This window comes from Streptomyces sp. NPDC102283, from assembly GCF_044766265.1.
GTDB lineage: Bacteria > Actinomycetota > Actinomycetes > Streptomycetales > Streptomycetaceae > Streptomyces.
On sequence record NZ_JBIWLQ010000009.1, the window covers coordinates 1 to 230,686 of the forward strand.

Annotated in this window: 184 protein-coding genes and 8 pseudogenes (1 of these 192 cut by a window edge); 86 read left to right on the forward strand and 106 right to left on the reverse strand. The window is 69.9% G+C overall.

Annotated features, from left to right (window positions below; genetic code table 11):
• Positions 1 to 203: 203 nt before the first annotated feature.
• The 5 genes from ACIRJT_RS18980 to ACIRJT_RS19000 form a co-directional block, all read right to left on the reverse strand.
• Entirely contained in the window at positions 204 to 362 is a 159-nt protein-coding gene (locus tag ACIRJT_RS18980; protein WP_107500125.1) for a hypothetical protein, read from the reverse strand.
• Between the two features lie 66 nt (positions 363 to 428).
• A complete protein-coding gene (locus ACIRJT_RS18985) occupies positions 429 to 1,379 on the reverse strand; it encodes a cytochrome c oxidase assembly protein (RefSeq protein ID WP_403910613.1) in 951 nt (316 codons plus the stop codon).
• Positions 1,380 to 1,501: 122 nt separating this feature from the next.
• Positions 1,502 to 2,527: a 6-phosphofructokinase gene (locus ACIRJT_RS18990; protein WP_003970624.1), complete on the reverse strand. Its 1,026-nt coding sequence runs from the start codon at positions 2,525 to 2,527 to the stop codon at positions 1,502 to 1,504.
• A 175-nt stretch (positions 2,528 to 2,702) separates the two neighbouring features.
• The gene (locus ACIRJT_RS18995; RefSeq protein ID WP_403910615.1) at positions 2,703 to 3,428 is read right to left on the reverse strand and encodes a type 1 glutamine amidotransferase; all 726 of its coding nucleotides are present in this window, start codon (positions 3,426 to 3,428) and stop codon (positions 2,703 to 2,705) included.
• A gap of 34 nt (positions 3,429 to 3,462) precedes the next feature.
• Positions 3,463 to 4,701, reverse strand: a complete 1,239-nt coding sequence (locus ACIRJT_RS19000; RefSeq protein WP_403910617.1) for a MurT ligase domain-containing protein — start codon at positions 4,699 to 4,701, stop codon at positions 3,463 to 3,465.
• A gap of 114 nt (positions 4,702 to 4,815) precedes the next feature.
• Here ACIRJT_RS19000 and def point away from each other — a divergent pair, with 114 nt between their 5' ends.
• On the forward strand, positions 4,816 to 5,361 hold the full coding sequence (gene def, locus ACIRJT_RS19005) for a peptide deformylase (protein ID WP_403910619.1): 546 nt from the start codon (positions 4,816 to 4,818) through the stop codon (positions 5,359 to 5,361).
• A 36-nt stretch (positions 5,362 to 5,397) separates the two neighbouring features.
• Here def and ACIRJT_RS19010 read toward each other — a convergent pair whose 3' ends face one another.
• Positions 5,398 to 6,054: a TetR family transcriptional regulator gene (locus ACIRJT_RS19010; RefSeq protein WP_215102158.1), complete on the reverse strand. Its 657-nt coding sequence runs from the start codon at positions 6,052 to 6,054 to the stop codon at positions 5,398 to 5,400.
• Positions 6,055 to 6,242: 188 nt separating this feature from the next.
• Here ACIRJT_RS19010 and ACIRJT_RS19015 point away from each other — a divergent pair, with 188 nt between their 5' ends.
• Positions 6,243 to 7,469: an acyl-CoA dehydrogenase family protein gene (locus ACIRJT_RS19015; protein ID WP_403910621.1), complete on the forward strand. Its 1,227-nt coding sequence runs from the start codon at positions 6,243 to 6,245 to the stop codon at positions 7,467 to 7,469.
• Between the two features lie 67 nt (positions 7,470 to 7,536).
• Here the strand turns inward: ACIRJT_RS19015 and ACIRJT_RS19020 are convergent, their stop codons facing one another.
• From ACIRJT_RS19020 to ACIRJT_RS19040, 5 genes are all read right to left on the reverse strand, one after another.
• Positions 7,537 to 8,025, reverse strand: coding sequence for a glutathione peroxidase (locus ACIRJT_RS19020; RefSeq protein WP_403910623.1), 489 nt, complete (start codon positions 8,023 to 8,025; stop codon positions 7,537 to 7,539).
• Positions 8,026 to 8,075: 50 nt separating this feature from the next.
• Positions 8,076 to 8,600, reverse strand: coding sequence for a GNAT family N-acetyltransferase (locus tag ACIRJT_RS19025; RefSeq protein WP_403910625.1), 525 nt, complete (start codon positions 8,598 to 8,600; stop codon positions 8,076 to 8,078).
• A 165-nt stretch (positions 8,601 to 8,765) separates the two neighbouring features.
• Positions 8,766 to 10,103, reverse strand: a complete 1,338-nt coding sequence (locus tag ACIRJT_RS19030) for a chloride channel protein (RefSeq protein ID WP_403910627.1) — start codon at positions 10,101 to 10,103, stop codon at positions 8,766 to 8,768.
• 133 nt (positions 10,104 to 10,236) lie between these two features.
• Complete coding sequence (locus ACIRJT_RS19035) at positions 10,237 to 11,688, reverse strand: DUF2252 domain-containing protein (RefSeq protein ID WP_403910629.1); 1,452 nt, start codon at positions 11,686 to 11,688, stop codon at positions 10,237 to 10,239.
• A gap of 43 nt (positions 11,689 to 11,731) precedes the next feature.
• On the reverse strand, positions 11,732 to 12,697 hold the full coding sequence (locus ACIRJT_RS19040; RefSeq protein ID WP_403910631.1) for a DUF389 domain-containing protein: 966 nt from the start codon (positions 12,695 to 12,697) through the stop codon (positions 11,732 to 11,734).
• A gap of 256 nt (positions 12,698 to 12,953) precedes the next feature.
• Between ACIRJT_RS19040 and ACIRJT_RS19045 the strand changes: the two genes are divergently transcribed.
• Positions 12,954 to 13,208: a DUF6011 domain-containing protein gene (locus ACIRJT_RS19045; RefSeq protein ID WP_403910633.1), complete on the forward strand. Its 255-nt coding sequence runs from the start codon at positions 12,954 to 12,956 to the stop codon at positions 13,206 to 13,208.
• 10 nt (positions 13,209 to 13,218) lie between these two features.
• On the opposite strand, the gene ACIRJT_RS19050 is transcribed toward ACIRJT_RS19045, so the two are convergent.
• Both ACIRJT_RS19050 and ACIRJT_RS19055 read right to left on the reverse strand, forming a co-directional pair.
• A complete protein-coding gene (locus ACIRJT_RS19050; RefSeq protein ID WP_398601720.1) occupies positions 13,219 to 14,094 on the reverse strand; it encodes an acyl-CoA thioesterase in 876 nt (291 codons plus the stop codon).
• Positions 14,095 to 14,128: 34 nt separating this feature from the next.
• Positions 14,129 to 16,642 carry a DEAD/DEAH box helicase gene (locus ACIRJT_RS19055; RefSeq protein WP_403910635.1) on the reverse strand — a complete coding sequence of 838 codons (2,514 nt, stop codon included), beginning with the start codon at positions 16,640 to 16,642 and terminating at the stop codon, positions 14,129 to 14,131.
• 138 nt (positions 16,643 to 16,780) lie between these two features.
• Here ACIRJT_RS19055 and ACIRJT_RS19060 point away from each other — a divergent pair, with 138 nt between their 5' ends.
• A complete protein-coding gene (locus tag ACIRJT_RS19060) occupies positions 16,781 to 17,572 on the forward strand; it encodes a metal-dependent hydrolase (RefSeq protein ID WP_403910637.1) in 792 nt (263 codons plus the stop codon).
• A 56-nt stretch (positions 17,573 to 17,628) separates the two neighbouring features.
• Positions 17,629 to 19,164 (forward strand): ATP-dependent DNA ligase, encoded by a 1,536-nt coding sequence (locus ACIRJT_RS19065; RefSeq protein ID WP_403910639.1) that lies wholly within the window; start codon positions 17,629 to 17,631, stop codon positions 19,162 to 19,164.
• A 46-nt stretch (positions 19,165 to 19,210) separates the two neighbouring features.
• On the opposite strand, the gene ACIRJT_RS19070 is transcribed toward ACIRJT_RS19065, so the two are convergent.
• A complete protein-coding gene (locus tag ACIRJT_RS19070; RefSeq protein ID WP_403910641.1) occupies positions 19,211 to 20,572 on the reverse strand; it encodes an NAD(P)/FAD-dependent oxidoreductase in 1,362 nt (453 codons plus the stop codon).
• A 249-nt stretch (positions 20,573 to 20,821) separates the two neighbouring features.
• On the opposite strand from ACIRJT_RS19070, the gene ACIRJT_RS19075 reads away from it, so the two are divergent.
• Positions 20,822 to 22,384, forward strand: coding sequence for a fused MFS/spermidine synthase (locus tag ACIRJT_RS19075; RefSeq protein ID WP_403910643.1), 1,563 nt, complete (start codon positions 20,822 to 20,824; stop codon positions 22,382 to 22,384).
• Between the two features lie 24 nt (positions 22,385 to 22,408).
• On the opposite strand, the gene ACIRJT_RS19080 is transcribed toward ACIRJT_RS19075, so the two are convergent.
• The 5 genes from ACIRJT_RS19080 to ACIRJT_RS19100 form a co-directional block, all read right to left on the reverse strand.
• Entirely contained in the window at positions 22,409 to 24,190 is a 1,782-nt protein-coding gene (locus ACIRJT_RS19080; protein ID WP_403910645.1) for an ABC transporter ATP-binding protein, read from the reverse strand.
• Positions 24,187 to 26,043 (reverse strand): ABC transporter transmembrane domain-containing protein, encoded by a 1,857-nt coding sequence (locus tag ACIRJT_RS19085; protein ID WP_403910646.1) that lies wholly within the window; start codon positions 26,041 to 26,043, stop codon positions 24,187 to 24,189. The genes ACIRJT_RS19080 and ACIRJT_RS19085 overlap by 4 nt, the downstream gene beginning before the upstream one ends.
• 159 nt (positions 26,044 to 26,202) lie before the next feature.
• Entirely contained in the window at positions 26,203 to 27,687 is a 1,485-nt protein-coding gene (locus ACIRJT_RS19090) for a Gfo/Idh/MocA family protein (RefSeq protein ID WP_403910648.1), read from the reverse strand.
• Between the two features lie 262 nt (positions 27,688 to 27,949).
• The gene (locus ACIRJT_RS19095; RefSeq protein WP_403911109.1) at positions 27,950 to 30,895 is read right to left on the reverse strand and encodes an FAD-binding and (Fe-S)-binding domain-containing protein; all 2,946 of its coding nucleotides are present in this window, start codon (positions 30,893 to 30,895) and stop codon (positions 27,950 to 27,952) included.
• 33 nt (positions 30,896 to 30,928) lie between these two features.
• A complete protein-coding gene (locus tag ACIRJT_RS19100; protein WP_403910649.1) occupies positions 30,929 to 31,417 on the reverse strand; it encodes a MarR family winged helix-turn-helix transcriptional regulator in 489 nt (162 codons plus the stop codon).
• Between the two features lie 114 nt (positions 31,418 to 31,531).
• Between ACIRJT_RS19100 and ACIRJT_RS19105 the strand changes: the two genes are divergently transcribed.
• The 3 genes and pseudogenes from ACIRJT_RS19105 (at position 31,532) to mltG (ending at position 35,352) form a co-directional block, all read left to right on the forward strand.
• Positions 31,532 to 33,349 (forward strand): ABC transporter ATP-binding protein, encoded by a 1,818-nt coding sequence (locus tag ACIRJT_RS19105; protein ID WP_403910651.1) that lies wholly within the window; start codon positions 31,532 to 31,534, stop codon positions 33,347 to 33,349.
• A 99-nt stretch (positions 33,350 to 33,448) separates the two neighbouring features.
• Positions 33,449 to 34,062 (forward strand): annotated as a pseudogene (locus ACIRJT_RS19110) (hypothetical protein).
• Between the two features lie 429 nt (positions 34,063 to 34,491).
• Entirely contained in the window at positions 34,492 to 35,352 is an 861-nt protein-coding gene (mltG, locus tag ACIRJT_RS19115) for an endolytic transglycosylase MltG (protein ID WP_403910653.1), read from the forward strand.
• Between the two features lie 22 nt (positions 35,353 to 35,374).
• Here mltG and ACIRJT_RS19120 read toward each other — a convergent pair whose 3' ends face one another.
• From ACIRJT_RS19120 to ACIRJT_RS19145, 6 genes are all read right to left on the reverse strand, one after another.
• A complete protein-coding gene (locus ACIRJT_RS19120; RefSeq protein WP_403910655.1) occupies positions 35,375 to 36,532 on the reverse strand; it encodes an NAD(P)-binding domain-containing protein in 1,158 nt (385 codons plus the stop codon).
• 79 nt (positions 36,533 to 36,611) lie between these two features.
• Positions 36,612 to 37,820 (reverse strand): LLM class flavin-dependent oxidoreductase, encoded by a 1,209-nt coding sequence (locus ACIRJT_RS19125; RefSeq protein WP_403910656.1) that lies wholly within the window; start codon positions 37,818 to 37,820, stop codon positions 36,612 to 36,614.
• Positions 37,817 to 38,845 carry an ABC transporter substrate-binding protein gene (locus ACIRJT_RS19130; RefSeq protein ID WP_403910658.1) on the reverse strand — a complete coding sequence of 343 codons (1,029 nt, stop codon included), beginning with the start codon at positions 38,843 to 38,845 and terminating at the stop codon, positions 37,817 to 37,819. The genes ACIRJT_RS19125 and ACIRJT_RS19130 overlap by 4 nt, the downstream gene beginning before the upstream one ends.
• Positions 38,842 to 39,762, reverse strand: a complete 921-nt coding sequence (locus tag ACIRJT_RS19135; RefSeq protein ID WP_403910660.1) for an ABC transporter ATP-binding protein — start codon at positions 39,760 to 39,762, stop codon at positions 38,842 to 38,844. The genes ACIRJT_RS19130 and ACIRJT_RS19135 overlap by 4 nt, the downstream gene beginning before the upstream one ends.
• Entirely contained in the window at positions 39,735 to 40,634 is a 900-nt protein-coding gene (locus ACIRJT_RS19140) for an ABC transporter permease (RefSeq protein ID WP_403910662.1), read from the reverse strand. The genes ACIRJT_RS19135 and ACIRJT_RS19140 overlap by 28 nt, the downstream gene beginning before the upstream one ends.
• Before the next feature lie 357 nt (positions 40,635 to 40,991).
• Complete coding sequence (locus tag ACIRJT_RS19145) at positions 40,992 to 41,093, reverse strand: putative leader peptide (protein WP_350772794.1); 102 nt, start codon at positions 41,091 to 41,093, stop codon at positions 40,992 to 40,994.
• 74 nt (positions 41,094 to 41,167) lie between these two features.
• On the opposite strand from ACIRJT_RS19145, the gene ACIRJT_RS19150 reads away from it, so the two are divergent.
• Together ACIRJT_RS19150 and ACIRJT_RS19155 are read left to right on the forward strand one after the other, a co-directional pair.
• On the forward strand, positions 41,168 to 41,590 hold the full coding sequence (locus tag ACIRJT_RS19150) for a secondary thiamine-phosphate synthase enzyme YjbQ (RefSeq protein WP_403910664.1): 423 nt from the start codon (positions 41,168 to 41,170) through the stop codon (positions 41,588 to 41,590).
• A gap of 68 nt (positions 41,591 to 41,658) precedes the next feature.
• Positions 41,659 to 43,203: a recombinase family protein gene (locus ACIRJT_RS19155; protein WP_319173799.1), complete on the forward strand. Its 1,545-nt coding sequence runs from the start codon at positions 41,659 to 41,661 to the stop codon at positions 43,201 to 43,203.
• A gap of 915 nt (positions 43,204 to 44,118) precedes the next feature.
• Here the strand turns inward: ACIRJT_RS19155 and ACIRJT_RS19160 are convergent.
• Together ACIRJT_RS19160 and ACIRJT_RS19165 are read right to left on the reverse strand one after the other, a co-directional pair.
• Complete coding sequence (locus ACIRJT_RS19160) at positions 44,119 to 45,006, reverse strand: phosphotransferase family protein (RefSeq protein WP_403910666.1); 888 nt, start codon at positions 45,004 to 45,006, stop codon at positions 44,119 to 44,121.
• The gene (locus ACIRJT_RS19165) at positions 45,003 to 46,394 is read right to left on the reverse strand and encodes a helix-turn-helix domain-containing protein (RefSeq protein WP_403910668.1); all 1,392 of its coding nucleotides are present in this window, start codon (positions 46,392 to 46,394) and stop codon (positions 45,003 to 45,005) included. The genes ACIRJT_RS19160 and ACIRJT_RS19165 overlap by 4 nt, the downstream gene beginning before the upstream one ends.
• Positions 46,395 to 46,569: 175 nt before the next feature.
• On the opposite strand from ACIRJT_RS19165, the gene ACIRJT_RS19170 reads away from it, so the two are divergent.
• The 22 genes from ACIRJT_RS19170 (at position 46,570) to ACIRJT_RS19275 (ending at position 69,944) form a co-directional block, all read left to right on the forward strand.
• Complete coding sequence (locus ACIRJT_RS19170; RefSeq protein ID WP_403910670.1) at positions 46,570 to 47,043, forward strand: ATP-binding protein; 474 nt, start codon at positions 46,570 to 46,572, stop codon at positions 47,041 to 47,043.
• A 72-nt stretch (positions 47,044 to 47,115) separates the two neighbouring features.
• On the forward strand, positions 47,116 to 47,535 hold the full coding sequence (locus ACIRJT_RS19175; RefSeq protein WP_403910672.1) for a DUF6415 family natural product biosynthesis protein: 420 nt from the start codon (positions 47,116 to 47,118) through the stop codon (positions 47,533 to 47,535).
• 331 nt (positions 47,536 to 47,866) lie between these two features.
• On the forward strand, positions 47,867 to 48,070 hold the full coding sequence (locus ACIRJT_RS19180; RefSeq protein ID WP_094211434.1) for a DUF5999 family protein: 204 nt from the start codon (positions 47,867 to 47,869) through the stop codon (positions 48,068 to 48,070).
• Entirely contained in the window at positions 48,067 to 48,720 is a 654-nt protein-coding gene (locus ACIRJT_RS19185) for a hypothetical protein (RefSeq protein WP_403910674.1), read from the forward strand. The genes ACIRJT_RS19180 and ACIRJT_RS19185 overlap by 4 nt, the downstream gene beginning before the upstream one ends.
• 188 nt (positions 48,721 to 48,908) lie before the next feature.
• Complete coding sequence (locus ACIRJT_RS19190) at positions 48,909 to 49,088, forward strand: FxLD family lanthipeptide (RefSeq protein ID WP_028444064.1); 180 nt, start codon at positions 48,909 to 48,911, stop codon at positions 49,086 to 49,088.
• A gap of 110 nt (positions 49,089 to 49,198) precedes the next feature.
• On the forward strand, positions 49,199 to 52,294 hold the full coding sequence (locus tag ACIRJT_RS19195; RefSeq protein ID WP_403910676.1) for a lantibiotic dehydratase: 3,096 nt from the start codon (positions 49,199 to 49,201) through the stop codon (positions 52,292 to 52,294).
• Entirely contained in the window at positions 52,291 to 53,556 is a 1,266-nt protein-coding gene (locus ACIRJT_RS19200) for a lanthionine synthetase C family protein (RefSeq protein WP_403910678.1), read from the forward strand. The genes ACIRJT_RS19195 and ACIRJT_RS19200 overlap by 4 nt, the downstream gene beginning before the upstream one ends.
• Before the next feature lie 21 nt (positions 53,557 to 53,577).
• A complete protein-coding gene (gene fxlM / locus ACIRJT_RS19205) occupies positions 53,578 to 55,647 on the forward strand; it encodes a methyltransferase, FxLD system (RefSeq protein ID WP_403910680.1) in 2,070 nt (689 codons plus the stop codon).
• A gap of 89 nt (positions 55,648 to 55,736) precedes the next feature.
• Complete coding sequence (locus ACIRJT_RS19210; protein ID WP_403910682.1) at positions 55,737 to 56,873, forward strand: hypothetical protein; 1,137 nt, start codon at positions 55,737 to 55,739, stop codon at positions 56,871 to 56,873.
• Positions 56,874 to 57,061: 188 nt separating this feature from the next.
• Positions 57,062 to 57,571, forward strand: a complete 510-nt coding sequence (locus ACIRJT_RS19215) for a topology modulation protein (protein WP_403910683.1) — start codon at positions 57,062 to 57,064, stop codon at positions 57,569 to 57,571.
• 186 nt (positions 57,572 to 57,757) lie between these two features.
• Positions 57,758 to 58,453: a class I SAM-dependent methyltransferase gene (locus ACIRJT_RS19220; RefSeq protein WP_403910685.1), complete on the forward strand. Its 696-nt coding sequence runs from the start codon at positions 57,758 to 57,760 to the stop codon at positions 58,451 to 58,453.
• Complete coding sequence (locus ACIRJT_RS19225; RefSeq protein WP_256984870.1) at positions 58,450 to 58,656, forward strand: hypothetical protein; 207 nt, start codon at positions 58,450 to 58,452, stop codon at positions 58,654 to 58,656. Before ACIRJT_RS19220 ends, ACIRJT_RS19225 begins: the two co-directional genes overlap by 4 nt.
• Before the next feature lie 325 nt (positions 58,657 to 58,981).
• Positions 58,982 to 59,515: a hypothetical protein gene (locus ACIRJT_RS19230; protein WP_403910687.1), complete on the forward strand. Its 534-nt coding sequence runs from the start codon at positions 58,982 to 58,984 to the stop codon at positions 59,513 to 59,515.
• Positions 59,449 to 59,703, forward strand: coding sequence for a histidine phosphatase family protein (locus ACIRJT_RS19235; RefSeq protein WP_256984871.1), 255 nt, complete (start codon positions 59,449 to 59,451; stop codon positions 59,701 to 59,703). The genes ACIRJT_RS19230 and ACIRJT_RS19235 overlap by 67 nt, the downstream gene beginning before the upstream one ends.
• On the forward strand, positions 59,700 to 59,888 hold the full coding sequence (locus ACIRJT_RS19240) for a hypothetical protein (RefSeq protein ID WP_403910689.1): 189 nt from the start codon (positions 59,700 to 59,702) through the stop codon (positions 59,886 to 59,888). The genes ACIRJT_RS19235 and ACIRJT_RS19240 overlap by 4 nt, the downstream gene beginning before the upstream one ends.
• Before the next feature lie 497 nt (positions 59,889 to 60,385).
• Positions 60,386 to 61,987, forward strand: coding sequence for a DUF4331 domain-containing protein (locus ACIRJT_RS19245; protein WP_403910691.1), 1,602 nt, complete (start codon positions 60,386 to 60,388; stop codon positions 61,985 to 61,987).
• Between the two features lie 108 nt (positions 61,988 to 62,095).
• The gene (locus ACIRJT_RS19250) at positions 62,096 to 63,451 is read left to right on the forward strand and encodes a tetratricopeptide repeat protein (protein WP_360427710.1); all 1,356 of its coding nucleotides are present in this window, start codon (positions 62,096 to 62,098) and stop codon (positions 63,449 to 63,451) included.
• On the forward strand, positions 63,448 to 65,082 hold the full coding sequence (locus tag ACIRJT_RS19255) for a nickel/cobalt transporter (RefSeq protein ID WP_403910693.1): 1,635 nt from the start codon (positions 63,448 to 63,450) through the stop codon (positions 65,080 to 65,082). Before ACIRJT_RS19250 ends, ACIRJT_RS19255 begins: the two co-directional genes overlap by 4 nt.
• Before the next feature lie 311 nt (positions 65,083 to 65,393).
• A complete protein-coding gene (locus ACIRJT_RS19260; RefSeq protein WP_403910694.1) occupies positions 65,394 to 66,656 on the forward strand; it encodes a hypothetical protein in 1,263 nt (420 codons plus the stop codon).
• 112 nt (positions 66,657 to 66,768) lie between these two features.
• A complete protein-coding gene (locus tag ACIRJT_RS19265) occupies positions 66,769 to 67,272 on the forward strand; it encodes a hypothetical protein (RefSeq protein ID WP_403910696.1) in 504 nt (167 codons plus the stop codon).
• A gap of 279 nt (positions 67,273 to 67,551) precedes the next feature.
• A complete protein-coding gene (locus ACIRJT_RS19270) occupies positions 67,552 to 69,207 on the forward strand; it encodes a DUF4331 domain-containing protein (protein WP_403910698.1) in 1,656 nt (551 codons plus the stop codon).
• The gene (locus ACIRJT_RS19275; protein WP_403910700.1) at positions 69,204 to 69,944 is read left to right on the forward strand and encodes a class F sortase; all 741 of its coding nucleotides are present in this window, start codon (positions 69,204 to 69,206) and stop codon (positions 69,942 to 69,944) included. Before ACIRJT_RS19270 ends, ACIRJT_RS19275 begins: the two co-directional genes overlap by 4 nt.
• A gap of 169 nt (positions 69,945 to 70,113) precedes the next feature.
• On the opposite strand, the gene ACIRJT_RS19280 is transcribed toward ACIRJT_RS19275, so the two are convergent.
• From ACIRJT_RS19280 to ACIRJT_RS19290, 3 genes are all read right to left on the reverse strand, one after another.
• Positions 70,114 to 71,700 (reverse strand): molybdopterin-dependent oxidoreductase, encoded by a 1,587-nt coding sequence (locus ACIRJT_RS19280; protein ID WP_403910702.1) that lies wholly within the window; start codon positions 71,698 to 71,700, stop codon positions 70,114 to 70,116.
• A gap of 357 nt (positions 71,701 to 72,057) precedes the next feature.
• Entirely contained in the window at positions 72,058 to 72,642 is a 585-nt protein-coding gene (locus ACIRJT_RS19285) for a fasciclin domain-containing protein (RefSeq protein WP_373453829.1), read from the reverse strand.
• A gap of 630 nt (positions 72,643 to 73,272) precedes the next feature.
• Positions 73,273 to 74,181: a DUF4394 domain-containing protein gene (locus ACIRJT_RS19290; protein WP_403910704.1), complete on the reverse strand. Its 909-nt coding sequence runs from the start codon at positions 74,179 to 74,181 to the stop codon at positions 73,273 to 73,275.
• A gap of 1,423 nt (positions 74,182 to 75,604) precedes the next feature.
• Between ACIRJT_RS19290 and ACIRJT_RS19295 the strand changes: the two genes are divergently transcribed.
• Genes ACIRJT_RS19295 through ACIRJT_RS19305 form a run of 3 tightly spaced genes read left to right on the forward strand, consistent with a single transcriptional unit; the run spans position 75,605 to position 78,510 of the window.
• Entirely contained in the window at positions 75,605 to 76,177 is a 573-nt protein-coding gene (locus tag ACIRJT_RS19295) for a hypothetical protein (RefSeq protein WP_403910706.1), read from the forward strand.
• 3 nt (positions 76,178 to 76,180) lie between these two features.
• Entirely contained in the window at positions 76,181 to 77,329 is a 1,149-nt protein-coding gene (locus ACIRJT_RS19300) for an MAB_1171c family putative transporter (protein WP_403910708.1), read from the forward strand.
• A complete protein-coding gene (locus tag ACIRJT_RS19305) occupies positions 77,323 to 78,510 on the forward strand; it encodes an amidohydrolase family protein (protein WP_403910709.1) in 1,188 nt (395 codons plus the stop codon). The genes ACIRJT_RS19300 and ACIRJT_RS19305 overlap by 7 nt, the downstream gene beginning before the upstream one ends.
• Before the next feature lie 56 nt (positions 78,511 to 78,566).
• On the opposite strand, the gene ACIRJT_RS19310 is transcribed toward ACIRJT_RS19305, so the two are convergent.
• Positions 78,567 to 79,460 carry a helix-turn-helix domain-containing protein gene (locus ACIRJT_RS19310; protein WP_403910711.1) on the reverse strand — a complete coding sequence of 298 codons (894 nt, stop codon included), beginning with the start codon at positions 79,458 to 79,460 and terminating at the stop codon, positions 78,567 to 78,569.
• 390 nt (positions 79,461 to 79,850) lie between these two features.
• Here ACIRJT_RS19310 and ACIRJT_RS19315 point away from each other — a divergent pair, with 390 nt between their 5' ends.
• From ACIRJT_RS19315 to ACIRJT_RS19355, 9 genes and pseudogenes are all read left to right on the forward strand, one after another.
• Positions 79,851 to 80,177, forward strand: coding sequence for a transcriptional regulator (locus ACIRJT_RS19315; RefSeq protein WP_403910713.1), 327 nt, complete (start codon positions 79,851 to 79,853; stop codon positions 80,175 to 80,177).
• A 1-nt stretch (position 80,178) separates the two neighbouring features.
• A pseudogene (locus ACIRJT_RS19320) lies at positions 80,179 to 81,198 on the forward strand (hypothetical protein).
• Positions 81,198 to 81,905 (forward strand): ATP-binding protein, encoded by a 708-nt coding sequence (locus tag ACIRJT_RS19325; RefSeq protein WP_403910715.1) that lies wholly within the window; start codon positions 81,198 to 81,200, stop codon positions 81,903 to 81,905. Before ACIRJT_RS19320 ends, ACIRJT_RS19325 begins: the two are co-directional and overlap by 1 nt.
• 119 nt (positions 81,906 to 82,024) lie before the next feature.
• On the forward strand, positions 82,025 to 82,591 hold the full coding sequence (locus tag ACIRJT_RS19330) for a WhiB family transcriptional regulator (RefSeq protein WP_403910717.1): 567 nt from the start codon (positions 82,025 to 82,027) through the stop codon (positions 82,589 to 82,591).
• Positions 82,588 to 83,598: a DUF2637 domain-containing protein gene (locus tag ACIRJT_RS19335; protein ID WP_403910719.1), complete on the forward strand. Its 1,011-nt coding sequence runs from the start codon at positions 82,588 to 82,590 to the stop codon at positions 83,596 to 83,598. Before ACIRJT_RS19330 ends, ACIRJT_RS19335 begins: the two co-directional genes overlap by 4 nt.
• Before the next feature lie 88 nt (positions 83,599 to 83,686).
• Positions 83,687 to 83,911 (forward strand): hypothetical protein, encoded by a 225-nt coding sequence (locus tag ACIRJT_RS19340; protein ID WP_403910721.1) that lies wholly within the window; start codon positions 83,687 to 83,689, stop codon positions 83,909 to 83,911.
• A complete protein-coding gene (locus ACIRJT_RS19345) occupies positions 83,908 to 84,573 on the forward strand; it encodes a plasmid mobilization protein (protein ID WP_403910723.1) in 666 nt (221 codons plus the stop codon). Before ACIRJT_RS19340 ends, ACIRJT_RS19345 begins: the two co-directional genes overlap by 4 nt.
• Positions 84,573 to 86,345: a relaxase/mobilization nuclease domain-containing protein gene (locus ACIRJT_RS19350; RefSeq protein WP_403910725.1), complete on the forward strand. Its 1,773-nt coding sequence runs from the start codon at positions 84,573 to 84,575 to the stop codon at positions 86,343 to 86,345. Before ACIRJT_RS19345 ends, ACIRJT_RS19350 begins: the two co-directional genes overlap by 1 nt.
• A gap of 283 nt (positions 86,346 to 86,628) precedes the next feature.
• Positions 86,629 to 86,856 carry a hypothetical protein gene (locus ACIRJT_RS19355; protein WP_403910727.1) on the forward strand — a complete coding sequence of 76 codons (228 nt, stop codon included), beginning with the start codon at positions 86,629 to 86,631 and terminating at the stop codon, positions 86,854 to 86,856.
• A 70-nt stretch (positions 86,857 to 86,926) separates the two neighbouring features.
• Here ACIRJT_RS19355 and ACIRJT_RS19360 read toward each other — a convergent pair whose 3' ends face one another.
• The 7 genes from ACIRJT_RS19360 to ACIRJT_RS19390 all read right to left on the reverse strand — a co-directional run bounded on the left by ACIRJT_RS19360 (position 86,927) and on the right by ACIRJT_RS19390 (position 89,611).
• On the reverse strand, positions 86,927 to 87,157 hold the full coding sequence (locus ACIRJT_RS19360) for a hypothetical protein (protein ID WP_376085143.1): 231 nt from the start codon (positions 87,155 to 87,157) through the stop codon (positions 86,927 to 86,929).
• Positions 87,158 to 87,185: 28 nt separating this feature from the next.
• Positions 87,186 to 87,509 (reverse strand): hypothetical protein, encoded by a 324-nt coding sequence (locus tag ACIRJT_RS19365; RefSeq protein ID WP_403910729.1) that lies wholly within the window; start codon positions 87,507 to 87,509, stop codon positions 87,186 to 87,188.
• Positions 87,510 to 87,752: 243 nt separating this feature from the next.
• A complete protein-coding gene (locus ACIRJT_RS19370) occupies positions 87,753 to 88,082 on the reverse strand; it encodes an esterase (protein WP_381011114.1) in 330 nt (109 codons plus the stop codon).
• A gap of 89 nt (positions 88,083 to 88,171) precedes the next feature.
• A complete protein-coding gene (locus ACIRJT_RS19375) occupies positions 88,172 to 88,384 on the reverse strand; it encodes a hypothetical protein (RefSeq protein ID WP_403910731.1) in 213 nt (70 codons plus the stop codon).
• A gap of 53 nt (positions 88,385 to 88,437) precedes the next feature.
• Positions 88,438 to 88,656 carry a hypothetical protein gene (locus ACIRJT_RS19380; RefSeq protein ID WP_403910732.1) on the reverse strand — a complete coding sequence of 73 codons (219 nt, stop codon included), beginning with the start codon at positions 88,654 to 88,656 and terminating at the stop codon, positions 88,438 to 88,440.
• A gap of 147 nt (positions 88,657 to 88,803) precedes the next feature.
• A complete protein-coding gene (locus tag ACIRJT_RS19385; RefSeq protein ID WP_403910733.1) occupies positions 88,804 to 89,133 on the reverse strand; it encodes a winged helix-turn-helix domain-containing protein in 330 nt (109 codons plus the stop codon).
• Positions 89,134 to 89,263: 130 nt separating this feature from the next.
• Positions 89,264 to 89,611: a DUF317 domain-containing protein gene (locus ACIRJT_RS19390; RefSeq protein ID WP_403910734.1), complete on the reverse strand. Its 348-nt coding sequence runs from the start codon at positions 89,609 to 89,611 to the stop codon at positions 89,264 to 89,266.
• Between the two features lie 215 nt (positions 89,612 to 89,826).
• Between ACIRJT_RS19390 and ACIRJT_RS19395 the strand changes: the two genes are divergently transcribed.
• Positions 89,827 to 90,117 (forward strand): hypothetical protein, encoded by a 291-nt coding sequence (locus ACIRJT_RS19395; RefSeq protein WP_403910735.1) that lies wholly within the window; start codon positions 89,827 to 89,829, stop codon positions 90,115 to 90,117.
• Positions 90,118 to 90,121: 4 nt separating this feature from the next.
• Here the strand turns inward: ACIRJT_RS19395 and ACIRJT_RS19400 are convergent, their stop codons facing one another.
• The 26 genes and pseudogenes from ACIRJT_RS19400 to ACIRJT_RS19525 form a co-directional block, all read right to left on the reverse strand.
• Complete coding sequence (locus tag ACIRJT_RS19400; RefSeq protein WP_403910736.1) at positions 90,122 to 90,613, reverse strand: hypothetical protein; 492 nt, start codon at positions 90,611 to 90,613, stop codon at positions 90,122 to 90,124.
• A 58-nt stretch (positions 90,614 to 90,671) separates the two neighbouring features.
• Positions 90,672 to 91,616, reverse strand: coding sequence for a DUF317 domain-containing protein (locus tag ACIRJT_RS19405; protein ID WP_403910737.1), 945 nt, complete (start codon positions 91,614 to 91,616; stop codon positions 90,672 to 90,674).
• Positions 91,617 to 91,740: 124 nt separating this feature from the next.
• On the reverse strand, positions 91,741 to 92,583 hold the full coding sequence (locus tag ACIRJT_RS19410) for a winged helix-turn-helix transcriptional regulator (RefSeq protein ID WP_403910739.1): 843 nt from the start codon (positions 92,581 to 92,583) through the stop codon (positions 91,741 to 91,743).
• Positions 92,584 to 92,606: 23 nt separating this feature from the next.
• Positions 92,607 to 93,431 carry a large ATP-binding protein gene (locus ACIRJT_RS19415; RefSeq protein WP_403910740.1) on the reverse strand — a complete coding sequence of 275 codons (825 nt, stop codon included), beginning with the start codon at positions 93,429 to 93,431 and terminating at the stop codon, positions 92,607 to 92,609.
• A complete protein-coding gene (locus tag ACIRJT_RS19420) occupies positions 93,428 to 94,096 on the reverse strand; it encodes a hypothetical protein (RefSeq protein WP_403910742.1) in 669 nt (222 codons plus the stop codon). The genes ACIRJT_RS19415 and ACIRJT_RS19420 overlap by 4 nt, the downstream gene beginning before the upstream one ends.
• Positions 94,093 to 94,563: a hypothetical protein gene (locus tag ACIRJT_RS19425; RefSeq protein ID WP_403910744.1), complete on the reverse strand. Its 471-nt coding sequence runs from the start codon at positions 94,561 to 94,563 to the stop codon at positions 94,093 to 94,095. Before ACIRJT_RS19425 ends, ACIRJT_RS19420 begins: the two co-directional genes overlap by 4 nt.
• Positions 94,560 to 95,327, reverse strand: coding sequence for a glycosyl hydrolase (locus ACIRJT_RS19430; protein WP_403910746.1), 768 nt, complete (start codon positions 95,325 to 95,327; stop codon positions 94,560 to 94,562). The genes ACIRJT_RS19425 and ACIRJT_RS19430 overlap by 4 nt, the downstream gene beginning before the upstream one ends.
• Positions 95,324 to 95,923 (reverse strand): DUF4913 domain-containing protein, encoded by a 600-nt coding sequence (locus ACIRJT_RS19435; RefSeq protein WP_401636681.1) that lies wholly within the window; start codon positions 95,921 to 95,923, stop codon positions 95,324 to 95,326. The genes ACIRJT_RS19430 and ACIRJT_RS19435 overlap by 4 nt, the downstream gene beginning before the upstream one ends.
• 93 nt (positions 95,924 to 96,016) lie before the next feature.
• Positions 96,017 to 96,922 (reverse strand): annotated as a pseudogene (locus tag ACIRJT_RS19440) (DNA cytosine methyltransferase); the annotation flags it as partial.
• Between the two features lie 295 nt (positions 96,923 to 97,217).
• On the reverse strand, positions 97,218 to 97,799 hold the full coding sequence (locus ACIRJT_RS19445; RefSeq protein WP_403910748.1) for a hypothetical protein: 582 nt from the start codon (positions 97,797 to 97,799) through the stop codon (positions 97,218 to 97,220).
• A 40-nt stretch (positions 97,800 to 97,839) separates the two neighbouring features.
• Complete coding sequence (locus ACIRJT_RS19450) at positions 97,840 to 99,009, reverse strand: DnaB-like helicase N-terminal domain-containing protein (RefSeq protein ID WP_403910749.1); 1,170 nt, start codon at positions 99,007 to 99,009, stop codon at positions 97,840 to 97,842.
• Positions 99,006 to 99,263 (reverse strand): hypothetical protein, encoded by a 258-nt coding sequence (locus ACIRJT_RS19455; protein WP_403910751.1) that lies wholly within the window; start codon positions 99,261 to 99,263, stop codon positions 99,006 to 99,008. The genes ACIRJT_RS19450 and ACIRJT_RS19455 overlap by 4 nt, the downstream gene beginning before the upstream one ends.
• Before the next feature lie 227 nt (positions 99,264 to 99,490).
• Positions 99,491 to 101,276 (reverse strand): annotated as a pseudogene (locus tag ACIRJT_RS19460) (type IV secretory system conjugative DNA transfer family protein).
• Positions 101,277 to 101,371: 95 nt separating this feature from the next.
• Entirely contained in the window at positions 101,372 to 102,085 is a 714-nt protein-coding gene (locus tag ACIRJT_RS19465; RefSeq protein ID WP_403910753.1) for a hypothetical protein, read from the reverse strand.
• Positions 102,086 to 102,150: 65 nt separating this feature from the next.
• The gene (locus ACIRJT_RS19470) at positions 102,151 to 103,425 is read right to left on the reverse strand and encodes a hypothetical protein (protein ID WP_403910754.1); all 1,275 of its coding nucleotides are present in this window, start codon (positions 103,423 to 103,425) and stop codon (positions 102,151 to 102,153) included.
• A gap of 203 nt (positions 103,426 to 103,628) precedes the next feature.
• A complete protein-coding gene (locus ACIRJT_RS19475) occupies positions 103,629 to 104,126 on the reverse strand; it encodes a hypothetical protein (RefSeq protein WP_030578046.1) in 498 nt (165 codons plus the stop codon).
• A gap of 26 nt (positions 104,127 to 104,152) precedes the next feature.
• Positions 104,153 to 104,920, reverse strand: a complete 768-nt coding sequence (locus ACIRJT_RS19480; RefSeq protein ID WP_403910757.1) for a hypothetical protein — start codon at positions 104,918 to 104,920, stop codon at positions 104,153 to 104,155.
• A 93-nt stretch (positions 104,921 to 105,013) separates the two neighbouring features.
• A complete protein-coding gene (locus tag ACIRJT_RS19485; protein ID WP_403910759.1) occupies positions 105,014 to 106,165 on the reverse strand; it encodes a hypothetical protein in 1,152 nt (383 codons plus the stop codon).
• Positions 106,166 to 106,298: 133 nt separating this feature from the next.
• A complete protein-coding gene (locus ACIRJT_RS19490) occupies positions 106,299 to 106,985 on the reverse strand; it encodes a hypothetical protein (protein ID WP_403910761.1) in 687 nt (228 codons plus the stop codon).
• Between the two features lie 271 nt (positions 106,986 to 107,256).
• Positions 107,257 to 108,762, reverse strand: a complete 1,506-nt coding sequence (locus ACIRJT_RS19495; RefSeq protein WP_403910763.1) for an ATP-binding protein — start codon at positions 108,760 to 108,762, stop codon at positions 107,257 to 107,259.
• 25 nt (positions 108,763 to 108,787) lie between these two features.
• On the reverse strand, positions 108,788 to 109,240 hold the full coding sequence (locus ACIRJT_RS19500) for a DUF6238 family protein (RefSeq protein ID WP_401636704.1): 453 nt from the start codon (positions 109,238 to 109,240) through the stop codon (positions 108,788 to 108,790).
• Between the two features lie 36 nt (positions 109,241 to 109,276).
• Positions 109,277 to 110,749, reverse strand: coding sequence for an SCO6880 family protein (locus tag ACIRJT_RS19505; protein ID WP_403910765.1), 1,473 nt, complete (start codon positions 110,747 to 110,749; stop codon positions 109,277 to 109,279).
• A gap of 144 nt (positions 110,750 to 110,893) precedes the next feature.
• Positions 110,894 to 112,276, reverse strand: a complete 1,383-nt coding sequence (locus tag ACIRJT_RS19510) for an ATP-binding protein (RefSeq protein ID WP_403910767.1) — start codon at positions 112,274 to 112,276, stop codon at positions 110,894 to 110,896.
• A 27-nt stretch (positions 112,277 to 112,303) separates the two neighbouring features.
• Positions 112,304 to 112,990: a hypothetical protein gene (locus ACIRJT_RS19515; RefSeq protein ID WP_403910769.1), complete on the reverse strand. Its 687-nt coding sequence runs from the start codon at positions 112,988 to 112,990 to the stop codon at positions 112,304 to 112,306.
• On the reverse strand, positions 112,990 to 113,298 hold the full coding sequence (locus ACIRJT_RS19520) for a DUF6112 family protein (protein ID WP_030578070.1): 309 nt from the start codon (positions 113,296 to 113,298) through the stop codon (positions 112,990 to 112,992). Before ACIRJT_RS19520 ends, ACIRJT_RS19515 begins: the two co-directional genes overlap by 1 nt.
• 91 nt (positions 113,299 to 113,389) lie before the next feature.
• Positions 113,390 to 114,517, reverse strand: a complete 1,128-nt coding sequence (locus ACIRJT_RS19525; RefSeq protein ID WP_403910771.1) for a C40 family peptidase — start codon at positions 114,515 to 114,517, stop codon at positions 113,390 to 113,392.
• Between the two features lie 578 nt (positions 114,518 to 115,095).
• Between ACIRJT_RS19525 and ACIRJT_RS19530 the strand changes: the two genes are divergently transcribed.
• Positions 115,096 to 115,842, forward strand: a complete 747-nt coding sequence (locus ACIRJT_RS19530; protein WP_403910773.1) for a DNA-methyltransferase — start codon at positions 115,096 to 115,098, stop codon at positions 115,840 to 115,842.
• A 56-nt stretch (positions 115,843 to 115,898) separates the two neighbouring features.
• Here the strand turns inward: ACIRJT_RS19530 and ACIRJT_RS19535 are convergent, their stop codons facing one another.
• The 5 genes from ACIRJT_RS19535 to ACIRJT_RS19555 all read right to left on the reverse strand — a co-directional run bounded on the left by ACIRJT_RS19535 (position 115,899) and on the right by ACIRJT_RS19555 (position 120,859).
• The gene (locus tag ACIRJT_RS19535; RefSeq protein WP_403910775.1) at positions 115,899 to 116,834 is read right to left on the reverse strand and encodes a DUF5655 domain-containing protein; all 936 of its coding nucleotides are present in this window, start codon (positions 116,832 to 116,834) and stop codon (positions 115,899 to 115,901) included.
• Positions 116,835 to 116,912: 78 nt separating this feature from the next.
• Positions 116,913 to 117,122, reverse strand: coding sequence for a hypothetical protein (locus tag ACIRJT_RS19540; RefSeq protein WP_403910777.1), 210 nt, complete (start codon positions 117,120 to 117,122; stop codon positions 116,913 to 116,915).
• A gap of 165 nt (positions 117,123 to 117,287) precedes the next feature.
• Positions 117,288 to 119,303, reverse strand: a complete 2,016-nt coding sequence (locus tag ACIRJT_RS19545; protein WP_403910779.1) for a DNA recombination protein RecN — start codon at positions 119,301 to 119,303, stop codon at positions 117,288 to 117,290.
• Between the two features lie 5 nt (positions 119,304 to 119,308).
• Positions 119,309 to 119,884: an ABC-three component system middle component 2 gene (locus tag ACIRJT_RS19550; RefSeq protein ID WP_403910780.1), complete on the reverse strand. Its 576-nt coding sequence runs from the start codon at positions 119,882 to 119,884 to the stop codon at positions 119,309 to 119,311.
• Positions 119,885 to 119,929: 45 nt separating this feature from the next.
• Complete coding sequence (locus tag ACIRJT_RS19555; RefSeq protein WP_403910782.1) at positions 119,930 to 120,859, reverse strand: serine/threonine protein kinase; 930 nt, start codon at positions 120,857 to 120,859, stop codon at positions 119,930 to 119,932.
• 268 nt (positions 120,860 to 121,127) lie between these two features.
• On the opposite strand from ACIRJT_RS19555, the gene ACIRJT_RS19560 reads away from it, so the two are divergent.
• Entirely contained in the window at positions 121,128 to 121,658 is a 531-nt protein-coding gene (locus ACIRJT_RS19560) for an SUKH-4 family immunity protein (RefSeq protein ID WP_403910784.1), read from the forward strand.
• A gap of 440 nt (positions 121,659 to 122,098) precedes the next feature.
• Here the strand turns inward: ACIRJT_RS19560 and ACIRJT_RS19565 are convergent.
• The 6 genes and pseudogenes from ACIRJT_RS19565 to ACIRJT_RS19590 all read right to left on the reverse strand — a co-directional run.
• Positions 122,099 to 122,202 (reverse strand): annotated as a pseudogene (locus ACIRJT_RS19565) (3-hydroxybutyryl-CoA dehydrogenase); the annotation flags it as partial.
• Between the two features lie 188 nt (positions 122,203 to 122,390).
• Complete coding sequence (locus ACIRJT_RS19570) at positions 122,391 to 123,812, reverse strand: IS1380 family transposase (protein WP_403910786.1); 1,422 nt, start codon at positions 123,810 to 123,812, stop codon at positions 122,391 to 122,393.
• 557 nt (positions 123,813 to 124,369) lie between these two features.
• Positions 124,370 to 126,235, reverse strand: coding sequence for a DrmB family protein (gene drmB / locus ACIRJT_RS19575; protein ID WP_403910788.1), 1,866 nt, complete (start codon positions 126,233 to 126,235; stop codon positions 124,370 to 124,372).
• Complete coding sequence (locus ACIRJT_RS19580; RefSeq protein ID WP_403910790.1) at positions 126,232 to 129,564, reverse strand: helicase-related protein; 3,333 nt, start codon at positions 129,562 to 129,564, stop codon at positions 126,232 to 126,234. The genes drmB and ACIRJT_RS19580 overlap by 4 nt, the downstream gene beginning before the upstream one ends.
• Positions 129,565 to 129,566: 2 nt before the next feature.
• Complete coding sequence (locus ACIRJT_RS19585; RefSeq protein ID WP_403910792.1) at positions 129,567 to 131,498, reverse strand: UvrD-helicase domain-containing protein; 1,932 nt, start codon at positions 131,496 to 131,498, stop codon at positions 129,567 to 129,569.
• The gene (locus tag ACIRJT_RS19590; RefSeq protein WP_403910794.1) at positions 131,495 to 136,258 is read right to left on the reverse strand and encodes a DEAD/DEAH box helicase; all 4,764 of its coding nucleotides are present in this window, start codon (positions 136,256 to 136,258) and stop codon (positions 131,495 to 131,497) included. The genes ACIRJT_RS19585 and ACIRJT_RS19590 overlap by 4 nt, the downstream gene beginning before the upstream one ends.
• A 449-nt stretch (positions 136,259 to 136,707) precedes the next feature.
• Here ACIRJT_RS19590 and ACIRJT_RS19595 point away from each other — a divergent pair, with 449 nt between their 5' ends.
• From ACIRJT_RS19595 to ACIRJT_RS19605, 3 genes are read left to right on the forward strand one after another with little or no spacing between them, the layout of a single operon-like run.
• Positions 136,708 to 138,858, forward strand: a complete 2,151-nt coding sequence (locus tag ACIRJT_RS19595; protein ID WP_403910796.1) for a helix-turn-helix domain-containing protein — start codon at positions 136,708 to 136,710, stop codon at positions 138,856 to 138,858.
• Positions 138,855 to 139,850: a hypothetical protein gene (locus tag ACIRJT_RS19600; RefSeq protein WP_403910798.1), complete on the forward strand. Its 996-nt coding sequence runs from the start codon at positions 138,855 to 138,857 to the stop codon at positions 139,848 to 139,850. Before ACIRJT_RS19595 ends, ACIRJT_RS19600 begins: the two co-directional genes overlap by 4 nt.
• Entirely contained in the window at positions 139,847 to 140,770 is a 924-nt protein-coding gene (locus ACIRJT_RS19605; RefSeq protein ID WP_403910800.1) for a DUF6339 family protein, read from the forward strand. Before ACIRJT_RS19600 ends, ACIRJT_RS19605 begins: the two co-directional genes overlap by 4 nt.
• 69 nt (positions 140,771 to 140,839) lie before the next feature.
• On the opposite strand, the gene ACIRJT_RS19610 is transcribed toward ACIRJT_RS19605, so the two are convergent.
• The 3 genes from ACIRJT_RS19610 to ACIRJT_RS19620 all read right to left on the reverse strand — a co-directional run bounded on the left by ACIRJT_RS19610 (position 140,840) and on the right by ACIRJT_RS19620 (position 143,817).
• Positions 140,840 to 141,910 carry a DNA cytosine methyltransferase gene (locus ACIRJT_RS19610; RefSeq protein WP_403910802.1) on the reverse strand — a complete coding sequence of 357 codons (1,071 nt, stop codon included), beginning with the start codon at positions 141,908 to 141,910 and terminating at the stop codon, positions 140,840 to 140,842.
• A gap of 175 nt (positions 141,911 to 142,085) precedes the next feature.
• Positions 142,086 to 143,075 carry a DNA cytosine methyltransferase gene (locus ACIRJT_RS19615; protein ID WP_403910804.1) on the reverse strand — a complete coding sequence of 330 codons (990 nt, stop codon included), beginning with the start codon at positions 143,073 to 143,075 and terminating at the stop codon, positions 142,086 to 142,088.
• Positions 143,076 to 143,325: 250 nt separating this feature from the next.
• Positions 143,326 to 143,817, reverse strand: a complete 492-nt coding sequence (locus ACIRJT_RS19620; RefSeq protein ID WP_403910806.1) for a very short patch repair endonuclease — start codon at positions 143,815 to 143,817, stop codon at positions 143,326 to 143,328.
• Positions 143,818 to 143,944: 127 nt separating this feature from the next.
• On the opposite strand from ACIRJT_RS19620, the gene ACIRJT_RS19625 reads away from it, so the two are divergent.
• The 12 genes and pseudogenes from ACIRJT_RS19625 (at position 143,945) to ACIRJT_RS19680 (ending at position 166,448) form a co-directional block, all read left to right on the forward strand.
• Positions 143,945 to 144,136 carry a hypothetical protein gene (locus ACIRJT_RS19625; protein ID WP_403910808.1) on the forward strand — a complete coding sequence of 64 codons (192 nt, stop codon included), beginning with the start codon at positions 143,945 to 143,947 and terminating at the stop codon, positions 144,134 to 144,136.
• 258 nt (positions 144,137 to 144,394) lie between these two features.
• Positions 144,395 to 146,464 carry a hypothetical protein gene (locus ACIRJT_RS19630; RefSeq protein WP_403910810.1) on the forward strand — a complete coding sequence of 690 codons (2,070 nt, stop codon included), beginning with the start codon at positions 144,395 to 144,397 and terminating at the stop codon, positions 146,462 to 146,464.
• A gap of 761 nt (positions 146,465 to 147,225) precedes the next feature.
• Complete coding sequence (locus ACIRJT_RS19635; RefSeq protein WP_403910812.1) at positions 147,226 to 147,510, forward strand: hypothetical protein; 285 nt, start codon at positions 147,226 to 147,228, stop codon at positions 147,508 to 147,510.
• Positions 147,511 to 148,215: 705 nt separating this feature from the next.
• A complete protein-coding gene (locus ACIRJT_RS19640) occupies positions 148,216 to 149,310 on the forward strand; it encodes a DUF1996 domain-containing protein (protein WP_403910814.1) in 1,095 nt (364 codons plus the stop codon).
• A gap of 404 nt (positions 149,311 to 149,714) precedes the next feature.
• Positions 149,715 to 151,934 carry a discoidin domain-containing protein gene (locus tag ACIRJT_RS19645; protein ID WP_403910816.1) on the forward strand — a complete coding sequence of 740 codons (2,220 nt, stop codon included), beginning with the start codon at positions 149,715 to 149,717 and terminating at the stop codon, positions 151,932 to 151,934.
• A 187-nt stretch (positions 151,935 to 152,121) separates the two neighbouring features.
• Positions 152,122 to 154,305, forward strand: a complete 2,184-nt coding sequence (locus ACIRJT_RS19650) for a discoidin domain-containing protein (protein ID WP_403910817.1) — start codon at positions 152,122 to 152,124, stop codon at positions 154,303 to 154,305.
• An 863-nt stretch (positions 154,306 to 155,168) separates the two neighbouring features.
• Positions 155,169 to 155,678, forward strand: a complete 510-nt coding sequence (locus ACIRJT_RS19655) for a hypothetical protein (RefSeq protein WP_403910819.1) — start codon at positions 155,169 to 155,171, stop codon at positions 155,676 to 155,678.
• Between the two features lie 21 nt (positions 155,679 to 155,699).
• On the forward strand, positions 155,700 to 158,012 hold the full coding sequence (locus tag ACIRJT_RS19660) for a DUF6571 family protein (RefSeq protein ID WP_403910821.1): 2,313 nt from the start codon (positions 155,700 to 155,702) through the stop codon (positions 158,010 to 158,012).
• Positions 158,013 to 158,064: 52 nt separating this feature from the next.
• Positions 158,065 to 158,622: a hypothetical protein gene (locus ACIRJT_RS19665; RefSeq protein ID WP_403910823.1), complete on the forward strand. Its 558-nt coding sequence runs from the start codon at positions 158,065 to 158,067 to the stop codon at positions 158,620 to 158,622.
• 590 nt (positions 158,623 to 159,212) lie between these two features.
• Positions 159,213 to 160,135, forward strand: a pseudogene (locus ACIRJT_RS19670) (aldo/keto reductase).
• Between the two features lie 595 nt (positions 160,136 to 160,730).
• Positions 160,731 to 163,985 (forward strand): GH92 family glycosyl hydrolase, encoded by a 3,255-nt coding sequence (locus ACIRJT_RS19675; RefSeq protein ID WP_403910824.1) that lies wholly within the window; start codon positions 160,731 to 160,733, stop codon positions 163,983 to 163,985.
• A 777-nt stretch (positions 163,986 to 164,762) separates the two neighbouring features.
• Entirely contained in the window at positions 164,763 to 166,448 is a 1,686-nt protein-coding gene (locus ACIRJT_RS19680; RefSeq protein WP_403910826.1) for a cellulase family glycosylhydrolase, read from the forward strand.
• 375 nt (positions 166,449 to 166,823) lie between these two features.
• On the opposite strand, the gene ACIRJT_RS19685 is transcribed toward ACIRJT_RS19680, so the two are convergent.
• Both ACIRJT_RS19685 and ACIRJT_RS19690 read right to left on the reverse strand, forming a co-directional pair.
• On the reverse strand, positions 166,824 to 167,447 hold the full coding sequence (locus ACIRJT_RS19685) for a DUF1349 domain-containing protein (RefSeq protein WP_403910828.1): 624 nt from the start codon (positions 167,445 to 167,447) through the stop codon (positions 166,824 to 166,826).
• A gap of 439 nt (positions 167,448 to 167,886) precedes the next feature.
• On the reverse strand, positions 167,887 to 168,591 hold the full coding sequence (locus tag ACIRJT_RS19690; RefSeq protein WP_403910830.1) for a family 43 glycosylhydrolase: 705 nt from the start codon (positions 168,589 to 168,591) through the stop codon (positions 167,887 to 167,889).
• A gap of 585 nt (positions 168,592 to 169,176) precedes the next feature.
• On the opposite strand from ACIRJT_RS19690, the gene ACIRJT_RS19695 reads away from it, so the two are divergent.
• Positions 169,177 to 170,184: a LacI family DNA-binding transcriptional regulator gene (locus ACIRJT_RS19695; RefSeq protein ID WP_030624352.1), complete on the forward strand. Its 1,008-nt coding sequence runs from the start codon at positions 169,177 to 169,179 to the stop codon at positions 170,182 to 170,184.
• A 36-nt stretch (positions 170,185 to 170,220) separates the two neighbouring features.
• On the opposite strand, the gene ACIRJT_RS19700 is transcribed toward ACIRJT_RS19695, so the two are convergent.
• From ACIRJT_RS19700 to ACIRJT_RS19725, 6 genes are read right to left on the reverse strand one after another with little or no spacing between them, the layout of a single operon-like run.
• Positions 170,221 to 172,440 (reverse strand): glycosyl hydrolase family 95 catalytic domain-containing protein, encoded by a 2,220-nt coding sequence (locus ACIRJT_RS19700; RefSeq protein ID WP_403910833.1) that lies wholly within the window; start codon positions 172,438 to 172,440, stop codon positions 170,221 to 170,223.
• Positions 172,437 to 174,413, reverse strand: coding sequence for a beta-galactosidase (locus tag ACIRJT_RS19705; RefSeq protein ID WP_403910835.1), 1,977 nt, complete (start codon positions 174,411 to 174,413; stop codon positions 172,437 to 172,439). The genes ACIRJT_RS19700 and ACIRJT_RS19705 overlap by 4 nt, the downstream gene beginning before the upstream one ends.
• A 28-nt stretch (positions 174,414 to 174,441) precedes the next feature.
• On the reverse strand, positions 174,442 to 176,679 hold the full coding sequence (locus tag ACIRJT_RS19710; RefSeq protein WP_403910837.1) for a WD40/YVTN/BNR-like repeat-containing protein: 2,238 nt from the start codon (positions 176,677 to 176,679) through the stop codon (positions 174,442 to 174,444).
• 54 nt (positions 176,680 to 176,733) lie between these two features.
• On the reverse strand, positions 176,734 to 177,657 hold the full coding sequence (locus ACIRJT_RS19715) for a carbohydrate ABC transporter permease (RefSeq protein ID WP_403911111.1): 924 nt from the start codon (positions 177,655 to 177,657) through the stop codon (positions 176,734 to 176,736).
• A gap of 17 nt (positions 177,658 to 177,674) precedes the next feature.
• Positions 177,675 to 178,700 carry an ABC transporter permease gene (locus ACIRJT_RS19720; protein ID WP_403910839.1) on the reverse strand — a complete coding sequence of 342 codons (1,026 nt, stop codon included), beginning with the start codon at positions 178,698 to 178,700 and terminating at the stop codon, positions 177,675 to 177,677.
• Position 178,701: 1 nt separating this feature from the next.
• The gene (locus ACIRJT_RS19725) at positions 178,702 to 180,375 is read right to left on the reverse strand and encodes an extracellular solute-binding protein (RefSeq protein WP_403910841.1); all 1,674 of its coding nucleotides are present in this window, start codon (positions 180,373 to 180,375) and stop codon (positions 178,702 to 178,704) included.
• A gap of 411 nt (positions 180,376 to 180,786) precedes the next feature.
• On the opposite strand from ACIRJT_RS19725, the gene ACIRJT_RS19730 reads away from it, so the two are divergent.
• Together ACIRJT_RS19730 and yicI are read left to right on the forward strand one after the other, a co-directional pair.
• The gene (locus ACIRJT_RS19730) at positions 180,787 to 183,729 is read left to right on the forward strand and encodes a beta-glucosidase (RefSeq protein ID WP_403910843.1); all 2,943 of its coding nucleotides are present in this window, start codon (positions 180,787 to 180,789) and stop codon (positions 183,727 to 183,729) included.
• Positions 183,726 to 185,993 carry an alpha-xylosidase gene (gene yicI / locus ACIRJT_RS19735; RefSeq protein WP_403910845.1) on the forward strand — a complete coding sequence of 756 codons (2,268 nt, stop codon included), beginning with the start codon at positions 183,726 to 183,728 and terminating at the stop codon, positions 185,991 to 185,993. Before ACIRJT_RS19730 ends, yicI begins: the two co-directional genes overlap by 4 nt.
• Before the next feature lie 13 nt (positions 185,994 to 186,006).
• Here yicI and ACIRJT_RS19740 read toward each other — a convergent pair whose 3' ends face one another.
• Both ACIRJT_RS19740 and aztA read right to left on the reverse strand, forming a co-directional pair.
• Positions 186,007 to 186,420 carry a hypothetical protein gene (locus ACIRJT_RS19740; RefSeq protein ID WP_403910847.1) on the reverse strand — a complete coding sequence of 138 codons (414 nt, stop codon included), beginning with the start codon at positions 186,418 to 186,420 and terminating at the stop codon, positions 186,007 to 186,009.
• Positions 186,421 to 186,583: 163 nt separating this feature from the next.
• The gene (gene aztA, locus ACIRJT_RS19745) at positions 186,584 to 187,327 is read right to left on the reverse strand and encodes a zinc ABC transporter ATP-binding protein AztA (protein ID WP_403910849.1); all 744 of its coding nucleotides are present in this window, start codon (positions 187,325 to 187,327) and stop codon (positions 186,584 to 186,586) included.
• A 15-nt stretch (positions 187,328 to 187,342) separates the two neighbouring features.
• On the opposite strand from aztA, the gene aztB reads away from it, so the two are divergent.
• From aztB to ACIRJT_RS19785, 8 genes are all read left to right on the forward strand, one after another.
• Entirely contained in the window at positions 187,343 to 188,203 is an 861-nt protein-coding gene (gene aztB / locus ACIRJT_RS19750) for a zinc ABC transporter permease AztB (protein ID WP_403910851.1), read from the forward strand.
• 20 nt (positions 188,204 to 188,223) lie between these two features.
• Positions 188,224 to 189,459 (forward strand): hypothetical protein, encoded by a 1,236-nt coding sequence (locus tag ACIRJT_RS19755; protein WP_403910852.1) that lies wholly within the window; start codon positions 188,224 to 188,226, stop codon positions 189,457 to 189,459.
• A complete protein-coding gene (gene aztC / locus ACIRJT_RS19760; RefSeq protein ID WP_403910854.1) occupies positions 189,456 to 190,430 on the forward strand; it encodes a zinc ABC transporter substrate-binding protein AztC in 975 nt (324 codons plus the stop codon). The genes ACIRJT_RS19755 and aztC overlap by 4 nt, the downstream gene beginning before the upstream one ends.
• Positions 190,431 to 190,535: 105 nt before the next feature.
• On the forward strand, positions 190,536 to 191,738 hold the full coding sequence (gene aztD, locus ACIRJT_RS19765) for a zinc metallochaperone AztD (RefSeq protein WP_403910856.1): 1,203 nt from the start codon (positions 190,536 to 190,538) through the stop codon (positions 191,736 to 191,738).
• A 228-nt stretch (positions 191,739 to 191,966) separates the two neighbouring features.
• The gene (locus tag ACIRJT_RS19770; protein WP_403910858.1) at positions 191,967 to 193,472 is read left to right on the forward strand and encodes a Y4yA family PLP-dependent enzyme; all 1,506 of its coding nucleotides are present in this window, start codon (positions 191,967 to 191,969) and stop codon (positions 193,470 to 193,472) included.
• Positions 193,462 to 194,799, forward strand: coding sequence for a pyridoxal-phosphate dependent enzyme (locus ACIRJT_RS19775; RefSeq protein ID WP_403910860.1), 1,338 nt, complete (start codon positions 193,462 to 193,464; stop codon positions 194,797 to 194,799). Before ACIRJT_RS19770 ends, ACIRJT_RS19775 begins: the two co-directional genes overlap by 11 nt.
• Positions 194,796 to 196,019 carry an aminotransferase class V-fold PLP-dependent enzyme gene (locus tag ACIRJT_RS19780; protein ID WP_403910861.1) on the forward strand — a complete coding sequence of 408 codons (1,224 nt, stop codon included), beginning with the start codon at positions 194,796 to 194,798 and terminating at the stop codon, positions 196,017 to 196,019. Before ACIRJT_RS19775 ends, ACIRJT_RS19780 begins: the two co-directional genes overlap by 4 nt.
• An 80-nt stretch (positions 196,020 to 196,099) precedes the next feature.
• A complete protein-coding gene (locus ACIRJT_RS19785) occupies positions 196,100 to 196,909 on the forward strand; it encodes a class I SAM-dependent methyltransferase (protein WP_403910862.1) in 810 nt (269 codons plus the stop codon).
• Between the two features lie 43 nt (positions 196,910 to 196,952).
• On the opposite strand, the gene ACIRJT_RS19790 is transcribed toward ACIRJT_RS19785, so the two are convergent.
• Positions 196,953 to 197,483 (reverse strand): GNAT family N-acetyltransferase, encoded by a 531-nt coding sequence (locus tag ACIRJT_RS19790; RefSeq protein WP_403910864.1) that lies wholly within the window; start codon positions 197,481 to 197,483, stop codon positions 196,953 to 196,955.
• A gap of 344 nt (positions 197,484 to 197,827) precedes the next feature.
• On the opposite strand from ACIRJT_RS19790, the pseudogene ACIRJT_RS19795 reads away from it, so the two are divergent.
• Positions 197,828 to 197,896, forward strand: a pseudogene (locus ACIRJT_RS19795) (30S ribosomal protein S14); the annotation flags it as partial.
• 66 nt (positions 197,897 to 197,962) lie between these two features.
• Here the strand turns inward: ACIRJT_RS19795 and ACIRJT_RS19800 are convergent.
• The 3 genes from ACIRJT_RS19800 to ACIRJT_RS19810 form a co-directional block, all read right to left on the reverse strand.
• Positions 197,963 to 198,325, reverse strand: a complete 363-nt coding sequence (locus ACIRJT_RS19800; RefSeq protein WP_403910866.1) for a hypothetical protein — start codon at positions 198,323 to 198,325, stop codon at positions 197,963 to 197,965.
• Between the two features lie 571 nt (positions 198,326 to 198,896).
• On the reverse strand, positions 198,897 to 200,195 hold the full coding sequence (locus ACIRJT_RS19805; protein ID WP_403910868.1) for an ATP-grasp domain-containing protein: 1,299 nt from the start codon (positions 200,193 to 200,195) through the stop codon (positions 198,897 to 198,899).
• A 33-nt stretch (positions 200,196 to 200,228) separates the two neighbouring features.
• Positions 200,229 to 201,446 (reverse strand): acetyl-CoA carboxylase biotin carboxylase subunit family protein, encoded by a 1,218-nt coding sequence (locus tag ACIRJT_RS19810; RefSeq protein WP_403910870.1) that lies wholly within the window; start codon positions 201,444 to 201,446, stop codon positions 200,229 to 200,231.
• A gap of 838 nt (positions 201,447 to 202,284) precedes the next feature.
• Here ACIRJT_RS19810 and ACIRJT_RS19815 point away from each other — a divergent pair.
• Complete coding sequence (locus tag ACIRJT_RS19815) at positions 202,285 to 202,917, forward strand: ATP-binding cassette domain-containing protein (RefSeq protein ID WP_403910871.1); 633 nt, start codon at positions 202,285 to 202,287, stop codon at positions 202,915 to 202,917.
• The gene (locus tag ACIRJT_RS19820) at positions 202,914 to 204,455 is read left to right on the forward strand and encodes a hypothetical protein (RefSeq protein WP_403910873.1); all 1,542 of its coding nucleotides are present in this window, start codon (positions 202,914 to 202,916) and stop codon (positions 204,453 to 204,455) included. The genes ACIRJT_RS19815 and ACIRJT_RS19820 overlap by 4 nt, the downstream gene beginning before the upstream one ends.
• A gap of 57 nt (positions 204,456 to 204,512) precedes the next feature.
• Here ACIRJT_RS19820 and ACIRJT_RS19825 read toward each other — a convergent pair whose 3' ends face one another.
• A complete protein-coding gene (locus ACIRJT_RS19825) occupies positions 204,513 to 205,151 on the reverse strand; it encodes a hypothetical protein (protein ID WP_403910875.1) in 639 nt (212 codons plus the stop codon).
• Between the two features lie 125 nt (positions 205,152 to 205,276).
• Between ACIRJT_RS19825 and ACIRJT_RS19830 the strand changes: the two genes are divergently transcribed.
• Both ACIRJT_RS19830 and ACIRJT_RS19835 read left to right on the forward strand, forming a co-directional pair.
• Positions 205,277 to 205,687: an FKBP-type peptidyl-prolyl cis-trans isomerase gene (locus ACIRJT_RS19830; RefSeq protein ID WP_403910877.1), complete on the forward strand. Its 411-nt coding sequence runs from the start codon at positions 205,277 to 205,279 to the stop codon at positions 205,685 to 205,687.
• 488 nt (positions 205,688 to 206,175) lie between these two features.
• Positions 206,176 to 206,616, forward strand: a complete 441-nt coding sequence (locus tag ACIRJT_RS19835) for a hypothetical protein (RefSeq protein ID WP_403910879.1) — start codon at positions 206,176 to 206,178, stop codon at positions 206,614 to 206,616.
• A gap of 409 nt (positions 206,617 to 207,025) precedes the next feature.
• Here the strand turns inward: ACIRJT_RS19835 and katG are convergent, their stop codons facing one another.
• Positions 207,026 to 209,281, reverse strand: coding sequence for a catalase/peroxidase HPI (katG, locus tag ACIRJT_RS19840; protein ID WP_403910881.1), 2,256 nt, complete (start codon positions 209,279 to 209,281; stop codon positions 207,026 to 207,028).
• A gap of 376 nt (positions 209,282 to 209,657) precedes the next feature.
• On the opposite strand from katG, the gene ACIRJT_RS19845 reads away from it, so the two are divergent.
• Positions 209,658 to 210,068 carry a Fur family transcriptional regulator gene (locus tag ACIRJT_RS19845; RefSeq protein WP_403910883.1) on the forward strand — a complete coding sequence of 137 codons (411 nt, stop codon included), beginning with the start codon at positions 209,658 to 209,660 and terminating at the stop codon, positions 210,066 to 210,068.
• Between the two features lie 13 nt (positions 210,069 to 210,081).
• Here the strand turns inward: ACIRJT_RS19845 and ACIRJT_RS19850 are convergent, their stop codons facing one another.
• Positions 210,082 to 211,296: a metallophosphoesterase gene (locus ACIRJT_RS19850; RefSeq protein ID WP_403910885.1), complete on the reverse strand. Its 1,215-nt coding sequence runs from the start codon at positions 211,294 to 211,296 to the stop codon at positions 210,082 to 210,084.
• Positions 211,297 to 211,817: 521 nt separating this feature from the next.
• Between ACIRJT_RS19850 and ACIRJT_RS19855 the strand changes: the two genes are divergently transcribed.
• Positions 211,818 to 212,651, forward strand: coding sequence for a PIG-L family deacetylase (locus tag ACIRJT_RS19855; RefSeq protein WP_403910887.1), 834 nt, complete (start codon positions 211,818 to 211,820; stop codon positions 212,649 to 212,651).
• Positions 212,652 to 212,711: 60 nt separating this feature from the next.
• Here the strand turns inward: ACIRJT_RS19855 and ACIRJT_RS19860 are convergent, their stop codons facing one another.
• Positions 212,712 to 213,728, reverse strand: coding sequence for an MBL fold metallo-hydrolase (locus tag ACIRJT_RS19860; RefSeq protein ID WP_403910889.1), 1,017 nt, complete (start codon positions 213,726 to 213,728; stop codon positions 212,712 to 212,714).
• A gap of 83 nt (positions 213,729 to 213,811) precedes the next feature.
• The gene (locus ACIRJT_RS19865) at positions 213,812 to 214,720 is read right to left on the reverse strand and encodes a serine hydrolase (protein WP_403910890.1); all 909 of its coding nucleotides are present in this window, start codon (positions 214,718 to 214,720) and stop codon (positions 213,812 to 213,814) included.
• A gap of 39 nt (positions 214,721 to 214,759) precedes the next feature.
• Here ACIRJT_RS19865 and ACIRJT_RS19870 point away from each other — a divergent pair, with 39 nt between their 5' ends.
• A complete protein-coding gene (locus tag ACIRJT_RS19870; RefSeq protein WP_403911113.1) occupies positions 214,760 to 215,752 on the forward strand; it encodes a LysR family transcriptional regulator in 993 nt (330 codons plus the stop codon).
• 17 nt (positions 215,753 to 215,769) lie between these two features.
• Here ACIRJT_RS19870 and ACIRJT_RS19875 read toward each other — a convergent pair whose 3' ends face one another.
• The 5 genes from ACIRJT_RS19875 to ACIRJT_RS19895 form a co-directional block, all read right to left on the reverse strand.
• Positions 215,770 to 216,933: a hypothetical protein gene (locus tag ACIRJT_RS19875; RefSeq protein WP_403910892.1), complete on the reverse strand. Its 1,164-nt coding sequence runs from the start codon at positions 216,931 to 216,933 to the stop codon at positions 215,770 to 215,772.
• 376 nt (positions 216,934 to 217,309) lie between these two features.
• Positions 217,310 to 218,218, reverse strand: a complete 909-nt coding sequence (locus tag ACIRJT_RS19880; protein WP_403910894.1) for a class I SAM-dependent methyltransferase — start codon at positions 218,216 to 218,218, stop codon at positions 217,310 to 217,312.
• 128 nt (positions 218,219 to 218,346) lie between these two features.
• Complete coding sequence (locus tag ACIRJT_RS19885) at positions 218,347 to 219,435, reverse strand: NAD(P)-dependent alcohol dehydrogenase (RefSeq protein WP_403910896.1); 1,089 nt, start codon at positions 219,433 to 219,435, stop codon at positions 218,347 to 218,349.
• Positions 219,436 to 219,437: 2 nt separating this feature from the next.
• Positions 219,438 to 220,841 carry an aldehyde dehydrogenase family protein gene (locus tag ACIRJT_RS19890; RefSeq protein ID WP_403910898.1) on the reverse strand — a complete coding sequence of 468 codons (1,404 nt, stop codon included), beginning with the start codon at positions 220,839 to 220,841 and terminating at the stop codon, positions 219,438 to 219,440.
• A gap of 8 nt (positions 220,842 to 220,849) precedes the next feature.
• The gene (locus ACIRJT_RS19895) at positions 220,850 to 221,602 is read right to left on the reverse strand and encodes a (5-formylfuran-3-yl)methyl phosphate synthase (protein ID WP_403910900.1); all 753 of its coding nucleotides are present in this window, start codon (positions 221,600 to 221,602) and stop codon (positions 220,850 to 220,852) included.
• Positions 221,603 to 221,959: 357 nt separating this feature from the next.
• Here ACIRJT_RS19895 and ACIRJT_RS19900 point away from each other — a divergent pair, with 357 nt between their 5' ends.
• Positions 221,960 to 223,930, forward strand: coding sequence for an acyl-CoA dehydrogenase (locus tag ACIRJT_RS19900; protein ID WP_403910902.1), 1,971 nt, complete (start codon positions 221,960 to 221,962; stop codon positions 223,928 to 223,930).
• A 24-nt stretch (positions 223,931 to 223,954) separates the two neighbouring features.
• On the opposite strand, the gene ACIRJT_RS19905 is transcribed toward ACIRJT_RS19900, so the two are convergent.
• The 3 genes from ACIRJT_RS19905 to ACIRJT_RS19915 form a co-directional block, all read right to left on the reverse strand.
• Complete coding sequence (locus ACIRJT_RS19905) at positions 223,955 to 224,098, reverse strand: hypothetical protein (RefSeq protein ID WP_403910904.1); 144 nt, start codon at positions 224,096 to 224,098, stop codon at positions 223,955 to 223,957.
• Positions 224,067 to 225,413 (reverse strand): OFA family MFS transporter, encoded by a 1,347-nt coding sequence (locus tag ACIRJT_RS19910; RefSeq protein WP_403910906.1) that lies wholly within the window; start codon positions 225,411 to 225,413, stop codon positions 224,067 to 224,069. The genes ACIRJT_RS19905 and ACIRJT_RS19910 overlap by 32 nt, the downstream gene beginning before the upstream one ends.
• A 113-nt stretch (positions 225,414 to 225,526) precedes the next feature.
• A complete protein-coding gene (locus ACIRJT_RS19915) occupies positions 225,527 to 226,126 on the reverse strand; it encodes a TetR/AcrR family transcriptional regulator (protein ID WP_403910908.1) in 600 nt (199 codons plus the stop codon).
• 257 nt (positions 226,127 to 226,383) lie between these two features.
• Between ACIRJT_RS19915 and ACIRJT_RS19920 the strand changes: the two genes are divergently transcribed.
• A complete protein-coding gene (locus ACIRJT_RS19920; RefSeq protein WP_403911115.1) occupies positions 226,384 to 227,451 on the forward strand; it encodes an oxygenase MpaB family protein in 1,068 nt (355 codons plus the stop codon).
• 122 nt (positions 227,452 to 227,573) lie between these two features.
• Here ACIRJT_RS19920 and ACIRJT_RS19925 read toward each other — a convergent pair whose 3' ends face one another.
• Entirely contained in the window at positions 227,574 to 229,145 is a 1,572-nt protein-coding gene (locus ACIRJT_RS19925) for an ABC transporter substrate-binding protein (protein ID WP_403910910.1), read from the reverse strand.
• A gap of 603 nt (positions 229,146 to 229,748) precedes the next feature.
• Here ACIRJT_RS19925 and ACIRJT_RS19930 point away from each other — a divergent pair.
• Together ACIRJT_RS19930 and ACIRJT_RS19935 are read left to right on the forward strand one after the other, a co-directional pair.
• Positions 229,749 to 229,932, forward strand: a pseudogene (locus tag ACIRJT_RS19930) (adenosine kinase); the annotation flags it as partial.
• Positions 229,933 to 230,073: 141 nt separating this feature from the next.
• A protein-coding gene (locus ACIRJT_RS19935) for a PQQ-binding-like beta-propeller repeat protein (RefSeq protein WP_403910912.1) crosses the window boundary here: on the forward strand, positions 230,074 to 230,686 show its 5' end (the start). Its footprint extends 1,637 nt past the window's final position; 613 of the gene's 2,250 nt are visible here — the first part of the coding sequence; its start codon is at positions 230,074 to 230,076; its stop codon lies off the right edge, out of view.

Below are 230,686 nucleotides of genomic sequence, written 5' to 3' on the forward strand. Positions count from 1 at the left end.
GGGGTCCCGTGGGGGGGGGGGGGGGGGGGGGGGGGTTTTGGGGGGGGGGGGGGGGGGGGTACCCCGCGGGGGGGGGGGGGGGGGGCCCCCCGGCCCCCCCCCCCCCACCACCGGGCGACCGTAGCGAACCGGTCTCCCGGCTCGTACCCGCCTCCGGGCCCGTCAGGCGTGCTCACCCGCTGCCGGGGACCGTCCCGGCAGGCTCAGGAGTCCTGCGTGGCCAGCATGCCGAGGGTGCACAGTCCCAGCACCACCCAGCCGAACCAGAGCCAGCCGCTGCTTCCCAGCGCCACCGTGTACGCGGTCACCGCGATCAGGGCCCCGCCGGTCATGTATCCCATGGTCTTCGTCGATCCGGACATGCGCGCACGCTCCTCGTCGGCCGCGCGGCCGTTGTCCCCATGGTCACCCCGTATGCGCCCTCCGCGCTACTGTCCGCGCGCCTGCAAAGACGCGAGATAGGCGTTGTACGCCGCCAGCTCCTTGTCGCCGTCGCGGTCCGCCGCCCGGTCCGTGCGCCGGGCGGTGCGCTGCTCGGAGCGGTACCACTGGAAGACCAGCGCGATCAGCACCAGCACCGAGGGGATCTCGCTGAACGCCCACGCGATGCCGCCCGCCCAGTTCTGGTCGCTCAGGGCGTCGATGCCGAGTGAGGCCGGCGGGTTCTCGTACGTCTTCACCATCGGCGTCGACGCCATCATCAGGGCGATCCCGAAGAACGCGTGGAACGGCATCCCGGCGAACAGCTCCAGCATCCGCATCAGATAGCCGGGCCGGTGCGGACCCGGGTCCACGCCCATGATCGGCCAGAAGAAGACCAGTCCGACCGCGAGGAAGTGCACCATCATCCCGATGTGGCCCGGCTTCGTGCTCATCAGGAAGTCGAAGATCGGCGTGAAGTACAGCGCGTAGAGGCTCGCGATGAACAGCGGGATCGTGAACACCGGATGCGAGATGATCTTCATGTACCGGCTGTGCAGCAGCTTCAGCAGCAGCTCGCGCGGACCGGTCCGCCCCCGCGCGGCCGGCGGCAGCGCACGCAGCGCCAGCGTCACCGGGGCGCCCAGCAGGAGCAGGATCGGCGACAGCATGCTGATCACCATGTGCTGCACCATGTGCACGCTGAACATGACCATGCCGTAGTCGTTGAGCTTGGTGCACATCACCAGCGCGATGCTCAGCACGCCCACGGTGAAGAACACGATCCGGTTCACCGGCCAGCCGTCCCCGCGCCGACGCAGCCGCACCACGCCGTACCCGTACAGGGCGAGCGCCAGGACGCAGCCGGTCAGGAAGAACGGGTCGACGGAGAGCTCCAGCCCCCGCCCCAGCGTGAACGGCGGCAGATCCATGTTCATGCCGTGCCCGCTGTGATCCATCTGTTCACTCCCGATGGGGACACGTCCCCGTTTCGTGCCGGTTGTCCGGTCCAGAGTAGAACTGCCCCCGGCCGCGGTTGCGGCCGGGGGCAGTTCTGGACGACGTGTCCTGACAAGGTGTTCTAGAGCACGCACTCCGCCTCGGCGTACCGCTCGGCGGGGACCGTCTTCAGCGTCTCGACGGCCTCGCCCAGCGGCACCATCACGATGTCGGTGCCGCGCAGCGCGGTCAGCATCCCGAACTCGCCCCGGTGCGCCGCCTCCACCGCGTGCCAGCCGAACCGGGTCGCCAGGACCCGGTCGTACGCGGTGGGCGTGCCGCCCCGCTGGACGTGCCCGAGGATGACCGGGCGGGCCTCCTTGCCGAGCCGCTGCTCCAGCTCCCCGGAGAGCTGGGTGGCCACCCCGGCGAACCGCTCGTGACCGTAGATGTCCTTGACGCCCTGCTCGAACTGCATGGAGCCCTCGCGCGGCTTGGCGCCCTCGGCGACCACCACGATGGCGAACTTCTTGCCCGCCGAGAAGCGCTTGCCGACCAGCTCGGTCAGCTCGTCGATGTCGAAGGGGCGCTCGGGCACCACGATGGCGTGGGCGCCGGCGGCCATGCCGGAGTGCAGGGCGATCCAGCCGGTGTGACGGCCCATGACCTCGACGATCAGCACCCGCTGGTGCGACTCGGCGGTGGTCTTCAGCCGGTCCAGGGCCTCGGTGGCGACGCCGACGGCGGTGTCGAAGCCGAAGGTGACGTCGGTGGAGGCGATGTCGTTGTCGATGGTCTTGGGGACGCCGACGATCGGGAGACCGGCCTCGGAGAGGAGGTTCGCGGCCTTGAGGGTGCCCTCGCCGCCGATCGGGATGATGGCGTCCAGACCGAGGTCCGCGACATGGCCGCGGGCGCGCTCCACGCCGTCGCGCAGATGTGCGGGCTGGACCCGGGAGGAACCGAGGATCGTGCCGCCGCGGGCCAGGATGCCGCCCACCGCGTCAAGGTCGAGCTTGCGGTAGTCGCACTCCAGCAGGCCCTTCCAGCCGTCGTGGAAGCCGATGACCTCGTCGCCGTGGTCCACCACCGCGCGGTGCACGACGGAACGGATGACGGCGTTGAGGCCGGGGCAGTCGCCGCCGGAGGTGAGTACGCCAATGCGCATGGCCCGGGAACCTTTGCAACGTTGAGTCGACGACCGGACCACGTCGTCCGGTTGGATCCCCGCCACCCTACCGGCGCAGGGTGGCGGGACCGAACCGGCCGTCCGCCTGCTGGACTGCGCTCAACCGAGCGGAAAACACCTCAGGCGGACACCGCTCAGGCGAGCGGAAAGTGCCTCATGCGGGCTGGGTCGCCGAGGCGATCCGCTCGGCGCGCAGCGCGTCGTACCAGCGGTCGTCGGTGGGCGGCAGCGCGTTCACGTCGAGGGCCAGCTTCAGCAGCAGATCGGCGATCTGCGGGTTGCGGGCCATCACGGGGCCGTGCATGTACGTCCCGAAGACCGTGTCGTTGTACGCGCCCTCCGTGCCGTCCCCGGTGCCGTTGCCCCGGCCGAACTGCACCCGGGCGAACGGCCGTGCCGTCGGGCCGAGATGGGTGACGCCCTGGTGGTTCTCGAACCCGGTCAGCGGCGGCAGCCCGAGGTGCGGGTCGATGTCCGCCAGTACGTCGCCGACGCACCGCGCGCCCTCGCCGCGGGTGGAGACCACGTCGAGCAGACCGAGACCGGCCTCGCGCTCGCCGAGGTCGTTGACGAACTCGTGCCCGAGGATCTGGTAGCCCGCGCAGACCGAGAAGATGATCGCGCCGTTGGACGCTGCCCGGCTCAGCCCGCCGTCGCGGCGCAGCCGCTCGGCCGCGAGGCGCTGCGGACGGTCCTCACCGCCGCCGATCAGATAGATGTCGCCGGACGTCGGCACCGGCTGGTCGCTGCGCACGTCGACGCGCTGAACGTCCAGACCGCGCTGCCGGGCACGCCGCTCCACGACCAGGGCGTTGCCCTGGTCGCCGTAGGTGCTGAGCAGGTCGGGGTAGACCCAGACCAGACGCAGACCGTTGTTCATGCTTCGTCCTCTCCGGAGGTGGCCGGGGCCGGGGTCAGTTGCCGACACGACGGCGCAGATCCTGGAAGGCGGTGTAGTTGGCGATGACCTCGATGCGGCCGGGCGGTGCGTAACTCACGGCCTCGTCGAGCGTCTCGCAGACCCGGAAGTCGAGACCGGCCACTTCGAGGCGGACCGCCAGGTCCAGCTTCCGGTCGCCGAGCACGAAGATCGGGTGACCCGCCAGCTGCGTGTAGTCCACGTCCCACAGCCAGGAGGTGTCCGTGCCGTCCGCGCCGCGCGCGTTCACCGAGAGGATCACCGGCGTCGGCGGCGGGTCGATCAGCGAGAACGTCTCCAGCCAGCCGGCCGGGTTCTTCGCCAGCAGCAGACGCAGCTCACGGTTCTGGAAGGTGACGACGTCATAGCGTCCGGCCACCGCCTGCACCTGGTACATCCGCTCCAGCGCGACCTGCGGCGGCACGCCGAAGACGGCGGCGACGGCGGCGGAGCTGGTGGCGTTCGCCTTGTTCGCCCGGCCGGGCAGCTGGAGGTGGATCGGCCACGCCGAACCGTGCGGGTCCAGGACGTAGTCGCCGCTCAAAGCCCAGCTCGGGGCGGGGCGGCGGAAGCCGCACTGCCCGCAGAACCAGTCGTCGCCCGGGCGCTGCATCACACCGCCGCAGGACGGGCAGGACCAGGCGTCGTCCTTCCACGCCTGGCCGGCCGCCACCCACACCACGTTGGGCGAGGAGGAGGCCGCCCAGACGACCAGCGGGTCGTCCGCGTTCGCGATGACCACGGCCTTCGAGCCGGAGAGGCCCTCGCGCCAGTGCTCGGCCATCATCCGGGTCTCCGCCGCGCGGTCCAGCTGGTCGCGCGAGAGGTTGAGCAGGGCGATCGCCTTCGGCGTGGTGTCGCGCGCGACACCCGCCAGATACTTCTCGTCGACCTCGATCACGCCGAACTTCGCGTCCGAGCCGCCGGCCAGCGCCGAGGTGATGCCCGCGGGCATGTTCGCGCCGAGCGCGTTCGACACGACGGGCCCGGCGGCCCGCAGCGCCTCGGCGATCAGCCGCGTGGTGGTCGTCTTGCCGTTCGTCGCCGACACGAGGATCACGTCCAGGTGCTGCGCCAGCCGCCCCAGCAGGTCGGGGTCGAGTTTGAGCGCCACCCGGCCGCCGATCACCGATCCGCTGCCCCGCCCCGCGGCACGTGACACCGCCGCCGCGGCCTTGCCCGCCGTCACGGCCAGTTTGGCCCGCGGCGACAACGGCTCCGTGTTGCCTGCCATCGTCCTAGATCCTCCTTGCATCGGTCCGCGCCCAGCCTATCGATGTCCGGCGTGGCGACCGCACCGCGGCACCACGGGAACTCCCCGGCCCCGGTGGAACGTAACCTTGCCGCCATGCGAAACCGCCCGATCCCCGGCAGTTCCGGACTCGTCCGTGAGATGAGTCTGCTCGGCGACCCGTTGCTCCACCGCGCCTGCGAGGACGTCACGGACTTCGGCCCGTCGCTGGCGCGGCTGGTCGAGGACATGTTCGCGACGATGTACGCCGCGCAGGGTGTCGGGCTCGCCGCCAACCAGGTCGGCGTCCCGCTCAAGGTGTTCGTCTACGACTGTCCGGACGACGACGATGTCCGCCATCTGGGACACGTGGTCAATCCCGAACTGGTCGAGGCGGACGGACTCACCGTACGCGGACCGGAGGGCTGTCTGTCACTTCCCGGTCTGGAAGCGGGCACGGATCGCTTCGACCACGCGGTCGTCGAGGGGCTCACGATGACCGGCGAGCCGGTCCGGATCGCCGGGACGGGATGGTTCGCCCGGTGCCTCCAGCACGAGTGCGACCACCTGGCGGGCACGGTCTACACCGACCGGCTGACCGGGCTGCGGCGCACCCGGGCGCTGCGTGCGGCGCGTCGTGCACCCTGGGCGCGCGGGGACTGAGCGCGCCGGGTTCCCGGGCCCGGCCTCCGGAGCGGGTCAGAACCCCGGGCCGCCCTGGAGGTCGCCCGCCTCCGCGAGCCTGCCCCACAGCAGATCGGCGAGGCTGCTCACCAGCCGTTCGCGGGAGCACGGCCGGTCGCCGAGCCACCAGTCGCCCGCCGCGTGCATCATGCCGACGATCCCGTGCCCCCAGATGCGGGCCATCTGCTCGCTGTCCGGGCCCAGGTCGACGCGCTCGGCGATCACCTGGCCCAGTTCCTCGCCGAGGCGGCGCAGCAGTGGGGCGGAGTGCCGGCCGACGTCGAAGCCCTGCTCGGGGGAGGGGGTGGCGTCGGCGCTGTCGGACGGGTGCATCAGGAAGCGGTAGACCTGGGGGCGGGCCTCGATCGCGGCGAGATAGGTGTCGAGCGTCGACTCCACCCGCTCACGCCGGTCCGCGGGCGCGTCCAGGGCGGCCCGCAGGGCGCTGAGCAGCGCGTCGGTGTGGCGCTTGGCGAGGGCGCGGTAGAGGCCGCCCTTGTCCCCGAAGTGGCGGTAGAGGATGGGTTTGGTGATCCCGGCCTCGGCGGCGATGGCGTTCATCGAGGCCTGCGGTCCGTCCCTGAGTACCACCCGGTCCGCCGCTTCCAGCAACTCGCGGCGACGGCGCTCGGCCGCGGTCCGCTGTCGCTCGGCGCTTCGTGCGGTCTCCATGTCGTCTCTTCTCCCACCCCTGGCCACGCGATGCCGTCGCATCGCCTCTGCGCGCCCGCGCAACGTAACACTCCGCAGGGCGGGCGCCTGATCGGCTCCGTGGCGGTTGACAGTACCTACTTGTCGGTAACAGACTGTGGTTACCGCGAGTAACGCATGGTTTTCGCCGCAGTGCCTGGAGGGGAAACATGGCCGAGTTCACGCTTGAGCTCAACGACGACCAGAAGCAGGTCAAGGAGTGGCTCCACGGCTTCGCGGCGGATGTCATCCGCCCCGCCGCCTCGGAGTGGGACGAGCGTGAGGAAACGCCCTGGCCCGTCATCCAGGAAGCGGCCAAGGTCGGCATCTACTCCCTGGACTTCTACGCCCAGCAGTTCTTCGACCCTACGGGTCTCGGTATCCCCATGGCCATGGAAGAGCTCTTCTGGGGCGACGCGGGCATCGCCCTGTCGATCGTCGGTACGGGCCTGGCGGCCGTCGGTGTCCTCGCCAACGGCACCGAGGAACAGGTCGGCACCTGGATCCCGCAGATGTACGGCGACGCCGACGACGTGAAGGTCGCCGCGTTCTGCTCGTCCGAGCCCGACGCCGGATCCGACGTCGCCTCGATGCGCACCCGGGCCGTCTACGACGAGGCCAAGGACGAGTGGGTCCTCAACGGCACCAAGACCTGGGCGACCAACGGCGGCATAGCCAATGTGCACGTCGTCGTCGCCGTCGTCGACCCCGGCATCGGCTCCAAGGGCCACGCCTCCTTCATCGTGCCGCCGAACACCCCCGGCCTCTCCCAGGGCCAGAAGTTCAAGAAGCACGGCATCCGCGCCTCGCACACCGCCGAGGTGGTCCTGGAGGACGTCCGCGTCCCCGGACACTGCCTGCTCGGCGGCAAGGAGAAGCTCGACGAGCGCCTCGCCCGCGCCCGGGAGCGCGCCAGGTCCGGCGGCGAGCGGGTCAAGAACGCGGCGATGGCCACCTTCGAGGCGTCCCGCCCGGCCGTCGGCGCGATGGCCGTGGGCACCGCCCGCGCCGCCTACGAGGTCGCGCTCGACTACGCGAAGACCCGCAGCCAGTTCGGTCGCCCGATCATCGACAACCAGGGCATCGCCTTCCAGCTCGCCGACATGCGCACCCGGATCGACGCCGCCCGGCTGCTGGTGTGGCGCGCCTCCTGGATGGCCACCACCGGCAAGCCGTTCACCTCGGCCGAGGGCTCCATGTCCAAGCTGTACGCGAGCGAGACCGCCCGGGACGTCACCGCGCAGGCGATCCAGATCCTCGGCGGCAACGGCTTCACCCGTGAGTATCCGGTCGAGCGCATGCACCGCGACGCGGCGATCTACACCATCTTCGAGGGCACCAGCGAGATCCAGCGCCTGGTGATCGCCCGCACGCTGTCGGGCATGCCGATCCGCTAGCTTCCGCAGGCGACGGGGAAGGGGGCGGTCCGGGACACGCGTACCGGACCGCCCTCTTCCGGCATGCTCAGCCGGGCAGCTGCGCCTCGATCGCCGCCACGACCTCCGTGGCCTCGGGCTCGGAGCCCGGCCGGAGCCGGGCGACGGGCTCACCGGCCGGCGAGATGAGGAACTTCTCGAAGTTCCACTGGATGTCCCCGGCCTCCCCGTCCGCGTCCGCCAGCTTCGTCAGCTCCACGTACAGCGGGTGCCGGTCCGCTCCGTTGACGTCGATCTTCTCCAGCAGCGGGAAGGTGACCCCGTACGTCGTCGAGCAGAAGCTCTGGATCTCCTCCGCGCTGCCCGGCTCCTGGCCGGCGAACTGGTTGCACGGGACACCGAGCACGGTCAGGCCCCGGTCCCCGTAGTTCTGCTGCAACCGCTCCAGGCCCTCGTACTGCGGGGTGAGCCCGCACTTGGAGGCCACGTTCACCAGGAGGACGGCCCGGCCGCTGTAGGCGCCCAGCGTGGTCGGCTCGCCCGCGAGGGTGCGCAGCGGAATGTCGTGCAGCGTCATGAAACTCTCCCTGATCATTGCGTGGTGGTGCCCATGGTGCCGCTCGCCGCTCACGGAGCGGCGAGCTCCTTGTAGTAGAAAGTGGTCGGCTTGAGGCTGCCCGCCGGATCCGCCGCGTATCCCGGTACGCTCCCGACCTTCGTCCAGCCCGCCTTGCGGTAGACCTGCTCGGCCAGGCTGCCGCTCTCGGTGTCCAGGATCAGCAGCGTGATGCCCTCGGTCGCCGCGTACGCCTCGACCGCGGACAGCAGCGCCCCGCCGAGCCCCTGGCCTCGCGCGGAGGGCCGGACCATCAGCTTGGCGACCTCCGCGCGGTGCCGGGCGTTCGGCAGCGGAGCGCGGACCAGGGCGATCGTCCCCGAGACCCGCCCGCCCTCGCGGGCGATCCAGATGCCGACCCGCCCCGTCTCCAGGTCCGCGGCCCGCTCACGCCACCAGGCGGCGGCCGTCTCCCGGTCCAACGGGGCGAGGAAGCCCACCGAGGACCCCTCGTCGACGGTCTCGGCCAGGAGGCCGGCCAGCTCGTCGGCGTACGTGACCAGCTCGGGGGCGGACACGTGGACGATCTCGGTCATGCGCGGGGGTCCTTTCACGGGGCAGGGGTCGGGAGGAACCGTACGGCTCGCGGCGGAGGCTGTTCCCACCAGGGTGCACGGGTGCGTCATCCCGGCGATGCCATGCCCCGCGGCGCCGTCCATCCCCTACCCGGATGCGCCGCCCGACACCGGGCACGGGTGAGGTCACCCGGTTTCCGGCCGCGTTCCGGCCATCGGAGCCGGCGTCAACCGGAGGGTGACCACGTACGCCACCACCACCGCCACGATCACCAGGGGCATCACGGTGAGCCCCTCCTTGCCCAGCAGGAGCGTCGCCAGGAGCACCGAGGTCATCGGCAGCCGCAGCATCGCCACGCACATGGCCCCGACGCCCATCGCGAACCCCGCCGTGAGATCCAGGCCCGGCAGGTGGGACAGCGCGACGCCCCCCACCGCGCCCACGAACATCGCGGGGAAGACAGGGCCGCCCCGGAAACAGCTCAAGGACGCGCAGTAGGCCAGCGACTTGCAGACGATGAGCAGGACCAGCGCACCGACCGAGTACCCCGCGCTCCCGGACAGGAGATGGCCCAACTCGTGCTCGCCCGAGTACAGCACCTCGGAGCCGTCCTTGCCGGACGTCTCGGCGTACACCAGCGCGAGCCCGCCGACGACCAGCCCCATCACCGCCGTGGCCACCGCCGTCCGCCGCTCCACACGCTCCTGGAGCGCCACCGAGAGCCGGCGGATGCCCGCGCCCGCGAAGGCGGCCGCGACACCGAGAGCCAGCGCCCACCCGAACCCCGCGACGTCGGGGGCCGCCGCCGACGGCACCTCGCCCAACGCCAGCGAGTAGGTCCCCAGACCCGTCCAGGAACCCAGCCCCGTGAAGATCAGCGCGCCGATCCCCGCGGAGAGCAGCCCGGGAACGAGCACCACACCCAGCATCGGCCCGGCCAGCCCCGACACCTCCATCAGCAGGAACGCGCCCAGCAGCGGGGATCCCAGCAGGGCGCTCACCGCGGCGAAGCTCCCCGAGGCACCGACCAGGGACCGCCCCTGTGGCGTCAGGTCCCGTTTGACGCGCCCCGCCGCCCAGACGGCCAGCCCGCCGCCCAGCGCGATCAGGGGCGCCTCCGGCCCCAGCACGGCGCCCACGCCCAGCGAGACCAGCGCCGCCAGGACGATGCCGGGCAGGTCCGCCGCGGCCGGGGCGCCGGTGGACACCATCCCGTCCGCCGGCCGGTGTCCGCCCCCGCCCGGCAGCCGGCGGACGGTGAGGCCGACCAGGAGACCCGCGACGCCGAGCAGCGGCACGGGCCACCACGACGGCGTCTCCTCGAAGCCCATCGCCCGCGGAAGCTCCGTGTACGTCAGCGACTGGAGCTCCGAGACCAGGGCCAGGAAACCGAACGCGACCGCGGAGACCGGCACCCCGAGAACGGCCGCCGTCAGCAGCAGCCCCGCGTACCTCCGCGTGCGGACCGCCGCGTACGAGCCCTCCGGCGCTGCGACGGGTGTGCCCGGAGACGTGGCCGGCATAGGTCGAACTCCTCGGCGTGACGATCATCGGGACGGGAAGGGGGCGGGTCCCCACGGGTTCACGCCGGGATACCACGCACCGGCGGACCGGGCGCCCGGCCACCGCCGGGGACACCCCCTTCGGTGCGGAAGGTCAGCCGCCCGGCCCCGGAAGCGCGCCGCCGCCCGGGACGTCTGCCGGCAGCCGCCTCGAGGCCACCGCGTCGACCAGCGCCCGGTGATCGAGCTCGTTGCGGTCCGCGTACGACTCCGCGAACGTGGCGATCGCCCGGTCGAGGACGTCCCCCCGCCCGAGGTAGCCGGCGATGGCGATCCGGTCCCCGGACCTCGCGTGGGCGCGGGCCAGCGTGGCGCCGCACACCTCGCCGAACGCGCGCATCCCCTCCGGCACCATCGACTCCGGCTCGGCGATGCCCTTCCAGTCGCGCAACTGGCGCACGTAGAAGTCCCGGCTCCGGCCGTCGATGCCCTCGGCCCGCTCCCAGCCGAGGAAGATGTCGCTGGATGCCTGCATCAGGCGCTGCCCCGCGACCACCCGCTCGCCCTGGTTGGCGTACCGGCTCGCCCCGGCGTGCTCGGCCAGCACCGAGGGGCCCGCCTCCTTGGCCTGGAGGAGGAGCGGATCCCCGCCGTCCCGGCCGAGCAGCAGGATGATCCAGCACCGGGTGCCGACACTGCCCACACCGACGACCTTGCGGGCCACGTCCACCAGCGTGAAGTCCTCGAGGAGACTGCGCCGGTCGGGCACCAGACTGTGGGCGTAACCCGCCACCATGGTCCGGAACTCCCGGTACAGCGCCTCCCGCTCCACCCCGGGCAGCAGATCGGTGAGCGGGACGACCATCGGCGGGTCCGCGGCGATCCGCAGCCGCCCGTCGACCACCTCGGCGAGCTTGCCGAGGGCCTGCCGGCTGTCCCGGGAGCGGGCCTTGCCCAGCGCCCGGTCGACGTTCCTGCGGCCCCGCCCGTCCAACCGCTCCGCGGCCACCGTGCGCAGCCGCTCGGCGTCGGTCCTCGCGTACCACACCTCCAGATTGCGCATCCCGGCGAACCGGGCCATCGCCTCCCGGTACGAGCGCACCGCGGCCCGCACGATCCCGGCGCGCTCCCGGTGCGTGAAGCCGTTCGCCCGCCCCGCGATGACGAGGCTGGCCGCCAGCCGTTTGACGTCCCACTCCCAGGGGCCCGGCAGCGTCTCGTCGAAGTCGTTGATGTCGAAGAGCAGATTCCGCTCGGGAGAGGCCAGCAGCCGGAAGTTCAGCAGATGGGCGTCACCGCACAGCTGCGCCCGGATCCCCGAGTCCGGGGTGCCCGCCAGATCGGCGGCCATCAGGGCGGCCGCGCCCCGGTAGAAGCGGAACGGGGACTCGGTCATCCGTGCGTAGCGGATCGGGACCAGCTCGGGAACCCGGTCCGCGGACTGCGCTTCGAGGACGGTCAGCGGGTCGGGGCGTCGCGGTGACGCCGTGAACTCCGCATGGCTCGACCGGGGAGCGTCCCGCCGGGCGGCCCTGCCGAGTGCCGCCCGTTCGGCCGGCGTCGCGTGAGGTGCGGCGCGCAGCGGCGCCACGGCTTCCCGGTCCATGAGGTGCCCCTTCCGGAGTTCGTCGGATCTCTTCGGCAGTCCGTCAGTCCTCTTCGGCGAGCCGGCGGTCACGGTCACGCCGGTGTCCGACCCGTTGCCAGATCGCCCGCTGCGCCTTGAGCGTGGCCGTGCCCACCACGATCAGCACCAGGATGTTCACCACGAGCTGGATTGCCGATCCCCGCACGTCGGACCAGCTGGTGAACGCCGTGGAGACGGCGATGTCCGCCGCGGCCGGGATCGTCGTCACGGAGATGAACACGCCGAGCAGGGCGCTGGTCCTGGCCTCGGTGAGCGACACGATCCCGACGATCCCGGCCAGGGTCGCTACGGCGACCGAGAAGAAGTTCGGCGTGTTGATGAGGTTGGAGACGGGGCGCAACCCCCGGTCGAAGGCCTCCGACTGCAGCCCGAAACCGCGGATGAGGAGGGCGAAGAGGAAGGTGAGGACCATGGTCAGGAGAAAACCGGAGCCCAGGGCGGCCAGCCCGCCGCGCACCATGGCCCGATGGCCCCGGTCGATCCCCAGCGCCACGCTGACGATGGCGCCGTACTCCGGCCCGACGACCATCGCCGCCACGATCAGGATCTGCGAGTTGGTGACGATGCCGACCGAACCGATCAGCCCGGCGACGACCAGATAGAGGAAGAAGCTCGGCGGGTACCGCCCGCCGGACCTGATGCGCGCCTCGACCTGCTCCCAGACCGGCGCCCGGCTCAGCGGCCCCAGCTCGCGCAGCCCCTCCTCGGAGGGCCTGCCGGGAAAGGCCGTGTCGACCGGTTCGATGACCAGCGTGCCCAGCTGGTCGAGGTGGACGTCGAGCAGGCGGTGCAGCACGTCGTTCGCCGCCCCCGCCAGCACGTCGCAGGCGATGGAGTCGCCGTCGGGACGGCGTGCGGCGTCGCGCTGGACGATGAGGTTGAGCACGCAGGGGTCGCCCGAGAGCAGGCCGACGACCTCGTCGGTCAGGTCCGGCGGGCTCACCGCGCGGATGTGGATCATGTCCATCCCGGCACCTCCGGCGGCTCCCGGCCCCGTCGCACGGCTCTCCACCCGGACGGTGGCCCCGGGGGCTCACTCCAGTAACGCGGGCCCGGCCCCGTTCGGCAAACCGGGTGCCGGTCCCGGCGCCCGGACGCGTGCCGCCTGCCCGGGGCGGGCGTGCCGCACAGTGAGGGGACCGGGCCCGACCGGGAGCGTGACCGTCCCTGAGCCGCACCGGACCTCGCGGGCGGCCGCGACGCCGTACTGGCAGGATCGGTGTGTGAAGATTCCCGACGCCTTTCCCGAACCGCTGCCCGGTGCCGCCGGAGCCGTCGCCCGGGACCCCGACGCCGAAGGCGAGCAGCACCGGGGCCGCCGCCTCGTCCGCTGCCGCCTCTGCGGCCGGCCCCTCACCGGGACCGACTCGCGCCGGGCCGGCCTCGGACCGTCCTGCGACGCCAAGCTGCACCCGGCGCCGCCGGACATCCGCACCCGCCGCCACGAGGTCGACCAGGACCCGCTGCCCGGCACGTAGACAGGGTGCTCTAGTCGCTCGTCAGCCGCCGGAACAGCCCCTCCTGCACCACCGACACCAGCAGCTGACCCGAGCGGTCGTAGATCCGGCCCCGCGCCAGCCCCCGGCCGCCCGTGGCGATCGGCGACTCCTGGTCGTACAGGAACCACTCGTCCGCCCGGAACGGCCGGTGGAACCACATCGCGTGGTCCAGCGAGGCCATGTCGAAGCCGCGCGGACCCCACAGCGGCTCCACCGGGATGCGGACCGCGTCCAGCAGCGTCATGTCGCTCGCGTACGTCAGCGCGCAGGTGTGCACCAGCGGGTCGTCGCCCAGCGGGCCCACCGCCCGCATCCACACCGCGCTCCGCGGATCGGCGTCCTTGATCTCGTCCTTCGTCCAGCGCAGCCGGTCGACGTAGCGGATGTCGAAGGGCTGCCGCCGGGCCATCCGCTCCAGCGCCTCCGGCAGTACGCCCAGGTGCTCGCGCACCTCCTCGGCCACCGTCGGCAGCTCCTCCGGGTCCGGGACGATCCGGGCCGGCGGCAACTGGTGCTCGAAGCCCGCCTCCTCGGGGCGGTGGAACGACGCCGTCAGATTGAAGATCGTCCGCCCCTCCTGGACCGCCGTCACCCGCCGGGTGGTGAACGACCGGCCGTCCCGCACCCGCTCCACCTGGTACACGATCGGCACCCCGGGACGGCCCGGCCGCAGGAAATAGGCGTGCAGCGAGTGCACCGGCCGGTCCCCGTCGGTGGTCCGGCCCGCCGCCACCAGTGCCTGGCCCGCGACCTGCCCCCCGAAGACCCGTTGCAGGGACTCCTCCGGGCTGCGGCCCCGGAAGATGTTGACCTCGATCCGCTCCAGGTCGAGAAGGTCGACCAGGCGCTCGGCCGGATTCGTCATGCCGTACCTCTCCACTTCAGTGCCAGGGGGCGTCTCACAGCTGGCCGACCTCGGTGACCCGGACGATCGCCCGGCCCTCCTCGTCGGACGCCGCGAGATCCACCTCGGCCTTGATGCCCCAGTCGTGATCGCCCGCCGGGTCGGCGAAGGCCTGCCAGACCCGCCACAGCCCGTGCGCGGGGTCCTCCTCGATCTTCAGCAGCTTCGGCCCGCGCGCGTCCGGACCGGTTCCGATCTCCTCGTGCGCGTCCCAGTACGCGTCCAGGGCCTCGCCCCAGGCGTCCTCGTCCCATCCGGAGTCGCCGTCCAGCTCGCCCAGAGCACCGGCCCGGTCCAGCGCGGCCAGCTCCACCCGGCGGAACATCGCGTTGCGCACCAGTACGCGGAAGGCGCGGGTGTTCGCCGTGACCGGCTTGACCTCGTCCGCCTTCTCCTGGGCCTGCTCGGCGGTCTCCACCTCGGGGTTGGCCAGCTGTTCCCACTCGTCCAGCAGACTGGAGTCCACCTGGCGCACCATCTCGCCGAGCCAGGAGATCAGGTCCTGGAGGTCCTCCGACTTCACGTCGTCCGGGATCGTGTGTTCCAGCGCCTTGTACGCGCTCGCCAGATACCGCAGCACGATGCCCTCGGTACGGGCCAGCTCGTAGTGCGAGGTGAACTCCGTGAAGGTCATGGCCCGCTCGAACATGTCCCGGATCACCGACTTCGGCGACACCGGGTGGTCGTTCACCCACGGGTGGCTCGTGCGGTACACGTCATAGGCGTGCCACAGCAGCTCGCTCAGCGGCTTCGGGTACGTGACCTCCTGGAGCAGTTCCATCCGCTCCTCGTACTCGACCCCGTCCGCCTTCATCTGCCCCACGGCCTCGCCGCGCGCCTTGTTCTGCTGGGCGGCCAGGATCTGCCGGGGATCGTCCAGCGTCGACTCGACGACCGAGACCATGTCCAGTGCGTACGAAGGGGATTCGGCGTCCAGCAGGTCGAACGCGGCCAGCGCGAACGTGGAGAGCGGCTGGTTCAGTGCGAAGTCCTGCTGGAGATCGACCGTCAGCCGGACGATCCGGCCCTCGGCGTCCGGCGTCTCCAACCGCTCCACCACCCCGCCGTCCAGCAGCGAGCGGTAGATGGCGATGGCCCGCCGGATGTGCCGCAGCTGCGCCCGGCGCGGCTCGTGGTTGTCCTCCAGCAGATGCCGCATCGCCTCGAACGCGTTGCCCGGCCGGGCGATGACCGCGAGCAGCATGGTGTGGGTGACCCGGAAGCGGGAGCTCAGCGGCTCGGGATCCGAGGTGATCAGCTTGTCGAAGGTGGTCTCGGACCAGGCGACGAAGCCCTCCGGGGCCTTCTTGCGGACCACCTTGCGCTTCTTCTTCGGGTCGTCGCCCGCCTTCTTGACGTTCTTCTCGTTCTCGATGACGTGCTCGGGCGCCTGCGCCACGACGAAGCCGGCCGTGTCGAACCCGGCCCGCCCGGCCCGGCCCGCGATCTGGTGGAACTCCCGCGCGCGCAGGGTCCGCACCCGGGTGCCGTCGTACTTGGTGAGCGCCGTGAACAGCACCGTACGGATCGGCACGTTGACGCCGACGCCGAGTGTGTCCGTCCCGCAGATCACCTTCAGCAGACCCGCCTGGGCCAGCTTCTCCACCAATCGGCGGTACTTGGGCAGCATCCCCGCGTGGTGCACCCCGATGCCGTGGCGCACGTAACGGGAGAGGTTCTGGCCGAACTTGGTGGTGAAGCGGAAGCCGCCGATCATGTCGGCGATCTTCTCCTTCTCCTCCTTCGTGCACATGTTGATGCTCATCAGCGACTGTGCCCGCTCGACGGCCGCCGCCTGCGTGAAGTGCACGATGTAGACCGGCGACTGCCGGGTGTCCAGCAGCTCGGTCAGCGTCTCGGTGATCGGCGTGAAGCGGTATTCGTAGCTGAGCGGCACCGGACGGGTCGCGGAGCGCACCACGGAGGTGGGCCGGCCGGTACGCCGGGTCAGGTCCTTCTCGAACATCGCGACGTCGCCGAGCGTCGCCGACATCAGCACGAACTGGGCCTGCGGCAGCTCCAGCAGCGGGATCTGCCACGCCCAGCCCCGGTCCGGCTCCGCGTAGAAGTGGAACTCGTCCATCACGACCTGGCCGATGTCGGCGTACTTGCCGTCGCGCAGTGCGATGGAGGCCAGCACCTCGGCCGTGCAGCAGATCACCGGGGCGTCCGCGTTGACCGAGGCGTCGCCGGTGAGCATGCCGACGTTCTCGGTGCCGAAGAGCTTGCACAGGTCGAAGAACTTCTCCGACACCAGCGCCTTGATCGGCGCCGTGTAGAAGGTGACCTTGTCCTGCGCCAGCGCCGTGAAGTGCGCGGCGGCCGCCACCAGGCTCTTCCCGGAGCCGGTCGGGGTGGAAAGGATCACGTTCGCCCCGGAGACCACCTCGATCAGCGCCTCCTCCTGAGCCGGATAAAGGGTGATGCCCTGGGTCTCGGTCCATGACGAGAAGGCCTCGAAGAGGGCGTCCGGGTCGGGGGTCTTAGGCAGCTGGTCGATGAGGGTCACGCCCCCATCTTGCCTGTCTTCGGCCCGGATGAGGGAACCGGCGGACGGCACGAAGATCACGGACGATACGCTGCGGTCTCAACCTGCCCGCGCCGTACCGGTGATGGGCGTACGAAGCGCTGGGGGCGGGAAAAGACCATGATGGGACCGGCACACTCCCTGTCAGGGGCAGCGGCCTGGCTGGGGGTGGGCGCGGCGGCGGCCGCCACCGGCCACACGATGCCCTGGCCCGTCCTCGTCGTCGGGGCGCTGATCTGCGCGGGAGCCGCGCTCGCCCCCGACCTCGACCACAAGTCCGCGACCATCTCGCGCGCCTTCGGCCCGCTCTCCAAGGGGCTCTGCGAGATAGCCGACAAGCTCTCGTACGCCGTCTACAAGGCCACCAAGAGCAAGGCCGACCCCCGTCGCACCGGCGGACACCGCACCCTCACCCACACCTGGTTCTTCGCCGTCATGATGGGTGCCGGCTGCTCCTTCGCCGCGGTCACCGGCGGGCGCTGGGCGGTCCTCGCGATCCTCTTCGTCCATCTGGTGCTCGCCGTCGAAGGCCTGCTCTGGCGGGCGGCCCGGGTCTCCAGCGACGTCCTGGTCTGGCTGCTCGGCGCCACCAGCGCCTGGATCCTCGCCGGTGTCCTGGACCAGCCGGGCAACGGGGCCGGCTGGCTCTTCGACGCCCCCGGGCAGGAGTACATGTGGCTCGGCCTGCCCATCGTGCTCGGCGCCCTGGTCCACGACATCGGGGACGCGTTGACCGTCTCGGGGTGCCCGATCCTGTGGCCGCTCCCGATCGCCGGGAAGCGCTGGTACCCGCTCGGCCCTCCGAAGTTCATGCGGTTCCGGGCCGGCAGCTGGGTGGAGATCAAGGTGCTGATGCCCGCGTTCATGGTGCTCGGGGGAGTGGGCGGGGCCGCCGCCCTCAACTTCATATGACCGGCCGGCGCTCGCGCGGGCGGGCGGGGCGCCCCGCCCCGTAGCACGATGGCGGCATGCTGCTCGCCGAGCTCGCCCAGGTGTCCCTGGAGGTCGCCGCCACCTCCGCCCGGTCCCGCAAGACGGCGCTCCTCGCCGACCTCTTCCGGAACGCCGGCCCCGAGGACGTCCCCGTCGTCATCCCGTACCTCGCCGGACGGCTGCCCCAGGGCCGCGTCGGCGTCGGTTGGCGGAGCCTCGGGGACCCCGTGGAACCCGCCACCGAGCCCACGCTCACCGTCACCGGCGTCGACACCGAGCTGACCGCCCTGGCCGCCACCTCCGGCCCGGGATCCCAGGCCTTGCGCCGCGAGCGCCTGCACGCCCTGTTCGCCGCCGCCACCGCCGACGAGCAGCGCTTCCTGCGGGCCCTGCTCACCGGCGAGGTACGCCAAGGGGCCCTGGACGCCGTCGCCGCCGACGCCCTGGCCCACGCCGCCGGAGCACCGCCCGCCGACGTCCGGCGCGCCGTGATGCTCGCCGGATCGCTCCAGGACGTCGCCCGCGTCCTCCTCGCGGAAGGGCCCGGCGCGCTCGCGGCCTTCCGCCTCACCCTCGGGCGGCCCGTCCAGCCGATGCTCGCGCGGAGCGCCTCCTCGGTGGGCGAGGCCCTCGACAGGCTGGGCCCGTGCGCGGTCGAGGAGAAGCTCGACGGCATCCGGGTGCAGGTCCACCGGGACGGCGACCGGGTCCGGGCCTACACCCGGACCCTCGACGACATCACCGACCGGCTGCCCGAACTGGTCACCGCCGTCGCCGCGCTCGACGCGCGCCGCTTCGTCCTCGACGGCGAGCTGATCGCCCTGGGGGAGGACGGCAGGCCCCGGCCCTTCCAGGAGACCGCCTCCCGGGTGGGCTCGCGGCGGGACGTGGCCGCGGCCGCGGCACACGTGCCCGTCGTCCCCGTCTTCTTCGACGCCCTCCTCGTGGATGACGAGGACCTGCTCGACCGGCCCTTCGCCGACCGCCACGCGGCCCTGGCCCGGCTGCTCCCCGAGAGCCTGCGGGTCCGCCGCACCCTCGTCGCCGATCCGGACGACCCCGAGGCCCGCGCGGCGGCCGGCGCGTTCCTCGCCGACACCCTGGAGCGCGGTCACGAGGGAGTCGTCGTCAAGGACCTGGCCGCCGCCTACAGCGCGGGCCGCCGGGGCGCGTCCTGGCTGAAGGTGAAGCCCGTGCACACCTTGGACCTGGTGGTCCTGGCCGTGGAGCGGGGCAGCGGCCGGCGCACCGGAAAGCTCTCCAACCTGCACCTGGGGGCTCGTCGGCCCGACGGCACGTTCGCGATGCTCGGCAAGACCTTCAAGGGCCTCACGGACGCCCTGCTGGACTGGCAGACCGAGCGGCTGGGGGAGCTGGCGACCGACGACGACGGCCATGTCGTCACCGTACGCCCGGAACTCGTCGTGGAGATCGCCTACGACGGACTCCAGCGCTCCACCCGCTACCCCGCCGGGGTCACCCTCCGGTTCGCCCGCGTCCTGCGCTACCGGGAGGACAAGACGGCGCAGGACGCGGACACGGTGGAGACGGTTCTCTCCCGGCAGCCGTGAGCGCGCCCCGGGGAACCCGGGACGCGCTCGGACGGTGCGTGGCCGCTCAGTGCTTGATGACCGTCGCCGCCGTGTGCTCCCTGATCTGCTCCGGCGTCAGATAGACGTCCGTGTACTCGAAGTCCCGCAGCGTCGCCGGCTTGCGGGACTGGAACCCGGTCCGCACGAAGTCGTCACCGGCGACCGCGTTCAGCATCCAGTTCGTCATCACCCGGGTCTTGGCGACGTTCGTCCGCAGCGCCGACCAGTGGTAGCCGCGCGCCACCGCCTGCGCGGGCAGCCCACGCAGCTCGATCCCCAGCGGCTTGGACACGGCGTCCTTGCCGCCGAGGTCCACGACGAGCCCCAGATCCTTGTGCACGTAGTCCTTGAGCGGCTGATGGCGCAGCGAGGCGATCAGATTGTCCGCCAGCACCCTGCCCTGGCGCATCGCGTGCTGTGCGGTGGGCGGGCAGACCGCACCGTCGCCCTTCGCCAGGTCGGGCACCGCGGCCGCGTCGCCGAGCGAGAACACCCCGTCCGCGCCCGGCAGGTTCAGCTGCGGGGTGACCGCGAGCCGACCGCGTACGGTCTCCGCGCCGAGGGTGGCGATCAGCGGGCTGGCGGCCACTCCGGCGGTCCAGATCAGGGTCCGGCAGGGCAGCACCCGGCCGTCGGTGAACGTGACCTCCTCCGGCCCCGCCTTCGCGATCGAGACCCCGAGCGACACCTCGATGTTCCGCTTGCGGAGCACCTCCAGGGCGGCCTGCCCCAGCTTGTCGCCCAGCTCCGGCATCAGCTTGGGCGCGATGTCGATCAGATGCCACTTGATCAGCCGCGCGTCCAGCCGCGGATAGTGCCGGACCGCGCTGGTGGTCAGCCGCTGGAGGCAGGCGGCCGTCTCCGTGCCCGCGTAACCGCCGCCGACCACCACGAACTGGAGCCGGGAGGCCCGCTCGGCCTCGTCGTGACTGGCGTCCGCCAGATCCAGTTGGGCGATGACGTGGTCCCGGACGTACGCGGCCTCGGCCAGCGTCTTCATCCCACGGGCGTTGTCCAGCAGCCCCGGGATGTCGAAGGTCCGGGTGACGCTGCCCGCGGCCAGCACGATGTAGTCGTACGGTTCGTTCACGATCTCGTCCGTGATCTTCCGGATCACGCAGACCTTCGCCTGCGCGTCCACACCGATCGCCCCGCCCGGCACGATCCTCGTACGGTGGCGGCGGCTGCGGCGCAGCGACACCGCGACGGACTGCGGTGTGAGCACCCCGGAGGCCACCTGGGGGAGCAACGGCAGATACAACTGGTAGGAGAACGGCGTGACGAGCGTGATCTGGGCCTCTCCCGGAGCGAGCCTGCGCTCCAGACGGCGTACGCACTCGACGCCTGCGAATCCGGCGCCGACGACGAGAATCCTGGGTGGTGCCACGGTCTGCGTCCCTTCTCGGGCTTGCGTGGTTCTGCGCTCGCCTGCCCCGTTTACCGGGTGATTCACCTCTCATCCTTAACCGGACGCCCCGGCATCCGCCTCCTGACAGGGGTGAACGGGGGCCCGCCCACGGGGGCAAAGTGACCGGCGGCGCCCGCGGCCGGTGGACCTCGGGGCCCGTACGGCCGATCCCTCCTCCCTCCGGAACAGCGGGAGTTCGGCAGCCGCGCCCCGTGCGAGGATGCTGCGGTGACCACCTCGCCCCCCTCGCCCGTGGCCGACGACTCCCCCCTGGCGGACGATCCGCCCCGCGACCGCGGCCTGGGCTCCCGCGCCGCCGCGGTCCTCGTGTTCGGATCATCGGCCGCGGTCCTGGTGGTCGAGATCGTCGCCCTGCGGCTGCTGGCCCCGTATCTCGGCCTCACCCTGGAAACCAGCACGATGGTGATCGGTATCGCCCTCACCGCCATCGCGCTGGGTTCCTGGCTGGGCGGGCGCATCGCGGACCAGGTCGACCCGCACCGGCTCATCTCCCCGGCGCTCGGGGTGTCGGGCGTGGTCGTCGCGCTCACCCCGCTCCTGCTGCGTACCACCGCCCAGTGGTCGCCGGCGCTGCTCCTGCTGGTCGCCTCGGCGACTCTCCTGGTGCCCGGCGCGCTGCTCTCCGCGGTGACCCCGTTCGTGACGAAGCTGCGGCTCACCAGCCTCGCCGAGACCGGGACGGTCGTCGGGCGGCTGTCGGGCGTGGGCACCTTCGGCGCCATCGTCGGCACCGTCCTCACCGGGTTCGTCCTGGTCTCACGACTGCCCGTCAGCTCCATCCTGATCGGCCTCGGCACGCTGCTCGTGCTCGGCGCCGCGCTCGTCGGATGGCGGGCCCGCCGTCGGCGGCGCGCCTCGGCCGTCGCGCTCGCCACCGTCGTCGTGGGCTCCCTCGCCACCGCGTTCGCCCCCGGCGGCTGTGACGCGGAGACCCGGTACCACTGCGCACAGGTCGTCGCGGACCCCGAACGGGACAGCGGCCGCACCCTCGTTCTCGACGGCCTGAGCCACTCCTACGTCGACGTCGAGGACCCGACGTACCTGAAGTTCGCGTACGTGCGCGCCATCGCCTCGGTGGTCGACACCGCCTTCCCCGGGGGCGAGCCGCTGACCGCCCACCACATCGGGGGCGGCGGCCTCACCTTCCCCCGCTACCTCGCGGCCACACGCCCCGGGACCCGCAGTCTCGTCTCCGAGATCGACGGCGGAGTCGTGCGCATCGACCGTGACCGATTCGGCCTGGGGCCGTCGAACACCACGGACATCGACGTACGCGTGGAGGACGGCAGACTGGGCCTGCGCAGGCTGGACGCGGGCAGCCACGACCTGGTCGTGGGCGACGCCTTCGGAGGCGTCAGCGTGCCGTGGCACCTCACGACGTCACAGGCGCTGGGAGACGTCCGCCGGGCGCTCGACGAGGACGGCCTGTACGTCGCCAACCTCATCGACCACGGCGAGCTGGCCTTCGCCCGCGCCGAGGTCGCCACCCTCACAGCGACCTTCGAGCACGTCGCCCTCCTCGGGAAGCCCGCGGACATCGGGCTGGACCCGACCGCGTCCACCGTGGGCGGCAACCTGGTGGTGGTCGCCTCCGGCCGTCCCGTCGACGCCCCCGCGATCCAGGAAGCCCTGGACGCCAGGGACGTCGGCTGGAAGATCACCACCGGCGGCGATCTCGCCTCCTGGACCGGTGAAGCCAGGGTGCTCACCGACGACCACGCGCCCGTCGACCAGCTCCTCCAGCCCGACCGTTCGCGGACGGCCCGGTGACTCCCGGGCCGTCCGCCGGGCGGCTCACCCGTGCCAGGACCGCCACAGGGACGCGTACGCGCCGTCCGCCGCCACCAGCTCGTCGTGGCTGCCCAGCTCGCTGATCCGGCCGTCCTCCACGACCGCGATCACATCCGCGTCGTGCGCGGTGTGCAGCCGGTGCGCGATCGCCACCACCGTACGGCCCTCCAGGACCCGGGCCAGCGAACGCTCCAGGTGGCGGGCAGCCCGCGGATCCAGCAGCGAGGTCGCCTCGTCCAGCACCAGCGTGTGCGGATCGGCCAGCACGAGCCGGGCCAGCGCGATCTGCTGGGCCTGCGCCGGGGTCAGCGCGAACCCGCCCGAGCCGACCTCGGTGTCCAGCCCCTCCTCCAGGGCCTTCGCCCAGCCGTCCGCGTCGACCGCGGCCAGCGACGCCCACAGCTCCGCGTCCTTCGCCCCGTCGCGGGCCAGCAGGAGGTTGTCCCGGAGCGAGCCGACGAAGACGTGGTGCTCCTGGTTGACCAGGGCCACATGCTCGCGGACCCGCTCCGCCGTCATCCGCGACAGCTCCGCCCCGCCGAGCGTCACCTCACCGGTGCGCGGCGCGTAGATCCCCGCCAGCAGCCGGCCCAGCGTGGACTTGCCCGCGCCGGAGGGGCCGACCAGGGCGATCCGGGTGCCCGGAGCCACGTCGAGCGACACCTTGTGCAGGACGTCGACGCCCTCGCGGTACCCGAAGCGGACGTCGTCCGCCCGTACGTCCCGGCCGTCCGGACCGATCCCGGCGTCGCCCGCGTCCGGCTCGATCTCCCGGACGCCGACCAGCCGGGCCAGCGACACCTGGGCCACCTGGAGCTCGTCGTACCAGCGCAGGATCAGACCGATCGGGTCGACCATCATCTGGGCCAGCAGCGCGCCCGTCGTCAGCTGCCCGATCGTGATCCAGCCCTCCAGCACGAACCAGCCGCCGAGCAGCAGCACCGCGCCGAGGATCGTCACGTACGTCGCGTTGATGACGGGGAACAGCACCGAACGCAGGAACAGTGTGTACCGCTCCCAGGCCGTCCACTCCGTGATCCGCCGGTCCGACAGCGCCACCCGGCGGTCGCCGAGGCGGTGCGCCTCCACCGTCCGCCCGGCGTCGATGGTCTCCGCGAGGATCCCGGCGACGGCCGCGTAACCCGCGGCCTCCGAGCGGTACGCCGAGGGGGCACGGCGGAAGTACCAACGGCAGCCCACGATCAGCACCGGCAGCGCGACCAGCACGGCCAGCGCCAGCGGGGGAGCGGTCACCGTCATCGCGCCGATCAGCAGACCGGCCCACACGACGCCGATCGCCAACTGCGGCACGGCCTCGCGCATCGCGTTCGCCAGCCGGTCGATGTCCGTGGTGATCCGGGCCAGCAGATCGCCCGTCCCGGCCCGCTCCAGGACCCCGGGCGGCAGCCCGACGGACCGTACGAGGAAGTCCTCGCGCAGGTCGGCGAGCATCTCCTCGCCCAGCATCGCCCCGCGCAGGCGCATGCTGCGCGTGAACACGGTCTGGACGACCAGCGCGAGGGCGAAGATCGCGGCGGTGCGCTCCAGATGCAGGTCGGTGACTCCGTCGGACAGGTCCTCCACCAGCCCGCCCAGCAGATACGGTCCGGTGATCGAGGCGATTACCGCCACCGCGTTGACCGTGATCAGGACGGCGAACGCCCTGCGGTGCCGGTGCAGCAGACTCCGTACGTAACTCCGCACGGTCGTCGGCGTGCCCACGGGCAGCGTCGTCGCCGACTCCGGGGCCGCGGGGTCGTACGCCGGGGGTGCGACGCCGATCATGCCCTCTCCTCGATTTCCTCGGTGCTCTTCATGGCGGGGACTTCGCCGACGCCGTTCAGCGCGCTCGCGGCGGCCGCCTCGTCGTCGGTCTCCCGGGTGACGACCGCCCGGTAGCGGGGTTCGCCGCGCAGCAGGTCGCGGTGGGTTCCCACGGCGACGACCGTGCCCTCGTGGACGAGCACCACCCGGTCGGCGGCGTCGAGCAGCAGCGGGGACGAGGCGAACGCCACCGTCGTACGTCCCCGGCGCAGCTTCGCGATCCCGGCGGCGACCCGGGCCTCGGTGTGCGAGTCGACCGCGGAGGTCGGCTCGTCCAGCACCAGCGCCTCCGGGTCGGTGACCAGCGACCGGGCCAGCGCCAGGCGCTGGCGCTGACCGCCGGACAGGGACCGGCCGCGCTCGGTGATCCGGGTCCGCATCGGGTCCCCGTCGTTGTCGGGCGAGGCCTGTGCCAGGGCGCTCAGCACGTCACCGCACTGGGCCGCCTCCAACGCCGCCTCGGCGGTGACCAGGCCCGAGGCCGGGATGTCCAGCAGCTCCCGGAGCGTGCCGGACAGCAGCACCGGGTCCTTGTCCTGGACCAGCACCGCGGTCCGTGCGGTGTCCAGCGGGATCTCGTCCAGGGCGACCGCGCCGAGCAGCACCGACGGAGTCGCCGGCGAAGCCTCCGCGCCTTCCGCCGCGTCCTCCTCCTCGCCGGTCTCCGCGTGCCCGCCGAGCCGTTCGGCCAGCCGGCCCGCCTCGTCCGGGTCGCCGCAGACGACGGCGGTGAACTGCCCCCGGGGGGCCATCAGGCCGGTCGCCGGGTCGTACAGATCACCGGAGGGCGTCACGCCCTCGACGGTGGCCTCCCGCGCACTGCGGCGCAGCGACAGCACGCGCACCGCGCGCTGGGCGGACGGACGCGAGAAGGAGTACGCCATCGCGATCTCCTCGAAGTGCCGCAGCGGGAACAGCATCAGGGTGGCCGCGCTGTAGACGGTGACCAGCTGACCGACGTCGATGCGGCCGTCCCGGGCCAGCGTCGCCCCGTACCAGACCAGGGAGATCAGCAGGATCCCCGGCAGCAGCACCTGCACCGCCGAGATCAGCGCCCACATCCGGGCCGAGCGCACCGCCGCCCTGCGGACCTCCTGGGAGGCGCGGCGGTAGCGGCCGAGGAACAGCTCCTCGCCGCCGATGCCGCGCAGCACGCGGAGTCCGGCGACCGTGTCCGAGGCCAGCTCGGTGGCCTTGCCGGCCTTCTCACGCTGCTCGTCGGCGCGCCGGGTGGCGCGCGGCAGCAAGGGCAGCACGGCCAGGGCGAGCACCGGCATGGCGAGCGCCACCATCAGTCCGAGGGACGGGAGGTAGAAGGCCAGCCCCACACAGATCACCACGAGGGCGGTGGCGGCGGCCGCGAAGCGGGAGAGCGCCTCGACGAACCAGCCGATCTTCTCCACGTCGCCGGTCGAGACGGCGACGACCTCACCGGCCGCGACCCGCCGTGTCAGCGCCGAGCCCAGCTCGGCGGTCTTACGGGCGAGCAGTTGCTGGACCCGGGCGGCGGCGGTGATCCAGTTGGTCACCGCGGTCCGGTGGAGCATGGTGTCGCCGACGGCGATCAGGATGCCGAGGGCGACGATGAGGCCGCCGGACAGGGCGAGCCGCCCCCCGGAGCGGTCGATGACGGCCTGGACGGCGAGACCCACGGTGACCGGGAGACCGGCGATGGCCAACTGGTGCAGCAGCCCCCAGGAGAGGGCCTTCAGCTGGCCCGCGAGCTGGTTGCGCCCGAGCCAGTAGAGGAATCGAGGGCCTGAACGGACATCGGGGTCGCCGGGATCCGAATACGGAAGGTCGCGAATCTGCATGACGTCCCAGGGCTTGTGAAACGGAGATCCGGATGGACCTCGAAGAACGGGGTGACGTGCAAGGTTCCCTGTTCGTCCCGGTCCGGGGCAACCGGTTTTCCGGCCCACTCCGCAGCCCCGCGGGGTCCCGGGCCCACGCGGCCCGGGACCCCGCGCACGTCACTCCGCGGGCTTCTCGGAGTCCATGCCGGACCGGGCCTTCTTCCACTCGCCCCGGGTGAAGTCCGGGATCGGCAGCGGCGCGCCCTTGGCCCTGATGGAGAGATGGCTCAGCGGCACGGGGGCCGTCCAGGTCGCCGCGTCGTACACGTCGAAGTCGGGGACCAGACCGAGCCGCATGCACTGCATCAGCCGGAAGATCATCATGTAGTCCATGCCGCCGTGCCCGCCCGGCGGGTTCGCGTGCTCCTTCCAGAGCCAGTGGTCCCACTCGGCGTACTTCTTGAAGTCGTCCCACTGGTGGTTGGTGTTCGTGGGCTCCAGGTAGATCCGCTCCGGATAGTCCTCGAACACGCCCCGCGTACCGCCGAGGCTGTTGATACGGGAGTACGGGTGCGGGGACGACACATCGTGCTCCAGCCGGATCACCCGGCCCTTGGCCGTCTGTACGAGGCTGATCGTCCGGTCGGCGCCGATGTACGACTCCTTCCAACTGGGATCGCCGGCCGGCACGTGCTCCTTGCGGTACTCGGCGAGCGACAGGGCCGGCGTGCCGATGCTCGTGATGCTTGACGCCCGGTCGCCCCGGTTGACGTCCATGTAGTTGGCGACCGGCCCGAACCCGTGGTTGGGGTAGAGGTCACCGCGCAGCCGGGTGTGCCACAGCCGGCGCCAGGGGCCCTCGTAGTAGTCGGGGTCGAACATCAGCTCGCGCAGATCGTGGTTGTAGGCGCCCGCCCCGTGCAGGAGATCGCCGAAGAGACCCGCGTGCGCCATGCGCAGCACCCGCATCTCGTTCTTGCCGTAACAACAGTTCTCCAACTGCATGCAGTGCCGCCGGGTGCGCTCGGAGAGATCCACCAACTGCCAGAGCTCTTCCAGCCGCATAGCGATCGGGCACTCCACGCCGACGTGCTTCCCGTTCAGCATCGCCGCCTTCGCCATCGGGAAGTGCAGCTCCCACGGGGTCGCCACATAGACGAAGTCGAGGTCCCCGCGCTTGCAGAGGTTCTCGTAGTCGTCCTCGCCCTTGGCGTAGACGGTGGGCGCGGGCTGACCGGCGGCCGTCACCTTGGCCGCGGCCCTCTCCGCCTTGTCCCGGACCGGGTCGCAGACCGCCTTCACCTGGACGCCCGGCACGGCGAGGAACAGGTCGATCATGCTGCCGCCCCGGTTGCCGAGGCCCACGATGCCGACCCGGATCGTGGAGCGACCCTCGAAGCGGACGCCCGCCATGGTGCGGCCCTGCCGGGCGGGTGCGGCGGCGGCCGCTTCCGCGGCGGAGAGGGCTTCCGGGGCGGTGGCCCCGGCCGCCGACGCGGTCCCGGTGCCCAGCGCGCCGAGGCCGAGTCCGGCGCCGGCCACACCCGCCGTGGTCCACAGCACCGAACGGCGGCTGGGATCCTGCCGCGCCGCCTCGTCGGCCGCGCCGCTGTGCGGGGGCATGTCCTGCGGTTCCGGTGCGGGCCGGGCGTCGTCGTTCATCGAGCCTCCAGGTGGGGTTGGGGGTTCAGACGGTGCGCGAGCGCGTCCGGTCCCCGTACGGATGGCGAGCGCGGGGACCGGGTCTCGGTAAGGACCCTGGAGGGTGAGGCTGATGGTGCGCAAGAGAAGTATTTGGACTCTTGTCCTCAAACCATGGACTTTCTTCACGGCACGCCGAGGCCCCGACTGGTGCAACCAATCGGGGCCTCGAAACGCTCATATGTGCACGTCGGACGGGGCGTTCGCGCCCGGCTTCGGATGCTCAGCGGAGGGTCGGCCGGGTCGCGTGCTCCAGCTCGATCAGCACCGAGCGGTAGGGCTTTCCGGTGGCCCGTTCCATGCCGATCTCGCACATCCTGTTCGCCGACAGATGGGCGTCGTAGTCGCGGAGGCCGACCTCGGCCGCCTCCTTGGCCGTCGCCGAGTCGGTCAACTCCTTGTGCAGCATCCCCCGGTCGCCCGCGAACGCGCAGCATCCCGCGTCGTCCGGCACCACGACCTCGTCCGCGCAGGCCTCGGCCAGCGCGCGCAACTGCCCCACGTCACCGAGGTGTTCCATCGAACAGGTCGGATGCACGACGGCCGACCCGGCGGTGCGGAACACCGTCAGCTCCGGCAGCAGTTCCTCGGCCGCCCACACCAGCGAGTCGACGACGGTCAGTTCACGGTGCAGCGCGCGGTTGTCCTCGCTGAGGTAGGGCACCACCTCCTCGGCGATGCCGAGCGTGCACGAGGAGGCGTCCACGACCAGCGGCAGCCTTCCGCCCGCGGTCCACCCCCAGGCGGCCTCCACGATGCGGTTCGCCATGATCCTGTTGCCCGCGTCGTACCCCTTGGAGTGCCAGATCGTCGCGCAGCACGTCCCCGTGACGTCCTTCGGGATCCACACCGGCTTCCCGGCCCGCCCGGACACCGCCACCACCGCCTCGGCCAGGGAGAGGCCGGGGCGGCCGTCCGGCCCGGCGAAGATGCGGTTGACGCAGGCCGGGTAGTAGACGGCGCTCGCCCCGGCCCGGTCCGTACGCGGCAGCCGCCTGGCCGCCGCCCCCGGGATCTGGGGCAGCCACTCCGGTACGAGATCGGGGCGGACGGCCTTGCGGGCGAGCCGCGTCATGACCCCGAGCGGACCGTCGCCCACCCGGTCGCCGACCGCGTCGGCCACCGCCACGGCCAGCCGCGCCGAAGCCTCCACCACCGGGAAGTGCTTCGCGGTCAGCGCGGCGATCCGCTCCTCGCGCGGCGTGTGCCTGCGGTGCCGGAAGCCCTTCATCATCGCCCCGGTGTCGATGCCGACCGGACAGGCGAGCTTGCAGGTGGAGTCACCGGCGCAGGTGTCCACGGCGTCGTACCCATAGGCGTCCAGCAGACCGGCCTCGACCGGCGAACCGTCCACCTGGCGCATCATCTCCCGGCGCAGCACGATCCGCTGGCGCGGAGTGGTCGTCAGATCCTCGCTGGGACAGGTCGGTTCGCAGAAGCCGCACTCGATGCACGGGTCGGCGACCGCCTCCACCTTCGGAATGGTCTTCAGACCCCGCAGATGGGCCCGTGGATCCCGGTCCAGGACGATGCGCGGCGCGAGCACCCCGGCGGGATCGATGACCTGCTTCGTCCGCCACATCAGCTCGGTGGCGCGCGGCCCCCACTCCCGCTCCAGGAAGGGCGCGATATTGCGCCCGGTGGCGTGCTCCGCCTTGAGCGACCCGTCGAAACGGTCCACCACCAGCGCGCAGAACTCCTGCATGAAGGCGTCGTACCGCTCGACGTCGGCCGGCTTCGCCGCGTCGAACGCGAGCAGGAAGTGCAGATTGCCGTGCGCGGCGTGACCGGCCACGGCGGCGTCGAAGCCGTGGCGCGACTGGAGCTCCAGCAGCGCCTCGCAGGCATCCGCCAGCCGGGCGGGCGGCACCGCGAAGTCCTCCGTGATCAGGGTGGTGCCCGAGGGCCTGGACCCGCCGACCGCCGTGACGAACGCCTTGCGGGCCTTCCAGTACCCGGCGATCGTCCCGGCGTCCCGGGTGAAGGCGTTGGTCACCGACACGGCCGGGACGACCAGGTCCAGGTCGGCGACGACGGCGTCCGCCGCCCGCTCGAACGCCTCCTGGCCCGCCTCGTCGGCAGCCCGGAACTCCACCAACAGCGCGGTCGACTCGCGGGGCAGGGCGGCCCAGTCCGCCGGAACGCCCGGCACGCTGACGGAGGCGCGCAGGGTGTTGCCGTCCATCAGCTCCACGGCGATGGCCCCCGCCTCGTTGAACCGGGGCACGGCGGCCGCGGCGGCGGTGAGGGAGGGGAAGAACAGCAGGGCGCTGGAGATCCGCCGGTCGAGCGGCAGGGTGTCGAAGACGACCTCGGAGATGAAGCCGAACGTGCCCTCGGAGCCGACCATCAGCCCCCGCAGGATCTCCACCGGCGTCGCCCCGTCGAGGAAGGCGTCCAGGCGGTAGCCGTTGGTGTTCTTGATCGTGTACTTGGCGCGGATACGGGCGGTCAGCTCCTCGTCCGCCTCGATCTCCGCCTTCAGCTCCGTCAGCCCGGCGCACAGCTCCGGCTCGGCCTGGGCCAGCTCCTCGTCGGCGGCAGGGCCGGCGGTGTCGACGACGGTGCCGCTCGGCAGGACGAAGGTGAGCGAGGCGAGCGTCCGGTAGGAGTTGCGGGTGATGCCCGCGGTCATGCCCGATGCGTTGTTGGCGACGACCCCGCCGACGGTGCAGGCGATGGCGCTGGCCGGGTCGGGGCCCAGCAGCCTGCCGTGCCGGGCGAGGGCGATGTTGGCCCGCATGACCGTCGTCCCCGGCCCGATCCGGGCCCGCGCCCCGTCGTCCAGCACCTCGACGCCGGTCCAGTGGCGGCGTACGTCGACGAGGATGTCCTCGCCCTGCGCCTGGCCGTTGAGGCTCGTGCCCGCGGCCCGGAAGACCACGTTGCGGCCCTTGCCGTGGGCGTACGACAGGATCGCGGAGACGTCGTCGAGGTCCTCGGGGACCAGCACGACCCGGGGGAGGAAGCGGTAGGGGCTGGCGTCGGAGGCGTACCGCACGAGGTCGGAGATCTTCCAGAGCACCTTGTCGGCGCCGAGCAGGGCGCTCAGCTCGCCGCGCAGCGGCTCCGGGGTGCCGCCGGCGCTGCGGTCGGTGACGCGGTCGGGGGCGGGTTCCCGCGCGGTTCCGGGGCGCAGGGCTTCCGGGTCGGGCTCCAGCAGCGGCATGTCGGGCATCTCCTCGGCGGCTCGGCGCGGTGGTCAGCAGTGGCGTTCAGGCATGCCGTCGACCAGGGCGGACAGCAGCCCGCCGAGGACCTCGCGCTGATCGGCGGTCAATGGAGCCAGGATCTCCTCCGCGGCGGCCCGGCGCGCGCTGCGCAGGGACCGCAGCGTGGCGCGCCCCTCGTCCGTGATCTCGACACGGACCACCCGGCGGCTGTCGGGATCCGGGGCGCGACGCACCCGGCCGCTCGCCTCCAGCGCGTCGACCAGCGTCGTCACGGCGCGCGGGACGACGTCCAGGCGCCGGGCGAGGTCCGCCATCCGGGGGGCCGCGTCGTAGCTCGCGACCGTCCGCAGCAGCCGGAACTGGGCCGGAGTGATGTCGATCGGCTCCAGCTGGCGGCTCTGGATGCGGTGCAGCCGGCGGGTCAGCCGCAGCAGCTGCTCGGCGAGTATGCCGTCGGTGTCGGTCGAGCCGGTTGAGCCGGGGAGGTCGAGCGGACCGGGGGAATCTGGGGCGTCCATACGGGAACAATATCAGGACCTTGTTCATTGTGAGTATAGGTAACAATGAGCTAAGCTCTCCATGTGCGAGCGCCGGGTCCGCCCGGTCACGCCTCACGCCCGACGAAGGAGCCCATGAAGCCCGACGAGCCCACGTGGACGCCCCCACCCGATGACCACGCCGCCACCGACCGGCCGCCCGCCGAGGTGCGCCGCATCCTCCGCCTCTTCCACCCCTACCGCGGCCGACTGGCCGTCGTCGGCCTGCTGGTCGGCGCGTCCTCGCTGGTATCGGTCGCCTCCCCGTTCCTGCTGCGCGAGATCCTGGACACCGCGATCCCGCAGGGGCGCACGGGCCTGCTGACCCTGCTGGCGCTCGGCATGATTCTCACCGCCGTGATGACCAGCGTCTTCGGCGTGCTCCAGACCCTGATCTCGACCACCGTCGGTCAGCGCGTCATGCATGACCTGCGCACCGCCGTCTACACCCAGCTCCAGCGGATGCCGCTCGCCTTCTTCACCCGCACCCGCACGGGCGAGGTCCAGTCCCGCATCGCCAACGACATCGGCGGCATGCAGGCGACGGTCACCTCCACCGCGACCTCGCTCGTCTCCAACCTCACGGCCGTCATCGCGACCGTCGTCGCCATGCTCGCCCTCGACTGGCGGCTCACCGTCGTCTCGCTGCTCCTGCTGCCGCTCTTCGTCGCGATCAGCCGCCGCGTCGGCCGCGAGCGGAAGAGGATCACCACCCAGCGCCAGAAGCAGATGGCCGCGATGGCCGCCACGGTCACCGAGTCCCTCTCGGTCAGCGGCATCCTCCTCGGCCGCACGATGGGCCGCTCCGACTCCCTCACCCAGGGTTTCGCCGAGGAGTCCGAGCGCCTGGTCGACCTCGAAGTGCGCTCCAACATGGCCGGCCGCTGGCGGATGTCCACGATCGGCATCGTGATGGCCGCCATGCCCGCCGTCATCTACTGGGCGGCAGGCCTCACCTTCGCGTCCGGAGCGGCCGCTGTCTCCATCGGCACGCTGGTCGCCTTCGTCACGCTCCAGCAGGGGCTGTTCCGCCCGGCGGTCAGCCTCCTCTCCACCGGTGTGCAGATGCAGACCTCCCTCGCCCTCTTCCAGCGCATCTTCGAGTACCTCGACCTCACGGTGGACATCACCGAACCGGAGGAGCCGGTCCGCCTGGAGAAGATCCGCGGCGAGATCGCCTTCGAGGACGTCGACTTCAGCTACGACGAGAAGAACGGCCCGACGCTGACCGGCATCGACGTGACCGTTCCCGCCGGCGGGAGCCTCGCGGTCGTCGGATCCACCGGTTCCGGCAAGTCCACCCTGAGCTACCTCGTGCCCCGGCTGTACGACGTCACCGGCGGCCGGGTCACGCTCGACGGGGTAGACGTCCGCGATCTGGACTTCGACACCCTCGCCCGAGCGGTCGGCGTCGTCTCCCAGGAGACCTACCTCTTCCACGCCTCGGTCGCCGACAACCTGCGCTTCGCCAAGCCGGACGCCACCGACGAGGAGATCGAGGCCGCGGCCCGCGCGGCGCAGATCCACGACCACATCGCCTCCCTGCCCGACGGTTACGACACCCTGGTCGGTGAGCGTGGCTACCGCTTCTCGGGCGGTGAGAAGCAGCGTCTCGCCATCGCCCGCACCATCCTGCGCGACCCACCGGTGCTGATTCTCGACGAGGCGACCAGCGCGCTCGACACCCGTACGGAGCAGGCCGTGCAGGAGGCGATCGACGCCCTCTCCGCCGGACGGACCACGCTCACCATCGCCCACCGCCTCTCCACCGTCCGCGACGCGGACCAGATCGTGGTCCTGGAGGACGGACGGGCCGCCGAGCGCGGCACGCACGAGGAACTGCTCGACCGAGACGGCCGCTACGCCGCCCTGATCCGCCGCGACTCCCACCCGGCCCCGGTTCCTGCCCCCTGACTGCCGTGCGGGACCGCGGGACCGCGGGCCCCGATGTCAGGGGTGATCTGACAGCCCTGATGCCACCGTCACGACGCGCGTACGGCATGATCGCCGCGCATGAGAGCTCTCCTCGGGGTGGAACTCCCCGGCTACCGAACCGTGGACACCGACACCTGGCTCGACGACCACGGTGATGTGCTGTCGCTGCACTTCTTCGACCTGCCGCCGGATCTGTGCCGGCCGCACTGGACGACGGCCCCGCCCTGCGCCATGGCCTGACCCACTTCACCGCCCGAGCGGGCGGCGGACTCATCGAGGCATCGGTGAAGCGACTGGGCGAGCTGCCCGCCCTGCGCCAGATACTGAAACTGCCGCTGCCGGGACAGCCCAGCGGACAGGCGTTCATCGGCAGCTTCACCGTGCCGCGCGCCGGATGCAGCACCGTGGTGAAGATCCAGGCGGCGGAGCGCGGCATGACGGGCATGCGGGAAGCCGTGGTGATGGCCAAGCGCGGTCCCGACCGGTACTTCCGGCCGCACCCCTATGCTCCCGAGGTCCAGGGCGGGCTGCCCTTCCACGCGGCGGACCACGCCCAGTGGGACGCGGAGTTCCCGGACCACCCGCTCACCCGGGTCCGCCGGGCGCTCGACATCCTCGCTGCGGCGGTGACGGTCGACCCCGGCTTCACCGCGCTTCCGCCCTTCACCGGGCCGGTGGCGGCGAACGGCTGAGCCGGCCGGCTCCGCGCACACGGCGGCGCCGCCGCTCCCGTGGGACGGGGAGCGACGGCGCCGGGCGGAGCAATGGTCAGACGAGCCAACCCACGAAGTGGACGACGCCGGCAAGCAGGTTGGTCAGGAAGTTCATCTGGTCTTTCTCCTTGTACGTGGTGCATCTGTGGGACTGCGCAGTAGCGGTCTGCAGCCCGTTGACTGCGCTCTGCAATCATCACGCCCCGGACGGGTGAACGGCAACGAATCCCCTGACGATCACACGTTCCAGCGAACACCCGATCCCCTGTTCGTGTGTTCTGTGCGTCGTGTGTTCCGTGGGTCGTGCCCAGGTCCATCCAGGTCGCCCGGTACGGCGTTCGTGTCGCCGGGGCCGACGTCGTGGCCGAGCTACCGGCCGCGGCTCGTGCCCCGGGTTAACGTGCCCGCATGGTGAACGAGTCCCCGGACGCCCGACCCCGTCACAGACTCCGCCCGACCCGCCGCGGAAAGGTCGTCCTGGCCGTCGGCGCCCTGCTCGTCGCGTCGGCCGCCGTCCTGATCCCGCTGTCCCTGACCGGATCGGACGAGGGAGGCCACGAGAAGGAACGCCCGCAGCGCACGCTGATGATCCCCGAGGGCCGGCGCGCCTCGCAGGTGTACGAGGCCGTCGACCAGGCGCTCGGCCTGAAGCCCGGCAGCACGGGGAAGGCCGCGACGACGGTGGACCTGGCCCTGCCCGCCCAGGCCGAGGGCAACCCCGAGGGATACCTCTTCCCGGCCACCTATCCGCTCGACGCCGCGACCGAGCCCGCCGGCCTGCTGCGTTACATGGCGGACACCGCCCGCAAGCACTTCGGCGCGGACCACGTCACGGCGGGAGCCCAGCGCAACAACGTCTCCGTCTACGACACGATCACGATCGCCAGCATCGTCCAGGCCGAGGCCGACACCGCGTCCGACATGGGCAAGGTGGCCCGGGTCGTCTACAACCGGCTGCTCAAGGACATGCCGTTGCAGATGGACTCCACCATCAACTACGCCCTGAAGCGCTCCACCCTGGACACGACCACCGCCGACACCCAGCTGGACAGCCCGTACAACAGCTACCGGGCCAAGGGGCTGCCGCCGACGCCCATCGGCAACCCGGGGGAGGAGGCGCTGCGCGCGGCCGCCAGCCCCACGCCCGGACCCTGGCTGTATTTCGTCACGGTCGGCCCCGACGACACACGGTTCACCGACAGCTACGACGAACAGCAGAAGAACGTCCAGGAGTTCAACCGCAGCCGCGCTTCCGCCACCACGGGCTGACCGGCTCCGCCGACGGAGGGGTTCACGCCGCCTCGGCGCCGGCGCCGACAGCGTTCCCGGCGTCCCGGCTCGTCCGCCCGCCGCCGGCTTCCCGGGCCGCCCGTTCGCCGCCGCCGCTCTCCTCGCCTGTCTCCTTCAACAGCCGCATGACCGACCGGACCGCCGAGCGGCCCGCGCGGTTCGCGCCGATGGTGCTGGCGGACGGACCGTACCCGACGAGATGGACGCGCCCGTCGCGTACGGCACGCGTGTCCTCGGCCCGGATGCCGCCGCCCGGCTCGCGCAGCTTCAGCGGTGCCAGATGTTCCACGGCGGGCCGGAACCCGGTGGCCCACAGGATCACATCGGCCTCGACGACCCGGCCGTCGTCCCAGGCCACACCGCTCGGGGTGATCCGGTCGAACATCGGCAGCCGGTCCAGCACCCCCTGTTCCCGGGCCCGCCGCACCGCATCGGTCATCGGCAGCCCGGTCACACTGACCACGCTCCGCGGCGGCAGTCCCTTGCGTACCCGCTCCTCCACCATCGCCACGGCCGCCCGCCCCCACTCCTCGGTGAACGGTCCCTCGCGGAAGACCGGTTCGCTCCGGGTCACCCAGAAGGTATCGGCCGCGTGCTCGGCGATCTCCATCAGATGCTGCGTACCGGAGGCCCCGCCCCCGACGACGATGACGCGCTGCCCCGCGAACTCCTCGGGCCCCGGGTAGTTCGCGGTGTGCAACTGCCGCCCCCGGAACGTCTCCTGGCCCGGGTAGCGCGGCCAGAACGGCCGGTCCCAGGTGCCGGTCGCGTTGATCAGGGCCCGCGGGGCGTACGTCCCCTCGGACGTCTCCACCAGCAGCCGCCCGCCGCTCCCCTCCCGTACGGTGCTCACCTCCACCGGACGGTGGACCCGCAGGCCGAAGCGCTCCTCGTACGCGGCGAAATACGCGCCGATCACCTCCGACGAGGGTCGGTCGGGGTCGGCTCCGGTCAGCTCCATGCCCGGCAGCGCGTGCATCCCGTGGACCTTGCCGTACGTCAGCGAGGGCCAGCGGAACTGCCACGCGCCGCCGGGCCGGGGCGCGTGGTCCAGCACGACGAAGCCGGTGTCCGGCTCCAGTCCGGCGCGGCGCAGGTGATGGGCGGCGGACAGCCCCGCCTGACCCGCGCCGATCACGACCACGTCCAGCTCACGCACCCCAGGAATGTTCACGCTTCTACTAACTCGTCGGGGGCCCGGGATCTTCCCGGGCCCCCGACGAGCAGCACCGCGAGGCTCAGCGACCACCGGCGACCAGCAGGGGCGCTCCACCCGGAGCCGTGGCGGGCCGGGGCTCGGAGCCGTTCGCACCCAGCAGCGGTGACGCGGGCACGGTCGACAGCAGTCCACGCCGGGCCAGCTCGGGGGTGACGCCCTCGCCGAACCAGTACGCCTCCTCCAGATGCGGATATCCCGAGAGCACGAAGTGCTCCACGCCCAACGCGTGGTACTCCTCGATACGGTCCGCGACCTCCGCATGGCTGCCCACCAGCGCGGTGCCGGCCCCGCCGCGCACCAGACCCACACCCGCCCAGAGATTCGGTGCGATCTCCAGCTTGTCCCGCGAACCGCCGTGCAGCGCCAGCATCCGCTGCTGACCGACCGACTCGCTCTTCCCCAACGCCTGCTGCGCCGCCGCGATCGTGTCCGGATCGAGGTCGCCCAGCAGCCGGTCGGCGGTGGCCCACGCCTCCCGCGAGGAGTCCCGCGAAATGGTGTGCAGCCGGATACCGAACCGGACCGTGCGCTCCCGCTCCTCCGCCAGGCCGCGAATCCAGTCGATCTTCTCCTTCACCGCGGCAGGCGGCTCGCCCCAGGTCAGATAGACATCGGCATGGGCCGCGGCCACCGGCCCCGCGGCAGCGGAGGACCCGCCGAAGAAGATCTCCGGCAGCGGGTCCGGCGGCAGCGCGGTCAGCCCGCCCTCCACCTGGTAGTGCTCACCGTCGAAATCGTACGGCTGCCCGCTCCAGGCGCCCCGCACCACCGACAGGAACTCCGCGGTCCGCGCATAGCGCCGGTCGTGGTCCAGGTGGTCCCCGAACCGCCGCTGCTCCGTGGAATCGCCCCCGGTCACCACGTTGAGCAGCAGCCGCCCCCGGGTGATCCGCTGATACGTGGCGGCCATCTGGGCGGCGAGCACCGGGGAGATGACGCCCGGCCGGAACGCCACGAGGAACTTCAGCCGCTCGGTGTGCTGGGCGAGTGCCACCGTGGTCAGCCAGGCGTCCTCGCACCACGTGCCCGTGGGTGTCAGCACGGCCTCGAAGCCCAACTGCTCGGCGGCCTTGGCGATCTGGACCAGATACTCGATGTCCGGGGCCCGGACTCCGCTCACCGGGGTGATCCGGTCGCGTTTGATGCCGCCGTCGGTGTAGGCGTGCCGGTCGACGAGCGTCCGGCCGTCGCCCCCGGTGGGCAGGAACCAGTGCAGATGGACGTTCACGATGAGGCCTTTCCGTAGGAGCGCGGTGCGGTGGAGGAAGCGGGGAGGTCGCGGTTGAAGCGGGTGTCGACGTAGTCCTTGAAGTCGAACCGCCGCGGAATAAGCTTCAGTTCGGCGAAGGTGTCGGCGATCTCCTGCTCGGAGGCGATGGCCGCGGCGTCGATCGCGACCGGGACGCGGGTGCCGTAACTGAGCTTCACCGCGTCCAGCGCCACCTCGTAGGGGAGCCCGGTCTCCTTCGCCCAGACCTTCGCCCACTCCTCCGGGTGCTCGAAGACCCACTTCTGGGCCCGCTCCAGCCGGACGAGCAGGTCACCGATGGCCTTCGACTTCTTCGCGTCCTTGAGCGACGCGGGTGAGGCGACCTGAAGACCGAGGCCGTTGACGACGCCCTCGCCGGTCGTGAGGACCCGGGCGTCCGCCGTGCGCAGGACCTGCGAGGTGTACGGGTCCCAGATCGCCCAGGCGTCGACCTTGCCCCTGCTGAACGCGGCGAGCGCGTCGGCGGGCTGGAGGTAGTTCAGCTTCACGTCCTTGATCCCGAGGCCGGCCTTCCTGAGCGAGGCGACCAGCTGGAAGTGCGCCGAACTGCCCTGCGCCACGGCGATGGACGCGCCCTTGAGCTGGGCGGGCTTCTTCAGCGGTGAGTCCTCGGGCACGACGATGACCTCACCGGCCGACGAGCCGTGCGTGGCGCCGACGACGGCGATGTTCGAGTCGGCCCCTGCGGCGAAGACGGGCGGCGTGTTGCCGACGCCGCCGATGTCGACGGCTCCGGCGCTCACGGCCTCCAGCAGGGGCGGTCCCGAGGTGAAGGTGGACCACTTGATGCGGTAGCCGAGGTCGTCGAGCTCCCCGGAGGCCCGCAGGATCGCCTCGTAACCACCTTTCTGGTCACCGACGTCGAGCGTGAGGCTGCCCGTTCCGTCCGTGCCGCCGCCGGAGTTCGCGGAGGAGGCCCCGCCGCATGCGGTCAGGAGCAGGGCGAGGGTCAGGAGCAGGGCGGGCAGGGTGCGGCGCTTCATGAGGTGTCTCCGGGACGGGGGTGTGCGAGCGATGTTTCGGGGGCCTTTGCCGGCCCCGGACCGGGTGGTGCGGCGGCCACGGACGGCTTCGCACCGGCAGTGGCGTCGGGCTCACCGCGGGCATGGCCCTCCCTTGCGCCGCCGCCCTCACCCTCGACGCCCAGTTCGGTCAGCAGCCGGGAGCGCAGACCGGCGAACCCGGGGGAGCCGACCCCGCGCGGCCGGTCCAGCGCGACGGGGGTGTCGTACGCGATGCGCCCCTCCCGCATCACCAGCGCCCGGTCGGCCAGCAGCAGGGCCTCGTCCACGTCATGGGTGACCAGCAGCACGGCGCAGCCGCGCCGCTGCCAGAGTTCGGCCACCAGCTGCTGGGCCTTGATCCGAGTCAGGGCGTCCAGTGCGCCGAAGGGCTCGTCGAGCAGCAGCAGATCGGGCTCGCGCACCAGGGCTCTGGCCAGCGAGGCGCGCTGCGCCTCACCGCCGGACAGCGTCTTGGGCCACGCCCCCGCCCGCTCCGCCAGCCCGACCTCGGCCAACGCCCGCTCGGCGACGCCGCGTTCGGGCTTGCCCGGCAGCCCGAGCAGTACGTTGCGCCACACCTTCTTCCACGGCATCAGCCGCGGCGCCTGGAACGCGACAGCGCGCCGGCGCGGCACCAGGACGGTGCCCGAGATCTCCCGGTCGAGCCCGGCGAGGACCCGCAGCAGCGTCGACTTGCCGCAGCCGCTGCGCCCGAGCAACGCGGTGAACTCGCCTGCCCTCAGGGCGAGATCGAGGTCGTCGATGACCGGACGCCCGTCGAAGGACCGGGTGAGTCCTTCGACCCGTACGGCGGCCTCCGGGTCGCCGGCCGATGCTTCGGCCCGCCGGTCGGCGGCGAGAGGGTTTTTCACTGGCCGGTGAAGGTCGGTCGCCATTGCAGCAGCAGCCTTTCGAGGATCCGGACGATGACGTCGGCGGTGAGGCCGAGGAAGGCGTACACGACGAGGCAGACGACGATCACGTCGGTCCGGAAGAACTCGCGGGCCTGGTTCATCAGGAACCCGATCCCGGCGTCGGCGTTGATCGACTCACCGAAGACGAGCGCGAGCCAGGCCGTCGCCAATGAGTAGCGCAGCCCGGTCATGGCTCCGGGCAGCGCTCCCGGCAGCACCACATGCCGCACCAGCCCCCACCGCCCGAGCCCCAACGACTCACCGGCTTCGATGAGTTGTGAGTCAACGCCACGGATTCCCGCGTATACGTTGAGGTACAGGTGAAAGGCCACCCCGAGCGCGATGAGGGCCACCTTCGGAGCCTCACCGATCCCGAGCCAGATGATGAACAGCGGGATCAGCCCCACCCAGGGCACTGTGCGCAGCATCTGCACGGTCGCGTCGACCAGGTCCTCCCCGAGCCGTGACAGCCCCGACACGAGCGCGAGCGCCGTCCCGACGACCCCGCCGAGCAGGAGCCCCACGACCACCCGCTGGAGCGAGACCCCCATCGCGGCGGGCAGCGTCCCGTCGGCCACCAGATCGGCACCCGCGCGGGCGATGGTCCCGGGCGAAGCGAGGACGTCGGGATCCAGCACCCCGGTGGCGCTGGACACCTGCCACAACGCGAGCAGCAGCAACGGCCCCACCGCCCGCCGTACCCACCGCGGGGCGGAGCGCAGCCGGGACCGCCGGACGGAAGCCGGAACGACCGCCTCCAGATCCGGTGGCGTACGGCTCGGCGCGGAGGACTCTCCCGGGGCGACGGACAAGCCGGGTGGTGGTGACGGTGGTGGCGCATGGCTGACGGTCATGGGGACTCCAGGGAAGGCTGCACGGATGCGGGGAGACAGGGCGAAAGGGAGGGAGGAGGAAGGAGAGCAGCGCGAAAGCAGCGAGTGGGGAAGAGGGGGAAGGGCCGCGGACATGCCGGGGTGCCCCGTACCCCCGGGTCGTCACCGACCGGTTGGGCGGTTGGGCGGTGGGGCGACGGAAGGCGGGGGAGCGCGCGGCGTGCTCAGCGGTCACCGGGCGGCGCGGCCCCGGACGCGACCATGTGCCTGTGCGACCTATGAGCTAAGCGGCCACGCGACTACGGAAGGGCGAGCGACGGAGAACCGCAGGCGCACAGCCGTACGGCAGGAAAGTCTCCGGAAGTCGCTGAGAGAACGTCAGCAGCCGCGACAACACGCGGCGGAAGCCACTCGCAGCAGGTCAATATGACCGCGCGAAGTGAGCAGAGCTGATCGGAACATGGCGCTGAACGTAGTCATCCGGTCGGGACACGGTCAATGGTGTCTCGGAGCGTGGACGCGTCATCTCACGCCTGTGGGGCGAAGATGGAGGCATGCCCGCTTCCTTCACCACCACGGTCCTGAACATCACCACGGGTGCGTCCGAGAGCGTCACGGATCTGACACGCGCCTGCGAGGAGTTCCTCACCCGCACCGCGCCAGGCCGCGACGGACTGCTCAACGTCTTCGTCCCTCACGCCACGGCCGGCATCGCCGTGCTGGAGACCGGCGCGGGCAGCGACGACGACCTGCTGGCCACCCTCCACCACCTGCTCCCCGCCGACGACCGCTGGCAACACCGCCACGGCAGCCCCGGCCACGGCCGCGACCACGTGCTCCCCGCCCTGGTCCCGCCCCACGCCACGCTGCCGGTGATCGGCGGCAGGCTGGAGCTGGGCACCTGGCAGTCGGTCTGCCTGGTGGACACGAACGTTTCTAAAGACAACCGTCAGGTTCGTCTGAGCTTCCTCAGCTGACCAAGATCGTTCAGCGGGGGCGTGGCCGCCGATTCTCCGTACGATGCGCGCTCGAACGGAGAGAAGAAATGCGCGGTACGGACCTCAACACGATCGAACGACCCTACGACGGATGCGGCAAGTGCCTGCTCGGAGTGCGGCGACTGTCGCGCGTGAAGCTGGCGACGTCATCACCTGAGCGGCAGCGAGAGAACGTGCTCGCTGCCGCCGATTCCGTCGGGGCCCACATCATCGGCTGGGCGGACGACTGGGAGGTCTCCGGCGCCACGGATCCCGTGACCCGTCCCAGTCTGGGTCCGTGGCTCCGTGACGAGAGGGGACCGTACGACGGCTTGGTCGCGGCAGCGGTGGACCGGCTCGGCCGCAACGTCGTCGACTGCCTGAACACCGGCTACAAGATGCGGGACGAGAAGAAGATGCTCGTCACGTACGGGCACGACGGTGCCTGGAACCTCGACGACCCCGCCGACGAGAACCGTTTCACCATGGAAGCCTGGGGCGCGCAGATGGAACTGCGCGCGATCCAGCGCAGGAACCGTGACGCCACCGTCAAGACCCGCGCCGCCGGCCGCCCGAAAGGCAAGCCGTCGTACGGCTTCCAGTACGTCCGGAAGGTGATGGGAGGGAAGATCGACCAGGTCGACCTGCATCCGCATGCCTCTGAAGTACTGCGGAACGTCGCCCGCCGCATCCTGGCCGATCCTGACAACGTCACCTGCAGTAGTGAGGCCGCACGTCTCAACCGTGCCGGGGAACTGTCTCCCGCGGATCACCTGGCTGTGCTGTACGGCAAGCCGGCAGGTGGCCGGCCCTGGTCTCCGCAGAGCCTGAAGAACATCCTTCTGTCAGAAGCCACCCTCGGGTACCTGATGCACCGCAACAAGCCCGTCCTCGGCAGGGGGGACGGTCATCCCGTACGGCTCTGCGAGGGGCTGTGGGACCGGGCCACACACGAGGCGCTCAGGAGCGCCATCCTGTCCCGAAAGGCTCCCTGGACCCGCCGATCCAACCGTGAATACCTGTTGACCACGGTCGCCCTGTGCGGGCAGTGCCATACGCGTCTCTACACCCAGACGTCGAAGGACGCCCCACCGCGCTACACGTGTACGGCGCGGAACAAGGGCTGGCTTCAGGCGCAGCACTGCCGCCCCGCACCGCTCATCAACGCTCATCTTCTTGACGCCTACGTCGAGGAGTGGTTCCTCCGGGAGTTGGGTGATGGCGTGATCTACGAGACGGTGTACGACCCGGGCAACGGCATCGCCGAGCGCGTGGCGGAGAACCGGGCCAGCCGTGAACGGCTGCGAGCCGACCGTGAAGCCGGGCTGTACGACGCTCCGGACGACGCCGTGTGGTTCCGGGACCGATATGCCGCGCTGGGGCGGGAGCTCGCCGCTCTGGATGCTGAGCCACGGCGGGCGCCTGGCATGGTCCGGCGGCCGACCGGCGAGACGGTCGCCGACCGTTGGTTCCGTGCTGCGGATGTACAGGCGCGAAAGGAAATCCTGATCGACTTCGGCGTACGGGTTACGCTCTTCCCGGCCAGTGCTCCCGTTCGCTGGGTGCCCGGTTTCCTTCACGGTCCCGAACAGGACCCGATGGCCCTGCTTTAGGGAAGGCGCCCCTGGGTGGCGCTGAGCGCGCTGTCTGGGGGCGTCACCGTCGGGCTGTCGGCGGTCGATCAGTGGCATGCATCCCTACAGGCTGATGTCGGCCGGTGCAAGCCGACCTTCTCCGGGATTCTCTGGGCGTGATGTACAGCGACGAGGTGAGTGATGTGACTCAAACGGGGGAGCGGTGGATGCGTGACAAGGCAGTGGCAGAACTGCAGGTCGAGACGACCACCTCCGGTGTGCAGTGGTTGATCAAGTCCTGCGATCGGCAGATTGACCGAGCGATCGCAGAGGCATTGCCGACGGAACGATGTCTCGGTGCTGTCGAATCGGGCGAGTTGGGGCGGACTCTCTTGGTCGACGAGGTAATGGTGCGAATCACAGACGCAGATGCCGTGCTTATCGGCCGAGGGGGAATCGAGGAGGGAGTGGGTGAGTCGTGTCCTTGTCGAGGTGGCGGAGACGCTGAATCGAGCGAGCGGTACGGATGCGTCTGCGGCTGCCACTTCGGCGGTATATGTCGTAAGTCGATCATGCGGATCAGTCGAGGAGAGGCTCCGCAGGCGGCGTTCCTGTTCAGCCTTCAGGCCGTGCCAGAGATCGGACCTGTTTTCCTGCGGTCGACATCCTGGGCGCTGAGTCTTTGGCTTCGAGATCTTATTCGTAGCGGTGCTTGGCGGGATGGTGTAGTGGAAGCACAGGTTCAGCTTCGTCGAGCGGACGTCCGCACGCGGTCAGGCGTTGAGGTGGCTCTCGCTCAACCAGTAGGGCAACGCCTCTCTTGGGGAGACACAGCAGCGCTATTCGACTTGGCCGCATAGCGCGAGTCTCGCAGACTTGAGGGAAGGGCGTAGAGCCTCCTCTGCTCCAAGCGTGACAATCGTCCGACCAGATGAGACAGCGGACAGTCTGACTTCAAAGGATTCCCTTCCACGACCACGGTCGCGGGCCGGATCGACCGCGGAGACAGTCGATCCGGTACTGCGCCTGGCTCCTCCACTCCGGGTTGCGTGCTGCGTGCTGCGCCGCGTACGTCACCATGCGCAGCTCACGGGCGTGCGCAAGGACGGGGTAGCCCTCCCACGCCGTCACGTCGTACCCGTACACCGCACAGAAGCGGTTGTACTCGCGTGCGCTGACGGCGCCCGTGGTTTTCGCTCGCACGGCGGTGGACACGAGATCCCACTCCGGGGGCCCGGCAGAGAAGCGCTCCAGGTCCATCATCAGGACCCCACCGGCCGTGCGGACGATGTTGCCGGGCCAGGCGTCACCGTGCACGGCCCGATCGGGGAGACCGGCCGGCCGCTCCGCCCAGGCCGCTAGGAGGTCGCTGTGAAGGGCGTTCAGCCACTGCTTGTCGTCGTCGCGGATCGTGGTGGCCGCGTGCAGCCGTTCGCCGACCCGGACGAAGGGATCGAGATACCCCAGCTCGATCGCCGGCGTGGTCAGGGAGTGGAGCCTCGCGAGGAGTTCAGCGACATCCTCGACCGAGCCGTGCTGCTGCGGCGGCAGTTCCGCCCAGAAGGTCACGGGCCTGCCGTCCGCCTGTACCGGCTGCTCCACGTCGACCAGGCGAACGGCCGGCACGTTCTCCCGGGCGAGCCAGCGTGCGACGCGCACCTCGCGGGCCGCCGCAGCGCTCTGTCCCTCCCGGGCGATCCGTACGATCACCCGCTGACGAGGCAGTCGCCATATCTGGTTCTCGGCCAGGCGGAGAGGCTCGGCTCCGTCGGAGTCCAATCCGACCGCCGAACAAGCCTGCTTCAGGACGTGACGTGCGGGTTCGGATGCCGAAGGAGTCATGCGGAAACCGTAGCGGCGATCCGATCTCGCAGCGCTGAAGCCTCTCGGACAGTCCGATGCTTCGAGGCGAAGCGGCCGAGCTGCCGCAGATCGTCGGCAGCGCGCCGGGAGGTGAGTCGGCCTACCTCGTTCAGCGCGTTGTGGCCGAGGGCCGCCGCCTGGCGAGGGTCACCCTTGGCCATGAGCAGGGAGGCCAGCTTCGTCCGTGAGATCGCACGAGACCGTTTGTAGGCGTCTGCGTGTCCGTTCACCGCCGTGCTGAATCGGCGCGCTGCCCGGCCCGGGTCCTGTCCGGCGAGAATCGCCAGATCGAAGAGGGCGTGAGCCGTGTCCCCGTTGTGCTGCGCCTCGTCGTAATAGGCCATCCACGGCGATTCTTCGGTGGGCCGGGCCCGAGCGAACGCCTCGTCTGCGGCACCGACGGCCGCCATCGTGTCCCGTATGTTGCCCATCTTCCCGAAGGCCCTGGCCCTTGCCGTGTGAAGCATCGCCTGCTCGGTCGCCGTCAGGCGGTCGGAGCGCACAAGCCCCTTCTCGGCGTACGTGAGGCCGTCATCGGGGGCCCCGATCCATACGGCTTGTCGTGCGAGGAACGAGTAGGTCTTGGCCCGCAGATGCCAGTCGCCGACCTCCTCGGCGCAGTCCGCCGCGAACCGGAAGGTCTTGGTGGCTTCATCGTGGTGGTAGGCGTCGAAGGCGGAGGCGCCGACCACGATGCCGAGTCGGGATACGGCGGCGAACAGGTCGGTTCGCATGTGTTCGGGAGACTGGGCTTGCAGCAGGCCGGCTGACCATTGCATCGCTCGGGCGGCTACGTCTCGCACCACGCCCCCGCCGCCCAGCTCGTTGTCCATGCCGCTGATGGCGGTGGCCACGGCCAGGACCTGGTCGACGTGGCCTGGGTTCACATGCGTCGGGAGGGACAGCTCGGCGGGGGCGAAGACTTCGGTGAAGTTGAGAGGGGCTATGGCGGCGAGGCCGCCGATCTGGAGGAACGAGCGTCGAATCACGGGCTCATGGCTCCCAGGGCGAAGAGTTGGTTCGTCTCTGCCCAGGATGCGGCCTGTCGGCACCTGTGTAGGTCGCTCGCCCCGGCACGGGGAGGCCTTATCGGCATCAGCCTGCCTTTTATCGGCATCACGGTTGCCGAAGACCATCGGCCACGCCCGGTCGAGGAGTCCTCCCGTACCGAGGACGTCATCAAGTCGCTGAGCCACATCGCGGCGACAGCTCGGGTACTTACCCTTCTCAATAGACAGGATCATGTCGTCGCTGACCTGCACTAGCCGCCCAAGTTCCTTGGCCGACAGTCCTTGCCCGAGGCGCAGTCGGCGCAGCTCGTTCCCGAACCACTCCTGGGGCGATGCCCCGGGATCGAGCTGCTTCATTGGCTGTGGCATGTTCTGCCCCCGAAGTCGTTGATGCCGAACTCTTCACCTCTCGGCATCAGGCTCTGCACGTTCTCGGTGCGCTCTGCCTAAATGGTTGCTGATCGGTTCCAGTCCAGTACACACCGCAACCCACCCCTGCTGAAGGGGTTCCGGCAGAACGGAGGAAGCAGCGATGGAACTACTCGTCGACACCCGAGAGTGGGATGCTTCTGTTCGAGCCACGTCCAGGAGCGTGGACGGTCAGCTCGACATGAGTTTCAACGTCCGGGCCGAAAACCTGGGAACCGTGCGGGATATCGTCGCAGCGCACCTTTGCTGGTGGCGCGTCGACGACGGCACCGCGTTCCGCATGCTGACCGTGGTCAACGAACTGTTCACCAACGTCTTGCAGCACACTCCCGCGGATGCTGACGGGTGCCGGATGGCCGGCCTGCTCCTCCAGAAGGTGCCGGACGGTGTCACCGCCGTCGTTCGCGACCAGGACCGCCGTCCGCCGGTGTACTCGTCGCCGGCCCTCCTGGCCGAGGAGGGGCGTGGGCTGATGCTGCTGGGTGCTCTGGCCGACGACACGTCCGTGTCCATGACCCCGGCTGGCAAGGACGTGTGGGTCTTCATGGCGATCCCGGAACTGACTGAGCACTTGTAGCCCTCCGTGACCGGTACTTGGCCCTTCCCAGGAGTCCCGATGTCCCTCACCGTTCTGGTTCCGGAGAATGACGTGGTTCTTCCGCCAGCCGACGAGCCCCGCACACCGCAGTGGAGCCCTCCACTCGACGCAGATGGTTTGTGGTCCGTCCTGGAACGGATCAAGAACTGGAAGCCGCTCGACGTGGGGGACGTCTTCGACGACCTCGACACGGCGATCGGCGACCAGACGCCGCCCGCCGCGGTGACCGACACTCTGGTCGACCGTCTTCGGAACCATCTGAAGCAGCTCAGCAACATCGCTGTCGCGGACGAGCAGTACCCGCCCACCGCGGAGATGCTCCGACTCGTTGTACGCGGGGTTCCCCTGCGAGAGGAGTGCGTGCCAGCCGACTACCAGCAGGCCGTCGGCCTCGCTCGTCGCCTGGCCTTCGTCACCTCTGACCTGGTCGAAGAGCTCATCGAAGCCCACTACATCGAGGAGGCGGAGTGACGCACCACCTTGACTCCGCTCGGCGCTCGGTCGTGACCGCCGAGGCGATGGCCCTCCCGCAAGACGCGTACGACTCTGAGTGCTACGAGAAGCGGATCTCCGACAACTGGCTTCTGGACAAGAGAGCGTCGTCACGCGCACCACGCGCACGTCGTTCCTCGTAGTTCCCGTCGGGGGCACGAGGCGCGGCGGGGGCTACCCGGCGTCGTGTGTGTGCTTCGGGGGGCCGGTGCCACAAGTCCCCTTCTTCGGCCGTGCCCGAACCGTGTTTCCCCACCGCGCCGTAGCTGCGCGAAGAGGGTCCAACTTCCCATCCGAGAGGACGAGCACCATGTGTGCGCACAACCCGCCGTGCCCCACGGCCATGGCTCCCGACAGGGAGGCCGCGCGACCCGTCGTGCACCGCCCTGAGCAGGGCTGGAGCCTGCTGTGCAACGGAGTGCTTGTCTTCGAGGACACCGGAGAACTCCTCCCCGACGGCCGTATCGTCGCCCCCCACCGGCCGCTCGCGCTCACGGTCGGAAGCGCGGCATGACGATCACCGCAGCCGACCTGGTCGTTCCGTACATCACCGCCCGTGAAGGCGAAGAGGCGGACTCCCTCCTCAACCTGAACGTACGCATCGGTCCTGACCTGCGCCCGCGGCTCGGGTACAAGGACGAGGCAGGGCCCGACCGAGATCTCCGCGGCGTGCTGTGGGCCCGGTACTCCATGTCACTCGGCTTCGCGGGACAGCCCACCGGGAACCCGAGGTGGCGGCTGGTGCACCCGCTCCGCCAGCGCATCACGATGGCGCTCCTGCGCTGCCAGGTGTGCGCGGTCCCGCTGAAGCGCAGCGACGGCATCCTCTTCGTGGAGACGGCCGACGACGGCGACGACCACACCGGGCCGGTGAAGACCGCGCAGCCGCCGATGTGTCTGGAGCACGCCCGGATGGCGGCCCGGCGGTGCCCCCGGCTCAGGAGCAAGGGACACGTCGCCCTGCTGGCCACGCGGTTCCCGCTCTACGGCGTCATCGGCACCCCGTACCAGTACACCGCCGACGGCATCCAGCCCCTCGCCGCCTCGGACGCTCCCCTGCCCTACAACCACCCCCAGATCGGCTGGTTCCTCGCCTCTCAGCTCGTACGCGAACTGCGGGACTACGAGGTCGTCAGCCTGGACGATCTTGTGCCCGCCGCATAGACGGCCGCTCGACGGTCCTGGGCAAAGGACCGGACCGTCGAGCGGCACCCCAGAGTTTCCCGGCCCGACCATCGGACCGGGATGGCCAGAACCTGAACCCATGGCGCAGCCCCGTCGCTACGCCACGGTCCTCAGTGCGCTGGCAAGCACCACCTGTCCTACACACCAACGAATCACCTGGAGTTGTTATGACGCGAATCGTCACCAAGAGCACCACCCAGGTCCAGGAGCCGACGGCCGGCGGCCAGTCGGACGGGTTCGACCTGAACGTCTCCCTCCTGGAGGTGTCCGACGCGGCCGGGCTGACCGTTCTGACCGACGACGGGTGCGGCAGCTCCTGCGGTGCCTGCGTCACCTTCACCGACTGACCCTGACCGTCTGAACCCGGTCATCAGGTCATGAACCGCGGTCGGTGCTGTCGCGCTACTCGGCGCGTCGGCTCCGACCGCCCCTCCAGACGCACGAAGGGACACGTCACGTGGCCATACCCCCAGCGTTCAAGGCGGGCGCGACCGCCCTGGTGCGCGCAGCCGCTCGACCGTCGGTGACCCAGCTTCCCCTACCGGACTTCGACGACCGGTCCTTCCGAGCCGAGGAGCTGGAGGAGGTCACCACCGGACGCCTCGCCTGGATTCGCAGCATCTGGCACGACCCGGGCATCGCACAAGCCCTCCGCCATGCCAGCCCGGTTCTCGCCGCCGAAGTCGAGGCCCTGGAGAGCGCTAGCTCCCCTTCTCCCCGCGAAGTCCGCCGCGTTGGAGTGTCGGTGGCGCGCTACCTCCTGCGTGCGCTGCACCGGCCCACACCGTTCGGACTGTTCGCCGGAGTCACCACGGCCACCTTCGACGCCGAGCCCCACTCCCGCTGGGGCCAGAACCACCTGGTCGTGGCCCGCGCCGGTGCGGAGTGGGTGGGGAGGCTGATCGAGCAGTTAGAAAGGAGCGGAGAGCTGCTGCCGCTCCTGTCGGTCGTCGTCAATAACACCACCTTCGAGCGCGACGGCAGTCTCGTCGTCCCCTACCAAGACGACGGGCCGACCGGTCAGCGGCGAGCGGTCGAGGCGTCCGTCGAGCTGTCGGCACCGGTCCGGCTTATCCTCCGCGCGGCTGACGCGCCGATCCGGATCGGGGAACTCGCCGAGAAGCTGATGGCCGAGTTCCCGGCCGTGGCCCCGGAGCGCGTCAAGCGGCTCCTCGCCGGCATGGTGCGGCGGCGCGTGCTGATCACCAACCTCCACGCGCCGGCGACCGAGACCGACGCGCTCGGTCACCTCGTCACCCAACTCGACGCGGTCCGTGCCGAGGACATTCGTCTCCTGGCGCCCGTCGTCCGGGAGCTGCGCGCCGTCCACGCCGGGCTTGAGCAGTGTGGCACCACAGAGGGCCGGGATGCCGTGGCGACTCGGATGCGCGATCTGGTGCCGGGCCTCCGCCGTCACCCGCTCGCCCTGGACCTGTGCCTGGACGCCACCGTGGTGCTCCCCGATCTGGTCGCCCGCGAGGTCGAGCGCGCCGCCACGATCCTCACCCGTCTCTGCGCCCGCCCGTACGGTACCGAGCCGTGGAACGAGTACCACCAGCGGTTCTACGAGCGGTTCGGCGTCGGCACCATGGTGCCGCTCATGGAAGTTGTCGCAGACAGCGGCGTCGGCTACCCGGACGGGTACCCGGGCAGGCCGACCGACGAAGGCTGGCGGCGCCTGTCGCCGCGGGACGACGTGCTGCTCCGCCTCGCCCAGGCCGCCGCGCTCGACGGCCGCGACGAAGTCTTGCTGACCGACGAGACCGTGGCCGCCCTGGACCGAGGCCCGCAGGAGCCGCGGATACCGTCCCACCTGGAGGTGAGTGTGCGCCTGCACGCATCCAGCCTCGCCGAAGTCCGCCGTGGGCGGTTCACCGTGGAGTTGACCAGCGTCTCACGCGGATCCGGGGTTACCGTCGGACGCTTCCTCGGCGTCCTCCCTCACGCACAACGCAACCGCCTGCACGAGGAGTTGGCTGACCTGCCCACGGCCGACGACGGCACGGTGGCGGCGCAGCTCTCCTTCCCCGCGCTGCTGCCCGACACTGCACACGTCACCCGAACCCCGCGCGTGCTGCCGCTGGTGATCAGCCTGCAAGAGCACCGCGCCCCCGACGCCGCAGTGTTCACGCCAGCGGACCTGGCGCTGGCGTGCGACGGCCGCCGGATGTACCTGGCCGCTCCGAGCCGCGGCGTGCGGGTCGAAGCCGTCGGCATGAACGCGCTGAACCTCGCCGAGCACACCCCGCCCCTGGCGCGGTTGATCACCGAGGTGTCCCGGGCGCAGAACGCCCAGGTCACCAGGTTCGACTGGGGCGCCGCCGCAGCGATGCCGTTCCTCCCCCGCCTGCGCTACGGCCGCATCGTGCTGGTAGCAGCCCGCTGGAGGCTGGAGGCCGGCGACCTCCCCGACCGCCACTGCCCCGGCGCCGACTGGGACGCGGCGCTGTCCGGCTGGCGGGATCGCCGACGCCTGCCGCAGCACGTGTACCTCGTCCAGGACGACCGGCGCCTCCCGCTCGACCTCGATGAGCCCGGCCACCGGAGCCTGCTGCGCCAGCACCTCGACCGCGCCGGTACGGCGCTGCTGACGGAATCCGCTCCTCCCGGGGCGGACGGCTGGACCGGGGGCCGGGCCCACGAGATCGCGGTGCCCCTCCAAGCGGTCCGGCCTCCGGCCTGGCCTGCCCTTCCCACGCCGACCACCGCCCGCGCGCTGTCCCCGGCCCAGATCCAGACCCCGGCCACCTCCCCAATGCTCCTCGTGGCCCTGTACGGCGACCCGCGGCGTCAGAACGTGCTGCTGGCCAGACACGTGCCCGACCTGATGCGGCGCCTCGGCTCTCCTCCCTGGTGGTACGTCCGCTTCCGCGACCCCCGGCAGCACCTTCGCCTGCGGATCGCGCTGCCCGACCCGGGCGACTTCGCCGACACCACCCAGGCGGTCAGCGCCTGGGCCGACGAGTTGCGGACCGCCGGGCTGCTGGCGGACCTGCGCTACCCCACCTCCTACCGCGAGACGGGCCGGTGGGGCTCCGGACCGGCGTGGGACGCGGCCGAGGCCGTGTTCCGCGCGGACTCACTGGCCACGGTGGCGCAGCTCGCCCAGCCCGTCCGGCCGGCGCAGCGCACGCTCGTGGCCGCGCACTTCTTCGCCATCGCCTCCGCCCTCCTCGGCAGCCCGGACGCCGGCGCGCGCTGGCTGATCGACCACATCGAGCCGACCGCGCCAAACCCGGTACCCCGCTCGCAGTTCACCGACGCCGTGCGGCTGGCAGATCCGCGCGGTGACTGGGCGGCCCTGCGGTCAGCGCCCGGCGGCGCCGTGATTGTGGACGCCTGGGCCGAGCGCACTGCTGCGCTCGCTGCGTACGGGCCGCACCTGTTTGGCCCGCACGCCGACGGCATCGCCGTGGACGGCGTGCTGACCTCCCTGCTGCACGTCCACTTCGTGCGCCATGTCGCGGTGGACTTCCCCGAGGAAGAGGTCTGCCTGTATCTAGCCCGCGCCGCCGCTCTGGCCTTCACCGCCCGCGCCGGGAGGCGACCGTGACCCACACCGCAGCCGCGGTGGCCGCTGCCATCGCCGACCGGCTCGCCCGCCCCGACCAGGTGTCGGCGGCGGTCACCGCCGAGGATAACCGGCAGCACCTCGCCTACGGCCCGACCGGCATCGCTCTGCTGCACATTGAACGCGCCGCGGCCGGGCTTGCCCCCTGGCAGCGCGCCCAAGACTGGCTGTCCGCCGCGGCCCGCGAACCCTTCACCAGCGGCCCTGACAGCCACCCCTTTTACGGCGCCCCGGCGCTCGCCCATGCCGTGGCGTGCGCAGCCGACCAGCTTCCGGACTCCTACCGGCGTGGCCTCGATGTGCTGGACCGGCAGGTGATGTCGGACGCCCGGCGGCGGCTGGACGCCGCGCACCGCCGGATCGAGGCCGGGCAGCTTCCGGCGCTCGCCGAGTTCGACGCCATCCGGGGCCTGACCGGGTACGGCGCCTACCTTCTGCGCCGCGACCCGGCGGGCCCGGTGACCCGGGCCGTTCTCGACTACTGCGTGCGCCTGACCCACCCGGTCACTTACGACGGCGAACGCCTGCCGGGGTGGTGGGTACCGACCGGGCCCTCCGGCGGACCGGACGACCGTTTCCCCGGCGGGCACGCCAACCACGGCATGGCGCACGGCGTCGGCGCGGTCCTCACCCTGCTGGCGCTCGCCACTCGCCGCGGCACCACCGTCCCCGGTCACCACCAGGCGATGCGCATGATCCTGGCCTGGCTGGAGCGTTGGAAGGTGCCCACCGGGCGCGGCACGGCCTGGCCGTACTGGATCACCCGCGAGGAACTGCGCAGCGGCCGGCCCGCGGCCTCGGTACCGCGGCGGCCGAGCTGGTGCTACGGCACCGCAGGCTTGGCCCGTGCCCAGCAGCTCGCCGCGATCGCTCTCGGCGACAGCGACCTCCAGGTCGAGGCCGAGGCCGCCCTGCTGGACGCGCTGAGCGACCGCGTGCAGCTTCGCGTCACCACGGACAGCGGCCTGTGCCACGGCTTTGCCGGTCTGGTCCACATCGCGGCGCGTGCCGCCGCCGACGCCGACCGGGCCACCGCCGGCCAGCTCCGCGCCATCATCCCCGCCCTTCTCGCCATGCTGGTCCCGCCCGGCACCGCCCCGGACGACGCCGCTGCCCTGTTGCTGAAGGACGCGGCGGGCGCCGGCCTCCTCGACGGTGCCGCCGGAACCGCGCTGGGACTGACCACCGCAGACAGCGCGGAGCCGCCCCGCACCGCGTGGGACGCCTGCCTGCTCACCGCCTGAACCCGACCGAAGGACTTCTCGATGTGCCCCGACCGCTGGCAGCAGTACAACATCACCTTCCCCGACCGGGACACCGGGCGACGGGCCGTCACGAAACACCTCGCCCCCGTGCTGCTCGCCGCCGAGGCTGATGGGCAGCTCAGCGGCTGGTGGTTCATGAACAAGCAGCCCTGGCGCCTCCGGTACGTCGCCGACCAGCCGTCACCGACCGTACTGACTCTGCTGGACGAGTGGGTGGCCGACGGCACCGCGCAGTCCTGCACGACCGGGAACTACGAGCCGGAGACCGAGGCGTTCGGCGGGGCGGACGCCATGACGGCCGCGCACGCCCTCTTCCATGAGGACAGCCGCCACCTGCTCGCCTATCCCGTCAAGGACGGGCACCTGGGGCGGCGCGAGACCGCCATCCTGCTGATGAGCAGCCTGATGCGCGCCTCGGGTCTCGACTGGTTCGAGCAGGGTGACGTATGGGCGAAGGTCTCCGCACTACGTCCCGGTACCGGCACGCCCGCGTCCACGCGCCTGACCTCGGCGATGAGGAGCCTGATGACCACCGAGGCCCACAGCCTGTGCCGCGAGCACGGGCCGCTGGACGGCCACGCCGACTGGATCTCCGCCTTCGAGGGCGTCGGCACCACGCTCGCCTACCTCGCCGCCCAGGGCGACCTGACCCGCGGACTGCGCGCCGTCATCGCACACCACACCATCTTCCACGCCAACCGTGCCGGTCTGCCGTCCGCCGACCAGCACACCCTGTTCCACATCGCACGAGAGGCAGTCATGGGATCGAGTGAAAACACCGCGTCAGCACCCGGATCGGGCTCCGCGGCTCATAGCGTCAGCACGGTGAACACCGACACACTCACGACCCCCGAGGCCGACGCCGAACAGCTCCGCCACGCCCTGGTGGACCAGATCAAGGCCGACGGCCACGCCCGCACCCCCGCGGTCGAAGCCGCCCTGCGCGCCGTCCCCAGGCACCTGTTCGTCCCCGACACCCCGCTGGCCGACGCCTACGCCAACAACCCGGTCAACGTGAAGTACGACCCCGAGGGCACCTCGATCTCCTGCGCCTCCCAGCCCGCCGTCGTCGCCCTCATGCTGGACCAGCTCGAAGCCCAGCCGGGCGAGCGCATCCTCGAACTCGGCGCCGGCACCGGCTACAACGCCGCCCTGATCGGCCACCTCGTCGGCCCGAGCGGACACGTCACCACCATCGACGTCGATGACGACCTGGTCGAAGGCGCCCGAGCCCACCTCGCCGCCGCCGGCGCCACCAACGTCGAGGCCCTGACGCGCGACGGCGCCCTCGGTCACGCCGAAGCTGCCCCGTACGACCGGATCATCGCCACCGTCGGCGCGCACGGCATCCCCCACGCCTGGCTCGACCAACTCGCCGAAGGCGGCCGACTCGTCACCCCGCAGCGACTCACGGGCAGCGTCTCGCGCTCCATCATCTACGTGAAGCGCGACGGCCGGTGGCAGTCGGCCGGCTCGGAGATGAACACCTTCATGCCGCTGCGCCGGGGCATCGCCGACGACGACCGCCGCGCCGTGCCGCTCAGCACGGACGGCGCCGTGCGCCTCCAGGCCCCGGCCGGCCTGACGCTCGACGCCGACGCTCTCGCCGGTGTCCTTGACCAGCCGCGCGTCGAGGAGTGGACCGGGATGACGGTCCGCGCGGGGGAGTCCCCGGAGTGGATGGAGCTGTTCGTCTCCTGCGTCCTGCCGTCCGGGCTGATCCGGATGCTCTTCCCCCAGTCGGTCAAGGGCACGGTGCTCACCGAGGACCCTTACCCCTCGGCCACGGCCGCCGTCGAGAAGGGCGCCATCACCTACCTCGCGCGGCGTCCCTCGGAGCAGAAGACCCCCGAGGGCGACAAGCTATGGGAGTTCGGCGTCATCGGCCACGGTCCCGGGAGCGATGAGCTGGCCGCCAAGGTCGCTGACGCGGTCCGCGCCTGGGACCGCGAGTACCGCGGTCGGGACGCCACCTTCGAGATCCTGCCGCTCGACGCGCCCGCAGACGAGCAGCCCGGTGTCTTCGTCCTCGACACCCCGCTGAACCGCGTCCGCGTCACCTGGCATTAGCTGATCCGCCTGCGTGGTGCCCGCCGACCGGCCGGCGGGCACCACGCGGCCCTTCCCCGCTCCTCGTCGTCTTCACCCCGGGGGACCTCATGGACCTGAACGGACCCATAGCCCAACGCTTTCCGCTCATCTACCGATTCCGACCCGCATGCCTGCTCCTGCCCCGGCGCGTGCACGGCTTGGCCGAACTCGCCGACGCCGCAGCCGCACAGGCTGACCAGGGCCTCGCCTCGGCCGTCTACAACCAGGCCGCCCTCATCGCCTCCGACCTCGGGCTCCCCGACCTCGCGCGGAAGATGTGCCACCAGCACGCCGCCGCCTACCTCCACGCCGCCCCCCTGCCCGGCATGAGCGCGATCCGCGCACTCGAACCCGTGGTGAACCTCGCGCGCCTCCAGATCCGCGCAGGCGCCGCCGACGACGGGCGCCACCGTCTGCTGCACCTCTTCGACGCCGTCACCAACGGCACCAGCGCTCAGTTCGAGGGGATCCACGTCCCGGCCGACCTCACCCTCACCGACACCGACCGCCACGAGGTGCGCACCTGGCTGTGGAAGGTCGTCCTGGCCGACGGCACCCGCACCCTGACCACGACCGGCCGCTGGACGGAAGCACTGATCCACATAGAGGAACACCGGGGCATCGGGCAGCGCATGCTGGACGGCCGCCAAGTCGCCGTCCTGGCCGCCCTCAGCCACACCCCCACCGACGCCGCCGCGCTCATCACCATGACCACACCCGGAGAACGCTGGGAGAACGCCGTCACCGGCTGCCTCGACGTGATGTGCAAAAAGGCCCTTCGCAGCCCGACCGTGCCCCTCCTCGACACGCTGGTCGAGGACTACGTCGAGCACCAACCCGACCAAGGCATCACCGTCTTCGACACGCGCCTCGGCCTGACGATCCTGGACCTGCTGGAGCCGCACCAGGAAGACGCAGCGCACCGGATGGTTGCAGAGCTCAACCGCCGGGCCGCCGTGGCGACCGACGGCTATGCCGCCCGCGAGTGCCTGGCTGACCACCGATTCACCAGCCTCGCCGAGCCGCGCCAGGTCGAGGCGGCCCGACAGCTCGTCCGGGCATGCGCGCTGGGCAGCGGCAACCTCCCCGCGCCCTGGCTCGCAAGGATGACAGAGGCATTGCGGGGCAGCGACGAGGTGATCCGCGCCAGCGTCGGACACTCCCGCCCACAGCAGGAGGGACTGGTGCACCGGGCTGAGGTGTAACGCCTGGGCAGCCAGAGCAGCCCACCCTGCACGGCGTCGAGCCCCAGGGGAGCCAGGGCGCGTGGCGACGCTCATCGTCGGTAGAGGGCTCTCTGAGCGCCGAACTGAACAGGCAGGAGAGAGGCCAGACACAGCACGTCCCGCGAGTCGGCTCGCCGATCACCTCAACCTCTCTACGCTGGAGCACCATGAGGAAGGTCGCCATCGTCGGCTGCGGAGGCAGTGGCAAGTCCCACCTGGCCCGGGAGCTGGGCAGGATCCTCGACGCCCCGGTGACGCACCTGGACGCCGCGTTCTACGACGACGAGTGGAACGCGTTGCCCATGGACAAGTTCACCGACGTGCAGCGCGAGCTGGTCGCGCAGCTGCGGTGGGTGATCGACGGCAACTACAACTCGACGCTGCAGGTACGGCTCGAAGCCTGCGACACGGTGGTCCTGATGGACGTGTCGACCGTGGCGGCGCTGTACGGGATCTTCTCCCGGCATCTCCGGCACGGAGCCGGGCACAAGGGCAACGGGGTGCACAACCGCATCCACTGGGGCGTGATCAAGTACGTCGCCACGTACCGGAGCAAGATGCGGCCCCGCGTGGTAGCGAAGATCGAGGAGTTCGGCTCCGGCGCCGATGTGGTGCTGCTGGCCAACCGGCGCCAGACGCGCCGCTGGCTGCGGAAGGTGGCCGCCGAGCAGTCCTGACCGGTCCGTGCCCCCGGTCAGGGGGGTGCGGCATGAACGAGCCCAACCCGTTCCTGGACCCCGCCCGGAAGTCGGCGCTGTACGGACACGCCTCGCGGCTGGCCGGGCGGACCAGCGCCCTGATGCGCGCCAAGACCGCCGGACACCCAGTGCCCGAGACGACCGTCAGCCTGGTGCTGGCCCACCATGCCCGGCCCGACCGGCTCGGCGTGGTGCTCGACATCGGCTGCAGTCGCGGCACGAGTAGCCTCGTCATCCGAGCAGCTCCGGCCCAAGCGCGTCGTGGGCCTGGACGCCGACCCCTCGCTGCTCGCCCAGGCCCGCGAGCGCGCCAAGGACCTGCCCGACAGCAAGGTGGAGTTCGTCGAAGGCGACTTCCACGAACTCCCTCTGCCCGACGGGTCGAGCGATGTCGTCGTCGCGGCGTTCTGCCTCTACCACTTGCCGCACCCCGAGGACGTCGTCGGGCAGATCGCCAGGGTCCTCGCCCCCGAGGGTCTGGCCGTGCTCGTCACCAAGGCCCTCGACAGCTACCGGGAGATGGACCAGCGGGTCGCCTCCGCCGGCCTCGATTCGCCAGCCTCTCAGCACGAGAGCCTCTACACCGCAGCCCACAGCGGCAACCTCGCCGACCTGGCCGCCTCCCCGCTCGACGTGATCGCAGTCCTGGACGGGGAGCACCTCTTTACTTTCGACGGCCACGACCACACGGCGCAGTACCTGGCCACCAACCCCAAGTACGACCTCGCGCCCGGCCTGTACGGCAACCCCGGGGCCTTGGCCGCGGCCCTGCACGAGTTCCTTCCCGACCAGCCGCTGACCACCCGGTCCCGGATCACCTTCGTCGTCGCCCAGCCGAAGGAAGGAGGAGAGCTGACATGAGCCCTGTCCCGTTCACCAAGCACTACGCGGAACCGGAGCGTGTGGCGGGGGCGGTGCGCCACTACCGGTGGCTCACCGCGCACGCCAAGCCGCTGCGGCAGCCGGGCCTCCACACTGCCGGACCGCAGTCCTTGACGTTCGAACGGATCGAGGGCCGCCCCGTACGTCCCGAAAAGACTTCCCGCGCGTGGCGGAACTGCTAGGCCACGCCCACGGTGCCGCCTGTGGCTTTGTTCACGACTCGCGTCAGCAGTTGTTCACCGTTGCGGAAGGCACCTGCACGGCGGCGATGTCGATGTTCACGGCGTCGGGCAGCAACACGGACCACGGGCCTGGTGCCCGGCAACGGCGCCGCCACGACGGACCACCTGGCCCCGTAGCCAGCGCTTTCGCCCTGCCTCTCCGGAAGCGGCAGACGGCCGATCTCGCTGCCGGCCCCCGAGCTGCTGCTCAAAGCCGTGAACATTCGACGCTGGCCAGCTACCGCAGTGCCTCCCGAACTGCTGTCAAAACGCTGCTCACTGTCGTGTGCGAAGCCACGCCTGGGCCAGCGACCTGCACTCCGCGGCGATGGACACCCCGCACCACTTTCAGGGCGGCACGCAGTTCGACGACTACCTCGGTCCCCGGAAGGTCGCTCTGCGGCGACGCCACGAGCAGGGCTACCTGCCGAACAAGACGGCACTGCACGCGATGCTCGGCCTGCCGGAAGCGACCGCCGAGGGCCCTTGCGCCTTTTGCAAGGACAGCAACCCGCGGAACTTCATCATCACCACGCAAGACATCGTCGCCGTCGACACCGACGACCTGTCCCTCGCCCCGCTGGGGTACGACCTCGCCAAGATCGTCGCGACGCTCCACCTGACCTACGGGCCGCTCTCGGACCAAGCCGTCACCACCGCCCTGCTCGAGTACAACGCGGCAGCCCGACGCCACGACGCCCGGCTGGCAAGACGGACCGGGGCCAGCTCGACAGCTTCCTGGGCCTGCACGCCGTGCTCACCGCCTCGTACGTCGGCCGCAACGGCCTCGTCGGGGGCCCGCGCACCTGCACCGGCCTGACCAACCTCGGGTACGCCCAAGCGGAACAGGCCGCACGGCGCCTGGCCACCGAGCACCTGAAGAAGCCCTTCGACGTCATCTACACCGGCCCGCGGATCCGCCTCGTCCAGACCGGCGAGATCATCGCCCAGACGCTTCAGATCCCCGCGCACCACGACGACCGACTCGACGGCCCTGGGACGCGGTGAAGACGGCCGCCGACGGCGGGCCGCACGCTCACCCCGACACGCCCTGGGCCAACGGCTCCGACACCTGGAACGGGTTCCTGGAGCGCGCCGGCAGGAACCTGAGCCAGCTCAGCCAGCTCAGCGAGGAGAACCACGGCAAGCGCCCTCCACAAGCAGCGCGAAGGAAGTTCGGGGGGAGCGGCTGATCTCGGTAGAAGTCCAAGCTGGTAGCGACACACCGTAACCGGAAGTCTCTGCGGCGGGCGTCTTCCCGATGAGCTCGGTGCGCCGGAAGAGCGAATTCCCTCTCCCGCCTTATTGCGAGCAGCTTGCAATAAGGCGGGCGTGCCCCTTTCGGCCCAGTGGTCGGCGACTGTGTCGTCGCCAATTTTCCTGGACTGTTCGCTTGGCTGAATTGCCGCTCCCACCGGCCTGTTCACCCTTCGCGGACCGCGTGCCCGACCGGGGAATCCATTCGGGATGCGTGCGGGCCGGGGTTTCGGCGTGCTTGTCTACGGCTGCGCAGTCTTTGGGTGCCGGCGGGCCCGCGTTTCGAGCCGCTCCGTCGTTCGGTCCTTTCCTGCCAGACCGCTCGGTGCACAACCTCCCGCCGCGGCACCGAACGCCATCCCCATCAGCCCACCCCTCGCTTTCGCATGCCCCGACGCATGCCTGGCAGGGGGCAGCAGACAGAAGGAATGCCGTGAAGGTTTCCCAGGCCAGGCCCCGTTCACGACGTGTCCTGGACCGGTCCCTGCTCGTGCTCGGTGCCACCACTCTGGCCGCAGGACTCGGAGCGATGACCCTCGCCCCGGGCCTCAGCGCGGCCTCCAGCCACCGTGAGGCGCCCCTGATCGCCGGTGATCCGCGGGCGGACAACACCGACGTGTACGCGTTCACCAGCCCGGACAAGGCCGACACCGTCACGATGGTGGCGAACTGGATCCCGTTCGAGGAGCCCAACGGCGGCCCGAACTTCTACGCGTTCGGCGACGACCTGCGCTACAACATCAAGGTCGACAACACCGGTGACGGCGTCGCCGACGTCACCTACAGCTGGCGTTTCCGCGGCAGTTACCGGGACGACGCGAACCAGTTCCTCTACAACACCGGCCAGGTCACCTCGCTGAACGACCCGGACCTGAACTTCCGCCAGGTCTACGACCTCGTCGTGACCACCGGAGGAAAGAGCCGGACCCTCCTGTCGGGTGTGCCGGCCGCTCCGTCCCGCACCGGTCAGGCGTCGATGCCCGACTACGCGGCGCTGCGCAAGCAGGCGACCTTCGGTCTGCCGGGCGGCGGCAGGACGTACGCGGGCCAGGCCGAGGACCCGTTCTTCGCGGACCTCCGCGTCTTCGACCTCCTCTACGGCGGCGACCTGAGCGAGCGGGGTCAGGACACCCTGGCCGGCTACAACGTCAACACCATCGCGATCCAGGTCCCCAAGAAGCAGCTCGCGCTGAGGGGCAACTCCTCCCGCAACCCGGTCATCGGCGTGTGGTCGACCACCGAGCGCGGCGGTGTCACCCTCGACGACTCCCGGGACAAGGGCGCCACGAAGCAGTGGAAGCAGGTTTCCCGCCTCGGGAACCCGCTGGTCAACGAGGTCGTCGTCCCGCTGAAGTTCAAGGACGCCTTCAACACCCTCAACCCCAGCCAGGACCGTACCGTCCAGCCGGTCGTCGACAAGGTGTACGACCCGATCCTGCCCAAGCTCATCCAGCAGGTCTACGGGGTTCCGGCCCCCAAGACGCCCCGCAACGACCTCGCCGAGATCTACCTGACCGGTATCTGCAAGGCCTGCGGTCCGATCAAGGCCGATTTGAACGCCCACCGCCTCAACAAGGACGCGCCGCTCAAGAAGATCGTCCCGGCGGAGGAGCTGCGCCTGAACATGGCGGTGCCGCCCACCGCGAAGCCCCAGCGCCTCGGAGTGCTCGCGGGCGACCTGGCCGGCTTCCCGAACGGGCGCCGCCTCGCCGACGACGTCATCGACATCTCGCTCCAGGCCGTCGAGGGCGCCGCCCAGACCGGTGTTCTCGTGCCCGCGCTCGCGGACGGCGACAAGGTCGACACGAACGAGGTCCCGTTCGGTACCTCGTTCCCGTACGTCGCGCTGCCGCACACCAAGAACGTGAACCGCGGCCCCGGCGCGGCCGGCCGCAACGCCGAGCAGTCCTCGGCGGAGAACACCGCGGCGAGCCCCGCCATGAAGCCCACCCACGCGGCGGCGCTCGCCGGGGCTGGCGCGCTCTTCCTCGGCGTCGGCGGCTTCCGCCTCCGCCGCCGCGGCAAGGACAGCTGAACCGGCAGCCGACGGACATCTGAAGCGGTGCCCGGGCCGGGCCGAAGATCACTGCCCCGGCCCGGGCACCGCGGCTCCAGCAGCATCGAACATTCGGGAGAAAATTCCGTGCACCCGGACCACACCGAACCCCCGCACCAGCCGCCACCCCCCTCACACGGCGGCAGGCGGCTGCGGAACATCGTGGTCACCCTGGCCCTGGGCGCGGCGATGTTCGCCGCCGGAGCGGTCATGCTGGCGCCCGACCAGACCACCGTTTCCCGTCCGTCGGGCCAAGGCCGGCCGGGGGCTTCTCCACCACGTGGGTCGATCGAGGCGCTCCAGGCCCGGGTGACCCGCCTACCGAAGGATCCGGGGGGCTGGGCCGCCCTGGGCATGGCTTACGTCCAGCAGGCCCGTTCCACCGCCGACCCGGCCACCTACGACCGGGCCGAGAAGGCGCTGCGTACCTCTTTCACGGTGCATCCCGAGGGCAACACGGACGCCGAGATTGGTATGGGGGCCCTGGCCGCGGCACGCCACGACTTCCCCGCCGCGTTGCGCTGGGCGCGCAAGGCCACCGCCAGTGGCCCGTACAGCTCCTCCGCCTACGGCGTCCTGGCCGATGCCTACACCCAGTTGGGCCGCTACGAGGAAGCCGACAAGGCCGTCCAGAAGATGACGGACCTGCGCCCCGACGCCGCATCGCTCGCCCGCGCCTCCTACGCCTTCGAGCTGAAGGGGGACATCGACCGGGCCCGCCCCCTCATGCACAGGTCTCTGGCGGCGGCGGCCACCCGGGCCGACACCTCGTTCGCCCACAACGTCCTGGCCACCCTGGACCTCCAGGACGCCGACCCGCGAGCCGCCCTGGCCCGGACACAGACCGGACTCAGGGCCGCCCCGGGCGATTCGGCGCTCCTGGAGACCCGGGCCCGCGCCCACCTGGCACTCGGCGACACCGCCAAAGCCCTCGCCGACTACCGGGCGGCCATCGCCATCGCGCCCCTGCCGCACTACCTGCTGGGCCTGGGAGAACTCGAACAGTCCCTGGGCCACCGCGAACAGGCCGAAGAGCAGTACACCCTCCTGCGCGCCCAGGACCGCATCCGAGAAGCCGCGGGCGACCCGGCGGACACGGACGCGATCCTCTTCGAAGCCGATCACGGCAATCCGCGAAGAGCCGTCACCATGGCCGAACAGACCCTGCGCACCCGCCCCTTCGTCGCCGTCCACGACGCGTACGCCTGGGCCTTGCACTTGGCCGGCCGGGACACTGAAGCACTCGTCCAGGCCGACAAGGCCCTGGCTACGGGGATGCGCGGCGCGCTGTTCCGCTACCACCGGGCAGTCGTCCATCACGCGCTAGGCGATACCGAAGCAGCCCGCCGCGACCTGACCGAAGCACTTCGTGAGCCTGCCTTCCACCCCCTGCACGCCGACGCCGCCCGTGACCTGCTCCAGCGAATCGACACCACGCCATGAATTACACCCTGCGCCGAGCCCTCACCACGCTGACCGCCACCGCACTCGCCGCCGTCGCGAGCGCGGCAGTAGCCCCCGCAGCTGCCGCCCACCCGTTGGGCAACTTCAGCGTCAACTACCACACGGGGCTCGTCCTTCGGCCCGACCGGATCGACACCCGGATCATCGTCGACCGAGCAGAGATCGCGGCGCTTCAGGAACGTCCCGTCGTCGACTCCGACCACGACGACACCGTCAGCGACAGTGAGTCGCGCGCCTACGCCGAGGAAGCGTGTTCCGGTCTGAGGAAACAGCTCCACCTGAGCCTGGGCGGTAAGCGAGCGGACTGGAAGCAGTCCTCGGCCACCCTGGTGTACGAGAACGGGGAAGCGGGTCTGAAGACCAGCCGCCTCACCTGCGAGCTGACCACCCGTGCCGATCTCACCGAGCCCACCGGCATCCAGGCCGAGACGGACTACGACACCACCCGCATCGGCTGGCACGAGATGACCGCCACCGGCCAGGGCGTCAGGATCACCCGCACCGACGTACCGGCAACCTCCGCCACCCGCGAGCTGCGCCAGTACCCGCAGGACCCCCTCGCCTCCCCGCTCGACCAGCGAACAGCATCGCTGCGCAGCGAACCCGGGCAGGGCGCGGGCGCCGTCCCGGCCGTGGTGGCGGAGCTCCCCGGCGCGGGCGTGATCAGCGGGGTGCTGGCCAAGGTGACCGGGGCCTTCGACGCGCTGGTCGGGGCCCGCGAGATCACCCTGCCCGTGGGACTCCTGGCTCTGTTCCTGGCGCTGGTCCTCGGGGCGTCCCACGCGGCGATGCCCGGCCACGGCAAGACCATCATGGCCGCCTACCTCGCGGGCCGCCGCGGCACCAGACGGGACGCCCTCACCGTCGGAGCCACCGTCACGCTGACGCACACCGCCGGCGTCCTCGTCCTCGGACTCGCCCTGCCCGTCTCCACCCACCTGGCCGGAGAGACCGTCCTGATGTGGCTCGGAGCCGCCAGCGGACTCCTCGTCACCGCCATCGGTCTCTGGCTCCTCCTCGGAGCCGTCCGGGGCAGGCCGCAACACAACCACCATCACCACGGCCCGGGCCACAGCCACAGCCACGTCGACCACCAACACGGCCACGGCCACCATCATGATCACGACCACGGGCCCGTTACCCCAGCCTCCGCACACGACAGCGCGCCGGCCGGCGAACTCCAGGCGACCCCCACGGTCGCGACACTCGCCCCGCCGGACCACGAGCACCACCCAGCGGACACGTCAACGGCTCCCCGAAACGCCCGGCGTACAAGCCGCTCCGGCCTCATCGGCATGGGTATCGCCGGCGGCCTGGTCCCCAGCCCCTCCGCCCTCGTCGTCCTCCTTGGCGCCGTCGCCCTGGGACGCACCGCCTTCGGCGTCCTCCTCGTCATCGGCTACGGACTCGGCATGGCAACCACCCTCACCCTCGTCGGCCTCCTCCTCGTCCGCCTGCGCGAACGCATCGAGAGCCACGACCGGGCCCGAACCCTCCGCCACCACCCCCTGCTCCGGAAGCTGGCACGGACCGGACCCGTCATCACCTCGCTCCTCGTCGTCGCCGTCGGCCTCGGCCTGACCCTGCGGGCAGCAACCGGGAACGGCTAGCTCCCGCAAACCCCCTGCGGGAGACGCCACATACCGAGGAGGCAGACCTCACCCACCGACGCGAGGAGTCCGCACGATGCCCCTGCGGCGAGTCCAGGAGGCTCCGTCCTCGCGCGCAGCGATGGTCGACCCGTCCGCGATCCGGGCGGCGGCATGCGGTGGATGCGCCCCGGGTACGCATAGGAGGTCCGCTCACCCTGAGCGGGGGCGGCGGGGTGGGCGTGAACGCTGGAAACGGACTTCTGGTACTGATGGGCTCCGGTGAGACCAGCCCGACCATGGTCACACTGCACCGGGAGCTGGTCGCCCACGTGGGCGGTGACGCCGATGCGGTGATCCTGGAGACGCCTTACGGGTTTCAGGTCAACCGCGAAGACATCTCCAACCGTGCCCGCGAATACTTCCGACGCTCTGTGAGCCTCGCGACAGTGGTCGCTCCGGACATGAGCGCAGACGCCCCTTCGATCGGTACGCCGGGCGCCGGCGACGCGGACAAGGTCCGTGACCTGGTGCGCAGGGCGGACTGGGTGTTCTCGGGGCCCGGCAGCCCCTCGTACGCGCTGAACCGCTGGCACACTCTGCGTCTGGGCGAGATCCTGCGCGAGCGGGTGGCACGCGGGTACGGCGTGACGGTGATGGCCTCCGCGGCGGCGTGCACCGTGGGGTTCGTGGCGCTGCCCGTCTACGAGGTGTACAAGGCCGGACATCCTCCCGCATGGCTCACCGGGCTGGATCTGCTCGGGGCGCTCGGCCTGCCGGTCGCGGTGATCCCGCACTACGACAACGCCGAGGGCGGCACGCACGACACCCGATTCTGCTATCTGGGCGAGCCCCGCCTCGCCGCCCTGGAGCACGAACTCCCCGACGAGAGCGCCGTCCTCGGCATCGATGAGCACACGGCTGTCATCGTGGATCTCGGTACCTCGTTAGTACGTGTGTGGGGACGGGGTGTCATGACGATCCGGCGGCGGGGAGCCAGCGTCCCGGTGCCCGGCGGCACCACGCTGCCCCTGAAGCAACTGCGCGACCTGGTAACAGGAACGGAACCCGCAGTGGTCCCCTTGCCTCGCCGTCCTGCCGATGCCGATGCCGATGCCGATGCCGGTGCCGCGCACCGCGCCGCCACGGCTGGCACTGGCGGTGCGGCGACACTGCAGGAGGCCGTTGCGGCAGCGGAGTTGCGGTTCGACTCGGCGCAGGAGGCGCGGGACGCCGGGACCATGGCCGAGGTGGCGGTGGAGCTTGAGTCGGTGATCGCCGCGTGGAGCGCTGACATGGAGGAGGACCAGGGCGGAGAGTGGGCCCGCACGGTCCTGCACGGCATGATCCGCCGGCTCGCTGAGGCCGCCGGGCGTGGTCTGAGCGAGCCGGAGCGCAGCCTCGGGCGGATCCTGGTGCCCCTTCTCGGCCTGCGCGGGAGGCTGCGTGCGGACGGTGCCTACGACCTGGCGGACGAGGTGCGCGATGCCGTGGCAGTCGGCGGCGTCCGGCTGCACGACACCGCAGAGGGCAGCGAATGGTGGTGGGAGGAAGAGACCGACGACCAGCAGACCGGCTTACGTTCGCAGGCGTAGAGACCACCGAAGAACCCTTTTAAGTTGATTTGCGCACTTGCGCAGTCTTTGCAATAAGATCGGCAGAGGGGGCCTTCCCCTTCGGACTCTCTCGCCGACGTTGGAGCCGTGCATGATGCCGCTCGCCCCGCATGAAGCGCCTGATGCGCCGCCGGTCGCCGTCGAAGTGGTGCTGCTGCGGCACGATCCGATCGAGGGCTTCGCCTATCGTCGGCTGATCACGGCGCTTGGCAGGGGGGTGAGCCCGGACCGTGCCGCAAGGAATCTCGCGCTCCTTGGCGAACACGACGAGACGCATATGGTGCACTCGACCAGCTGGCGTGCCACACGCGAGGGCGGCGTCACCCTGACCTACCTCGTCCACCCGGACCCCGCTCCTGACCAGCCTGGTACCCCGCTACCGGAACCGCACAGGATTGCCCGCTCCCCCAGGCCAGGCCATCCGTCCCCCCCGGACCTGGAAGTCGGCCACGTCGTGGCGCACGCCGTTCGTCATCTCGCCTTTCTCGAAGGCACCGACCTTGCCATTGCCGCACACATCTCCGCCTGGCCCGACCTGGTACACGCCCTGCGCTCCCTGCCCCTGGCAACCGCGGGAGAAATGGCGCACGCCTGAGCCTCTGCCGCGCCGCGAGTCCATCCGGCCGGGCCGGGCCCTGACCGGAGCGCGCCCCCGTTCGGCTCAGCCGTCGTTGCGGGCACAACACACGCATGGTGACCTGAGTGCAGCCCAGCGTCACATTATGGGACTTTCACCGCGTGCTCCTCGTAGCTCAGGGCGAGCTCGCGCGGGCCCGGACGGCGCTTGGAAGCTTCAGCTCCCAGCCGCCCCAACTGGACTTTCCGGAGGGCAAGCGGCTCTCACCGGAAACGGACCCCCATGCACGCTCCCCGCATGCTTCGACGCCGCCCCGCTTCCCGCCGGGCCGAGCGCACCCTCGCCGCCACCGGCGCGCTGGCCCTGCTGACCGCCGCGGCGGTCACCGGCCTCACTCCCGCCTCCAGCTCGGCCTCCAGTCACCGCGAGGCGCCGCTGATCGCAGGGGACCCGAGGGCGGACAACACCGACGTCTACGCCTTCACCAGCCCGGACAAGCCCGACACCGTCACCCTGGTGGCGAACTGGCTCCCGTTCCAGGAGCCCAACGGCGGCCCGAACTTCTACCCGTTCGCCGAGGACGCCCGCTACAACATCAAGATCGACGCGGACGGCAACGGCAAGCCGGACACGACGTACACGTGGGAGTTCACCGACCACGTCCGCGATGACGCCGACCAGTTCCTCTACAACACCGGTGTCGTGAGGTCGGTGAACGACGAGACCCTGAACTTCCGGCAGACCTACAGCCTGAAGGTCACCGACAGCAGCGGGAACACCAAGACGCTCCTGAAGGACTCGCCGGTCGCGCCCTCGAACGTCGGCAAGGCGTCGATGCCCGACTACGCCTCCCTGCGCAAGGAGGCCGTGGTTCCGCTGCCGGGCGGCGGGACGACCTTCGCCGGCCAGGCGTCCGACCCGTTCTTCCTGGACCTGAGGATCTTCGACCTCCTGTACGGGGGCGATCTCTCGGAGACCGGCCACAACACGCTGGCCGGCTACAACATCAACACCCTCGCCGTCCAGGTGCCCAAGTCGACGCTGGCGCTCAAGGGCGACGCCAAGCGCAACCCCGTCATCGGCGTGTGGTCCACCACCGACCGCCGAGGAGCCGACGTCACGGGCGCCGGCAGCAAGGGCAGTGAGGACACCTCCGCTCAGGCGGCGGACGACGGCAAGGCGGTCGCCAAAGACGGCATTGCCGATGAGTGGCGGCAGGTCTCCCGGCTGGGCAACCCGCTCGTCAACGAGGTCGTCGTGCCGCTGAAGTTCAAGGACGCCTTCAACGCGCTGAGCCCGGAGAAGGACGCCACGATCACCCCAGTCGTCGACAAGGTCAAAGACCCCATCGTCCCCAAGCTCATCGAGAACATCTACAAGGTTCCCGCCCCCGCCACCCCGCGCAACGACCTCGTCGAGATCTTCCTCACCGGGATCTGCAAGGAGTGCGGCCCCATCAAGGCGGACCTCAACTCCCAGCGCCTCAACCAGGACGTCGACAAGGCCGCGGTCGTTCCCGCGGAAATGCTGCGCCTGAACATGGCCGTCCCGCCCGCGGCGAAGCCCAACCGCCTCGGCGTCCTCGGCAAGGACCTGGCGGGCTTCCCCAACGGCCGCCGGCTCAACGACGATGTCGTCGACATCGAGCTCCAGGCCCTCGAAGGGGCCGCGCAGACCGGGAAGATCGTGCCCGCCCTGGCAGCCGGCGACGCCGTCGACACCCCCTACCGCGAGCCCGGCGACACCTTCCCCTACGTCGCCCTCCCCAACACCGCGGCCGTCAACCAGGCCGACTCCCTCCACCCCGACGGCGGCGTCGGCGCCGGCCTCGGCGGCCTCGCCTCCGGCGACGGCTTCCCCGTCGTACCCGTCACCGCCCTGGGCGGCGGGGCACTCCTGGCCATTGCCGGAGTGCTGGCCCTGCGCCGACGACGCGGCACCGGCCAGGCATGAACAGCCCGTTCCTCCCCGGTCGCCCGAACCGCCGATGGCGGATCGGGCGACCGGCCCGTGCCGCCGCCACCCGCAGCCCGCGACTACGGCGAATACCCGGCAGGCGGGGAACCGCGGGAACGATCGCCGTCACCGTCGGGGCAGCCCTTGCCTGCATCGGCTTCGTCACCCTGGGAACCGACGCCGGCCCTGGGTCAACACCGCAACGAATAGACCGAGGCAGCCTGCCGGTTCACCCCGGATCCGGCCGAGCCGCGGCCTCCGACGGCCGGGCGCCCGCATCACCGGTCCGCATCCGCATACCCGACATCGGCCTCGACCGGCCTCTGACCGGCCTCCGAGTCCAGCAGGACGGCCGACTCGGCGTTCCCGACAAGCCCGAGAACATAGGGTGGTGGAGCGACGGCCCCCGGCCAGGTGGCCCCGGCGCAACGGTCATCGTCGGCCATGTCGACTCCGCGACCGGCCCCGGGGCCTTCCACGGACTCTCCACGCTCGACCCGGGCGACAAAGTCACACTGGTGCGGGACGACCGGTCCACCGTCACCTTCACGATCCGGGCCCTGCGCCAGTACGAGAAGGACGCCTTCCCCGACAGCCAGGTCTACACGACCACCGGGCCGCCCGCCCTGCACCTGATCACCTGCTCGGGCACCTACGACCGCAGCCGCCGTGAGTACCGGGACAACCTCGTCGTCTATGCCACCCTCACTGGCGCGGGCCCGCACAAGGAGTGAACGCGCACCTTCACGGCGGCGGAATCGAGCGGACCGGCGCCTTGTCGGCAGCGAGCCGACGGCACAAGGTCAGCCGGGGGAGGCGGCACGCCTGACCGGCTGCGCGGTCGGCCCACGCGCACACGCCCGGTCAGACTCACCTGCGGCGTCACCACGAACATCAGCAGTGTCAGTCGATGGTGACGACGACGGACGGCCAGCCGCTGGCCCCGTCGGGTACGGTGCCTGTGCGTTTCTCCGTCTGTACTTCGCCGCCGCGTTCGGTGGCGCGGACGGTCAGGGTGTGGCTGCCGGGCGTTGCCTCCCACGGGAAGGACCACTGGCGCCAGGTGTCGATGTTCGCCTCCGTCGCGAGGTCGGCGTCCCGCCAGGGGCCGTCGTCGACCCGGACCTGAACGCGGTCGATACCGCGGTGCTGGGCCCATGCCACGCCAGCGACCATCACCGTTCCGGTCTTGGACCGGGACAGCGGCTTGGGAACATCGATCCGGGACTGCGTTTTGATCGGCGCCCGGCGGGCCCACGAGCGCTTCACCCAGTACGGGTCGTAGTCGTCGAACGTGGTGAGCTCGATGTCCTCGATCCACTTGCAGGCGGAGACATACCCGTACAGCCCCGGAATGAGCATGCGGACGGGGAAGCCGTGGATGAAGGGCAGCGGCTGCCCGTTCATCCCGACCGCCAGCATCGCGTCACGCCCGTCCATGGCGGCCTCCACCGGGGAGCCCAGCGTCATGCCGTCGACAGAGCGCGCAACGAGCTGATCGGCGGGACCACCTTTCGAGGGAGATCTGACACCTGCTTCGGCCAGGACGTCGGCCAGCCGTACGCCCAGCCACCGTGCGTTGCCGACGTACGGTCCGCCGACCTCGTTGGATACGCAGGTCAAGGTGATGTCCCGCTCGATGAGTTCACGCCGCATCAGGTCCGCGAAGGTGAGGGTGACCGGGCGGGTGACACCCTTGCCGTGGATGCGCAGCCGCCAGGTGTCGGCGTCCACCTTCGGCACGACCAGCGCTGTGTCGACGCGGTAGAACGCCTTGTTCGACGTGGTGAAGCGGCTGATACCCGGAACCTTGAGCTGAGTGCCGGGCGGCAGCGGAGGTGCGGGCGAAGCCGGGGCGGGCAGCCGCACCGCGTTCCGCGACTCGACCGCCGCTTGCGAGGCGTTGCCGGTGAGATTGCGGCCGAGCGCTCCCACGCCGAGGGAGGTGAGCGCCGCCGCCGAGGCGCCGATGACGAACCCGCGGCGGTCCCAGCCCGCGCCGCGATCCGGGTCCGCCGTGGTCCTGCCGGCGCGAGGGGGCTGGGTGAGCCGCCCGATGAGGTAGTAGAGCAGCGCCGCTGCCACCACGGCGCCGACCACCGAGGGGAGCGCGTCGGTGAACCTCGACGAGTCCGGCCGGGTCAGCGCGGCGGCCGCGCCGATCACCCCGAAGATCAGAACCCCTGCGGCGCCGGCCCGCCGGAACCGGAGTGCCACCACGCCCAGCACGATGGCCAGCGCGGCCAGCGCGGCGAGGATGCCGAGCTGCAGAACCAGCTTGTCGTCCTCGCCGAAGTGGCGGATCGCCCAGTCCTTGACCGGTGTCGGCGTACGGTCGATGGTCGCCCCGCCTACAGCTGTGAGGGGCCCGGCCTGCGGGCGGACCGCGGCGGAGACCAGCTCGGCGACCGCGAGGGCTGCGAACCCGGCGAGCAGGCCGCTCAGTGCCCCCAGAGGCAGACGGACCCAGAGTTTTGCAGATGTCGTCACATCTCAGAGTCCAGACCAACTGTGGTTGTTTCGCCCTCCTGCCAGGCCGGCCCGACGGGATGCCACCCGAATGCACGACACGGACACACGGTTGCGGTCGGAGGCAGACGGCCACAGCCGCAGGGCCAGTGGGCGGCCGGAACCCGTATGAGTAGCCGCCGAGCGGCCAGCGGCTCCTCGCCGGAACGGAATAGGCCCCCGTGCATCCCGCTCGCGGGAGCGCTGGTCACGTGACCGCGCCCCCAGTCCCCTCTGAGGACGCGACAGGTGGGCCCCGTCGGTCTTCGTTGCGACGCCGACGGGGCCCGCCTCCTGTCGGATGCAGGCCCTGCCGGCGTCGGCGTTCCACGGAGAGTTCTACTTCGGCGGCGTGAGGACGGTGTCGATGATGTTGACGGTCGCGTTGGCAGTGGGAACGCTTCCGCAGACGATCTTCGCCGAGTCGTTGACCGTGAACACTTCACCGGATCCGGCAGTGGTCAGCGTGCCACCCTCCAGGGTCTTGAACGACCCCTTCTCCAGTTGCTGCTGAGTGATCTCCTCACCCACCACGTGGTAGGTGAGGACCTTGGTCAGTTCCGCCTTGTCCGCGAGGAGCTTGTCGAGGTCCGCCTTCGGGATCTTGGCGAACGCGTCGTTGCTGGGCGCGAAGACGGTGATGTTCTCCGCGTTGTTCAGGGTGTCGACGAGACCGGCCTTCTTCACCGCCGCCACCAGGGTCGACAGGTCCGGGTTGTTGGACGCGGCAGTCGCGACCGGATCCTTCGCCATCCCGGCGAGACTGCCCTTCCCCTCCTTGGGAACGGACGCACAGGCAGGACCGTACGGATCCTGCGTCGCTGCCTGGGCAGACGCCTGCGGCACCATGACACCCAGGGAGACGGGCAGGACCACTGCGGCAGTGCCGGCAATCACGGCACGGGAGATTCGGGGCGTTTTCACGAAGGTTTCCTCCTGCGGGGAGGGCGGGCCGCCAGTTCAGGCCCGCGGCTCTGCATGTCTGCCGAATCGGCTGGTGGAAGGAGCCTCGGTGCGAACCGTCCGGTCCACTCCGGTCCCTGCTCAGGCAGTCTCGCTACCACCACATGCCATCTTCTCCATAGAAGCAGACGACACCCAGAACCGCCTCCCAAGGCCGTGCGGCGGCCTGCTCCTCGACATCGTCAATGCCGTACTCGAAGCCGGCCAGTTCCGGCCCCACCCGTCCAGCCTGGTCGCCGCGGAGCCTTCTACTGAGCACTCACGGAGCTGTCCGTCACAATCGCGGAAATCGACGAGCCGCAACAGGCCCGCTTCCGGGCGGCTGAACTCGTTCCGGGGTCTCGTCGGCGGAGTGGTGACCGGGAATAGCGCGGCATGCCCCGTCACGCCCCCCGCTTGCAGTCCCATCTCACGCGATGCCCACGGCCGGAGCAGGAGCCGGAAGTCGGAAGCATTGAGGACCAAAGCCATGATTCCCTGCGCCCCTGCCTGTACTCGTCCCACGGGAAGCCTGGCACTGTCGAAAGGCGCAGCGGCACCCACGCCGGAGCGTGGTACCGGCCTCGCGAGCCGGCACCACGCCCTCTGTGCTCAGCTCTGGTTCAGGGGCAGCGCAACATCGGTGACCTGGTGGTTCTTGGGGAATGCTCCGATGCTCTCGGCCTGGCCGGTCAGGACGTTTACCTCGTAGAAGCGGTAGGCGCCGTTGACGCTCAGCGCCGCGAAGCCCTGGTTCGTGCGCGCCCGGTGGGAGAAGTAGATGTCGAATCCGGCGTTCGGACCGGCGTTGACGCCCAAGTTGCCGGTGGGGGCGAGGGTGCCGGAGTTGGCGGGCGACTGGAGCGAGACCCGGTCGTTCGTCGTGTCGATGTCGAACAGAGCCGTCGCGGTGTCCGCGTTGAGGTCGTTGTTCGTGTACGCGGCGCCGGTCACGCCCTTGGCCGATGACGGGGGCGTCGTCGGGTTCGTCAGCGGGGTGTCGACGGTGGTGGTGCGCGGGGCGGCCGGGTCGTCGATGTTGTGGCGCAGGTTCTGGCCGGTGTCGCTGATGACGCGCAGGCGGTTCGCCGCCGGGTTGAAGTCGACGCCGAAGAACTTGCCGGCCAGCCCCACGGTCAACTGGGAGACCTTGGCCGCCTTCGCGTTGCGGGTGTTCAGGGTGTAGATGCCGCCCTTGTCGCCGACCCCGTACAGCTTGGCGTTCTGCACCCGGAAGTCGATACCCACCAGCTTGGTGTCCTTCTTGAGCCCGCTGACCTTGCCCAGCTGCCACGGCTTGGACGGTGCTCCGGTACGGAACTCCACCAGCCGCTGACCGGAGGTCAGGCCGATCACCGCGAGGCCGTCGCCTCCTGCCCTCTGCTCCCACGTGTCTCCCTGGCCGGGCCCGCCCTGTACGGCCTGCGTGGACAGCGGACCGGCCGCCCACGCGCCCGCCGATGCCGGCACGACCATGGACACCGCTGCGGTCAGGGCCGCGACGAGAACTGCTTTGCGCATCTTTGTCTCCTACGAGGTGCGACTCCCGACCATCGGGCGTCAAGAGCGACGAGACCACGTACGCACCTGGGCCGCGCGTCGCACAGGCCCATCCAGCCCCCACCCGCACGATGAGGGGCGGCCGATACTCCAACTGGGCGGGGACAGGCCCACCGCGCCCTCGACGAAGCTCGCACACAGGTTCGCGAGGTCTCGTCTGCCGTTGGGAGAGCGACCGCTCGCGGGCCACGGGAAGCGGCCTTGAATCTTCCGTGGCCGCCCCCGCAGTACCGGCTGCCCAAGCTGCCCAGAAAGTGTGAGGACGACGCAGTGCCTGGCCGAGCCGTACCGCGACGAGCGCCCGTCGCACCTCTTGCGGATGTTCAGCCGCGAGAGGCCACCCCTCCCCGCTGGGCGGCGTTCGCCGAGTACGGACGCAGCTTCGACTTGGCGGCCGGCGAGATCTTGAGCGTGATTGCCAGGGTCTCGCGCTGTCAGCACCGTCCGGCCCCGGCAACCGCGCCCGCTTCGTACGACCTCGCGCGGCATTGTCATCCCCGAGCGGCAGCATCGTCGCCGGAGGGGCGACTCTTTCCGTCGGGACGGATGGCCGACTGGGCTGATCTGCGTCGACAGGCGCGCGAAAGGTCATGGAGGCAGAAGAAGCATGAGCCTCCGCTCGGCGAAGTTTGCGCCTGGTAACAGGTCAAGCGAGGGGTCTTTACCGCGACACGGAGAGGGTGGTGCGGCGGATCGACTGCCGCGTGCAACCGGATTCTCCATCGAGGTCAAGGAACCGGCTGGATCACGTCAGTCCGAGCGGTCAGTGCCATCCGCACCTTATGTCTGACGGCGGTGCTGTCCGTGCGTGATCGCGTGGTCTATTTGCACCATTTGTAACCGACCGCATGTCGGGTTTTGCTGTGACGTATCTCGGATTGACGACGGCCTCGCCGTCCGGCGCTCAGGAGTGCGGCCTTCGCAGCGCTTGATGAAACCGCATGTCAGAGCGTTGAGCGACGCGCCCCGGTGGGCATTTTGTGCATTTTGTGCGGAAGTGAGAGCGCTCCGGCTGAACCGACCGCTGATGAGTTTTCGGTCAATCTCTGTCTAACCTTTCGCGTACTGTCCAAGAAGTTCCCGAAGCCCCGGCGAGGCGAGTGGCTAAGGCATTGCTCATTCGCTACAGCGACACACGGACCTCTATGTGGCCCAGGCCCCTGTTGGGGCTGCGGCGGTGTCGCGCAGGAGTCAGCTGAAGGGCAACTCCGCGCGCCGGGCCAGGGCGGAGGGAACCGAGAGTCAGCGGCGCGGTCGCGCCTAGCTCGGGGGAACTAACCGGTAGAAGGGATTTGTCATGTGGTCTGGGAAGATCCTTCGCACTGAGCCCACGGGCTCGACCCAGGGCGGGGAGTCCCGAAAAGGACTGGGCCGCCGTCGGGCGGTGGAAAAGGATCTGCATCGCTTCCTCCGTCGGGAGCTGCAAGACCTCGGTGTTCATCCCCCGCTGGACGTGGAGGAGCTGTGCTCGGCGCTCAGCCGTCGGCGTGGGAGGCCCCTCTACCTGCGGGAGGCGCCGCTGCCGAAGCCTGGGCCGACGGGGATGTGGGTCGAGTACGACGACTATGACGTGATCTTGTACCAACAGGAGACGACGCGTCTGCATCAAGATCACATCAAGCTCCACGAGATAGGGCACATCCTCGTGGCGGAGGCCGAGGACGCCGAGCAGGCGCCGGCCGAAGCGACGGGGCGGACCCCCGCGCTCGACGCCGACGAGGAGTCGGCCGTCTTGGTGGAGGGCTGGGCCGCCATGCTTCCGGTCTTCAATCCCGAGACGATCAAACGCGTCGCACGCAGGTGCACGTACGACGACGGCGAGGAGTGTTCCGTCGAACTCGCGGCGACGATCATCCTGGAGTGGGCGTCAGTGCTGGACGACTCGACTCCCCTCTCGGAGGACCCATCGCTGCGGCGTGTGCAGTCGGCCCTCGGAGACCGGCGAGGATGGCTGTAACCCGTGGAACTGCTACTCCTGGGGCTCGTGGGTGCCCTTGCCTGGAAGCTCTACAAGCTGTGGCGAACCCCCCACGACGCGCCTTTGCGGTCGGTGACCCTCTGCCTCCTCTGCGCCACGCTTTCCTATCCCATCGCTATGCCGGGAGGCGCGACCGGCGTCGACACGGTTGCGGGGCACGGGGCGGCGAAGTTGGTCCAGAACGTGCTGCTGATCGTCGCTATGTACTTCCTGATGTGCTTCTACCTCTACTCTGCGGCTGACGAAGAAGCGAGCCGTCGCAGGGCGAACAAGGAGGCGGTCGCCGTCGTGGCCGTCATGGTGGTCATCACCCTGGCTGCCGTGTCGGTGCCGCACGGGGTCTTCGCCGGCAGTTTCAGCACCGCGGACATGACGGTTCCGCAAATCGCTGTCTTCTACGGCGGGGCCGGGTGCTACCTGACGTACGTCCTGGGCCTCGCCGCCAGGTGGACCCGCACCTACGCACGCATGTCCCGGCGCCCCCACGCAACAGGGCTGTGGATGGCGGCTGTTGGTCTGGGCGCGATGGCCGTGGCCTGCGCGATCAGGGCTCTCATCGTGGCCGTCCGCTGGGCGGACATCGAGGTACCCCAGCGTCTGATGGCTGCGGTCGCGTTCCTGTTGGTCGCATCCATCCTTCTGTTCACGGCCGGGATCACCTACTCGGGAGTCCGCGCCCGAATATCTTCTTCGAAACTCTGGCTCCAGCACCGACGTGATTACCGCCGCCTCGCCGCCCTCTGGGAGCTGTTGGCCGAGGCGTTCCCCGACAACGTTCTGCCGCCGGCATCCTCGTCCGCCCACGACCGACGACGCGCTCGGGGAATCCACCGCCGCTACCACCGCCGCATCGTGGAGATCCGAGACGGCCTGGTCGCCATTAGCCCGTACCTCCTGGTAGACGACACCGGCATCGCAGCGCCCGACGTCGACTCGGATGAGCTGGCAGCTCGGCTACGGCGCGCTTCGGCCCGGATCAAGGAAGGGGCCCCCGTGCCCCGCCGAGCGGTCCCCCTCGCCATGACGCTGGGGAGCGATAGAGCGGCAGATGTGAAACAACTGATTGCGGTGTCCGACGCGCTGGTGACAGACCGCGCGACCCCCCTCACGATCAAGGAGGCACCATGCTGATCAGCGGACGACGTGTGCTCGTCGACACGGGCACATATCTGGACGACGGCGCCGTCCTGATCGAGGGCGACTCGATCGTGGCTGTGGGGCCGCGCAAGGAGATCGAGGAGCAGACCGCCCTCGACGTGCCGCGGTCGGTGTTCGACGGCACGCTTCTGCCCGGCTTGATCGACGCCCACGTACACCTCGCTTTCGACGGGAGCCCCGACCCCGTGTCCGCTCTCCAGCACTCGACGGATGAGGCCCTGCTCGCGGACATGCGCCGACGCGCGGAGGAACTGCTGCTCAGTGGCGTCACCACGGCCCGTGACCTCGGAGACCGGAACGGACTGGCACTTCGCCTGGCTGCGGAAATTGCCGACCAGCGCACGCCGGGACCGAGATTCGTCTCCGCAGGCACGCCCCTGACTACCCCCGGCGGGCACTGCCACTTCCTCGGCGGTGAGGTCTCGGACGAAGCCGAGATCCGCGGCCTCATCCACATCAACCTCGAACGAGGTGCTGGGGTCATCAAGTGCATGGTCACTGGCGGCGGCCTCACCCGGGGCGGGCCCGCAAGTCACGAATCCCAGTTCTCTGCAGCGGAACTGCGACTTCTCGTGGATGAGGCACACGCGGCGGGCGTCCCCGTCGCGGCCCACGCGCACGGAGCCGACGGCATCGCCGCAGCCGTGGAGGCCGGAGTGGACACCATCGAGCACTGCACGTGGATGACCGGCGACGGCCTCGACTTCCGCCGGGACGTGGTGCAGCAGATCATCGACCGTGACATCACCGTCTGCCCGGCGGTAAGCCCCCACTGGCGGATGCTCCCCGCGATTTTCGGCGAGGAGCGCGCCGCCGGGATGTTCGACCTGGTACGCCAGATGGCAGACGCGGGTGTGAAGCTGATCGCCGGCACGGACGCCGGAGTGCAGCGCGCCACCTTCAACGGCCTGGTACCGGCCCTCTCGTTCTACGCCCACCTCGGTCTGGCGAACGCCGAGATCATCAACATGGCGACGACCGCCGCAGCCACGGCCCTCGGGCTCGGCTCCACAACCGGCCGTATCGCTCCGGGCTACCGCGCGGATCTCATCGCTGTCGAGGGGGACCCGCTTTCGAATCTCGACGCCCTCAAGAACATCAGGGCCGTATTCGCCTCCGGTCGGCGACACGAGCCGAACGCACCAGCCGAGTAGTCGAGGCTGACCGAGCCCTGCCCTCTGGAGCCTCCCGAGGCCCGGAGGGCAGGGCCCTACTCGTAGTCCGTGGAGCCGACCTGTTTCTCGAACTCGGCCTGCAGGTCCGTCAGGAGCGAGAGCACCTCGGGCGACAGACCCTCCGGGCCGAGGCCACGAGCCCGAACCCGTCCGATCGTCCCGTTCCGAGATGCGAGCAACACACGAATCCCCTGGTACACCTGACGGGCGACGGCCTCGTCCGGCTCGAAGTACATGCGCTCTACGCCGAAGAACTCTGCCAGGCCCTCCAGGACAACGGGGTCCGGGCCGTCGACGTCGCCGGCACCTGTTCGGAGGGCCTCGACCTCCTTGGCCGTGACAACCTCTGCCCCTGCATGCCGGTTCACCGCCTCCGCGATTTCTCCATCCCCTGGAACTGCGCCCGCCGGGTAGGAGTGTTCCAGTAGGAAGCTGATCTTCTCCCCGAGAGCGCGGGGATGCTCCTCGGCCTCGGCGGCTGCGACGCTCTTGTCCCCGGCCTCTTCGACGACGTTTCCGAACGAGCGCTCCTGAGCTTGCTCCAGCGCCTTCTCCGATACGCCGTACGCCGCTGCCAGCTTCGCCACGTACTTCGGCTTGAGCCGCCGCACGCCACTCTCGGCCGCCGCCACCGGGCCGTCACTCTTCGTGTCGATGAACTTCGCCACCTCGTACCGGTAGAGGCCCGCGTCGCATCGCAAGTCCGTCAGGTCGGGCGGGCCTTCACGGGGGAACAGCTCATCCAGAGGCTTCCCGAGCACACGTGCGATGCCCGGCAGCTTCTCCTGGTCCGGAGCGCTTGATCCCGCCTCCCACCCGGCCACGGTTGACTCCGCAGCGCTGACGGCAGCGCCCACTCCAGCCTGCGGGATCTCGGCAGCCCGCCGTACGGCGCGCACCACTGTTCTGTCGAAGTGGCGAGCTGGCATCGAGACCTCTTTTTCGTGCGAGTCGAAGAACTATCGACTCGTTGACCTTTCGCGTGAACCGGGATAGTTTCAGACTACCGAAAAACGGGGTGCCGTGCATCCCTCCCGGCCAGGCTGCGTGCCTGCCGAGGGCGTGAGGCTGAGGAGGAGAACACCTCCTTCGGCGTGCCCGGCAAGAGGGGGTGCCGACCGAACGCGGGCCAGGGAGGGGCAGGGGATGCACGCCAAGGGCCCGTAACACGACGAAGCAACGAAGAACCGGCGCCCGGGAGTTACCAGCTCCCAAGCGCCGGGCCGGCACCCCGAAGGGCGCCGATTCACATCTCGCGGGCGGCGGGGCTTTTGCACGAGAACCACCGCACCGCGCTCCTACAAGCCACGGAGTATCGCATGCCCGTCATGCCGAGCGGAATCCCGGCCTGCCCGGACACCAGCCGCCGACACCGCCTTGCCGCCCAACTCGCCGACATGATCCAGGGCGCAGCCACCATCCGGGTCAGCCTCACCGACCCCGCGCAGGTGTGGCCCCACCCGCACACAATCGTGCAGGACGAGGCCGGTCGGTCGATGGAGCTGGGCCGGACGACATCCAGGGTCGCCGCCCGCTGGATCCTGAGGGTCTGGCCGGACGAGGACTGGACCCGCCCGCACACCTTCCGCCTCGCCGACGCCACCCTCACCCGCAGCGACTCGGTCGCCGCCGAGCGGGGCCGCTGACATGCCCAGGATCCGAACCATCAAGCCGGAGGCGTTCACCTCCGAGTCACTCGCCGAAGTGACCGTGACGGCCGAGCGGACCTTCTTTGGCATGCTCACCCAGGCCGACGACCACGGTCGCCACCGGGACAACGCCGCGATCATCGCAGGGCTCCTCTGGCCTTTGCGTGCCGAGCACACCTCGGTCCACGTCGAAGACGACCTCCACCAGCTCGCGAACGCCGGACTGATCTGCCGGTACACCGGATGCGACGGCCGCCGCTACCTCCACATCGTGACCTGGTCCGAGCACCAGAAGATCGACAAGGCGAGCCAGTCGCGCCTGCCCTCGTGCCCGCAGCACCAGGCTGCCGACCGGTGAGCACCGTGCAAGGGCTCATGCTCCCGGCGGACCGAGGGGTCGTCCACGGCTCCCCGAGGGCTCGCCGAGACCTCCGGGAGGGCACCCCGAGCCCTCGATCTGCCTGCCGTACCCGCCTCGACGACGCCGGACCACGGAGACGAGTCCGTCGCCGACCGGCAGGAGGCTGCCGACGGCGCGATCGGCACAGCGGGGCGAGCTGGTGCTAAGAGTGCAGGTCAGACCGCATTCTCCGAGGACTCCCCGAACCTTCCCCGAAGCCTCTCCGAACGCTCGGCGCCTGGATCTAGGATCTTGGATCCTGGATCTCTTGTCCCTACGGGGCGCACAGCGCCCGCACCCAGCGTCTCCGCCAAGGACCTCGTCGGCGAGTACGTCGCCGGGTGCGACCAGCGCCCCCCGAACGACGTGATCGGACACCTCGGGCGGATCACCAAGAAGCTCCTTGACGAAGGCATCGCACCGGAGCACATCCGGGCCGGGCTGGCGAACTTCGCGGCCAACCCGAGGCACCCGAGCGTGCTGACCAGCATGGTCAACGAAGCGATGAACGCTCGCCCCGGCGGCTTGGCGCGGCCGGGAATCCGGCCTAACGTGCCCGCTCACCAGGCGTGGACCAACCCGGCCAACGCTTCCGCCGCCTACGCCGAGGAGCTGTGATGCACACCCATCACCGCGAACCCCAGCTCCTCGGCCACGAAGGCACCCTGGAGCGCATGGCCCGGATCCTGGCCGCCCGCAACATCGACCCGGCCGACGCCGCCGCGCTCCCCGACGACCCCGAGCCGTTCTCCCCGCTCGACGCCCTCCTGGCCGGGATGCCCCCGCGCTACCAGGCGGCTGCCGCCGACCACCCGATGGTCCTGGACTGGGTCGGGAAGGTGACCGAGGCGGCCGTCGTCCCCAGCCGGGGAGCCCGGCGGCAAGTCACCACCGGGCCCAGCCTCCTGATGGCCGGAGTCGTCGGCGCGGGCAAGACGCACCAGGCGTACGGCGCGGTCCGAGCGCTGGTGCGGAACGGGGTCGGCGTGCGCTGGCGCGCGAGCACCGCTGCCGACCTGTACGCCGATCTCCGCCCCCGGCCCGGGGTCGACAGCGAGCGGGAGCTGGCGGCCGTCAGCCGGTGCCCGCTGCTGATCATCGATGACCTCGGCGCGGCCAAGGCGAGCGAGTGGGTCGAGGAGATCACGTACCGGCTGATCAACCGCCGGTACAACCTCATGCTCCCGACCTTGATCACCACCAACCTGGCGATCAAGGACCTCCGCTCCTACCTCGGTGACCGCGTTGCCTCCCGACTCGCGGAGATGACCACCCGGGTCGAGTTCGAGCCGCTCGACCGCAGACGCTACCGCGCAGCAGCCTGACCTGCCGCAGGTCACCACGTCCGGGCCGCGCCCCTCTGCGCGCCGCCACGAGCAACTTCACGACCAGCGCACCTCTCCGCCGACGCCCCTGCGCGCGGAGAGCGATCGGAGCAACCCGCATGACCAGCACGACGAACAGCCCTGTCCACCACCGCCAGCTCGGCGACCAGACCTGGCAGGCCGACGCCGTCTGCCAGAGCACCGAGTACAACCCGGTTGACCCCGAAATCTTCTTCCCCGAGCCCGACGAGACCGCCAAGATCGCCACGGCCAAGGCCCTGTGCGGCCAGTGCCCGGTCCGCCGAACCTGCCTGGACGCCGCTCTCGAAGGAGGTGACACCGACGGGATCCGAGGCGGCCTGACGGAGGAGGAGCGCGGGCCGCTGCACGAGAAGCTCCCCAGCCGCCTCGACTACAGCCGCGTCAACGCCACCATCGCCGGGCGCGACGTGCACCTCACCCATACCGAGCGCCGCGCGGTCGAGCACGCTGCCTACCGCCACGGGCTGAGCGAGCAGCGCCTGGCTTGGCTTCTGAAGGTCACCGAGGAGCACGCCAAGAAGCGATACCGCGAGATCCGCCGGGCCGAGCGCAACCGAACCCTGAACCAGCCCACCACGAACACCTCGCCACCCGAGACCAGCGGCGAGCGCCTGAGCCGCGACGCCTTCGGGACGGCGGCATGAACACCGCGAGCGCGCCCACGGCGGTGCACATATCCGGTTGGGACCGCGCGGTGGTCATCGCCCTGGGCGGCGCGGGGTGCGCGCTGTCGTACGACGCCCTCCAGCAGATGGCCGTCGCCATCCACGTCCGGGGGCTCCTGACCTTCGTCTTCCCGCTGGTGATCGACGGGTTCATCGCCTACGGCGTCCGCGCGCTCCTGGTCCTGCGCGACGCACCGCTGCGCGCCCGGCTCTACGTCTGGACGCTCGTCGGCACGGCCACCGCCGCCAGCATCTGGGCCAACGCGCTCCACGCGGTGCGGATCAACCAGGACACGGTCGTCGGCACCGGCCTCCGGCTCGGGGACACGGTGGTCGCGGTGCTGTCCACCATCGCACCGCTGGCCCTGGCTGGAGCTGTCCACCTCTACATCCTCATCGCCCGGGGGCCGGTCAAGGACAGTGGCCGCGAGGACCTCGGTCAGGCCGGTCACCTCGGTCAGGTCAACCGGAGCGACGGCGCAGAGTTCACCCGGACCGACCGGCAGCCGCTCTCCCTGGACAAGCCGACTCCCGCCACTCGGTCGCTCAGCGGGAACAGGGCTCCGGCGGACAGCAGCGCCCCTGTCACCAGTGACCGGAGCCAGCCGCACGAGGCCGCTGACCTGCCCGGACAGTCGGACACCGCGCGGCCGGTCACTGACCGCCCCGACGACACCACCTCGGCGACCGGCGACGAGGACAGCCGGGGGGCGGCCACCGCCCTGCCGGTCACTCCGTCGGTCACCGCCCCGTCGGTCACTGACCGGCGGGCCCGGACAGCCGGTCACCGGCGATCCGACTCGGACACCGAGGAGCTACTGAAGATTGCTCGGTCAGCGGTCAGGGCCGAGGGCAAGCTGACCCGCAAGGTGGTCGGACAGGCGATCCGAGACCAGCAGATGACGCTCTCCAGCGACACCCTGACCACCTTGATGGCCCAGCTCCGCGAGCAGCACGGACAGCCGGTCAGCTCCGCCCGGACCTGATCGGACACCACGGAGCGGGTAACCGAGCAGGTCACCCGCTCCGCACACCCGCCCTACCTTCCTCCAGAGCAGAAGCGGAGTACATCTGATGCGCACTCACCCGGCCACCCCCGCCGAAGTCGACTCCTGGCTGACCGTCCTGCACCAGCATGGACACCTCCACCGCGCTCAGTCCGGCCCCGACACCACCTGGATCGTGCAACGCGAGCAGCACGACCGCCCGTGGACCCTGCACCACCCGGTCCTGGCCATGGACTGGATCGCGGACCTCGTCCACGAAATCCAGCAGCAGGACCCGGAGACAAGCCGGTGACCTCCGACGACCCGGCGTTCCCCGCGGCTGGGCAGCAGCGCGACCCCACGACGGCTCCTGGCGGAGCAAGCTATCGCGTACGACGGTCCTACGGCCCGTCGTACGCACTTGCCCCCGCCCAGAGGGGCGGGGGAAGCCCGGCTGGTCCCCGAGCGAGGGCGCACGGGGACCAGCCGGGCAACCGGCACCAGGGGGCGCCGGTCACGGGGGGAGAAGCCGAGTGCGACGACCAGCGTGCGCTGCCGAGCCCGAGCACGCCCGCCTTCCCCGACCGTAAACCGCGCCGCCGCACCCGCAACGCCAGCGAGCGCACCCGTAAGACGACAACCCGCCTCTCCGACACCGAGAAAGCCGAGATCGCCGCCGCTGCCACGCAGCGCGGCATCACCGTCGCCCGCTTCCTCGCTGGTGCGGGCCTCGCCGCCGCCCGCGGTTCGACCGCCCTGCACACCAACGAACGCTGGGACACGGCCATAGACGAACTCGCTTCCCTACGAACGGCCTTGGCCCGAATCGGCAACAACATCAACCAGATCGCCTACGTCTTCAATGCAGGCGGGCAGCCCCGCCCCGGCGAACTCGACCACGCGCTGAGCAGGCTCCTCCGGCTCCTCGCCCGCGTCGACGACGCGGCGAACAACTTGGTGAACAGGCGGCTGTGATGGTTCCCGACATCGGACGCGGCTCCCGGACCCACGGCCTGCTCGTCTACCTGTACGGCCCCGGGCGACGGGAGGAGCACACCGACGCGCACCTCGTCGGCTCGTGGGACGGCTTCGCCCCGGATCCCGGCCGCGACACCAGCCCCGATCCCGATCCGAAGGTCACCCTCGCCCGGCTCACCGCGGCCTTGGACCTGCGGGTCAAGCAGGCCGGAGACCGAGCGCCCGCCAAGCACGTCTGGCACTGCTCGGTCCGCACGGCCCCCGGGGACCGGCGGTTCTCCGACGAGGAGTGGAACGCCGTCGCCCAGCGCATCGTCCACGCCACCGGCATCGCACCGGACGGGGATCCCGACGGCTGCCGGTGGATCGCGGTCCGCCACGCGGCAGACCACATCCATATCGTCGCCACCCTCGTCCGAGGAGACCTGCGCAACCCACGCCTGAACTACGACTTCAACAAGGCCCAGGCCGAATGCCGCCGCATTGAAAAAGAGATGGGCCTGCGGCGCCTCAACGCCGGAGACGGCACCGCAGCGAAGAACCCCACCAGCGCCGAGAAGTTCAAAGCCGAACGCACCGGCCGCCCCGAAACCCCCCGGGAGACGCTCCGCGAAGCCGTACGCCGGGCCCTCGCCGGAGCTGAAGACGAGAAGGAGTTCTTCACCCGTCTCCACGAGGCCGGCCTGCGGGTGAAAGTGCGCCACGCCCCGTCCGGTGATGCGCTCGGCTATAACGTCGCCCTGCCCGGCGACCGCAACCGCGACGGCGAACCGGTCTGGTATCCCGGCTCCAAACTTTCCCCCGACCTGTCCCTTCCCAAGATCCGCCGCAGGCTGGCCGACGGCACCGTCGAACGCACTGCGACCCCGACCTCCGGGGGACGGGCGGACTCGTACCCGCCTGCCCGAGAACGCCGCAGCGCTACCGCCATCGTCGAACGGGCCGCAGTCCTCCTCGACAGCGGCGGCGACGGAGAGGCCGCCGCCCAGCTCGTCGGCGTCGGAGAACTCCTCGACGCCGTCGCGCAGACCTCACCGGCCGCGACCCGCACCGAGCTGGCTGCCGCCGCCCGAACCTTCGAACGGGCGACCCGCAGCCACGTCCAGGCGGAACGCGCCGACACCCGAGCACTCCGCTCCGCCGCACGAGGAATCATCCGGGCCGGCGCCGGGCTCGGCCGGGGCGAGGACGGCGGCACCACCGCCATGCTCCTTTCCACCCTGGTCCTGGTCACCCTCGCCGCCGCCCACTGGCACTCCGCCCGGGGACACGCCCAGCAGGCCCACGCCTCCCGGCAGACCGCCGAGCACCTGCGCACCGCCTACCGCCAGGCCGCCACCACCCCGATGCGAACGCTGCACGAGCAAGGCCGCGCCCTTCCCGACGCCCAACGCCGGACGTACGAGACGACCATCCGCGCCGCCCTACCGAACCACGGAGCACGAGAAGACGGTGTACCGGCGAAGACCGACGCCCTGGCCGCCACCCTCGCCCAGGCCGAGCAGGCAGGCCACGACCCCGAAACCCTCCTGCGACAGGCCATCGACATGCGCGAACTCGACACCGCCACAGACGTCAATGACGTCCTGGTCTGGCGCCTGCGCCGCATCGCCCAGCTCCCCGCCCACCCGGGCGCAGCTCCCCGCCGCCCGAAGGACGGCACCAGCAACCCGAAAGCCTCGACCAACCGCACCAGCAACCGAACGACACCCACGACCGGAGTTCGCCCCGTCGCCCCCACTCCACGAAACCGCCCACCACGCCGCTGACGGAGATCCGGCGGGCTGGCCATCGGCCCGCCGGACTCCGAGAAGTCCCTGGACAACCGGTTCCACCGGCTGTTACGGATGGAAACAGAAGGACCTCGAACGGGAGATGACGCTCGTGCTCAGAACCACCGACCGCCCCGCGGAGTCGACACCCGCGCAGCCTGCCCTCCCCGCCGGCACCGATCCCTTGCTGCAACTCGCATATGAGACGCAGCCACCCAGCGGCCCCGGCGCGACGCGCTGCCTCAGCCACCCTCGCGAACTCGCCCTTCGCGGGATCCCGGTGACATGCACGGCCTGCCGTGCCCGGCGCGACTGGCTGCTCATCAACCACGGCCGCAACGTCTGGGTCTGCTGCCGCTGCAGCAACCAGTGGCTCGAACCCGAGATCAGCCGCGCCGACTTCGACGCCCTGATCGCGATCCCGGACGGAACGATCCACCCCAGCGTCGAGCAGGGACTGGCCGCCTTGGGGTTCGACGGGGCCTTCGCCGGCACGTACCTCGACTAGGCGAGCGCGAGCGCAGAACGAGAAGGGGCGACACCGGCGGTTCGGTGTCGCCCCTTCTCGTCGTAAGTGGTCAGCTGTCGCTTCCGTTTCTCGGTAGCTGACCCCGGAAGCTGCAGCCAGGGCACTCGTCCTCACCCTGAATATGGCCCTCGTACCAGCCGTGGACGGCGGCGTGCAGGATCGCCTCCTCCACCGAGGCTTCACCGCCTCTGACCGACGCGATGGCGTTGTCGACGACCACTCGGAGCACGGCGCTGTCCGGTGAGGGGAATGGTGGTGAGGGCATGGGTGAGGCGGTCATGCCCTGAGCCTAGAGGCCCAACCTTCCCCTATTCAGAGGAATCGGCGTTCGTGCGAAGCTCGCCGGAACTGGTCAAGCGGTAGATGCTGAGCCGGACTGCAGCAGGGCGAAGCCCCAGTTCGCTCGCGAGAGCGTCGACGGGCTGGTGGGGCGATGCTCGTAGTCGGTGGAGGACGGCGCGGTCGTTCGCGGCATCCTGGTACCGGCTGACGAGGTAGGCACCGATGCCACCGGACGCTACGGCGAACAGAGCGACGCTGCAGACGGCGTAGTTGTCCTGGACAGCGGCGACGATGGCGGTGACCGCCCCGGCAGCGCTGAGCAGTGCCGAGCCTATGAGCAGCCTGGTCATGAGGTTCCTTGTGCGGGCGGCGGCGTTGAGCCAGAGGGAGGCAGGCTGCCCAGGCCATCCCGGGTACGGGCGGTACGGACGCTGGTACCCAGGTGGGCAGCGCCTCCTCGATATCCCCAGAGCCGCTGTTCGTCGGACATCTGATCCTCCATGTCGGTCAGGACGAGGGTACGCACCAGGTGGCTGGACGTACGGCAAGGCCGCCCCTGCCTGATCGGCGTGGGGCGGCCTTCTGCGGTTCGGTCAGACGTGGGCGAGGCGATTCGAGAGGTCGAGGGCGGCGGTCGCGACCGCGAGGGCGGCGCAGAGGCCGAGCACCTCGTGGAGCGTGGGGCGGACCAGGCGCGGCCAGTCGTCCGAGGCGGCGGGCCAGGAAGCGAGGTGCACCTCGGTGGTGGCCAGGCCCAGGTGGGCGGTGACGTCCCAACCTGTGTGGGAGGCGGGCTCCCAGTGCAGGCGCACGCGGCCCTGGGGGAGTCTCGGGGTATCGGCGGCGAGCCAGGTGATGTCGAGCGGCCCGTCGGGCAGGCCGGAGACGCGTTGGACGAGCGCACCGCGCACGTCGTCCGGCATCGGGCGTACGGCAAGGCGGTGCAGCGGAAGGTTCTGCGGTGAGCGGGATCGCGACGGGATATGAGCCTCCGAGGTGGTTCGTGTGACGGTCAGGCCCAGGCCAGGGCATCGCTGACCGAGGGCGGGAGGTACTCCTCCTGGCCGTCGTCGGCGATGAACGCTTTGCCGTCCCGGACGACGATCTCGGCTCCCAGGTAGTGCGTGAAGGGAAAGTCGGGGTTGATGGCGAGGCGGATCGGCAGGCCGGGGTCCAGGTCTTGGAGCTGGCGAAGCAGGTGTCCGACGGTCAGGTAGTGGGGCAAGAGGACCTCCGAGAGCGGTACGGGATGAGGGGTCAGGATGCCGAGGGGGCGTTCTACCCCTCGGCGTGGCTGGCAAGATGACGCTTGCGGCACTCGTTGACGTAGCCCTTGCCGGACTCCTCCTTCTTCCAGCCGCAGGAGCAGACGGCGCGGGTGTACGCGCGGCCGGGGCAGTCGGTGTGGAGCGGCTTGCCGGAGCTGGTGTGTTTGTGGCCCGCCGGGCAGAGGGTGCCGTCGGCGTGGTGGTTGGTGAGCGGGGCGCGGAAGGTCATGGTGAGGCGGCTCCTCGTGGGAGGTGTAGACGGGCATCCGGAGCGACAGGTGTGGGGAGCGCGCCGTCATGCGAAGGTGTCGCGCCGCCACTGGCGTGCCTCGGCACGACGGGCGGCCCGGCGACGGAGGAGTCAGCAGGCCAGCCGTTAGAGCCGGGCCGGAGCGGAGGGCCCGGTCTCCGCTACGACCAGGCCGTCGGTGATCAGGCGCTGAAGCGAGCTGGCGACGCGATCATGGTTCAGCCCAGTAGCGGAACTGATCTTGGAGAGAGGCGCGTTGGGGTTCGCGGACAGGCAGGCGACGACACGGGTGTCGCGGCGGCGGAGGTAGTCCTGGAAGATCCCGGCGGTGTACACCAGCAACACCCCGCAGCAGACCTGAGGGATACCGCGCGAGGCCATGCCGGAGCCCGCGATGGCGTCGTACGCCGCGAACACGGCGGTGCCGGAGCCGACGATGTGGTTCGCGATTCTCACGAGGTCATCGGAGTAGAACGTCATTTCAACGCCTTTCGGTCAGGAACAAGAGGATCGGCCGGTCTGCCGGGGTGGGCGGTGCGGGTGCCGGTGGGCGGGTCGTTGTCGGCTCGCTCTGGTCGTTCGGCGGTCAGTGCGAGGAGTGGGCGACGAGGGCGGCGAGGAATCCGGCGACGGCTTCGGAGGGAGTGTGGATGCCGAACTCCTGAACCCACGGCGCGCCGTCGGCGGGCAGCACCTGGACGCGCCAGACGATGTCGCGCGCCCAGGCAGAGGGGTCTTCCGGGAGCCAGCCGACGTAGACGCGACCGTCCGGGCTGGTTGCGTGGACGTTGGCCTCCGGGGTGTCGACGACGGCCCAGCCAAGGCTGTCGAGGAGGTCGAGAACAGGACCGGCGCAGTGGTCGGAGGAGAGCCAGCAACGGTCTTCCGGGGCCGGGCGGACGATGGTCGGCAGGAGGGTGGCGGAGGTGGTCACGGTTGAACGATCCCTTCGTTGACCTGCGGTTTTCCCAACACCCGTACGTTGACATGCGGTGCGGCGGAGTACGTAGTCGATTCCCAGGAAGCGGCGTCTGCCGTGGGCGAACTGGCCGACGCCATCAGGGCCGTGCGCCGGGAATGGAACGGCGAACGGAGTTGTCGTACTGGGGTTGCGGCACGGGGCCGCACGGGAGCGAAGGGGGAGCAGGGATGGCGAAGCCGAGCAGACACGAGGATGGGGCCGGGCTGGAGCGCAAGGTCCGCGCCGCCGGGCGGCCGTGGACGGTGGGCGACATCGCGATGGTCGCTGACGGCCAGTGGGCTGTCGGCGTCCAGCCCGAGGTGCGGCGGGACGACGGCGCGGTGGTCCTGGACCGGAGCGCTGATGGGCGTCGCGTCGAATTGACGGTGGAGGAGGTGGCCCGCGCGGTGGGCTCCGGCATCTGGATGCGCACGGTGGGCGAGAGCCCTCCCGCCCAGCGCGACGAGGACCTCGCCTGATCGATCAGCGACGTGGCCCCGGGCCAGGTGCCGGCGGCCCGACGACGGCCGGAGTAGCTGCCTGGTCCGGTACCTGGCCGAGGACGTGTTGATCGCGCCCGGAGCGGGCAACAGCAGCCTGCGCCAGGCGGGCTGCTGTTGCCCGGTCCGCCGTCGCGGCAGCTTCACGCGCTTGGATCACGTGGCTGATCGCCTGAAGGGCCGTACGGCTTTCGGCTTGGGCGACGCGAAGGTCGGCTGCGGAGCTGGTGATGCGTTGCAGGTCGTAGAAGGCCGGTACGTGGCCGGGGCAGGTGAGGGCGTGCAGGCGCTCCTGGTGCACGGCCACAGAGCTGTCGGCGGTGACCAGGAGGGCCGAGCGGATGTGCATGACCGAAAGCAGGAGAGGGTCGTCGGTCGGGCGGCGGACCGCGATCGATTCCAGAGCTTCGATCGGACGGCCCCAGGCTTTCTCGATCATGGTTGTGGCCTGGTCGAGTGCGGTGGCGTCGGGCATGGCGGAACTCCGGGTATTCGAAGGGGGCGGAGGCGATGCTTCGGGAGCAGAGCCGGGGTCAGCGGCTGCGGCGCGGGGTCGACGGGCCGGCCGACGGCCTGGCCGCGAGAGCGGGCGCGGGACTTCCCGACGGGTTCTGTGCCGAAGCCGACGTGCGGCTTCGGGCGGCCATGACCCGGAGGTCGGCGGCTGTCCGGGGGAATCGCGCGGCGCGTTGGACGGCCTGCGTGACAGCAGTACGGCGTACGTCGAGGGGAGTGGGAGCCCGGGGAGCCTGGAGTGTGCTCGGAGTGACGGGGGTGAGCGAGACCAGATGTGCCACCTCACGGTGGATATGGTGGCGCTCGCGTACCACCGGGGCTGGATCGACCATGGTGGCTGCCGTCGCGGCGATCAGGTGGGAGGGCGTACGAGCCGTGAAGATTGCCTCCGCTCGGGTGCCCCAGCCGCGTGGACCCGCCCAGAGCGTGACGGCCTCTTCGTCAAAACGGTAGCGACGGTTGTCGATGAGGACGCCTGCTTGTCCGTCCGGAGCGACGATCTCGACGGTGCCGGAAGCGGCCCCGCCGCCGTGGGTCCAGCCGGCATCGATCAGTGGCCGTACGGCATCGGCCCAGTTCATCGACGGGTTCGCAAGGAAGCGTCCGTTGCCGTCGTAGACATCGGCTTCGGCGTAGTCGCTGGCCAACGCAGTGGTCAGGCCGACGACGACCTCGGGGGGCATCCTGTGGTTGAAGGTGGCAGTCCAGCGGGTCGAGGAGCTGGCCTCCTCGGCTGCGGTGATCTTCCACAGGTCGAAGTCGTCGCCGTACCAGCCGATGCGAATTCGGTGGTCGGGAGAGGTGATGACGAGCTGGCAGGGGCCGTCGTCGAGGTAGTGGTGAGGCCAGTGGGCGACCGGTGCGAAGCTGGGGTCGCCGGTCCCGCCGGTACCGGCCAGGTACCTCGGGCTGACCAGCACCTCCTGGTACAGATAGTCGTCGTTGGGTTGCTGGACACTCATGGTCGAGACTCCGGGCACGTAGGAGGGGAACGCGCCCGCGCGCGCCGCAGGACGAAGGGCTGGAGCGCACGCAGACGCGGTGGCAGCGGCGAGACGGCACTGGCTCTCAGCACCAGCACCCGGATCACCGTCCCCGGCCCGGGGCCGACCGGGCGGTGACAGCCGCCGGCACCCGCGCTTGCGGCTGCGGCACGTGGCTGAACAGGTCATTGGGCACGGCGGCACTCCGGCGCAGGGCCGCTGCGGTCCGGGCACCCTCCCCCGTCAGCGGGACATTCGGGTGGGTCCGCGTGGCCGCCGCGACGCGGGCGGGGCTCGGCGAGGCATTGAACGTGGTGAAGGGTCCGCTCCAGTGCTCGACGGTCGCGTAGACGGCCCCCAGCGCCTGGCCGGCCTCGGTCAGGGCGTAGGGGGCGCCGTGGTGCGAGCCGGTGCGTCCGACCAGGCCGTCGGCCTGCATCCGCAGAAGCCGGTGCCGGGCGGAGGGGCGGTCCACGCCGATCTCCTCGGCGATGTGACTGAACCGGAGAGGGCCGTTGGTGCCGAGGGCCTGGATAACGGCGGTCGTGTTCCGAAGGTTTAGACGGCCCAGGGCGTCCTCGACGCGTTCGGCTTCGGCCATCGTCTGGGACGGCAGGTGGGCCCGGGACCAGTCCGACAAGGTGCGGTGCACGGGGGCGAGCGACTCGCCGAGCGCGCTGAGCTGGTAGGTGCCCCTACGACGGACATCGGCACGGGTGATCAATCCGTCGGCGTGCATGTACATCAGCCGCTGACTTACTGACTGCTCGCCGACGAAGGGGAGTTGGGCGGCGATCTCGCGCACCCGCATGGGGCGGCTTTCCTGGGCGAGGATCATCGTCGACCAGGTGGTCCACTTCGGCCCGATCCGGGCAATCGCGTGGTCGATGCGCTGAGCGTCGACCGAGTCGAAGGAGAAGGCGGGGGGCTGCGTGGGGCTGGGCATGAGTGCGTTCTCTCCGGTAGGGGTCATCGGGAGCGGGGGTGGGAAGCCGTGCTGGAGATACCGGCGGAGGGAGCTGCAGCTGGATGGGCAGGGCGGCCAAGGTTCGCCGGGGCGCCGCTGCGGCCGAGGGCAGCGGCCACGCGCGACGTCGCCGTACGAGCCGCATTAAGGGCGGCCTCGCCGTGGGACGTAAGCGAGAGGAGTTGTCCCGGTCGGTACGGGCTCTCGCTGGTGTCGCTGTGCAGTAGCCCGTCCGCGATCATCTGCCGGACGGTCGAGGGCAGCGGCTGGGGACGCCGGCCCGTCCCGTCAGAGAGGTAGGGCTCCTCGCCGATCGCGGTCCGGCAAAGGCGTAGATCGCCGAGTTCGACCACTTCGAGCGCCTTGAGCTGGCGATTCACCTCTATCGCCCAGTCGTCGTCCCGGCCGGAACGCTGTTCCCGGTTCGCCTGGTGGGCCTTCGTCGCCGAGTGCTCGGTGTCCGGATTGGGGAGAAGGCACTGGTACGCGGAGACGGCCTCGATGAGCTGGTCGTAGGCGCGATCCTGCTTGGTGAGGAGTTCTCCGAGCTTCGGGATCGATGTCCGCAGGAACGCGTACGAGACGCGGGCCCTGCCGAGTTCGCCGCGCCCGATGGATTCGAGGAGCCAGAAGGCATCCCTGGCCGCAACCGTGACCCGGTCGTGTCGCTCGTTCAGCTCGTCCGCGGACGCGATCACCCGAGTCGAGGCTCGGTACAGCGGATCGCTAGGGCGATACGTGGTGTTGAGCATGCTGACGTTTGAGACTCCGAGCGCGTCGGCGACGAAGTGCATACCGGGCTCGGTGTTCGGGTCGTAGGGGTTCACTTGGCCGTCTCCATCCGGGCGAGCAGAGAGCGGACCAGCGTGGGCAGGCTGTCGGGACCGTCGCCGAGCCGGACGTGGTCGGTCACCTCGTCGAGGACGTACGTAGCGTCTTCGAGAAGGCCGCCGGAGATTTCCATGCAGGCGTCGGTGATCCGGGAGGCTGCGAGCAAGGACTCGGAGAGCACCTCGACGTAGTCGTCCGGCGCGAGACCGGCGGCGTCGGCCGCAGTACGGATCGCCTCCAACTCCAGCGCACTGAAACTGAAGTCGAAGCCATGGCCCTGCTCCGCGCTGGCCGGGGCGGAGAAGGCGGAGTCCGGTGGTTCCGTGGGGATGCCGACGCGTGTGCAGATCCGGTCGACCGAGGCGGTCAGCTCGGCCAGGGACTCGGTGAGCCATCCCAGGGCGGAGGCGTAGGAGGCCAGGGTGAAGAGACCTGCCGGGGTCGTGGGGAGTGGATCGTCGGCCACGAACCCTTCGAGCCGGTCGTTCAGCTCGCAGATCACCTGGGGCCCGGCGGACAGAGCACCGAGTACGGGATGCAGGTAGGAGCGGCTGGCTGCCGTCGGATAATCGGCGGTGAGGATCCCGGAGACGCGGTGCGCAGCATCGGTGAGCAGGCTTGCCAGTTCGGCACGGGTCAGCGGGGAGTGATCGGAGGTCATCGCTGGGGAGCCTTTCGAGAGGCAGCGGCCGGAGACTGGGCTGCTGCTTGAGAGGTCGACGGAGCAGCCGTCGACTGGCTCGCAAGGGGCGAGCGGGCGCGGGCGGCCTGCACTCGGGCCGCCGTACGGGAGTCCGCCTCGGTACCTCGCTCAGGGCCGGTACGGAGGTGAGCGGAGCGGTAGACCGCGTAGTCCTTCCGGCTTCCGGCGGCAACGAGGTAGACCTCGCGCCTGTGGTTCGAGCTGGGCGGGGCCGGGCGGAACTGGATGACCATCCGGTAGGCGACGGACGGATCCACGTACACCTTGTGGTATCCGGCGAGACGACCTTTCAGCGGGAGGCAGTCGTCGCTCCCGTGGACCAGGTTCTGCAGCTCCAGCAGCGCCAGATCGCGGATGCGATCGGGAAGGTTCCGCAGGTCCTCGATGGCGTCGGGATGCGCCGCGAAGGCGAAGCGGGCGCTCACAGCAGCCGCCCCTGTACCGAACGCTGTACCGGTACGGCTGCCGCGGACTGGTGGGCACCAGAGGCGGTCCTCGGTATCTCGGAGCTGCCGGCCGAGCGGGCGAGGGCGGCACGGGTCCGGAGGGCGGCAGCTTCACCGAGGTGTTCGGGTGGCTGCGGCAGCGGGGTGCTGCGGTCGTCCAGCCAGCGGAGAGCGGTCTCCTCATCGGCGAAGGCGCCCTCGCGCAGCGTGTACGTGTAGGCGTTGACGTCCCACTCTTGGAGGAAGAGGCGAATCGGTTCCTGGACGGTGTCGGAGTCGCGGGTCAACGTCCATGCCTCGCACGGGTCGTAGTCCGAGGTGTCGGTCTCGATGACCTCGTACCGCGTGCCTGATTCCCGGATCTCAGCCTCGATACGAACGGTGAGATCGTCGGCGGGAGTAGCGGCTTCGGCGCCTACCTCGGCCATCTGCTCAGGTGGGCAGCCTTGTTCGATCAACCAGTTCTGGGCGAAGGGGACCGTGGCGTGATAGGTCGTCTCCATGGTGAACGTGTTCAGGCTGAGATTCCGCGCCACCTTGATCGCGGCTACCTGCGGTTCGCCGGGGACGCCCCACGTGACCGACCCGTCGTGAGCGACGACGTAGCTGTGTGAGCCGTGGGGGGCGGGGTGGTGCTCGGTCAGGACCGTCAGGTCACCGGACCAGAACTGCTGCTCTGCGTACTCGGAGTCAGCGTCGGCGGGTACAAGGTCGTCGAGGCGGAAGTCGAGTTCGGTGCTCATGTCGTCGCCCCCGACTGCTCAGGCGCCGGGGTGACCAGCACCCGGTGGTTCGGCCTGGTCGGGCTCGTCGTACACGCGGCGAAGGGGCCGTCGGGGGCCCGGAGGTGGACCAGCGCCTGGTCCAGGTGGTCGCGGTGCCAGGTCGAAGGACCCGAGAGGCCGGCCTCGGTATCAGTGAGTTGCTGCCACGCGAGCCAGAGCGCGTGCAGTCGGGCGACGGCTTCCGGGTGTTCGTCCCACTGCGCGCACCACGGGCGGGAGGAGCTGATTTCTCGGCCGTAGACGGGGAGGAAGAGGTAGTTCACCCAGTCGCTGAGCGCGGTGAGTTCGGCGGCGTACGCTTCCCCGCCCAGGGCGAGGATGAACACCGAGGCGGGGCCCTCCGCCTGCGCGGCGTCGGCCGCCTCGGCTTCCGGAACGTCGTCCGTGTGCTGGTTGGCAACGGGTACGGGATCGGAGCCGAGGCGGTCGAGGAGGGCGCCGTGCTGCCTGACCTCGGCCATGGTCTTGGCGAGGGTGCTGGCGAGGTCGTCGAGATCCCCGTCGGGGATGCGGAACGGCTCGGGGCCGGGGGCGGTCGGGCTGGTGTCGGACATCGGGGCGTTCTCCATCTGTGAGACGGCGACATGCCCGAGAGGATCCGGAGAATCCGCGGTTTGGCGCGGCCGGAAAAGTCCGGTAGTGGGGCGCTACCCGCCCGCGCAGCGAGGACAGCGCGAAAAAGGCGGTGCCAGCAACTGCAGTGCGCGGGCAGCTTGTTGAGGGACGACGCCGTTGCCGAGCGCGGTGAGCTGCGCCGGGCGTCCGAGTCCCGGCGTGGCGGTGACCCAGCCGTCGTCGAGGCCCTGCATCCATTCCACGAAGTCGGCACGGAGCCGACCAGCCCCATCGGTGGGCTCGGGGACGGGACGGGTGAGCATCTCCCATCGGGTGATCGCTGGTGCGTACGGCCCCCATCGACGGTCCGTTCCGCGGACGCCGTCGGCTCCTCCGTCCAGAGCGGCAGGACGACCGCCGACAGGGGAGGCCGCCACCCCTTCCCCGGGCGTCGGCCCGGAGTTCCCGTGTCGCTGGCCCTCGGCGTGGGCAGCAGCGACGCTGCCGCACTGGGCAGGGTCATGTCCCCGTTGCCGTGCCGCTGGTTCGGCGAGCCCTTGATCCCGTCCGACGCCTTCGGGGTCGGCAGCAGGAGCCACTCGACCTCGTCGGCCAGGTTCGGACCGTGGCCGCCGCTCTTCCTCTTCGACGGGTGCTGGGAGCCGCCGTTCTTGCCGATGTTGCTCGTCGGCGTCTTCAACAGGGTTTCCGGTGGGCCAGGCGGTGAGGAAGGTCCGCTCGCGGCGGTGCGGGGCCCCGACGTCGGAGGCACGAAGCACGAGCCACGTCGCGTCGTACCCGAGGTCGGCCAGGGATCCGAGTACGGCACCGAGTGCCCGCAGAGGAGGCTGACCTGCGGTGTCTCCCAGACACCACGGGCAGAATTCCACGTCGCCAGGGGAACCGGCTGGGGAGGTGAGGAGGCCGCGCACATTCTCGATCACAACCAGGCAGGGTCGGAGGGCCTGGACCGCACGGGCGACGTGCAGCCAGAGCCCGGAGCGGGTCTGGGCGTTGAGGCCGGCCCGACGGCCGGCGACCGAGACGTCTTTGACAGGGGAAGCCGGCCGTCAGGACACACACCCGGGGAACGAGGGACCAGTCGACGGCTGTGATGTCGCCCAGGTTCGGGACGCCGGCCAGTGGCGGGCCAGGATGCGCGAGGCGTTCGGATCAACTTCGGAGTGCCATGCCAGCGTCCCGCCGAGGGCGGACTGCACGCCCAGGTCCAGCCCTCCGTACCCCGAGCAGAGCGACCCGATCAGCGGAGGGCGCACGATGGTGGTCCGCATGTCACCGCCCCCGTGCGGTCCGGCTCGGGGCAGCCGCCGCCGGCGGAACGGTGGAGGGCGCTGCGGCGGGCAGCGAGGCTGCGGTCGTTGACCGGCTGAGAGCGGCTCGAAGCTGCCGGGGCGGAGGCGACGCCGCTGCTGCCGCAGCGTAAAGGGAGTAGGAGGCGTCCCGGAGGGATGCGTCCGCCAGACCGAGTGCGTCACCTATCACCAGCGTGGCCGCTTCGCGCGCATCCATCGCGTCGGGCTGGTCGTTGAGGTGCTCGGTTCGCTCAAGGAAGGAGAGCTGGTGCGCCACCGAGCCGAGCGCGGAGGCCACCTCGCCTGCGGGCTCTACAGCGGCGGCGAAGTCGCTGATGACCTTGGCCGTGTGGGCGTCCAGGTCCGGAGATGCGGTGCGGATGAGGACCTCGTTGCCCAGGGCGGTGATCCTTTTTCCGAGTTCCGAGATCTGCTTGGCGACCGTCACGCTGTCCGGTCCGCGGTGAGGATCTCCGGGGATCGGGAGCTTGCCGCGTAGGGCGTCGAAGTTCTCGGCTGCGGACCGCAGGGCTCGGGCGTCGGATATGGGGGTGGTGTTCACGGTGAGTTCCAGTGGAGAGGGAGTGACGTGGGGGGAGGCTTCAGCTGGGGCCGAGGGATCGTGGTCGTACGGCAGCTGACCCGGGCGCACCCCGGGATGGCGCCGATGGCGGCGAGGGAAGGCGTGGTGAACTGCGGGCGAGGGCAGCCTGCACCTGGGCGGGGCGAGGCGCGTCGTCCGGAGGAGCTGGGGCCTTCGGCGCCGGAGAGGGATCGCCGGTCGCCAACTGCCAGCGGGTGCGCACCTCGTCGAGCGGACCGAGTACATAGAGCGCGTGGTTGATCAGGGGCCCGGGGCCCAGGGCCTCGTCCTCGGCCAGGGTCCGGACGGCGCGGGCGGAAGCGGCTGCGGTGCGGATCACGGAGGACCGCATGACCCGTTCACCCAGCCATTCCGCGCTGCCGGGGCCCACGCCGTCGCAGATGGCGGTGAGCTGCTCGCCCGACAGCGTGCCGTCCGCCAGGAGGCCCCGTCGCTGGGCTTCCCAGAGGAGGGTGACCCGGTCGATGGGCTCGCCCCGGTGACGCAGGGCACCGAAGCACCGGTAGAGCTGCCCGTGGCCCGGGTCGGCGAAGTCCCCCGGCCGCAACCAGCCCACTACCTCCCCCATGCCCTTCGGCTGATCGGCGAGGACGGCGAGCAGGAAACGCTCGTCCTCGGCGACCTGGTCGGCCTGAACCGTCGGCGTGGTCGGAACGGTGGCCGGCGGGGCGGGGGGCGCGACCGGACGCGGTTCGGTACCCCAGCGCCGCGCGAGAGCGGTGAGCACCCCGGCCAGGACATCCGCCGACCGCAGCGCACCCTCGACCTCTCCCCGCAGGACGTCGGCCCGAGCCGCCTGCTGGAGACGGATCGCGTGCTCGGCAACGGTCCGGTGGATCGCCCCCTCCAGCACCATGCGGCCGTACACCGGAGCGTGCTCGGGACGCGGGCAGGCAGAGACCAGGGTGTGGGCGTACACCGCGGTCAGCCCCCGGACGTGACGGCCGGCCTCGACGACGGAGTCGGTCACCCACGACAGAGGCACCGGACCATCAGCCGCTACCGCCGGGTGACCGTCGTTTCGGAGCTTCCGCAGCGCGGTGAACAGCGCCCGGTGAACCGGACGGTCGAAGTGATCGGGCGCGAGCCAGTCCAGGTGCGCGAGCTGGTTCGGGTCGAGCAGTACCGAGCCGAGGACTGCCTGCTCCGCCCGCAACAGCGGGTTCATCGTCGCCCTCGGCAACGAGAAGCCGGCGGACCGCCCCGCGCGGTGCGCAGTACGGCGACCGACTGGTCGGCGGCGGCCATCAACGCGACGAAGCGGTCCAGCTCGCCGGTGAAGGCCGGATCGGTAGCGCTGACCGAACCCGAACCGACGACTAGGCACCACTTGCCGTCACGCCGTACGGCCGGCGACCCGGCGAGCCGTCCGGAGCGAGGCACGGAGAAGGGAACGGAGGAGGAGTTACTGCGCGGGGACACGATGGGACTCCTGAACACGGAGAGGTGGGGGCGCCCGACTGCCTGGACGAGGGCGCCGGATCGGCAGGGAACAGCGGTCCGGCTTGCCGTTCTCCGGGGTGGCGTCCGCGACGGCGTCGAAGACGTCGACCGTCGCCCCGACCGCTCGTGGACAGTGCCCCGGTCGATCGGTGCCTGATCCAGAGGCCGCCGGCTGCGATGCAGAAGCGCCTCGGGGACGGGGGCGATCATGCCGACAGCTCGAAGTCGTCGTGGCCGATGGTCTTGGCGAGGGCTCGCTCGGTGATCGCCTTCGTGGCACGTGCGGAGGCCGGCCCGACCACCTTGGCGGAGGGCTCCTTGTACCAGGGCTTGAGGTTGAGCATGGCGACCCGGATCCCGGTGGCCAGCAGCAGCACCTTGCCCTTCGGGAGGGCGCGGATCGCGTCGGGCGGCAGAATCCGCTCGGTGCGCATGCTCACCGAGGTGGACTTACCGCCCTCGCTCCTCGACACCGAGGTGGTCTGGACATCGTGGTCACCGACCTGCCTGCTGAGACGGTCGGCGAAGTCGGCGTCATCAATGCCCGAACCGATGATCTTGACGGTGGCGGCGGAGTACAGGGCGTCCATACCCGCCTCGCCCCAACACCGCTGGCCCTGCCGATAAGACTGCAAGATCGTCATCGGGATCACACCTCGGCTACCCAGGTGGCTGTACAGGTCCGGGAGATCCGAGATGCGGCAGACGTTCGCCGCTTCGTCGAGGACGCACAGGGCGGGCGGGTCGAGTCGTCCGCCGGAGCGTTCGGCGACGATCACGGCCGCGCGCATGACGGCGTCGGCCGCAGCCGCGATGATCGCGCTCGCGCTGCCGCCGCCGTCCTTGCTGAGGAGGTACAGGGTGTCGCGGGAGGTGGCGAAGGCGAAGGGCTTGAACTCGGGGAGGTCCTTGTTCGGGGTGACCCAGGCGGCGACGTCCGGGTCGAGCAGGCAGCTCGCGTACTGCCTCGCGGTCTCATAGATGCCGTCGCGGGTTTCGGTTGCGCCGGAGACGGTGCCCTGGAGCTGGGCGGCGACCGCGTCGTGGCCGGCGTCGGTGAGCAGGTCCACCGGGGTGCGGTCGGCCGGGGTGGCGAGCCAGGCCAGGACGTCGGTGATCGGCCGCCGGTGGCTGGCGGCGGCCAGGAACAGCGCGCCGAGGGTGTTGCTCGCGGCGGTGGACCAGAAGTCGGAGCCGGACGACTCGTCCACGCTCGCGGAGACGAAGTGCCCGGCCAAGCGTTTCGCCCCGGCCAGGTCGCGGGCGTCGGCCAGGATGTCCCACCACATCTCTCGCGGATGGTGAGCGATCTGCTGCGGATCGAGGACCCAGACCGTGCCGACCTCGGCGCGGGCGTCCATCGTCGCGGTGAAGGCATCGTTCGCGGCCTTGTTACTGGTGAGCAGGACCGGGCCGGGAGCCGAGAGAATCGCGGGGATCGCCAGTCCGGACGTCTTCCCGCTTCGCGGAGCCATGATCGCGACGATCACGTCCTCCCAGGAAGCCCGGACCTCGGCACGACCGGGGTCGAGGGTGCCGAGCAGGATGCCGCGGTCGGCGGGCGCGACCTCTTTTACGCTCCCGGTCGCTGAGGGAGGGCCGGAGGCTCTGCGCCTTCGCGGTGCTCTCCTTGTCCAGCAGCGGCGCCAGCTCGCCCTTCCGGGCGAGGCCGGTCTTGGAGCCGGAGCGCCAGCGCATCCACAGCACCAGGCCGGTGGTGCCCAAGGCCAGAGTGATCAGGCCGGGGACGAGGCGGGCGCCGACCAGCAGCGCGGTGGTGCTCAGGGTCGGCCACAGCATCTCGGGGTGCAGCAGGGCATCCGTCGCGCGGAACGGGGCCCACGGTCCGCTACCGACAACGGAGTTCGTGACGTTGCCGGTCAGCCAGGCGAGGGAGCCGAAGGATATAGCGGCGCCGAGGACGCTGAAGAGGAGGTAGAGGAGCGCGTCCGACCCGGTGGTGGTCGAGGGTGCACTGGTACGTGGGAGCACGGTGGTTCCTTGGGTGTGCGAGCGGGCGATGGCGGGGCGCGCTCGGCTCTCGTGTCGTTCACGGGTCTGCTCCTTGACGGTCGGAGGGGAACGTTTCAGCGCTGGTGACCGGCAGGCCGTGCCGTGGGCGGGGGCGGCGTGGCGGGCGCCGGGGCGCTGGTCTCGACGCCGGCCTTGGCCGCGACGGGCGAGACCTGGAGAGCGACTGCCTGCCGCCGGACCTCGGGATCGAGATTCCCCTCGGTGGTGCGAGCGACCAGGTCCGGGGCGACCGAGCCGGCACCGAAGACGTCGTCGAGCAGTTCTCGGCTCCGCAGGGTGCGGACCTTCTCGTGATGCCGGAGGTCTGCCCGCTGGGCCGGGCACGCGGCGACCCCGTCCGCAGCGACCGCTAACTCCTCGTGGACGTCATGGAGCATCTCGTGGGCGGCGGCCAGTGCCTTCCAGGTCTCCCAAGTGGAATAGACCTCGGGGTCGGCGGGAAACTCCAGGCGGCCACGGGTCCAGTCGGCGGCAGCGGCGACGAGTTCGCTCAGTTCGGGCAGAGCCCCGACCAGCGCGCCATTGATCTCCTCGATGATCCCGGCCACTTCTTCGGGCGTGGCGTCCTCGTGGAGGCGAGCGATCATTCCGCGGACGGAGTACGGGTCGGCGGAGGCGCTGGGCAGGTACCGGGCCTGCAGTGGGCTGTCGGAGCCGAGTGCCTCGCTGCGCTGGGCGAGCCGGATGTTGTGCTGCATGGCAGCGCCGACGGCCTCGCCGATGCTGGAGTAGTGCTCGGGCATGTTGCCCTCCCGGGTAGTGGTCATGGACGGCCGATCCGACTGCGGGCGCGCGACGGGTCGACGGCTGGCGGCGGCCAGGACGACCTGAGTCACAGTCGGGGGCCTGGGGCGCGCGGCGGGAGGCCCGCCGCGCTGGGCTGCGTCGACCGAGAGTCGGGAGACGAGGAGACCTGAGCCTTGGCCGCTGCAGGCGAAGCGGCGAGGGCGGCGCCTCGGAATTGGGGTAGCCATCGAGAGCGCGTCTGCGCCTGGTCCGAGGGCTGATGCGCACGGCCGACACCGAGCAACTCGTCTTCCGAATCGACGAGTTCCGACATGGCCGAGTGGACGAAGTCCTCGGCGAAGCCGAAGCGGTCGGCGAGCTGGAACGCCTCGTCGTCGAGATCGGTGATCTGCTCGCCTGCCGCCTCCAGTGCCTCCCGGATGCGCTCCAGCGCGCCGTGCTCGGGATCAAGGAGGTGGTCGAGAGCCTGCTTCAGGTCGGCGCCGGTCTCGGCAGACCTGATCTGTTCGGTGAGCCGGAGGAGTTCCGCTCCGGCGGCGTAGGGCCCGAGCGGGTTCGCCGCGGTGAACGCCGTGGTGGTGTCGAGGGTGGGGTCGAGGTCGACACCGTAGCGAGCGGCGCGGAGCATCTCGGCAGCGTGGGTGGCGATGGCCGCCCGGTCATCGGCCGGGGTGGTGGTGGGGAGGCGGTGACGTCGGCCGTACCAGTCGTCGATCTGTTGGAAGCCGGCGTGCTTGAGGAGCGTGGCGGACAGGTCGTCGCTGGCCCCCTTGGCCGAGACGCTGCCGCTGGGCTCGGCGGTGATGGTGATGGAGGGAGAAGGCATGCGGATCTCCTGGGTTCGGGGCGTCGATTGCGGAGCGATGGGCAGGTGGCCCAGCTCGGCGGCGAGAAGATGGCACTCGGATTGCAGGCGGAAGGCGTCGCGATAGGCGTTGTGGAGGCTTCCGTCCTCGCGAGCGATGGTGGCCACGACGTGCACCTGTCGTGGCCGGTTACGTACGGCGATCCACCGGCAGGCGTCCGGATCGCCTTCCGGGGCGATTCCGGTGGCGTCCACCAAGCGCCGGGCGACAGCGGCCCACTGCGGGTCGGTGAGGTCTGGCTGCCGGGGGTCGGAGCGGACCGAGCAGACCCATGTCGGCTGCGCGGGTGCACGTGTCCCGAGCCGTTCGACGGGTGCGTCGAGGGCGTGCGCCAAGTAGGGCAGCGAGTCGGGCTCGGCGAGTAGTTCGATCGGGGCTCCGTGACCTTCGCCCGCGATTAGTCGAGGGCTGACGTGGTCGCCACGTTCGCCGGGACCGTACAGGTACGAGAGCAGCCCCACGGTGTTACTGGCACGCTGCAGGTGAGCGATCACGGCGTCTACCTCGGAGGAGTAGTGGACACGAGCCGGACTTTCGGGCCGTCAAGCGAAGAGAATCCGCAGAATCCGCGATTTGGACCGGCCGGAGTTCGCTGGTAGATGCCACCGACCTTCCCGAGGCATCGAGGCCATGTGAGGCGACTCGTTCGGGTGTGCCCCGCTATCGCTGAGACGTGTCGAGGCGTGGTGTCGGACCGTCAGAAGTGAGGGTTCTCCGTCGGCCGGTCGGCCTCGGTGGCGGCCTGGAGCAGCTCGGCGAGGTCTCCGGGTCCGGAGGAGCGCTGGTCGATCCACCACCCGGCGCGAGTAACGAAGCGCGCGGCCTCCTCGATCGCCTCCCACTCCGTCTCATCGGTCTCCCCTTCGAGGACCAGGGCGGTATAGGCAGCGGCCAGGATCTGGTGACGACAGCGCATGCCCCAGGCGACGGCCCGGTCGGTTCCCTCCAGCGGAGGCATCCGGTACTGCTCCGACCAGGCTTCCGATTCGGCCTGCTCTTCCGCTCGCTTGGCTTCCAGCCAGGCCGCCTTGTCCTGCTCGTCCCCCTCCTTGGCGGCCCGCCAGCAGTCCGTGCACTCCTGCTTGGCGAGCCATTCGGCGAAGCCCGCGCGGCGGTCGGCCGCCCGGCCGGACAGGTCGCGCTCGTCGTGGTGGCCGCACGAGTGGGTGATGGGCCAGATGGTCTTCACAGCCATGAGAACTGCTCCTTACAGAAGGTGTGTTATCGACTTCGGGAGAACGCGATGCGCGGGTCCACGGGTCGCCCCGAAGCCCCGGAGGCAGCGGCGGCGGGAGTCGGCGCCTTGTCCCGGAGGCCCGAGCGCGCTGGGCTCGCTGCGAGCGCGGCGGTGTTGCGAGAGTGGTTGGGGATGGCGCCCTGACCGGGGAGGAGGCGCTCGGCGCTCGTGGGCGCGGGAGCGCGGCGCAGTGCCGCGTCGCGGGCGAGGCGGGGATGAACAGCGACCTGGAGGCCGGACCGCTGCATCGCCACCGTGGCGCTGGCGACCTTCTGCACGGACTCGGTGCGGTCGGCGGTGACGGGCAGCGTGTAGATGTCCAGATTCGGGTCCAGCCGCCAGCCGTGCTCCTCCAGGATGAGCTGACCGCCGAGCGCCGAGGAGTGGTCGCTGGTAGCCGCGACGATGCCGAGCTGCGGATGCTCGGCGAACGCCACCTCGGGATCTGCGCGCGGGGCCTGGTCACGGGTGGGATTCGCACGGGAGGTCAGCGAGGGGTCGTACGCGGCGTCCACGTCGACCTGGTAGCCGGCCTCGCGCAGTAGCGCGACTGCCCGGGAGGTACGGCCCGGTCCATCACGTTTCTGATCGGCCAGTGCGTACAGTGTCGGCTGGTCCGGTAGGGGGTGGAAGTCGAACCGCGCCAACATCCAGGCGGTGGAGACGAGTTGCTTTGGGTTCGCGGCGACTATTCCGTGGTCAGGGTGGTGGCCGAAGGCGACATCGGGAAGTGATGGGTAATGGGTGGGCATGGCTGATCCATCCGGTGTGGGCGTGCAGGGCAGGGGCCAGGGCCGGGATGGTTCTGGTGGTACGAGGCACGGAGGACTCCGAGAGGAAAGTGGTCAGCGACCGGGGGCGGACGAGGGGCGGGCCGAAGGTGCGGGGCGGACGGCCGCCGCCGTGGCAGGGAGCGCCGAGGCAGCGCGGCGCTGCGCAGCCGTCGGCGAGGGCGCGAGAGCAGCACGTACCCGTGGTGGCGCAGGCGTCGAAGCAGCGACCTGGTTCGTACGGCTCCGGGCCTTCCCGGGGTGCACGGCATGGCGGTCGGCCAGATCGCCGCGTATCGCGCGCAGCTCGATCGCGTAGGAGTCGAGGCTCTCGGCGATGGAGCGCAGACGCTGCGCGTAACGGTGATCGGCCGGTTCGCCGAACCCTTCCCACCACTCGGCCGTCGTGTCGAGGATCTCCACAACCCGGTGAAGAACGCCGTCGCCCGGGGCGGTCACTTCGCTCAGGTTGGCGACCATGTCGCGCGTATGCGTCGACGCCTTGATGTGTTTGGCCAGAAACCCGAGGCGGTCGCCGAGGCTCGTCTCCGGGATCAGGAAGGGAGGCGCGTCGTGTTCCAGCAGGTCAGGGTCGCACGAGACACCGAAGCCGTCGGCCCGCAGCATGTCGAAGGCCCGGGTCACCACCAGCCGCTGCTCATCCGGGTCGGTCATGGCCGAGGGCAGCCGGTGGTAGTGCCCACCGCCGAACTCGACGGCGGGGACGAAGCCCGCGCGGTGGAGCACCGCGTCGGCGGCGATGTCGTGAGCGAACCGTTTCGGCGTCGGTCGTGGAGGTACGCCGAGCTGATCCAGACGGGTGTCGACGGCAGCCAGCAACCTTGTGACGTCGCCGCGGTGCCGGGCGTGGGGGCCGTCCGGCTCCGAGTCGTAGATCACTTCGTAGACCGCCGGCTCAGCGCTTCGGTGGCGGGTGACGAGCCAGCTCTCGGGGTACCCCGGTGGGTGCTCGCTGGACGGTTCCTGCGGCGGCGAGATGATCACATTGCTGCCGTCGGGAAGCGAGGTGTGGACGAAGTAGTCGCTGAGGCCGTACTCGACGGTGCAGACCAGGCCGCGTTGCCGAAGGGGGGAGGTGAGGTGCCCGTACCCGCGTTCGTGCTCCGGATCGCTGTCCGGCGCCCGTGAGGCAACGGGCCCGCTTGTACGCGCGGTGATACGCGCGCCCTCCCGTTGGAGGGTAACCAGGGGCTGGTCGGGGGGCATCTGTGGTCTCCGTGGCCGAGCGCCCCATGGTCGACGACACGGGTCAACGTGAGGGGCGCGTGTATGGGTACCGGTGTTATGAGGATCCGGAGATCGGCAGGTTTGGCTGAGCCGGAATGCGGTGGTAGTGGCGTCAGCGGGACCGATGGGGAGGCGTCGGCGACGCGGGAGGCACAGGGGGCGGGGTTGGTGGAGCTGTGCTGGTGCCGGAGGCGGATCGCTTGAGAGCCACTCGCGCCCGCTCGGTCTGCGAGGGCTGCTCGGGTTCCGGCCGGTTGGTCACGTATTCAGCGGCCCGTACCAGCGCCGGACCGTGGAGCGACAGCTCGTGCGCGTCGTGCCAGCCCTCGGCGTTTCGGATTTCCTGGGCCCGGCCCTCGTAGAGCGCCCGGGTGCCGGGGAGGGAGCCGTCCATGATCGCTATGACGTCGTCCCACTCGCGCTGGATCTGTCCGGCTCGTTTCAGGGCGGCGTCGATGCTGCTCAGGCGACGGAGGTCCTCGCTGATCGGCCCCCCGAGGTAGTCGGCGCCGGTGGCGGCGGCGCGGACCCCGGCCAGTACCTCGGGGCCGTGAGCGAGGAAGACCTCGACGTGTTTCCACGCTTGGGCGTCGCGTACGACCTTGCCGTCCGCGTAGCCCTTCTCGTCCACGGGCCAACCGTCGTGGTCGCAGAAGTAGTCCGAGACGGCGTCCCAGGCGTCTTCTGCCTGCTTGATGCCGGCGGCAGCGGAGGCCAGTGCCGGGACGTGTTGCCGCCACGCGATGTGGTCGTTGCCTGCCGGTGGCCGGTCTTCGTTGGATGAGGGCGAAGTGGGCACGTTGAGTCCTTGGTTCCTGTGGCGGTGCTACCGCGAATACGGCGGCGAAGGGGGTTGGCGGTGGGTGCAGACGTGTTCCTCTGCGGGCCGGCGGAACCGCGTCTGGACGCGGGCTTCGGCGCGGCGGCTCGGTGGTGAGCTGGGGTGGGCCGGTCACTCCAGTCGACCGGCGGTTCGCCGACCCTGAGGATCGCCGCTGGGGTGTAGCTCGCCTCGGGAGGCAGGCGACCCGCAGGGGCCGTCAACTCGGCTGCGGGCAGCGGTGGTTGAGCTAGCCCGACATGCGTGCGTCAGTGTCGAAGAGTTCGCGTTCGGAAGGGTGGAGGAGGTGTTGGGTGACGAAGCTCCGTCCGGCGACCTTCCATAGGCCCCTGCCCTTGGTGAGGGCGGAGACGGCCTGGGTTTCTACTCCGGTGAGTCCCAACAGGGATGCTGCTGCGGCAAGTTGGTCGCTCTCCTGCCGGTAGATGATGCGTGTGCTGCAGTCGGCGAGGAGCCCCTCGGCCAGCACCCGGCCGCGCGATCCGGCGTCTCCCGCGCTGAGCAGGTCGGAAAGCCGGTGGATGACCAGCAGGTTCGCGATGCCGAGCCCTCGGCTGAGCTTCCACTGGCTCTGCATCCGTTCCAGCAGCGCGATGTGCTTCAGGACGCGCCATCCTTCGTCGTAGATCACCCAGCGTCGTCCGCCGTCGGGGTCTGCGAGAGCGGACTCCATCCAGGCGCTGGCGCAGGTCATCGCCAGAACCAGGCCGGTGTCGTCGCCTGAGTTACCGAGCCGGGAGAGGTCGATCGACAGCATCGGCGTCGTCGGGTCGAAGGCGACGGTCGAGGGGGCGTCGAACATCCCGCTGAGATCGCCGTGCACGAGCCGACGCAGGGCGTGGGCAAGGTCCTGAGCTGCGTGGCCCATTCCTCCGGCCGGGCGGCCGAAGCCGCGGTCGAGGCGGTCCGGCGAGCCCATGACATCGGCGATGTCGCCGAGGAGCGGCACCGTGCCGCGATTCGTGGCCTCGGCGACGACCAGGTCCAGGCCGAGGTCCAGGGCCGTGTGCTCCATCGGGAGCAGATCGCGGTTCAGCACGGTGCGGGCGAGACTGGCCAGCAGCGCGAGACGCCGTTTGCGTACTTCGGCGGACCAGTCCTCTGCGGTCACCGACGTGGGTCGCGCCGGGGCATCCAGAGGGTTGAGACGCCCGGGGAGCCCCGGTCCCAGCGCGATGGTGTGGCCGCCGAGAGCCTGCGCCACGTTCGACCATTCACCCTTCGGGTCGCTGGGCACATAGATCTTGTACCCGTGGGCGATGGCCCGCGTCGCGATGGACTTCGCCAGCGCCGACTTCCCCATGCCGATGATTCCCGCGAGCACCGCGTTGGGGTTGGTGAAGCCCTCGATCCGCCCGCTGTTGTACAGAGCGAACGGGTCATAGCAGAAGGCGGCCTCCGCGTGCACGTCCCTGCCGATGAAGATCCCGGACGAGCCGAGGCCGCCCTCGGCCAAGAACGGGTAAGCGCCGCTGACCGTGGCGGTCGTCATCCGGTGAGCGGGCAGCCGAAGCTTGCTGCCGCGCGCCGAGGCGGGGCCGGGTCGCCCCGACGCCGGGTAGACCGGTCGCAGCTCCGGGTCGAGGGCGGCCTCCTTGCGGTGCTTGGGTGGTGCCCCGGCCAGCTGTGCCTGGCGGCGGGCGGCGGCGAAACCGGCGCGGGCCGCGCGCTGTTGGGCGCTGGATGCCTTGCGGGGGACGAACAGGTGGGAGGCGCTGGCGCGGGTCCTGGGCATGAACGTTTCTCCGGGGGGTGAGTGGTCAGTGGCGGATCTGGCCGGTGAACGGCGCGCGCAGGTCGGCGGGGGTGGAGTGGCGCCGTACCAGGCGGGCGGTGCGCTGGTGGCGCTGGCAGATGGTGAGTTCCGGAGCGCCTTCGGGCAGTCCGGGGCGGCACGCTTCCCGGGCGGGAAGGTCGCCGGAGCCGGGCCGGGGTGAAGCGTGGTAGGCGCTGTGGATGTGGTCGGCGGCCTGCCAGATGCGGGTGCGCGCACCGTGGAGGTGATCGCCTGCGACCGGTACGAGGGGACCGGTGCGTGAGGTGTGTGCGTCGAGCAGCCCGTGCAGGGAGACGAGGTGGGCGTGCAGGGCGTCCAGCTCGTCCCGGGACGCGACGAGCGGGCCGGCGGGGAGGTTGAGCGCTCGGTGGAAGTCGAGCGCGGCGGTCGCGAAGGGTACGAAGTCCTGCGCAGGCGGGGCAGGGTTACGGGACATGAGGGTGCTCTTTCCGGACGCGGGGAGGCGCGGGCGTCAGGCCGCGAGCGCGAGCGGCATCGCCGCAGCGGTGAAGGCGCTGGCCTGCTGCCAGGTGAGCGGACGCAGGTCGAGTCCGGCGCCGACCGCCGCGGTCTCCACCACCGCGCAGTCGGAGCGCAGCTCCTCTTCGGAGTCGGCGGAGACGGTCAGCAGACCCGTCAGGGCCACATCCGCGTGACCAGCGATGAGCTGACGCTCACGCGCCTGGATGTCCTGGTACTCGATCGCGTCCGCCTCGGATTCCACCTGGCCACGCCGCGCGCGCTCGGCGGCGTCCGCGACCACGCTCGCCTTCTTGCGCTGGATATCGCGCAGGGCGGCGTCCACGCTCACCGGCTCGTAGGCGAGCGAGAGGGTGCGGCGCACGCCCGCCGTGAACAGGAGCTGGTGCAGGAATCCGGCTCCGACCGTTGTGCGAGGCCAGTTCTCCACCCAGTAGGTGGAGTGGAACGCGGAGTCGGAGACGATGTGGTCGCCCTTCTCCACGACCACGACCGGGCCGGCGGCGGCGGGCTCGGCCTCGGGCCGGCCGGAGGCGGACCAGCGGTCCAGCGCGGGCAGGGCCTTGGGGTCGTACGCCGTGCGCACGACAGCCGCTATCTCGCGAGCAGTGAGCCAGCCGGTCGGGTTGAGACCGGCGGTCCGCGCGGCCTGCTCGAAGGTCGACGTCAGCTGGGCCAGGACGCTGAAGCTGCCGGTGAGGCCGCCGCCTGCCCGGTTGATCAGCCGCTGCGCGGCCTTGGCGTCCAGGCTGATGGCGACGTACGCCTCGTGCGGCGCGGCGGCGGGGCCCGCGCTCTGGATCAGCTCGGTGTAGATCGCGCCCGCGAGCGGGGTGTCGGGCCGGCCGTGCTCCTCCCAGTACCGGCGAAGGGCGTCACCGCTGTCGGGGACCGTACGCTCGACGACCTGGATGCGGGCGACGTGCCCGGTACGGGCCAGCGCGGCGAGCGCCCGGCCCCACCCGGCGACGTTCGCGTTCTGCGTGCCCGGGTCCAGCAGGGCGTAGGCGCGGGAGGAGACCTTGACGACGGCGGTCAGCGAACCGGTGTGGGGATCGTGCACGGCGCCGTACCGCCGGTCGGGAGCGGTGACCACACGCAGGCTGGCGGAGGTGCCCGGCAGATTGAGGTGCCCCTCGCGTACGGGACGTCGGGACGGGCGGGCGAGCCAGATCAACTGGCCCCGCATCCGGCGCAGCGCGTACCGGAGGACGATCGGAGTCCAGTCGGCCAGGGACCGACCGCGCTTGCGGACGAACACGAGCAGGGCGATGGCGCTCCACAGCGGGATGAGCTGGAGGGCGCCGACCACGCCACGGGTCATGATCACGGCGAGCAGCAGCAGCCCGGTGAACCCGGCGACGATGAGCTGGGGGACGGTCAGGCCGAGCAGCACGCCTCGGCGCGAGCGGTGCGGGAACTTGACGGTGGCCGAGGCGGTTTCGGCCTGGGATCGGGCAGACATGGCGGGTCCAGACAGTCGGTGCGAGTGCGGCAGGGCGGAGGGCGCGGCGCTCTTCTGGAGGACATGGCAGGGCTCCTTCGGTGGTGATCGGGGGAGGCGGGGGCGGACTGCTGGGTGGCAGCCCGCCCCCGTACTCGTGGCGGGTCAGGATCCGGACGGCGGACGGGTCGGGAAGACCCAGTTCGTCTCGGACCCGGTGGGCGACGGACCGGCGCCGGTCGGGGGCGGAGACCCGGGGCCGCCCGGGGACGCCGAGCCGACGCGTGGCATGCTCCCGCCCGGGATCGGGACCGCAGCGGGCTGGGCTGCGGAGCCGTCCTCGCCATCGGCGGTTTCCGTGCCGCCGGGCCGGTTGATCAGCGGAGGGATGCCGGGCCGCTGGATGAGGGCCCGACCCTTGTCACCGGAGGCGTCCGGGTCTTCGCCGTACCGGAAGTTCGTCCGGGCCTTCGGCGGTCCGGAGTCGATGCCCTCCTTGCTCAGATTCCTGCCGGTGGGGTTGATGCCGGAGGTGACACCGTCGCTCCCCGCGCCGGGAACCTCGCTGGGCCCCTGAGGGGCGGGGGTGCCGGTGCCGGCCTGCATCGCGAGGGTGCCGGCCGTCTTCGCGGCGCCTGCGGCAACCGCCACTCCGGCGACGCCGGTGCGGTGCAGATCGTCGTTGCTGCCGCCGTCGCTGGCCCAGTGAATGAACTTGTACGTCGCGTAGGGGCAGAGCAATACCAAGATCATGACGACGAGTCCGGCCAGTGCGTCGGAGAGCGCGGCCATGCCGTCCTGCGAGTCGGCCTTGCCCATCGCCGAGACGCCGATGAGGAAGACCACCGTCATCAGGAGCTTGGAGACGACGAGCGTTGCGGTGGCCTCGATCCAGCCGCGACGCCAGCGCTTCGCCACCTCCCAGCCGCCGCCCGCTCCGGCGAAGACCGCCAGGGAGACGAGGATCAGCACGCCGACCTTCCGCGCGACCATGACGCACCAGTACATGAACGCGCCGATGGCACAGCCGAAGGCGACCAGGGACGGGACGCCCCAGCCCAGGCCGTACATCGCTCCGAGTTGCTGCACGTTGATGATGCGGCGGATGGCGTCGTCCACCGAGGTGTTCGCGGCTTGGAACAGGCCGTCGGACAGCACGTCGACGACCGTGATCGCGACGGACGTGAAGGCGACGGCGCAGAAGCTGAACAGGACGCCGGTCATCGTGCCGACCGCAGCCTGCGCCAAGGCGCGCTCGTCCCGCCTCCAAGCGGCGGACACCAAGGCGATGCAGAAGAAGCCGACGGTGAGCGCGAGGCCGATCGGAAGCAGTAGTTCGTAGTTGGTCCTGAACCACTGCGCGTTGAGGTCGATCGCGGTGGTCGAGTTCACGGCGTCGGCGGCGAGATCCGCCGCGCTCGCCGCGAGTTCACCCGCGGACTTCGCGATCCACGCCCCGATGCCATCGGTGACGGCCCCGGCGGGGTTGCTGGCGAAATCGACGGCTCCGCAGACCTTGTCCATCAGCGGAAAGTCGCAGACTCCCATAGCGATACCTCCTTTCTGAGGGTGGGGTCAGGGCGCGACGGCCGGCAGAACACCGGCCAGCGTGCAGGGAGAGGAGGGGCGGCATTGGACCGCGAGGGTGGTGACGCGGCTCTCCGCGCCTCCGGCCGGGGAGCCTTTCCACGCGATCGACTGCTTGCCGGAGACCGTCACGGCGTACAGGTAGGTCTGCGTGATCGCTCCAGGATCGTCCTGGAGAGCCCGGGTGAACGAGTCGGGGAAGTGCCCCTCGTTCACGACCCCCTTGGCGCGCTGACCGTTGTCCGCCATCTGCTTCCAGAGCACGGGCGACGGGACGAGCTTGGCGACCGATGCGGTGTCGACGTACTTCTTCTCTCCGGTCATCCACCCGCGCAGCGCGGACAGCAGCGCCTGCTGGGAGTAGGCCCGGGTGTCGTACGACCACAGCGCCGCTGCCGCCGCCTTCCCGTAGGCGATCGGGTCGTGCGTCTTCGGCGGTCGAGGCAGAGCCCGGTGATTTGCGTGCGGAGGCGGCGATGCCGACGGCGCCGCGCCGGAAGGACGCGGTGTCGCCGAACTGCTGTGTGGTGCGGGCGTGGAGGGGGCCCTGGCGTCGCGCGTGAGGAAGGCGAGCAGGCCGGCGAGGGCGACGAGGACCACCAGGACGGCGGTGCCGAGCAGCGCCCGGCGGCGCACGCGAGATGCGCCGCCGGGGTTGGAGGAGTGGGCAGGCATCAGCGGACCTGCGTTCCCAGCGTGCTGAAGAAAGCAACGATCCCGTTCGCCGCCCCCAACAGGAGGGCAGCTCCAGAGCTGACCAGCACGCCCTTCTTTCCGTTCGCCTCCGCCTGGTGCCCACCACTGTGATGGCCCCAGGCCCAGACGCCCGCGCTGACGGCGAGCGCGCCGACGATGGCGACGAGGCCGAAGAGGTTGATGGAGCCCATCACCTGCTTGAGGACGGAAAGGCCGGGAAGCCCGCCCTCGTTCGGCTTGATGCCGGGGTCGTAGGCGAGCTGGATGACCTTGTCGGCCAAGTACATAGCGAACTCCTGTTCGATTTAGTGCACGCCGAAGCCCGAGAGGTGGAGCGACGACGCGAGAAGAGAGGAAGAGGGGAGGGGAGGGGCCGGGTCAGACGACGCGGCGGCCCGCGAGGATCTGCGGCTTCCAGGAGGCGAGGGTCGTGATGCGCACGACGTCACCGGTCTTCGGCGCGTGCACGATCAGCCCGTGGCCAATCGCCATGCCGACGTGCTCCGGCGTGGCGGCGGACCCCTCGGTGAACAGGAGGTCCCCCGCCCGTACGGAGCCGACCGCTACCGGCTTGCCTTCATTGACCTGCGTGTAGGTCGTCCGCGTGAGGGAGACCCCGGCGGCCTTGTAGGCGCCCTGCATCAAGGACGAGCAGTCGCACCGGCCCATCGGGTCCTTGCCGTGCGAGTCGGCGCAGCTCCCACCCCACTGGTACGGGGTGTCGAGCTGGCCCAGAGCCCAGCGGATCGCCGTCTGGACCTTGGCCGGAGCGTCCGCCGGGATCTGGTACTCGTCGGGTACCGATCCGGGCGGGATGGTGCCGAAGTCGGTCCCGTCCGAACCGGTCGTACAGCCCCCCGCAGCGGCCGGAACTTCTCGGGGGCCGGAGGGAGCGGCCGACGCGTCGTCGCCTTTCGTGAGCAGCGGCTCGATCGCGCGCTGCAGAGCGGTCGCCAGCGGCTCCCACTTCGCGTACGCCTCGGGGTAACCGCTCAGCTGCACTTCCTGGGCGGCCTGGGTCACGGACAGGGATTCCCAGCCCGAGACCTTCTTGAGCCCCTCGTAGAACTTGGTGCTCGCGTGGACCGGGTCGAGGACCTCGGTCGCCGAGCCCCAGCCCTGGGACGGGCGCTGTTGGAAAAGCCCCAACGAGTCACGGTCGCCGTAGTTCAAGTTCCGCAGGCCGCTCTCCTGCAGAGCGGTGGCCAGGGCAACGACCTGCCCCCGGGGAGGGACGTTCATCGCGACGCCGGTGGCCTGGATGGTCTTGGCGTGGGGGATCTGCTCGGCGGGCGCGTCCAGACCCGGCACGGACACCGAGTCCTTTTCGCCCCCGTCCAGACTCGCCTTCACCTGCTTGGCGATGGCCGCACTGTCCACCGACTGCTCACCGCCGACGGAGCAGGTGGCCGCCGAGGCGTTGCTGGCCGCGTAGCCAAGTAGCGGGAGGGCCAGCAGGGATCCGGTAGCGCAGAGACCGGCGACGGCTCCCAGGGCCTTCTTCATCGCGACCGCCGGTCAGCAGCGGGGCGGGGCTCGTCGTGCGACGTGGGCGTGGAGGGGTGCGGGCGTATCAGGGCATGCTGCATCGCAGCGGCTCCTCGTGTTCGTAGGAGGCGCGGTGCCGACCTCTCGTGCAAAGCCGTCGGCACCGCGCCGATGTGCGTCCGCCTCTCAGGGCGGGCCCGGGTCACGGGAGTTGGTAGCTCCCGGACACCGGTCTCCGGTCAAGCGCGGCAGCGAGCCGCGCTCGTAATCTCAGGCGGTACACCTGGCCTCCTGACAGCGCGTGGAACGAGGGGGGAAGCGTGCCGCGCCGGGGTGCTCGATAGGACGAGACAACACGGATAAGCACAGGTCAGCAGGGGTGAAGCGAGGCTTCGTCCCGGTGACACGGCGAGACAGTAGACCGGGAATCCGGCCGCACCAAACGACTCCCGGACCGGGGCCGCAGGACGGCACACCTCGTTAGGCCCGGCCGGAGAGCACGGCTAACCTCCGGCACAACCCCGCCCGAGATGCGCGCCGTTGAGCGTGGTCCGGAGCGGGAACTGCCCCGTCATGCCCTGAAAGAGGCCCTCCACATGAGCTACACGCTGCACCGAGGCGACGCCCTCACCGTGATGAAGACCCTCCCGGACGAGAGCGTCGACGCCGTCATCACCGACCCCCCGTACAACAGCGGTGGCCGAACCAGCTCCGAGCGCACCGGTCGTACGGCGCGAGCGAAGTACGTCACCAGCAACTCGGCGCACGACCTCGCCACCTTCCCCGGCGAGAACCGTGATCAGCGCTCGTACCGCTCCTGGCTGACCGAGCTGATGACCGAGGCATACCGGGCATCGACCGAGCACGCGGTCGCCGTCGTCTTCTCGGACTGGCGCCAGGAGCCCACCACGTCCGACGCCCTCCAGATGGCGGGGTGGACCTGGAGCGGAACGATCCCGTGGATCAAGCCCGCCAGCCGGCCCCGCCAGGGCGGGTTCAAGCAGTCCGCCGAATTCATCACCTGGGGAGTCAAGGGCAGCCTGGCCAAGGGCCGGGACCTCTACCTGCCCGGACACTTCATCGCGTCCCAGCCGCGTAAGGGCAGGGTGCACATCACCCAGAAGCCGGTCGAGGTCATGCAGCAGCTCGTACGGATCTGCCGCGAAGGCGGAACGGTGCTCGACCCGTTCACCGGCAGCGGGTCCACGGGCGTCGCGGCCCTGCGCGAAGGCCGCCGCTTCGTGGGCGTCGAACTGTCCTCGCACTACGCCGACGTGGCCGAGCAGCGGCTCCGCGCGGAGCTGACGCAGGACGACGTCGCCCTGGCCGGACCGGAGGCATGATCATGAGAGCGAAGAGAGCCCGAGGCCAACGGGCCGCAGCCGCCCTTCTCGTCACGTCAGGCCGCCTCGAACGCCCTCCGGATCAACGGCGTTGCCCTCTCCAGGTCGTCCGCCGACGCGAGCCGCACCTCCACGTCCCCGGTCCCCAGGTGCCCGATGCCGCGCATGTCCCGGGAGAAGCCCTCCTCCAGCACGACCGAGCCCGGGTCCAGTCTGAGGTACACGAGGATCGCCTCGTGCCTCGGACGGAACAGCACTGAAGCCACATTCACCAGCCGCCGGTAGGCGATGTAATGCCGAAGCGCTGCCACCTCGACCTCGCCCCACGCCGTGAGGGCGTCGTCCAGTTCCGCGTACAGGTCCCGCAGGCACTCCGGGACGAGGCCGGCACTTCCCGGCCCCGGACCGGCCGGCACCGTCGGCGCGCGGACGCCTGCGGCGTCCCGCTCCCGGTGCCGCCGGGACGCAGCGGGGTTCTGGGTGCCGGGCGAGGAGTCGACGAGCAGGAGGCTCAGCAGGCCGCCGTCGAAGACGCGGTAGCGCACGAGGTCGATCCGCTCGGGCAGTCGCTGCACGGCCACGCGATCGTGATGGGAGAAGCTGGCCGCGATGCAGACCATCCGCGGTCGACGCCAGTCGATCGACTCGGCGGCCTCCGGGCCGAGCACCCTCCGGACGAGCGCCTCGAACTCGTGGTGCGCCGAGTCCAGCCAGGACAGGTAGGAGACAGCCTGCGACAGCACCCCGCTGTCGGAGCCCTTCTTGAACTCGATCACCACCGGGGCGCCGTTCTCGTCCAGCCCCAGGGTGTCGATCCGCCCTCGGTGCCACGGACCGGTCGGGTACTCCGACGCCAGGAACCGGATGCCGAGCATCTGCTCCAGACCGGCCTCGACCCGCCGCTGCAGCTCCACTTCCAGCCTCACCGTCGATCCGGGCAGCTCTACGTCCTGCCCGCCCGCGTCTCGTCGGAACAACATCAGCTCGGCCACCAGCGCCCCCTCCTTTGATCCCTGCAAGGAGGCCAATCGAACGAACACCCTGGATATTCCGCCTGCGGGTAGGTCCGATCACTCGGCGAGGCGAGGCGAGGCGACGCGCAGGCAGGCGTATCGATGGGGGCGCTCCTCGACACACCGCCGGAGCCACACACCGTCCGACGGCCCGGCAGAGCCGATCCGCACCGCGGCGCTGCGGCCGATCAGGATCGGCAACGCCGGTGTCGTCAGCGCGGCGGGCGACGCCGCCCCCGGCGCCTGGAAGCGCCTGGTGGCCCACATGATCCGCTCATACGCCACACCCGGCGCCCCCATACCCCCCATGCCGGACGCGCCCACCTCCGCAGCCCTCTACCGGGCTATAGGGTCCGCCTCACCCGACCGGACCCCGACAGCCACTGACGCCGATCGGCAAGCGACTGCCGAACTCGTGGCCGGGAACGCGTTTCACACGTCGGCTTCCGACTCATCATCCGCACTGGTTTCATCTTCGATCAGCCCGTACGGCGGGCGCTCCTCGTTGCGGCTGTAGCGCACCACCACGTCGTTCTCCACCGGCGGCGGCGGACTGTTGTCGGCGACGATGAGCTGTGCCCGGCTGCCGCGGTCCGCGAGCCAGAGGGAGAGATGCTGGTAGAAGTCCCCGATCGCCACGGCGTCCGCGATCACGGCATCGAGGGTGCCGCCGTGGCCAAGATTCTTCTGGGGGCTGTCGATCATGAGGAATCCGGGGTGTGCTGCCCCTTCTTCGACGGCGATCTCGAAGACGGCGAGCTGCCAGGCCAGGGTCAGCAGGGTGCGGGCGCCGGACGAGGCTTCCTGGTACGGCTCGCCGCGTACAAAGGGGGTGAGGTCGGTCTTGATGAAGGGCGTACTGACCTTGGGGTAGCGCCAGGCCCGGAGAAGTTCGCCGTACCGGCTGCTGATCTTGGCGATGACACGGTCGCGGTCGTGAGAGGCGTCTCCGAGCCGTGCGAGTTCTTCCCGGAGACGGGCGATGTCGGTTTCCAGGCGTTCCACGGCGTCGGCTCGTTTGGTGAGTCCTTCGCGGAGCTTGACCGCGCTCTCGGCCTGTTCGACTTGGCGCAGGACCTGTTCGCGCCTTCGGTGCAGGTCGTCGCGGGCGGCGAGGAACGGTGAGACTGAGGGCGACGTAGCGGCGTCCAGCGCGGCTGCGGCCTCCTCCTCCCGGACGGCCGCGTCTTCCGCCCGGAGCTTGAGTGTGGCGAGCGAGGCACCGAGCTCATCGATGTAGCCGGTGATCTCCTTGAGGCGGGCCTTGGTGGACCGGGTCTCGGCCGCGACGTCCACCCGGTTGTCCGCAGCCTGGCTCCCGGCGTCGGCAGCACCCAGAACCAATGCCCCTCCCCCTGAGGCCAGTTCGTGGCGGCACAGGCTGCAGCGTCCGTTGTCGGCAGTGGGGGAAGCCGAGAGCCGGTTCAGGCAGGCGGGGCAGGTGGTGACGCTCAACGGGTCGAAGAGCTGCTGCGCCTCGCCGAGCATGCCGAGCTTGAGGAGATCATCCGCGTACTGCGCCCGCAGAGGCATCAGGCGCTGGAGCTGAGTTTCGCAGTCCCGCAGGATTGCTGCCGCCCCTTGGGAATTCTGGGCTGCCGTCTTGTGCTGGCGGCGCAGGTGGGCCGCGAACTGCGTTCCCGCCTGCGCACGGCGGTCCAACTCCCGCAGCTGGCTCGTGATGTCGGCCAGCTTCCGTTCGTGAACGGCTGGAGTGGGTTCGCTTTCCAGCGCGGTGGGAGCCTGTTCCACGACGAAGGTACGGGCTGCCGCGAGTTCGGCCTTGGCACGGTTGAGCCGGCCGCCGAGTTCCTGGATGCGCTGGCCGAGTTCGACGGCGCGGTCATCGTGGACCCCGAAGGCGACGTCGAGGACCTGCCGCAGTTTGTGCTTGCGCATGTAGTCGTTCTCGAACAGGAAGTTTTTGTCCGCGACGCGTTCGTTGGGAAGGAAGGCGAGCCACATCAGGTCGCGGAAGCTGAGCGGGTCCGTGCGGGACTCGCTGTTGGTGGGAGCTTCGCGTAGCTGGACGCCTGCGAGCTTGCAGTGGCTCAGAAGCAATGAGGACAGACTCTCCTGCGCCCCGGGCGGATCGATGGGCCTGCTCTCCGCCCCGGATGCGGGCCTGCTGTCGAACGTGCCGCGCCGGACGAAGGCGACCTTGGAGGGTTCTCCGACCGACCGCTCGATCACATGCGGCTCGCCGGAAAGCTCGACTTCCAGGAGGCATGAACGGACCTTGCGCAGCACCTCCTGGTGGCGGGGGTGCCGTTTCGCACCGAGCCCGTAGGCGATGAACTCCAGTACCGCGGTCTTGCCGGAGCTGAACGCCCCGGCGATGACGGACAGGTTCCGCACCCGCTCCTCGGCGGTGAAGTCGACGTCGTAGGACCGCTCCATGCCTACCAGACGCAGACGGCGGATGCGGATGCCGGGAAGCGGCTCCATAGTGATCATTCCTCCCAGGACGTTTCCAGCACGGGCCCCGGGCCCAGGACGCTCATGAGGGCAGCAGCGGGGCCGCCGTTCCCGTCCGGCCGGAGCCACCGCGCGGTCTGCTCGCGCAGTCTCTTGTCGCTGAGCTTGCGGAGCTGGCGGACGACGATGCCGGCGGCGGTGGTGAAGGAGGTGGCGTAGGTGGCGGTGAACTGCCCGCCGAGATCCTGACCGGCTTCGGTGATCGAATAGGTGAGGGAGCCGCCGCGGTTGCGGATGCGGCAGCACCCGTAGGCCACCAGAAGCGCCAGGTCGTGCTGGATCCGTTCGCGCCGGCTCGTGAATCGCTGGGAGGAGGACGCGTAGGCCAGGACCTGCGGGTCGAATCCGGCCAGCCGCAGGAGGCTGGCGTCCCGGCCCTCGGAAGGAACGACGAGGAAGGGGTTCGCGGACAGGAAGTCGTAATACCCGATGCGCTCCAGGGTCGCCCCGTTCGCGTCCTGCGCGGCAACGGCGTCCAGGAGCAACAGCAGCTGAGCGAGGCGGAAAGGCACCTCGTCCTCGGGCATCACGACCGGCCGGTCTGCGTGCACGGCGTGCTCCTCATCAGTGGTCGAGCGGTACGGGCGGTCGGGGGCTCAGTCGTCGGCGTGACCGCTCGCGATCTGCCGCCAGTACGTGACCCACCCTGCCCGACGGTTGTCGACCAGCCGGTGGACCAGGCCCCAGCTGTGCGTCACCTCCAGACGCAGCACCTTCGGCAGCTTGCCGTGCTCGGAGCGCACCTCACGCCAGACCCGGCCGTGCAGAGCGGGGAGGGTGTCCTCGGACGAGCACTCGTTGAACTGCATCTCCCACACACCGTGCAGGGTGGCGTCGGCAGAGCTCAGCGCGGCAACCTCGGCTGGCACGCCCTTGTGTGCGACTTCGCGCGCCACCAGGTCCGCGTTGAAGAACTGCCGTTTGGCCGAGTCCAGTTCGACGTGGCCGGCCTCGGTCATCTGCCGCACGAACAGGGCCGAGTCGAGCGCGGTCGCCTCGTCCTCCTCCACGTCCAGCACGAGCCGCATCTGCCCCTGGGCGGGGACGGAGGCGGCGGGCGCGGTGAAGGGTTCGTAGTAGGCGCGGCGTACCTGGTCGCCTTCGGGGCTCTGCAGCTTCTTCACGAGCGTGGTCTCGTCCCACAGCTCGATGACGAGGCCGTGCGCCTTCTCCTGCCGTTTCTTCCAGCCGTCCCACCAGCTGGCTGCCAGCCCGTCCATGCTGGAGGGGATGCACAAGATCCAGAGCGTGATGGTGTGACCGTTGGCCGCAGCGGCTTTGAGCGCGTTCGCGAGGGACTCGCGAATCTGCTGTGACTGGTTGGTTGTGGTTTTCGGCATGAAATACTTGGACTGCCAGACCGTGATGGCGCCCCCGAGGTCACCGGCGAAGGCGTCGATTCCCCAGTCACCGGGATTCGCCGCGATCACCCGGACGTTCGGATTGGTCGCGCTGGCGAGCTGCGCGAGCATCTGCTCGAAGTCGGCCCGCGCCCCGTCCGGGCTTCCGGTCCGCAGTTCGTGCACGCCGAAATGGATGGGTGGTACCCCGGCTGCCACCGGTATGGAGCTGTCCAACCCGCACCCCCGACTCCCGCAGGCAACCCGAACGTACTGTGCTCGGCGGGACGTTCACCCTGCGCCACGCACAGTAACGGCCGCCAGCGTACGCGTTACGGATCCGTCCGATCAAGGTTCCTGCGGTGGGCAGCAAAAACGACCCAAAGCCCAAGGGCACCCATGAGGAAGGTTGAGCTGTGCTGATCGACATCCAAGCCGAACAGGTGCTGCACGCGTGCGGGCTGACGGGCGTCACCTACTTCCCCCGGGCCGCCGGTGGCCACCTGCACGCGGACACAGCCCGGTTCCTCTCCTCAGTCGGACTGCCCACGAACAAGTTCTTCTCCCCCAAGCTCGACCTGGACGACACAGACCGCCTCCAGTACGGGCCGTCCCTGAAAGCCGCCTTCGACGAAGACCAGGCCACATGCCCTCCCGAGGCAGAAACCTGGAGATCCTCGGCGAGTTCCAGTACGCAACCGTGGCACTGGACCCCGACACCGGACGCGTCTACTCGTTCGGGGAAGGAGAAGAGTTCTACCTGCCCATGCACAGCGACGTGTCCTGCCTCGCGCACACAGTCATCGAACTCGAAGCCGAACTCGCCGGGTTGAAGAGCATCCCTCAAGACGACGAGCACGCGCGGGAACGAGCCGTCAGCCAACTGCGGCAGCGCGTCAGCGACCGAGACAGTGTCCCCTTCGCGAGCGAGGAAAGCGAATGGAGCAAACTGTTCGAGGAGATCGGTTTCGGCATGTGGGGCTGAGCACGCCGGTCAGAGAGACAAGAAAACTGCCTTCACGCGAGGCAGTGACCAGGTTGCTCGCCGAGCACGCCCAGTGCGCCTGCTTTGAGCAGCGCAAACGCCATCGGATGGCATCACGCGACTCTGGGCGACAGGATCGCTCTCGGTCTCGTAATGCGTAGGTCCGGGGTCCGAGTCGCCAGGGACTTTTCAGGGACTTTCAGCTCTGTCGGAGGGACGTCCGAGGGAGTTTTCGCTGTACAAGCACGGAAGGCTGCGACAGTGCTGAAAGGCCCTCGGCTTCGGGCACGTGCAGCCTCGCCGTGGCTCTGTAGCGCTCCGGCACGGCGTCGGGTCGGCATGGGCAGACGAGGCTCTTCCGGGCCGCACACGGTCCTGACCTCGGAGAACGTGCCCCGGCGGGCCCGGCGGGGTGAGCGCCGGGCCCGCCCGGGGGACGGTCAGTAGGCGTAGAACCCCGAGCCTCCAGGCGGCCCGCGTCGACCATGCGCTGGAGCAGCGGGGGAGCGGTGTACAGCGGCTCCTTGTACTCGGCGTACACGTTGCACAGGCGGCCGCGGGGGCCGGGCGGCCAGCTACCCTCGGGGTTGTCTTAACCTCGGCGTTTCAGTTGGGTTGCTAGGCGGCTGAGCGAGGTTGTTTGAGGTCGTGTGGGCCGGTGGGCATGGTGAGGGCCCGACGCGGGGTCGGGTTCTCCAAGGTCCTTGGGTCGAGGTGGGCGTGGACGGCGGGTCAGCTGGCGGGGCGGGGCAGTGCGGCCAGTCGGTGGAATGCGGCCGTGAGCTCATGTCGCCAGGGCCAGGTTGCCGATATCCGCAGGTGTAGGCGGCGGCCGCCCCGGGTGATCCGGGCGGCGACGTGCAGGATCCGGTAGCGGAGTTTCTTGGGTTCGGCAGCGGCGAGTTCGCCGTCCAGCAGGAGGACGCGGGTCCAGGCGAGGAGGTCGATCGCCGCGAGGCTGAGTTCGAGCCAGGCGGCGTTGACGCCGAAGCGGCGGGAGGGGAAGCGGCCGAAACCGGTGGTCTTGCCGCACCGGATGTGGTCCTCGACTGTGGCATGCCCGCGGTGGCGGACCTCGAGGAACTGGGCCGGGCCGGAGGTGATGGGGGTGTCGGTGAGGAACACCTGGTGCCGCATGCCCTCGTCCCGGTCGAAGAGTGAGAGCTGGGCTCCGGGGTGCGGGCGTTCGCGGCGGACGATGATGCGGGTGCCGGCCGGGTAGCCGGGAAGGTCGGTCATGCCGGTCAGCTCGGCGACCTCGGCGGACTCGCGGAGGGTGCCGTCCTGGTCGACGGCGGGGTGCCAGACATGGTCGGGCAGGGCGCGGATCGCGCGGCGGACCGGCTCGGTGACCGCGTATCCGGCCGAGAAGAAGGTGCGGATTCCGCGTGTTCGCAGGTTTCGGACGTGGGTGAGGAAGAGCTTCGCGGATCCGGCGCTGTCGGTGCGGACGAGGATGTCGGTGCCGTGTCGGTGGGCGTCGGGGATCTGCGCGAGAGCGTCGTCCAGAACCGCGATGTGGTCCGCGGCCGTGTTGGCTCCGGCGTTCCCGGGCCGCAGCCGCCCGGACATGCCCTCGCCGGTGTTGGCCAGGAAACACACCAGGGGGTGGAAGCCGAAGCCGCCTTTGTAGGTGGGTGCGGCCGCCTCCTTCTCGGAGTGGCAGGCGATCAGCGTGGCGTCGATGTCCAGGACCAGGCCGGGCAGTTCCTGTCCGCCGGCTTTCGCAGGCGGTATGCCGCAGCGGGTCTCGGACGCCTGCAGCCAGGCTATTTCCCGGGCCTGGGCGCGGGCCGAGCGCAGGCGGTCCAGTACGCGTTCGTCGACGCCGGCCAGCAGTCGCCAGGTAGTCGGTGTCGAGGCGATGGGGCCGAACACCTCGCCCTGGTCGCGCAGGACGGCCAGATCCGTGATGGTCTCGCTGCCGTCAGCGAGCATCACCGCGAAGTCGGCCGTGATCCGGCCCGGGGCGTGACCAGTACCGCGTGGCCGGAGCGGTCTCAACACGGTGGAGTACGCGCTGGTCAGTCCGGTGACATCGGCGAGATCAGCCAACAACCGTGCACCGGCATGCCCGACCACCCCCGCACCGTCGGCGGAGACATGAAGCCTGGGACGAGAACCGATACCCTGCACGCAGAAAATGCCTTCCACCTGGACCGACAGAACCCCTCGACAAGGTTCATCGTCCCAGCGCGGAAGGCACTTTCGCGTTACCGCCCATGATCCGGACGGACCTCAAGTGAAAGCCCGAGGTTAGGGGTCGGAACGGCGTCCGCGAGGGCAGAGAAGTGCTGGGTAGGAGGGAGGAGCCGTAAGTGACGTGTTTCCAGGCGGACGTCAATAGGCGTCTGGTCCGGCGCCACTCCCTTCCGGCCGGCCACTTGGAACAGCCTGGGGGAAGCCGCTCCATCGGCCGACCACCCCGTAACGGCGCGGTCCGCCGGACGGCGAGGCGCGGGCCTGACGCGGGCGGACCGGGTGTTGCCCGTGAGAGCCAGCGGGCAGCCGGATAGCGTCGCCGAATTCGCTGTCCACTTTCCGACTCAAAGCCGTCAGTCTGGTGGGCGATCACCCATGAGGAGGTCGCCAGCCGCCGGCTGCCGTAACGAGAATCGGGGCCTGAAGCTCGCCCGGGAGGGCTCTGGCTGTCAGCCCGAGCCCTCCGTGCCGTCGCCGACGACAAGGACGTGTTGAGAGACAGGGGACTGTCACATGGCCGGATCCAGGGTTCGGGTGAAGTAGCCCAGGTTCGGGTCGTCGGGTGTGCCGACCAGGAGGGCCCGGTCGAGGAGGAGGTTGTTGGCCTCGCAACTGGTTTCGGCGAGCATCACACAGGCGTGGCACGCGGCGTGGTTGGCGCCGCCGACGCCGGTGGCACGGGACTCGATGCACAGGGGGTCTGCCGAGCACCAGGAGGCGCGGCGGAGGGCGGATTCCAGGATGTCGGTCAAGTTCTTCGGCTCGCCCTGGGCGACGAGCCCGCCGAGGCTGCCGGCGGAGTCGCTGGTGGCGGTGTAGACGAGAAGTCCCGCCATGTCGTTGTCGCAGTACAGACGTTCCCGCAGGGCAGAGGAGGGATAGCCGGCGTCCAGGCTCCACTCGGTGATCAGGACATGCGCGAGGGTGTGTAGCAGGGTGTAGCGGGGGGACGCGGGGGAAGGATGAGGTTCGCCCTCGCCTGCGTGGTACTCGCGCAACATCTCCGTGTGGTTGGCGTGCAGTTCGCTGATGCGGGAGGCAGCCTGTGTATCGCGCTCCCAGGCACGCAGGCGGTTCTCGTCCAGGCGCAGGAAGACGCCCTCGCCGCGTACTTCAAGGGCAGGTAGCCAGCTCTTGCGCTGGAGCGAGAGCGGAGCCTGGTGGGCGGGTCCCGCCGACTGCGCGTCGACGATGCGTGTGAAGGACGTCAGTGCGCGGACCTCACGCAACCGCTTGACGAGCATCGGATCGGTCAGGCCGAACGGGGCGAGCAGACCGAGGTCCGCCTTCGGCGGGACGCAGACGAAGTCCTCGTCGTGGTCCTGCTGTTCCACCTCGGCGGCGTTGCCCGCGGCGAGGCTGTCGTACTCACCGCGGAGGATCAGACGGTAGCGCTCCTCCAAGGTCGAGCCCTGACCGGGGGCGTCGTCCTCGAGCAGTCGCGTGACGACGTCCAGGTCGAAGTCCGTCCGCTTCAACAGCATCCGCACGGCCCGGCGCAGGTCTTCGGGGTCCGTAAACCCTGCTAGGTCGTCGCGGTTGTCGAGGACGGTCCGTGTCAGCTCATCGTCCTTGCTGTACGGCGGGATAGACAGGGCGGAGCGCAGCACCGGCTGCCAGACGGCGGAGGAACCGCGCTGGAGCGTGCGGGGGGATTGCGTGCAGTGCTCCGCTGGGGCGGCGTCCAGCCACGGCCGCCGGCCGGAGCAGGTGATGCCCAGGTCGCCGAGGGCGCGCTGCCGGAAAGACCCCTCCATGGACATGTCCGGGACGCCACAACTGCACGACAGGATGACGGAGCGCAGTGAGGTGGTGGTGCCGGTCGACCGGAGCCGCATGACGCCGCCGCATTTTCCGCCGCTCGCGCCCTCCCCTCGCTCTTTCCGGTGCAGCCACTTCCAGTACGGGAAGTCCTCGATGTGCCCGTGCTCGCAGGCCATCACGAAGCGGGAGGGAACGAGCGGGTTGTCGGAGCAGGTGGGGCAGACGGACTTGTCGGCCGGGCTGCCGAAGTCCTTGTACGGGGCGAGGAGCTCACACTTGGAGCAGGACTGCCACCAGGGGAACCGCTTGACCCGGACGCCGTCATCGCTCTCATCGCCTGATGCGGGTGGCAGCCGAAAGTGGGAGACGCCGAGGAGGTTGGCCAGGCGCGGTTCGGTGATCGTCTGCGCTTCGTGACGGGACCACGACCGGTCGGCGTTGTCGAGGCCGGAGATGATGAAGGACTCGTTGTCGACGGCGATCAGTCCGCCCACCCCGTATGTGGTGATCATCTGAGCTCGGCGAACCGCGCCCTTGACCGGGAAGGTGCGGCGCGGGGCAGCGCTGCCCAAGTCTGAGCCGGTGCGCCGGCGGCGACGTGGCTGGGTCATGCGGAGGCCTCCGGTGCGGTCGAGTCGGTCGAGGGGGCGGCAGAGTCGGAGGACTTGCCCTTGGGGGCGATGCTGTTCGGCTCCAGGAAGAGCTTGGACTCGGCGTCGACGTCGCGCAGGCTCCACAGCGTCTCCCACGCCTCCGAGCCCTCCGCCCGGTCGTCGAACGGCGCGAGCAACGACTTGCCGGGTCGACCGCGCTTGGGCTCGTACACCAGGTTGGGGTGGTCCCTGGCCAGTTCCACCCAGTATTCGATGAACTCCTCGACGGCCAGTTCGGTGGCCTGCTCCTCCTGCGGGTCGATCTTCTGGACGCGTGCGGTGATCAGCGGCTTGACGTCGGCGCGTACGCGGTCGGCGAAGCGGGCGATGCGACCGGCTGCCCCGTTGTCGGCGGCCTGGGGGATGGTCAGGCGGGTCAGGGCGACCACCACGGCGTGCAGTCCGCGGTCGCGGGCGCGCGCTGAGAACGGAGTGACCGACGTCGACTCGACCTCACGGTAGAGCGCGGAGTGGAAGTGGGAGAAGTTCTCGTAGTGCGAGCGGTCCCGAGACCGCGTTGCGTTGAGCATGACGGCGACCAGACCGGGCCACTGGCGTCCGACACGGCTGGTGGCCTGGATGTACTCGGCGGTGGTCTGCGGCTGGCCCATCACGGCCATCAGCCCGAGCCGGTCGATGTCGACCCCGACCGCGATCATGTTGGTGGCGAGGAGGACGTCGACCGTGTCCGGGTCGGGTAGCCGCTTCTCGATCTGCTTGAGGCGCGTGGGAATGTCGCTTGCGTCGACGCGGCTGGTGAGTTCCGCGTAGCCGCTGCTGTCGCGGGCGGCGCAGCCGTCAGCGCGTGCGAGAACTTTGAGCTGGTCGACGACGTCGTCGTTGACCTGGAGCTCGGCGGCCGAGAGCAGTCGGAGGCTGTTGAAGTAGCCGACCAGAGTCCAGTACGCGTCACGTACGTCGTCCGGGCAGTCGGCGCGTGCCGCCTCGTGGAGGAGGACGGCGTAGGTGCGGATGAGGAGGGTCGCCTGGCTGGTGCCAGGGGCGAAGAGGCCCACGTAGCGGCGGGCCGCCTTCTTCTCGCGCGGGGTCTCGACGGCGAACCAGGAGTCGCGGCCGTCCAGGCCGGCCGGCGGGAACTGCTTGACGGAGCGGTCGAAGAGGCTGCGGCCCTGGGCGGACGCGCGGCGGATGGTCGCGGTGGAGGCGATCACCTTGGGGCGGCTGGCGAGCACGTCCACCGCCGTCTCGTACAGGCCGGTGAGCGTGCCGAGCGGGCCAGAGATCAGGTGCAGTTCGTCTTGCACGATCAGCTCGGGGGGCGGAGTGCCCTCCTGGAGGTCGCCTCGGCCCTGGTCCCGGTTGAACAGCGCCGCGATCTGCGGGCGCCAAGGCATCGAGGCGAACTTGTCGACCGTGGCGATCACGAGAGTCGGGCGCGCCGCGTACACGGCCTCGTCGACGACGTGTACCGGCAGGCCGCCGTCGCGATGGAAGGCGCAGGAGGCGTTCGGGCAGCGGACGTGCATACGTGCGGCGAGCTCGTCTACCTCGTAGGCGCCAGCGTCCAGGCCCGTGCCGCACCAGGGGCAGGCGTGCAGTTGGACGGGGTTCTCCTTCTGCAGTGTCTGGCCGCCGGCCACCCTGGTCAGCCGTTCCGCGGCGGACTCCAGGGTGTTGGGCGTGGCCGATTTGCCCACCCACATGCCGATCGAGATCTCCTCCGTGCCCAGTTCGTCCTCGTTGCGGCGGCGCAGTTCCTCCATGGCGCAGATCAGGATCGAGGCGCGCTCGAACTGCTGAAGGGTGAGAAGGCGCAGGGTGTAGCGCATGAGGACGGTGACACCGCCGCCTCGCGGGCCGAGGCGCTTCCTGCGCAGGAACGCGGTGAACGCGATAAGGCCGAGGTAGGCCTCGGTCTTGCCGCCGCCGGTGGGGAACCAGAGGAGGTCGGAGGCGGATCGGTCGGGGTGTTCCGGATCGTCGATCCCCGCCAGGCAGAGCAGCATGAAGGCGACCTGGAAGGGGCGCCAGGCGGCCTTCTCCAGATCTGGTTCACCCTTTCTCCCGTCCTTGATCCAGGCACTGCGGGCGCGCTGGGCCGCCATGACTTCGTTGGCGAGCTGGAAGGCGCGCAGTACGTCCGGCTTGTCGGCGAGCAGCCGGATGCCGGCGCGCATGCGTTCCAGCGCGTCGACGCAGTCCGCGATCCGTTCTCGGGCGGCCGGCTCGTGGTCGCTGTCGTACACGGCCTTCGCATCTGCCTCGCGGGCCGCGATCCACTGCTCGTAACCGTCGGCGAGGCGCGTCAGAGCACCCACCACCTCCGACTTCGTACCGCGGGCCAGGCCCGTCATGCCGAGCGCGGAGACGTCGATGGCCGGGTTGGACTCGGTGAGCAGCACCTCGTAACTGGGCACGAACTCCGTTCGGATCTCGTCCACCGCAGCATCCTCTATATCGGCCACGCCGACGGGAGCGGGTCGCCAGTCCCACTCGGCTGCACAGCCGTGGCCGACAGCGAAGGTCGGGACGTGCCGGTACAGAAGACGACTTGTGCGCACGTCGGGGTCGTCTGCGCCTCCGACTGCGCGCCGCTCGACGAAGCAGCCCGTGCCGTTCTCACCTCGTACGGTCAGCCCGGCCTGGAAGACGGCGAAGGCGTCGGCCAGGTCCCGCTCGGAGACGACGTCGGTGTTGACGAGCGTGACGGTGACGGTGACGGTGCCGGATTCCAGGCTGACGGGGCGTACCCGGACCGACAGCTTCAGCTCGCCCTCGATGTCCCGCAGCGTGCCCGGGTCCGGAACGGTGACATCCACCGGGAACGGCGTGAGGTCGAGTTCCCGACGCCGCCAGTGTTCTGTCTGCGCATCGGTCGTTCGCGCCTGCGCCCGACGGGCGGCGACTGGACGCCCCTCCGCATCGACGGGCTCGTAGCGGGCACCGCGCACGGTGATCACGATGCGGGGAGCCAGACCCGGGTGGACAGCGAAGGTGACCCCCATGGTCGAGGGCCTGCGCTGCCCGGCCGCGGAGGGTGCGGCGTCCGCCGGATCGTCATCGGTCGCCTTGCCACGCAGCTCGGCGGCGTGGTCGTCGACGTTCGGGTCGTCCCCTGGAGCGACGGGAGGGCCGACCTTGCCCTCCGCCCGGCGCGGGAAGAGGACGCCCATGGGGTACCTGGCGACGGGTGCGTCGTCCGTAAGTACCTCCTCGCGGTCCGGATGGTCCGGCCCATCGGGTCCGAGGAGCTCACGGCGCAAGCGGTCCACCAGACCGTCGCGTACCCGGTAGTGGGCGGCGTACCGCCCGTTCTGCGTGCTCACGCCTACTCCTCGTCCTCGTTGTCGTCGCCCTCGGGCCACACGAACGTGCCGAGACCGGCCAGACGCACCGCGGTCCACACCCCGTTGCCCGCCAAGCCCGCGTCCGCGGCGACCGACGCGGCGCCGGCGACCGCCTCCAGGCAGTCCACGTGACCGCCCGTGATGCTCGGCGGCCAGCGGACCTCCCACGTCCCGCTCACCTTCAGCACCTTGAACAGATCACGCCGGAAGGCCTCCGACACCTCGCCCACGATCCGGTGGTCGGCCCCGTGGCGGATCAGGTAGCGCGGGCTCTGGTCGTCCCCTTCCGGCAACGCCAGCGGAGCCGTGAGCGTCACCGGGTCACCGGGGTGGACCGCGCGACGCAGGTAATCCTGGAGCCCCGCCGGGTCCGCGTCCGCACCGGCGCCATGGCCCGGCGGGACGTCCCGCCGGACATCCCGCCCGCGCAGCCGCAGCCCTTTGCGTTGCCAGGGCTTGAACCCGCACAGGTAGGAGCGGCCGCACGAGCGCTCGGTACGCAGTTGCCGCACTTCCGGCCCCGGCACGTGCAGCAGCTCGTCACGGGCCCGTGTCATCGCCACGTACAGGCCTCGCACCTCGGCCACCGGATCGAACTCGGCGGGGTCCTTGACCATGTTCGGCAACGCCGACCAGTCCGGCGGGTCGAGCAGTACGACGCGGTCGTACTCCAGGCCCTTGGCCCGGTGGACGGTCGAGACGGTCAGCGGGGATGAGTCGGCAGGGGCCAACTCCTCGGGGAACCTGCCGGCTGCGATCAGGTCGCGGACTCGGGAGAGGTCGATCTGCTCGGCCCGGCCTGAGCCCGCGCGGGCGTACCGCAGCAGGACCCGCCATGCTTCTTCAAGGTCGACGCTGGCAGGCGGGTGAAGCCTGCCGAAGAGCGTGCCGAAACGGCTCTTCGCCAGCACACCCGCGTCCGTCCGAGCCAGTAGGCTGGCGATCCAACCGGGCGCGAATCTGTCCTCCAGCTTGTGCCTGAGGATGTGGGGGACACCGTGGCCGCGGAGGCGCTCGGAGACCATGAGTGCCTGGCGGTTGTCGCGGGTGAGGATCGCCGTCGGCGTCGGGTTCTCCCGGAGGGCGAGGAGAAGCAGTTCGTCGTCGAGGGAGTCGAAGCCGAGCAGGTCGAATGTCCGCTCGGACAGGTCCCGGTACAGCCTTTCAGCTTCGGCGGCGTCCGGTCCGAGCCGCTGTATGCGGCCGGTGAGCGGCAGGGCGGTGCGCGAGTCGGTCGTACGGGCACGGAAGTTGGCAGTCAGCGCAAGCTCCACGAGGTCGTCCGGGTAGGAACCGCGGAGCCAGTCGAAGAGCCAGCCGTTCTCCGCGGCCCGGTTCTCCGGACGCACCTGGAATCCGTAGATGCCTTGGGCGCTGTCCCCAACGATCGTGAACCCCAGTTCTTCCTGGTGCTTGTCGAGAAGGGTCTCCACCAGGTTGCGGCGATCGCCGACCAGGTCCTGCGCCTCGTCGATCACGACATGCGCTGGCGGGCCCTCCTCAGTCGCTTCCAGGGCGCCGGCGGCGATGGCCTTCGCCGCTGCCCGGATCCGGTCATCGAAGGATTCGGTGTGCCAGTCCGTGTCCGGATAGGTACGGAGCAGCAGGTCGAGGGCCCAGGCGTCGAAGGTGCGCGCCCGCACCCGGTTCGCCCGCTCTCCGTGACGGGCGATCCGGTCGGTCAGATCGCGAACCGCAGCGCGGGAGAAGCTGAGGACGAGGATTTCGCCCGCGTCGAGGGCGTCGTCCGTATCACCGCCGCCGACGACGAGGTGGTCCAGACGACGTACGACCGTGTGCGTCTTGCCGGCCCCGGCGCCCGCCATGACCAGCAGGCGTGCGTCCCAGGGCTGTTCGACCACGGCGCGCTGCTCGTCGGTGAGCGGCGGCGCGGCCGGACAGGGGTGGATCACTGACGGCTCCAGAGGTGTTCGAACTCGGTGAAGGCGAGGTTGTGGTCGTAGTTCACGATGTTGTCGCGGACATCGAGGATCAGGCAGGTCTCCTTGCCGCCGTTCAGAGGTCCGCGCAGGCCGCGTCCGATCATCTGCTGGTAGACGTTCGGGCTGTAGACGGGGCGGGCGACGACGACGGCGCGGGTCGCTGGAGCATCGAAGCCCTGTGTGAGGACGCCGAAGTTGGTCAGCACCCTCGTACGACGTGAGCGGAAGTTCTCCACCCGCGTCTGCCGGTCGCTCTTCGAGGTGCCCGAATCGACGGACGCGGCACTGATGCCCAGCTCCTTCAGCTGGGCGGCGAGCGTCTTGGCATGGTCCACGGAGGTCGCGAAGACCAGGACCGGCCAGTCCTCAGGCATCCCCGCGATCTTTTCGACGATGCGGGCACTGCGGTCATGGTCCTGGGCGAGCCGGAGCTCGGCGGTACGGGACAGCACTTTCATCTGGTCCGCGTGCTGGATCTCCTCGGGGCTCAGCGTGATGGAACCGCCTGCCATCACCCGGTGCTCGGCGCTGGCCAGGACGCCCAGTTCACGCAGTTCCGCGTACGGGTCGTCACTGGTGAACACGCCGTCGTCGAGGCGATGGGCGCCGAAACGCTCCACCAGTTGGCGGGTCGCCTCCTCACTACGCCCGCGGAACGGGGTCGCGGTAAGGCCGAGCAGGTGCCGGTCGGTCTGCCGGGACTTGAGCCCCAACTGCGCGAGGACGCGGGTGTAACGCGGCGACGTGGCGGTGTGCGCCTCGTCCACGATCACCAGCGCGGCTTGCCGCAGCCAGGCGTACGACGGATCGGCCAAGCAGGTGTCCATGTCCAGTTTCGCGTCGGTTGCGACGACGAGGTGCGGCCGGTCGTCGACCGGCCCTGCCTCGCGCGTGTGCCACAGCCGGCTGATCGCCAGCGGCCCGGCGCCGCCCGCCTTCTCCCAGACGAACTTCCAGCTCTGCACCGCCTGTTCGCACAGCTCCTCGGTCTGTCCGATCCACAGGATCGGACCGGAGAGCTCGCCGACCTGCTTGATCCAGCGGATCACGGCCTCGGAAGCGACACGGGTCTTGCCCGCGCCGGTCGGCAGCGACAGCATCGCCCGCTGCGGCTGGAGCCGGTCGAGCATCGCGAAGACGTTGTCGGCCAGCTTCTCCTGGTAGGCGTGCAGGCGCGGGAAGTCGCGCGGACCATCGACGTCGATCCGCGGTTCGAGGGTCGGGATGCGGAAGCCGCCGAACGAGCCGGGGAAGCCGAGTTCGGTGACGAAGCGGATGGCGGCTGAGGAGCCGTGGTAGGTGCTGGGGGCGTCCGGATAGCGCTGCTGCAGATCGCGGGCGTGGACCTGGAAGATGCCGTCCTCGTGTACGTAGAAGGCGAGTTCAGCGATGCGACGCGCGGACTGTTCGCCCCCGGGCGCGGCGCGATCCGCGGAGAGCAGGGTCGTCGGGAGCCGCTCGCGGAGGACGTCTGCACCGAGCAGCAGGAGCAGCTTGTCGACGATGCCCTCAGCATCGCGCACGCGCCTACGGGCCTCACGGAGCGCCTTGTCCGCGGCGTCCTTGCGTTCATCGGCCAGAAGAGTATTGCAGCCGCTGGCGCCGAGCCCGAGACGTAGTTCCTTGTCGACGGCCATCAGTATGCCGAGGCGGTCCACCACCATGTCGGCGACCAGGACTCGCGATCCGAGCAGCGCGCTCACCAACTGCTTGGGCGTGACGCCGTTGGGCGTGCGTGTCACTTCTTCAAGCTCGGTACAGCGCACGAGCGAGTACTGGGAGATCTTGCTCGCTGCGACCTTCCGCAGCGACGGGAACATCTCTCCGATCTGTACGGGCTCGTCGCCCGCCACATGCCGGGTCTCGACGCTGATCACGTCGCTGAACGGGATCATGTTCCAACGCTCGATCATGAGCTCCGCGTCCTCGGCGGAGCCGACGAGGAGCGCGGGTTGCTTCTCCGCCCGCAGGGACCGGTACTGGGCGGCGTCGGCAGCGACGGCGATCTCGGCATCCTCGCGGGCCCCCCAGGCGTCGCCGACGCGGCAGCGGGTGAGCCCATCGGGGAAGTCCAGCTCCCGACGGGTGAGCAGGGCGTACATCGAGCCGACGAAGGTGTCGTCCTCACTGCTCGTCAGTTCGGAGAAGAGCTCGTCCCAGCGGCCCTTCGGAAGCTCCTCCAGAGAGGTAGCCAGGTGCAGTTTCCGGGCCTTCTCCGCCGGGAGGTCGGCCACCGGCAGGAAGGCGCCGAACTCGGCCAGCTGGGGCCCGACAGCCTGAGCGAGTGGCTTGACCCCCTGGGACGTCCGCACGCGGCCGTGCACGCGCAGCATCCAGCGGAGGGGAGAGGGGACCTGCTGCCGGGTGCTGGAGCGGCCGCCGACCTGCACGGTCCAGTAGTCGATCAGCGCCTCGTCGGGCAGTTCCGTGAGGAACCGGGCACGGGCCTCCTCCGACATCCGCTCCAGCAGGTGCAGGGGGCCGCCGACGGGGGACCCCTCTGCCTTGATCTTGGAGAGGCTCGGCTTTCGGTTGGCGTACTCCGGCTTACGGCTAAGGGTCCGGCGCAGTTCCTCGCGATAGCCTTCGAACCAGTAGGCGCCGGTGACATCGTGGCCAGGTGTGGGCCGGTCGCTGAGGCGCAGGTCGCGGAAGAACGAGCGGTCGTCGGAGTGGAAGGTCAGGTCGACCGCGATCGTCGGGTCGGACTTCGCGGTGACCACCGCGCCAGGCAGCATGACGTCCCGCACCGGAACGAACCGTCCGGCTGCCGTACGGACGTGCAGCGCCGAGGCTGCGTCGCCGACCTTCTGCAGGATCCGGTGGCTGAGCCGGCCGCTGCCGGCCCGGTGCAGGCGGTCCCAGAACTGCTCCCATTGGCGCGGCCCGTAACCGTCGAAGCCAGCCTCGAGTACGGAGAGGAACCGGCCCTCGGCGTCCGCCTCCCGCACCCCCAAAGTTCGAAGGACGCAGGCGGCCTCCGGGGCGGCGGCCAGCTCGGGGTGGACGTAGGTGAGGGTCTCGCGCAGGGAGCTGTCGTCGCTGCGCAGGTAGATCTGACCGGTGGCGGGCGGCACCATGCCCATGTCCTCGGTGAGCAGGACCTTCGCGGTTCGTGCCTCGGCGGCGAACTCCGGCTTCGTCTCCACGATGTCGGCCACGATCGTGAGCGCCGCCGCGGACGCCTTCGGTGTGCCGTCGGCGACGAGCGCCTCCAGCCAGTCCCGCAGAGTCGCACGCTGCTTGCCCGCGGCGGACAGGATGTGCTCGACCTTGCCGGAGCGCACAGTCGTCGCCTCGACAGAGGGGTGCAGCCAGTCGGCCGGCCGGCCGGGGTACTCGTGCCACGTCCGCAACCACCGGGCGAGGGACTCGTCCTTGCCGAGGGCGGGGTGGACGTTCAGGTCCGTCGGGACACGCAGCGTGCCGGCCTGGTCGGGCAGGGACGGGCGGCGGGCAGCGGCGGTCCAGATGTTCCGCATCAGGTGCTGGTCGGCCCAGGTGATCGTCTCGACCTGCTTGTCGCGGCCGGGCAGCAGAGGCAGGTAGGCGGCCGGGTCCTCAGCGGGCGCGAGCTGCGGCAGGGAGTCGACCACGAGTTCGGCGGCGACGCGGAGCATCTCGTTGTTGAAGGGGCTGGCGTCGAGGAGATTCTGCCGGTCCTCATTGGTCTTCCACGCGCCGTTGAGGATGCCCGTCAGCGTCATCTGGTACTTGGTCGGGAAGAACGACCACAGGCGCCCACGGCCGGACTGCGCCTGGTGGAGTCCCTTCTCCTTGTCGACGGTGAACTCGGGGACCGCCCACGACAGCTCCAGGCTGAAGCGGTCGTGCAGTTCGCCAGCGTCGTTGCGCGCGGCGAGGGACGGCTCGTGGCTGGTGCGGAAGACCAACCAACCGGATTCCTCCGGCGTTGCCTTGAGGCTGCGGACTTCGTGTACGCAGTGACGGGCGCCATCGTGCGTTACGGTGAGGACCCGGCGCTGGATCGGTCGCTGCCTGCGGTCCTCCAGGGTCACCGTGCCTACATGCGGGGAGAACAGTTGGAACCCGGCAGGGAACTGTTCGCGCCCCAGCGGGCGTCCTTTGCCGGTGTGGCCGAGCATGTCCTCACTCAACCGGTCGGCCATGCCTTCCAGGAGGGGCAGCCGTACGACGGTCGTGTACTCGCCGAGGAGTTCGTCGAGAATCTGGTCCGAGGCCCGTTCGTCGGTCTCGTTCAGAGAACGGGCCATGCGGAGGACCGGCGCCTCGAAGTCGTTGCCGAGGGCGGTCGCCACCTCGGGGATCGCGCGGATGCGGTCCAGCGCCCAGGCGCGGTCGAAACCGAATGATCCGGTGGTTGAGAAGAACTGCGGAGCGTCCGTGACGACGAGGACGGACTTCACGCCGACGCCGAATCTTCCGATCTGACCACCGCGCTTCTTCGAGACGCTCATGCGGAGAATGGTCTCGGCGCCTTCGGCGGTGACCGGAGTTCCCTGGTTCGCGCAGAAGAGGTGCGTTTCGGTAAGGACGGCGTGTACCTTCCCACCCGGTTCGGCCGCCACTTCGTCGGCGCCGTTCTGCACCAGTTCGAAAAGCTGTCGGTCCCCGTATCCGCCCTGTGTGATGCGGCGCTCAGAGTTCGCGTGCTCGGGGATGAGGCCAGGGTCAACGGCGTATGTCCGCAGCACGCGTTCCGACTGGTCAATGACGGTGCCGATGACCGTTGGGGGGACGCTGTTCATGTTGCTCCGATCGAAACAAGCTGAAAGGCAACGAAACGGAGTGGGGGGAAATTCGAGGGGGGGAGGTCTAGCGCATCGTGCTTGAAAGCGGAAGGTAGCGAAAAGATGTGCGAAAAAGGCAGAGCTATCCCGTTGGGTAATTATTCGACCAGTCGCCTCCAGTCGACTGGCGATTATCGTAGAGTGCGCCGTCCGAGTGCCGCAAGGTGCGTCCGGGATGAGGTGTGGAATTGAATACTCCGGAGACGGGTGGGGCTCTGGAAGCGCAATCCCGCCCCCGGTCTCTCGTGTAAACGGGGTCGGTCATGTTACGTGTACCGCACGGCCACAATAGAGGAGACGCTAGACGGTCTGTCAAAGGTTCTTTGACATCCACAGATCGCGTCAAGTGCTTGGGGTACGCTGGCCCGCGCAACCAGCGTCGACGTCTATCCGAGCAGGTGTGAAGCGTGGAGACGGGAACCGAGTTCGGCCCCTGGCTGGCCCGGCAGTTGAAGCTCACGGGCAAGAGCCAGACGGAGTTGGCCGACGAGATCGGCGTCACCCGCGCGGCGGTCTCGGCCTGGGTGACCAAGCGCGCCACGCCGCGTCCCGAGGTGTCCGCACGCATCGCTGAGGCCCTCGGCACGGACATGGCCACCATGAGCACCAGGAACACGGACACCACCGCCGGCCTACCGATCGGCTGGTACCACCGTCCTGAACACGCAGACCGCGGCCGCGAGATGGGCAACGCGGCCACCTTTGCCTTCGACGCAGACGTCGAGGTCCTCGCGCGGGAGACCGGACAGAACAGCCTCGACGAGCGCCTCCCCGACAACGGCCGCCCGGTGCGCCTGCGCTTCACCCTCCACGAGTTCACCGGCGAGAAGCTCGCTGACTTCCTTGCCGCCATCCAGTGGGACGATCTGTACAAGCACTACGAGGCCGTCATCCAAGGCCGCGACCAGAAGGTCACCCGCTCCGTCCGCGCTGGCCTGCGCGACCTGCACGAGCGAGACCGACTGGTCCTCCTCCGCGTCGACGACTACAACGCCTCCGGGCTCACCGGCGACGAGTACGACGACAGCCGTTACGCCGCCGTCGTCCGCCGCACCCTGGACAGCCACAAGTCCGGCGCCACCGCGGGGGGCTCGTACGGCCTGGGCAAGGCCACGCTCTGGGGGGCCAGTCGCCTCGGCATGGTCCTGATCAACTCCACCCTCTCCGAGGCCTACGAAGGTCGCACCGAACGCCGTGTCGTCGGCCGGCTGGAGCTGCCCTGGCGCCGTATCGGCGACGAGGCGCTGGCCGGACCGGCGTGGTTCGGCCGCGCCGATCCGGATACCGAAGGGGCCCGGATCGCCCGCTCCTGGTGGGCCGACGAGGACCTCGTTCGCCGTCTGCACCTATCTCGCGACGGGGACGAACCCGGTACGTCCTTCCTGATCGTCGGCGCGCACGACGTCGCCTCGCTCGCCGAGGGCGTGCCGCTGGCCGACGACGAAGACCCCGATGACTCAGCATCTGGTGGCGCCGATGAGCTGCGCCGTATGCACCAGCGTCTGACGGCAGCCCTCGGCCGCAACTTCTGGGCAGCGATGACCGCAGCCGACGGCGTCCGCCCGCATCTCGAGGCGTCCGTCCGAACCCTTCGCGACGGCAAGGAGTTGATCCCGGAGGAGCGGATCGACCCTGCTGTGACCGAACCGTCCCGCTCCCGTGCCCTCAAGGCATTCCTCGACGGAACAACCGTGGACCGCCTCACCGAGGCGGGTCAGGTAGCTCAGGCTTCTATCCCGCTCAGGATCCCAGGTCGCGACGGGCGCTCCACCACCGGCCAACATGAGGCTGTCCTGCTCGTCACCGACGCGGTCGACGGCGAGGAGACCGTGAACGTCATGACCGCGATGCGCGGCAATCGGATGACCGTACGGTCCAGGGCCGTCCCCGGCATCCCGCTCGGCGCCAACCCCTTCCAAGCGGTCCTGCTCACCGGCACGGCGGCGGGCGAGAAGGCTCCCTATGCGGTGGAAGCAGAGACGTTCCTGCGCGCTGCCGAGCCTCCCGAGCACAACAAATGGGCGCAAACCGAGGATCTGACCAACGACTACGCGCCTAGCGCCCACCGTCGCATCACGACGATGCTCCACTCCGCCCACGCCCAGGTGAAGGGGCTCCTCGCCCAGCCGAAGCGGCAGAGCAAGGCGCAGCGCGACGGAGGCAACCTCGCCAAGCGCATCGCGCCCAAGGCCGAGCCCAAGGGGAAGCCACGCGCGAACCTCGCATCCAGGCCGACGTTGACCGATCTGAAGCCGGTCATTCGTGCGGACGGCGCCTGGGAGATCACGGGAGAGGTCACTGTCCCGCGAGGCGGCGACGGCTGGCGCGCCCGACCGACCGCGGCGCTCGCCGTCCGTTCCGGCACCAACCCCCAGGTGGCCTGGGCCGAGCTGGAATCCGTACGGGACTGCGAGGTCGTCGACGGCGCCCTGCACTTCACCCCCGGCACCCGCAGCGCCGTCTTCCGGGCGATCACCGACCCGAACACCCAGCCCGTACGAGGCGACCGTTCGAGCCTCGTCGTCGAACTCGACCTCGTGGAAGGGGAAGCGCGATGAAGGTCTACCCCTATCCGCGACTGCGCGCCGCCGCGACCGTCACTGTAGACGGCGCGAGCGTCCTCGCCCCCGACGCCCCGCGTGAACCGCTCGCCTCCTCGGCACGTTCGATCATCGACCGCGTCCTGGCCCTAGGGACGGCTGAGACCGACGACTGGGACGCCGCCGCCCTCAAGATCGCCGCGACCGTTCCGGAAAGCGCCGTCCGCGCCGACGCCCCCTGGTCGGACCTCCAGGTCTACGCCCTGCTCACCGAGAGCGCTTCTAACACACGGCTGACCGCCCGCCTGGCGCCTACCGCCGACGACCCGTGCCGTTGGACCGGCGAACTGCGGATCGCCCGCGCGGACATCGCCGACCGAGGCCGACTCTCCGCCCAGGTCGTCGCCACCGTCGACGGAGTGCCCGGCAGGATCATCGGCGAGTCGGAGGATGACTGGTTCGTCGACGTCACTGCCGACGCGCCCGTCCGCGACCGGCCGTTCGAGACCAGGCGGCACAGCTTCGCCGAAGGCCCCTCCTGGCTGCGGCAGATGAAGGACGCGCCATGGGTCATCGACCCGTCCGGCAAGCTTCCCACCGTCCACGTCAACACCGACGTGGAAGGCATGGAGACCCTGCTGGACGCGAACGGACGAGGCATCGAAGGCGCCGTCGGTGAACTCCTGGCAGCACAAATGGCTTCGGACATCTGGCTCGCGGTCTTCCACGCCGCCATCGGCGACCTCGAACTCGACGAACGGGAACGCCCGGTCTTCCCCGGCGGCTGGCGCGGCTCAGTACTGCGCGAGATGCTCCCCGATGTCCTCCCCGACCAGCCGCTCGAGATCGCGCTGCGCACGCTGCACGAACGGCGCGTTGGAGTCGGCGGATGGACTGACATCCAGCCCCGCATCCACTATGCCGCCTCCCGCAAGGGGGGCGCGGGCTCCACCGTCGTCCAGGCCGTGCGAGGCCTCGAACGACTGCGCCGAGAGGACGACGACGCGTGACCGGCAAGCCGACCCATCAGCCCGAGTATCTGAAGCTTCTGCCTGACCGCAGCGCTGGCCTCTTCCTCACGGAGGGGTTCCTCGCAGGGCAGGAGGACGTCAAGTCGATACAGCTCAACCAGATCGCCGACCCCCTCCCTGAGGAACGACGATTCACGTGGGCGGGGATCCGTGACCTCGTCGAGGACGCCATGTACGGCTTCGGCGTGAAGAGGACCGGCGCCGACGCCTGGCTTGCCCCACGCCTGCACGCCACCCTGCGCCTCACCCGCGTCGAGGCCGCTGACCCCGGCCTGTGGAACTACGTGGCACTCGGCGCCGCCCCCGACTACGTGCACTGGAGGCATACCCGCTCCGGCGGCCGCCGCGCGGAGCCAGCGCCCGTCCCTGTCGATCGCTTTAAGGGACCGCACTACAAGCAAGTGTTCGCCCGTCTGTGGTGGGCCGCCGAACTCTTCCGCGACGGTCCCGACTACGGGCCGGTCGTCACGGCCTGCGGCAACCAGGAGATGCTGAACACGGCCCTGCGCCTGGAGGTCATCGATCACCGCCCGACCGCCCAGGCCGTCGTACGCCTCCTGTCCGACGGCACGGTCAACACCGGCCGCGAAGCCAACGCCCTTCTCGCCGCCGTCAACTCGGCCGCCTCGACCCTCTTCCTCGACGCACTGGCACCCGACGTGGAGCGTGACCCCGCGAATACCCGCGCCTGGGTCGACGGTGCCGAGCATGCGATGCCCGCCAGCCGGCGCGTCATCCCTGGTGGCCCGGACGAGGACCGTGCGCCGGAGGAATCCGTGAAGACCCTCGTCGACCAGTTCCGTGAACTCTTCGCTGAGGCCCCGGTACGCGGCAAGGAGAGCCCATCGGAACCTGGTTCGCAGGGCGGAGGCCTTTCTCCGAGCCCGGCGACTGAGTAGCGCCGCCGAAGCTTCGCGGGGCGGCCCTTAGCTCGGTCTGCTTCCGGGTAGCTGCCTCAGCCCACTGAGTCAGAAGCCGTCGTAGCCCAGCGAGATCTTGCCGTCGGCGCGCAACGGCAGGTCGAGGGCCGCCGTCAGGATGTGGGCACCGAGGAGAGGCGGGATCGCGTTGCCGATCTGTTGGGCGATGGCCCTGCCACTCCAGGGGTAGAAGCGGGGGAAGGTCTGGAGGAGGCCCGCCTCCTCGTTGCCGAAGCGGCTGTCCTGCTCGACTCCGTCCCGTACCCTGAGCACCCGGTTACGGGAGATCTTGCCGGTGACTGTGAACGCCGGTTCCTTGTCCGTGCGGCGGCCGCGCGCCTTGGGGTCGCCGCCTGTGCCGTAGTTGGAGATCACGGTGAAGTCGTGTTGGCCTAGTGCCTCGCCCATGGATACCCAGGGGGCGAAGGCGGCCGGGGGCTGGGGGATCGCGGAGACGTTCTTGCGATAGCGCTGGTGGGTGGGTTGAGGGAGGCGTGCTTCGACGGGGTTGCCCGGGATCTGTAGCCGAGCGACGAGGACAGCGCGGCGGCGTGTCTGCGGCACGCCGTACTCCTCGGTGTGCAGGATCTCCGGTTCGGCGACCGAATAGCCCTTCTCGCGGAGGACCGTCGCCATCGCCTGCCAGACCGGGAGAACCGCCGGGACCTGCTCGAGGATCACGGCCTCGTAGGGTTCCCCCCGCCCGATCGCCGCGAGTGCCCAGCGCAGCGGCTCCAAGACGAGCCCGGTGCGCTCGTCGTCGAGCAGTGCGACGTCATCCCGGACGTCCTTACCGTCCCCCATGCGCTCGATGAACGCGAGTACCTGGTCGAGCGCGCGGCGCCCCGCGCCGCCGCCGGCCACGGTGAAGGTCTGGCACGGCGGGCCGCCAGTGAGCACGTTGGCCGTCGGGAACTTCTCAGGCCCGAAGAGCCGGACGTCGTTCTGCACGGTGCGCACGTGCGGATCCTCTTTCTTGAGGTTCGCCTCGTACGCGTGACGCGTGGCGCACGCGTTTGCGTCCCACTCGATTCCGGTTACCGGGATACCGAGACGGTGCGCCGCCACGTCGAGCCCGCCGGGGCCGGCGAAGAGATCCACGATCTCGTAGCGGCTCACTTGATCTCCTGTCGGTGCGCGCGATTCGTTCGATGCGTGGGGCAGTCTTGGGCGGAGAGATCGCAAGACGCTCCTCACCAGCGGTTTTGTCCACCATCGGTCCCACAGGTTACCCGCTCGGCTGGCGCGTTGGGGCTGATTCACCTGCCGGATCCGAGTATTGGATGCGCGCGACTCAGTTGCCGAGGGCTACCCGTATCGCGAGGCCGAGGGCTCGGCCCACCGGCGGCGGAGAGGCATGCCCAACCTGTCGATAACGGGCTGTTTTACGTCCCGCGAAGGCCCATTCGCCGGGGAAGCCCTGCAGCAGTGCCGCCTGCTCGACAGTCAGCGGTACCAGCCCCTTGTTATTGGAGACGCCAGCGTCCAGACGGAACGCCGGTCCAGGCGCCTCATCGGCGACGGTTCCACCGTTCACGCCCATCCGCGCCCAGGCGCGCTTCGACCCGGTCGGGCCCAGGTCGGCTCCGCCGCGGTTCCATGATCCGCCCACCAGAGTCGGAGCGACGCGGTCGGCCCCTGCCGCCCAGGCGGCCGCTCCGGTCCAGCCCCGCGCGGCCATGGAGGCGGCGAGCGACTCGCCCACCGTGGGCGGAGGCTTCACGGAGGGGGCCGGAGCGGTGAAACTGTCCAGACCGTCCCCTTTGAACGCCACCAGTATCCCCTGCTTGCGATCTTGCGGGACGCCGTAGTCCATCGCGTTGACGACGAGCCAGTGATGCCGGTATCCGAGGTGCTGGAGCTCGCTCGTGACGTACGAGCGGATCGGTTCGTACGCGGGAGCCGACACGAGGGCGGGAACGTTCTCGATGAGCAGGGCGCGAGGCTGCACACCGTGCATGAGCATGATCGTCGCTTCGAGTAGACGGATCTCCACGTCGCTGTCCTCCCGCCCGACCGCCGCGGCCGCCTTGACCCGGGGGAGACCGGCGGCGAGGAGGTCGACGTCGTAGACCTCCTGGTGGTTGACGGGGTCGAAGTCCAGCAAGTCGGCTTCGAGGACCTCCCACCGCGGCCGGTTCAGGCGCAAGGTCTCGCAGGCCACGGGACGGTTGTCCAACAGGAGAACCGGGTCGAACCCGGCCTGTTCGAGGCCCAGCACGAGGCCACCAGCGCCAGCGCACACCGCCAGGCAGCTGAGCCGTCCGGCCAGGGGTTCTTCCATGGTCACCATTCATGGTCGTCGTTCATCGGTGGCTTTGAGAGTCGACAGTCGAGGGGAGTCGATCATGAGTGGTCGGGGCACTGTTCCCCTTCTCCTCCGTGGAAATGCCTGGTCGGCCCACGACGCAAGGAGTCGGCGACTTCGATGATGCCCTCGCCCTCCTGCGTGGAGTCCACCGTCGAGAAGCGCACCACGAAACGGGATCTGCGAGAAGGAGCCTTGGCCGCAGCTCACCGCCGTATGCCGCCCACTACGCGGTCGGAGGCCTGGAACGTTTCCGCCGAGAGACCACGGTTTCGTACACGGCAGCCGCCCCCTCCTCCGCCGACTGGTGCTCCCAGAAGCGAAGCACGAGCCAGCCGGAATCCGCCAGGCGTGCGTCAGTCTCACGATCGCGCTGGATGTTGCGGTCGATTTTCTCTCGCCAGTAGCCAGGGTTGGTCTTCGGCGGAGTGAAGTGCTCGGGGCAACCGTGCCAGAAGCAGCCGTCGACGAAGACCGCGACCCGGGTGGGGCGGAAGAGCAGGTCGGCGGTACGGCGCATGCCAGGCAACGGCTTCGCCGCGACCCGGTAGCGAAGTCCTGCAGCGTGTACGAGCGATCGGAGCGCCAGCTCGGGGCCGGTGTCGCGGCCCCGGTTCGCGAGCATGCTGCGGCGGTTGCCGGCCGAGGACGCCCAGGACCCTTCCGGAGGGGTCCAGCCAGCGGGCCCCTCGGCAGGCTTCGGCGTGCTGCTGGTCATAGGGCACAAAGAATACGCGTGAGCACATCCTCTCGCGATGCCGACCACCCCTCCAGGGGCAGGCGGCCCGGCCGTACTGCAGGCAAACCCTGACCAGGTGCTCCTGAGACGTGCGAGACTTCCTGCCATGCTGCGTGAACCGACGGAAATGGAGATCGGCGAGCTAGGCGAGGTCGAGCTGCCGCTGGGCGTCCTCGCGGAGGCTGGCCTCGGGCCGGGGAGCAAGATCGTCGCGTACAGCGCGGGGGACGGCCGACTCGTGCTGCGCCGTGCGGCGGACGCGGTGGCTGAACTGTTGGAGACGGGCGACCTCAGCTGAAAGGCGTCGCTGACCGCGATCTGATCCCGAGGACAGTCTTGCTGACCACATAGACGATCTCCGCATTGGCGTCGTGGGCGGGCGGTCATACCGGAACCTGTAGGAGACCGGCAGAGAGCTGATTTCGGGGCCGTGTCCCCGATGCGCGTGCTGCACGAGCACGGCCGTGCTCTTCCCCGACGCCCAGCGCCGATCGTACGAGGCCGTCTCAGGCGAATTCCAGTGACGACCTCGGGAGCAGTGTGTAACCATCCGTGAATGGAACAGGCCGAAGGCTTCCCCGATCAACTCACTATTACAAGCGTTGAGTTGGACAAGGCGCTGCAAGGCGTTCTGCCATCGCGGCTGGCTCGGTTTGAGGCTAAGCATCAGTCGAACCGTGGCGGCCAGGGTGACAGTGGTTGGGTTCCGCTCACAGTGGAGCAGTGGAGGTCGGTACTTCTCGAAGCAGGGCTTCCGCAACAATGGACTTGGCTGCGTGATGCAACGCAGCGGGTGGTTTCGTGCCGTGACCGCACGTCGAAGTCTGCCGGGAGAAGGCTGCCCGGGTGGGCCGACGAGATGTGTGAAGTCTGGGCAAGCATGCATGCGACGCTCGGCGAGATGACCAGATTCCTGCCTCCGGATGATCAGGTCGGGGAGCTTGCCCTTGCTGAGCAACTGGTCGACAGTGCCAGGCGCTTTGGAGCAGCAGTGCTGGGTTGTGCGATCAACCAATGGGACGCAGGTCTTTGGGAGACGGCTCGTCTGCACAGAATTGTGGCGGACGAGACGAGCGCGGCGTTGCTGAATGCTTCGTGCTCCTCGGTGACCAGCACAGGAGGTCTCGTCTACGAACGTTGGATGGGGCTGTCGACAGCCGAGTTGGCAGAGGGGGACGGTTTCACATTCACTGCCAGGCTCACTGCAGCCTGGAGCAGCGACCAAGAGGAACTCGACCAGCGTCTACGCAGGCAGTCGGTGCATCTCATCAACAGTTCGACGACTCTCACCCCGTCCCTACGCCGACATCTGGTCCACTTGGGCACGAATGCATTCCCGCTGGCAGCTCACCGAGTTGCCAGCGAAACTTGCGACCTGGTCGTCGAAGCACTCAAGTGCGACGAGGCTGGCTGCCTTCGGGTCTTGCAGTCCTATTGGGAAGCAGAACCCGAATTTCGAATGGCATTCGCGGGGGTGTCAAAAGCTTATGAAGAAATCTCTGCTTCGCAGGACGACGAGTACCGATTGGACTCCGTCACTAATGTGTATCGTTACGCGATGGAAGGCGATGTACGCCGCACCGCGCGGGTAACGCTGGCACTGATGAACCTCCTGCCGCCCACGGCGGTCGCGTCACGACCCGCTGCAGTGGCTCCTGACCGATACCTGACCCTCGGGCCGTTACTCGATCTGCTGCGCAGACATCCACAGCAGCCGATATGTGTCGCCCTCGCTTCGTCGATCAAGACCGCGTGGCGGAACCCGATAGGCCATTGCGAGGTCTCGTGGGATGCGGAACGGGGTACGACGTTGCTTGCAGGTGAGCCGGTAGATTGGGAAGATCTCCTGGCGGCCGCGGAGTGGTCGCAGGCTGTGTGCAGGGCTTTTGACCATGGGGTCGAAGTAGCCCTTGCGGTCGCTACGCTCAACGATCCGTTCACCCGGGGCGCCATTCCAGAGAGCACCCGCAACCTGCTTATTTGTGACGCCGTTGGCTCCACGGGAGTGCGCCTGCTGAAGTTGCGGAGAGCCTCCGGCAAGCTGACTTTGACGGTCCGCAACATCACATCTCGAAACATCCTCGACTTTCTCGGCGCTGTGGCGGCTGCCGCGCCTCATGCGCCGGAAGTGGCCCGCTGGGAAATTAGAGAGGAAGGCGGAACGCTACCGCTGTTGGTCGATCGTGCATGGGTCGAAGCGGTCCTTGGGCAGGTCGGCGAAGCGGGGAAGATGCTCTTGCCGGATGATGTTCTGCCTCTGATGATGAATGTGCTCCTAAATGCTGAAGTTGCACCAGCTTTGGCTGCCTACAGTGTTATCGAGGTAGGTGCAGTGCAGGTGCTAGGCGAAGCGGACCTGCTCACAGAACGTCTGAAGGGCTCCGACTCTGTGGCGATGTCGAACCTGCTCTTGCGCGTGGAGCACGTTCGACGCGCCATCCAGTGCACGGCCAAGGTGCTCGGGTTTGAGGTCGGCAGCAACATACTCAGGTACTTCGAGCGACAGCTCGCTCAAGTAGAACGTGATGTGCGCACAAAGTCTGGAACGTGGGTACTTCGGGCTCTCCATCCGATTCGCGACGTGCTCCGGGCGCGCCACGTCGACCTGCCATGGCCACCCGGTTAGGCGTCGCCCATCCCTGCATCGGGCAGCGAGCGCACCTATGAGGGGTGGATCGACAGGTACGCTGACAGTTGTCTTAACGGAGTTTGGTGGACACCAACAGGGACAATGCCAACCGTCAGGTCCGGTTGTCGTTCCTCGGGTGAAGCTGCCTCTGCCGTCACTGTCGTGCTGATGTCCGGCCGCACCAAGTGAGAGGTGCAGCTCCGGGCAGGGCCGGGGCGAGCGGTGTTGCGCGGTGACGCACCTGGGGAGGCTGTCATCTGCCATGGAGACCCGTTCCCCATGCAGTGATGACGGGTCGCGATCCCACTGCACGTCTGCGGCCTCTACCCGGCCGGGGCGACTGAACCTCGGGTCCGGCTCGACTTCTCGCGGTGAGAGGGAACTGACACCCACGACTGGGCGAGCACCTCGACTGAAGGGCGAGGCCCTGGGGGTGCCGAAGTGCTCAGCCAACCGCGAGGGCAGGATCCGCGCTTCTCCTGTCGAGCAGGGGGAGAACCGTCGCAGATGAACGCCGATGGTGCAGGCGTGCGTCCTCGGCCGGTGCCGGCGTGCTTCTGCGCCGACGGGTGAGCGACCCCTTGGTTCCGGCTGCCCGATGGGTTCGTCGCGTCATGGATGTGCGGGAGTCTCGGCCGTCCGGAGGCTGGTGTTGTGTTCCTGGATGAGCCGCAGGGCCTCGTCGCGGTCCCTGCGGTCCAGCGCGTCGACGAGGTCGCGTCCTCCTGGCCCATCTGCCGCAGCAGCTCACCGAGCCCGTGCTCCGTCTCCAACTGGAGACAAAGCGGCTGGACCCGGCCACAAAGGAGCGCGTCGACACGGTGCGCTCCGAGGTCCTGGCCGACGGGGTGGCCACCACGTTCGGCGGGGTGATCCCCGGTGTCACCTCGCTGGCGGCACCGGTGTCCACCGCCGGTGAGTCGCTGCCGCTGGTCGTCACCCTCGTCATGCCGGCGCGTGGCACCACGGACGAGGTACTGGTCGGTCTCTCGGCGGAACTGCTGCGCTCGACCCGGGCCATGTCGGAGGAGCTGGGGTACTAACCGCACAACGACGATGCATAGTGCGCGGGGGCGTCCTGGCGCGCTCCCGCTTTCGACTTCTCCCTACGCGGCTGCTGGAGACGGACGGTGCTGAGCACGCCGTGGTTCTCTGAGTGCACGAATTCCTTCAGCCCCGACCGTCGCGGCGTCGCACGTACGTGAACGGGTGGCGTCGCGGCGGCCTCCACGATGCCGACGCCACGCCCATTCGTCGACGGGTGCCCAGGAAGCCATGGCCGCTTTGAGGCCTCGTCAGATACGCGCGTGAACACCACCCCGCCGAGCACGGACGGGCACGCCGTGCTGGGCGGGCGCTCCGGGTCACGCGCGGGCTTGACCGACGGCTGGAGACGCGAGGCCCGGTCGCCTCCGGTGTGGATGATGCGGCGTCCGCCCTGGGCGGTGTACCCGAACCACGTGTGAAAGCCATGCGGATGGAGAGGGACGCTCGACGTATTGACTACGACCGGGACGAACGCCATGGTACGGGAGAGCGCTCTCCCGAGCTCTCTCGCTTCAAGCGGATGGTCGCTATGCCCAACTTTGGCGTGCCTCTGACGGAGTCGACAACCCTCGAACCAGGCGGTGGAGCCCCGGTCGGCTCCGCCGCCCGCACCACCGCGCACCACGCAGAGATCTGTCCACCGAAGTCGCGTGCGTGTCCGCGTACACACGCACGCCTCACCCCGCGTGCAGGAGATCCTCATGAGATCGAGTCCGAGAAGGCTTCCAGCACTTCTCGTCGGAACAGCTCTCGTAGCCAGTGTCCTCGGTATCGGGACCATCGCCTCCGCTACGGACACCGGCGCCCCTCTCGTAGCCACCTCTACGGCGGCCGCAGCGGACCACGCCGGTCACACCGCGGCAGTCTCCACCCAGGCATCAGGTGATGACGCCGACGGGGACGGCTACATCCCGGCCGTTCCCCAGGTCACCGGCGTCGTCCCGTCCACGGCCACCCCGCCCCCGGCCTACCATCACGAGTTCCAGGCCGGCTGCTCCGTCACCCACACCGCCCCGGACGACCCGATCGTCTATCCGGGCCAGTTCGGCAAATCCCATGACCACACATTCATGGGCAACACCACGACCGACGCCGCCAGCACCACTGGCTCGCTCTACGGAGGCAGCACCTCCTGCAAGGTGCCCGTGGATGCCTCCGCGTACTGGATGCCCTCGCTCTACAAGGGCGATCAGAAGATTCTGCCCGCCGGACCGCAGGTCATCTACTACAAAGCGGGCGTCACCGACTACCGGAGCGTGCGCCCCTTCCCCAAGGGACTACGGTTCGTCGTCGGCAACCCGATGCAGAGCGCTCAGGAGTTCCGCAGCCACAAGGGCTTCGTCGAGGGTTGGGAATGCGGTGAAAGCTTCTTCAACACCGACATCCCGGCGAACTGTCCCAGCAGGCCCGACGTGCAGCTGAATCTGCGCATGCAGGCCCCCAGCTGCTGGGACGGAAAGTACCTGGACACCCCGAATCACCAGGCCCACATGGCCTACCCGGTCGTCAAGCCCGGCACCAACGACAACATGTGCCCGCCCTCCCACCCGGTCGCCCTGCCGATGATCGAGTTCAAGATGGCGTGGCCGGTCAACGGTGACATGAGCCAGGTACGTCTTGCGAGCGGTCGCGGCTACTCCTTCCACTACGACTTCTTCAACGCGTGGGAGGAGCGCACTCTCAAAGCCCTGGTTGACCATTGCATCGTCGGCGGCCTGCAGTGCGACACCCGCGGCTTCGACCTCTACCGCCCCGAACGGGGAGCCGCACTGAACGCCGATCACCGCCTGCCGTAAACCCGGCCGACGGCTCCGCCCCACAGCCCGGCCGCTTCCCGCCTTCTCCGGGGCGCTGCCGGGCTGTTTCACGAGCCCGTCCCGCGGTGCGACGGTCTGACCCCGATTTCCCCGGTGCCGGAGGGGAGGCGGGTGGCGAGGATCGGTGACGGCCCGGGCTGCCGGAGCCACGAGGCGGGCGAACCGCATTTCCGCAGGTGCGGACGAGGCTGTTCGGTCGGGCGGCCGGGACCCCACGCTGGCGTCGGTACCCGGCCAGGTACCGACGCCACCCCAGTACAGACGTAGCAGCTTAATAAAAGATGAAAGAAAAGGCCTGTCGGGATCCTTGACCGTGTCTGGCGTGGCGGGCAAGGTTCCGGGAGAGCGCTCTCCCGTCGCAGTTGATTTCGAGGAGCACACGCATGCCCGCAGTCGGCATATCCCCAGCGGCCCCGGTGTCCCACGGCGCCGGCCGCCGTACCTCCAGACCGAGACCGGTGACCCGCGGCATCGTCGCCGCGATGGTCACCGCTCTGGCCGCCACTCTTCTCGCCTTCGTCCCCGCCACGCAGGCCGAGGCCGCGCCCGTCCTGCTCTCCCAGGGCAAGCCGGTCACCGCGTCCAGCGAGGAGAACTACGGCACCCCGGCCACCGCGGCCGTCGACGGCAACGCCAACACCCGTTGGTCCAGCGCCGCTTCCGATCCACAGTGGATCCGCGTCGACCTCGGCGCAACCACGCAGCTCAGTCAGGTCGTCCTGGACTGGGAGGCGGCGTACGGCAAGGGTTACCGGGTCGAGCTCTCGACCAACGGCTCCTCCTGGTCGCCCGCCTACCAGACCACCACCGGCGACGGCGGCAGGGACACCCTGAACATCAGCGGCGAGGCCCGCTATGTCCGGGTGTACGGCACCGCGCGCGGCACTGGATACGGCTTCTCCCTCTGGGAGTTCAAGGTGTACGGCGAGTCCGGCGGCACCGGCGGCCCGCAGCTGCCCGGGGGCGGCGACCTCGGCCCGAACGTGCACGTTTTCGACCCCTCCACGCCCAACATCCAGGCCAAGCTGGACGAGGTGTTCGACCAGCAGGAGGCGTCGCACTTCGGCAGCGGCCGGCACCAGTTCCTCTTCAAGCCCGGCACCTACAACAACCTCAACGCCGAGATCGGCTTCTATACCTCGATCTCCGGCCTCGGCCTCAAGCCCGACGACACCACCATCAACGGTGATGTGACCGTCGACGCCGGCTGGTTCAACGGCAACGCCACGCAGAACTTCTGGCGCTCGGCCGAGAACCTGGCCGTCAACCCGGTCAGCGGCACCAACCGCTGGGCCGTCTCGCAGGCCGCGTCCTTCCGCCGCATGCACGTCAAGGGCGGCCTCAACCTTGCGCCGAACGGCTATGGCTGGGCCAGCGGCGGCTACATCGCCGACTCCAAGATCGACGGCCAGGTCGGCAACTACTCGCAGCAGCAGTGGTACACCCGCGAGAGCTCGATCGGAGGCTGGTCCAACTCCGTCTGGAACCAGACCTTCTCGGGCGTCGAGGGCGCACCCGCCACCTCGTTCCCCGAGCCCCGCTACACCACGCTCCAGACCACTCCGATCTCGCGCGAGAAGCCGTTCCTCTACCTCGACGGCAACACGTACAAGGTCTTCGTCCCCGCCAAGCGCACCAGCGCGCGCGGCGTCTCCTGGAACGGAACCCCGCAGGGCACCTCGATCGACCTGGACAAGTTCTACGTCGTCAAGCCCGGCGCCACCGCCGCCACGATCAACCAGGCGCTGTCCCAGGGCCTCAACCTCCTCTTCACGCCCGGCATTTACCACGTCGACCAGACCATCAACGTGAACCGTGCGGACACGGTCGTCCTCGGCCTCGGCCTCGCGACGATCATCCCGGACAACGGCGTGACCGCGATGAAGGTCGCCGACGTCGACGGCGTCAAACTGGCCGGCTTCCTGATCGACGCGGGTACCGTCAACTCCCCGACCCTGCTGGAGCTCGGCCCGCAGAACTCCTCCGCCGACCACTCCGCCAACCCCACCTCCATCCAGGACGTCTACGTCCGCATCGGCGGTGCGGGCGCGGGCAAGGCGACCACCTCCATCGCCGTCCACAGCGACGACGTGATCATCGACCACACCTGGGTATGGCGCGCCGACCACGGAGAAGGCGTCGGTTGGGAGACCAACCGCGCCGACTACGGGGTCCGGGTCTACGGCGATGACGTGCTGGCCACCGGCCTCTTCGTGGAGCACTTCAACAAGTACGACGTCGAGTGGTACGGCGAGCGCGGCCGCACGATCTTCTACCAGAACGAGAAGGCGTACGACGCACCCAACCAGGCCGCCATCCAGAACGGCGACACGAAGGGCTTCGCCGCCTACCGGGTCGACGACTCGGTCGACGTCCACGAGGGCTGGGGGATGGGCAGCTACTGCAACTACAACGTCGATCCCGCCATCCGCCAGGACCACGGCTTCAAGGCTCCGGTGAAGCCGGGTGTGAAGTTCCACAGCCTGCTAGTGGTGTCGCTCGGCGGAATGGGTCACTACAACCACGTCATCAACAACACCGGAGCCTCCACGGTCCCGGCCGGCACCTCCACCGTGCCGTCCACGGTGGTCTCGTTCCCCTGATCCGTCCCCCCGCGGTGAATCACTGACTCGCGGAGGACGTCTCCCCGGGCCGGGCCTGACCCCGGCCTGGGGTACCTCCCCGCTCCACCTGCCTGGCTCTCTCCTCGGACGGCCGCCGTCCCCGACGGCGGCCGTCCGCGTCCCCTGGCCCTCCTCCCCATCTCCCTCACCCTCTTCAGGAGCCGCAATGCCTGCCTTGTCCCACCTCCGCAGAGCCGCACTGCCCTCCCTCCGCAGACCCGCGCTCACCCTGACCCTCGCCGCCCTGCTCGCCTCCTCCATCACCGTGATGGCCACGCCCACCGAGGCGCGCGCCGCCGACCCCCTGATCTCCCAGGGCAAGCCCGCCACCGCCTCCTCGCAGGAGGGTGACGGCTTCTCCGCCACTCACGCAGTCGACGGCAACCTCACCGGTACCCGCTGGGCCAGCCAGTGGTCCGACCCGCAGTGGATCCGGATCGACCTGGGCAAGCGGTCCGACCTGAGCCGGGCTGTGCTGACCTGGGAGGGCGCCTACGGCAAGGCCTACGAGATCCAGGCCAGCGACAACGGCACCGAATGGACCACCCTGAGGAAGGTCACCGACGGCGACGGGGGCACCGACGACCTCGCCCTCACCGGCTCCGGCCGCTATGTCCGGATGCTCGGCACCGCCCGCCCCGGCGGATACGGCTACTCCCTCTGGGAGTTCCAGGTCTACGGCACTCAGGGCGACACCCCGCCCCCGGCCGGCGGCGCCGTCAAGGTCACCGGGGGCCAGGGCGCGTGGCAGCTCACCGTCGGAGGACAGCCCTACACCGTCAAAGGCCTGACCTGGGGACCGTCCATGGCGGACGCTCAACGCTACATGCCCGACCTGAAGTCGATGGGCGTCAACACCGTCCGCACCTGGGGCACGGACGCGAGCACCAAGCCGCTCCTCGATGCGGCCGCCGCGAACGGTCTACGCGTCATGAACGGCTTCTGGCTCCAGCCCGGCGGCGGCCCCGGCAGCGGCGGCTGCGCCAACTACGTCACCGACACCGCGTACAAGACGACCATGCTCACCGAGATCGCCAAGTGGGTCGAGGCCTACAGGAACCACCCTGCGACCCTCATGTGGAACGTCGGCAACGAGTCCGTCCTCGGCCTCCAGAACTGCTACAGCGGCACCGAGCTGGAAGCCCAGCGCAATGCCTACACGACCTTCGTCAACGACGTCGCCAAGAGGATCCACGCCATCGACGCCGACCATCCGGTGACCTCCACCGACGCATGGACGGGCGCCTGGCCGTACTACAAGCGCAACGCCCCCGACCTCGACCTGTACTCGATGAACGCCTACGGGGACATCTGCGGCGTTCGCCAGGACTGGGTGGAGGGCGGCTACACCAAGCCCTACATCATCACCGAGACGGGCCCCGAGGGTGAGTGGGAGGTGCCGGACGACGCCAACGGCGTACCCGACGAGCCCACCGACGTACAGAAGCGCGACGGCTACACCAAGGCCTGGGACTGCACCACGGGCCACCAGGGCGTGGCTCTGGGCGCGACCCTCTTCCACTACGGCCTCGAGCACGACTTCGGCGGCGTGTGGTTCAACCTGATCCCCGATGGCCTGAAGCGGCTGTCGTACTACTCGGTGAAGAGGGCGTTCACCGGCTCCAACGCCGGCGACAACCTGCCGCCGGTCATCAGCGGCATGACGGTGACACCGGCCGGTTCTGCTCCGGCGGGCGGGGAGTTCACCGTACGGGCAGACATCCGCGACCCCGAGAACGACCCGGTCACGAACAAGATCTTCCTCAGCGGCAACTACGCCAACGGCGACAAGCGGCTCGTACCGGCGCAGTTCCGGTCCACGGGCAACGGCACGTTCGCGGTCACCGCGCCCGAGAAGCTCGGCGTGTGGAAGGTCTACATCCAGTCGGAGGACGGCAAGGGCAACGCGGGCATCGAGACGAAGTCGGTCAAGGTTGTCGCGCCGCCGATGACCGGCGCCAACGTGGCCCTCGGCAAGCCCACCACAGCGTCCAGCTCGCAGGCCTCGTACGGTGACTGCCCCTGCCCGCCGGAACGCGCCACGGACGGCCGGCTCGACACCCGCTGGGCCAGCGACTGGAGCGACCCGCAGTGGATAGCGGTCGACCTCGGCGCACGGACGCCCGTCCGCACGTTGCAGCTGGTGTGGGACCCGGCGTACGCCAAGTCGTACGAGGTCCAGGTCTCGGACGACGGCACGTCCTGGCGTACCGTCCACACCACGACGACCGGAAACGGTGACGTGGACACCATCGCCCTGACCGAAACGGCCCGCCACGTACGGCTCCAACTCACCGCACGCGGCACGGGCTGGGGCTACTCGCTGCACGAGTTCGGCGTCTACAGCTGATCAGCTCGAACCCTCGGAGCACATCATCTCGGAGGTTGAGGTGGCTGATCGACGTGATGTGGTGCCGGCTTGGGTGTAGGCAGGTGAAGGCTTGAGATGGGTGGTCATCACTTCGTGAGGTGATGACCACAGTCGGCAGGCGTGCGTTGCCATCCGGATAGCCTGGGGTTGCCTTAACGGAGTTTGGTGGACACCAACAGGGACAATGCCAACCGTCAGGTGCGGTTGTCGTTCCTCGGGGAGGGCCTGTCGCCACTGTAGGAGCGATTTCCGGTCGCACCAAAAGAGACGCCGTCCGGATCGTCGATTGCCTCGGGGGAGGTTCGCGCGTTCCCTGGGGACGGACCGTTCCTGGAGGGGGCGGCCAACTCTTCCTGGGCGCGGCGGGCGTCGATGCTTGCGATGACCCGGCCCAGCGGGTGCTCTAGCCAATCCCGTTCGGTCGGGCTCAGGCCCCTGGCGGTGGCTTCGTCCTGGGGCGTCCAGATCCGGGGCACCGGTTCACACAGGGCGCGTCCTTTGTCGGTGAGGGCCACAAGCAGGACCCGGCGGTCCTGGGGCGTTACCGTTCAACCAGCCCGGCGGCTCCCATGCGAGTCAGCATCTTGGCCACGGTGGGCGCCTCAGCCCATAGTGCCTCCGTCAGTTCTTCCTTCCGGTCGGACGAGAAGGCTTGCCGGTAGCGTAAGAAGGTCATCTGACGGCTCCGGGGACGAACGCACGCTGCCCGGGCCACGTCCTGTGGAGGATCTGAAGGAGACTTTGTGTGCCGGTCCCGAACGCCAGGCTGAATGACTACGCTGGAGGTCGAGGTCGTTCGGCGGCCTGTCGGCGATAGCCGTCGGGGGTAAAGGAGCAGGTCGGTGGCGTGGGACGAGTGGGACCAACTGAAGACTGAAGCGCTGGAGCGTCAGCAGGCGGGGGCGACGCACATGCAGCTCAACCAGTACGCCGGTGACTCCGGCCCGGGCCCGGCGCCGACGACGCCCGGCAGCACGGGTGACCTCAACGTCAATCAGCAGGGCCTCTCCAAGATCGGCAGCCACGCGCATACGCTCTACGACCAGCTCTGGGACCAGGCCCGTCTGGACAGCACGAGCGTCGACAAGGCTGCGAGCGATCTGGCCTCGCAGGGATTCGCGCTCGGTTCCGGGCTCCAGCATGTGTCGAACCGCTGGTCCACGCAGCTGAACAGTGTCCTCGACGCCTGCGCGCACATCTCCAACCACATGCAGGTCACCAAGAAGATCCATGCCGGTGACGAGGCCTACATCCTGCGTCAGGTGAGCAGCATCGACACTCTCGACGCCGGTTTCGACGAGCGGGCCGGAACGGCCGGGGACAAGAATCCGATCTACGGCGAGAAAAAGTAACTGAACAACGGGGGCCCACTCATGGATTTCGACACTCTGCGCCACGCCAACCTCAAACTGCTCGACGATGCCGTCGAGGACTGGTCGGTCATCGTCCGCAGGCTCCAAGCCCTCGCCAGAGACGCCGAAGACGGCTTGCGCCAGGCAGCCAACAAGGCGAGCTGGGCCGGTGAGAACTCACAGGTCACCAAGGAGTTCATCGGCAAGACGGCCGGCGAGATCAAGGACGCCCACACTCAGGGCAAGTCCATCCACAGCATTCTCAAGGACACTGCCGGGGAGCTGAGGGCCTACCACACCCAGCTGAAGGACGCCATCGACCGTGGCCTGAAGAAGAACCTCACCGTGGCGAACACCGGTGACGGCGGATTCACGGTCACCATGAACGTCCACCCGGACCGCGCGGCGAAGGGCCATACCCCGCCCTCCCACGCCCAGAGCGACGTCAATGCCCTGCGCGACGAGATCCAAGGCATCCTCGGGAAGGCCACCGAGAGCGACAACTCCGCCAGTACGGTCCTCAAGGCGCTTGCCGACCAGACCGTCCACGGTTTCGGTGACGCCAGTTACAAGGACCGGGATGCAGCCGCTGAAGCACTCAAGACCGCCGACGACCTGGCGGCACTCGCCAAGAAGGACCCGGATGATCTCTCCACCGCTGAATTCGACCGGCTCAACGCGGGGCTGAAGCAGTACTCCGCCGACCCGCTGTTCGCCGAACGCTTCGCCACCACGCTCGGACCGCAGAAGACTCTGGATTTCTGGGTCGGCGTCACCGACCCGAACACTGGATGGGACATGCGTCGTGACCGCAGGGAGCAGTTCGACGACCTCCAGAAGAACCTGAGCCTCACACTCGCCACCGCGACCCAGAGCGACAGCGCCGCGATGACCTCATGGAAGGGCAACATGGTAGCCATGGTCGACCAGCCCGTGGGCCGTGGCGGGGGCTTCCCTCTGGGCGGACAGGTGATGAGCAACCTGATGCGCTGGGGCGACTACGACGACCAGTTCCTGAACAGCTACGGCGACAAGCTCATGGCCACGGAGAAGAAGTTCACAGGCAACGGGCAGCACGAAGCCTGGCAGCGCCTGGGGCCCGACGCGACGCTCAACCACACCGGCACGGATACCGGATGGGACCCGATGACGGGGTACCTCAAGGCTCTCGCCAACAACCCGGACGCCGCGACATCCTTCTTCAACGACACCTTCCTCACCAAGGACGAGGACCACGACTTCACCGAGAAGAAGGACGACAAGGAGGTCAAGAAGTCACTGACCAACTTCGACTACCTCTTTGAGGAGCGCGACTGGCCCACCGACTACGACTCCGAACACGAGGAGAGCATCGCTGGACGGAACAACCTGGCGATGGCCCTTGAGGCCGCCACCACAGGTCACCCGGCCGGTGAGCTGCCGACGCTGGACACGCCGCACCACAACGCCGAGCAGACCGCGCTCATGGAACGACTCGTGTCGTCCATCGGTGAGGACCCGGACAAGCGTCTGCTCGAGCACGGACACATGCTCGACAGCATGGGGCAGATCACCTCCGAGTACCTGCCGGACATCAGTCGGTCCATCAGCGGCGCTGATCGGACCGACCCCGACTCGACGTCGTGGGGGCAGACGAAGAAGATGTATCCGATGGTCGGGGAAGAGGCCGTACTCGAGCCGCGAGACGTGACCAAGCTCCTGTTCACCGTGGGCCAGAGCCCGGACGGCTATGCGGCGGTAGAAGTGGGCCAGAAGGCGTACATGAGCCAGCTGATGGAGTACCACCTCAATCCCGATCTGCCTGCCGGTCAGGTCGTGGACGACGACACGGAAGGTGTCGTGCGCCGAATAGCAGAGAAGTCGGGGGAGGTCTCCGGAATTCTCGCCCTGGGCCGTCAGGAGGAACTGGCGGCTGGCGGGAAGGAGGCTGATGAGGCGTACAAGGACTCGATGGACCTGGTCAAGAGCGGTATCTCGGGTGGTCTCGGTACGGCGGTCGGTGTAGGAACCTCCTTCGTCGCCACCCCCTGGATCGGAGCCGTCGCGGGTGGAGCCACCACCACCATCACCGGCACCGTCCTCGAATCCATGTTCCAGGACTTCAAGAGCACGGAACTGGAGGATTCCGAGGACGCGAGGGGCGAGCTCTGGCAAGACGGCCTGAAGAACGACGGCAACCGGTCCGGCCAGGCAGCTCGGCTGGCCGCGGAAGAGCACGGCATGGTCGACCCCGCGGACGCCGAGACGTGGGCTCGCGCAAGCGGCGCACAGGGCTTCTACAACGCCCAGTCGATCGTCGACGGCCGGACCCCGGGTAGCCGGACAACGTCCTGACGAACTCGCCAAGTTCCGCCCAGATTCCAAGCCGCCCTCGAGAGGTACCACCATGGCCCGCCGCCTACCGATCTCCGGAGCACATTCCGGTCCTGCCTTCGCCGCCATCGTTCTCGCCGTTTTGGCCGCCACGGTCACAGGATGTGGCGCCGATGAGGAGACCAGGGACTATTCCGTGCCGGGCAGCCTCTGCGGCATACCGTTCGACACCAAGGAGCTCACGCCGTTTCTCCCGCCGGGGAAGAAGCTCTCCGTCAAGCCCGACATCTCCCCGTCGGCGAACTGGTGCGATGTGTCCGTGGACGGAAAGCTCGCTGTCAGAACGGTGCAGACATGGTGGCAGGGCGGCCGTGACACGGCGTACTTCCTCCGCAGCCAGACCCTCGAGCGGGTGGAGAAGACCGCGGACGCGGGGCGGTACGTGTATTCCGACAACCAGGCCTTCGGCAAGACACAGGACTGCGTTGACGAGAAGTACAAGCAAGAGCTCTACACCGGAGTTCAGGCCTATGGCTCTGATCACGAGGACGCCGACGCCATGAAGCGTCTGATCGTCTCCTTCACCGATAAGGTCGAGAAGTCGGATGCGTGTGACAGGCTGGTGCCATGAGGGACAAGTCGCTCACGCCGGTGATACGTCCGATGCCGTCAGCCCATGAAGGGCGGGCGTTCAACTCACCCCGCGAGTACGGGCTGCTGTTCTCCGAGAAGTGCACAGGCAGGAGCGCTGCCAGGCAGGACAGTTGTGGGACGACCTGGCCCACAACTTCATGGTGCCATTCGTGCGTGCGGAACCCCGCCCGGTCTTGCGCTCCAAACGGCACGCGTCGACCAGCAGCAGCGGTTCCCCTGTACTCCTCGTACACGTTGGACGGGCGGCTGTAGGCCCCGGGCGGCCAGCTATCCTCGGGGTTGTCTTAACGGAGTTTGGTGGATACAAATCGCGACAATGCAAACCGTCAGGTCCGCCTGTCATTTTTCGGATAGGGCTGCGCCTGGTGCTGCGCGGCGATGTGCGCCTGGGGAAGATGTCATCCGCGAGGAACTTGGCATCATCCGCATCGAACGCGTGCTGACCGACAATGCCTGGGCCTGGCCTTTGTCAGGCCATTGCTGGCAGTGGGCTGACGTCTGCCGCCGGGGCGCCCGGGGATTCCGTCCCTGGGGCCCCGGAACGCTTGACCTGGAGTGCACTTCACGATGCAGACTCCCCATCGAGCCCGGACTACCGGGCCGAAGAGAAGGACCACCACGGAATACCGCACCATAGGCACCGACCCTGCCCACCGGAGTGAGGAGCGCTCGCGCTCGGCGTGATGCTGTTCGGTTCGCACACCGACGAGAAGACCTCTTCCGCCCTTCTCGACCGCTACGTCGAAGTGGGCGGGAACTTCATCGACACGTCCGACGACTACGCCTTCTGGACCGACGGAGGACAGGGCGGTCACAGCGAGAACGTCCTGGGCCGGTGGCGGCGCAGCCGGCTTCGTCGACAACCCGGAGGGTCTGTCGGCCAAGGCGATCCGCGAAGCGGCCGAGGCCAGCCAGGAACGGCTGGGTGTCGACAAGCTGGACCTGCTCTACGCACATATCGATTCCGTACCGCAGCAGGAGACCGTTGAGGGATTCGGCGCCTTGGCCGCGGAGGGTACGGTCGGACTCCTCGGCGCCAGCAACCAGGCGAAGTGGCGGGTCGAACGGGCCCGGGCGCTGGCCGCCGCGGCCCGGCTGCCCGGATACGAGGTGCTCCAGTACCAGCACAGCCACCTGCGCCCCCGGTTCGACGTGCCGAGCGACCTCTGTCCGGACGGCAGCCTCGGTCACGCCGGCCCCGAAGGATTCGGCTACTGCGGGCTGAGCCCGCCCTGACCCTCGTCGCCTACTCCCCGCTGCTCGCCGGTCCGTACGTACGCGAGGACAAGCCGCTGCCGCCGGACTACGGCCACCCGGGCACCCCGGCCCGGCTCGCCGCGCTGCGTTCCGTCGCCCGGGAGACCGGCGCCACCGCCAACCAGGTCGTCCTCTCCTGGCAGATCGGCGGCGAGTTGCCGGTCATCCCGCTGGCCGGGGCGTCGTCCCCGCCGCAACTGGAGGAGCACCTGGTCGCGTCCACCGAATGGTGACTTGGACACGCAACTCGAATCGTGAGTATCTCCTGACGAAGATCGCCCTGTGCGGGCAGTGCCACACCCGGCTGTACGACGCACCTGATCAGACGGACCTGGCAGCGGCAGCTGCTCATCCCCACCCCGATTTCCCTCGACTCGGCTCGGATGCGCGTTCAGCAGCCGGTGGAGCCTGATCTCGGGTGTCACGTGACTGTTCCGCTCGCCAGTGGCTACCGGTTGGCGCTCCGGGCCTGGGGATTCCATCACACCCTGTACCTCGACGTGCCCGCCGAGGTCTCGGCCCGAGCCTCGCCCGGTTCCTCTCCGGCCGCGAGGGTCAAGCCCATCTCCGTGTGCCGTTGGTGGCACATCCGCCCCGCAGGCCGCGCGCCAGGGCAGGCAGGTCGCTTGTCGACGCCCCATCTGGAGAATCAATGCAGCGCGTCAGAATTGCCCCCGCTCACCCAGTGACATCCCGGCGGCTGGGGATTATGGTGCGAACGAACACCGTGACAACGTTGTCAGTTGAGCAGGACTCGAAGGGAAATACCCCATGCGGTTTGCTTTCAGACCGTTCCGTCCCCGTGCTTCCGGTATAACAGCCGGTCTGATGGCCGCCGTTCTCGTGAGTGGCGGAGTGGCCGGCATCGCCGAGCCCGCCGCCGCCGCCGCGGGCGCGGAACCGATCGATCTGGTCAATCCGTTCGTCGGAACCCAGAACTTCGGCAACACCTTCCCCGGGGCGAGCGCGCCGTTCGGCATGGTCCAGGTCAGTCCGGACACCGGCGGCCAGGGCGGCTACGACTACAAGCAGGACTCGATCTACGGATTCAGCCAGACGCACCTGTCCGGCGTCGGCTGCGGCGTCATGGGCGAGCTGCCCATCATGCCGACCACGGGCGCGGTCGACTCCGTGGACCCGAACGCCTACCGCTCCCCGTACAGCCACGACGACGAGCAGGCCAGTCCCGGCTACTACCGGGTGGGGCTGAAGAAGTACGACGTCGACGCGGAACTCACCGCCACCGAGCGCACCGGGTGGCAGCGCTACACCTTCCCCTCCACCGGTGCGGCCAACGTCCTGTTCAACACGGGCAAGGCCAACCAGTCTGTGCTGGACTCCGAGGTGCACGTCGTCGGTGACCGCACCATTGAGGGCCGGGTGCACGCCGGGGGCTTCTGTGCCGGACACGACGAGCACACGGTGTACTTCAGCGCCACCTTCGACCGGCCCTTCAAGGCCTACGGCACGTGGGACGGCGCAGACCCCGAGCCCGGCACCCGCGACGCGGAGGGAGGCGGCCAGAACGGCGCCTGGGTGACCTTCGACGCGACCACCGACCGGGACGCCGTCCTGAAGGTGGGGCTGTCCTACACCGGTGTGGAGGGCGCCCGTAAGAACCTGGCCGCGGAGACCAAGGAGTCCTTCGACTTCGACGCCACGCGTACGGCGTTGCAGGACACCTGGAAGAAGCAGCTGGATTCCATCCGGGTCGGCGGAGGCGCGGCGGACCGGCAGAAGGCCTTCTACACCGCGCTCTACCACAGCCAGTTGCACCCGAACCTCGCCGGTGACGTCGACGGCATGTACCAGGGGTTCGACAACAAGACGCACACGGCAAAGGACTACACGCCGTATCAGAACTTCTCGCTCTGGGACACCTACCGGCCGCAGAACCAGCTTCTGCAGATGCTGGAGCCGAAGGTCGCCCGGGATGTCGCGCTGTCGGTCGTCGCGGCCGGCCGGGACGGCGGCTGGCTGCCCCGCTGGGCGCTCGCCAACAGCGAGACCAACATCATGACCGGTGACCCTGTCACTCCCTTCCTCGTAGAGGCCTGGTCGAAGGGTCTGCTCGCCGGACACGAGGCAGAGACCTACGCGTTGCTGAAGAAGAACGCGACCAGCACCCCGCCCGTCGACTCGCCGTACAACGGACGCTCGGGATCCGACCACTACACCGAGCGCGGCTACATCCCGTCAGGTCTCGAGCTCGGCAACGACTGCGCGGACAAGGGCGGCGACAACGACTGCAAGCACCCGGCGTCGGCGACGATGGAGTACTCCGCCGCCGATGCGTCGCTTGCGCTGATGGCCGACCGGCTCGGACACAAGTCGGACGCCAAGATGTTCGCCGCGCGCGGCCAGTGGTACCGGAACCTGTGGGACTCCTCGATCCAGCAGTTCCGGCCGCGGACGGCCGACGGCACCTGGCTCACGCCCTACGACCCGGTCGAGGCGGCACACCTATTCCATGAGGGCGGCGCGTACCAGTACCAGTGGCTGGTACCGCAGGACCCAGCCGGCCTCGTCAGCCTGATGGGCGGCCGGAGCGCCACCGAGAAGCGGCTCGACTCCTTCTTCGTCCACGACAAGCTACTCACCGACCCGGCGGGCACCGCCCGGAATGACTGGATCTCGCAGCCGTACGACTACTACGGCAAGCCGACGTACAACCCGAACAACGAGCCGGACCTGCACGCCCCCTACATGTACAACTGGGTCGGCGCCCCGGCGAAGACCGCGACCGTGGTGCGTGCGGCGATGACGCTGTTCACCATCGGGCCGGACGGGATGACGGGCAACGACGACCTGGGCACCATGTCGGCCTGGTACGTTTTCTCCTCCCTCGGCCTCTACCCGACGATGAGCGGCGGCGACTTCCTGGCCGTGTCCAGCCCGCAGTTCGAATCGGCGACCGTCCGGATCGGCAGCTATCCCAAGGCGTCCGGCACCAAGGGCCAGGGCGGCATGCTGACGATCGAAGCACCCGGAGCGAGCGACACGAAGCGGTACGTGCAGAGCGTGGCACTGAACGGCCGGGACGTACCCCAGACCTGGCTGAGCTGGAACAAGCTCGCGCACGGCGGAACCCTTGCCCACCGGCTCGGGACCTCCCCCTCCTCCTGGGGCACGGGCAAGGGCGCCCAGCCGCCTTCCGTCAACCAGGCGTCCCCCGACAGCCGCAAGCACGTCGACGCGTCGCTGCGTCCCGCCGCGGCGGTCGTCCCCACGGGTGACGCCGCACAGACCGCGAAGTTCACGCTGGACGTCCTCGGGCAGACTCCCGGAAAGCTGAACGTGTCGGTCACGGCGAAGGTGCCCAGCGGCTGGAAGGCCACGACGGCACAGCGTTCACCACTGGTGATCGATTCCGGTCACCTCCCGGTCCAGAAGAAGGTGTCGCTCGACATCAATGTGCCCCCGGGCGTCGCGGCCGGGTCCTACCCGGTGGAGGTGAAGGTCGCGGGTCGAGGGACGAACTCGGTCACCCGCAAGGCCACCGTCACGGTGGGAGCCGCCACGACCTGCGCGAGTGAGGCGAACGGGCAGTGCGCGGTGGACCTGCGCGCAGACCTCGGCCACGACGGCACGGCCACGGTGGCGAACTCCGACGAGGGCGACTTCGACGGGCATGGCTGGAGCTACGACGGCGACCTGCTGCCCAAGGCGGGGCCGGTCACCTGGGACGGGGTGACGTACGACGCGCCGGACCCCACCGGTACGGCGAACAACTTCCTCGAAACAGGCGGGCAGGCCCTCCTGCTGCCCGCCGGACAGCACAGTGCGCTGCGGCTGGTCGGCTCGGCGCACAACGGTCCTGTGACCACCACTCTGACCGTGCACTACACGGACGGCAGCAGCACGGAGGCACCGGTGACGTTCGGCGACTGGGCGGGCTCCGCGCCGAACGGCAGCACGGTCGTCCTCGACATGCCGCACCGCATCAAGAGGGGCAGCGGTGTCGACGGGCCGTCCATTCGGCTCTTCGGTACGGCCGCCGAACTCGATGGGGGCAAGACGGTCCGTTCGGTCTCGCTGCCGGACGACTCCCGCGTCGAGATCTACGCTATGACGCTCGTTTAGAGAGGGACGGCGGACCGCCGAAACCCAGCCGGCGGTGCGCCGTTCCGGATCGGCGCACGCCTCTCATCAGGGCCCCGGCGCGAAAGACGGTTTCTCGGGGCCCTTCGCGTACTCGCCCATCCCGGCATCCGGCCCACCGCCCCATGGGCGTCGACGCCTGCCGAACGGGGCGGCCATGGCTGCCGTGCCGTCGGCATCTCCGGGTTCGACGCCGGTCACGGGCACCGTGACGACCTTCCGGCCTTTCTCACCATGACAGGAGCCGCCCGGGTGTAGGCGGCGAGCGGCCCACGGCAGTACCGGCAGGGCCGGTCGAGCGCGGTGGGCTGCCTGTCACGGCCGAGGGCCCGCTCGAAGCTGCGCGGCGGGTGGTCGTGGAGAACGAGCGGCAGGCGGCCGACGGCGGAGGCGTCCTCGGGGTGCCTGGGCCGGCGGGTGTACTGCGACCACGGAATCCGTCGCACGGTATCCGTTGCGATCACCCGATCTCGGTCGCAGCTTCTCCTTCTCGGTGTCGATGGGGGAGAAGCGCGGGGTTCCAGCCCGGTCTCGGGGCCGCTTTCGTAGTCCCACAGCAGAACGGGGGAAGCCTCGCTGCCGGCTCGTCCTCGCAGCTGACGCCGACGCCGGCGGCCAGAGGGTTCCGACGTTGCTCTGGCCTGTACACCGAAGGATGCGCAATGTCTTGACGTGCTCCTGGCGACCTGGCTTTATGGGAGCGCTCCCACGTCCGCCGCCGAACCTTGCGTCACCCGGCACCTACTTCCTGGAGTCGCAGTGAGATCAGCAACGAGTACGGCACGTCACAGGCAGAGCCCCTTGAACGTCCTGGTGAAAAGTCTGGCCGCCCTGCTCGGCGTCGTTCTGCTTAGCGCGCTTGGCCCCGCCGCTGCGCAGGCCCGGCCCGCCGGGGCGGAAGTCACAGCCACGGGTCTGCACGTCAGTAACGGCCGCCTGCTGGAGGCCAACGGTAACGACTTCGTCATGCGCGGTGTCAACCACGCACACACCTGGTACCCCGGCGAGACGCGGTCGCTGGCCGACATCAAGGCCCTGGGCGCCAACACCGTTCGCGTCGTCCTCTCCGACGGACACCGTTGGACGAGGAACGGCCCCGCCGAAGTAGCGGGCATCGTCGACGACTGCAAGACCAACCGGCTGATCTGCGTCCTGGAGGTGCACGACACCACCGGTTACGGCGAGGACACCGCGGCAGGCACCCTCGACCATGCCGCCGACTACTGGATCAGTCTCAAGGACGTTCTCGCGGGCGAAGAGGACTACGTCATCGTCAATATCGGCAACGAGCCCTGGGGCAACACCGACCCCGCCGGCTGGACAGCGCCGACGACCGCCGCCGTCCAGAAGCTGCGTGGCGCGGGGTTCGCCCACACGATCATGGTGGACGCGCCCAATTGGGGGCAGGACTGGCAGGGTGTCATGCGCGCCGGCGCACAAGCCGTGTACGACGCCGACACCACGGGCAACCTGGTCTTCTCGATCCACATGTACAGCGTCTACAGCACGCCTCAGGCGATCACCGACTACCTGCAAGCCTTCGTCGACGCCGGGCTGCCCCTTGTCATAGGTGAGTTCGGTGGACCCGCCGACCAGTGGGGGGACCCTGACGAGGACACCATGATGGCCACCGCCGAGGCTCTCGACCTCGGTTACCTGGCGTGGTCCTGGAGCGGCAACACCGACCCGATCCTCGACTTGGCCATCGACTTCGATCCGAGCCGCCTGAGCTCCTGGGGCGAGCGCATTTTCCACGGAGCCGACGGCATCGCCCGGACCTCCCGGGAGGCCACTGTCTTCGGCGGTGGCGGAAGCCCGGGCGACACGGAGGCCCCGACGGCCCCCGGTGCTCCGATCGCCTCCATGGTGACGGCGACCTCGGCCGTCCTCACCTGGCCCGCAGCGTCGGACAACGTTGCTGTCGCCGGTTACGACGTCGTCCGGGTGAGCGGCAGCGTCGAGGTCACAGCCGTCTCGTCCGCCACCAGCAGTGCCACCGTGACGGGCCTTACCGCGGACACCGCGTACCTGTTCGCGGTGTACGCCCGTGACGCGGCCGGCAATCGCTCGGTCCGTTCCGCCACGGTGGACGTCACCACGGACAAGGGCGGGCCCACGCCGGGAGTGAGCTGCTCCGTCGGCTACCGGGTGGTCGGCGAATGGCCCGGCGGGTTCCAGGGTGAGATCACCATCCGTAACACCGGCACCACCGCCATCGACGGCTGGAACCTCGCCTTCGCCTTCGCCAACGGCCAGACGCTCTCCAACGTGTGGGGCGGGACCGCCACGCAGAGCGGTTCGACGGTCGGCGTCGCTCCCGCCGGATACACGGCGGTCATCACAGCGAACGGCTCCATCGCGCTCGGCTTCACCGGCACCAGGAGCACCACCAATACAGCGCCAACGGCCTTTACTCTCAGCGGCAACACCTGCACGACGGCCTGACAGCGGCCGTTCCGCCGGCCGGCGGGGGATCCCGTCCCCTGCCGGCCGGGTGCGGCCGAGGGGGCGGTGGCCAGAGCGTCCGCGCCGTGTCGCCCGAACAGGCGAACCACAGGCGGCGCGTTTCTCCGGGGCCGTGGTCGACGCACCTGATGAGCGGGCGGTGGCCGTAGGACTCCTTCCAGGTCGGGGCGGTGCCCTGCTGGTCCGAGTGCGCGACGACCGGGGCCCCGTCCACGGTCACCTGTTCGCCGACATCCGAAGCCCGACCCGTCCAACTCCCAGGCACATCTGCGGACTTCGGAACGTGCGGCGCGGACCATGGTCGGCGCGCTCTCACCCGAGGCAGCGTCGGCGCTTCGCGGTGGTCATCGTCCGTCAGCTGCCGTTTCGGGTGTCACTGAGCAGCACATGGCTGATTTCGATGTCACTGAAGACGGCATCGCAGCGTTCGCCGAATGGTGCCTGGCTGAGGAAACCGACGTACGTTGGCTTTTCCGCCGGAACCGGGAGGTTGAAGAGCCGGACGAAATTCCAACGCTTACCGTCAGGCGAGGAATGGAAGGCCCAGGCGTTGTCGCCGAGGAAGGCGAGCCGCAGGTAGATGCCGGCGTCGGCCACGAGGTGGGAGTTCACATCATCCGAGTACGTGTTGGTCACGACGCTGACGACCATGGCCTCGCCGTCGGGGGAGTACTCAAAACAGAGCTTCGCCCAGTGGTCCTCGTCCGACCAGATTGATAGGGCGCCGGCATCGAAGGTGGTGCGGTCTCCCCAGATGGACACCTTGGCCGAAAGCAGGAAAGGGGTGGACGGGGTCAGGAACGCGAGGCTCGCCGCATTATGCTGCTGATCCCCACCGGTCGCGCTGTTGGTCCAATCGGCCTCTCCTGCGCTCCGCATGGTGAGCGTCTGGGTGGACTGTTCGACCGTTGCTCGGCCCTCAAGGGGGACCCAGGACAGGGGTGGCAGCGCATCGATTACCAGATAGGGACTCGGCATGGTTTTGTCGCATTTCCTTGTCTGTGAAGTGGTTGCGGGAGTGCGGGACCGATAGTGCAGGCGAAGGTGACGATCGGTCAGGGAGGCGCATATGGCCCGCCCTTGTAAGTGATGTCGTGTGCGTACGATCGTACGCACGCAAGGATAAGGCGGGCGTACGGTTGAAGCGGCGGCAGCCAGGTGACCGGGGATGCGACGCTCAGGCGCGATGTCGTCGAATCGGAACGAGCCGCTGTGCAGACGGCGATCGGACACGACGACGGGTCCAGCCTCCGGTCGGCACGGAAGGGCGTGAATGATGGTCTCTTCGTAGGCACCGCCCAGGCGACCGGCGGGATCGCCGTCTCGGACGACAGCTTCGCGCTGCTCCAGGACGCCCATCTCTGGCCGCGCTCCGGGCGTGTGCTGGGGGCCACCGCTTCCGCCAACAGGCGGCGCATCAGGAGCGACGCGCCTGATGACTACAGGCGCCACTCCTCGGCCAGCAGCCCGAGGAGTTCCGACGGGCGCTTCTCCAGGTGCTGGTCATGTCCGGGTTGAGCTTGACGACCTTCGCGTGGTCCCATCCGCCGTAGTACATGTACGCCTGACCGTCGTCGTCGATGAAGACGTCCTGGTCGATCGGCTGGGCGCCGTTGTGGAACCGGGAGATCGGCGGGCCGCCGATGGCGTCCTTGTACGGGCCCTCCGGGCGGTCGGCGACGGCGACGCCGATCCCGCCGTGCTCGGAGTCGTTCTGGATGACGTTGGCCGCGAAGTAGAGGTAGTACTTGCCGTCGCGGAAGACCGGAGCGGGGGCCCAGAGCGCGTACGTGGCCCAGGAGGCGTCGGCGATGTCCAGCACCTTGGAGTGCTTGGTCCACGTCGCCATGTCCGTCGAGGAGAACGCGTCCACGAAGGTCTGTTCGGCGTACCTGCGGGACGTGGTGGGGAAGATCCGGAGACGGTCGTCGTGGACCGCGACATCAGGGTCGGCGTACCAACCCTCGACCAGTGGGTTCCCTGCCTCGGCCGTGCTCTGGACCGGTACATCGAGCGCCCGGGCGGCTGCCGGACCGTCGGCTCCCGCGGGGGATGGGGCGATGCCCGCCAGCAAGGTGGCGGCCAGGGCGATGAGGGAGAGCTTGCGGATGGTGCGCACCATGATGGCGAGGCCTCTCGTGTAGGCGACAACGTTGTCGGGCGAAGGTGCGTGGCGAGGTGGGGCGCGTGCGTACGGGAGGGACGTTCGTTCTGCCGTCGGAGCGATGCGGGGCGTGGGAGTCCAACGCGGTTCCAGGGGCGGGCCGCTGGCCGTTGTACGACGTTGGAAATCCTGCGACGTGGAGCATAAGAACATGGGTGCTGCCCTCTGTTCACCCCGTCCCCACCGCAACCGGCGTTCAGCGGGGGAGCCGCCGGGGGCGCGGTACGGAGGTCGTGCGGAAAGGATCTCTGCCCAGCGGGGCGCAGGACACCGTCACCGCCTTCAGCAACGCTTCCGGCACAGGAGTCCGGCGACCGGCCGGCAGGCTGAACACCTTCGCCGTCCTGAACCGCGGTGTGCGGCAGTGATCCGATGCGGCGAGTGGTCGAAGCGCTTCGACTCTGCCTCTGGACACTGGTTGTGTGCGAGTCTAGGCTTCACGGTGTCTGTGCATGTCAGAGCGCGAAGGGGAGCACAGCAAGGCGCTGTCGAAGCGCTTCATCCGCTCTCCCGTGCGGTCGCCATCTGTAGGGGAGAAGCCGAATGGTCACGCTTGCCGAGGTCGCCCAGCACGCCGGAGTGTCCGCGAGCACGGTGAGCTACGTCCTCAGCGGCAAGCGGTCGATCTCCGCCTCCACCCGGGAACGGGTCGAGCACAGTATCCAGCAGCTGGGCTATCACCCCAACGCCGGTGCCCGTGCCCTCGCCAGCAGCAGGTCCAACATCATCGCGCTGATGGTGCCCCTGCGTACGGACATGTACGTGCCCGTGATGATGGAGATCGCCATCGCCGTCGCCACCAGTGCCCGTACGCACGGCTACGACGTCCTCCTGCTCACCGGCGAGGAGGGGCCGGCGACCGTCCGGCGGATCGCGGGGAGTTCCCTGGCCGACGCGATGATTCTGATGGACGTCGAACTGCACGACGAGCGGCTGCCGCTGCTCCGGGATTCGGGCCGGACCGCCGTCCTGATCGGCCTGCCGGCCGACACCAGCGGGCTGACCTGTGTCGACCTCGACTTCGAGGCGACCGGTGCGCTCTGCGTGGACCATCTCGCCGGACTCGGACACCGCGAGGTGGCGGTGATCGGCGAGGCGGCCGCCGTCTACGAGCGGCACACCGGCTTCGCCGAACGGACCGTGGACGGCGTACGGGCGAAGGCGCAGGAGGCGGGGATGCGGATTCTGCACCGTCCCTGCGAGGGCGGGTACGCCGCGATGGCCGGCACATTGGGCCGCATCTTCGACGAGCGGCCCGGAACGACCGGATTCATCGTACAGAACGAGGCCGCGATCGAGCCTCTGCTCAATCTGCTCCAGCAGCAGGGTCGAGCGGTGCCGGAGGACGTGTCCGTCGTGGCCGTCTGCCCCGAGCAGGTGGCCACGCAGGCCTCGGTGCGGCTCACCTCCGTGGCCATCCCGGCACAGGAGATGGGGCGCCGCGCAGTGGAACAGGTGGTCGCGAAGCTTGTCGGCCGAGGTACCGACGAGGTGGAACTGCTGGAGCCCGTTCTCACGGTGCGTGCGAGCTCGGGACCGGCTCCGGCCTGAGTGCCGATGGGCACACTCACTCGTTCGGGCGGAGTGCTACCGCGGCCCCAGGGTGAGGACGCGGTCCACGCCGGCCGTCAGCGCAAGCGGAGCCGGGGGGATTCCGGCGGAGGTCCCGGTGAGGGCGAGTCCGTCACCCGTACGCAGATCGACCCGGGCGTCACGGGTGGGGCGCAGCACGGCGGTGGCACCGTCCTTTGACCACCGCAGGTCGAGGTGTGCGCCGAACCGCGTGCGTACGCCGAGGAGTTCACCGGCCGGGTACGCCACCGGGACCGCCGGCAGCAGCACCAGGCGGCCGGGCGACGACTGGACGAGCGACTCGATCACGGCGGCCGGAAGGCTGTGGGCCGCGTCCGCGTTGTAGACGTTCCGGGACGGGTAGTGCGCGCTCATCAGCGAGTCGTGGAAGAAGTCGCCGCCCAGCACCGCGTCCAGCGCCGCCGACACCCTGGAGGGGTCCCTCAGCCGGGCGGCGATCAGGGCGTGGTGCAGATGCCCGTGGGCGGAGTCGTTCTCCGAGCCGCGCAGCTCCAGGGCGCGATGTGCGGCCGTGGCCAGCTCCGGGGTGTCGTACGGGTTGATCGCGTCCAGCGGCCACACCGGGTAGAGGTGGCTCAGGTGGCGGTGGTCGTACGTCTCCCGCAGGCCCGGCCACGCCCACTCGGCGAGCGCCCCGTCCTCGTTCACGAGGTATGCCGGGAGCCGGGCCGCGAGTGACCGCCACAGTCCGGCGGACGGATGCCCGGGGGCGTGCCGGGCGGCCGTCGTCAGGGCGTGGTGGGCCGCGGCGATGTCCATCGTCGCGTTCACCGTCCCCCAGCTCGCGTTGGCCGGCCGGTTCTCGGGGGAGTACGAGGGCACGACCGCAAGGTTTCCGTCCGGGTCCTCACGGCTGAGGAAGTCCTCGTAGAACAGCGCCGCTTCGACGAGCGCGCCGGTCAGAGCGGAGCCCGGGGCGCCCGTCGTGACCTCGGCGTGTTCCAGCAGGGGTTGCAGCAGCCAGTCGGCTCCCGCCGTCCACAGATGCAGCGGATAGGCGCGCTGGAAGTGCCGTGTGTGGCCCGACGCGCCGTCCGTGTGGGACGGCGCGACGATGCCCCGCGCCCCGAAGAGCGCCCGGGCGTTGTCATGCCAGTCGGACAACTGCCCGTGCACGAGGGACGCGTGGGCCTCGGTGACCTCCGGGAGTGCGGCTGCCGCGGCGGAGGCTACCTGGAGGTTGAGGTTGGCGTTCGTGGTGAAGGCCCCCGACCAGGCCGTGTCCCAGTCGCCGGTCCACAGGCCGGTCAGCCGTGGCGGCAGCACACCCGAGGAGGACAGCAGGTGGTAGCGGCCCGCCGCGAAGAGCCGCTCCAGGAGCGCGGGGGACGTCGGCGTGCGCAGCAGTTCGCTGCCGGACAGCTCCCGCTCCGGCGCGGCGTCCCGCAGCGTGAGGGAGGCGCGCCCGTACGCGGCCCGGTGCGGCGGCCGGTGCCGCTCCAGCAGCGTGGCGTAGTCCTCGCGAGGCAGGGCGGCCCACAGCTCCCCGAGGTCGGGGCGGTCGGCCCCCCTGACGACCCGGGTCGTCAGGGTGAGGCTCCGAGCCCCCTCGATCCGGATGCCCTCGCCGGCCACGGAGACACGGCCGCCGTCCACCCGCGCCAGGGTGACGCCCGTGTATCCGAGCACGCTGCCCGGATAGCGCACCCGCAGAGCCAGGTGCGCGCCGTCCGGGGTCAGGACCGCGGAGCGGCCGGCCGCCAGCCGCGCGGGGGCGCCGGGCAGGGAGTGGTCCAGGACGATGTCCGCGGTCAGTCCGAGGTCCGTGATGCGCTGCACGATCACGTCGTCGGCCCGTGACACGAAGACGCTGCTGTTCCAGGCCTCGTACGAAGCGGTGACCTCGCCCGTCGTGAAGTCGACCTCGCGCCGGTATCCGGCGACCGCCTCGTGCGGCCCCCGTCCGCGGCGCACGCTCGTCCGGAACGCCGGGTGGAAGGGCTGCACCCACACCAGCGGGCGGCCGGCCCCGAAGTCCTCCGCGGCCGTCGTGTCCCCGGACAGGAGCGCGTCCTGGAGACGGTGGAGCCGGTCGGCGAGCTCCGGCGGGCGCAGGTCCTCGCTGCCGTTGGGCCGCACGAGGGAGTGGTGGTTGACGATCACCCGGTCGACGGCAGGGTCTCCGTACACCATCGCCCCGTGACGGCCGTTTCCGCTGAGGAACGCGTCCTCCCAGCGGGTGGCCGGACGGGGTTCCCACGTGCCGTCGATCATGCCGGGACGTCTCTGAGCACGGCAACGCCGTAGCGGTCCAGCTCCACACCGCCGTCGGACTCGGCCCCCGTGAGCAGGTCGAGGTGGTGGCCCGGCAGTTTCACCACGGCCGGTGCCCGGCCGTGGTTCAGCAGGAAGAGCAGCTCGCCGCGCCGCACCGCCTCGACCCCGGCGGGCAGCCCTTCCCGCACGGGGCGTACGCCGGCCTCGGCCGCCGCCCGGCCGAGCAGGTCCCGCAGGGAGTCGGGCTCGGGCAGCGTCGAGACGTACCACGCGCCGCCCTTGCGGAGCACCGCGGGAAGGCCGTCCAGCTCGCCCTCCCGGTAGGCGGCCACCGTCTCCGCGCTGCCGTCGGGTTCCAGCTCCTCCGACCACAGGGTGCCCCGGAAACCGTCGCACGCGACCGTCGCGCCCGCGTCCAGCGGCCACCACTCGTGCACCGTACGGATACCGAACAGTTCGCGCAGTCTGCCGTCCATGCCACCCGGCCTGATCCGGTCGTCGACGTCCGCGACTCCGGTGAAGAACCCGCACACGAGGGTGCCGCCACCTCGCACATACGCGACGAGGTTGTCGATCGCCGCGTCACCGAGGAGCTGGAGCTGAGGCACGAGCACCATCCGGTACGCGCGCAGATCCGACTCGGGGCGGGCGAAATCCATGCTGACACCGCTGTCCCACAGCCCTCGGTGCCAGGCCTGTAGCAGCTCCGGGTACGACACGAGGGAGGACGGCCGGCCCTCCTGGGCGCTCGACCACCAGGCGTCCCAGTCGTGCAGAACGGCGACCTCGGCCGAGACCCGGGTGCCGCTCACCTCGGCGCCGATCAAGGCGAGTTCGGCCCCGATGCGCTTGACCTCCCCGAACGTGCGGCCGCTCTCACCGGCGTGGCTCAGCATCCCGGAGTGGAACTTCTCCGCCCCCTGCCGGGACTGCCGCCACTGGAAGTAGCAGAGCGCGTCCGCACCCCTCGCCACCGACTGGAGCGACCAGAGCCGGTTGAGGCCGGCCGGCTTGGGATGGTTGACACCGCGCCAGTTCACCGACCCGGCCGCCTGTTCCATCACCATCCACGGACCGCCGGCCTGTGAGCGGGTCATGTCGGCGAGCATCGCGTTGTACTGTCCGGCGCGCGGGTCGGCCGGGTCCGGGTAGACGTCGACGGAGACGATGTCCTCCTGCTCGGCCCAGGCCCAGGCGTCCTGGCCCGACCACAGCGGCATGAAGTTGGTCGTCACCGGGATGTGCGGGGTGTGCCGGGCGACGATGTCCCGCTCGGCGGTGTAGCACTCCATCAGGGCGTCGGAGGTGAAGCGTTTGAAGTCCAGCTCCTGGGCCGGGTTGCGCAGGTACTGCGCCTTGCGCGGCGGCAGGATCTCCGCCCAGGTGTCGTAGCGCTGGCTCCAGAACGCCGTGCCCCAGGCCTCGTTCAGCGCCTCCAGGGTGGTGTACCGGGAGGCGAGCCAGCGTTGGAAGTGTGCGCCGGTCTCGTCGCACCAGCAGTGCGTGCAGTACTCGTTGTTGATGTGCCACACGGTCAGCGCGGGGTGACCGGCGTACCGTGCGGCGAGGTCCTCCGTGAGGGCCGTCGCGTAGCGCCGGTACACCGGTGAGCTCGGGCAGAAGTGCTGCCGGGAACCGTAGTTGACGACGGCCCCGTCCTCGGTGCGCGGCAGTGTCTCCGGGTGCAGGGCCCCCATCCACGGTGGCGGTGAGGAGGTCGGGGTGGCGAGGACGACGCCGATGCCGCCTGCGTGCAGGAGGTCCAGCAGCCGGTCCAGCCAGCCGAACTCCCGTATTCCGGGGCGGGGCTCGATCTTCGCCCAGGAGAAGACGCCGACGGTGACGGAGTTGACCCCGGCCTCCTTCATCAGCCGGACGTCGTCGGCCCACACCTCCTCGGGCCACTGCTCGGGGTTGTAGTCGCCTCCGAAGAGGATGCGGCCACGGGTGGCGTCGTGCAGGGACGGCATGGGCGTCTCGTTCCTCTACGGGCAGTCGTTACTGGGGGTCTGCGTACTGGATGCCGCGGCCGTTGGTGCCCAGATAGACACGGCCGTGGACGCGGGGGTCGCCGGTGATGACCTCACCGGTCCACCCCCACTGGTGGGCTTCGTCGTTGATGCGGACCCAGGTCGCGCCCGCGTCGTCCGAGCGGAGCACGGCCACGCCGTCGTACGTCGCCGTGACCCGCCCGGTCTGGAAGACCGCCGGGTAGCCCGCCCGCCCCTTCCTCGGGGCGGCCTTGCCGAAGCCGAGGGCGTACGAGGCCTGGCAGCCGGCCACCGGTGTGAACGTGCGGCCGCCGTCGTTCGAGCGCAGGAGGCCGTTGTCCTTGACGGAGAGCCACAGATCTCCGGAGCGCCCGGGAGCCGCGGCCATCCGGAACTGGACGTCCCCCGAGGGGAGTCCGGTCGCGCCCCCGGTGAAGGTCGCACCCTTGTCCGTGGAGAGGAGGACCGCCCCCGTTTCCGTGTCGTACACGTAGAAGCGCCTCGGATCGAGCGGGTCGGCGACCGGTGTGCCGCCCTTGGGGAACGTGGGCACCTCAGCCCAGGTGGCCCCGCTGTCCGTGGAGCGGTGTGCGGCGTACTTGGTGCCGTCCCAGTGGATGAACGACCACAACAGCGTCGCCCCGTCGGCGGAGACCGCCACCGGGCCGGGAGCCGAAGGTGCGATCGACGGCTGGGCCGCGAACGGCTGCCAACTCGCCCCGCCGTCGTGGGAGTACGCTCCGGCCGAGTCGGATCCCGAGGGCCAGCCCGTCCGCACGACGTACGACGGCTTCAGCGTGGCCAGGGCCAGGCCCGTCGCCGTGCCGAAGACCGGGTTCGACGCCATGCCGCGCGAAGGGGACGCGGTCAGTCGGTCATGACGCATGACCCCGATGTCGCCCAGGCCGCTGAGGAGCTGGGCTCCCGAGGGCGGTGCGATCAGCTGCCGTACCGAGGACTCCTCGAGTCCCCGGATCTCGGGGGCCCAGTGGACCAGGTCGCGTGTCCCGTAGATCGTGGCGCCGGTGCCGTGGACGATGTGCCGCGAGTCGTACGGGTCGACGGCCAGGGCCTGGATCCACCAGCCGAACTTGGGTTCCCCGCCCCACTTCAGATACGGCGTCTCCGAGACGTCCATCACCGCCGTGTCCTTGAGGGAGGTCCAGCTCACCCCGCCGTCCGTGGAACGGAACAGGGTGTCCACGGGGCCCCAGCGGTTGTTCGTGGAGACCACGACGGCGCCGGGGCGTGATGCGTCCACGGCCACTCCGCCGTACCCGAACGCGTCGCCGCCGCCCGGGGCCACCGGAGTCACGTCTCTCCAGGCTCCGGTCACCGTGTCGAGGCGGTGCACCGAGCCGTCGGCCTGGTTGTTCGGGCCCGGCCCGTCCGCGTAACTCACGTACAGCGCACGGCTGCCCGCGTCGTACGCCGCGCGGACCGGCACCTTCGTCGCAGCTCCGGCGGACGGCTGCCCGGGGACGGCTTCCCAGCCGTCGGAGGTGTCTCTGCGGTAGAGCACCGTGCCGCCGTCCCCCCAGCCCGCGTACACCGTCCGTCCGGCCGCGACCAGCAGGGTGACGCCCTGGCCGCCCGCCGACGGCGTGGCCGGGAAGGAGGGGGCGGCGGCCCAGGTGGCACCCCGGTCCGTGGAGCGCAGCAGCCCGTCGTGGCGCGTCCCGAGCCAGAGCGTGTCGCTGTCACGCGGATCGACGAGGAGCCGCTCGCCGCAGCCCCGGCCGTCCTCGTTGGCCCCGAGGCGCACCGTGAGATCGGCGCGTGACCACGTCGCTCCGCGGTCCTCGGACCTGAGCACCGCACCAGGGGAGGCATACGCCTGTGTGCAGGTCCCGAGGGCCAGGTACAGCCGGTCGGGGTGCGCAGGGTCGACGGCCATCGCCTCGACGCCCATCAGGTTCCAGTCGTCCCAGCCGATGTGGTCGGTGAGCGCCGTCCACCGGGACCCGCGGTCGTCCCAGCGGTAGGCGCCGCCGATGTCCGTGCGGGCGTAGGCGAGACCCCGCACGGCCGGATGGAACAGGATGCCCGTCACGAAGCCCGTCCCGCCGATCGCCGCGGTGCGCCAGCGGTGCGGCCGGGTCTTCGCGGGATGCCGGGCGGCCGAGGCCGCGCCCGCGGCCGGCAGCATGGTGGCCGAGGCCGCAACCACCGCCGCACCGGCCAGGACGGTCCGGCGCCGGGGACGCGGGGCGGGTTCTGGCTGCGGGACTGATGAGACGCGCATGACGAAGACCCTCCGGTGGAAATTGACGGGTGAGTGCGGTGCGGGAGGCGTTGATCAGCCCTTGACGGCGCCGGTGAGCATCCCTTCCTTGAAGTGCTTCTGCACGAACGGTGAGAGGACCGCGACCGGGATCAGCGCCAGCACCATGACCGCCATCTGGATGGCGAGCAGTGACAGGTGGCCGGTGTTGATGACCTGCGTCAGACCGGTGGGCCGCTCCTGTTTCAGGACCAGCTGGTTCATCACGTTCTGGAGCGGCATCATCTCCGGGTCGCTGATGTAGATGGACGCGTTGAACCAGGCGCTCCAGTAGCCGACCGCGTAGAAGAGCGTGATCACCGCGATGACCGCGCGGGACAGGGGCATGATGATCTGCCACAGGATGCGGAAGTCGCCCGCCCCGTCGATGCGGGCGCTCTCGACCAGCTCCTGGGCCGTGCTCATGAAGAAGGCACGCAGGACCAGGATGTTGAAGACGTTCAGCGCGCTCGGGAGGATCAGGGCCAGGTAGGAGTCGGTGAGGCCGAGTCCCTGGACCACCAGGTAGGTGGGGATCAGGCCCGCTCCGAAGAACATCGTGGCGAGCATGAACAGCAGCAGCGGACGGTGGAGCACCGACCCCGGCCGGGAGAGACCGTAGGCGCACATGACCGACAGGGCCATGCTGAAGAGCGTCCCGACCACGGTCACGCAGATGCTGACCACCGCGGCCCGGGTGACCTGGCCGCGGCCGAGGAGCTCTTGGTAGGCGACGAACGTGATGCCGCGAGGGATCACCACCAGCCCGCCCGCGTCGGTGATGGTCCGCACCGAGGACAGACTGGTGACGATCACGACCCAGAGCGGGAAGAGCACGGCCAGACAGGCCAGGACGAGGACCACGCCCTTGGAGGCGAGCCCCGCCTTCGTCGGCTCCTCCTCCCACACCGGTCGCAGCCGGCCACGCGTACCGGGCTCGATCCCGGCCACGCCGGTCATTCGGTAGAGCAGGCCGCTCACTTCTTGTACACCCCCTGCTCACCCATGAGATGGGCGACCTTGTTGGCACCGAGGACCAGCAGCAGACCGAAGACTCCCTTGACGATCCCGACGGCCGCCGCATAGCTGAAGCCGCCGTACTGGATGCCCACGTTCCACACGTAGGTGTCGAGGACCTCGGAGGCGCCCGGGCCGACGGCCGTGCGCTGGAGCAGAATCTGCTCGAAGCCCACGGTGAGCGCGTTGCCCACCTGGAGGACCAGCAGGAGGGCAACGACCGGGCGCAGGGCGGGCAGTGTGACGTGCCACATCCGGCGCCAGCGGTTCGCACCGTCCATCGCGCTCGCCTCGTAGAGTTCCGGGCTGACCGAGGCCAGGGCGGCGAGGAAGACGATGACGCCCCAGCCGGCGTCCTTCCAGATCATCTCGAAGGTGATCAGGAACTTGAACAGACCGGGGTTCGTCATGAGGTCGAAACCCTCATGGCCCCTCTCCCGCAGCGTCTGCGCGATGAGTCCCGCGCCTCCGAACATCTGCTGGAAGACCGTGATGACCAGGACCCATGAGAAGAAGTGCGGCAGGTAGAGGATCGCCTGCGCCACGGCCCGGACCCGGGGCCGCACGAAGCTGTTGATGAACAGCGCGAGCAGGATCGGCACCGGGAAGAACAGCGTCAGCTGCAACAGGAAGATCGTCAGCGTGTTGCCCAGTGCCGACCAGAACAGCCGGTCGTTCACCATCTGCTGGAACCACTCGAAGCCGACCCAGGGGCTCTGCAGGATCGCCTGGAAGGCGTTGTCCGCGATGTACGGGTCGTAGTCCTGGAAGGCGACGACGTTGCCCGCCAGCGGGATGTAGGCGAAGACCAGCAGCAGCAGCATCGCCGGCAGGGTCATCAGCAGCAGCGTCCGGTCGCGCCGCAACCGGTGCCGCAGGGGCACCTTCGCGGTCACCCGTACGTCTTCGGGGACCGCCCCGTCCTTCTCGGCGGGCGGCGAGGCAGGGGGCCCCTGCGCGCGCCGGTCATCTGTGCTCAGTGACATGTCAGGAGGCCGACTCACCGGTCTCGTCGAGCAGCTTCTTGTACCAGTCGCGCAGCTTGTCGCCGCCCCTGGTCTTCCAGTCCGAGACCTGCTGCTGCATGTCGCTGACCTTCTTGCGGCCGCGCACGATGTCCTTCTCCATAGCCTCGAACTGCGCGTTGAGCTCGGTGTACCGGGTGGGCTCCTGGATCTGCATCCCGTGGAACAGCGGCTTCTTCAGGTGCGCGCCCTGGCGCTGCTGCCACTCGATGACACCCTTGGCGACGTCCGGGTAGTCCGGGTAGGCGCGGTACGGCTTGGAGGTGGCGATGTACTCGTAGGTGGCGAAGACCTCGTTGTTGCCCTGCTCGTTCTTGACGAGGACGCCGTCCTTGAGGCTGTGGTGGGTGCCCTCCAGACCGTAGGCCCGCAGGCGCTGTTCCCTGCTCCCGTATGGCGCGGCGGTGAAGTTCGCCAGGGCGAGGAGGTCCTCGACGACCTTCTTGCCGGCCTTCTTGCTGACGAAGCACCAGATGTTGGAGGGAGGGGCCTCGTAGATGACGAGGTCACCGCCGTCGTGGGCGAAGAAGTCCATCGCCCCCATCCGGAAGTCCGGCTTGTCCAGCCGCTGCACGGCGGTCGCGGCGTACCAGTCGGAGATGTCCGCGTTGTACATCATGACGTTGCCCGAGGAGAAGGTGGTGCGCATGTCGCCCGTCTCCGCCTTGGCGTCCGGGTGCACGAAGCCGGCCGAGTACAGCGAGCGTGACCACTCCAGCGCCTCCAGGTACTCCTGGGTCTCGTAGCGGTTCACCAGCCTGCCGTCGACCAGTTGCCAGTAGTAGGGCTTCTCCGGCAGCACCCCGAAGAAGACGAACGCCGACCACGTCATGTCGCTGCACGCCCACACCTTGCTCCTGGGCGCGTTGATCTCCTTGCAGAGGTCGTAGAACTCCTTCGTGGTGGTCGGGACCTCGTAACCCTTCTCCTCGAAGAGGTCGGCGCGGTAGAAGGGGGTGATGTTGGGCGTGGCCTCGGCGGGCATGGGGATCCCGCGCAGTTGGCCGGCGAAGATGCCGCGCTGCCAGGCGCCGGTGGGAATGGCCGCCAGGTTGGGGTACGCCTTGACCTTGTCGCCCGACAGGTAGGGGCCCAGGTCGGCGAACTTGTTGGCGATGGCGCTCGGGATCTTGCCTCCGAGCTCCCAGCCCGGGACGACGACGGCGTCCGGGATGGAGCTGGAGGCGAGCACCGCGCCGAGCTTCTGCCCGTAGACGTTGCCGTCCTGGTTCTGCCACTTGACCTTGACGCCGGCCGCCGTGTCCATGGCTGTCCAGTAGGCGTTGCCCTCGCGGGGCGAGGTGCCCCAGAGCGGCGCCATGACGCTGATCTCGCCGCCCTTGCCCAGCTTCTGGGGCACCGACACCGCCAGCTCGGCGGCCGGGAGCGCCGTGGTGAAACCGTCGGCGGAGCCGTTCTTGCCGGGGATGTCAGGGGTGACGGCCTTCGAGGGCACATAGGCAGGAAGGATGTCCTTCAGCCTCTGCCCCGTGGTGGTGCCCTCGTTCTTCGCGCCACCGGCATCGCCGCCGCAGGCGGCGAGGAGCGGCATGCCGCCGCCCACGGCCGCCGCGACAACCACGGAGGAGGCGAGGAATCGTCTCCGGCTGGGAGCGGAGGGGGAGTTCGGCGTCATTGCGTCAACCCTTCGTGGTGCAACAGGACGGCCGGCGGCGGCGACTGCCGCTCGGCCCTGTCACTGAGGTAGGGGCGTTACCGGCCGAGCCGGCCGGAACTGAACCGGCTGAGCAGAAGCGGTCGACGGGCTGCTCGTCGAAGCGCTTCGATGTTGCAGCGAGGTTAAGTGAAGGGTGTCGGCCGCACAAGAGTTCGTTTCGATATTCCTCCGACCTGTTTCTGAACCCCTTCCCGGCGTTATGGCGCATCGATCTGCGCGGAAGAGCCTCTTCGAGGCAGCCGTGCCCTTGACACTCACGGGGTCGTCCGATGAGCATCGAAGCGCTTCGAACGATCATCTTCGCGCGCTGAGCGATGACTCGGCGCCCGCAGACCGGAATACCTCCCACCTCTTCAAGGGGACCCGCACGTGACGGACCATCCGCTTCCCTTCCGCGACCCGCAGCTGCCCTTCTCCCGGCGCACCGACGATCTGCTCGGACGGCTCACGCTCGACGAGCGGATCGCGATGCTGCACCAGTTCGCCCCGGCGGTGGAGCGTTTGGGGGTCGGCCCGTTCCGTACCGGACAGGAGGCCCTCCACGGGGTCGCCTGGATGGGACCCGCCACCGTCTTCCCGCAGGCCGTCGGCCTCGGCGCCACCTGGAACGACGACCTGGTCCGCCGGGTCGGGGAGGCGGTCGGCAACGAAGTGCGGGCCAAGCGTGCCAGGGACGACCGCGTCGGGCTCAATGTCTGGGCACCGACCGTGAACCTGCTCCGCCACCCGCTGTGGGGCCGCGGCGAGGAGGGGTACTCCGAGGACCCGGTTCTCACCTCCGCCATCGCCGTCGCGTACACCCGGGGACTGCGCGGGGACCATCCCCGCTTCTGGCGCACCGCCCCCGTGCTCAAACACTGGCTCGCGCACAACAACGAGACCGAACGCGACACCGCGTCCTCCTCGGTCCGCCCGCGCGTCCTGCACGAGTACGACCTGCGGGCCTTCCGTGACGCGGTGCGGGCGGGTGCGGTGGCCGGCGTCATGCCCGCCTACAACCTGGTCAACGGCCGCCCGAACCACGTCTCCCCGCTCCTGGGGCAGCACCTGCGCCGCTGGACCGACCAGCCGCTGGTCGTCTGCTCGGACGCGGGCGCCCCTTCGAACCTGGTCGACTCCGAGCACTACTTCGACACCCACGAGGAGGCCACCGCGGCCGCCCTGAAGGCGGGTGTCGACAGCTTCACCGACCACGGCGCGGATTCCACCGTCATGACGGGACGCATCCGTGACGCGCTCGCGAAGGGGCTCATCGACGAGAGCGACATCGACACGGCGGTCGGCCGTCTGCTCGCCATGCGCTTCGCGCTCGGGGAGTTCGACCCAGAGCTCGAGCCGTACGCGCAGGTCGACGCCCTGGACACCGAGGAGCACCGGGCTCTCGCCCTGGAAGCCGCCGAGCAGGCCGTGGTCCTGCTCAAGAACGACGGCCTGCTGCCCGTGGAGCCGAAGCCGGGCCGGACCGTCGCGGTCGTCGGACTGCTCGCGGACGCCTGCAAGCTCGACTGGTACAGCGGCACGCTCGTGCACCGCTCGACGCCGCTCGACGGAATCCGCGCACGGTACGGCGCCGAGAACGTCCTCTTCGCGGAGGGCGTGGACCGGGTCAGGCTGAAGAGCTCCGACGGCTGGCTCCACGTACCCGCCGCCGACGGGGCGACGGAAGGTGAGGCGCGCGGGGCGGAAGGTGCCCTCGACCCGGCCCTCCTCGCCGGCCGCACCGACCTGCCTCCGCTGACCTGCGGTGACGAGGCGACCGAGCTGGCCCTCGTCGACTGGGGGGACGGCGTCCTGACCCTGCGTACCGGGGAGGGGCTGTACCTTTCCGTCGCCGACGACGGGTACGTCAGGGCGTCCGCGGACGAGCCGGGTGGCTGGGTCGTCCAGGAGACGTTCCGCCTGGAAGCGGTGGAGGGAACCGACGACGGGCACCGCCTTCTGCACATCGGGACCGGTGGGTACGTGTCTGTCGCCGCCGACGGCGCGAAGGTCGCCGAGGCGGGCGAGAGGGTCTCCCGGGACGACGCCACGGTCTTCGAACGGGAGACCGTCGAGCACGGCGCCGACGCGGTGTCCCGCATCGCCGCGGCCGCCGACACCGTCGTCGTCGTGGCGGGCAACGACCCCCACATCAACGGTCGTGAGACCGAGGACCGTACGACCCTCGCCCTCCCCGCCCAGCAGGACCGGCTGTGGCGTGCCGCGCACGCCGCCAACCCCCGTACGGTCCTCGTCCTGACCTCCGCCTACCCCTACGCGGTCGGCGACGCGGTGGACGGACTGCCGGCCCTGCTCTGGACGGCGCACGGAGGGCAGGCCGCGGGCACCGCGCTCGCCCGCGTCCTCGCCGGCGACGTGTCCCCGGCGGGCCGGCTCCCGCAGACCTGGTACGCGAGCGACGACGATCTGCCCGGCCTGCTCGACTACGACGTCATCGGCTCCCGCCAGACGTACCTCTACTTCGACGGCACGCCCCTCTTCCCGTTCGGCCACGGCCTCGGTTACGCCGACTTCACGTACTCGGCCCTGCGCACGGAGGTGGACGGCGAGCGGCTGCGCGTGTCACTGACCGTCACCAACGACGGCGGGCTCGCCGCCGACGAGGTGGTGCAGCTCTACGTCCGCGCGGCCGGACCCGCCAAGACGGCCGAACCCGTCCGCGAGGGCCTGGGGCGCCGGCTCCCCGGCCGTGGAGATCCCCAGGACCTGCCGCGGCGCAAGCTGGTCGCCCACCGTCGGGTGCACCTTCCGTCCGGTGCGGCGGCGCGCATCCAATTCGATGTTCACCTTGAGGAGTTGGGGCACTGGAGTGTGGCGCACGGCCGGTGGACCGTCGAGCCGGGCGCCTACGAGGTCCTCGCGGGAGCGTCGAGCGCCGACATCCGGCTCATCGCGACAGCGGTCGTCGACGGAAAGGCACAGGGCCCCCGCCCGGTGGCGACGCGCGGTCTGGAGGCCGTCGACTACGACCGACAGAAGGACACGCAGATCCTCGACCGTACGAAGACGGAGGGTGACGTCGTGGCGCCCGCCTCCGCCGACCAGGAGGGGAGCCTCGTCTACCGGGCGTGCGACTTCGGTGAGGGGGTCTCCGGACTGAGGTTCCTGGCCTCGGGGGAGGGGCGCATCACCGTGAGCGTGGGCGGCCACAGCCTGGCGCTCCCGTTCCCGGACACCGGCGGACCGTACGAATACCACACTTTCGAGGCCGCGCTGGACCTCCGCGGGGTGCACGAGATGGGTATCGGCCTCAGGGGCGCCATGCGTCTCGCCCGCGTGGACGTCGTTCCCGCCAAGAAGGAGACCGCATGAAGTTCACCGACGGCTTCTGGCTCATGCGCGAGGGCGTCCGAGCCTCGTACGCGACCGAGATCCGTGATCTGCGCGTCGACGCCGACCGGTTCACCGCGTACGCCGCGGTGAAGCGTGTCGCGGCGCGCGGCGACACGCTCAACACCCCGCTGATCACCGTCGAGTGCTTCTCCCCGGCCGAGGGTGTCATCGGCGTCCGCACCACCCATCACGCGGGCAGGACCCGTCGGGGCCCGGACTTCACGATCCTGCCGGATGACACCACGGCGCCTGCGGCCCGCACCCGTCGGAACGGTACGGCGACGGAACTCACCAGCGGGTCACTGACGTTGCGGATGGACGGTGACGGCCCCTGGGGCATCGCCTTCCTCGATGCCGACGGCCGGCGCCTCACCGGGGTGGACCCGAAGGGCACGGCGTTCGCGACCGCGCCCGACGGCACGCACCACATGGTCGCCCAACTGGGCCTGGACGTCGGTGAGTACGTCTACGGACTCGGTGAGCGCTTCACCCCGTTCGTCAAGAACGGGCAGACCGTGGACATCTGGCAGGCCGACGGAGGCACCAGCAGCGAACTGGCCTACAAGAACATTCCGTTCTATCTGTCCTCGCGCGGCTACGGCGTCTTCGTCAACCACCCCGGCAAGGTCTCCTTCGAGGTCGGTTCGGAGTCGGTCGGGCAGGTGCAGTTCAGCGTCGAGGACCAGTCGCTGGAGTACTACATCGTCGCCGGCCCGACGCCGAAGGACGTCCTGTCCCGTTACACGGCCCTGACCGGCAGACCCGCGCTGCCGCCGGCCTGGTCCTTCGGCCTGTGGCTGACCACGTCCTTCTGCACGTCCTACGACGAGGAGACCGTCACCTCCTTCGTCGACGGCATGGCCGAGCGCGGGATCCCGCTCAGCGTCTTCCACTTCGACTGCTTCTGGATGCGCGAGTACCAGTGGTCGGACTTCCTGTGGGACCCGGAGGTCTTCCCCGACCCCGAGGCGATGCTGGCCCGCCTCAAGGAGCGGGGCCTGCGCATCAGCATGTGGATCAACCCCTACATCGCGCAGAAGTCGGCCCTGTTCGCGGAGGGCGCCGAACACGGTTACCTGGTGCGGCGCGCCAACGGCGACGTCTGGCAGTGGGACCTGTGGCAGCCGGGGATGGCGCTCGTCGACTTCACCAACCCGGCCGCCCGCGCCTGGTACGACGACAAGCTGCGTCTCCTGCTCGACCAGGGTGTCGACTGCTTCAAGACGGACTTCGGCGAGCGCATCCCCACGGACGTCGTCTGGCACGACGGCTCCGACCCGGAGCGGATGCACAACTACTACGCGCAGATCTACAACCGCACCGTCTTCGAACTTCTGGAGAAGGAGCGCGGAGCGGGGGAGGCAGTGCTCTTCGCCCGGTCGGCGACGGCAGGCGGACAGCAGTTCCCGGTGCACTGGGGCGGTGACTGCTTCGCCTCCTTCACCGCCATGGCCGAGTCCCTGCGCGGCGGCCTGTCGCTGAGCCTGTCCGGCTTCGGTTTCTGGAGCCACGACATCGGCGGCTTCGAGGGCACCCCCGACCCGGCGGTCTTCAAGCGCTGGCTGGCCTTCGGCCTGCTGTCCTCGCACAGCCGGCTCCATGGCAACGTCTCCTACCGGGTGCCGTGGGAGTTCGGCGAGGAAGCCGTCGACGTGGCACGGAAGTTCACCCTGCTCAAGCACCGGCTCATGCCCTATCTCTACGGAGTGGCCGCCGAGGCGCACCGTACGGGCATCCCGATGATGCGGCCCATGCTGGCGGAGTTCCCCGGTGACCCCGCCTCCCGCACCCTGGACCGGCAGTACATGCTCGGCCCGGACCTGCTGGTCGCGCCGGTCTTCACCGAGGACGGCGAGGTCGAGTACTACGTCCCCGAGGGCACCTGGACCTCACTGCTGACCGGCGAACGCGTCACCGGCCCCGCCTGGCGGCACGAGACGCACGGCTTCGACAGCCTGCCGCTGCTGGTCAGGGACAAAGCCGTACTGCCGTGGGGCGCCGACGACCAGCGCCCGGACGGGGACTGGCTGGACGACCTCACCCTGCGGGTCTTCGGCACCGGTACGGACGAGCGCACGGTCACCGTGCCGGACCTGACGGGCGCCCCGGCGGCGGAGTTCCGTGTCCTGCGGGACGGGGCGGGGGTCCGCGTCACGGCGGAGGGGACCGACCGGGTCTTCCGGGTGACCGTCGACGGATCCGGCGCGGAGGGGAAGGGGGCCGGGACGGTCGTCGTCGCCTGAGCTCCGCCCACCACTACGGCGGCCCGCTGGGCCCCGCCAGGGGCGCCCGACGGGCTGCCCGTTCCATGGGTCGGGAACGCCGCGTCGCCGGGAGCGCCTGCCATGCTCGCGTGTGCGCGTTCTCCACCGTGTGGTGGCGCGGTCCCAGCCGGCCGACCCTGTTGACGGCCCTGAACGAGTTCGCCTGCTCGACGGTTCCCGTGACCTCCGGAACACAGGCGTTCACCGCGACGGTGGACGCCGGGTGCCTGCCCGGCGGCACGTCCCGCTGTCCGTCCACCGCGGTCCTCGACCGGAACACCGGAGCCGACAGCATCATCAACGGCACCATCACCGTGACCCGCCCCGCCGGGCAGACGGTGGCCACGATGAACGGGACCGTCACATCCGGCCAGTTCTCCGGCTGCGCCGTGACCAACGTGGTCACCTCATCGATCCGTGGCAATTCCGTGGCCTTCGCGGGGGGCATGGGCGCCCATGTCGTTCCTCGGATCACGCGTGAACCGTGGGAACCAGGTCCGGCGGTGAATCACCGACGGGTAGTGAGACTGATGGGAGCCGCTCCGTCGCGGTTGCGTGCGCCGGGCTCCTCAGAGCGTTTGCCGGAGCCGCGCCAGTGACGACGTGGTGAGGACCTGGTCCGGATGCCCCTGCCCCGCGAGGCGGCCGTCCTGGAGCAGGAGACAGGTGTCCGCCGCGCGCGCCACCTCAAGGTCGTGGGTGGCCTGGACGATCGTCACCCCGTCGGCGACGAGCGCTCTCAGCAGCGCCCCGATCCGGTCCCTCGCCTCCGGATCCAGTCCAGTGGTCGGCTCGTCGAGGAGCAGGAGGTCCGACTGCTGGGCCAGCCCCTGGGCGATGAGCGCGCGTTGCCGCTGCCCGCCCGACAGTTCGCCCAGCTGGCGCGCGGCCAGGTCGCCGATGCCGAGCCGGTCGAGCATCGCGTCCACGGTCGCGTGGTCCCGTGCGGTCAGCCGACGCCATGGACCGCGCTCGCCCCAGCGTCCCATCTCCACGGTCTGCCTGACAGTGAGCGGAAGAGTGTCACCTACTGCTCCGCGCTGCGGCACGAAGGCGGGCGGCCGGTCACCGGTGCGGAGGAGGTCGCCGGATGTCGGCTTGATCACACCGGCGAGTACGCCGAGCAGGGTCGACTTGCCGCTGCCGTTTGGGCCGACGAGCACCGTCGTGGTCAACTCCGATATTTCTCCGCTGACTTGGTGGAGGACGGGGTGCCCCGGATAGCCGGCGCACAGCTCTGAGAATCGGAGGAATGCGCTCCGGTCGAGGGGGGCGGTGGCCGGGGGGTGCGGTTTGTTGAACATGGTTTTCATTGTAGTGTCCGGGGCATGGAATGGTTGACGATCCCGTTCGAGGTGACCTTCGTGCGGCGGGCCCTGTGGGGCGGCATGCTGGTGTCCGCTATCTGCGCACTGGCGGGCACCTGGGTGGTGCTGAGGGGGATGGCCTTCCTCGGTGACGCCATGTCCCACGGGCTGCTGCCGGGGGTCGCGGTCGCCGCGCTCCTCGGGGGCAATCTCATGGCGGGCGCCGTGGTCAGCGCCGCTGTCATGACGGCAGGCGTCACCGTGCTGGGCCGTACGCCCAGGCTGTCCCAGGACACCGGCATCGGACTGCTGTTCGTCGGCATGCTCTCGCTCGGCGTGATCATCGTGTCCCGCTCGCAGTCGTTCGCGGTCGACCTGACCGGGTTCCTCTTCGGGGACGTACTCGCGGTCAGGCAACAGGACCTCCTCGTGCTCGCGGCGGCGTTGTTCGCGGCGATGGCGGTGTCGATCCTCGGTCATCGCGCCTTCCTGGTCCTGGCGTTCGACTCGCGCAAGGCCCACACCCTGGGGCTGCGACCGCGCCTTGCCCACGCCGTGCTCCTCGGCCTGCTCGGCCTGGCGATCGTCGCCTCGTTCCACATCGTGGGAACGCTGCTCGTCCTCGGGCTGCTCATCGCACCGCCGGCGGCCGCTCTGCCCTGGGCTCGCACCGTGCGCGGAGTCATGGTGCTCGCCGCGCTGCTCGGCACCTTGGCCACGTTCGGGGGCCTGCTGCTGTCCTGGCACCTGAGCACCGCGGCCGGCGCGACTGTCGCGGCCCTCGCGGTGAGCCTGTTCTTCGTCTCCCACGTCCTGTCCGGCCTGCGTGACCGGCGTAAGCGGCAGGTCCACTCCACGGCACCCCTGCTCGAAGTCGACTGAAAGAAGCCGAGGCGATCATCATGACCGTCCGCAGAAACGTCACGCCGTGGGCATCGGCCGCACTGGTGCTCACCGCGCTGCTCACCACGAGTTGTGCGGAGGAGGACCCGGACGCCGGGCGATCCGAGGCGAATCCCCCGTCCGCCACTCCGCACGGCTACGTCGAGGGAGCGAAGGAAGCCGCCGAGCAGCAGTCCCGGCTCCTCCTGAACGACCCCGTCAGCGGGAACACCGGAGTCCTCGACCTCGTCACCGGCAAGGTGCACAGGACGGCCGAGGTGAAGGATGCCGTTCGGCTGGGCATGGACGGCAGGTTCGGCTACCTCCAGGCGCCCGACGGCACCCATGTGCTCGACAGCGGAGCGTGGATGGTGGACCACGGCGACCACGTCCACTACTACAGTGCGCCGACGCGGGACGTGGGTGAGATTCCTGCGGGCAGCCAAGCGCGGATACGCAGTGATGTCGCCGTCACCGCGGTGACCGACGAGAACGGCCGCACCGTCCTCTACGACCGCGGCAAGCTGGAGAAGGGGCGGATAGCGACTCCTCGGACGCTGCGCGGCACGTACGCCGGTGCGGTCGTGCCGTACGAGGAACACCTGCTCGCCTTCGCGAACAGGGGTGGCGCCATCAGACTCGTCGTCCTCGACCGCAAGGGCGAACGCGTGTCTTCCCCGGACGTGACGTGCGAAGCCCCCCGAGGAGACGCGGTCACCCGGCGCGGCGTGATTCTCGGCTGTGCCGACGGCGCCCTGCTCGTGCGTGCGCAGGACGGTGCCTTCACTGCCGAGAAGATCCCGTACGGAAAGCACGTCCCGGGACAGGAACGCGCCACCACCTTCCGTCATCGTCCCGGCAGCGACACCCTCACCGCCCAGGCCGGAGGCGACGCCGTCTGGGTTCTGGACGTCGCCGACCGGAGCTGGAAGCAGGTGGAGACCGGGCCCGTCGTCGCGGTCAACACGGCAGGCGAGGGCTCCCCGTTGCTCGTACTGGAGACCGACGGTTCCGTGCACGGCTATGACATCGCGACCGGAAAGCAGACCGCACGGACCAAGCCGCTGCTGACACCAGGGAAGCCGGACGGCTCCGACGGCAACGCCCCCGTCATCGAGGTCGACCGCAGCCGCGCCTACGTCAACGACCCCGAGGGCAAGAAGGTGTTCGAGATCGACTACAACGACGGCCTCCGCATCGCGCGCTCCTTCGACCTGGACGTCAAGCCGGTCCTCATGGTGGAGGCCGGTCGATGAGCCGAACCGCGGCGAAGCGTCGCGCGAGGGTGGGCACCGCTCGCTCCCGACACCTGATCGCGGGCCTCCTCGCCCTCGTGACAGCGATGACCGCCACCGCCTGCACCACCGACGACGACCGGCCCGACATCGTCGTCACGACCAACATCCTCGGCGACGTCACCCGCGAGATAGTCGGCGAGGAGGCCGACGTCACCGTCCTGATGAAGCCCAACGCCGACCCGCACTCCTTCGGACTGTCCGCGGTGCAGGCCGCCGAGCTGGAACAGGCCGATCTGGTCGTCTACAACGGCCTGGGCCTGGAGGAGAACGTCCTGCGGCACGTGGACGCCGCCCGCGAGTCCGGTGTCGCCACCTTCGCCGCCGGCGAGGCGGCCGACCCGCTCACCTTCCACGCCGCCGCCGGCGGCCCCGAGGGCCAGGAAGGAGAGCCCGACCCGCACTTCTGGACCGACCCCGATCGGATGCACAAGGTCACCGGCTTGATAGCCGACCAGGTCATCGAGCACGTCAACAGCGTGGACCCCGACACGATACGGGCCAACGCCGACCGCTACGCGAAGCAACTCACCGACCTCACCAGCTGGATGAAGAAGTCCTTCGGCCGAGTCCCCGCGGACCACCGGGCCCTGGTCACCAACCACCACGTCTTCGGCTACCTCGCCGACCGCTTCGGCTTCGAGGTGATCGGCGCGGTCATCCCCAGCGGTACCACCCTTGCCTCACCCAGTTCCTCGGACCTGCGCTCCCTCACCCAGGCGATGGAGGGAGCAGGCGTACGCACCGTCTTCGCCGACTCCTCCCAGCCCAAACGGCTCGCCGAGGTACTGCGGACAGAAATGAGCGGCGGGGTTCGCGTCGTCGAACTCCACTCGGAGTCCCTCACCGCCAAGGGCGCGGGCGCCGACACCTACCTGCGGATGATGCGCGCCAACACCACCGCCATGGTCACCGGCTTGACCAGCCCCTGACCACCAGATCCTGAACCTCCCGGTCCTCCCGGCACACCCGCCCATCGGGCGCCGGCTCGTCGTACCTCCATGCCGCCACCCCGCGGTGCAGAAAGGGACAAACCCATGAACAAGTCGATACGCGGCAGAGCCCTCACGGGTGCCGCACTCGCCCTGGCCACCGCCACGGTCCTGACCGCCTGTGGCGGCGAGACCCCCTCCTCCGCAGACACCAAGTCCGACAAAACAGCCGACGCCACGCCCGCGGTGGCGGTCAAGGAGCCGCTGGTCGCCACCTTCGACGGCGGCCTCTACATCCTCGACGGCGAGAGCCTGAAGCTTGCCGAGACCATCGACCTGCCCGGCTTCAACCGGGTCAACCCCGCAGGCGACAAGGACCATGTCATGGTCTCCACCGACAGCGGATTCCGCGTCCTGAACGCTGCCGACCAGGACCTCACCGACATCGAGTACAAGGGCGCCAAGCCGGGCCACGTAGTCCGTCACGCCGCGAGGACCGTGCTCTTCACCGACGGCACCGGAGAGGTCAACGTCTTCGACCCCACCGCACTGAGCAGCGGAAAGAAGCCGTCAGGACGCACGTACACCTCCGCCGAGGCGCACCACGGCGTTGCCATCGAGCTGGCCGACGGCAAACTCGTGAGCACCCTGGGCACCGAGGAGAAGCGCACCGGCGCCCTGGTGCTGGACCGGAACAACAAGGAGATCGCGCGCAGCGAGGACTGCCCCGGTGTCCACGGCGAGGCCGCCGCGAAGAACGAAGCCGTCGGTGTCGGCTGCGAGGATGGCATCCTGATCTACAAGGACGGCAAGTTCACCAAGATCGCCTCGCCCGACGACTACGGCCGCATCGGCAACCAGGCCGGCAGCGACGCCTCGCCCGTTCTGCTGGGCGACTACAAGACCGACCCCGACGCCGAGCTGGAACGCCCCACCCGGGTCTCCCTCATCGACACCGAGAAGAAGAAGCTGCGCCTGGTCGAACTCGGCACCAGCTACTCCTTCCGCTCACTGGCCCGCGGCCCGCACGGCGAGGCCCTGGTCCTCGGCACCGACGGCGCCATCCACGTCATCGACCCGGACACCGGCAAAATCGAGAAGAAGATCCCCGTCGTGGGCGACTGGCAGGAGCCGCTGGACTGGCAGCAGGCCCGGCCCACCCTGTTCGTGCGCGGACACGTCGCCTACGTCTCCGAGCCCGGCAAGAAGGCGCTGCACGCCATCGACGTGGAGACGGGGAAGAGGCTCACCTCCGTCACCCTGCCGAAGAGGACCAACGAGCTGTCGGGCGTCGTCGCCGGACACTGACCAACCTGAGCGCGCCTGTGCCCTCGCCGCCATGGCTCGACGCCGCGGCGTCGAGGGCACACGCATCCATGGCAGCGCGCTCGACCGCGACCTCAGTACCCTCTCCCTGAGCAGCGGCCTGCGTTCCTGGAACCGGACCTACGAGGCTTAGGAGCGGTTGTACCTGGAAACGACTACTCCCGAGCGACCGCCACTTCGGCAGTCGGCCGACACCGGGAGAGGCCTTACGTGGACGCGCCCTTATACCTGAGGCCCAGGGTGGAGCCGCCGCTCGATGCACTGCTGACGGACCGGAACTTCCTGCACTCGCTCGTCGACGCGCTGGGTTCGCCGCTCAACGTGCTGCTCCCCGGGGCCGTGGCCGAGAACGCCGCCCGCTTCCGCGCCGTCTACGACCGTCACCATCTCACCGGACGCGTGTACTTCGCGCACAAGGCGAATCGTTCCAGCGCCCTGCTGCGGCGGCTGGCGGCGGAGGACCCGGCCGTCGTCGGCGTCGACGTCGCATCCGTGGAGGAGCTCAGGCACGCGCTGGGGTGCGGATTCACCGGCAACCGCATCATGGCCACCGGCCCCAAGGACGCCGCGTTCCTCTGGCTGGCCGCCCGAGTCGGAGCGACCGTCAATCTGGACTCGCCCGGCGAGCTGGAACGGCTCTCCGGCCTGGTGCGCGCGCACGGGCTCGGCCGGGTCGCCGTGCTGGTACGCCTGTCAGGTTTCGAGTACGCCTCCGGCCGCGGGGGAGCGGGCACCCGACTGCTCTCCCGGCGTAGCCGGTTCGGCACTCCGGTACGGGACACGGAGGCGCTGCTGTCGGCGCTCGAACGCAACGCGGAGACGCTGGAGTTCGTCGGCGCCGCATATCACCTCGACACCATCGGCTTGGAGGAGAAGGTGTGGGCGCTGGAGCAGTGCGTGCTGTTCATGGACGCATGCCGGGCACGGGGGCTCTCGCCGCGCGCTCTCGACATCGGGGGTGGATTCGGCGTCGGCTACGTCGCCGAAGCGGAGGAGTGGGACCGGTGGACCACCGCGCTGACCGAGGCGGTGCTCGGTGTCCGCCCGCCATTGACCTGGCGCGGTCACGGATACGGGCTGCGCAACGAGGGCGGTACGGTGCGCGGTGCCGCCGCGCTGTACCCCGCGCACCGCCCCACCGCGGGCCCCGGCTACCTCGACGAGCTGCTCTCTCTGCCCGCGCCGGTGCTGGGCCGCCCGCCCGCCACCCTCCTGCTGGAGCACCTCCACGACCTGCACATCGAACCGGGGCGCTCGCTCGTCGACCAGTGCGGACTGTCGCTCGCGCGCGTGCTGGACGTACGCCCCGCGGACACGGGCTCCGGGCAGTACCTGGTGCACCTCGCCGTGAACGCGGGTGACATGAGCCTGGAGGAGCACGGCGTCCTGGTGGACCCCGTCCTGCTGCCGCGGGGTGGCACCACCGCAGCCGATGACGGGGAGCCGGTCGGTGTCTATCTGACGGGCAACCTCTGCCTGGAAGGTGACCTCATCACGCGCCGTCTGGTCTACCTGCCGCGGCTGCCGGCGGCGGGGGACCTGCTGGCTTTTGTCAACACCGCCGGGTACGCGATGGACTTCCACGCCCACCGCGCGCAGCGGCAGCCGGTCGCGCGGACGGTCGCGGTGGAGCGACGGGGCGAATCCTGGAACTGGTGCCCGGACGAGGACTACTGGCCGATCACACCCGTGGGGGAGCAGCCGGATGAGGTATGACAGCATCACCGAGGCCATAGGCAACACGCCTCTGGTGCGCATAGATCCCACCGTGCACGGACTGCGCAACATCGACCTCTACGCCAAGCTGGAGATGCTCAACCCGTTCGGGTCTGTCAAGGACCGGCCCGCCTGGCACATGGCCCGACCCCACCTGGAGGCTGCCACCGACGGCGAGGGGACGGTGGCGGAGCTTTCCAGTGGCAACACGGCCAAGGCGCTGGCTCTGCTGGCAGGTATGCACGGCGTGAGGTTCAAGAGCGTCACCAACCGCATGCGCGTACCCGAGATCAAGGAACTCCTGCTGCTCATCGGCGCCGAGATCGAGGAACTTCCCGGGCGCAGCGAGTGCCTCGACCCGACCGACACGGACGACCCGCTGACACACTTCCACCGGGCGCTCTCCGACCCGGGGAGCACGTATCTGCACACCGATCAGTACTTCAACCCCCGCAACGTGGAGGCCCACGCGGAGGGCACCGGCCCCGAGATCGTGAAGGATCTGGACGGCCGGGCGCCGGACTGGTTCATCGCCTGCGTGGGGACGGCCGGTTCGTCGACCGGTGTCGCCAGGGTCCTGCGCGAGCATGACCCGCGCGTGCGGGTCCTCGGCCTGGTCGCCCAGAAATCGGACTTCATACCGGGCATCCGCACCATCGACGAGGTCCACCAGGTCGGCCTGTTCGACCCGGCGACGTACGACACCATCGAGTCGGTCACCTCGGACGAGGCCATCGACGGAATGATCACCCTGATCCGCCGCTGCGGACTGCTGAGCGGACCGACCGGCGGTGCCGCCTACCAAGGGTCGGTTCGGCAACTGCGCTACGCCGACGAGGAGCTGGAAGGGACGGGGCAGCGTCGTACGGCGGTGTTCATCGTGTGCGACCGGGCCGAGAGCTATCTCAGCTATGTGCGTCAGCGGCGCCCGGAGCTCTTGGGCCGAACGGGCCGTGGGCGGTCCGCGGCGGCCGTCACCGACGCCGAGGCCCGCGCGGAAGCTCGCGTCATCGAAGTGGACGACGCCCGGCGGTGGTCCGCGGAGGGCGATCCTCGCCCACTCGTCGTCGACCTGCGCAGCCCGCACGCCTACGCCGCCCTGCACATCGAAGGCTCGGTCAACATCGTCGACGAGGTGTTCGAGGACCTGCTCCGCGGCGGGCTTCCCTTCAGCAAGCGCACTCCCGTACTGCTTGCCTGTCCCGTCGGCGAGAAATCACTGCGTTACGCTGCCGCACTGTCCCGGATGGGCCACCCGGACGTCCGCAGTCTGGCCGGCGGGATCGTCGCCTGGCGGGACGCCGGCGCACCGCTGGTGCGCGAATGAGCCCGGCGGACCCGCCTCCTTCCCCCGAGCCTGAGAACCCTCTCTGGCAGCAGGAAGCGAGGGAACAGTTCCCCATCATCACGGCGCACCCGGAGCTGGCCTATCTCGACAGCGCCGCCACGTCCCAGAAGCCACGTGCCGTGCTGGAGGCCGTTCAGACCTACCTCATGACGTCGAACGCCAACGCCGGCCGCGGCACCTACCCCTGGGCCAACCGGACGACCGAACTGGTGGAGGCGACCCGTGAGCGAGTCAAGGAGTTCCTCCACGACCCCGAACCGGTCCGCTCCGGCGTCCACTTCACCAGTGGCACCACCGAGGGCCTGCGTACCGTCGCCCGCGACTGGCTCGTGCCGTACCTCAGCGACGGGGACGAGATCCTCGTGCCGTACGCCGACCACCGGGCCCATCTGGACCCCTGGATCGAGGCCCGGCGGCTGCTGGCCGAGCGCGGCGTCCAGGTCCGCGTGCAGGCGCTGCCGTACCAAGCGGGCTCCGGAGACTACGACCATCTGGCCCTGGCCCGGGCCGTGGGCCCGCGGACCCGCTTCGTGGCCGCCACCCACGTCCACCACGTCTACGGCGGGGACATGAACGTGCACCGTATCCGTGAAGCGGTCGGCCCGGAGGTGGCCATCTGCCTGGACGCGGCGCAGAGCGTCGGCCACCTGCCCGTCCACCTCGACGACCCGTCCCTCGATGTGGACTTCGTGGTCTTCTCAGGGCACAAGGCGATGGCTCTGCCAGGCTCAGGAGCGATCTGGGCGCGCAATGTGCGGGGGCCGGCGTTCCGGCCGGAGGGCTGGCAGGGCACGCCCAACACGGCCGGCATCGTTTCGCTGCGGGCCGCCCTGGACTGGCTCGACACGATCGGACCGGAGCGCGTCGCGCACTGGACGACGACGCTCACCACTCGGTTCACGGACCGGCTCGCGCGTCTGGGGCCGTACGAGATCGTCGGCTGTCAGGCGAGTCTGTCCGCCGACTCCGCCCTGTCCGTCGAGCAGCGCCGACGGGGCATCATCACCTTCCGGCATCGCGACATCCCCTCGGATGATCTCGGGTTCATTCTCTTCAGCCACGGCTTCATGGTGCGGGCCGACAACCTGTGCCAGGCCGGCTCCGATGCTCGGGACGCTTCGGTGCGCGTGAGCCTGCACGTGTACAACACGGTGGAGGAGATCGACCGGTTGCTGGCCGTCCTCGCGTCGTTGGCATGAATGGCAATTGATAATCGTTACCATCTGTGGATTCGTCGGTGCCCCCGCACGGACGAGCGACAGACGAGGTGACGCAAGCTATGGGTGTGAGCATGGCGACGGCCAGGACCTGGGTCGAGCGCTGGGAACGCCAGCAGGAGCGGTACGCGGTGGACCGCGAGGAGCGGTTCACCGTGATCGCCGATGTCGTCGAACACGCCGTCGTCGGCCGCGCCGGCCCCCTGCTGCTGGACCTCGGGTGCGGCCCCGGCTCGCTGGCCGCCAGGCTCGCCGACCGCTTCCCGCACGCCGAGATCGTGGCCGCCGACATGGACCCCGTGCTGCTGGAACTGGGACGTACCCACCATGCCGACGCCGCCCGCTATGTCGACACCGTCATCGGCGCGGACGGCTGGATCGATGCCCTCCAGCTGGAGCGCCCGCTGGACGCCGCAGTCTCGACGACCGCTCTGCACTACCTGACCGAGCCGGTGCTGCTGCGCACCTACCGTGCCCTCGCGTCCCTGCTGCGCCCCGGCGGCGTTTTGGTCAACGGGGACCACTTCCCGCCGGATGCGGCGGCCTGCTCGGAGCTCACTGCCCATGTGAGCCGTCGCAGGTCCGAGCGCTTGGGCGGCCACGCGTGCGAGGACTGGCGGTCCTGGTGGGACGCCGCGGCCCGGGACCCCGAACTGGCAGACTTCCTCGATGAACGCCGGCGGCGCCATGCCCTCCATGGCGGCAGCGGCGGCGACGGGCAGATCACGGTGGGCCGACACGCCGCACTGCTGCGTCGGGCCGGCTTCGCCCACGTCGCGCCGGTCTGGCAGTTCGGAGACAGCGCCGTACTGGTGGCGGTCATGGGGGGCGCGGATGGGCTTTCCGCTTCCGCCGGAACCCGAGGTCGGTGAGCGGTTCGCCCGACGCCTGCGAAATCAGAAATCGCCGAAGCTCTCACAGGGCCAGACTCATCAGGATCTCGTCGCGGTCGTCGCCGGGGGACACGCGCAGTGCGCCCGGCCACCGGCCGACCTCCTCCCAGCCCGCCTTGCGGTAGAACTCCTCCAGCCCCAGACCGGACCGTACGGCGAGTCGCAGCCGCTCCAGCCCCATCTCGTCGCGCGCGACACCCTGGGCGTGCCGCATCATCGCGGCGCCCACGCCCCTGCCGCGGAAGTGCACGTGTGTCTGGACGTGGTTCAGCACGCCGCAGTGCGCCGCGAGGGGATGCGCCTCGCGGCGCAGCAGCAGCCAGCCCGCGAGTGCGCCGTCCACCGTTGCCATGAGGAGTCTGCTGTGGTCGGGGGACAGTTCACGAGTGATTCGCTCGACCGCCGGGCGGAGCGCGGCCTGGGCCACCGGCGGAAGCGGGCAGCCCATCGGGACGACGGCCCCTCCTGCGTTGACGACCGCCGTCCAGCATGCGGCGAGGTTCCGCCGGACGGCTTCGGTGGCGTCATGGGGTCGGCTGAGTTGTGCGATCACGGTTCTGGGTACCGTCTCGGACGCTGTCACACCCGTTAGCTTGCCAGCGCCTTGCGGATCTCCGCTACGAGCTGCTGAACGGGAGCGCGCCGCCGACCGGGCGTGAACCCCCGCTCAGGCGTGCTGTTCCGCTGGAGTGTGCGCGGTTACATCGACGCGGCAGCGGTCGCAGACGCCGGAGAGTTCCACGGTGTGTTCCACCTCGGTGAATCTCATGGTCGCGGTGCGTCGCGCAGGACGCCCACCTCCCACGCGCCGGAGCCCTGGGTCGCGGCCGGCAGGTGTTTCCGTGACGCGGAGCCGGCTGCGTAGTCCGCGGCGGTGGGAAGGCGGGACTCGAGGACGCGCGTGTCCGCATGCGTGAGCAGGCCCACGCCGGGTTCCTTCCCGGAGTCACCAAGTCGTTCTGGTAGCCGAGCCGTCCCGCGGGCCGAGCGGCGTGCCGGGGGTGGGCGCCTCCGGCACGAGGGCACCGCCGGTCAGGGCAGGTGGAGGAGGCTGAGTCGGTGGCCTTCGGCCTGGGGGAGCCGCTGCTCGGCGAGCGCGGAGACCATCTGCTGGTAGGAAGCGGGCAGTTCGGCGAGCAGGGGGCAGGGCAGGCTGGTGAGGGTGTGCGACGCCACCACCTCGGTTCCGGGATGCCCTTCCGTCAGGTCGGCCGGGTCGGGGCAGTACCAGTGCATACGCGCCTCGACCTTGCTGAGGGCGTCATGCTGTTCCTGCGTGTCGAAGAAGCAGGGGCCGGCGGTGTCGAGCGCGAGCAGGGAGCCCGGGAACCGGGCGTAGAGCGGGACGAGGAGCGTCTCCTGCACCCTTCCGAGATGCGGCTTCTCCCTGTCCATGGGCTGCCTCCCTGTCTGATGTGTGTACCGGACCGGACGGTGCCGTGGCTGCGACCACCGTCCGGTCCGGAGTCTCAGTGCTCCGACGCGCTTGCGAGGGGAGCGTGCTCGTGAGCGCAGCTCTCGTCGAACCCGTAGGTGTCCCACGCGGGGAAGGGGTCCTCGGCGGGCAGCTCTTCGTCCTCCCGCATGAGGCAGAGGGCCGGAGCGGCCGCAGCGCGTCCGTGTCCAGGTGCGTGCCGATGAACACGAGGTCCTGGGCGTAGCTGCTGTTGGCGGCACGGGCGGCGGACGGTTCGAAGGCCGGATCTCCGTACGGTGCGCGCACGACCGGAGGGACGCACCGTACGGAGCAGGGTCCGCACGATCGCCTTGCGGCGGTCATCCGGCCAGGAGTCGACGAGGGCCATCGGAGCGATGTCCTCGTCGGAACCGGTCCCGCCGGAGCGGGCCCCGGAGCACCTGTTCTCGATGCTCCGGGGCACCCTTCGCCGTCTGTGAGCCGTCTGCGAGCCGCCGGACTGCCGGTTCCCGTGGTTCCCCGGGGCCGGCGAGGGCAACATGTCCCGGGTCAGCTCCGTGCGCCGAGGGGCTCGACCTCGATGCGTATCTCCCGGGCCACCCGGTGAAGCAACTCCTCGTACTCAGTGGCGTCGTCGGTGCCGATGACGACGAAGACGCACCACTCCGAGGGGTGCGAGAAATCGACCACGTCACCCACCTTCCGGAGTCGCTGGACCCGTAGCACCCCGTCCACTGCGAGAATTTCCTCCGTGCTGGGGATCGCGGTGATCCGGCCGGGCGCGGAGGGGCGCAGGTGCAGGCCGCCGATGTGGCGCCGAGAGGGCCGGGCGGCCGGGATCTTGCCGTTGGTCATGGACTCGGCCAGGGAGCGGTAGATGTCCATGCCGGTGGCTTCGCTCAGCATCAGGGGGATCCAGGCGCCGGCGAGTCGCGTGGCGATCTCGGAGAAGACCAGCTCGCCGTCGTGGCGCTCGAACACCTCCAGATGCGTGACGGCCCGTTCGATGCCGAGCGCCCGGTTCACGCTCCGGTGCAGCTCCAGTACTCGTCGGTAGAGCTCGGGGGCGTCCTCCTGGGCGATCACACTGCTGCCGTCCAGCGCGAGGGTGGCGTCCGCGCCGCAGGAGATGCCGTCGAGGACCGTGAGCCGGTTCTCGTGGTACGCGCTGACCAGGAACAGCAGTGGCTCCCCTTCCTCCCAGAAGGCGTCAATGTGCAGCTCCCTGCCGACCACGAACTCCTCGGCGATGAGCTGACTGGTCTTCACGAACGGCGTGGCGCCGAGGCCGGCCAGCTTCGGGGAGAGCTCCTCGGGGGAATTCACCGCGAAGGTGCCGATGGTGCCGCCGCCGGAGGCCGGCTTGACCACGATCGGGAAGGTCAGCTGTTCGCGGACCGCCCGCAGATCCTGCTCGTCGGCCCGGTCCGGCAGGCTGACCCAGGCGGCGGTCGGCACGTCGGCGGCCGCCACCCGCTGCTTCATCAGCCGCTTGTCCCGGTACGCGACGTGTCGCAGCGGATCACCGGTGTCGCCCAACAGGGTGGACAGATAGCCGGCTCCGAACTGGCTGAACTCGGTGAAGCTGATGATCCGGTCTCCGGCGACACCCCGCAGCGAGAGGTCGGCCGCAACCGCGGAGATCTCCTCCAGGGAGTCGAACTCGCTGATCTCGTAGACTCGTTCGGCGTTGGCGAGCAGTTTCCGGTCGGGGTGCATGTGCTCGACATCGAAGGCGTCCAGGATCACGTACACCTCGAGAGAACGGTCAAGCAGCGAGCCGATCAGCTCGGGGTGCCACTTGCATACGACGATCTGCTCGGGTCGGGGCATGGTGGTCTCGATCATGGTGTTCCTCATGGGTTCGGCAGGGGGGCTGGTTCAGGCCATCTTGTAATGGAAGGCGGCCCGGACCCGGTCGGCGACCTCGGCCAGGCCCTCGACAGTCTCGGCGGTGATCAGCGCCTCCGTGAAGAAGTTCTCCTGGTCCAGCGTCAGCACCTCGTAGGAGTCGAACTGATAGCCGTCCACCACGCCCGGAATGCTTTTGATCTCGTCGAGTGAGGTGGCGCTCGCGACCCGGCCCAGCTGGTTGATCTCGAACGGCAGCTGCCCCAGCAGCTCTTCGTTCCGGGTGGCCACGGCCAGTTCCTCCGCCGCGGCACCGCCGAGCGACATCTGCACGATCGCCCGTACGGAGTCGATGCCGCAGGTCCGCAGGGTGGCGGGGCGGTAGAGGCCGCCGCCCGGCCGGGGGTTGATCTCCACCAGTTCCGACCGGCCGTCGGCGGTGACCCGGCCTTCCACATGCAGCCAGCCGCCGGAGATGCCCAGGCCGGCGCAGAGCGCGCTGATGTCGGCGGTCAGCTGCTCGACCCCACGCCGCACATGTGCCGAGGGCGGCGGGGAGATCTGCAGCCCGGCGTCGTGGTGGCGGGTCTCGTCGTGCTCTGTCTTCTCCACACTGAACAGGCCGCGGAAGCCGGTCGCCAGCAGCGGGCCGTCGATCGAGAACTCCGTTCCTTCCAGGAACCCTTCGACGATCACCTCCAGCTCCGGGGTGGCCTTCTCGGCGATCTCCCGCAGTCGTTCGGCGAGCTGCTCGGGATCGTCCGCGCGGTGGACCAGCCGGGAGCCCCCGGAGTCCCGGGCGGGCTTGACGATCACCGGGTAGTCGGTGACGGTCTCGATCGGGAACTTGGCCACCGGGCCGCCGGCGAACGGCATCGAGGAGAGCCCGAACCGGGCCATCTCCTCCCGGACCAGGACCTTGCTGAGCAGCACCTCGCGGTTGGCCTCACCGCCGGGCAGTCCGTAGTGCTGCGCTGTTTTGATCTGCCAGCCGATCAGCGGCTCCACCAGGTTGACCACCGCGGTCGGCCGGACGCCGGCAGCGTCGGCCGCCGCAACGAGGTCGCCGAACTCACCGCCGTCCCAGTCCACCACCAGATGAACGTCACAGGCGTCCCGATTGATGTCCTCCGGCTCGGCCGAGACCAGCACCGGCCGGAGGTCCATTTCGCGGAGCATCGCGGCCAGGATGCGGACGCCGCCTGCGAAGCGCTTCGAGAAGACAAGTACGTCGCGGGAGTCTGACATTCAATCAACGTCCTTCGTGATGAGTGGGTTTGACGGCTGTGCGGGGTTGGCGGAGGGGGCGACGGCGTCCGGCAGGTGCCGGAGGGTGCGAGGCACGGTCGTGCCGAGCGCTGTCCTGGTCATCCGGAGCCGGGCGCGCGCGTCGGCCTGCCGTAACAGGATGTCGGTGATCCTGCACAGTAGTCAGCCGGTCCCTCAGCGGTGACGTACGCGGAGATCATGAAGTGGTGGTCCGGTGGCGAGCGAGTGGTCGGTGACCACACGCCGACAGAACCCGGCCCGGACCATCCGGTCCTCAAGCGGTGGTCGGGTCCGCGATCACGTCCCGGAACAGCGTCGGTTCCGGGACCAGGGGTTCTCCAGGATCTCGATGCAGTGGCTCTCCGGGCTCTTCCAGGAACGAGGGGCGGGAGTCTTCGGAACGGACATGGGAGTCCTTCGCTTTGTGGCTCGACGACATTTGTCCGGGGATCCGCAGAACTCTCCGGCGCTGCGGCCGATTCACATGCTGCGCGTCGGTCAACCGAACAGCCAGGGTTTTGAGTTGCGTCCACCGGCCACGTCCTGTCGACGCCAGCCGGGCGGGAAGTCCGTGGAGCGGACACGGATTCCGGCCTGGCGTCTCGTATCGCGAGACCGGTTCGGCCGAGTGCGGGAACACGCCACGCAAGTGGGGCCACTGCCGTGTTCCCTGGGGCCCGGAGGTCGCGGGGGCCAGCACGTTCGCCGTGCTCCTGGCGCGGGTCGCCGACTCGTGGGTGACGGCCGTCGACGGGCTTCGCGCGGGCGACGCATACACTGCACGCTCACGAGAGATGCTGGTGGACCTGGAGGCGAAGTGACCACCGTTCCCGTCATCGAGGCCGAGGGTGCGACCGTCACGCTGGGCAACGTCACGCTGCTGGAGCCGACGTCGTTCGCGGTGATGCCGGGCGAGATCTGGTGCGTCATCGGCGGCAACGGGTCGGGAAAGACGACGCTCCTGCGAGCCTTCTTGGGCAGCCGGAGTCTCACGGGCGGTTCGTGTTCGGTGAGGGGCGAACGTGCCGACATGGCCGATCCGCTGCACCGACGCCTCGTGGCTTCCTTGGTCGACGCGATCCCGTTCGCCCGTGACATGACACTGCGCGAGCAGGTGACCCTGGTTGCCGCCTCCTGGTACGGCAACGGCGGGACGACCGCCGAAGCCGCCGAAGAGATCATCGAGCGGCTGGGGCTGTCCTCGCTGGGCGAGCGGTTTCCCCATCAGGTCTCTTCGGGGCAGCTTCAACTCTTCGGTCTCGCCATGACGTTGGTGCGCCCCGCAGACGTGGTGCTGCTCGACGAGCCCGAGCGGCACCTCGACAGCGACCGCGTCGACCTGGTGGCGACCCTGCTCACGGAGCGGGCGAAGGAGGGCACGGCCTTTCTGATCGCCACCCATGAGCCCGCCCTGGTAGAGGCGCGTGACGGCCGCGTGGAGCTGGGATGACGGCGGATACCCTCGCGGCACCCGAGCCCGACGCGGCCCGCGTCCGTGCCGTGCGGCAGCGTTATGCCCGTCGCGGTGACCGTGGCACGGTGCGTGGGCACGCGTACGCCCTCTACCTCGTCGCCCTGTTCGCCGTGTTCTACCTGGTGCCGGTGGTCCATGCCCGGAGCACGTCGCCCGCATCGGTCTCGTTGGGGTCTCTCACGGAGGCGGCGCCCCGGGCATGCGCGATCGCGGTGGCGGTGTGCTGGGGGGCGCAGATCGCCGGGCGGTTCTGGGGGCCCGTGGTGGTCCAGCCGTTCCTGCTGCACGTGTTCATGTCCACGGACATCTCGCCGACGCGCTACCTCGGCACGATCGCCCGGCGCAGACTGACGTACGTCGGTACGGCCGGACTGCTGGCGGCGTGCGCGGCGGCCTATCTCGCGACCGATCTTTTCGATCACCTCGATTCCGCGGTGCAGGGCGTCGCGTCCGTGGTGGGGCTCAGCGCCCTCGCTGCGTTCGCATGGCTCTGGGGCCAGGTACGGGCGTTGCGCGCCAACCTCCTGCTCGCCTCCGCCGTCTGCGGCACGGCCCTTGTGGTCGCCGGGGTGAGCCGAGCGGCTCCGGACAGCGGAGTGGGGCTGTGGCTTCTCGCCGGAGTGCTGGCGGCCACCGCGGCGATCGTGGGGCGGGCGGCACTCGGGGCGATCCGCACGGTCGACCTGGCCCGGATCGCCCGCGAGTCGGCCCGCGCCTCCCAGGCCCAGACCTACGCCTGGACCGGGACGCTCCATCACGCGCTGGATCTGTACCGGCCGGAGCCGCGCGGTTTCACCTCGGCCCTGATCCGTTCGGACGGGCGCCTGCGCGGATATCTGTCGCAGGGTGCGATCCGAGCGATGCGAACGCCCGGCCGCGCGGGCGCGGGGGCGGCGCTCCTGCTGATCGGCGCCTCCGCGCTGACGCACGGTGCAGGCGGGCGGGAGGACGGACTGGCGTGGTGGCTGTGGGCGGTGGGTGCGATGGCGGTGTACCTGGGATCGGGGTGGGTGGGCGAGACCTGGCGCGGACTGCGAGATGAGCTGACCCTGGCCCCGCTGTTCGGCGAGCGGTGGGGTGGGACCCTTGCCCGCACACTGGTCTGGCCCGTCGTCGCGGTGACCAGCGGTGCTCTCCTGGGTGGTGGGTCCGCGGTCGTCGCCCGGTGGGACCACCACAGCGGACACCTGGGTGAGACGGCCCTTCTCGTCGCGGGGTCGGTGGTCATGGTCCTGGGCGCCAGATTCCTGCGTGAGATGAAATGGCATCTTCCGCTCGAACTGCTCCTCCCGATCATCACGCCGCTCGGCGACCTCTCCGGGCTGCGTGTCATCGCCTGGCAGTTCGACGGGTTCGTCGTCGTGGTGATCGGCGTCGCCGTGATGGGAGCTCTCCCGTCCGCGGTCGGCGCGACGGCACTCGCTATCGGGATCGCCGCCGGCTGCGTCTGGGCAGGGCTACGCCGTACGGGCTGGGCGCACGGGGGGCTGTTCTCCCGCCTCAGCCGGGCGTAGCGCCGCCTGCGTCGTAGACACCCTGCTTGCAGCCCCGGTCTCCACAGGGTCGAGCGTTCAGCCCAACTGCGGGGGCGGCGTGTGCCGCGGCAACCGCGCACCCACCTGTTCCACAGCAGCGGCCCGCAACGCTTCCAGGAGAACACATCCGGGATACGTCCCGAACGCTCCGTACTCCCAACGGTAGTAGCACGACCAGTAGCTCACCACGCGTCGCTCGGTACGGGCGAAGAAGGCCGGGTTACGAGCGATGAAGTCCCCGTAGAGACGACGCTGGGCCGAGCCCGGCTCCGCCAGCCCGGGGAGTCCGTGGGCGATCGACGTGATGATCTCCAGCACGTATTCGCCGACCAACCGCACCACGAACGGGACCGCCCACGACTCACCCGACGCCACGATCCGTTCGAGGTGCCGCTGGCGGACCCGGCCATCGTGGTGCCGGGAGTACAGACAGTGCAGAATCATCTGCTGGGTTTCGGACAGGGCCCGCCCGCACTCGGTGCCCGGCTCCTCGTTGTAGACGCGTGACGGGATGGCGACGGTCTCCCCCTGCACCTCGACCTCGAAGGGCGTCATCGGTGCGGTGACGGACTCCGGCATGACGGCCAGGACACGCCGAACGTCATCCGCGAGACGGAGCGGAAACGCCGCCGTCAGGGCGTGCGCGACGTTCGACGGATCCCGTTGCACCTGCATAAGCAGAAGGGTAGGTGCACCTTGGGCCACGGGCTCTGCCGGTACGGTGATCGCCTGCCGCGTGGAAGGTCCATGCGTCCGGCCGGCCCGTGCGAGGGATGCCGGTGGCGAGCGAGGGGACCGTGATGAGCGAACTGACGAAGCCCGGAGTCGAGGTTCCGGAGGGCGACGCGCCCACGGAGCTGACGATCCGGGACCTCGTGGTGGGAGATGGGCCGGAGGCGCAGCCGGGCCGGGTCGTCCAGGTCCACTATGCAGGGGTCACGTTCGCTTCCGGAAGGGAATTCGACTCCTCCTGGGGACAGGACCGGCCGTTCAAGTTCGCTGTGGGCGGTGGCAGGGTCATCAAGGGCTTGGACCGGGGAGTCAGGGGGATGAAGGTCGGCGGTCGCCGCGAGATCATCGTTCCCCCGCGTCTCGGCTACGGCAAGCAGTCGCCCTCGGCGTCCATCCCAGCGGGCTCGACGCTGATCTTCGTCGTGGACCTGCTGACGGTCGTGGGCGGGCCCACCGGGGCGAGGTCCGGCTCGGCCTGAACGCGATGCGGGTGCCGGAGCCAGGGGGAACGTGAGGAACCGCGACGAGACGCCGGCCGAGCGGGGATGTCCCCTCGGCCTTCGTGGAGCTCGCCAGTGGCGTCCCGCCGGCGAGCCTGTCCCGGTCAGCGTCCGCGGCTTCGCCGACCCGCAACTGAACGACGCCACCAAGACCCTGGCCCCGGACGGGTATATCCGGCGCTGTCGGCCGCCTCGGCCGGCTTCGCCGACAACCCCACCCACGGCCCTCGCCGCCCTTCGGGGCCGGGTCCAGATACAGACCGGTGAGGACAACAAGATCAAAACAACGTGTTGAGGATCTGCAAGCCCTAAGGGGGTGATCAGGCTGGTCAAGGCCCACGGGAGCGATCTTGTTCATGCCACCGTGTTGGTTCTCAGCCGTTCCGCCGAGAGTGATTTCCTGCTCACACTGCGTGCTGCGACGCTCTGGTCAGGTCGACACCGTGCCGACCAGTGAGGGGACAGCCATGTCCGAGACCACGCCCAACTCAAAGGGTCCCGCCAAGGTGCAGCTCACGCCCGAGCAGCTGGCAAGCTTCGGCCAGACCTCCACCCCGGAGGCGACGGCGTTCAAGGAACCGAGGCTGGTCCCGGCCGATCAGGTCGAGCCCGAGGACATCGGCAAACTGGCGATCGAGTACCGGGACGGTCGGCCCGTGGTCGTCGTAAGTGATGGGAAGTACGTCCCGTCCGAACTCCCCGTTGTGAACAGCTCCGGCACGACATACACGGCCCGATTCGCATGGGTGAACGGCGTGGCGCAGCTGCACACGCCCGACCCCGCGCCGCCTCCGCCGTGCAGGCGGCTCCGGAGGAGGGTGTCACGATCGGAGTCGGTGGAAACAGCCTCCCCCTCGGCTCGATCAACAGGCCCGACGTCGACACGCTGTACTCAGGAGCGCTATTAGATCTCACCGACCACACGCGCCAGTCCGGACAGCCGGCAGACCAGCCCTCGCGAGTCGACACGGCGTCCCGGAACGGACCTCTCACAGCCCGCGGTAGTGGTCATGTCCCGTGCGGGGACCAGCGCGTTCCCTCTCGTCTTGCCCTTGATCAGTACCGATGCCGACACTCCAGAACCTCTGGTTCTGAGGGTTGGGAGACCGCCGGGCCGGAGCGGCCCGGCGGCGGGGGGGGGGGGGGGGGGCCCCCCCCCCCCCCCCCCCCCCCCCCCCCCCGCGGGGGGGGGGGCGCCCCCCCACCCCCCCCCCCCCCCCCGCGGGGGGGGGGGGGGGGGGGGGGGGGGGGGGGGGCGGGGGGGGGGGGGGGGGGGGGGGGGGCCGCCCCCGGCGGGGGGCGCCCCCGACCGCGTGGTCAGACCAGGTCGTAGCGGTCGAGGTCCATGACCTTGCTCCAGGCGGCGACGAAGTCCGTCACGAACTTCTGCCGCGCGTCGTCGCTCGCGTAGACCTCGGCGAGGGCACGGAGTTCGGAGTTGGAGCCGAAGACCAGGTCCGCGCGGGTGCCGGTCCACTTGACCCGGCCGGTCGCGTCGCGCGCCTCGAACTCGTCCTGCGTCGACGACGTCGACTTCCACGTGATGCCCAGGTCGAGCAGGTTCACGAAGAAGTCGTTGGTCAGCGTGCCCGGACGGTCGGTGAGGACGCCGTGCTTCGACCCGCCGGAATTGGCGCCCAGCACGCGCAGACCGCCGACCAGGACGGTGGTCTCCGGGGCGCTCAGCGTCAGCAGGTTGGCCCGGTCGAGGAGCAGGTACTCGGCGGGCAGGCGGCTGCCCTTGCCCGCGTAGTTGCGGAAGCCGTCGTACACGGGCTCCAGGGCGGCGAAGGACTCGACGTCCGTCTGGTCCTGCGTGGCGTCGACCCGGCCCGCGCTGAACGGCACCTCCACCTCGACACCGGCGTCCTTGGCCGCCTGCTCGACGGCCGCGTTGCCCGCGAGGACGATCAGGTCGGCCAGCGAGACCTGCTTGCCGCCCTGGGCGTTGAAGGACTCCTGGACACCCTCCAGCGCCCGCAGGACCTGGGCCAGCTCGTCCGGGTCGTTCGCCTCCCAGCCGCGCTGCGGCTCCAGACGGACCCGGGCGCCGTTGGCGCCGCCACGCTTGTCGCTGCCGCGGAAGGAGGCGGCCGAGGCCCAGGCGGCCGAGACGAGCTGCGCCACCGTCAGGTCCGTGGCGAGCACCTGCTCCTTGAGCGCGGCGAGGTCCGCGGCGTCGAGCGGCTCGGTGGTGCGGGCGGGCAGAGGGTCCTGCCACAGCAGGACCTCGGAGGGCACCTCGGCGCCCAGGTAGCGCTGGATCGGGCCCATGTCGCGGTGCGTCAGCTTGTACCAGGCGCGCGCGAAGGCGTCCGCGAACGCGTCCGGGTTCTCGTGGAAACGGCGCGAGATCTGCTCGTACGCCGGGTCGAAGCGCAGCGACAGGTCGGTGGTGAGCATCTGCGGCTTGTGCTTCTTCGACGCGTCGTGCGCGTCCGGGATGGTCGCCTCCGCGTCCTTGGCGACCCACTGGTGCGCACCGGCCGGCGACTTGGTCAGCTCGTACTCGAAGGCGAAGAGGTTGTGGAAGAACTCGTTGCCCCACGTGGTCGGGGTGCTGGTCCAGGTCACCTCCAGACCACTGGTGATGGCGTCCCCGCCCTTGCCCGTCCCGTACGAGCTGCGCCAGCCCAGGCCCTGCTCCTCCATGGAGGCGCCCTCGGGGTCCGCGCCGACGCTCTCGGCCGGGCCCGCGCCGTGCGTCTTGCCGAAGGTGTGGCCACCGGCGATGAGGGCGACGGTCTCCTCGTCGTTCATCGCCATCCGGCGGAAGGTCTCCCGGATGTCGCGGGCGGCCGCGACCGGGTCCGGATTGCCGTTGGGGCCCTCGGGGTTGACGTAGATCAGGCCCATCTGGACCGCGCCGAGCGGGTTCTCCAGCTCACGGTCGCCGGTGTAGCGCTCGTCGTCGAGCCAGGTGGTCTCCGGGCCCCAGTAGACGTCCTCCTCCGACTCCCAGACGTCCTCGCGGCCGCCGGCGAAGCCGAAGGTCTTCAGGCCCATGGTCTCCAGGGCGACGTTGCCGGTGAGGACCAGCAGGTCCGCCCAGGACAGCGCCTGACCGTACTTCTTCTTGACCGGCCACAGCAGACGGCGGGCCTTGTCCAGGTTGCCGTTGTCCGGCCAGCTGTTCAGCGGGGCGAAGCGCTGCTGACCGGCGCCCGCGCCGCCGCGGCCGTCGCTGATGCGGTACGTGCCCGCGCTGTGCCAGGCCATCCTGATCATCAGCGGCCCGTAGTTGCCGAAGTCGGCCGGCCACCAGTCCTGCGACGTGGTGAGCACCTCGGCGATGTCCCGCTTCACCGTGGGCAGGTCGAGCGCCTGGAAAGCGGCCGCGTAGTCGAAGTCCGTACCGAGCGGGTTCGCCACGGCGGGGTTCTTGGCGAGGATCTTCAGGTTGAGGCGGTCCGGCCACCACTGGCGGTTCCCGCCGCCCTGAGTGGGGTGCGGCGCGCGGCCGTGGGCCACGGGGCAGCCGCTCGCCTGGGCCTCGGGCACCTCGGGGACGGCCGTCTCGGGCGAATCCGGGGTGACGGGATCGAAGACATGCGACTCGTGGTTCTCGGTCATGGCAATCCTTCCGGACCCGGTGGGTCGTGGGGGCGCTGAACGGGGGAGGAGGATTCGGTCCGTGCAGAGGGGGCACGATGTAGGCCAGGCCTCGCCGAGGTCGCCCGAACGTCACCCGGACCAACCGGACCGGACGGTCCCGGGCGGTGCGACGAGGACGGCGCCCGGTCGGCGCCGCGCGGTCGACCGACGGTGTCCCACCGCGCTTCTCTGCTGCCGTACCGGAGTCTTCCTGTCTCTTGGATGTCGCCGGGATCGATCCTACAATGGACTTCGTCCAAGTCAAGAAGTGCGCTAAAACGATAATGGCCGGGGCGCGGCGGCGCCGGATTCTTTCGGCGCCGCGCGTCCCCCGCGAAGCGGAGCAGGTGACGAGATGAGCGACCTCCTTCAACGGCTACGGGGCCGTCGCTGGCGGTTGACCTCGCAGCGACGTGTCGTCGCGGAGGTCCTCGACGGCGACCACGTGCACCTGACGGCCGACGAGGTACATCTGCGGGCCGCGGCCCGACTGCCCGAGATCTCCCGCGCGACCGTCTACAACACGCTGGGGGAACTCGTCACGCTCGGCGAGGTGCTGGAGGTCTCCACCGTGGGCCGGGCCAAGCGCTACGACCCGAACGCGCGCCGCCCCCATCAGCACCTGGTGTGCTCCGGCTGCGGCATGGTCCGCGACGTCCACCCGGTCGGCGACGCCCTCGGCGACCTGCCCGAGACCGAGCGGTTCGGGTTCGCCGTTGGCTCGGTGGAGATCACCTACCGGGGCCTCTGCCCGGCCTGCGCCTGACCGTCTGCGCGCGTCAGCCGGACGGCTGCGCGGAGCGGAGCACGAGCAGGGTGATCTCGCTGGGGGCGAAGACGCGGAAGGGCGGGCCCCAGAAACCGGTGCCGCGACTGGTGTAGAGGAGGGTGCGAGCGCCGTGGCGGCTGAGGCCGGCGACGGTCGGCTGGTCGAGGCGGACCAGGTGGTGGAAGGGCCAGATCTGGCCGCCGTGGGTGTGGCCGGAGAGCTGGAGATCGATGCCGTGGGCTGCCGCGCGGCCGATGAACTTGGGCTGATGGGCGAGGAGGAGGACGGGCAGATCGGGGTCCGCGCCGTGGAGCGCCCCGGCGAGGTGGGCGCGGTGGCCCGCCAGTCCGGAGGACTCGGCGGTGACGTCGTCGACGCCGGCGACCACGAGGGTGTCACCGCCGCGCTCGAGCAGCAGGTGGCGATTGCGCAGCGGCTCCCAGCCCAGCTCGCCCATCAGGTCGACCCAGCCCTGCGCCTCGCTGTAGTACTCGTGGTTGCCGGTGACGTAGACACGGGCCCGCGTCGCCCGCACGGTGCCCAGCGGAGCGGCCTGGGCGCGACGGCGTTCGGCCGTGCCGTCCGCGATGTCGCCGGTGTGGCAGACCAGGTCTGCCTCCAGGGTGTTCACCGTCTCGCAGACCCGTGCCGACCAGCGGGCCCGGTCGAGCGGACCGTAATGGGTGTCGGTGATCAGGGCGACCCGCGTTCCGTCCAAGCCGGCTCCCAGGCGCGGGAGCCGTACGTCGAGGCGGCGCACCCGCGGCACACGCCGGGCCTCGGCGTACCCCCAGGCGAGCAGCACGGCGGCGACGCCCAGGACGCTCCAGGTGACGATGCGCGCCCGGTCCTGCCCGTCACCGACGCCGGCCGCGGTCAGGGCGGTCCGCAGCAGGACGCCGAGCAGTACGGACCAGGTGAACAGGACCCAGATGCCGCCCAGCAGCGTGTCACCGACGATCGCCGCCCGGTCCTGCTGGCGCCGGCCGTGGCCGCGCACCATCGCGAGCGGCATCCCGGCCAGGCCGAGGACGAACAGCGCGGTGCCGGTCAGGGTGACGGGGAGCGGCCATCGCTGGCCCGTGTGCAGAAGAACCCAGCACGGCACGGCCCACAGCAGGACGGGGGCGATCAGAGGGACGTAACGCATCAGCCGCTGCAGGCGGCTCCGTGGCGCCTCCTGCGCTTCGCCGGCGGCGGATCGGGTGTCATTCGTCTCGGTCACGCTTCCCCTCCTGAGGTTTCTGTCGGTGGATCGTGCCGTATCCGAGCCGGGTGGTGGCTATCGCGCACACAGTCGTCGTACCAAACGTCCGCCGGCGGCCCGACATGATCCGCCGCCCATCCCCTGACTCTCCGGCTCTCCCCGACTCCGCTCCGGCCTCACCTGCCGGAGCCTCTTGGCCGGCCCATTGTGCGCCGTCGCGGAAGGGCGCCGCCTTTCAGGGCTCGGCAAGCCGTTGAGGGCGACACTCGGGCGACGGCGCGGACCTCAGGGCGCCCGGGCGGTCTCGGGGTAGCGCCCGCCGCCTCCGGCACGACGGGCGATCACGAGAATGGCCGGTCCCTTCGGGAACAGCGGGCCCGGTCGGCGCGGTTGCACCGTTCAAGGGACCGGCGCCGTGCGGGCGGGGGACACGGGGGCCGCAGGGGCGTCCGCCCCGTCGGGATCCGAGCCCTGGGATCGCGGAACACGCGCCCGCCGTCGACCCGGACCACAACGTATCTCTGCGGGAGGACCTCCTCATGACCGACCGGCCCTTGACCCTCATGGCCGTGCACGCGCACCCCGACGACGAGGCCACCGGGACCGGAGGAGTTCTGGCGCGGTACGCGGCGGAAGGCATCCGCACGGTTCTCGTGACGTGTACCGACGGCGGTTGCGGTGACGGACCGGGGGGTGTCAAACCGGGTGGCCCCGGACACGATCCGGCCGCCGTCGCCTCGATGCGCCTTCGGGAGCTGAAGGCGAGCTGTGACGTCCTCGGGGTCAGCGATCTGGAGACGCTGGACTACGCCGACTCCGGAATGATGGGCTGGCCGAGCAACGAGGCCCCCGGATCGTTCTGGCAGACCCCGGTGGAGAAGGGTGCCGCCCGACTCGCGGAACTCATGCGGCACTACCGCCCCGATGTCGTCGTCACCTACGACGAGAACGGCTTCTACGGCCACCCCGACCACATCCAGGCCCACCGCATCACCATGGCGGCGCTGGAGATGACCGAGCTGACGCCGAAGGTGTACTGGACGACGATGCCCCACTCGACGATGCGGCGGTTCGGGGAGGCCATGCGCGAGTTCCACGAGGACATGCCGGAGCCGGATCCCGCCGAGACCGCCGCGATGGCCGAGATCGGCCTCCCCGACGACGAGATCACCACCTGGGTGGACACCACCGCCTTCAGCGGCCAGAAGTTCGACGCCCTGGCCGCGCACGCCAGCCAGGGCGAGAACATCTTCTTCCTCAAGATGGGCAAGGAGAGGTTCGGCGAGCTGATGGGCATGGAGACCTTCCTGCGCGTCCAGGACCCCACCGGCGCGGCGGTACCCGAGAAGGACCTCTTCGCGGGGCTCCGCTGATCCGTCCGCCCCTCAGCCCCGTGGACGTACCGCGCCCCTGCGCCGAAGACGGACCGGTGCCTATGCGGTAGGCGTACCGGCGCGCATGTCCGCGCCGTACGTCGTGCGGTAGTCCGGGACGACGATCCGGCTCGTCGGGGACTCCCGGTGGACCTGGGCGGCGAACCCGCTCAGGTCCATCACCGGGTCGCGGCGCGGAGGTTCGCTCAGCGGCTCCTCGAAGTTGTCCCAGTGGACGGGAACGACGACGCCCGGACTGTCCAGGGCGTGCAGCAGCCGCGACGTATAGCGGAACGTGGCGGCGCTGGACGGCACGGCGACCATCGCGAGGTCGGGGCTCAGGCCCCGGACGGCTTGCTCGGAGAAGTCGCTGGCGCCCATCAGGAACGCCGACGGGCCGCCGCTCCCCACCGTCACCTGGAAGGCCAGGGTGTCGCCCTCCGGCAGATCGGAGATGGTCCTCGGCGCCGCCGCCGGGGGAGCGTTCAGCGTGCCCGGGGCGAAGTACGTGTGCCGCTTGTTGCGGCTGTGCAGGCTCGACACGATCTGGACGGTGATTCCGTCGAAGTCCAGGACCTCGCCGCCCTTCACCACCGAGATCTGGTCGGGGTCGACTCCGAACGCGACCAGTAGATGGAACGTGGTCTCGGTGCCGACGATCCGCGCGCCGGTGGACTTGGCGATGTGCGGCACGTCGGCGACGTGATCCCAGTGCGAGTGGCTGACCAGGACGATCTCGGGGCTGCCGACGTGCTCCCGCACCAGACCGTGGTCGGACCTCAACTTCGTGTCCGGCTTGAGCCCTCCGTCGAACAGGCCGGTCTTGAACCGGGTGATGTAGGGGTCGAAGAGCACCGTCCGGCCGCCGATGTCGATGCGCCAGCCGGAGGTGCCCAGCCAGCGGAAGGACGCCGAACCGGCCGTTGGTGCCCCGTGATTCGCGGCGGCGGCGCTGGTGGTGGTCGTGGCGGAGAGCAGAGGGGCCGCCGCGCCGATGGCGGCGCCGCGCAGCACCGCGCGCCGCCCGAATGCCTGGATGCGCCGCTTCGGACGCTGTACGTCTGTGTCCTCGTTCATGGCGTCAGGAGATCAGGGCACGACCCCTCTCGTCCAAGATCAAAATCCGGGTGCACTCATACGCGAACACATATGCGCACAGGTCAGAAGCCCTTGCCGCGCAGGAAGTCGACGCCGATCCGGGCTGTGGCGCCGATCGCGGCGTCCACCGCCGTACGCGAGGCGGCCAGCTCACGCGTACGGGCGAAAACGGCGACCGCGTAGTGACGGCCGTCGGGATAGCGGACGACCCCGGCCTCCATATGCAGGCCGGGCAGGGTTCCGGTCTTGGCCGCGATCGTCACCTCGTCGGGAAAGCCCGAGACCAGCCGGTGCCTGAAGGCTTGACGGCTCATCAGTTCACGTACCCGGGCGCAGGCTTCCGGCGGGCCGGCCCCGTCACGCCAGACGAGACGCAGCAGCCTGGTGATGTCCCGGGGTGTGCTCGCGTTGGTCCGCAGCGGATCCAGCACGCCCAGGCGCCTCTTGCGTTCGTCCGGCAGCGCGGGGTACCGGAGGGCGAACTCCGCCTCGTCGCGCGCGCCGACCTCGGCGAGCATCGACTCCAGCACGTCACGGGGGCCACCCACGACGCGTGTCCTGTCGAGCCCGAGTTCCTCGGCGAGAAGCCGCACCGTGTCCAGGCCGACGCGTGCCAGCAGCAGGTCCGCCGCCGAGTTGTCGCTCACCGAGAGGGCGAAGAACGCCAGATCGCGCAGCGACAGCTCGACGTCGTCCGCGCAGCCCGCCGTGCCCCAGCCGCCGAGGCGGTCGGCTGCCGTCACCCGCACCCGTTCCCGCGGGTCGAGCTGGCCGGCGGCCACCTGGCGGGCGAACTCCAGGACCAGCAGCACCTTGAAGACCGAGGCGATCACGACGGGTTCGTCGGCGCCGACGGCCACCTCCCCGACTGCCACCTCCCCGGCGCCAGGTTCCCCCTCGACGGGGACCGCGTGCAACAACCCCTCGGCGCCCGCCCCCGCGAACACCTCGCGGATTCGTTTCTCGACCATCGGTTCGCCCCTCGCATAAGGTCTCTGACTGTGGATCTCTTGCGCCACCTGCGTATCTTCGTCGCCGTCGCCGACGAGCTGCACTTCAGCCGGGCCGCCGACCGGCTCGGCATGGCCCAGCCGCCCCTCAGCCAGGCGGTGCGCAGGCTGGAGAAGGACCTCGGAGCCGCACTGTTCGACCGGTCGCACCGCCAGGTCCGGCTCACCGCCGCCGGCATGGTGCTGCTGGACGAGGCCCGTGAGCTCCTGTCCCGCGAGGAGCGGTTGCGGACACTGGCCCGCCGCGCCGGCGACGGCGGCCTGGGCACGCTGCGCGCGGGCGTTCCTCCCGACACCACGGTCTCCACGCTGTCCGCGCTGCTCTCGGCCTGTGCGGGGCACTCCCCGGGCCTGTCCGTCGATCTGCAGGAGATCACCACCGAGGAACAGCTGCGGCTGCTCGCTTCCGGCGGGCTCGACGTCGGCCTCGTCCACCAGCCCGTGGACGCCACCGAGCTCCGCCTCGGGCCGGAGGTGCGCGCGGAGCTCGGTGTCGTACTTCCCCGCACGTCACCGCTGGCCCGGATCCCCGAAGTGGCGCTCGCCGAACTGTCCGGCCACGATCTCGTGCTCTTCCCCCGTGCCCAGGCCCCCGGCTGGTACGACCGGATCCTCGACTCCTGTCGTGCCGAGGGCTTCGTGCCCGGCCGGGTCCGGCACGCGTCCAACCCCGAGTTCCTGCTGGCCCTCGTCCACGCGGGCCACGGCGTCGCCTTCGACCAGGGCCCGGTGGCCCGCAAGGAGCCGCGCGTGCTCTGGCGCCCCCTGGCGGGCCGCCCGCTCACCAGGCGGACGACCGGCGCCTGGCCCTCCGGTCGCTCCGCGCACCCGGCCGCACCGCACTTCGCGGAGCTCGCGGCCGGTGTGCTGGCACGCGACCGCACCACGACGCCGCACCACGACACCGGCCCACGCCCGTCGGACGGACCTCCCCGCCCATGGTCGGTGGTGTACGACGAGCCGAACCGACGCGGCCCCGTCCCGCGGCCCTGACGCGGTGCTCCGGCCGCTCAACCGATGTCCTGTTCGCATTCGAGCGCCGCGGCCCGTTCCAACGTGCGGTAGCGGTCGAGTGCCCGTGGATCCCCGACCTGTTCGGCCGCCGCGAGTGCGGCGTCGAGGACTCCGTCCATCCAGAGCCGGGCGATCCCCCGCAGATGCTCGTCGCTCACGGCGAGCCGACGACGAGCCGCGGCGTCGTCCGGTGTGTCCGCGACGACGAGGAGGCATTCCTTGGCGAAGTGCCGCCACAGCCCCGCCCGCAACCCCCGCTTGTCGGCGGGCATGACGTCCCGCGTCTCTTCGAGTGTTCGCCACGCACCCGTCGTGTCGCCGGACCGTCGTTGCAGTCGGCCGAGGGTGAGCAGGTTGAACGCCGCTGCCGCCGGTGGAGCGTCGCTGACCGCGATGACCTCTCGCTGCACCGCCACGGCTTCGGTGAGAAAGCCGAGTCGGTCCAGGTGATGCTGGAGCGTGTTGAGCGTGTCCTCGGTGCGTGGCTCGCCCGCCGCCCACGCGGTCATGAACCGGCGGGACGCTTCCCGCTCGCCCAGGCCCGCGGCGTGGTGGGCCCATGATTCGAGGCTCTCCCCGGCCGGGTCGGAGGGGAACCGCGCACGTTGTTCGTCGAGCCACTGCTCGACGGCCGTGTCGGTGTGGCGATCCGAGGTGATGTCGTCCAGGATGCGGCCACGATCGGGGTGGTCGCTCGCGCGCACGGTGTCCACCGCAGCGGCGACGCCCCCGGTCAGAAGATGGTAGAGGTGATAGCCGAGAGCGGTGTCGAAGCTGATGTTCTTGGCGGACCAGTGCAGCCACAGGTCCTCCGCCTGCCGGTGCTCCGCGACCAGGAAGCCTGCCAGCGTCAGGTCCGAACCCAGTCCCCAGGGCACGATCTCCCGGTAGTACGTGCTCTCCTGCTGGAGGAGAAACCGCACGAGCCGCAGGTCCTGAGGGCGACGGTCGTACTGGAGCGCCCACAGAACGCTCCGACGGGCGGCCTTGCCGCGGTCGATCGCCCGCCCTTCGGCGGTGCGGTCCTCGGAGAAGGCCAGATCGGGCCAGGTCTCCGGGCCCCGCCGAGCCCGCTCGAGATCTCGTCTCGGCGCACGCAGAAGCCGCTCCCGCTCGGCAGGGAAACCCTCGGCAGGGAAACCCTCGGCAGGCAAACTCATCGTTCTTCCTCTCGCTCGGTCCTCGGCCCCTTTGCCCGTCACGGGGCCCCTGAGCTTTCCAGACCGCCGAGTAGCTGCCGACTGCCGGCCATCGCGCTCAGCGTGCGACCTGTAAGCGATGAGGGCGAGGTGATGGGCAACCGCAGCTGTTCCGGTTCCGTGGCCACGGAGTCATGGGCGGACACCAGCGGCAACGGGAAGACGACCGCGACGCTCCGGAGCGGAGACCCGCGCGGCATCGCTGAGACGTACGCGGAGCAGCACTGTGACGCGGCACTCCGGAACGCCCCGGGCACAGCCGCTGTCTGTCAGCGCGCCCGGAACGAGCGCCGCGGTCGACCGCACCGTCGTGGGCGGCGGCGTACACGGCCGGTGTCTACCGCCGGGGTTTGCCCGCGAAGACCCACCGGTTGCCGGCCAGCGCGTCGTTCCGCTCGGGCAGTGGGCCGCGTCCGTGCAGGCGGGTGAAGTCGAAGGGGGTACGGACCGAGGTGGACCAGCCCCTGTCCGTCAGTTCCCCCGCGGAGTCGGGCCGCGGGTTCCGGTCGAACAGGTCCAGCAGGTCGATGCCGATCTGCTGTGACGTGGCCGTGTAGAGCGGACTGTGGCGGTACTCCAGCAGATCCTTGTCGAGCTTGACCTCGAAGGCCAGCGCGCTTCCCTCCGCACTCAGCCGGTCCACCGTGTCGATGAGGTAGGTCTCGGCGGCGGGCGGCAGATAGAACAGCAGGCCCTCGACCAGCCAGACGCTCGGCGCGGCGGGGTCGAAGCCGGCGCCGGGCAGGGCGCCGGCCCAGTCGGCGCGCAGATCCATCGGGACCGCTACGCGTGCCGCCTTCGGGGTGGCCGAGAGACCGTCGAGCACCTGGTGCTTGAACGCCAGGACCTCCGCCCGGTCGATCTCGAAGACCACGCAGCCGGACGGCCATTCCAGCCGGTACGCACGCGAGTCCAGCCCCGCCCCGAGAAGGACGACCTGGCGGGCGTTCCCCGCGTGCACCGACCGGAGGAGGAAGTCGTCGAGGACTCGTGTCCGCAGTCCGAAGTACCGGGCGAACCGACCCCACAACGGGTTCTCGTCCCCGTCCGGGACCTCCCGCGGGTGGACCGGCCAGCCCTTGGACGCCGGAGCGCCGAGCACGAAGTGCTCCGCGAAGACGTCCTGCGCCAGGCTGTCGGGCCGATGCGTCTCGATGGCCCGTGCCGCGGCGACCAGAAGAGCGGTCGCGCCGATCCCTCCTGCCACACCCTTCACACCGTCGTTCCGGTGCGCCGTGTCGACCATGTGAACTCCCTTGGTGGTGATGGAGGGGACTGATGTCGTTGGAGACGGGTGATGCTGACGGAGTCGGCTGGAGACGACGAGCGGCGAGCCGTGCGAAGGAAGAGTCCGCTGAACAGCGCGGTGCTGACCTACGGAATGAGGACCGGCTTCACCACACGGCCCGCGTCGCAGTCGCGCTCCGCTTCGTTGATGTCGGCGAGCGGATACGTACGGATCAGCTGGTCGAAAGGGAACCGCCCGGCCTGCCACAGCCCGGCCAGCCGGGGGATCAGCAGCGCCGGCACCGCGTCCCCCTCGCAGATGTGGGAGATCTTCCGGCCCCGGTCCAGGGCCCCCGGTTCGAGCGGCAGCACGGTGTGCCGCCGTGCCACCAGGCCCAGATGGCCGGTCGGGCGCAGCGCCCGGAGCGCGTCGTTGATCAACCGGGCGGAACCCGTGGTGTCCAGGGCGTACTGCGCGCCGCCGCCGGTCAGCCGCCGGATGCGGCCGGGAAGGTCGGACGAGGCGGCGTCCAGCGGGACCGCGTGGAACCGCTCGGCCTGGGCCAGCCGTTCGGGGTGCCTGTCGACCGCCACGGCGAGGGCCCCGGAGGCGCCGGCCGCCATGACCGCGGCCAGGCCCACCGCTCCGGCGCCGAAGACCGCGACGGTGTCTCCGGGGCCGGCGCCGAAGGAGTTGAGGACCGCCCCGGCACCGGTGAGGAAGCCGCAGCCGAGGGGGCCGAGCAGTTCGAGGGGGAGAGAGGTGTCGACAGGCACGGCGTTGCGGGCCGGGACCATCGCGTACGCGGCGAACGAGGACTGGCCGAACCACCGGGGCGCCAGCGGCTCCCCGGCCGTGTCGGTGAACCGGGCCGCGTTCTCGGCGCGTCCCCCGAAGAGGTTGAGCGCGGCGAACCGGTCGCAGTAGGCGGGGGCCCCGCCCAGACAACTCCGGCAACGCCCGCAGGAGTCGAAGCTCAGCACGACGTGGTCGCCGGGCCGCAGGCCGGTGTTCGGGCCGCCCGTCTCCACCACCACCCCGGCCCCCTCGTGGCCGAGCACCGCCGGCAGCGGTGAGCGGCCCGCCGAGCGGCGGACGGCGAGGTCGGTCCGGCACAGCCCGCAGCCCGCGATCCGCACGAGGATCTCGCCGTCGGCCGGCCCCGCGCCCAGAATCACCTCCTCGACGGCGAACGGGTCCTCGTAACCGCGCAGTACCGCCGCGACGAACCTCATCGTCAGGCCTCCCGGGGACGGTGGACGACGAACGGCCGCAGATTCCCGTACAGCCCCCACGGCCCGCCCGCGACGCCGACGCCGCTTTCCTTGATACCGGCGAAGGGCTGGGCGAGGGACAGTTCGGCGTGGTGGTTGATCCACGCCGTCCCGCACTCCAGCCGCCCGGCGACCGCCTCGGCCCGGTCCAGGTCGGTCCCCCACACCGATCCGCCGAGACCGAAGCGGGTGGCGTTGGCCGCCTCCACGGCCTCGTCGAGGCTTCCGTACGGCAGGACGGGCAGGACCGGGCCGAACTGCTCCTCCGTCACCACCGGGTCGTCGGCCCGCACATCGGCCAGGACCGTCGGGGCGTAGAAGTAGCCCGGCCGGTCCAGGCGGTGGCCACCGGCCACGGCCCGGGCCCCGTCCGCCAGGGCACCGGCCGTGTACCGCTCGACCCGGGCCAGTTGGGCTGCGTTGTTGAGGGGCCCCAGCTCCGTGGCCGGGTCGAGACCGGCTCCGACGACCACGCTCTTCGCCCGTTCCGCGAGGGCCTCCACCACCCGGGCGTGGAGCCTGGCCGGGGCGTAGACGCGCTTGACCGCCATGCAGACCTGCCCGCAGTTACGGAACGCCGCCCAGAACAGCCGGTCCGCGATCCGCTCCACGTCCACGTCGTCCAGCAGGACGGCGGCGTCGTTGCCGCCCAGCTCCAGGGTGACCCGGGCGAGGCCGGAGGCCGCACCCGCCGTGACGGCCCGCCCGGCGGTGACCGAGCCGGTGAAGGTGACATGGCGGATTCCCGGATGCGACGCGAGGCAGGCGCCGAGCGGTTCGCGCCCGGTGACGACCGTCAGCACGCCCTCGGGGAGGGCGGCGGACAGGACGGACGCCAGCAGCCGGGTGGCCAGCGGCGTGAAGGGGGAGGGCTTGAGCACCACCGTGTTGCCCGCCGCGAGCGCGGGCGCGAACTTCGCCGAGGCGAGCTGGAGCGGGAAGTTCCACGGGACGATGGCGGCGACGGGCCCGAGCGACCGCCAGCGGACCTCGCTGTGCACCGCCCGGCCGTCGGTGATCGTACGGGGTTCGGGGACGCATTCGGCGAACCAGCGCAGACGGGCCGCCGTGCGGGCGACCTCCGCGTACGACTCGGCCAGCGGTTTCCCCTGCTCACGGGTGAGCAAAGGAGCGAGGTCCGCTCCGGCCGCCTCCACGGCGTCGGCCGACGCGAGCAGGGCGCTGGTGCGGGCGGCAGGGTCGGCCCGCCATCCGGGCCAGGCCTCGTGGGCGCGGCCGACCACCGCGTCCAGCTCCCTCGCCTGCTGGTCGGGAACCTCGTCGAAGGGCTCGCCCGTCGCCGGATCGAGGACGGTGAAACGCTCACCGCGGGGTGCGGGACCGGGGCGGCGCGGCTGCGGCTCCACGCCGGCGGTCAACTCGCGGCCGGGGTGGCCGGGAGCTCCCGGGCGTGTCGGTCCATCTCCGCCCGGAAGGCGGCCACCAGCCGCGGCTGGATCCTCCCGCTGTCGCGGTTCCCGCCCTCGCAGACCGCCCCGCGCACGCCCACGATGTCCGTCCCGATACGGGTCAGCGTGGCGAGGTCCGCCGCCTTGACGCTGCCCGCGAGCGCGGCGAGCAGACCGGCCTCATGGGCCAGCCGCACGAACTCCCCGCAGGATTCGGGCGACACATGGTCGAACAGCCGGGTCCCGTCCTTGATCGCGGTATCGAGCATGGCCGCGTCGGATCCGGAGCGGCGGGCGATGTCGGGCAGCGCGAGCGGGTTGACGCAGCCGATCCGGTGGGCGTCCGCATAGCCCGACGCGACGACGAACGCGTCGGGCCGGAAGTCCTTCACGGCCCGGACGACCCCCCGCATGACGTCGATGGCCTGGTCGGGCGTCGTGCATCCATAGAGCCCGACCTTGATGTAGGTGGCTCCGGAGACAGCCGCGCCGAGCGCCGCCTGGGCCACCGTGCCGGGCTTGTACGGTACGTCTCCGACCGTCGCGGACACCGGCTTGTCCGCCGGGACCGCTTCGCGGATCTCTCTGATGACCCACGGGAAGTTCGCGCCGAGCGACCCCTCGTCGGGCTTCTTGACATCGACGATGTCGAGATGCTCCGCCGCCTTCGCGCACGCGAGAGCTTCCTCGACACCGTCCGGGGAGATGAGAAGCAGCAACGTGCATTCCTTCCACCGCGTGTTCACCCGCCGGACGGCAGGTGCGCGGAGCAGCCGGGATCTGGTGCGGTCGGCTCATCCTCGCGGCGCCGCACGGGCCTCGGCAGGGCGCGAGGGATGGCGAACGGTGCATTGCTCCGATGCGCTCACGCCCCCTGTGACGCGCCGTTCGCCTGGTGCTCCCCCCTTGACCGGGTCCGCCGGGTCCGCCGGGAGCGAGCGAACCGGTAGCCGGGCGGGCTGGCGCCCCGCGGAACCGGAGATCCACGCCTCTGTCACCGGAGTCGGGAGGAGTCCGCGTCGAAGGGGAACGCGTCAACCACTATTGATCCTCCCCGGGCCGGGTAGCGAAGCGGTATGACCACTGACAAAACATCCACCGCTTCGGGCGGATACGTGCGGCCGGAGCTCGACGTCCGGGCGCTGACCGAGGTGCTCGACGGTGAGTACGCCGAGGTCCGCGACCTGGTCCGGGCCAACCTGGTGACGCACGCCCCGGTTCTCGACGAGGCCGACGAGCTCGACCTCGACACCTTCCGCGAGCGGGTGCGCGAACGTGTGGTCGAGATGGCGGCCACGGGCCAGACCGGCATGGGTTTCCCGGCTCGGTACGGCGGAGGCGGCGACATCGGGGCCTCGGTCGCCGCGTTCGAGACGCTCGCCTTCGGCGACCTGTCGGTCCTGGTGAAGGTCGGCGTGCAGTTCGGGCTCTTCGGGGGAGCGATCCTGCACCTGGGCACCGGACGACACCACGACGCCTACTTGCCCGACCTGATCACCGGGAAGGTGATGGGCTGCTTCGCGATGACCGAGACCGGGCACGGCTCCAACGTGCAGGCGCTCGCCACCGTCGCGCGCTACGACGTCGACGCCCAGGAATTCGTCATCACCACCGAGGGCGACCAGGCCCGCAAGGACTACATCGGCAACGCGGCCCGCCATGGGGAACTGGCGGTCGTCTTCGCCCAGCTGGAGGTGGGCGGGACCTCCGAGGGGGTGCACGCGTTCGTCGTGCCGATCCGGACCGGCGGCGAGGTGGCGCCCGGCGTCCGGATCGAGGACGACGGCCGCAAGATGGGCCTCAACGGCGTGGACAACGGACGCATCCGGTTCGACGGTGTGCGGGTGCCTCGCGAAGCGCTGCTGAACCGCTTCGCCGACGTCACCCCCAAAGGCGTCTACCGGAGCACGATCGACAACCCCGACCGCCGCTTCTTCACCATGCTCGGAACCCTGGTGCAGGGCCGGGTCAGCGTCGGCGGCGCAGGAGTCTCCACCGCCAAGGTCGCCCTCGCGGTCGCCACGAAGTACGCCCTGCGGCGCAGGCAGTTCCCGGCGGGCCCCAACGGATCCCGGGGCGAGGAGCAACTGCTCCTCGACTACGGACTGCATCAGCGCCGCCTGCTGCCGCTCATCGCGCGCACGTACGCGCTGCACTTCGCGCAGGACGTCGTACGTACCCAGCTGCACGAGGTCTTCTCCGGCGTCGAGGACGATCCGGGGGCACGGCGGCGGCTGGAGGCACGGGCCGCCGGGACCAAGGCACTCGGCACCTGGCACGCCACACGGGTGATCCAGGAGTGCCGCGAGGCCTGCGGTGGCGCCGGCTATCTCAGCGTCAACCGGTTCGCCGCCCTGAAGAGCGACAGCGACATCTTCACCACCTTCGAGGGCGACAACCACGTCCTGCTGCAACTCGTCGCCAAGGGCCTGCTCACCGACTACGCGAGCGAGTTCGAGGACCTGGACCAGCTCGGCATGGTCCGCTACGTCACCAACCTCGCCGTCGAGACGGTCATCGAGAAGACATCGGCCCACAAACTGCTGGAGCGGGTCCGCGACCTGCTGCCCGGGGGAGACGAGTGGGACCAGGAGGCCGGGTTGCTCGACTCGGAGTACCAGCTCGCCATGGTCCGCTACCGCGAGGAGCACATGCTCGCCGGGGCGGCCCGCAGGCTCAAGCGCGGAATCGACCAGAAGCGCGACCCCGGCACCGTCTTCTCGCAGGTGCAGGACCACGTCATCGCCGTCGCCCGCGCACACGTGGAGCGGCTGGTGCTGGAGGCGTTCGTCGACAAGGTGCGCGCGCTGCCCGAGAGCGGCAACAAGGTCGCACTGGGCCTGCTGTGCGACCTGTTCGCCCTCTCGACGATCGAGGCGGACCGGGCGTGGTTCATGGAGCACGGCCGGCTGACCGTCCAGCGGTCCAAGGCGATCACCCGTGAGGTGAACGATCTCTGCCGCAAGGTCCGGCCCCTGGCGGCGGACCTCGTCGACGCCTGGGGCATCCCGGCCGAGATGCTGCGCGCCCCGGACCTCGTGGGGTGACCCGGGGCGCTCCGAGGACCCTCGTCAGCCGGTGAACAACTGAGTGGCCTTGCGGACCAGTTCGTACAGCCCGTAGGCGAGCGGAGCGCCCACCCAGAGCCAGGTGAGGGCGATCAGTGGCCGCCGGTTCCCCACCTCAGACGGACTCTGCCCGCTGTCGTCGTGCACGGGGCGCTCCCTTCTCCGCGGGCGCGGCGTCGAGGTGGTGGGACGGGTGTACCGGGCGGACCAGTTCATTGGCCACGAAGCCGACCGCGAGCAGGGCCATCATGATGAAGAGGGACGTCCCGTACAGATCCGCGCCGTGCTTCCCCGCCTCCTCCTGGCGGTCGGCGATCCAGTTCACGATCAGTGGCCCGAGGACACCGGCGGTGGACCAGGCGGTGAGCAGACGTCCGTGGATGGCGCCGACCTGATAGGTCCCGAACAGATCCTTGAGGTAGGCGGGAATCGTCGCGAAGCCGCCACCGTAGAAAGAGAGGATGACCAGCGCGCACAGGACGAACAGGGGCTTGGAGGAGCTTCCCACCAGCGCGATGAGCGCGTACATGAGCGTGCCCGCGCCGAGGTAGACGCGGTAGATGTTCTTGCGCCCGATCAGGTCGGAGGCGGAGGACCAGCCGATGCGGCCGGCCATGTTCGCCGCGGACAGCAGGGCGACGAACCCGGCGGCGGCGGTCACCGACACGGGGGCGGAGGTGTCCGAGAAGAAGTCCGTGATCATGGGCGCGGCCTTCTCCAGGATGCCGATGCCGGCGGTGACGTTCATGCAGAGCACGACCCACAGCAGCCAGAACTGCGGGGTGCGCAGAGCCTGACGCGCCGACACCTGCGGTCCGTCCGGCGTCGCGGGCCGGCCGCCCGTCCCCTCCTCGACGCGCGGGCGCGGCACCCGTACCAACGCCACGCCGAGCAGCATGAAGACGGCGTAGGCCAGTCCGTGGACGAGGAAGGCGAGTGCGATGCCGGAGTTGTCGCCGCCGAAGGACTCCAGCATCTGCGCCGACCAGGGCGAGGCGATCAGCGCGCCGCCGCCGAACCCCATGATGGCGATGCCGGTGGCCATGCCGGGACGGTCGGGGAACCACTTGATGAGCGTCGACACGGGCGAGATGTAGCCGATGCCGAGGCCGATGCCTCCGACGAAGCCGTAGCCGAGAACGATCAGCCAGAACTGCCCGGTCGCGGCGCCGAGCGCGGAGAGCAGGAAGCCGGAGGAGAAGCAGACGAGGGCGACGGTCATGGCCCACCGGGGTCCGCGGCGCTCGACGAGCGTGCCGCCGAAGGCGGCGGCGAGCCCGAGCATGACGATACCGAGCTGGAAGGGCAGTGCGCTCTGCGTGCCGCTCAGGCCGAGCGCGTCCTCCAGCGGAGGCTTGAACACGGACCAGGCGTAGGCCTGGCCGATGGAGAGGTGGATCGAGAGGGCGGCGGGCGGCACCAGCCAGCGACTCCAGCCCACGGGGGCGATGGGGGGACTCATGGGTCTCTCACCGTAGTGAGCGGGAACCCTTTTGAGAAGGTCGTTGATAAATCTTCGCCGTGTGCGGTTCGTGTGCCGGCGGCGCGAACGCACCGCCGGCCGTGAGGAGCGGGCTACCGGCGCGACGTCGCCGCGAGCACCAGCTCCACGCAGTGCGACTCCAGTCGCTCGCGCGGCACGTCGAGCGTGCCGTGCAGCCACCCCGCGAAGAGGTTCGCCAGGCCGCCGACCAGGGCGTGCGCGGCCATGCGGCGGTCGATGTCGTCCCCGGTGCCGGAGAGCTGGCCGCCGACGAGATCGGTGAACACCGGCATGAGCCGGTGGCTGTGGGCCCCGAGCACCGGGTCGGCGAAGGGCTCCAGGAGTAGCAGGCGGCCCTTGTGCGGCGCGTCCAGGACCAGGGCGACGAAGGCGGACACGGCGGCCCGGGCCCGGACTTCGAGCTGCGGGGCACCGAGCGCCACGGCGTCCTCCAAGGCACTCCTGGCCTCATCGGCGACCCGCTCGAAGGCGGCGAGGAGCAGGTCGTCGCGGCCGGTGAAGCTCTCGTAGAAATAGCGGTCCGTCAGACGCGCCTGTCTGCAGACGGACCGGACCGTGACGGCCGCGCATCCTTCCTCGCCGGCCAGGCGCTCGGCGACGTCCAGGAGGGCCTGCCGACGGGCGGCGCGACGATCGGCGAGCTTGGTCCCGCCCCAGCTCCGTTCCGTCAACTCCGTTGCCCCCGCTATCCGTTGACCAATTGACGACAGGTGTCCGCACATTCTAACCTGAGGACAGGTGTCCTCAGATTGCCCTCGGGGCAACTGCCGGGACGAACCATTCAGCGCACCGTCACGAACAGCGCCACATGTGGCGCCACATGCGGCGCCACGAAGAGCGTCATGGACAGCGCCACGAACAGCGCGGCCCCGCACCGGAACCCCCAGCGGAGGTATACGTGACACCGTCAGTCCACGGGCCTGACCCGATCGGTCCGGCCGCTCCGGCAGACCAGGCATACCCGATAGATCAGACAGACCGGACCGCTCCGCCAGACCCGCCAGACCCGCCAGACCCGACAGGCCAGGCGGGCCAGGCGGGCCAGGCGGGCCAGGCGGGCCAGGCAGACCCGAGACCTGCCGAGCCCCTCGGGCCCGACTCCCTCACCTGGCGCTGGTTCGGCGACTGGAGAGGGCTCCTCCTGGCTCCCTGGGCCGGATCGATGCAGAACATGCACCCCGAGCTCGGCGCGGGCGTCGCCGAGCGCTCGCGCTTCTTCGAGGAGCGCTGGGAGCGTCTCTTCCGCTCGCTGTACCCGATAGGGGGAGTGGTCTACGACGGCCCGCTCGCCGTCCGGACGGCCCGCGAGGTGCGCGGCTACCATGCCTCGATCAGCGGGGTGGACGAGCGCGGCCGCCCGTATCACGCGCTCAACCCGGGCACGTTCTACTGGGCGCACGCCACGTTCTTCATGCTGACCGTGCAGGTGGCCGAGCGTTTCGGCGGCGGCCTCACCGAAGCGCAGCGGCACACGCTCTTCGACGAGCACGTCCGCTGGTACGCGCTGTACGGCCTCACGATGAAGCCCGTACCCCCCACCTGGGAGGACTTCCAGCGGTACTGGGACCACATGTGCGCCGACGTCCTGGAGGACAACCGGCCGACACGGGACGTGCTGAACATGCGCCGCATCGCCAAGCCGCCCCTCCTGCGGCTGCTGCCGTCGCCGCTGTGGGCCCTCGCCCGGGTCCCGATCGTCCGGCTGATCCGGTGGATCACGGTCGGCATGTATCCGCGCGCCGTGCGTGAACGCCTCGGGCTGCGCTGGACGCCCCACGACGAACGGCTGCTCGGACTTCTGGGCCGACTGGTGCACCACGCCTGGCGACGCGTTCCCGAGCGCCGCCGTTTCCACCCGCGCGCCCGGGCCGGCTGGGACCGCGAGCGGGGCCGCTCGGCTTCGGGCCCGGTGGAGACACCGGCCCGGAACCTGCCGCCCGAGGAGCGGCGCGGACTTCCCCAGCACTATGCGCCGGGCGCCGACCGCCCCGGGTGAGGCGGGGCCGGGTCACGTCACCGGTCCCGCGCCACGCCTCCGGCCCGGCCCCTTCGACGTTCGCTGCGTCCTCGCGCCCACGCGTCGGTCACCGCAGAGCTGATCCACTTCCGTGACACGCCTCAGTAGGCGGTGCTGAGTTCCCAGAACCGGAAGACGGTCGAGGTGTCCAGGCAGTTCTGCAGGCCTCGGACGTTCTCGTGGGCGACCGCGTACTGCTTGCCCTGCCAGAGCGGCAGAATCGGCAGCTGTCGCGCCACGATGTCCTGCAGTTTCATGTACGCCTGCCGCGTCTTCGCGCGATCCGTCATGGACGAGGTCCCAGGGATGATCCGGTCGACGATCTCCTCGTTGTCGTAGTTGTTCGACAGGACGTTGCCCGCGCCGAAGAACGGCTGGGTGAAGTTGTCCGGATCGGGGTAGTCCGGCACCCAGCCCTTGACGTAGACGCCGTACTTCCCTTCGGCGATGCCCTTCTCGTACTCGCCGAAGGGGACGGATTTCATGCGGGCGTCGAAGAGCCCGCTCCGGTTCAGCTGGTCGGCGATGGTGTCCAATGCGTCGTCGGTAGCCGGCCCGTACCGGCTCGGGGTGGACCAGAGGGTGAGTCTCACCTTGTCCGCTATGCCGGCTTTCCGCAGCTCCGCCTTGGCCTGTTCCGGCTTCGGGCTGTCCCCGTAGGTGTCGAAGAAGGAGGTGCCGTGGCCGGTGATGCCACCCGGGATGATCGAGTAGAGCGGTGCCGCCGTGGACTGGTAGACCTCGCTGACCAGGGAGTGGCGGTCGACGAGGTAGGCGATGGCCTTCCGGACGGCGAGCTTGCCGACGATGGGGTCGTCAACGTTGAAGACCATGTGCTGGACTTCGGCGCTGTTGCCCTGGACCACCTCGATGCCGTCCTTCTCCGCGGTGGACGAGGTGTCCAGGTCGGCTATCGCCTTGGCGCTGAGACCTCGGTAGGCGATGTCGACGTCGCCCTTCTCCAGAGCCGACTGGAGGGCCTGCTGGTCGCCTCGGAAGAATTCCAGGGTCACGCCCGAGTTCTTCACCTCGGCGGTGCCCTGATAGCCCGTGTAGACCGAGAAGACTGCTTTCCTCTTGTCGATGGAGTTCAGCTCGTAGGGACCCGAACCGACCGCTTTGCCACCCTCCAGCAGGCCGTCCTCGGGGTAGACCTGACGGTCCACTATGGAACCGCCCCCCGAGGCGATCTTGCTGGGGAACGTCGCGTCGGGCACCTTGAGGCGGAAGACGACGGTCCTGTCGTCCGGGGTGCTGATCGACGCGATCGTGGAGAGCAGCGGCGCGGGGCCCGCCGGGTCGTTGATCCTGATCGTCCGGTTGAAGGAATACTCGACGTCCGCCGAGGTGAGGCTGTTGCCGTTGCTGAACTTCAGCCCGTCACGCAGGGTGCAGGTGTACGTTTTGCTGCCGTCGGAGAACCCGCACTTCTCGGCGGCCTCCGGCACGGGAGTGGACGCTCCGGGCGGGAAGCTCAGCAGGGACTGGAAGACGTTGTTGAACAGCAGCCAGGACCCCGGGTCGTATCCCGAGGCCGGATCAGTGGCGAGGATGTCGTCGGACATCCCGACGGCCATCGTGCTTTCGGAGTCCTGGGCGCCGCAAGCCGTCAATAACAGCGCCGCCAGTGCCCCGGAGATCAGGGTGCTCGGCCGCCTCGTACGAACCTTCACAGAACGTTCCTCATGCTCTCGGCCGGCCGCGTGGGGGGTGTCCCCGGACAGCCGGATCAGGTCGGAAACGACAGCGAACACCGCGACCGTCCAGCGCTGTCGGCCCGACCGGGCTCGATCGCGGACCGACGACTGCCCGGACCCGGTGTTCGTCAGGAACTCTCCACAGGGTGAACGGCCACCAAATGCCAGTCGGTGAACAGCAGTTGGCAGGTCGAAATCAACCTCGCAGTGATGTTGGCAATGTACTTGTATACCGCGACGCGCGCTGGCGCATCGTGCGAAAAAGTATCTTCGTCAGGCAGCCCGCGAACCCATGGGACTCACCTCTGTGACCTGGGACGTCCGGGTGTCTCGGCGATTTACCCCTTCAAGCGGGACGCTTCCTACCTCTGTATAACCTGTCGGGGTATACGAACAGATTGAGGGCCCTCAGGTGAACTCCGAACTATCGGATATCGCAATGGAGTTGCCCGAAGATTCCGAGTGGGGCCGGAATGTCCTGGTGCCCGCGTTCCCGTTCCCGTTCCCACCCCCCGTTCCCGTTCCCACCCCCCGTTCCCGGAAGGAACTGCCAAGAGCGGCGCGTACGACGTCCTCGTCCTGGGCGGCTCGGGTGTCGACACGATCGTGTACGTCCCCGAACTCCCGCTTCCGTACGCCGACAGCCATCTGATCCGCCCCGGCATCGAGGCCCGCGCCGGGCAGACCGGCGACTTCGTCGCCCTCGGTCCCAGCTCCCCGGGGGCTGCGCACCCATCACCTCGACATGATCGACGGCGATCCCGTGCCCGGGGGACGGGAGCCGGACTCTCCCGGTTCGGCACCCGCTTCGCTCCGCCGTACGGCCCTGCGGCTAGTTTGGGTGCAGCACAGGTGAGCGGGCCCGTGGTGGCACAGACGCACGGGGGACGGGAGGTCGGGAAGAGTGTCGCTGCGCGGAGGTGATCCGGTCGAGATCGGCGGTTATCCGCTGGAGGCGCGGCTCGGTTCGGGTGGCATGGGCACGGTCTTCCTGGCCCGTACGAGCTCGGGTCGGCCCGTCGCGATCAAGCTGATCCATCAGCAGTTCGCGGGGGACGACGAGTTCCGCATCCGTTTTCGGCAGGAGGTGGCGGCCGCGCGGCGGGTGAGCGGTGCTTTCACCGCCGCCGTGGTCGACGCCGCCCCCGAGGCCGAGCAGCCGTGGATGGCGACGACGTACATCGAGGGACCCACACTCACGCAGCGCATCGCCGAGGGGGGCCCACTGGACGGAGAGGAGCTGAGGCGGCTCGCCATCGGGCTGGCGGAGGCGCTGCGCGACATCCACCGGGTGGGAGTCGTCCACCGCGACCTGAAGCCCTCGAACGTCGTGCTCTCGCCCGAGGGCCCACGCGTCATCGACTTCGGCATCTCGCGCGCGGTGGACCAGCAGACGCTGACGATGACCGGCCGGGTCATCGGTACGCCGCCCTTCATGTCGCCCGAGCAGTTGCAGGCGCCGCGTGGTGTGGGACCGCGGTCCGACGTCTTCTCCCTGGGGACACTCCTGGTGTACG

Excerpts from the sequence above, each read along its gene's own strand:
- ACIRJT_RS19615 (WP_403910804.1), bottom strand. The coding sequence starts at position 143,075 with ATGGAAGAACCCCTGGCCGGACGGCTCAGCTGCCTGGCGGTGTGCGCT.
- ACIRJT_RS19775 (WP_403910860.1), top strand. The coding sequence starts at position 193,462 with ATGAGGTATGACAGCATCACCGAGGCCATAGGCAACACGCCTCTGGTG.
- ACIRJT_RS19220 (WP_403910685.1), top strand. The coding sequence starts at position 57,758 with ATGCCCGGCCCGACCGGCTCGGCGTGGTGCTCGACATCGGCTGCAGTC.
- ACIRJT_RS19500 (WP_401636704.1), bottom strand. The coding sequence starts at position 109,240 with ATGTCCCGTAACCCTGCCCCGCCTGCGCAGGACTTCGTACCCTTCGCG.
- ACIRJT_RS19715 (WP_403911111.1), bottom strand. The coding sequence starts at position 177,657 with ATGACCGGCGTGGCCGGGATCGAGCCCGGTACGCGTGGCCGGCTGCGA.
- ACIRJT_RS18995 (WP_403910615.1), bottom strand. The coding sequence starts at position 3,428 with ATGAACAACGGTCTGCGTCTGGTCTGGGTCTACCCCGACCTGCTCAGC.
- ACIRJT_RS19185 (WP_403910674.1), top strand. The coding sequence starts at position 48,067 with ATGACGATCACCGCAGCCGACCTGGTCGTTCCGTACATCACCGCCCGT.
- ACIRJT_RS19155 (WP_319173799.1), top strand. The coding sequence starts at position 41,659 with ATGCGCGGTACGGACCTCAACACGATCGAACGACCCTACGACGGATGC.
- ACIRJT_RS19340 (WP_403910721.1), top strand. The coding sequence starts at position 83,687 with ATGCGCACTCACCCGGCCACCCCCGCCGAAGTCGACTCCTGGCTGACC.
- ACIRJT_RS19880 (WP_403910894.1), bottom strand. The coding sequence starts at position 218,218 with ATGGTCGACACGGCGCACCGGAACGACGGTGTGAAGGGTGTGGCAGGA.
- ACIRJT_RS19080 (WP_403910645.1), bottom strand. The coding sequence starts at position 24,190 with ATGATCGGCGTCGCACCCCCGGCGTACGACCCCGCGGCCCCGGAGTCG.
- yicI (WP_403910845.1), top strand. The coding sequence starts at position 183,726 with ATGAAGTTCACCGACGGCTTCTGGCTCATGCGCGAGGGCGTCCGAGCC.
- ACIRJT_RS19845 (WP_403910883.1), top strand. The coding sequence starts at position 209,658 with ATGAGCGACCTCCTTCAACGGCTACGGGGCCGTCGCTGGCGGTTGACC.
- ACIRJT_RS19835 (WP_403910879.1), top strand. The coding sequence starts at position 206,176 with ATGTCCGAGACCACGCCCAACTCAAAGGGTCCCGCCAAGGTGCAGCTC.
- ACIRJT_RS19860 (WP_403910889.1), bottom strand. The coding sequence starts at position 213,728 with ATGAACGAGGACACAGACGTACAGCGTCCGAAGCGGCGCATCCAGGCA.
- ACIRJT_RS19380 (WP_403910732.1), bottom strand. The coding sequence starts at position 88,656 with ATGACCTTCCGCGCCCCGCTCACCAACCACCACGCCGACGGCACCCTC.
- ACIRJT_RS19450 (WP_403910749.1), bottom strand. The coding sequence starts at position 99,009 with ATGAACCCGCTGTTGCGGGCGGAGCAGGCAGTCCTCGGCTCGGTACTG.
- ACIRJT_RS19170 (WP_403910670.1), top strand. The coding sequence starts at position 46,570 with ATGGAACTACTCGTCGACACCCGAGAGTGGGATGCTTCTGTTCGAGCC.
- ACIRJT_RS19085 (WP_403910646.1), bottom strand. The coding sequence starts at position 26,043 with ATGCAGATTCGCGACCTTCCGTATTCGGATCCCGGCGACCCCGATGTC.
- def (WP_403910619.1), top strand. The coding sequence starts at position 4,816 with ATGCGAAACCGCCCGATCCCCGGCAGTTCCGGACTCGTCCGTGAGATG.
- ACIRJT_RS19410 (WP_403910739.1), bottom strand. The coding sequence starts at position 92,583 with ATGCCCAGCCCCACGCAGCCCCCCGCCTTCTCCTTCGACTCGGTCGAC.
- ACIRJT_RS19785 (WP_403910862.1), top strand. The coding sequence starts at position 196,100 with ATGGGTGTGAGCATGGCGACGGCCAGGACCTGGGTCGAGCGCTGGGAA.
- ACIRJT_RS19270 (WP_403910698.1), top strand. The coding sequence starts at position 67,552 with ATGCTTCGACGCCGCCCCGCTTCCCGCCGGGCCGAGCGCACCCTCGCC.
- ACIRJT_RS19660 (WP_403910821.1), top strand. The coding sequence starts at position 155,700 with ATGGATTTCGACACTCTGCGCCACGCCAACCTCAAACTGCTCGACGAT.
- ACIRJT_RS19825 (WP_403910875.1), bottom strand. The coding sequence starts at position 205,151 with ATGCAGGTGCAACGGGATCCGTCGAACGTCGCGCACGCCCTGACGGCG.
- ACIRJT_RS19265 (WP_403910696.1), top strand. The coding sequence starts at position 66,769 with ATGATGCCGCTCGCCCCGCATGAAGCGCCTGATGCGCCGCCGGTCGCC.
- ACIRJT_RS19590 (WP_403910794.1), bottom strand. The coding sequence starts at position 136,258 with ATGAACAGCGTCCCCCCAACGGTCATCGGCACCGTCATTGACCAGTCG.
- ACIRJT_RS19475 (WP_030578046.1), bottom strand. The coding sequence starts at position 104,126 with ATGGCTGTGAAGACCATCTGGCCCATCACCCACTCGTGCGGCCACCAC.
- fxlM (WP_403910680.1), top strand. The coding sequence starts at position 53,578 with ATGTGCCCCGACCGCTGGCAGCAGTACAACATCACCTTCCCCGACCGG.
- ACIRJT_RS19305 (WP_403910709.1), top strand. The coding sequence starts at position 77,323 with ATGCTGATCAGCGGACGACGTGTGCTCGTCGACACGGGCACATATCTG.
- ACIRJT_RS19180 (WP_094211434.1), top strand. The coding sequence starts at position 47,867 with ATGTGTGCGCACAACCCGCCGTGCCCCACGGCCATGGCTCCCGACAGG.
- ACIRJT_RS19025 (WP_403910625.1), bottom strand. The coding sequence starts at position 8,600 with ATGACCGAGATCGTCCACGTGTCCGCCCCCGAGCTGGTCACGTACGCC.
- ACIRJT_RS19650 (WP_403910817.1), top strand. The coding sequence starts at position 152,122 with ATGCCTGCCTTGTCCCACCTCCGCAGAGCCGCACTGCCCTCCCTCCGC.
- ACIRJT_RS19695 (WP_030624352.1), top strand. The coding sequence starts at position 169,177 with ATGGTCACGCTTGCCGAGGTCGCCCAGCACGCCGGAGTGTCCGCGAGC.
- ACIRJT_RS19530 (WP_403910773.1), top strand. The coding sequence starts at position 115,096 with ATGAGCTACACGCTGCACCGAGGCGACGCCCTCACCGTGATGAAGACC.
- ACIRJT_RS18990 (WP_003970624.1), bottom strand. The coding sequence starts at position 2,527 with ATGCGCATTGGCGTACTCACCTCCGGCGGCGACTGCCCCGGCCTCAAC.
- ACIRJT_RS19515 (WP_403910769.1), bottom strand. The coding sequence starts at position 112,990 with ATGCCTGCCCACTCCTCCAACCCCGGCGGCGCATCTCGCGTGCGCCGC.
- ACIRJT_RS19485 (WP_403910759.1), bottom strand. The coding sequence starts at position 106,165 with ATGCCCCCCGACCAGCCCCTGGTTACCCTCCAACGGGAGGGCGCGCGT.
- ACIRJT_RS19510 (WP_403910767.1), bottom strand. The coding sequence starts at position 112,276 with ATGGGAGTCTGCGACTTTCCGCTGATGGACAAGGTCTGCGGAGCCGTC.
- ACIRJT_RS19215 (WP_403910683.1), top strand. The coding sequence starts at position 57,062 with ATGAGGAAGGTCGCCATCGTCGGCTGCGGAGGCAGTGGCAAGTCCCAC.
- ACIRJT_RS19830 (WP_403910877.1), top strand. The coding sequence starts at position 205,277 with ATGAGCGAACTGACGAAGCCCGGAGTCGAGGTTCCGGAGGGCGACGCG.
- ACIRJT_RS19495 (WP_403910763.1), bottom strand. The coding sequence starts at position 108,762 with ATGCCCAGGACCCGCGCCAGCGCCTCCCACCTGTTCGTCCCCCGCAAG.
- ACIRJT_RS19720 (WP_403910839.1), bottom strand. The coding sequence starts at position 178,700 with ATGTCACTGAGCACAGATGACCGGCGCGCGCAGGGGCCCCCTGCCTCG.
- ACIRJT_RS19400 (WP_403910736.1), bottom strand. The coding sequence starts at position 90,613 with ATGCCCGACGCCACCGCACTCGACCAGGCCACAACCATGATCGAGAAA.
- ACIRJT_RS19900 (WP_403910902.1), top strand. The coding sequence starts at position 221,960 with ATGACCACTGACAAAACATCCACCGCTTCGGGCGGATACGTGCGGCCG.
- ACIRJT_RS19435 (WP_401636681.1), bottom strand. The coding sequence starts at position 95,923 with ATGTCCGACACCAGCCCGACCGCCCCCGGCCCCGAGCCGTTCCGCATC.
- ACIRJT_RS19040 (WP_403910631.1), bottom strand. The coding sequence starts at position 12,697 with ATGGACATGATCCACATCCGCGCGGTGAGCCCGCCGGACCTGACCGAC.
- ACIRJT_RS19160 (WP_403910666.1), bottom strand. The coding sequence starts at position 45,006 with ATGACTCCTTCGGCATCCGAACCCGCACGTCACGTCCTGAAGCAGGCT.
- ACIRJT_RS19310 (WP_403910711.1), bottom strand. The coding sequence starts at position 79,460 with ATGCCAGCTCGCCACTTCGACAGAACAGTGGTGCGCGCCGTACGGCGG.
- ACIRJT_RS19780 (WP_403910861.1), top strand. The coding sequence starts at position 194,796 with ATGAGCCCGGCGGACCCGCCTCCTTCCCCCGAGCCTGAGAACCCTCTC.
- ACIRJT_RS19405 (WP_403910737.1), bottom strand. The coding sequence starts at position 91,616 with ATGAGTGTCCAGCAACCCAACGACGACTATCTGTACCAGGAGGTGCTG.
- ACIRJT_RS19875 (WP_403910892.1), bottom strand. The coding sequence starts at position 216,933 with ATGAGTTTGCCTGCCGAGGGTTTCCCTGCCGAGGGTTTCCCTGCCGAG.
- ACIRJT_RS19600 (WP_403910798.1), top strand. The coding sequence starts at position 138,855 with ATGAAGGTCTACCCCTATCCGCGACTGCGCGCCGCCGCGACCGTCACT.
- ACIRJT_RS19150 (WP_403910664.1), top strand. The coding sequence starts at position 41,168 with ATGCCCGCTTCCTTCACCACCACGGTCCTGAACATCACCACGGGTGCG.
- aztC (WP_403910854.1), top strand. The coding sequence starts at position 189,456 with ATGAGCCGAACCGCGGCGAAGCGTCGCGCGAGGGTGGGCACCGCTCGC.
- ACIRJT_RS19135 (WP_403910660.1), bottom strand. The coding sequence starts at position 39,762 with ATGGCGACCGACCTTCACCGGCCAGTGAAAAACCCTCTCGCCGCCGAC.
- ACIRJT_RS19030 (WP_403910627.1), bottom strand. The coding sequence starts at position 10,103 with ATGCCGGCCACGTCTCCGGGCACACCCGTCGCAGCGCCGGAGGGCTCG.
- ACIRJT_RS19545 (WP_403910779.1), bottom strand. The coding sequence starts at position 119,303 with ATGGAGCCGCTTCCCGGCATCCGCATCCGCCGTCTGCGTCTGGTAGGC.
- ACIRJT_RS19465 (WP_403910753.1), bottom strand. The coding sequence starts at position 102,085 with ATGACCACTACCCGGGAGGGCAACATGCCCGAGCACTACTCCAGCATC.
- ACIRJT_RS19710 (WP_403910837.1), bottom strand. The coding sequence starts at position 176,679 with ATGCGCGTCTCATCAGTCCCGCAGCCAGAACCCGCCCCGCGTCCCCGG.
- ACIRJT_RS19620 (WP_403910806.1), bottom strand. The coding sequence starts at position 143,817 with ATGACCAGCAGCACGCCGAAGCCTGCCGAGGGGCCCGCTGGCTGGACC.
- ACIRJT_RS19705 (WP_403910835.1), bottom strand. The coding sequence starts at position 174,413 with ATGCCGTCCCTGCACGACGCCACCCGTGGCCGCATCCTCTTCGGAGGC.
- ACIRJT_RS19315 (WP_403910713.1), top strand. The coding sequence starts at position 79,851 with ATGCCCGTCATGCCGAGCGGAATCCCGGCCTGCCCGGACACCAGCCGC.
- ACIRJT_RS18985 (WP_403910613.1), bottom strand. The coding sequence starts at position 1,379 with ATGGATCACAGCGGGCACGGCATGAACATGGATCTGCCGCCGTTCACG.
- ACIRJT_RS19865 (WP_403910890.1), bottom strand. The coding sequence starts at position 214,720 with ATGGTCGAGAAACGAATCCGCGAGGTGTTCGCGGGGGCGGGCGCCGAG.
- ACIRJT_RS19640 (WP_403910814.1), top strand. The coding sequence starts at position 148,216 with ATGAGATCGAGTCCGAGAAGGCTTCCAGCACTTCTCGTCGGAACAGCT.
- ACIRJT_RS19105 (WP_403910651.1), top strand. The coding sequence starts at position 31,532 with ATGAAGCCCGACGAGCCCACGTGGACGCCCCCACCCGATGACCACGCC.
- ACIRJT_RS19000 (WP_403910617.1), bottom strand. The coding sequence starts at position 4,701 with ATGGCAGGCAACACGGAGCCGTTGTCGCCGCGGGCCAAACTGGCCGTG.
- ACIRJT_RS19145 (WP_350772794.1), bottom strand. The coding sequence starts at position 41,093 with ATGACTACGTTCAGCGCCATGTTCCGATCAGCTCTGCTCACTTCGCGC.
- ACIRJT_RS19420 (WP_403910742.1), bottom strand. The coding sequence starts at position 94,096 with ATGACCTCCGATCACTCCCCGCTGACCCGTGCCGAACTGGCAAGCCTG.
- ACIRJT_RS19480 (WP_403910757.1), bottom strand. The coding sequence starts at position 104,920 with ATGCCCACCCATTACCCATCACTTCCCGATGTCGCCTTCGGCCACCAC.
- ACIRJT_RS19685 (WP_403910828.1), bottom strand. The coding sequence starts at position 167,447 with ATGCCGAGTCCCTATCTGGTAATCGATGCGCTGCCACCCCTGTCCTGG.
- ACIRJT_RS19015 (WP_403910621.1), top strand. The coding sequence starts at position 6,243 with ATGGCCGAGTTCACGCTTGAGCTCAACGACGACCAGAAGCAGGTCAAG.
- ACIRJT_RS19540 (WP_403910777.1), bottom strand. The coding sequence starts at position 117,122 with ATGTGGGCCACCAGGCGCTTCCAGGCGCCGGGGGCGGCGTCGCCCGCC.
- ACIRJT_RS19090 (WP_403910648.1), bottom strand. The coding sequence starts at position 27,687 with ATGAACGACGACGCCCGGCCCGCACCGGAACCGCAGGACATGCCCCCG.
- ACIRJT_RS19885 (WP_403910896.1), bottom strand. The coding sequence starts at position 219,435 with ATGAGGTTCGTCGCGGCGGTACTGCGCGGTTACGAGGACCCGTTCGCC.
- ACIRJT_RS19100 (WP_403910649.1), bottom strand. The coding sequence starts at position 31,417 with ATGGACGCCCCAGATTCCCCCGGTCCGCTCGACCTCCCCGGCTCAACC.
- ACIRJT_RS19330 (WP_403910717.1), top strand. The coding sequence starts at position 82,025 with ATGACCAGCACGACGAACAGCCCTGTCCACCACCGCCAGCTCGGCGAC.
- ACIRJT_RS19035 (WP_403910629.1), bottom strand. The coding sequence starts at position 11,688 with ATGGACCGGGAAGCCGTGGCGCCGCTGCGCGCCGCACCTCACGCGACG.
- ACIRJT_RS19700 (WP_403910833.1), bottom strand. The coding sequence starts at position 172,440 with ATGATCGACGGCACGTGGGAACCCCGTCCGGCCACCCGCTGGGAGGAC.
- ACIRJT_RS19395 (WP_403910735.1), top strand. The coding sequence starts at position 89,827 with ATGGCGAAGCCGAGCAGACACGAGGATGGGGCCGGGCTGGAGCGCAAG.
- ACIRJT_RS19505 (WP_403910765.1), bottom strand. The coding sequence starts at position 110,749 with ATGTCTGCCCGATCCCAGGCCGAAACCGCCTCGGCCACCGTCAAGTTC.
- ACIRJT_RS19060 (WP_403910637.1), top strand. The coding sequence starts at position 16,781 with ATGATGGGACCGGCACACTCCCTGTCAGGGGCAGCGGCCTGGCTGGGG.
- ACIRJT_RS19335 (WP_403910719.1), top strand. The coding sequence starts at position 82,588 with ATGAACACCGCGAGCGCGCCCACGGCGGTGCACATATCCGGTTGGGAC.
- mltG (WP_403910653.1), top strand. The coding sequence starts at position 34,492 with ATGGTGAACGAGTCCCCGGACGCCCGACCCCGTCACAGACTCCGCCCG.
- ACIRJT_RS19755 (WP_403910852.1), top strand. The coding sequence starts at position 188,224 with ATGACCGTCCGCAGAAACGTCACGCCGTGGGCATCGGCCGCACTGGTG.
- ACIRJT_RS19430 (WP_403910746.1), bottom strand. The coding sequence starts at position 95,327 with ATGAGCACCGAACTCGACTTCCGCCTCGACGACCTTGTACCCGCCGAC.
- aztB (WP_403910851.1), top strand. The coding sequence starts at position 187,343 with ATGGAATGGTTGACGATCCCGTTCGAGGTGACCTTCGTGCGGCGGGCC.
- ACIRJT_RS18980 (WP_107500125.1), bottom strand. The coding sequence starts at position 362 with ATGTCCGGATCGACGAAGACCATGGGATACATGACCGGCGGGGCCCTG.
- ACIRJT_RS19820 (WP_403910873.1), top strand. The coding sequence starts at position 202,914 with ATGACGGCGGATACCCTCGCGGCACCCGAGCCCGACGCGGCCCGCGTC.
- ACIRJT_RS19855 (WP_403910887.1), top strand. The coding sequence starts at position 211,818 with ATGACCGACCGGCCCTTGACCCTCATGGCCGTGCACGCGCACCCCGAC.
- ACIRJT_RS19165 (WP_403910668.1), bottom strand. The coding sequence starts at position 46,394 with ATGAAGCAGCTCGATCCCGGGGCATCGCCCCAGGAGTGGTTCGGGAAC.
- ACIRJT_RS19065 (WP_403910639.1), top strand. The coding sequence starts at position 17,629 with ATGCTGCTCGCCGAGCTCGCCCAGGTGTCCCTGGAGGTCGCCGCCACC.
- ACIRJT_RS19325 (WP_403910715.1), top strand. The coding sequence starts at position 81,198 with ATGCACACCCATCACCGCGAACCCCAGCTCCTCGGCCACGAAGGCACC.
- ACIRJT_RS19725 (WP_403910841.1), bottom strand. The coding sequence starts at position 180,375 with ATGACGCCGAACTCCCCCTCCGCTCCCAGCCGGAGACGATTCCTCGCC.
- aztA (WP_403910849.1), bottom strand. The coding sequence starts at position 187,327 with ATGAAAACCATGTTCAACAAACCGCACCCCCCGGCCACCGCCCCCCTC.
- ACIRJT_RS19095 (WP_403911109.1), bottom strand. The coding sequence starts at position 30,895 with ATGCCGCTGCTGGAGCCCGACCCGGAAGCCCTGCGCCCCGGAACCGCG.
- ACIRJT_RS19645 (WP_403910816.1), top strand. The coding sequence starts at position 149,715 with ATGCCCGCAGTCGGCATATCCCCAGCGGCCCCGGTGTCCCACGGCGCC.
- ACIRJT_RS19190 (WP_028444064.1), top strand. The coding sequence starts at position 48,909 with ATGACGCGAATCGTCACCAAGAGCACCACCCAGGTCCAGGAGCCGACG.
- ACIRJT_RS19360 (WP_376085143.1), bottom strand. The coding sequence starts at position 87,157 with ATGACCGCCTCACCCATGCCCTCACCACCATTCCCCTCACCGGACAGC.
- ACIRJT_RS19365 (WP_403910729.1), bottom strand. The coding sequence starts at position 87,509 with ATGACCAGGCTGCTCATAGGCTCGGCACTGCTCAGCGCTGCCGGGGCG.
- ACIRJT_RS19370 (WP_381011114.1), bottom strand. The coding sequence starts at position 88,082 with ATGCCGGACGACGTGCGCGGTGCGCTCGTCCAACGCGTCTCCGGCCTG.
- ACIRJT_RS19225 (WP_256984870.1), top strand. The coding sequence starts at position 58,450 with ATGAGCCCTGTCCCGTTCACCAAGCACTACGCGGAACCGGAGCGTGTG.
- ACIRJT_RS19210 (WP_403910682.1), top strand. The coding sequence starts at position 55,737 with ATGGACCTGAACGGACCCATAGCCCAACGCTTTCCGCTCATCTACCGA.
- ACIRJT_RS19275 (WP_403910700.1), top strand. The coding sequence starts at position 69,204 with ATGAACAGCCCGTTCCTCCCCGGTCGCCCGAACCGCCGATGGCGGATC.
- ACIRJT_RS19675 (WP_403910824.1), top strand. The coding sequence starts at position 160,731 with ATGGCCGCCGTTCTCGTGAGTGGCGGAGTGGCCGGCATCGCCGAGCCC.
- ACIRJT_RS19010 (WP_215102158.1), bottom strand. The coding sequence starts at position 6,054 with ATGGAGACCGCACGAAGCGCCGAGCGACAGCGGACCGCGGCCGAGCGC.
- ACIRJT_RS19020 (WP_403910623.1), bottom strand. The coding sequence starts at position 8,025 with ATGACGCTGCACGACATTCCGCTGCGCACCCTCGCGGGCGAGCCGACC.
- ACIRJT_RS19255 (WP_403910693.1), top strand. The coding sequence starts at position 63,448 with ATGAATTACACCCTGCGCCGAGCCCTCACCACGCTGACCGCCACCGCA.
- katG (WP_403910881.1), bottom strand. The coding sequence starts at position 209,281 with ATGACCGAGAACCACGAGTCGCATGTCTTCGATCCCGTCACCCCGGAT.
- ACIRJT_RS19800 (WP_403910866.1), bottom strand. The coding sequence starts at position 198,325 with ATGGACAGGGAGAAGCCGCATCTCGGAAGGGTGCAGGAGACGCTCCTC.
- ACIRJT_RS19350 (WP_403910725.1), top strand. The coding sequence starts at position 84,573 with ATGGTTCCCGACATCGGACGCGGCTCCCGGACCCACGGCCTGCTCGTC.
- ACIRJT_RS19910 (WP_403910906.1), bottom strand. The coding sequence starts at position 225,413 with ATGAGTCCCCCCATCGCCCCCGTGGGCTGGAGTCGCTGGCTGGTGCCG.
- ACIRJT_RS19525 (WP_403910771.1), bottom strand. The coding sequence starts at position 114,517 with ATGAAGAAGGCCCTGGGAGCCGTCGCCGGTCTCTGCGCTACCGGATCC.
- ACIRJT_RS19690 (WP_403910830.1), bottom strand. The coding sequence starts at position 168,591 with ATGGTGCGCACCATCCGCAAGCTCTCCCTCATCGCCCTGGCCGCCACC.
- ACIRJT_RS19140 (WP_403910662.1), bottom strand. The coding sequence starts at position 40,634 with ATGACCGTCAGCCATGCGCCACCACCGTCACCACCACCCGGCTTGTCC.
- ACIRJT_RS19290 (WP_403910704.1), bottom strand. The coding sequence starts at position 74,181 with ATGCGCAAAGCAGTTCTCGTCGCGGCCCTGACCGCAGCGGTGTCCATG.
- ACIRJT_RS19050 (WP_398601720.1), bottom strand. The coding sequence starts at position 14,094 with ATGACGAATCCGGCCGAGCGCCTGGTCGACCTTCTCGACCTGGAGCGG.
- ACIRJT_RS19625 (WP_403910808.1), top strand. The coding sequence starts at position 143,945 with ATGCTGCGTGAACCGACGGAAATGGAGATCGGCGAGCTAGGCGAGGTC.
- aztD (WP_403910856.1), top strand. The coding sequence starts at position 190,536 with ATGAACAAGTCGATACGCGGCAGAGCCCTCACGGGTGCCGCACTCGCC.
- ACIRJT_RS19810 (WP_403910870.1), bottom strand. The coding sequence starts at position 201,446 with ATGTCAGACTCCCGCGACGTACTTGTCTTCTCGAAGCGCTTCGCAGGC.
- ACIRJT_RS19665 (WP_403910823.1), top strand. The coding sequence starts at position 158,065 with ATGGCCCGCCGCCTACCGATCTCCGGAGCACATTCCGGTCCTGCCTTC.
- ACIRJT_RS19520 (WP_030578070.1), bottom strand. The coding sequence starts at position 113,298 with ATGTACTTGGCCGACAAGGTCATCCAGCTCGCCTACGACCCCGGCATC.
- drmB (WP_403910788.1), bottom strand. The coding sequence starts at position 126,235 with ATGACCCAGCCACGTCGCCGCCGGCGCACCGGCTCAGACTTGGGCAGC.
- ACIRJT_RS19630 (WP_403910810.1), top strand. The coding sequence starts at position 144,395 with ATGGAACAGGCCGAAGGCTTCCCCGATCAACTCACTATTACAAGCGTT.
- ACIRJT_RS19805 (WP_403910868.1), bottom strand. The coding sequence starts at position 200,195 with ATGATCGAGACCACCATGCCCCGACCCGAGCAGATCGTCGTATGCAAG.
- ACIRJT_RS19130 (WP_403910658.1), bottom strand. The coding sequence starts at position 38,845 with ATGAAGCGCCGCACCCTGCCCGCCCTGCTCCTGACCCTCGCCCTGCTC.